200 protein-coding genes, 2 tRNA genes and 2 riboswitches (2 of these 204 only partly in view) are annotated in these 230,686 nt (G+C 35.6%); of the genes, 106 read left to right on the top strand and 96 right to left on the bottom strand.

Annotated elements, in window-relative coordinates:
* Window positions 1–940, bottom strand: partial view of a mechanosensitive ion channel family protein gene (locus tag BM201_RS07740; protein WP_245758601.1) — the 5' portion only. The gene continues 782 nt to the left of window position 1, outside the view; only the first 940 of its 1,722 coding nucleotides appear in the window; it begins with the start codon at window positions 938–940; the stop codon falls past the left edge of the window.
* A 217-nt stretch (window positions 941–1,157) separates the two neighbouring features.
* Here BM201_RS07740 and BM201_RS07735 point away from each other — a divergent pair, with 217 nt between their 5' ends.
* Window positions 1,158–2,066, top strand: a complete 909-nt coding sequence (locus tag BM201_RS07735) for an SMP-30/gluconolactonase/LRE family protein (RefSeq protein ID WP_092541295.1) — start codon at window positions 1,158–1,160, stop codon at window positions 2,064–2,066.
* A gap of 56 nt (window positions 2,067–2,122) precedes the next feature.
* Here BM201_RS07735 and BM201_RS07730 read toward each other — a convergent pair whose 3' ends face one another.
* The 6 genes from BM201_RS07730 to BM201_RS07705 form a co-directional block, all read right to left on the bottom strand.
* Complete coding sequence (locus BM201_RS07730; protein ID WP_092541293.1) at window positions 2,123–3,928, bottom strand: acyl-CoA dehydrogenase family protein; 1,806 nt, start codon at window positions 3,926–3,928, stop codon at window positions 2,123–2,125.
* Window positions 3,929–3,983: 55 nt separating this feature from the next.
* Window positions 3,984–4,334 (bottom strand): four helix bundle protein, encoded by a 351-nt coding sequence (locus tag BM201_RS07725; protein ID WP_092541291.1) that lies wholly within the window; start codon window positions 4,332–4,334, stop codon window positions 3,984–3,986.
* Between the two features lie 45 nt (window positions 4,335–4,379).
* On the bottom strand, window positions 4,380–5,570 hold the full coding sequence (locus BM201_RS07720; RefSeq protein ID WP_092541289.1) for an acetyl-CoA C-acyltransferase: 1,191 nt from the start codon (window positions 5,568–5,570) through the stop codon (window positions 4,380–4,382).
* Window positions 5,571–5,641: 71 nt separating this feature from the next.
* Window positions 5,642–8,050 (bottom strand): 3-hydroxyacyl-CoA dehydrogenase/enoyl-CoA hydratase family protein, encoded by a 2,409-nt coding sequence (locus BM201_RS07715; RefSeq protein ID WP_092541287.1) that lies wholly within the window; start codon window positions 8,048–8,050, stop codon window positions 5,642–5,644.
* A gap of 54 nt (window positions 8,051–8,104) precedes the next feature.
* Window positions 8,105–8,563, bottom strand: coding sequence for a MarR family winged helix-turn-helix transcriptional regulator (locus BM201_RS07710; protein WP_092541285.1), 459 nt, complete (start codon window positions 8,561–8,563; stop codon window positions 8,105–8,107).
* A 221-nt stretch (window positions 8,564–8,784) separates the two neighbouring features.
* On the bottom strand, window positions 8,785–10,566 hold the full coding sequence (locus BM201_RS07705; RefSeq protein WP_092541283.1) for an AMP-dependent synthetase/ligase: 1,782 nt from the start codon (window positions 10,564–10,566) through the stop codon (window positions 8,785–8,787).
* A 238-nt stretch (window positions 10,567–10,804) separates the two neighbouring features.
* Here BM201_RS07705 and BM201_RS07700 point away from each other — a divergent pair, with 238 nt between their 5' ends.
* Window positions 10,805–11,407, top strand: a complete 603-nt coding sequence (locus BM201_RS07700; RefSeq protein ID WP_092541281.1) for a DUF4136 domain-containing protein — start codon at window positions 10,805–10,807, stop codon at window positions 11,405–11,407.
* Window positions 11,408–11,741: 334 nt separating this feature from the next.
* Entirely contained in the window at window positions 11,742–12,194 is a 453-nt protein-coding gene (locus tag BM201_RS07695) for a hypothetical protein (protein WP_092541279.1), read from the top strand.
* A 56-nt stretch (window positions 12,195–12,250) separates the two neighbouring features.
* On the opposite strand, the gene purL is transcribed toward BM201_RS07695, so the two are convergent.
* Together purL and BM201_RS07685 are read right to left on the bottom strand one after the other, a co-directional pair.
* Window positions 12,251–15,916 carry a phosphoribosylformylglycinamidine synthase gene (gene purL / locus BM201_RS07690; protein WP_092541249.1) on the bottom strand — a complete coding sequence of 1,222 codons (3,666 nt, stop codon included), beginning with the start codon at window positions 15,914–15,916 and terminating at the stop codon, window positions 12,251–12,253.
* Between the two features lie 113 nt (window positions 15,917–16,029).
* Window positions 16,030–17,244, bottom strand: coding sequence for an RsmB/NOP family class I SAM-dependent RNA methyltransferase (locus tag BM201_RS07685; protein ID WP_092541247.1), 1,215 nt, complete (start codon window positions 17,242–17,244; stop codon window positions 16,030–16,032).
* A gap of 83 nt (window positions 17,245–17,327) precedes the next feature.
* Between BM201_RS07685 and BM201_RS07680 the strand changes: the two genes are divergently transcribed.
* Entirely contained in the window at window positions 17,328–18,401 is a 1,074-nt protein-coding gene (locus tag BM201_RS07680) for a WD40/YVTN/BNR-like repeat-containing protein (RefSeq protein WP_092541245.1), read from the top strand.
* A 167-nt stretch (window positions 18,402–18,568) separates the two neighbouring features.
* On the opposite strand, the gene BM201_RS07675 is transcribed toward BM201_RS07680, so the two are convergent.
* From BM201_RS07675 to BM201_RS07645, 7 genes are all read right to left on the bottom strand, one after another.
* A complete protein-coding gene (locus tag BM201_RS07675; RefSeq protein ID WP_092541243.1) occupies window positions 18,569–19,021 on the bottom strand; it encodes a hypothetical protein in 453 nt (150 codons plus the stop codon).
* 5 nt (window positions 19,022–19,026) lie between these two features.
* Window positions 19,027–19,569, bottom strand: a complete 543-nt coding sequence (locus tag BM201_RS07670) for a hypothetical protein (RefSeq protein ID WP_092541241.1) — start codon at window positions 19,567–19,569, stop codon at window positions 19,027–19,029.
* Between the two features lie 32 nt (window positions 19,570–19,601).
* Window positions 19,602–20,147 carry an RNA polymerase sigma factor gene (locus BM201_RS07665; RefSeq protein WP_092541239.1) on the bottom strand — a complete coding sequence of 182 codons (546 nt, stop codon included), beginning with the start codon at window positions 20,145–20,147 and terminating at the stop codon, window positions 19,602–19,604.
* Between the two features lie 308 nt (window positions 20,148–20,455).
* Window positions 20,456–22,285: an ABC transporter ATP-binding protein gene (locus tag BM201_RS07660; protein ID WP_092541237.1), complete on the bottom strand. Its 1,830-nt coding sequence runs from the start codon at window positions 22,283–22,285 to the stop codon at window positions 20,456–20,458.
* A gap of 15 nt (window positions 22,286–22,300) precedes the next feature.
* Window positions 22,301–24,031: a phospho-sugar mutase gene (locus BM201_RS07655; RefSeq protein WP_092541235.1), complete on the bottom strand. Its 1,731-nt coding sequence runs from the start codon at window positions 24,029–24,031 to the stop codon at window positions 22,301–22,303.
* A gap of 68 nt (window positions 24,032–24,099) precedes the next feature.
* Window positions 24,100–25,059 carry a glycosyltransferase family 2 protein gene (locus BM201_RS07650; RefSeq protein ID WP_092541233.1) on the bottom strand — a complete coding sequence of 320 codons (960 nt, stop codon included), beginning with the start codon at window positions 25,057–25,059 and terminating at the stop codon, window positions 24,100–24,102.
* A 13-nt stretch (window positions 25,060–25,072) separates the two neighbouring features.
* A complete protein-coding gene (locus tag BM201_RS07645) occupies window positions 25,073–25,612 on the bottom strand; it encodes a DUF4199 domain-containing protein (RefSeq protein WP_092541231.1) in 540 nt (179 codons plus the stop codon).
* A gap of 148 nt (window positions 25,613–25,760) precedes the next feature.
* Here BM201_RS07645 and BM201_RS07640 point away from each other — a divergent pair, with 148 nt between their 5' ends.
* Together BM201_RS07640 and BM201_RS07635 are read left to right on the top strand one after the other, a co-directional pair.
* Window positions 25,761–26,018 carry a type B 50S ribosomal protein L31 gene (locus BM201_RS07640; RefSeq protein WP_092541229.1) on the top strand — a complete coding sequence of 86 codons (258 nt, stop codon included), beginning with the start codon at window positions 25,761–25,763 and terminating at the stop codon, window positions 26,016–26,018.
* Window positions 26,019–26,203: 185 nt separating this feature from the next.
* Window positions 26,204–27,376 carry a GlmU family protein gene (locus tag BM201_RS07635; protein WP_092541227.1) on the top strand — a complete coding sequence of 391 codons (1,173 nt, stop codon included), beginning with the start codon at window positions 26,204–26,206 and terminating at the stop codon, window positions 27,374–27,376.
* A 662-nt stretch (window positions 27,377–28,038) separates the two neighbouring features.
* Here BM201_RS07635 and BM201_RS07630 read toward each other — a convergent pair.
* Both BM201_RS07630 and BM201_RS07625 read right to left on the bottom strand, forming a co-directional pair.
* Entirely contained in the window at window positions 28,039–28,422 is a 384-nt protein-coding gene (locus BM201_RS07630; RefSeq protein WP_092541225.1) for a DUF3037 domain-containing protein, read from the bottom strand.
* A complete protein-coding gene (locus BM201_RS07625; protein WP_092541223.1) occupies window positions 28,400–29,197 on the bottom strand; it encodes a HipA family kinase in 798 nt (265 codons plus the stop codon). The genes BM201_RS07630 and BM201_RS07625 overlap by 23 nt, the downstream gene beginning before the upstream one ends.
* 317 nt (window positions 29,198–29,514) lie before the next feature.
* On the opposite strand from BM201_RS07625, the gene mtaB reads away from it, so the two are divergent.
* Entirely contained in the window at window positions 29,515–30,846 is a 1,332-nt protein-coding gene (gene mtaB / locus BM201_RS07620) for a tRNA (N(6)-L-threonylcarbamoyladenosine(37)-C(2))-methylthiotransferase MtaB (protein WP_092541221.1), read from the top strand.
* On the opposite strand, the gene BM201_RS07615 is transcribed toward mtaB, so the two are convergent.
* Both BM201_RS07615 and BM201_RS07610 read right to left on the bottom strand, forming a co-directional pair.
* Complete coding sequence (locus BM201_RS07615; protein WP_092541219.1) at window positions 30,843–31,148, bottom strand: N-acetyltransferase; 306 nt, start codon at window positions 31,146–31,148, stop codon at window positions 30,843–30,845. The two genes, mtaB and BM201_RS07615, sit on opposite strands and share 4 nt — an antisense overlap.
* A gap of 64 nt (window positions 31,149–31,212) precedes the next feature.
* Window positions 31,213–31,929 (bottom strand): pirin family protein, encoded by a 717-nt coding sequence (locus BM201_RS07610; RefSeq protein WP_092541217.1) that lies wholly within the window; start codon window positions 31,927–31,929, stop codon window positions 31,213–31,215.
* Between the two features lie 206 nt (window positions 31,930–32,135).
* On the opposite strand from BM201_RS07610, the gene BM201_RS07605 reads away from it, so the two are divergent.
* Both BM201_RS07605 and BM201_RS07600 read left to right on the top strand, forming a co-directional pair.
* Window positions 32,136–32,849: an alpha/beta fold hydrolase gene (locus BM201_RS07605; protein ID WP_245758600.1), complete on the top strand. Its 714-nt coding sequence runs from the start codon at window positions 32,136–32,138 to the stop codon at window positions 32,847–32,849.
* A 1-nt stretch (window position 32,850) separates the two neighbouring features.
* Window positions 32,851–33,816: a lytic transglycosylase domain-containing protein gene (locus tag BM201_RS07600; RefSeq protein ID WP_092541215.1), complete on the top strand. Its 966-nt coding sequence runs from the start codon at window positions 32,851–32,853 to the stop codon at window positions 33,814–33,816.
* 37 nt (window positions 33,817–33,853) lie between these two features.
* Here BM201_RS07600 and BM201_RS07595 read toward each other — a convergent pair whose 3' ends face one another.
* The gene (locus tag BM201_RS07595) at window positions 33,854–34,603 is read right to left on the bottom strand and encodes a TlpA family protein disulfide reductase (RefSeq protein WP_092541213.1); all 750 of its coding nucleotides are present in this window, start codon (window positions 34,601–34,603) and stop codon (window positions 33,854–33,856) included.
* Between the two features lie 218 nt (window positions 34,604–34,821).
* Entirely contained in the window at window positions 34,822–35,337 is a 516-nt protein-coding gene (locus BM201_RS07590) for a hypothetical protein (RefSeq protein WP_092541211.1), read from the bottom strand.
* Window positions 35,338–35,489: 152 nt separating this feature from the next.
* Between BM201_RS07590 and rpmH the strand changes: the two genes are divergently transcribed.
* The 3 genes from rpmH (at window position 35,490) to BM201_RS07575 (ending at window position 39,192) form a co-directional block, all read left to right on the top strand.
* A complete protein-coding gene (gene rpmH, locus BM201_RS07585; RefSeq protein ID WP_013071475.1) occupies window positions 35,490–35,648 on the top strand; it encodes a 50S ribosomal protein L34 in 159 nt (52 codons plus the stop codon).
* A 103-nt stretch (window positions 35,649–35,751) separates the two neighbouring features.
* Window positions 35,752–38,604, top strand: coding sequence for a carbamoyl-phosphate synthase large subunit (gene carB / locus BM201_RS07580; protein ID WP_092541209.1), 2,853 nt, complete (start codon window positions 35,752–35,754; stop codon window positions 38,602–38,604).
* Between the two features lie 183 nt (window positions 38,605–38,787).
* Complete coding sequence (locus BM201_RS07575) at window positions 38,788–39,192, top strand: DUF423 domain-containing protein (RefSeq protein WP_092541207.1); 405 nt, start codon at window positions 38,788–38,790, stop codon at window positions 39,190–39,192.
* A 10-nt stretch (window positions 39,193–39,202) separates the two neighbouring features.
* Here BM201_RS07575 and BM201_RS07570 read toward each other — a convergent pair whose 3' ends face one another.
* The 9 genes from BM201_RS07570 to BM201_RS07530 form a co-directional block, all read right to left on the bottom strand.
* A complete protein-coding gene (locus BM201_RS07570; RefSeq protein WP_092541205.1) occupies window positions 39,203–39,661 on the bottom strand; it encodes a hypothetical protein in 459 nt (152 codons plus the stop codon).
* Window positions 39,662–39,770: 109 nt separating this feature from the next.
* A complete protein-coding gene (locus tag BM201_RS07565) occupies window positions 39,771–40,733 on the bottom strand; it encodes a bile acid:sodium symporter family protein (RefSeq protein WP_092541203.1) in 963 nt (320 codons plus the stop codon).
* Between the two features lie 2 nt (window positions 40,734–40,735).
* Window positions 40,736–41,287, bottom strand: coding sequence for an acyl-CoA thioesterase (locus tag BM201_RS07560; protein ID WP_092541201.1), 552 nt, complete (start codon window positions 41,285–41,287; stop codon window positions 40,736–40,738).
* Window positions 41,284–41,652, bottom strand: a complete 369-nt coding sequence (locus tag BM201_RS07555; protein ID WP_092541199.1) for a 6-phosphogluconate dehydrogenase — start codon at window positions 41,650–41,652, stop codon at window positions 41,284–41,286. The genes BM201_RS07560 and BM201_RS07555 overlap by 4 nt, the downstream gene beginning before the upstream one ends.
* Before the next feature lies 1 nt (window position 41,653).
* Window positions 41,654–42,793: a serine hydrolase domain-containing protein gene (locus BM201_RS07550; RefSeq protein ID WP_092541197.1), complete on the bottom strand. Its 1,140-nt coding sequence runs from the start codon at window positions 42,791–42,793 to the stop codon at window positions 41,654–41,656.
* Window positions 42,790–44,190: a DNA recombination protein RmuC gene (gene rmuC, locus BM201_RS07545; RefSeq protein WP_092541195.1), complete on the bottom strand. Its 1,401-nt coding sequence runs from the start codon at window positions 44,188–44,190 to the stop codon at window positions 42,790–42,792. The genes BM201_RS07550 and rmuC overlap by 4 nt, the downstream gene beginning before the upstream one ends.
* A gap of 190 nt (window positions 44,191–44,380) precedes the next feature.
* Window positions 44,381–45,181: an ABC transporter ATP-binding protein gene (locus BM201_RS07540; RefSeq protein WP_092541193.1), complete on the bottom strand. Its 801-nt coding sequence runs from the start codon at window positions 45,179–45,181 to the stop codon at window positions 44,381–44,383.
* Window positions 45,182–46,213 carry an iron ABC transporter permease gene (locus BM201_RS07535; RefSeq protein WP_092541191.1) on the bottom strand — a complete coding sequence of 344 codons (1,032 nt, stop codon included), beginning with the start codon at window positions 46,211–46,213 and terminating at the stop codon, window positions 45,182–45,184. It lies immediately after the preceding gene.
* Window positions 46,213–47,352, bottom strand: coding sequence for an ABC transporter substrate-binding protein (locus BM201_RS07530; RefSeq protein ID WP_092541189.1), 1,140 nt, complete (start codon window positions 47,350–47,352; stop codon window positions 46,213–46,215). The genes BM201_RS07535 and BM201_RS07530 overlap by 1 nt, the downstream gene beginning before the upstream one ends.
* 69 nt (window positions 47,353–47,421) lie before the next feature.
* Window positions 47,422–47,652, top strand: a riboswitch (cobalamin riboswitch).
* A 31-nt stretch (window positions 47,653–47,683) separates the two neighbouring features.
* Between BM201_RS07530 and BM201_RS07525 the strand changes: the two genes are divergently transcribed.
* Window positions 47,684–49,519 (top strand): TonB-dependent receptor plug domain-containing protein, encoded by a 1,836-nt coding sequence (locus BM201_RS07525; RefSeq protein ID WP_092541187.1) that lies wholly within the window; start codon window positions 47,684–47,686, stop codon window positions 49,517–49,519.
* Between the two features lie 10 nt (window positions 49,520–49,529).
* Window positions 49,530–50,609, top strand: coding sequence for a YncE family protein (locus tag BM201_RS07520; protein WP_092541185.1), 1,080 nt, complete (start codon window positions 49,530–49,532; stop codon window positions 50,607–50,609).
* A 267-nt stretch (window positions 50,610–50,876) separates the two neighbouring features.
* Here the strand turns inward: BM201_RS07520 and BM201_RS07515 are convergent, their stop codons facing one another.
* Window positions 50,877–52,334, bottom strand: coding sequence for a S41 family peptidase (locus BM201_RS07515; RefSeq protein WP_175487001.1), 1,458 nt, complete (start codon window positions 52,332–52,334; stop codon window positions 50,877–50,879).
* Between the two features lie 141 nt (window positions 52,335–52,475).
* Here BM201_RS07515 and BM201_RS07510 point away from each other — a divergent pair, with 141 nt between their 5' ends.
* The 4 genes from BM201_RS07510 to BM201_RS07495 are packed head-to-tail and all read left to right on the top strand — an operon-like array spanning window position 52,476 to window position 54,604.
* Window positions 52,476–52,985: an RNA polymerase sigma factor gene (locus BM201_RS07510; RefSeq protein ID WP_092541181.1), complete on the top strand. Its 510-nt coding sequence runs from the start codon at window positions 52,476–52,478 to the stop codon at window positions 52,983–52,985.
* Entirely contained in the window at window positions 52,972–53,433 is a 462-nt protein-coding gene (locus tag BM201_RS07505) for a hypothetical protein (RefSeq protein ID WP_092541179.1), read from the top strand. Before BM201_RS07510 ends, BM201_RS07505 begins: the two co-directional genes overlap by 14 nt.
* An 8-nt stretch (window positions 53,434–53,441) precedes the next feature.
* Complete coding sequence (locus BM201_RS07500) at window positions 53,442–53,975, top strand: DUF4252 domain-containing protein (RefSeq protein WP_084841647.1); 534 nt, start codon at window positions 53,442–53,444, stop codon at window positions 53,973–53,975.
* Window positions 53,976–53,977: 2 nt separating this feature from the next.
* Complete coding sequence (locus BM201_RS07495; protein ID WP_084841648.1) at window positions 53,978–54,604, top strand: DUF4252 domain-containing protein; 627 nt, start codon at window positions 53,978–53,980, stop codon at window positions 54,602–54,604.
* A 101-nt stretch (window positions 54,605–54,705) separates the two neighbouring features.
* On the opposite strand, the gene BM201_RS07490 is transcribed toward BM201_RS07495, so the two are convergent.
* The 7 genes from BM201_RS07490 to BM201_RS07460 form a co-directional block, all read right to left on the bottom strand.
* Complete coding sequence (locus BM201_RS07490; protein ID WP_092541177.1) at window positions 54,706–56,115, bottom strand: amidohydrolase family protein; 1,410 nt, start codon at window positions 56,113–56,115, stop codon at window positions 54,706–54,708.
* A 90-nt stretch (window positions 56,116–56,205) separates the two neighbouring features.
* Window positions 56,206–56,790, bottom strand: coding sequence for a GrpB family protein (locus BM201_RS07485; RefSeq protein ID WP_092541175.1), 585 nt, complete (start codon window positions 56,788–56,790; stop codon window positions 56,206–56,208).
* A gap of 3 nt (window positions 56,791–56,793) precedes the next feature.
* Window positions 56,794–57,564, bottom strand: a complete 771-nt coding sequence (locus BM201_RS07480) for an RDD family protein (RefSeq protein ID WP_092541173.1) — start codon at window positions 57,562–57,564, stop codon at window positions 56,794–56,796.
* Window positions 57,565–57,596: 32 nt separating this feature from the next.
* The gene (locus BM201_RS07475; protein ID WP_139219161.1) at window positions 57,597–58,571 is read right to left on the bottom strand and encodes a hypothetical protein; all 975 of its coding nucleotides are present in this window, start codon (window positions 58,569–58,571) and stop codon (window positions 57,597–57,599) included.
* Window positions 58,572–58,604: 33 nt separating this feature from the next.
* Complete coding sequence (locus tag BM201_RS07470) at window positions 58,605–60,473, bottom strand: DUF4139 domain-containing protein (protein WP_092541544.1); 1,869 nt, start codon at window positions 60,471–60,473, stop codon at window positions 58,605–58,607.
* Window positions 60,474–60,605: 132 nt separating this feature from the next.
* Complete coding sequence (locus BM201_RS07465; protein ID WP_092541169.1) at window positions 60,606–62,432, bottom strand: Xaa-Pro dipeptidyl-peptidase; 1,827 nt, start codon at window positions 62,430–62,432, stop codon at window positions 60,606–60,608.
* A gap of 221 nt (window positions 62,433–62,653) precedes the next feature.
* A complete protein-coding gene (locus tag BM201_RS07460; RefSeq protein WP_175487000.1) occupies window positions 62,654–63,853 on the bottom strand; it encodes an MFS transporter in 1,200 nt (399 codons plus the stop codon).
* A 185-nt stretch (window positions 63,854–64,038) separates the two neighbouring features.
* Here BM201_RS07460 and epsC point away from each other — a divergent pair, with 185 nt between their 5' ends.
* The 3 genes from epsC to BM201_RS07445 all read left to right on the top strand — a co-directional run bounded on the left by epsC (window position 64,039) and on the right by BM201_RS07445 (window position 67,323).
* Window positions 64,039–64,833, top strand: a complete 795-nt coding sequence (gene epsC / locus BM201_RS07455; protein WP_092541165.1) for a serine O-acetyltransferase EpsC — start codon at window positions 64,039–64,041, stop codon at window positions 64,831–64,833.
* Window positions 64,826–65,713 carry a cysteine synthase CysM gene (cysM, locus tag BM201_RS07450; RefSeq protein WP_092541163.1) on the top strand — a complete coding sequence of 296 codons (888 nt, stop codon included), beginning with the start codon at window positions 64,826–64,828 and terminating at the stop codon, window positions 65,711–65,713. The genes epsC and cysM overlap by 8 nt, the downstream gene beginning before the upstream one ends.
* A 95-nt stretch (window positions 65,714–65,808) precedes the next feature.
* Window positions 65,809–67,323 (top strand): DEAD/DEAH box helicase, encoded by a 1,515-nt coding sequence (locus BM201_RS07445; protein ID WP_092541161.1) that lies wholly within the window; start codon window positions 65,809–65,811, stop codon window positions 67,321–67,323.
* A gap of 84 nt (window positions 67,324–67,407) precedes the next feature.
* Here the strand turns inward: BM201_RS07445 and BM201_RS07440 are convergent, their stop codons facing one another.
* On the bottom strand, window positions 67,408–68,142 hold the full coding sequence (locus BM201_RS07440; RefSeq protein WP_139219159.1) for a hypothetical protein: 735 nt from the start codon (window positions 68,140–68,142) through the stop codon (window positions 67,408–67,410).
* A 276-nt stretch (window positions 68,143–68,418) separates the two neighbouring features.
* Between BM201_RS07440 and BM201_RS07435 the strand changes: the two genes are divergently transcribed.
* Both BM201_RS07435 and BM201_RS07430 read left to right on the top strand, forming a co-directional pair.
* Window positions 68,419–68,796 (top strand): BlaI/MecI/CopY family transcriptional regulator, encoded by a 378-nt coding sequence (locus BM201_RS07435; RefSeq protein WP_092541157.1) that lies wholly within the window; start codon window positions 68,419–68,421, stop codon window positions 68,794–68,796.
* Window positions 68,797–70,227, top strand: a complete 1,431-nt coding sequence (locus tag BM201_RS07430; protein ID WP_092541155.1) for an N-acetylmuramoyl-L-alanine amidase — start codon at window positions 68,797–68,799, stop codon at window positions 70,225–70,227.
* A gap of 125 nt (window positions 70,228–70,352) precedes the next feature.
* Here the strand turns inward: BM201_RS07430 and BM201_RS07425 are convergent, their stop codons facing one another.
* Window positions 70,353–70,661, bottom strand: a complete 309-nt coding sequence (locus BM201_RS07425; RefSeq protein ID WP_092541153.1) for a hypothetical protein — start codon at window positions 70,659–70,661, stop codon at window positions 70,353–70,355.
* 178 nt (window positions 70,662–70,839) lie between these two features.
* Entirely contained in the window at window positions 70,840–71,676 is an 837-nt protein-coding gene (locus BM201_RS07420; protein WP_175486999.1) for an OmpA/MotB family protein, read from the bottom strand.
* 433 nt (window positions 71,677–72,109) lie between these two features.
* Here BM201_RS07420 and BM201_RS07410 point away from each other — a divergent pair, with 433 nt between their 5' ends.
* Window positions 72,110–77,122, top strand: coding sequence for a translocation/assembly module TamB domain-containing protein (locus tag BM201_RS07410; protein ID WP_092541147.1), 5,013 nt, complete (start codon window positions 72,110–72,112; stop codon window positions 77,120–77,122).
* A complete protein-coding gene (gene tamL / locus BM201_RS07405; RefSeq protein ID WP_092541145.1) occupies window positions 77,119–79,422 on the top strand; it encodes a translocation and assembly module lipoprotein TamL in 2,304 nt (767 codons plus the stop codon). Before BM201_RS07410 ends, tamL begins: the two co-directional genes overlap by 4 nt.
* 26 nt (window positions 79,423–79,448) lie before the next feature.
* On the opposite strand, the gene upp is transcribed toward tamL, so the two are convergent.
* Window positions 79,449–80,108 (bottom strand): uracil phosphoribosyltransferase, encoded by a 660-nt coding sequence (gene upp / locus BM201_RS07400; RefSeq protein ID WP_092541143.1) that lies wholly within the window; start codon window positions 80,106–80,108, stop codon window positions 79,449–79,451.
* Between the two features lie 203 nt (window positions 80,109–80,311).
* On the opposite strand from upp, the gene BM201_RS07395 reads away from it, so the two are divergent.
* Window positions 80,312–80,929 (top strand): hypothetical protein, encoded by a 618-nt coding sequence (locus tag BM201_RS07395; RefSeq protein WP_092541141.1) that lies wholly within the window; start codon window positions 80,312–80,314, stop codon window positions 80,927–80,929.
* Window positions 80,930–81,061: 132 nt separating this feature from the next.
* Here the strand turns inward: BM201_RS07395 and nhaA are convergent, their stop codons facing one another.
* Window positions 81,062–82,378, bottom strand: a complete 1,317-nt coding sequence (gene nhaA, locus BM201_RS07390) for a Na+/H+ antiporter NhaA (protein ID WP_092541139.1) — start codon at window positions 82,376–82,378, stop codon at window positions 81,062–81,064.
* Window positions 82,379–82,627: 249 nt separating this feature from the next.
* On the opposite strand from nhaA, the gene BM201_RS07385 reads away from it, so the two are divergent.
* The gene (locus tag BM201_RS07385) at window positions 82,628–84,157 is read left to right on the top strand and encodes an FMN-binding glutamate synthase family protein (RefSeq protein WP_092541137.1); all 1,530 of its coding nucleotides are present in this window, start codon (window positions 82,628–82,630) and stop codon (window positions 84,155–84,157) included.
* A gap of 20 nt (window positions 84,158–84,177) precedes the next feature.
* Complete coding sequence (locus BM201_RS07380; RefSeq protein WP_092541135.1) at window positions 84,178–84,636, top strand: universal stress protein; 459 nt, start codon at window positions 84,178–84,180, stop codon at window positions 84,634–84,636.
* Between the two features lie 106 nt (window positions 84,637–84,742).
* Here BM201_RS07380 and BM201_RS07375 read toward each other — a convergent pair whose 3' ends face one another.
* Complete coding sequence (locus tag BM201_RS07375; protein WP_092541133.1) at window positions 84,743–85,204, bottom strand: ferritin-like domain-containing protein; 462 nt, start codon at window positions 85,202–85,204, stop codon at window positions 84,743–84,745.
* A gap of 111 nt (window positions 85,205–85,315) precedes the next feature.
* On the opposite strand from BM201_RS07375, the gene BM201_RS07370 reads away from it, so the two are divergent.
* Complete coding sequence (locus BM201_RS07370; RefSeq protein WP_092541131.1) at window positions 85,316–85,858, top strand: DUF1697 domain-containing protein; 543 nt, start codon at window positions 85,316–85,318, stop codon at window positions 85,856–85,858.
* On the opposite strand, the gene BM201_RS07365 is transcribed toward BM201_RS07370, so the two are convergent.
* Both BM201_RS07365 and BM201_RS07360 read right to left on the bottom strand, forming a co-directional pair.
* Complete coding sequence (locus tag BM201_RS07365) at window positions 85,853–86,446, bottom strand: DUF6134 family protein (protein ID WP_084840574.1); 594 nt, start codon at window positions 86,444–86,446, stop codon at window positions 85,853–85,855. The two genes, BM201_RS07370 and BM201_RS07365, sit on opposite strands and share 6 nt — an antisense overlap.
* Window positions 86,447–86,592: 146 nt before the next feature.
* On the bottom strand, window positions 86,593–87,351 hold the full coding sequence (locus BM201_RS07360) for a helix-turn-helix domain-containing protein (RefSeq protein ID WP_092541129.1): 759 nt from the start codon (window positions 87,349–87,351) through the stop codon (window positions 86,593–86,595).
* Window positions 87,352–87,642: 291 nt separating this feature from the next.
* Here BM201_RS07360 and BM201_RS07355 point away from each other — a divergent pair, with 291 nt between their 5' ends.
* The 11 genes from BM201_RS07355 to rfbD all read left to right on the top strand — a co-directional run bounded on the left by BM201_RS07355 (window position 87,643) and on the right by rfbD (window position 103,232).
* Entirely contained in the window at window positions 87,643–88,038 is a 396-nt protein-coding gene (locus BM201_RS07355; protein ID WP_092541127.1) for a CesT family type III secretion system chaperone, read from the top strand.
* 11 nt (window positions 88,039–88,049) lie between these two features.
* Window positions 88,050–88,763, top strand: coding sequence for a PspA/IM30 family protein (locus BM201_RS07350; RefSeq protein ID WP_092541125.1), 714 nt, complete (start codon window positions 88,050–88,052; stop codon window positions 88,761–88,763).
* A 5-nt stretch (window positions 88,764–88,768) separates the two neighbouring features.
* A complete protein-coding gene (locus BM201_RS07345; RefSeq protein WP_092541123.1) occupies window positions 88,769–89,479 on the top strand; it encodes a hypothetical protein in 711 nt (236 codons plus the stop codon).
* 16 nt (window positions 89,480–89,495) lie between these two features.
* A complete protein-coding gene (locus BM201_RS07340) occupies window positions 89,496–91,574 on the top strand; it encodes a flotillin family protein (protein WP_092541121.1) in 2,079 nt (692 codons plus the stop codon).
* Window positions 91,575–91,706: 132 nt separating this feature from the next.
* Complete coding sequence (locus tag BM201_RS07335; RefSeq protein ID WP_092541119.1) at window positions 91,707–96,575, top strand: DNA repair ATPase; 4,869 nt, start codon at window positions 91,707–91,709, stop codon at window positions 96,573–96,575.
* Window positions 96,576–96,779: 204 nt separating this feature from the next.
* Window positions 96,780–97,565 carry a hypothetical protein gene (locus BM201_RS07330; protein WP_092541117.1) on the top strand — a complete coding sequence of 262 codons (786 nt, stop codon included), beginning with the start codon at window positions 96,780–96,782 and terminating at the stop codon, window positions 97,563–97,565.
* A 252-nt stretch (window positions 97,566–97,817) separates the two neighbouring features.
* Window positions 97,818–99,680: a hypothetical protein gene (locus tag BM201_RS07325; RefSeq protein ID WP_092541115.1), complete on the top strand. Its 1,863-nt coding sequence runs from the start codon at window positions 97,818–97,820 to the stop codon at window positions 99,678–99,680.
* Window positions 99,681–99,896: 216 nt separating this feature from the next.
* Window positions 99,897–100,928: a dTDP-glucose 4,6-dehydratase gene (rfbB, locus tag BM201_RS07320; RefSeq protein ID WP_092541113.1), complete on the top strand. Its 1,032-nt coding sequence runs from the start codon at window positions 99,897–99,899 to the stop codon at window positions 100,926–100,928.
* Window positions 100,929–100,958: 30 nt separating this feature from the next.
* Window positions 100,959–101,816, top strand: coding sequence for a glucose-1-phosphate thymidylyltransferase RfbA (rfbA, locus tag BM201_RS07315; protein WP_092541111.1), 858 nt, complete (start codon window positions 100,959–100,961; stop codon window positions 101,814–101,816).
* On the top strand, window positions 101,816–102,379 hold the full coding sequence (rfbC, locus tag BM201_RS07310) for a dTDP-4-dehydrorhamnose 3,5-epimerase (protein WP_092541109.1): 564 nt from the start codon (window positions 101,816–101,818) through the stop codon (window positions 102,377–102,379). Before rfbA ends, rfbC begins: the two co-directional genes overlap by 1 nt.
* 1 nt (window position 102,380) lies before the next feature.
* On the top strand, window positions 102,381–103,232 hold the full coding sequence (rfbD, locus tag BM201_RS07305) for a dTDP-4-dehydrorhamnose reductase (protein ID WP_092541107.1): 852 nt from the start codon (window positions 102,381–102,383) through the stop codon (window positions 103,230–103,232).
* A 160-nt stretch (window positions 103,233–103,392) separates the two neighbouring features.
* On the opposite strand, the gene BM201_RS07300 is transcribed toward rfbD, so the two are convergent.
* The 4 genes from BM201_RS07300 to BM201_RS07285 form a co-directional block, all read right to left on the bottom strand.
* Window positions 103,393–104,127: a Bax inhibitor-1/YccA family protein gene (locus tag BM201_RS07300; RefSeq protein ID WP_092541105.1), complete on the bottom strand. Its 735-nt coding sequence runs from the start codon at window positions 104,125–104,127 to the stop codon at window positions 103,393–103,395.
* Between the two features lie 134 nt (window positions 104,128–104,261).
* Window positions 104,262–105,599: an adenylosuccinate lyase gene (gene purB, locus BM201_RS07295; protein ID WP_092541103.1), complete on the bottom strand. Its 1,338-nt coding sequence runs from the start codon at window positions 105,597–105,599 to the stop codon at window positions 104,262–104,264.
* A 58-nt stretch (window positions 105,600–105,657) separates the two neighbouring features.
* Complete coding sequence (locus BM201_RS07290; RefSeq protein WP_139219157.1) at window positions 105,658–106,191, bottom strand: hypothetical protein; 534 nt, start codon at window positions 106,189–106,191, stop codon at window positions 105,658–105,660.
* Entirely contained in the window at window positions 106,188–106,877 is a 690-nt protein-coding gene (locus tag BM201_RS07285) for an SIR2 family NAD-dependent protein deacylase (RefSeq protein WP_092541099.1), read from the bottom strand. Before BM201_RS07285 ends, BM201_RS07290 begins: the two co-directional genes overlap by 4 nt.
* 220 nt (window positions 106,878–107,097) lie before the next feature.
* On the opposite strand from BM201_RS07285, the gene BM201_RS07280 reads away from it, so the two are divergent.
* A complete protein-coding gene (locus BM201_RS07280; protein ID WP_092541097.1) occupies window positions 107,098–107,751 on the top strand; it encodes a TrmH family RNA methyltransferase in 654 nt (217 codons plus the stop codon).
* 32 nt (window positions 107,752–107,783) lie between these two features.
* Window positions 107,784–108,320 carry an SRPBCC family protein gene (locus tag BM201_RS07275; protein WP_092541095.1) on the top strand — a complete coding sequence of 179 codons (537 nt, stop codon included), beginning with the start codon at window positions 107,784–107,786 and terminating at the stop codon, window positions 108,318–108,320.
* On the opposite strand, the gene BM201_RS07270 is transcribed toward BM201_RS07275, so the two are convergent.
* From BM201_RS07270 to rlmH, 4 genes are all read right to left on the bottom strand, one after another.
* Window positions 108,317–109,081, bottom strand: coding sequence for a carboxypeptidase-like regulatory domain-containing protein (locus BM201_RS07270; RefSeq protein ID WP_175486998.1), 765 nt, complete (start codon window positions 109,079–109,081; stop codon window positions 108,317–108,319). The two genes, BM201_RS07275 and BM201_RS07270, sit on opposite strands and share 4 nt — an antisense overlap.
* A gap of 66 nt (window positions 109,082–109,147) precedes the next feature.
* Window positions 109,148–110,950: a DEAD/DEAH box helicase gene (locus BM201_RS07265; RefSeq protein WP_092541093.1), complete on the bottom strand. Its 1,803-nt coding sequence runs from the start codon at window positions 110,948–110,950 to the stop codon at window positions 109,148–109,150.
* A 71-nt stretch (window positions 110,951–111,021) separates the two neighbouring features.
* Window positions 111,022–111,594 carry a non-canonical purine NTP diphosphatase gene (locus BM201_RS07260; protein WP_092541091.1) on the bottom strand — a complete coding sequence of 191 codons (573 nt, stop codon included), beginning with the start codon at window positions 111,592–111,594 and terminating at the stop codon, window positions 111,022–111,024.
* A 5-nt stretch (window positions 111,595–111,599) separates the two neighbouring features.
* Window positions 111,600–112,073, bottom strand: coding sequence for a 23S rRNA (pseudouridine(1915)-N(3))-methyltransferase RlmH (gene rlmH / locus BM201_RS07255; RefSeq protein WP_084840594.1), 474 nt, complete (start codon window positions 112,071–112,073; stop codon window positions 111,600–111,602).
* Between the two features lie 51 nt (window positions 112,074–112,124).
* On the opposite strand from rlmH, the gene nadC reads away from it, so the two are divergent.
* The 5 genes from nadC (at window position 112,125) to priA (ending at window position 117,557) form a co-directional block, all read left to right on the top strand.
* Entirely contained in the window at window positions 112,125–112,982 is an 858-nt protein-coding gene (gene nadC, locus BM201_RS07250; protein ID WP_092541089.1) for a carboxylating nicotinate-nucleotide diphosphorylase, read from the top strand.
* 3 nt (window positions 112,983–112,985) lie between these two features.
* Window positions 112,986–113,918, top strand: a complete 933-nt coding sequence (locus tag BM201_RS07245; protein ID WP_092541087.1) for a YihY/virulence factor BrkB family protein — start codon at window positions 112,986–112,988, stop codon at window positions 113,916–113,918.
* A gap of 28 nt (window positions 113,919–113,946) precedes the next feature.
* Window positions 113,947–114,507, top strand: coding sequence for a chalcone isomerase family protein (locus BM201_RS07240; protein ID WP_092541085.1), 561 nt, complete (start codon window positions 113,947–113,949; stop codon window positions 114,505–114,507).
* 1 nt (window position 114,508) lies between these two features.
* The gene (locus tag BM201_RS07235; RefSeq protein WP_092541083.1) at window positions 114,509–114,946 is read left to right on the top strand and encodes a DUF2147 domain-containing protein; all 438 of its coding nucleotides are present in this window, start codon (window positions 114,509–114,511) and stop codon (window positions 114,944–114,946) included.
* 157 nt (window positions 114,947–115,103) lie between these two features.
* The gene (gene priA / locus BM201_RS07230) at window positions 115,104–117,557 is read left to right on the top strand and encodes a replication restart helicase PriA (protein ID WP_092541081.1); all 2,454 of its coding nucleotides are present in this window, start codon (window positions 115,104–115,106) and stop codon (window positions 117,555–117,557) included.
* 87 nt (window positions 117,558–117,644) lie between these two features.
* On the opposite strand, the gene BM201_RS07225 is transcribed toward priA, so the two are convergent.
* A complete protein-coding gene (locus BM201_RS07225; protein WP_092541079.1) occupies window positions 117,645–118,394 on the bottom strand; it encodes a LytR/AlgR family response regulator transcription factor in 750 nt (249 codons plus the stop codon).
* Between the two features lie 130 nt (window positions 118,395–118,524).
* Between BM201_RS07225 and rpsF the strand changes: the two genes are divergently transcribed.
* From rpsF to BM201_RS07205, 4 genes are all read left to right on the top strand, one after another.
* Window positions 118,525–118,863 carry a 30S ribosomal protein S6 gene (rpsF, locus tag BM201_RS07220; RefSeq protein ID WP_092541077.1) on the top strand — a complete coding sequence of 113 codons (339 nt, stop codon included), beginning with the start codon at window positions 118,525–118,527 and terminating at the stop codon, window positions 118,861–118,863.
* Window positions 118,864–118,865: 2 nt separating this feature from the next.
* A complete protein-coding gene (rpsR, locus tag BM201_RS07215) occupies window positions 118,866–119,165 on the top strand; it encodes a 30S ribosomal protein S18 (RefSeq protein ID WP_013071549.1) in 300 nt (99 codons plus the stop codon).
* A gap of 12 nt (window positions 119,166–119,177) precedes the next feature.
* Window positions 119,178–119,627 carry a 50S ribosomal protein L9 gene (rplI, locus tag BM201_RS07210; RefSeq protein WP_092541075.1) on the top strand — a complete coding sequence of 150 codons (450 nt, stop codon included), beginning with the start codon at window positions 119,178–119,180 and terminating at the stop codon, window positions 119,625–119,627.
* 66 nt (window positions 119,628–119,693) lie between these two features.
* A complete protein-coding gene (locus BM201_RS07205) occupies window positions 119,694–120,167 on the top strand; it encodes a DUF6495 family protein (RefSeq protein WP_092541073.1) in 474 nt (157 codons plus the stop codon).
* Window positions 120,168–120,229: 62 nt separating this feature from the next.
* Here the strand turns inward: BM201_RS07205 and BM201_RS07200 are convergent, their stop codons facing one another.
* Together BM201_RS07200 and BM201_RS07195 are read right to left on the bottom strand one after the other, a co-directional pair.
* Window positions 120,230–121,726 carry an ArnT family glycosyltransferase gene (locus BM201_RS07200; RefSeq protein ID WP_245758599.1) on the bottom strand — a complete coding sequence of 499 codons (1,497 nt, stop codon included), beginning with the start codon at window positions 121,724–121,726 and terminating at the stop codon, window positions 120,230–120,232.
* A 24-nt stretch (window positions 121,727–121,750) separates the two neighbouring features.
* Window positions 121,751–122,992 carry an ABC transporter permease gene (locus BM201_RS07195; protein WP_092541070.1) on the bottom strand — a complete coding sequence of 414 codons (1,242 nt, stop codon included), beginning with the start codon at window positions 122,990–122,992 and terminating at the stop codon, window positions 121,751–121,753.
* Between the two features lie 213 nt (window positions 122,993–123,205).
* Between BM201_RS07195 and hisS the strand changes: the two genes are divergently transcribed.
* On the top strand, window positions 123,206–124,576 hold the full coding sequence (gene hisS, locus BM201_RS07190) for a histidine--tRNA ligase (RefSeq protein ID WP_092541068.1): 1,371 nt from the start codon (window positions 123,206–123,208) through the stop codon (window positions 124,574–124,576).
* A gap of 49 nt (window positions 124,577–124,625) precedes the next feature.
* On the opposite strand, the gene BM201_RS07185 is transcribed toward hisS, so the two are convergent.
* Complete coding sequence (locus BM201_RS07185; RefSeq protein ID WP_092541066.1) at window positions 124,626–125,594, bottom strand: aldo/keto reductase; 969 nt, start codon at window positions 125,592–125,594, stop codon at window positions 124,626–124,628.
* 241 nt (window positions 125,595–125,835) lie between these two features.
* On the opposite strand from BM201_RS07185, the gene BM201_RS07180 reads away from it, so the two are divergent.
* Window positions 125,836–126,282, top strand: coding sequence for a BRCT domain-containing protein (locus BM201_RS07180; protein WP_092541064.1), 447 nt, complete (start codon window positions 125,836–125,838; stop codon window positions 126,280–126,282).
* A gap of 29 nt (window positions 126,283–126,311) precedes the next feature.
* On the top strand, window positions 126,312–126,881 hold the full coding sequence (locus tag BM201_RS07175) for a hypothetical protein (RefSeq protein ID WP_092541062.1): 570 nt from the start codon (window positions 126,312–126,314) through the stop codon (window positions 126,879–126,881).
* On the opposite strand, the gene BM201_RS07170 is transcribed toward BM201_RS07175, so the two are convergent.
* From BM201_RS07170 to BM201_RS07160, 3 genes are read right to left on the bottom strand one after another with little or no spacing between them, the layout of a single operon-like run.
* Complete coding sequence (locus BM201_RS07170) at window positions 126,878–128,425, bottom strand: PepSY-associated TM helix domain-containing protein (protein WP_092541060.1); 1,548 nt, start codon at window positions 128,423–128,425, stop codon at window positions 126,878–126,880. The two genes, BM201_RS07175 and BM201_RS07170, sit on opposite strands and share 4 nt — an antisense overlap.
* Before the next feature lies 1 nt (window position 128,426).
* Complete coding sequence (locus BM201_RS07165; protein ID WP_092541058.1) at window positions 128,427–128,729, bottom strand: hypothetical protein; 303 nt, start codon at window positions 128,727–128,729, stop codon at window positions 128,427–128,429.
* A gap of 2 nt (window positions 128,730–128,731) precedes the next feature.
* On the bottom strand, window positions 128,732–128,977 hold the full coding sequence (locus BM201_RS07160; RefSeq protein WP_139219155.1) for a hypothetical protein: 246 nt from the start codon (window positions 128,975–128,977) through the stop codon (window positions 128,732–128,734).
* A 217-nt stretch (window positions 128,978–129,194) separates the two neighbouring features.
* Between BM201_RS07160 and BM201_RS07155 the strand changes: the two genes are divergently transcribed.
* The 3 genes from BM201_RS07155 (at window position 129,195) to BM201_RS07145 (ending at window position 134,910) form a co-directional block, all read left to right on the top strand.
* Entirely contained in the window at window positions 129,195–129,674 is a 480-nt protein-coding gene (locus tag BM201_RS07155; RefSeq protein ID WP_092541054.1) for an RNA polymerase sigma factor, read from the top strand.
* Window positions 129,664–130,257, top strand: coding sequence for a hypothetical protein (locus BM201_RS07150; RefSeq protein WP_092541052.1), 594 nt, complete (start codon window positions 129,664–129,666; stop codon window positions 130,255–130,257). Before BM201_RS07155 ends, BM201_RS07150 begins: the two co-directional genes overlap by 11 nt.
* Before the next feature lie 162 nt (window positions 130,258–130,419).
* The gene (locus BM201_RS07145; protein ID WP_092541050.1) at window positions 130,420–134,910 is read left to right on the top strand and encodes an ATP-binding cassette domain-containing protein; all 4,491 of its coding nucleotides are present in this window, start codon (window positions 130,420–130,422) and stop codon (window positions 134,908–134,910) included.
* Window positions 134,911–134,998: 88 nt separating this feature from the next.
* Here BM201_RS07145 and BM201_RS07140 read toward each other — a convergent pair whose 3' ends face one another.
* Window positions 134,999–137,035, bottom strand: coding sequence for a sensor histidine kinase (locus tag BM201_RS07140; protein WP_092541048.1), 2,037 nt, complete (start codon window positions 137,033–137,035; stop codon window positions 134,999–135,001).
* A gap of 234 nt (window positions 137,036–137,269) precedes the next feature.
* Window positions 137,270–138,442 (bottom strand): metallophosphoesterase, encoded by a 1,173-nt coding sequence (locus tag BM201_RS07135; RefSeq protein ID WP_092541046.1) that lies wholly within the window; start codon window positions 138,440–138,442, stop codon window positions 137,270–137,272.
* Between the two features lie 215 nt (window positions 138,443–138,657).
* Here BM201_RS07135 and BM201_RS07130 point away from each other — a divergent pair, with 215 nt between their 5' ends.
* Together BM201_RS07130 and BM201_RS07125 are read left to right on the top strand one after the other, a co-directional pair.
* The gene (locus tag BM201_RS07130) at window positions 138,658–139,476 is read left to right on the top strand and encodes a sensor histidine kinase (RefSeq protein WP_092541044.1); all 819 of its coding nucleotides are present in this window, start codon (window positions 138,658–138,660) and stop codon (window positions 139,474–139,476) included.
* A complete protein-coding gene (locus BM201_RS07125; protein ID WP_092541042.1) occupies window positions 139,473–140,174 on the top strand; it encodes a LytR/AlgR family response regulator transcription factor in 702 nt (233 codons plus the stop codon). The genes BM201_RS07130 and BM201_RS07125 overlap by 4 nt, the downstream gene beginning before the upstream one ends.
* Before the next feature lie 143 nt (window positions 140,175–140,317).
* Here BM201_RS07125 and BM201_RS07120 read toward each other — a convergent pair.
* The 3 genes from BM201_RS07120 to BM201_RS07110 all read right to left on the bottom strand — a co-directional run bounded on the left by BM201_RS07120 (window position 140,318) and on the right by BM201_RS07110 (window position 141,907).
* Window positions 140,318–140,392, bottom strand: a tRNA-Pro gene (locus BM201_RS07120).
* A 34-nt stretch (window positions 140,393–140,426) separates the two neighbouring features.
* Window positions 140,427–140,508: transfer RNA gene (locus BM201_RS07115), tRNA-Ser, on the bottom strand.
* Between the two features lie 175 nt (window positions 140,509–140,683).
* The gene (locus BM201_RS07110; RefSeq protein WP_092541040.1) at window positions 140,684–141,907 is read right to left on the bottom strand and encodes an NAD(P)/FAD-dependent oxidoreductase; all 1,224 of its coding nucleotides are present in this window, start codon (window positions 141,905–141,907) and stop codon (window positions 140,684–140,686) included.
* Window positions 141,908–142,083: 176 nt separating this feature from the next.
* Here BM201_RS07110 and BM201_RS07105 point away from each other — a divergent pair, with 176 nt between their 5' ends.
* From BM201_RS07105 to BM201_RS07050, 12 genes are all read left to right on the top strand, one after another.
* A complete protein-coding gene (locus tag BM201_RS07105) occupies window positions 142,084–143,622 on the top strand; it encodes a flexirubin biosynthesis tyrosine ammonia-lyase FlxA (RefSeq protein ID WP_092541038.1) in 1,539 nt (512 codons plus the stop codon).
* Window positions 143,619–144,350: a flexirubin biosynthesis SDR family reductase FlxB gene (fabG, locus tag BM201_RS07100; protein ID WP_092541036.1), complete on the top strand. Its 732-nt coding sequence runs from the start codon at window positions 143,619–143,621 to the stop codon at window positions 144,348–144,350. The genes BM201_RS07105 and fabG overlap by 4 nt, the downstream gene beginning before the upstream one ends.
* 3 nt (window positions 144,351–144,353) lie before the next feature.
* Window positions 144,354–145,232 (top strand): LpxL/LpxP family acyltransferase, encoded by an 879-nt coding sequence (locus tag BM201_RS07095; RefSeq protein WP_092541034.1) that lies wholly within the window; start codon window positions 144,354–144,356, stop codon window positions 145,230–145,232.
* A gap of 9 nt (window positions 145,233–145,241) precedes the next feature.
* A complete protein-coding gene (locus BM201_RS07090) occupies window positions 145,242–145,691 on the top strand; it encodes a hotdog family protein (RefSeq protein WP_092541032.1) in 450 nt (149 codons plus the stop codon).
* A gap of 81 nt (window positions 145,692–145,772) precedes the next feature.
* Window positions 145,773–146,189 carry an acyl-CoA thioesterase gene (locus BM201_RS07085; RefSeq protein WP_092541030.1) on the top strand — a complete coding sequence of 139 codons (417 nt, stop codon included), beginning with the start codon at window positions 145,773–145,775 and terminating at the stop codon, window positions 146,187–146,189.
* On the top strand, window positions 146,189–147,343 hold the full coding sequence (locus BM201_RS07080) for a beta-ketoacyl-[acyl-carrier-protein] synthase family protein (RefSeq protein ID WP_092541540.1): 1,155 nt from the start codon (window positions 146,189–146,191) through the stop codon (window positions 147,341–147,343). Before BM201_RS07085 ends, BM201_RS07080 begins: the two co-directional genes overlap by 1 nt.
* On the top strand, window positions 147,336–147,932 hold the full coding sequence (locus BM201_RS07075) for a 3-oxoacyl-ACP synthase (RefSeq protein WP_092541028.1): 597 nt from the start codon (window positions 147,336–147,338) through the stop codon (window positions 147,930–147,932). The genes BM201_RS07080 and BM201_RS07075 overlap by 8 nt, the downstream gene beginning before the upstream one ends.
* Window positions 147,925–148,182: a phosphopantetheine-binding protein gene (locus BM201_RS07070; RefSeq protein ID WP_013072188.1), complete on the top strand. Its 258-nt coding sequence runs from the start codon at window positions 147,925–147,927 to the stop codon at window positions 148,180–148,182. Before BM201_RS07075 ends, BM201_RS07070 begins: the two co-directional genes overlap by 8 nt.
* A 14-nt stretch (window positions 148,183–148,196) precedes the next feature.
* A complete protein-coding gene (locus BM201_RS07065) occupies window positions 148,197–149,378 on the top strand; it encodes a beta-ketoacyl-[acyl-carrier-protein] synthase family protein (RefSeq protein WP_092541026.1) in 1,182 nt (393 codons plus the stop codon).
* A complete protein-coding gene (locus BM201_RS07060; protein WP_245758598.1) occupies window positions 149,371–150,435 on the top strand; it encodes a beta-ketoacyl synthase chain length factor in 1,065 nt (354 codons plus the stop codon). The genes BM201_RS07065 and BM201_RS07060 overlap by 8 nt, the downstream gene beginning before the upstream one ends.
* Entirely contained in the window at window positions 150,432–151,202 is a 771-nt protein-coding gene (locus tag BM201_RS07055) for a polysaccharide deacetylase family protein (protein WP_245758597.1), read from the top strand. The genes BM201_RS07060 and BM201_RS07055 overlap by 4 nt, the downstream gene beginning before the upstream one ends.
* Window positions 151,189–151,812, top strand: coding sequence for a flexirubin biosynthesis/transport protein LolA2 (locus BM201_RS07050; protein ID WP_175486997.1), 624 nt, complete (start codon window positions 151,189–151,191; stop codon window positions 151,810–151,812). The genes BM201_RS07055 and BM201_RS07050 overlap by 14 nt, the downstream gene beginning before the upstream one ends.
* 15 nt (window positions 151,813–151,827) lie before the next feature.
* Here the strand turns inward: BM201_RS07050 and BM201_RS07045 are convergent, their stop codons facing one another.
* On the bottom strand, window positions 151,828–153,147 hold the full coding sequence (locus tag BM201_RS07045) for a voltage-gated chloride channel family protein (protein WP_092541020.1): 1,320 nt from the start codon (window positions 153,145–153,147) through the stop codon (window positions 151,828–151,830).
* Window positions 153,148–153,184: 37 nt separating this feature from the next.
* Window positions 153,185–153,249: riboswitch (Fluoride riboswitch) on the bottom strand.
* Between the two features lie 233 nt (window positions 153,250–153,482).
* On the opposite strand from BM201_RS07045, the gene BM201_RS07040 reads away from it, so the two are divergent.
* The 5 genes from BM201_RS07040 to BM201_RS07020 all read left to right on the top strand — a co-directional run bounded on the left by BM201_RS07040 (window position 153,483) and on the right by BM201_RS07020 (window position 161,042).
* Window positions 153,483–153,848 carry an ApeI family dehydratase gene (locus BM201_RS07040; protein WP_092541018.1) on the top strand — a complete coding sequence of 122 codons (366 nt, stop codon included), beginning with the start codon at window positions 153,483–153,485 and terminating at the stop codon, window positions 153,846–153,848.
* Window positions 153,849–153,925: 77 nt separating this feature from the next.
* On the top strand, window positions 153,926–155,131 hold the full coding sequence (locus BM201_RS07035; RefSeq protein ID WP_092541016.1) for a DUF2062 domain-containing protein: 1,206 nt from the start codon (window positions 153,926–153,928) through the stop codon (window positions 155,129–155,131).
* A complete protein-coding gene (locus tag BM201_RS07030) occupies window positions 155,132–158,110 on the top strand; it encodes an MMPL family transporter (protein WP_092541014.1) in 2,979 nt (992 codons plus the stop codon). It abuts the gene before it with no gap.
* Between the two features lies 1 nt (window position 158,111).
* Window positions 158,112–159,767: a C45 family autoproteolytic acyltransferase/hydrolase gene (locus BM201_RS07025; protein WP_092541012.1), complete on the top strand. Its 1,656-nt coding sequence runs from the start codon at window positions 158,112–158,114 to the stop codon at window positions 159,765–159,767.
* Complete coding sequence (locus BM201_RS07020) at window positions 159,768–161,042, top strand: flexirubin biosynthesis putative acyl-CoA ligase FlxY (protein WP_092541010.1); 1,275 nt, start codon at window positions 159,768–159,770, stop codon at window positions 161,040–161,042.
* Here the strand turns inward: BM201_RS07020 and BM201_RS07015 are convergent.
* The 7 genes from BM201_RS07015 to tsaD all read right to left on the bottom strand — a co-directional run bounded on the left by BM201_RS07015 (window position 161,039) and on the right by tsaD (window position 166,895).
* On the bottom strand, window positions 161,039–161,635 hold the full coding sequence (locus tag BM201_RS07015) for a hypothetical protein (RefSeq protein ID WP_092541008.1): 597 nt from the start codon (window positions 161,633–161,635) through the stop codon (window positions 161,039–161,041). The two genes, BM201_RS07020 and BM201_RS07015, sit on opposite strands and share 4 nt — an antisense overlap.
* A 64-nt stretch (window positions 161,636–161,699) precedes the next feature.
* A complete protein-coding gene (locus BM201_RS07010) occupies window positions 161,700–162,875 on the bottom strand; it encodes a THUMP-like domain-containing protein (RefSeq protein ID WP_092541006.1) in 1,176 nt (391 codons plus the stop codon).
* Between the two features lie 10 nt (window positions 162,876–162,885).
* A complete protein-coding gene (locus BM201_RS07005; RefSeq protein ID WP_092541004.1) occupies window positions 162,886–163,974 on the bottom strand; it encodes an AI-2E family transporter in 1,089 nt (362 codons plus the stop codon).
* A 24-nt stretch (window positions 163,975–163,998) separates the two neighbouring features.
* A complete protein-coding gene (locus BM201_RS07000; protein ID WP_245758596.1) occupies window positions 163,999–164,523 on the bottom strand; it encodes a TrmH family RNA methyltransferase in 525 nt (174 codons plus the stop codon).
* Window positions 164,507–165,154, bottom strand: coding sequence for a DUF4159 domain-containing protein (locus BM201_RS06995; RefSeq protein WP_092541000.1), 648 nt, complete (start codon window positions 165,152–165,154; stop codon window positions 164,507–164,509). The genes BM201_RS07000 and BM201_RS06995 overlap by 17 nt, the downstream gene beginning before the upstream one ends.
* A 5-nt stretch (window positions 165,155–165,159) precedes the next feature.
* Complete coding sequence (locus tag BM201_RS06990) at window positions 165,160–165,873, bottom strand: 16S rRNA (uracil(1498)-N(3))-methyltransferase (RefSeq protein ID WP_092540998.1); 714 nt, start codon at window positions 165,871–165,873, stop codon at window positions 165,160–165,162.
* 2 nt (window positions 165,874–165,875) lie between these two features.
* The gene (tsaD, locus tag BM201_RS06985) at window positions 165,876–166,895 is read right to left on the bottom strand and encodes a tRNA (adenosine(37)-N6)-threonylcarbamoyltransferase complex transferase subunit TsaD (protein ID WP_245758595.1); all 1,020 of its coding nucleotides are present in this window, start codon (window positions 166,893–166,895) and stop codon (window positions 165,876–165,878) included.
* A gap of 91 nt (window positions 166,896–166,986) precedes the next feature.
* Between tsaD and BM201_RS06980 the strand changes: the two genes are divergently transcribed.
* From BM201_RS06980 to BM201_RS06965, 4 genes are all read left to right on the top strand, one after another.
* Window positions 166,987–171,408 carry a translocation/assembly module TamB domain-containing protein gene (locus tag BM201_RS06980; RefSeq protein ID WP_092540994.1) on the top strand — a complete coding sequence of 1,474 codons (4,422 nt, stop codon included), beginning with the start codon at window positions 166,987–166,989 and terminating at the stop codon, window positions 171,406–171,408.
* A 97-nt stretch (window positions 171,409–171,505) separates the two neighbouring features.
* Window positions 171,506–172,492, top strand: a complete 987-nt coding sequence (gene pfkA / locus BM201_RS06975; protein WP_092540992.1) for a 6-phosphofructokinase — start codon at window positions 171,506–171,508, stop codon at window positions 172,490–172,492.
* A gap of 10 nt (window positions 172,493–172,502) precedes the next feature.
* Window positions 172,503–172,868, top strand: a complete 366-nt coding sequence (locus BM201_RS06970; RefSeq protein ID WP_092540990.1) for a methylglyoxal synthase — start codon at window positions 172,503–172,505, stop codon at window positions 172,866–172,868.
* Between the two features lie 18 nt (window positions 172,869–172,886).
* Complete coding sequence (locus tag BM201_RS06965) at window positions 172,887–173,531, top strand: acyloxyacyl hydrolase (protein ID WP_092540988.1); 645 nt, start codon at window positions 172,887–172,889, stop codon at window positions 173,529–173,531.
* Between the two features lie 41 nt (window positions 173,532–173,572).
* Here the strand turns inward: BM201_RS06965 and BM201_RS06960 are convergent, their stop codons facing one another.
* Both BM201_RS06960 and BM201_RS06955 read right to left on the bottom strand, forming a co-directional pair.
* Window positions 173,573–174,103, bottom strand: coding sequence for a 5' nucleotidase, NT5C type (locus tag BM201_RS06960; protein ID WP_092540987.1), 531 nt, complete (start codon window positions 174,101–174,103; stop codon window positions 173,573–173,575).
* A 27-nt stretch (window positions 174,104–174,130) separates the two neighbouring features.
* Window positions 174,131–175,018, bottom strand: coding sequence for a phosphatase PAP2 family protein (locus BM201_RS06955; RefSeq protein WP_092540985.1), 888 nt, complete (start codon window positions 175,016–175,018; stop codon window positions 174,131–174,133).
* 277 nt (window positions 175,019–175,295) lie between these two features.
* Here BM201_RS06955 and mgrA point away from each other — a divergent pair, with 277 nt between their 5' ends.
* Window positions 175,296–176,291, top strand: coding sequence for an L-glyceraldehyde 3-phosphate reductase (mgrA, locus tag BM201_RS06950; RefSeq protein WP_092540983.1), 996 nt, complete (start codon window positions 175,296–175,298; stop codon window positions 176,289–176,291).
* Window positions 176,292–176,947: 656 nt separating this feature from the next.
* Here mgrA and BM201_RS06945 read toward each other — a convergent pair.
* The gene (locus tag BM201_RS06945) at window positions 176,948–177,334 is read right to left on the bottom strand and encodes a RidA family protein (RefSeq protein WP_092540981.1); all 387 of its coding nucleotides are present in this window, start codon (window positions 177,332–177,334) and stop codon (window positions 176,948–176,950) included.
* Between the two features lie 17 nt (window positions 177,335–177,351).
* Window positions 177,352–180,075 carry a putative LPS assembly protein LptD gene (locus BM201_RS06940; RefSeq protein WP_092540979.1) on the bottom strand — a complete coding sequence of 908 codons (2,724 nt, stop codon included), beginning with the start codon at window positions 180,073–180,075 and terminating at the stop codon, window positions 177,352–177,354.
* Between the two features lie 136 nt (window positions 180,076–180,211).
* Here BM201_RS06940 and BM201_RS06935 point away from each other — a divergent pair, with 136 nt between their 5' ends.
* From BM201_RS06935 to bshA, 7 genes are all read left to right on the top strand, one after another.
* A complete protein-coding gene (locus tag BM201_RS06935; protein ID WP_092540977.1) occupies window positions 180,212–181,342 on the top strand; it encodes an N-acetylmuramoyl-L-alanine amidase family protein in 1,131 nt (376 codons plus the stop codon).
* Window positions 181,343–181,397: 55 nt separating this feature from the next.
* Window positions 181,398–182,348: an MlaD family protein gene (locus BM201_RS06930; RefSeq protein ID WP_092540975.1), complete on the top strand. Its 951-nt coding sequence runs from the start codon at window positions 181,398–181,400 to the stop codon at window positions 182,346–182,348.
* Window positions 182,349–182,355: 7 nt separating this feature from the next.
* Window positions 182,356–183,696: a 4Fe-4S dicluster domain-containing protein gene (locus BM201_RS06925; RefSeq protein WP_092540973.1), complete on the top strand. Its 1,341-nt coding sequence runs from the start codon at window positions 182,356–182,358 to the stop codon at window positions 183,694–183,696.
* A 23-nt stretch (window positions 183,697–183,719) separates the two neighbouring features.
* On the top strand, window positions 183,720–184,511 hold the full coding sequence (locus BM201_RS06920) for a (Fe-S)-binding protein (RefSeq protein ID WP_092540971.1): 792 nt from the start codon (window positions 183,720–183,722) through the stop codon (window positions 184,509–184,511).
* Between the two features lie 114 nt (window positions 184,512–184,625).
* Entirely contained in the window at window positions 184,626–185,111 is a 486-nt protein-coding gene (locus BM201_RS06915) for an ABC transporter ATPase (protein ID WP_092540969.1), read from the top strand.
* Window positions 185,112–185,113: 2 nt separating this feature from the next.
* Window positions 185,114–188,050 carry a serine hydrolase domain-containing protein gene (locus BM201_RS06910; RefSeq protein ID WP_092540967.1) on the top strand — a complete coding sequence of 979 codons (2,937 nt, stop codon included), beginning with the start codon at window positions 185,114–185,116 and terminating at the stop codon, window positions 188,048–188,050.
* Window positions 188,051–188,110: 60 nt separating this feature from the next.
* The gene (gene bshA, locus BM201_RS06905; RefSeq protein WP_092540965.1) at window positions 188,111–189,259 is read left to right on the top strand and encodes an N-acetyl-alpha-D-glucosaminyl L-malate synthase BshA; all 1,149 of its coding nucleotides are present in this window, start codon (window positions 188,111–188,113) and stop codon (window positions 189,257–189,259) included.
* Window positions 189,260–189,294: 35 nt separating this feature from the next.
* Here the strand turns inward: bshA and BM201_RS06900 are convergent, their stop codons facing one another.
* Window positions 189,295–189,795 carry a hypothetical protein gene (locus tag BM201_RS06900; protein WP_092540963.1) on the bottom strand — a complete coding sequence of 167 codons (501 nt, stop codon included), beginning with the start codon at window positions 189,793–189,795 and terminating at the stop codon, window positions 189,295–189,297.
* A gap of 137 nt (window positions 189,796–189,932) precedes the next feature.
* On the opposite strand from BM201_RS06900, the gene BM201_RS06895 reads away from it, so the two are divergent.
* Entirely contained in the window at window positions 189,933–192,854 is a 2,922-nt protein-coding gene (locus BM201_RS06895; RefSeq protein ID WP_092540961.1) for an FAD-binding and (Fe-S)-binding domain-containing protein, read from the top strand.
* A 482-nt stretch (window positions 192,855–193,336) separates the two neighbouring features.
* Here BM201_RS06895 and BM201_RS06890 read toward each other — a convergent pair whose 3' ends face one another.
* From BM201_RS06890 to BM201_RS06880, 3 genes are read right to left on the bottom strand one after another with little or no spacing between them, the layout of a single operon-like run.
* The gene (locus BM201_RS06890; protein WP_092540959.1) at window positions 193,337–195,733 is read right to left on the bottom strand and encodes a GH92 family glycosyl hydrolase; all 2,397 of its coding nucleotides are present in this window, start codon (window positions 195,731–195,733) and stop codon (window positions 193,337–193,339) included.
* A 9-nt stretch (window positions 195,734–195,742) separates the two neighbouring features.
* A complete protein-coding gene (locus tag BM201_RS06885; RefSeq protein WP_092540957.1) occupies window positions 195,743–198,037 on the bottom strand; it encodes a GH92 family glycosyl hydrolase in 2,295 nt (764 codons plus the stop codon).
* Window positions 198,038–198,069: 32 nt separating this feature from the next.
* Window positions 198,070–199,029 (bottom strand): glycoside hydrolase family 43 protein, encoded by a 960-nt coding sequence (locus tag BM201_RS06880; protein ID WP_092541536.1) that lies wholly within the window; start codon window positions 199,027–199,029, stop codon window positions 198,070–198,072.
* Between the two features lie 329 nt (window positions 199,030–199,358).
* On the opposite strand from BM201_RS06880, the gene BM201_RS06875 reads away from it, so the two are divergent.
* From BM201_RS06875 to mscL, 7 genes are all read left to right on the top strand, one after another.
* Window positions 199,359–200,090 (top strand): class I SAM-dependent methyltransferase, encoded by a 732-nt coding sequence (locus tag BM201_RS06875; RefSeq protein ID WP_092540955.1) that lies wholly within the window; start codon window positions 199,359–199,361, stop codon window positions 200,088–200,090.
* 119 nt (window positions 200,091–200,209) lie between these two features.
* Entirely contained in the window at window positions 200,210–201,409 is a 1,200-nt protein-coding gene (locus tag BM201_RS06870) for a hypothetical protein (RefSeq protein ID WP_092540953.1), read from the top strand.
* Between the two features lie 178 nt (window positions 201,410–201,587).
* Window positions 201,588–202,682, top strand: coding sequence for a redox-regulated ATPase YchF (gene ychF / locus BM201_RS06865; protein ID WP_092540951.1), 1,095 nt, complete (start codon window positions 201,588–201,590; stop codon window positions 202,680–202,682).
* A gap of 271 nt (window positions 202,683–202,953) precedes the next feature.
* Window positions 202,954–204,810 carry a DNA topoisomerase IV subunit B gene (locus tag BM201_RS06860; protein ID WP_092540949.1) on the top strand — a complete coding sequence of 619 codons (1,857 nt, stop codon included), beginning with the start codon at window positions 202,954–202,956 and terminating at the stop codon, window positions 204,808–204,810.
* Between the two features lie 2 nt (window positions 204,811–204,812).
* A complete protein-coding gene (locus BM201_RS06855; protein ID WP_092540947.1) occupies window positions 204,813–205,295 on the top strand; it encodes a hypothetical protein in 483 nt (160 codons plus the stop codon).
* 9 nt (window positions 205,296–205,304) lie between these two features.
* Window positions 205,305–207,935, top strand: coding sequence for a DNA gyrase/topoisomerase IV subunit A (locus BM201_RS06850; RefSeq protein ID WP_092541534.1), 2,631 nt, complete (start codon window positions 205,305–205,307; stop codon window positions 207,933–207,935).
* Entirely contained in the window at window positions 207,935–208,387 is a 453-nt protein-coding gene (mscL, locus tag BM201_RS06845; protein ID WP_092540945.1) for a large conductance mechanosensitive channel protein MscL, read from the top strand. Before BM201_RS06850 ends, mscL begins: the two co-directional genes overlap by 1 nt.
* A 22-nt stretch (window positions 208,388–208,409) precedes the next feature.
* Here mscL and BM201_RS06840 read toward each other — a convergent pair whose 3' ends face one another.
* On the bottom strand, window positions 208,410–208,784 hold the full coding sequence (locus BM201_RS06840; RefSeq protein ID WP_092540943.1) for a DNA topoisomerase IV: 375 nt from the start codon (window positions 208,782–208,784) through the stop codon (window positions 208,410–208,412).
* Window positions 208,785–208,815: 31 nt separating this feature from the next.
* A complete protein-coding gene (locus BM201_RS06835) occupies window positions 208,816–209,259 on the bottom strand; it encodes a helix-turn-helix transcriptional regulator (protein WP_092540941.1) in 444 nt (147 codons plus the stop codon).
* Window positions 209,260–209,537: 278 nt separating this feature from the next.
* On the opposite strand from BM201_RS06835, the gene BM201_RS06830 reads away from it, so the two are divergent.
* The 6 genes from BM201_RS06830 (at window position 209,538) to BM201_RS06805 (ending at window position 216,265) form a co-directional block, all read left to right on the top strand.
* Window positions 209,538–210,701 carry a M14 family zinc carboxypeptidase gene (locus BM201_RS06830; RefSeq protein ID WP_092540939.1) on the top strand — a complete coding sequence of 388 codons (1,164 nt, stop codon included), beginning with the start codon at window positions 209,538–209,540 and terminating at the stop codon, window positions 210,699–210,701.
* A 76-nt stretch (window positions 210,702–210,777) separates the two neighbouring features.
* A complete protein-coding gene (locus BM201_RS06825) occupies window positions 210,778–211,257 on the top strand; it encodes an Lrp/AsnC family transcriptional regulator (RefSeq protein ID WP_013072138.1) in 480 nt (159 codons plus the stop codon).
* A 92-nt stretch (window positions 211,258–211,349) separates the two neighbouring features.
* The gene (locus tag BM201_RS06820) at window positions 211,350–213,932 is read left to right on the top strand and encodes a phosphoenolpyruvate carboxylase (RefSeq protein ID WP_092540937.1); all 2,583 of its coding nucleotides are present in this window, start codon (window positions 211,350–211,352) and stop codon (window positions 213,930–213,932) included.
* Window positions 213,933–213,935: 3 nt separating this feature from the next.
* A complete protein-coding gene (locus BM201_RS06815; RefSeq protein WP_092540935.1) occupies window positions 213,936–214,457 on the top strand; it encodes a DinB family protein in 522 nt (173 codons plus the stop codon).
* Window positions 214,454–215,473, top strand: a complete 1,020-nt coding sequence (locus BM201_RS06810) for a YihY/virulence factor BrkB family protein (protein ID WP_092540933.1) — start codon at window positions 214,454–214,456, stop codon at window positions 215,471–215,473. The genes BM201_RS06815 and BM201_RS06810 overlap by 4 nt, the downstream gene beginning before the upstream one ends.
* 243 nt (window positions 215,474–215,716) lie before the next feature.
* Complete coding sequence (locus BM201_RS06805) at window positions 215,717–216,265, top strand: type 1 glutamine amidotransferase domain-containing protein (RefSeq protein WP_092540931.1); 549 nt, start codon at window positions 215,717–215,719, stop codon at window positions 216,263–216,265.
* Between the two features lie 58 nt (window positions 216,266–216,323).
* Here the strand turns inward: BM201_RS06805 and BM201_RS06800 are convergent, their stop codons facing one another.
* Complete coding sequence (locus tag BM201_RS06800) at window positions 216,324–216,620, bottom strand: hypothetical protein (RefSeq protein ID WP_092540929.1); 297 nt, start codon at window positions 216,618–216,620, stop codon at window positions 216,324–216,326.
* Between the two features lie 94 nt (window positions 216,621–216,714).
* Window positions 216,715–217,779: a 3-dehydroquinate synthase gene (gene aroB, locus BM201_RS06795; protein ID WP_092540927.1), complete on the bottom strand. Its 1,065-nt coding sequence runs from the start codon at window positions 217,777–217,779 to the stop codon at window positions 216,715–216,717.
* Between the two features lie 96 nt (window positions 217,780–217,875).
* On the opposite strand from aroB, the gene BM201_RS06790 reads away from it, so the two are divergent.
* Complete coding sequence (locus BM201_RS06790; protein ID WP_092540925.1) at window positions 217,876–219,087, top strand: proline dehydrogenase family protein; 1,212 nt, start codon at window positions 217,876–217,878, stop codon at window positions 219,085–219,087.
* 8 nt (window positions 219,088–219,095) lie between these two features.
* Here the strand turns inward: BM201_RS06790 and BM201_RS06785 are convergent, their stop codons facing one another.
* From BM201_RS06785 to BM201_RS06760, 6 genes are all read right to left on the bottom strand, one after another.
* Complete coding sequence (locus BM201_RS06785) at window positions 219,096–219,911, bottom strand: UDP-2,3-diacylglucosamine diphosphatase (RefSeq protein ID WP_092540923.1); 816 nt, start codon at window positions 219,909–219,911, stop codon at window positions 219,096–219,098.
* Window positions 219,912–220,079: 168 nt separating this feature from the next.
* Entirely contained in the window at window positions 220,080–220,730 is a 651-nt protein-coding gene (locus BM201_RS06780) for a nitroreductase family protein (protein WP_217643049.1), read from the bottom strand.
* 2 nt (window positions 220,731–220,732) lie between these two features.
* Entirely contained in the window at window positions 220,733–221,824 is a 1,092-nt protein-coding gene (locus BM201_RS06775; protein ID WP_092540919.1) for an RnfABCDGE type electron transport complex subunit D, read from the bottom strand.
* Window positions 221,814–223,067, bottom strand: coding sequence for an electron transport complex subunit RsxC (gene rsxC / locus BM201_RS06770; protein WP_092540917.1), 1,254 nt, complete (start codon window positions 223,065–223,067; stop codon window positions 221,814–221,816). The genes BM201_RS06775 and rsxC overlap by 11 nt, the downstream gene beginning before the upstream one ends.
* Window positions 223,064–224,014 (bottom strand): FAD:protein FMN transferase, encoded by a 951-nt coding sequence (locus BM201_RS06765; RefSeq protein ID WP_092540915.1) that lies wholly within the window; start codon window positions 224,012–224,014, stop codon window positions 223,064–223,066. The genes rsxC and BM201_RS06765 overlap by 4 nt, the downstream gene beginning before the upstream one ends.
* Window positions 223,980–224,279: a hypothetical protein gene (locus BM201_RS06760; RefSeq protein ID WP_092540913.1), complete on the bottom strand. Its 300-nt coding sequence runs from the start codon at window positions 224,277–224,279 to the stop codon at window positions 223,980–223,982. The genes BM201_RS06765 and BM201_RS06760 overlap by 35 nt, the downstream gene beginning before the upstream one ends.
* A 278-nt stretch (window positions 224,280–224,557) precedes the next feature.
* Here BM201_RS06760 and aroC point away from each other — a divergent pair, with 278 nt between their 5' ends.
* Entirely contained in the window at window positions 224,558–225,622 is a 1,065-nt protein-coding gene (aroC, locus tag BM201_RS06755; RefSeq protein ID WP_092540911.1) for a chorismate synthase, read from the top strand.
* A 24-nt stretch (window positions 225,623–225,646) separates the two neighbouring features.
* Window positions 225,647–226,960, top strand: coding sequence for a dicarboxylate/amino acid:cation symporter (locus BM201_RS06750; protein WP_092540909.1), 1,314 nt, complete (start codon window positions 225,647–225,649; stop codon window positions 226,958–226,960).
* Window positions 226,961–227,023: 63 nt separating this feature from the next.
* Here the strand turns inward: BM201_RS06750 and BM201_RS06745 are convergent, their stop codons facing one another.
* From BM201_RS06745 to BM201_RS06735, 3 genes are read right to left on the bottom strand one after another with little or no spacing between them, the layout of a single operon-like run.
* Window positions 227,024–227,548: a hypothetical protein gene (locus BM201_RS06745; protein ID WP_092540907.1), complete on the bottom strand. Its 525-nt coding sequence runs from the start codon at window positions 227,546–227,548 to the stop codon at window positions 227,024–227,026.
* A gap of 54 nt (window positions 227,549–227,602) precedes the next feature.
* Entirely contained in the window at window positions 227,603–228,016 is a 414-nt protein-coding gene (locus BM201_RS06740; protein ID WP_092540905.1) for a thiol-disulfide oxidoreductase DCC family protein, read from the bottom strand.
* 11 nt (window positions 228,017–228,027) lie between these two features.
* Window positions 228,028–230,214, bottom strand: coding sequence for an endonuclease MutS2 (locus BM201_RS06735; RefSeq protein WP_092540903.1), 2,187 nt, complete (start codon window positions 230,212–230,214; stop codon window positions 228,028–228,030).
* Between the two features lie 169 nt (window positions 230,215–230,383).
* Between BM201_RS06735 and BM201_RS06730 the strand changes: the two genes are divergently transcribed.
* Window positions 230,384–230,686, top strand: the beginning of a protein-coding gene (locus tag BM201_RS06730) for a uracil-DNA glycosylase (protein WP_092540901.1). 363 nt of this gene lie beyond the right edge of the window; the window shows 303 of its 666 coding nt (coding positions 1–303); it begins with the start codon at window positions 230,384–230,386; the stop codon falls past the right edge of the window.

The following is a 230,686-nucleotide window of genomic DNA, read 5'->3' as shown; positions in this document are numbered from 1 at the left end:
TTCTCATAAAAAACCAGGTAATCGAACCAATCACAACTATTAATAGAATAGCATATAAAGTTGTAGCGAAAGATCCGGCAAATGATATCAGATTATTCAGTAAAAGATAAAATGATAGAACACCAATAGCTACACCAGCCGGAGTTGTTAGTTTTCCGGCGATATTTTGCATCCATTGTTTATTCGATTTCATAAGGAATTTTCGTAGGTAAAAAGAAAATAATTTCCCTATATAATAGCAGAGTAGTATAAGAAGTAAGGCTCCTGCAAATTTCCATACCGGCATAGACCATAATTTTATCCTTGCCCAATCTGGCATCATTCGATCTAATTTTCTGGGGCCATAAAACTTATAGAGCTCATCAATATTTTCTACAGTGTTGGGTGAGATTAGCCAAAATGCACCGTAATCTTTGTATTTAACTCTTTGCAGTCTAAAAACATAATCTCTACCATCAAGGTCAACTTCACCAAAAACGATGCTTCTTCGTGGATTTCCGGCTACAGCTTTGTTGGTACTGGTTTGTATATCGATCTGCCCATCAGGCCTATCAGGTAGATCATCCCAGTTTAGTTTCACACGTTGGTTAATTACAAAATATAGTTTTTCGGCCAGTAAAGCAGCATCTTTATGAGAGAGGTCAGATGGTAAAAGATTCAAATTTAGGGCATAAGCGGCATTCATGTAATCGTTTTCTCGAGCGCTTAATACAAAATGTTCTAATGTTGCCTGTGGAGTCTGAAAATTGACATTATTCGGCGGTAAACCTATACTTTCATTCAGCCTGTTTATGATATAATAAGCTTCGTTATATTCATCTATAGCGTTAGGCCTGAATTTACCTTTATTTTTTGTTATAGGTTCTTTTGAAGGAAGTTGAGTGTTTTGACTACTATCGGTGCTATCTGAGGGATCTTGAGCAACTGAAATATTACACAAAAATACAGAGAGAAGGAGGCTGAATAAGTATTTGTAAGGCATAATTCCAATGTACTCTGTTTTAGTAATATAAATTATTAGTAAAGCGTTAAGAACACTAAAAAAACTGTGAATTTTTGTCGATTTTAGTTAAATACAACCTAATTTTTATTTTTCTAAATCGAAACTAATTCAAAATTTAAATTCCAAAATACTTATCTTCATTTAAATTTTAAAAATGAAAAAGCTATCGATATTCCAATTTTCAATCTTTTTTCTGATTTTATCAGGTGTCTACGGTCAAAACCTATCCCCGATTGAAGATGGCGCCAAACCACAATTAATTTCAGATAAATTTGAGTTTACTGAAGGCCCCGCTTCAAATAAAATGGGAAACATTTACTTTACAGATCAGCCAAACAATCGAATCTTAAAATGGAATGCTGAAACAGACTCAATTTCTCTGTTTATGGAAGATGCAGGACGTTCTAATGGATTGTTTTTTGACGATAATGAGAATCTTTGGGCTTGTGCCGACGAAAATTTTGAGTTGTGGAAGATTAGTCCAAATAAAAAAGTGGAGGTGATTTTAGATAATTTCAGCAATAAAAATTTTAATGGCCCAAACGATCTTTGGATCGATGATAAAGGCGGAATCTATTTTACCGATCCTTATTATCAAAGGGATTATTGGCAGCGGACTTCAGCTGATATGAATGAAAGAAGAGTGTATTATCTCTCTCCAAATCATAAAATGGTAAAAATCGCTGCGGAAAACTTTGTACTTCCAAACGGAATTATAGGTTCAGCTAAGGACAAAATTCTTTATGTAGCCGATCGTTCTAAAAACAAGACGTTTAAGTTCAAAATTGAAGAAAATGGAGAATTAAGTGAGCGTGAACTTTTTGCTGAAATGGGTTCAGACGGAATGACTACAGATAATGAAGGAAATGTTTATATAACGGGAAACGGAGTAACGATTTTCGATAAAAATGGCAATAAGATCGATCATATTAAAATCGATAAAAAATGGACGGCAAATGTCACGTTTGGAGGGAAAGATCAGGATATTTTATTCATTACTGCTTCAGATGCAGTATACAAACTAAAAATGAAAACCCACGGAATGCGTTGGTTTAGAAAATAAAAAAGAGGCCACCTGCTTAAAAGTGGCCTCCAACTTAACATAAACCATTAAAATACTTAAAAACAATACTTATTTTCAGCGATTAATTTATCGGCAATTTGGGTTCTTAATTTTACAACATTCGGGAAGTTGTCGTATTTCGTAAAACGCTTTAATCCCATTAACATCATTCTTAATTCATCACCTTCAGCGAAAGAAATTATTCCTTCTTTAGCTTTAGCGTTAATTGTTTCAACGGCATTATAAAGGTAAAGTTGCGACATTGCGATCTGCTCTTTCTGTGAATCTTCGCCGAAACGTTTCGCATTCTTTTCAGTTCTTAAAATAGCCGATTCTGCCATATAAACTTCGATTAGAATATCTGAAGCAGCTAATAATAATTGCTGATGCTCTTCCAGTTGAGGTCCGAATTTCTGAACAGCGCTACCGGCAACCATCAAAAATACTTTTTTCAGCTTTTTAATCATTTCCTTTTCTTCAGCAAACAATTCAGAATAATCCGGCTTATCGAAAGATGGAATACTAGTTAACTCGTTGGCTACAGATTGTGCAGGTCCTAAAAGATCTACGTGACCTTTCATCGCTTTTTTCACCAACATCCCTACAGAGAGCATTCGGTTAATCTCGTTGGTTCCTTCGTAAATTCTGGAAATACGAGCGTCTCTCCACGCTGCTTCCATTGGCGTATCGGCAGAGAATCCCATTCCGCCAAAAACCTGAATTCCTTCATCAGAGCAATTTTGAATATCTTCTGAACAGGCAACTTTCAAAATAGAACATTCTATCGCATATTCTTCAACACCTTTTAATTCGGCTTCAGAATGTGAATTACCACTTTCTAAGCGAATATTAATTCTGTCTTCAATATTTTTAGCTGCACGGTATGAAGCAGACTCTCCAACATAAGCTGAAGTTGCCATTTCTGCTAATTTCTGTTTAATCGCACCAAATTGTGCAATTGGCGTTTTAAACTGAACTCTTTCATTAGCATACTGAACTGCATTAGCTGTTACACGACGTTGTGCATCTAAACAAGCAGCCGCTAACTTGATACGGCCGACGTTTAAGGCATTCATCGCGATTTTGAAACCTTCGCCACGACCAGCCAGCATATTTTCTACCGGAACTTTAGTTTCGCTAAAGAAAACCTGGCGAGTAGAAGAGGAGTGGATTCCTAATTTCTTTTCTTCTTCCCCGAACGAAATTCCGTTTTCTTTATCGTTTTCTACTATAAATCCGGTGATGTTCTTGTCATCTTCAATACGAGCAAAAACGATGAATACATTTGCAAAACCGGCGTTAGAGATCCACATTTTTTGTCCGCTAATGCTGTAATGTTTTCCATCTTCAGAAAGTATGGCTTTGGTTTTTCCTGAATTTGCGTCACTACCTGCGCCCGGTTCAGTCAAACAATACGCACCAAACCATTCGCCGGTGGCTAACTTAGGAACGTATTTTTTCTTTTGTTCTTCGGTTCCGTAAAGGGTAATTGGCATTGTACCAATCCCGGTATGCGCTCCAAAAGCGGTTGCGATCGATCCGGTAGCCCCAGAAATATAATCACAAACCAACATTGTGGAAACAAATCCCATTCCTAGTCCGTCATATTCCTCTGGAACAGCAACACCAAGAAAGCCAAGTTCTCCGGCTTTTTGCATAATTTCTTCGGTTAGCGCGTAGTCTTTTTTCTCGAATCTTTCTTTATGCGGAATGATCTCACGATCTACAAATTCCTGCACAGAATCACGCATCATCTTTTGCTCCTCGTTAAAATCTTCAGGAGTAAAAATGTCTTCGCAGTTGGTTTCTTTTACTAAGAATTGACCACCGCGTAATATTTCTTTATCTGTTTTAGCTTCCATCTTTTTTATTTAGAATTTTGAATTATAAATGTTGAATGCTTATAATTCAGTATTGTTAAACATTATTTTTTGCTGTAATTATGATTTTTGTAATGATATTGATGATATGGTTTACTTCCTTTATTTCATCTAAAACATCGAGAGTTGTGAGCTCAGAATCATTCAGTAATCGTAACCAATATTTAGTTTCTCTGGCTTCTTTTGAAGCAATAGACATCTTATTTATAAAATCTCTTTTCGATTGAGCTGCCGTGGCTTCTTCAACATTGGCACCAATACTTGTCGCTGATCTTAAGAGCTGTTTTGAAATAATGAACTCTTTATTTTCCTGTAATTTTTTGAATAGGGAAATAATACTCAGAGAGAAATTGAAAGTTTTATCGATAATTATATTTTCTGTTTTCAAAGTTCTCTCATTTCTAATTCAACATTCAGCATTCAAAATTCATAACTAAAATACTTCATAAACCCCCGCAGCACCTTGTCCGGTTCCTACGCACATTGTTACCATTGCGTATTTATTGTTTAGGTTGCGTTTGCGCATTTCATCAAAGATCTGAACCGATAGTTTTGCTCCTGTACAACCTAGTGGATGTCCCATTGAAATGGCGCCACCGTTTACATTTACCAGATCCTGATTTAATCCTAATTCGCGAATCACGGCCAACGATTGTGAAGCAAAAGCTTCGTTCAATTCGATCAATGAAATATCATCTTGTTTTAGTCCGGCTTGTTTTATTGCATTTGGAATGGCTTTTACAGGACCAATTCCCATAATTCTTGGTTCTACACCAACTGCAGTGTAACTTACCATTCTGGCAATGGGTTCAAGATTTAGTTCTTTTACCATCTCTTCACTCATTACCATTACAAAAGCAGCACCATCACTCATTTGTGAAGAGTTTCCGGCAGTTACGCTTCCGCCTTCAGCAAAAACAGGGCGCAGTTTATTAAGTACTGCTTCCGAAGTATCTTTACGCGGACCTTCATCTTTATTTACCGTATAGCTTTTGGTTTTCTTCTTTCCGTCGGCATCCACATAAGTTTGGTCAATTGTGATCGGAACGATTTGATCTTGAAAACGATCTTCCGCCTGTGCTTTTATCGCTTTTTGATGCGAATTGTAAGCGAATTCATCTTGATCTTCACGAGAGACTTTATACTGATTGGCAACCGCTTCCGCAGTTAACCCCATTCCCCAGTAATAATCTTCGTGACCTTCTTTCGCTAATTTATAGTCTGGCACCGGTTTATAACCACCCATCGGGATGTAGCTCATACTTTCGGCACCACCGGCGATAATACAATCGGCCATTCCACTTTGGATTTTTGCTGAAGCGATCGCAATCGTTTCCAAACCTGAAGCGCAATAGCGATTCACCGTCATTCCCGGTACGTCTTCGGTTTTTAATCCCATTAAAGAAATCAAACGCCCTACGTTTAATCCTTGTTCAGCTTCAGGCATCGCATTTCCAACGATTACATCGTCGATACGAGTTTTGTCGAATTCCGGAAGTTTATCCATCATATATTCGATGGTTTCCGCTGCCAGTTCATCTGGTCTTTTAAATCTGAACACACCTCGAGGCGCTTTCCCTACGGCGGTTCTATATGCTTTTACTATATATGCAGTCTTACTCATTTGTTTTGAATTTTAAATTTTGAATGTTGAATTTCAAATAATTTAAAATTTAACATTCATCATTCAACATTTTAATTCCTAAGCGGTTTCCCCTTCTGTAACATATGCTGAAGGCGTTCTAAGGTTTTTCGTTCTCCGCAAAGGCTTAAGAAAGCTTCGCGTTCCAGGTCTAATAAGTATTGCTCACTAACGTAAGACGCTTCAGAAAGATCTCCACCTGCCATTACGTAAGCCAGTTTATTAGCGATTTTCTTATCGTGATCGCTAATGTATTTTCCGGCGTTCATCTGGTCGGTTCCTACGTAAAAAGCACCTAAAGCCTGTTTTCCAAGAACTTTAATGTCTTTTCTCATAATAGGCTTTGTGTATCCATTATCTGCCATTAACATTGCATGTTTTTTGGCGATTGCTAATTGATTATCACGATTCACCACTACAATATCTTTTCCTTTTTGAAGAATATTGGTATCGTAAGCCTCGTAAGCAGAAGTAGAAACTTTTGCCATCCCTATCGTTAGGAAATTTTCACGTAAACGATTCAGTTCTACATCATCTTTTTGGTAAGTATCAGCTGCTCTTAAAGTTAGTTCTTTAGAACCACCGCCGCCGGGAATTACTCCAACGCCAAATTCAACTAAACCAATATAAGTTTCAGCGTGAGCCACCACCTTATCGGCGTGAAGTGAAAGTTCGCAACCACCACCAAGCGCCATATTATGCGGCGCAGCAACCGTTGGAATAGAGGAGTAGCGCATACGCATCATTGTATCCTGGAAATATTTGATCGCCATATTCAGCTCGTCGTATTCCTGCTCTACCGCCATCATAAAGATCATCCCGATATTGGCGCCTACAGAGAAGTTTTTTCCGTCGTTGGACACTACGAGTCCGCGGTATTCTTTTTCAGCAAGATCGATCGCTTTGTTGATTCCGTCGAGAACATCACCACCAATCGAATTCATCTTACTTCGGAATTCCAGATTCAATATACCATCGCCCAAATCTTCAACTACAACTCCGCTGTTTTGGAATACAGCCTTAGATTCGCGAATATTGTCTAAAATGATATAAGAATCCTGTCCTGGAACTTTTACGTGTTCTTTCTTCGGAATCTCATAATAATACGTATTTCCTTCTTTTACTGAATAAAATGAAGTGATAGCGGCATCTACCATTTCTGAAACCCAAGCTGCTGGCTCGTAACCTTCAGCTTTCATCATTTCGATTCCTTTTTCTACACCAATGGCATCCCAAACCTGAAAAGGTCCGTGTTCCCATCCAAAACCGGCTTGCATCGCATCGTCGATCTTGTAAAGTTCATCGGTGATTTCCGGAATTCTGTTTGACACATAAGCGAAAAGTGCTGAGAAGTTTTTGCGATAAAATTTACCGGCTTTACCTTCATCTTTAATAAGCACTTTATAACGATCGCTAAGTTTATCGATAGTTTTGGTTTGTTCTAAAACTCCGAATTTCGCGCTTTTACGATCACGGAATTCCATTTTATCAAGATCTAAAGATTTGATCTCGCTGGAACCATCGTCCTTTTTTACTTTTTTATAAAATCCGGTATTATTGGTTTTGCTTCCCAACCATTTATTATCCATCATTGTTTGGATAAAATCTGGAAGTTTAAAAAGCTCGTGAGCCTCATCATCGGGAACGTTTTCGTACAAACCGTTAGCAACGTGCACCAAGGTATCTAAACCAACCACATCTACGGTACGGAAAGTAGCCGATTTTTGACGACCAATTACCGGACCGGTAAGTTTATCGACTTCTTCAATTGTCATATCCATATCTTTCACCATATGGAACAAACTCATTATACTGAAGATCCCAACGCGGTTTCCGATAAAAGCCGGCGTATCTTTCGCGATAACCGATTTTTTACCCAGGAATTTTTTTCCGTAGTCATTCAGGAAATTCAACACTTCATCTGAAGTAGCTGGTCCCGGAATAATTTCGAATAAACGTAAATATCGTGGAGGATTGAAAAAGTGCGTTCCGCAGAAATGTTTCTGGAAATCATCACTTCTACCTTCGTTCATAAATTTAATGGGAATCCCGGAAGTATTCGAAGTAATTAATGTTTCCGGTTTTCTATGTTTTTCAAGTTTTTCGAAAACCTGTTTCTTAATATCAAGTCGTTCTACTACCACTTCAATGATCCAATCTGCTTCAGAAACTTTAGCGATATCATCTTCTAAATTTCCGGTGGTTATGCGCTTGGCAAAATTTTTATGGTAAATAGGAGAGGGCTTCGATTTTAAAGAATTTTGCAATGAATCGTTAACGATACGATTACGCACTTCTTTATCTTCTAAAGTAAGCCCCTTTTTTTGTTCTTTTTCATTGAGTTCTCGCGGAACGATATCGAGCAGTAATACCTCGACGCCAATATTGGCGAAGTGGCAGGCAATACCGCTACCCATAATCCCTGAACCTACAACAGCAACTTTATTGATTGTTCGCTTCATTATTTTAGGTCTGGTTTTAGAATTGCTACAATGCACTGTAGCATTGAAGCCTGATTATTCATTATTTAAATCTATTTCTTGTTTATATATTTTCTTATTCGCTATAAGTTCTGTAATGGTATTGGCAACCTCTATAAAAGTTTTTAGATCCTCTTCACTTACATTTTCTTTAACGGCATCATCAAACCTTAGAACAACACCTTTAGAGAAATTGCGCATTTCCAGTCCAAATTTTGTGAGGTAAATAAGCACACTGCGACCATCTTCAGGATTTCTTTTTCGAACAATAAGACCTTTATCTTCCATTGTCCTTAAAATTCTGCTCAAACTGGTTGCTTCCATACCCATTTTTGGGCCTAATGAAGTCGAAGGGGTTCCTTTTTCAGGATCTATACTTAAAAGAGCAAAACCTGTAGCCATTGTACTGCCAGCTTTACCAGCTTCTTCGTTGTACATTTTAGAAACAGCCATCCAGGTAGCTCTTAAAACATGATCTATTGTCTTTTCTTTCATATTTAACCCTTTTGGTAGGGAATTTCGATTAAGAAATCACTTTTCAAGCTTTTTTACATGAAAAGCAAGCCTTCCAAATGTAATAAAATTATACTATGCATGCATAATAAATAAACGTAAAATTTGTTAATTTTATATTATTAGCTGTATATTTTTTCGACAAAACGAAAAACTCCCCGGAAATGGGGAGTTTTGTGCAATAAAATGAATCTAGTTTCGAATTATTTTCGATCGTAGATCAAATTGTATAATTCTATGTATCGTTCTTTTACATTTCTTCTTTTTACTTTCATGGTAGGAGTTAAGTGGCCGTCTTCAACCGTCCAAGCTTCAGGTGTCAATCTAAATGTTTTAATCTGTTCCCAGTTACCAAATTTTTTATTATAAAAATCAATGTCTTGTTGAATTCGATCATGCACCAATTGATTATTCGCAATCTCTTTATCAGAATTATCACCAAGGTCGATATTCTTGCGTGATGCCCATTCTTTTACGAACTCAAAATTTGGTTGAATTAACGCAGCCGGCATTTTTTCTCCTTCACCAACAACCATGATTTGCTCTATAAATTGAGATTGCTTCATGGTATTTTCTAAAATCTGCGGGGCTACATATTTACCACCAGAAGTCTTAAACATTTCTTTTTTCCTATCGGTGATCTTCAAGAAACCATCTGCATCGATCTCACCAATATCTCCCGTATGAAAATAATGATCTTCTGTAATTGCTAATCTCGTCTTTTCCTCATCCTTATAGTAGCCCATCATAATATTAGGACCTTTGGCTAAGATCTCACCATCTTCTGCAATTTTAACTTCACAGTTTTTAATAGGTTTTCCTACCGTTCCTATTCTAAAATTATGATCACGTTCATCATTCACCGCGATCACCGGCGAAGTTTCTGTTAGTCCGTATCCTTCCATCACAGGGATTCCGGCTGCAGCAAAAACTCTGGCAAGTCGGGGTTGTAAAGCAGCGCTACCAGAAACAATTAATTCTATATTTCCACCTAATCCTTCTTTCCATTTAGAAAAAACGATCTTTCGGGCTAAACCTAGTTTAAATTCATACCATGAGCCATTAGCTCCGTATGGCTCATATTGATGTCCTAATCCTAAAGACCAATTAAATAATGCCGTTTTAACACCACCGGCAGAAGATCCTTTAGCTACGATCTTATCGTAAACCTTTTCAAGTAATCTTGGTACAGCTGTAATCACATTTGGTTTAACCTCTTTTAGGTTTTCACTTAGCATATCGATAGATTCAGCAAAATAGATCGATACCGCATAATATTGGTATAAATAGAGGATCATTCGTTCAAAAACATGGCAAATAGGTAAAAAGCTAAGAGCCGTATAGGTTCCAAAATCGAAAGGAACACGAGGAGCACTTCCCATAACATTACTCACAATATTTTCGTGAGAAAGCATAACGCCTTTAGGTTTACCGGTGGTGCCCGAAGTATAAATTAAAGTCGCCAGATCTTTAGAAGTCACGGCATCCATACGCTGCTGCACTTCGTCTTGATTGCTAAGATCTTCACCAAGCTCTAAAACTTCTTTCCAGTTCTTACAACCTTCAATATCATCAAAGCTATACACTTCTTTAAGCTGTGTATTTTCTTTAATCGCGTTTACTTTATCCAGTACCTCTTTGTCTGAAACAAAACAGTAGATCGATTCGCTATGATTTATAACGTATTCGTATTCTTGTTCAGAAATAGTTGGATATACAGGAACATTTTGAGCCCCAGTTTGTAAAACTCCAATATCGAGTATATTCCACTCGTTTCTATTGTTTGAAGAAATAACAGCGATCTTATCATTTGGCTGAATTCCTAATCTTAAAAGACCTCGACTAATTTTGTTGGCCTGATCTAAATATTCGTTTGTAGATAATTTTTCCCAATTGCCATTTTTCTTAGTAGCAAGGGAAGTTTGCAGCGGAAAGTTTTTCTGCTGATAATATGGAAAATCAAAAAGACGTTTTATCTCGTTCATCTATCTAAACATTAGCATACCTTGCAAAATAGCAAAATAGCGGAGTAATTCAAATGAAATTAATAAAAAAGAAACTAAAAATAAGGTTTAAATTATAGAATTTTTAATTTCAGTTAAATTTCTATAGTGTTAAACGACAATTTATATTAATAAATTATAAAATCAGTTAAATTCGATTTAAAAGACTGCTATTTTTTCTTTGCGATTGGTTAGTTGACTAGATTGCTTAAAAAAAACAATGAAAACCAACCAATTTTTAAGTTTAGTTATTTTTAGCCTTTTATTTATTTCCTGCGGAAGTCAGGTAAAAACAACCAATCCAAAGAATAAGAGCCTGGATAACTACCAAACCTATGCTTATTTACCAAATACGGGGTTTAACTCTGCTACGATGGAAAGCGATCAGGATATCAATCAAGTTGTTCTGGAAACCGTAAATATGAATTTGGAGAATGCAGGTTATACTTTAGACACAGAAAATCCAGATCTACTAGTACTAATTAATTCGACCACAAATATTGAAGAAAATCAAAAAACTGAAGCTGAATATGCTTCCTATCCCTACGATCCCGGTGTAACGGCCGTAAGTCCGCTTTACAGTAATTATTTTTATTCTGGTTTTGCCAATTTTGGACCAATAACCGGATATGATGTAAATACATATCAATATCAGGAAGGAGCTGTAGATATTAATCTAGTAGACAGTCAAACGAAAGAACTGGTGTGGAGTGGTCAAACTTCAGGAGCAATCGTGAACGCGGCTAATCTTGAAGCGCAGGAGGAATTGATAAATCAGATTTTTAGTGAGTTTCCAGCATTTCAGGATAATCCAAAAAAATAGTAATCAATATTCGATGAAATTAGGGCTGATTTTTTTCAGCCCTTTTTTTTGTAATCTCTAGAAAATCAGACTAAGAGCGACTGTTTATCCTGCTTTTAAATATTTAACTGTCTGAATTTCAATGTTTAAATGTTTGTTTTGGTAATAAGTATTAGACAAAATATAATTATATGGTCTTTTGTTTCAATTTAATCTTAGTTTTCAGTATTTCTGCCTCATAAATCATAAAAACAACTGTAAATCAGTTATTTATAAATAATTAATGGATTTTAAAATTAACTTTAGGGAGTCTTGTATTAACTTCTTTCTGTAACCAATTAAAATCCATATAGATATGAGAAATCTCAGCATTACTTTTGCCATTATTTTTAGTTTTTTATGTTTTTCGCTGCACGCCCAGGAAGAATCTGAGGAAATGAAACCTACGAAATTAGATAATCCCGAATGGTATTATGTTTCCAAAATCAAGTTTAAAAGCGGCCATTATAACCGGGCTAAAGAAATCTTGAATGATTTTTATTTTAAAGCGTCTAAAGCATATGGTGGACAATTGCCTAAAATGATCTTAAGATCATTTACTGGCTCTTACGATATGATGATCGTTTGGGAAATGAAAGAAGGATTAACCGAATTTGAATGGGAAACCAGTCCAGATGATATAGCGTTTTATACTGAACTCATTAAGCTTACCGGGAGCAAGGAAGAAGCAGATAAAATTATTAAAGAATTTCAGGAATTGATAGATACATCAGATGGGCAATTAGCGCTCAATTTCAAACTTGAATAATATGAACAAAAAAAGGAGCTGATTTTCAGCTCCTTTTTAATTCAAATAACCTAAGATTATTTATTTTCTAACCATTTTTTTGCGTTTTCGAAAGCGCTAAGCCATGGTGTTACTTTATCATCTTTGCGATCTTCTGGATAATACGCCCAGTTCCATGAGAACGTAGATCGTTCTAAATGCGGCATCATTACCAGGTGACGACCAGAATCGTCTGTTAAGATCGCCGTATTAAAGTCAGATCCATTTGGGTTCGCCGGATATCCTTCAAATCCATATTTTCCAACAATATTGTATTTTTCTTCAGCATAAGGGAAGCTAAATTTACCTTCACCATGCGCTGCCCAAATTCCTAATTTGCTACCCGCAAGATCGCCAAGCATAACTGAGTTATTCTCAGCAATTTCTACTGAAGTAAAATTACACTCAAATTTATGTGAATCGTTATGAAGCATTTTAGGTTTTTCTTCGTGAGTAGGATTTATTAAACCTAACTCAATAAATAATTGGCAACCATTACAAACACCAAGCGATAACGTATCTTCTCTTTTGAAGAAATTATCTAAGGCAGTTTTCGCTTTTTCGTTGTAAAGGAAAGCACCAGCCCAACCTTTTGCACTTCCTAAAACATCTGAATTAGAGAAACCACCAACAGCTGCGATAAACTGAATATCTTCTAAAGTTTCGCGACCGCTTATCAAATCGGTCATGTGTACATCTTTTACATCAAAACCGGCAAGGTGCATTGCACGGGCCATTTCACGTTCAGAATTCGATCCTTTTTCACGAATAATCGCGGCCTTAATTTTAGGCTTATTTTGATCGATTTCAGGAAGTTTTCCTGTGAAATTCGCTGGGAATTTATAAGAAAGAGGCTGATTTTTATAGTTTTCGTAACGCTCTGCTGCTTTTTCTTTTCCGCTTTGTTTCTGGTCCAATAAAAAAGACGATTTGTACCAAATATCACGTAATTCAGCGATATCAAGATTCAGCGTTTCTGCATTATTATTTATGGTCAAAGTCGCTGTTTCAGAAACTTCACCAATTTTGAAAAATTCAATTCCGTTATCAGCTAAAACTTTTTCCGCAGTATCATCAGTCGCCTGGAAAACAACCGAACTATTTTCGTTGAATAATAATTTTACAAGATCGCTTTCTCCTAATGCTGAAAGATCGATGTTCGCACCAAGATTTTGATCTGCAAAACACATTTCTAAAAGCGTAGTGATCAATCCACCTGAAGCCACATCGTGACCTGCAGCGATCATATCCTTTTTTATTAATCCCTGAAGATTATAAAAAGCATCTGCGAATTTTTTATCATCTTTTATCGTTGGAACTTCATCACCAATCTTGTTAAGAATCTGGGCGAAAGAAGAACCACCTAATTTTAACGAATCTTGAGATAAGTTAATATAATAAATAGCACCAGCATTTTTCTGTAAAACCGGTTCTACGATCTTAGAAACATCGTCGCAGTGTCCGGCAGCCGAGATGATCACAGTTCCCGGAGAAAGGACGTCGCCATCTTTATATTTCTGTTTCATCGAAAGCGAATCTTTACCGGTAGGAACGTTAATTCCAAGGCTAATCGCAAAATCTGAAACTCCCTGTACCGCCTCGTAAAGTCTGGCGTCTTCACCTTCGTTATTACAAGGCCACATCCAGTTTGCAGATAATGAAACCGATTTTAGACCTTTTTCTAGCGGAGCCCAAACGATATTGGTAAGCGCTTCAGCGATCGAGTTTTTAGAACCAGCAACAGGATCTACTAACGCCGAGATAGGAGAGTGGCCAATAGAAGTGGCAACACCACTTTTTCCCTTGTAATCCAGCGCCATTACCCCAACATTGTTTAATGGTAATTGCAATGGTCCTGCTGTTTGTTGTTTTGCAACACGTCCAGAAACACAGCGGTCAACCTTATTAGTTAACCAGTCTTTACAGGCAACAGCTTCTAATTGCAAAACCTGTTTTAAGTATTCCTGAATATTATTAGACGAGTATACCAGTTTATCGTAATCTCTGGCAACTGTTCTATCGTTCATTATGGTTTTTGGAGAGCTTCCAAACATATCTGAAAGATCCAGATCCATTGGTTTTTTACCACCCTTAGAACCTTCAAAAGTAAAACGATTAGAATCGGTTACGTCTCCAACATCATACATTGGTGAACGTTCTCTATCGGCAACACGTCTAAGTGTTTCAATGTCTTTCTCACCAATTACCAATCCCATACGTTCCTGGGATTCGTTACCAATAATTTCTTTTGAAGAAAGTGTTGGATCTCCTACCGGGAGTTTATCCAGGTCGATTTTTCCACCGGTTTCCTCCACTAATTCACTTAAACAGTTTAAGTGTCCACCAGCACCATGATCGTGGATAGAAACGATAGGATTTTCTTCCGCTTCAACCATTCCTCGCACCGCATTGGCAGCACGTTTTTGCATTTCTGGGTTAGAACGTTGTATCGCGTTTAATTCGATACCACTGCTAAATTCTCCAGTATCTGCTGAAGAAACGGCAGCTCCTCCCATCCCAATTCTATAATTTTCACCGCCAAGAATAACGATTTTGTCACCTTTATGCGGAATATCTTTTTTCGCCTGGCCGGCTTTCCCGTAACCAACACCACCGGCCTGCATAATTACTTTATCGTAACCTAATCTTCTACCATGCTCCTCATGCTCAAAAGTAAGTACAGAACCTGCAATTAGTGGTTGCCCAAATTTATTTCCAAAATCAGAGGCTCCGTTAGATGCTTTTATCAAAATATCCATTGGAGTTTGGTATAACCATTCACGCTCGTTCATGGCTTTCTCCCAAGGACGATCTTCAGCTAAACGACTATAAGAAGTCATATAAACCGCAGTTCCTGCTAAAGGAAGTGAACCTTTACCACCAGCAAGACGGTCTCTAATCTCACCACCACTACCAGTTGCAGCACCGTTAAAAGGCTCTACAGTAGTTGGGAAATTGTGTGTTTCTGCTTTTAAAGAGATAACAGAATCATATTCTGTATTTTGGTAATAGTCTGGCTTGTCGGCAGATTTTGGTGCGAATTGTTCTAATTTTGGTCCTTTTACAAAGGCCACATTATCTTTATAAGCCGATACAATATCGTTTGGATTTTCTTCGGAAGTTTTTCTAATCATTTTGAAGAGAGAAGAAGGTTTTTCTTCACCGTCGATTACGAATGTTCCGTTGAAAATCTTATGTCTACAATGCTCAGAATTTACCTGAGAGAATCCAAAAACTTCAGAATCGGTTAATTTTCGACCTATTTTTTCAGCTAATCCCTGTAAATAAGCAACTTCTTCAGTATTTAAAGCTAAACCTTCTTTTTGGTTGTAAGCTTCAATATCCTCGATTTCCTTAATGGCTTCCGGCTCAATGTCAATTTTGAAAATATCTTGATTTAATTCAGAATATTTCTGCGAAAGCATAGGATCAAAATCCTTAAAATTCTCATCGATTTTATAGAATTCCTCGATTCTAATAATTCCTTCGATACCCATATTCTGGGTGATCTCTACTGCGTTTGTACTCCACGGAGTAATCATTGCAGCACGTGGACCAACAAAAAAATCTGCCAAAGCAGATTCTTTATATTTTTGCGCGCCCCCAAAGAGCCAGTTTAATTTAGAAATATCTTCAGCCAAAAGCTGTGTGTGCGTTTGCACGGCATAAACCTTATTGGTTTGAGTTCCGAAGAATAGGATCATCCTAAAGAAGTTTTGTGTTGTTGTTGAAAGCGCAAATTTACTTTTTTAAACTGAATATTGAAATTAAACAAGCGCGACTAAACATATATTTTTTAATAGGTTATTAACCAAAATCAATTGGCTTTATCTAAAAGCGCCATATAAAATCCGTCGTAACCAGTTTCTGAAGAAAGAATTTTTTGATCTTCAACTAATTTGAAGTCTTTACCTTCTTCTGAAGCTAAAAAGTCTTTTACCTGTAATTGATTTTCTGAAGGTAAAATAGAGCAGGTAGCGTAAACCATTTTACCACCTTTTTTAACGATTTTGGAGTACTGGCGAATAATTTCCTGCTGTGTTTTTCTAATTCGGTCTAAAAATTCAGGTTCTAATTTCCATTTTGCATCTGGATTTCGGCTTAAAACTCCGAGTCCGCTACAAGGCGCATCGATCAAGACTTTATCAGCTTTACCGTAAAGCTTTTTGATCACCTTATTATTTTCGATCGCACGAGTTTCGATGTTATGAGCACCGGCACGTTTAGCGCGACGTTTTAGTTCCTTTAGTTTATTTCCGTAGATATCTAAAGCGATTACCTGTCCTTTATTTTCCATTAAAGCGGCAAGGTGTAATGACTTTCCACCGGCACCAGCACAAGTATCTACCACGCGATCGCCAGGTTGCACGCCAAGAAAATCGGCTACAAGTTGCGAAGAAGCATCCTGGACTTCAAATAATCCATTTTGGAAACTTTCGGTCTTAAAAATATTCGCACGCTCTACCAGTTGTAATGCATCTGGATAATCTTTAAGATTGATAGTTTCAAAACCTTCGTCTGCCAGTTTCTGTTTTAGCGTTAAGACATCGGTTTTTAATCTATTTGCACGAATAATAACAGGGGCTTGTTTGTTAAGTGCTCCAATTTCTTTTTCCCAGGTTTCTTCACCAAGTTCAGCAACGCCAAGTTCGTCTAACCAATCTGGAACAGATTCTCTAAACTTTCTAATTTTACTTAGTGCATCAAAACGTCCTTTGATTCGGCGAGTAGGAGTATCTTCAATTTGTTTCCAATCTGGTAATTCGATACCGCGCAAAGTTGCCCAAACGGCAAATAACCTAAACGCATTTTCTCTGGAAAAAGGCTCTTTAACTTCAGCAATTTCAGCATAAAGACGTTTCCATCTTACAATATCATAGGTGGTTTCAGCAATAAAACTACGATCGCGAGCTCCCCAACGCTTATCACGTTTTAAGGTTTTTTCGATCACTTTATCGGCATACTGCCCTTCATTAAAAATTTCTAAAAGGGCATCGACTGTTGCAAAAACTAAATTTCTATGTAAACGCATTGCTAAAATTTAAGGGCACAAAGGTAATCTTTTTTATTGCTGAAACATTTATATTTGAAGGAAATCCATCAAAAACCAATTAAATGAAAAAAGTCTGGATCATGGCCTTACTGGCTTTTGCGGCCTGTAAAAATGATACAAAATCTACTGAAGAATCTACCAAAGAAGACCAAGTTAGTACACATCGTATTTTTGAAAAAGTTGAAATCGAGCCTATTTTAGAAAGCGACTCTTTAAGTATTCGTGCAATTGAAGTGATTGGTAGTAATCTGGCCTTTGCCGCTAATCACGGTACGTATGGGTTATACAATTCGGCTGCAGGAACCTGGAAGTTATCTCAGCAAAAGTATGATAGTTTAACGCCGGAATTTAGAGCGGTAGGCAGTACGGCAAGCGATTTTTTTATGCTAAGCGTTGCCAATCCCGCTTTGTTGTATAAAACCGGAGATGATGGTAAAATGAAGCTGGTTTATAAAGAAGAAAATGAAAAAGTTTTTTATGACGCCATAGCTTTTTGGAACGATAAAGAAGGAATCGCTATGGGAGATCCTACAGATGATTGTTTGTCTGTAATTGTTACCAGAGATGGCGGAAACAGCTGGGAAAAAATTGATTGCTCAAAATTACCAAAAGCGGCTGAAGGTGAAGCAGCATTTGCAGCGAGTAACTCTAATATCGCTATTGAAGGAGATCATGTTTGGATCTTAAGTGGTGGTATGAAATCCAGAGTTTTCCACTCAGCTGATAAAGGGGAGAATTGGGAAGTTGCAGAGACACCTTTATTACAGGGAAAGCCAACTTTAGGCGGTTACAGTATGGATTTTTATGATGCTGAAAACGGAATTATCATAGGAGGAAATTATGAAGATCCTGAAGGGAATACGGGTAATAAAGCGATCACAAAAGATGGCGGTAAAACATGGAATCTAATTGCGGACGGGCAGGAGCCAAATTATAAAAGTAGTGTACGTTATGTGCCTAGCGGAAATGGAAAAGAAATTGTAGCGGCAGGATTTACCGGAATTTCTTATACAAAAGATGCTGGTAAAACCTGGGAGAAATTAAGTGATGAAGGTTTTTTTACACTTCGCTTCTTAAATGATTCTACCGCTTATGCTGCAGGTTCTAAACGTATTGCAAAACTTCATTTTAAATAGAATTTAGTTTCAGAACATCGAATCTTAGCTTTTAGGCTTGAAAGGTTTTTTCAGAAATAAAAAAAGATTTAAATCTGTTGTAAAAAAGAATTCCGGAGGACAACCTAATGCCAACCGGAATTCTTACTACTAACTAACCAAAAAACTAAAAGTTCTATACTTTTAAATTATTCTTCTTCATTATTTTTTTGACGCTCTTTTTGCTGGCGAGCGCGATATTCTCTAATCAATTTCCTGTGGAAATCTTCTTCTAATTGATGTAATTTGATGATTTCCTGAGCAGAAAGAATCGATTTTAGATCTGCAAAATATTTACGTTTAAGCTCGTAATCTTCTTTTTCGATCTCTATAAATTCCTTTAAAAGGTCGTTTGCCTTATCTTCAGATATACATTCAACATCATTTATATCCCTATGCTCCCTATGATAAAGTTCACGACGTTGTTCTTCGTATCTATCATAAATGGGCCAAAATTTTTGAGCTACTTTATTACTTAGGTTAAGTTCCTGAGTAATAAATGCTGTTTTTAGAGATTTTATTCTTTCTCGTTCTTTATCATCCTGCGCCTGCGCTGTCGAAAAACCTAAAATCAATAAGAGTACTAATACAATCTTTTTCATAGCAATTATTCTAAAATATACGAAGGATTTTCAACATTCTCATCTATATATTCAAATACAGCCTCATTACTCATTGTAGTAAAATCTGATTCTTCTACAATGTAACCATCTTCGATGATCATACTAGAAAATTCTGTATCAGACAGGTCGATATAACCCTGATCGATGTAAGATTCGATCGCAGAAAGTTCTACATCATCCCAACTTGCAGTTTGTTTATTACCCAGCGTAAAAATTGTGGTATATAAACCAATAAAAATAGCGGCTACCGCAGCGGCATAGAATAAAGTTTTCTTGAAATCGCCCTTAATCACTTTTGGCTGATGTTCTGTTTTTTTGGTTTCTACTTTTTTAACCAGAACATCATCAAGACCGTCAAAGTAATTATTAGGAACTTTAAAACCAGCTTTAGCAGGTAATGCTGTCTCCTCTAACTGCTTTTCTTCATTAAAAACCTTATCAAATAAGTTATCCTCCAGATTATCGAAATATCCGGAAGGCACTTTAAAGCCAGAGGCGCCATGATATGGTATTTTCTCTTCCTTCATTTGAATATTTGACTTGTATAAATTAAAAAGGTTTAATTTGTTTTTAAAAATTCTTCAATTTTTTTTACGGCAATGTGATAAGATGCCTTTAAAGCACCTTCACTTGTCTCTAAAATATCAGCAATTTCCCGATATTTTAATTCTTCGAAATACTTCATGTTAAAAACCTGCTGTTGCTTTTGTGGTAAACTGGCAATAGCTTTTTGAAGTTTTAGCTGAATTTCGGATCCTTCAAAATAAACATCACTTTCAAGATTATTGATTATAGAATCCTGAAGTTCTTCTGATGAAATTTGTAAACGCTTTGATTTTTTATTTAGAAATGTGATCGATTCGTTGGTCGCAATTCTATACATCCAGGAAAATAGTTTACTATCTCCTTTAAATTGATCGATATTTCTAAAAACTTTGATAAAGGTGTTTTGTAAAACATCGTGAGCATCGTCGTGATCTTTCACAATGTTTCTAATTTGCCAATACAAACGCTCCTTGTATTGCGATACAAGTTCCCTGAAGGCTTCCTGTGAAGTTTTTTTATCCTTTAGTTGTTGTACAAGTAAATTTTCGGTTTTTTCCAAGGGAAAAAAATTTAATTAACTATCCCTTTAAGATGGTTCGGCTAAAATATATAAAACTTTAAAGCTGAGTAATTATTGTGTTATAAAATTACAGTGAGGAAAATCCTTACAGAGACTACATCATAAATAGGTAAAAAGCATAAATTGCTGTTAAACCAAATTTTAATCTTTGTTTGATTAGACTTATTGTCTAATTTTGAGGTAGTTAAATAGGAAATAAAAATCTTTTTTGCCCACAATCAAAGATTAAAAAATGAATGCTTAAACTGCATTCATTTTTTTATGATCAAATTTTTACTCTTTTTAGCCTAGGCGAAAGATTGCATTTCTACGAGCTTCTGGTAAGTTCCTTTTTTACCAAGTAATTCTTCGTGCCTCCCTTGTTCTACGATTTCACCTCGCTGCATTACGATAATATTATCGGCATTTTGGATAGTGCTCAGTCGGTGCGCAATAACGATCGAAGTTCGATTTCGCATCATATTTTCCAAGGCTTGCTGTACTAATTTTTCACTCTCTGTATCTAATGCTGAAGTGGCTTCATCTAAGATCATGATCGGTGGATTTTTTAGTACCGCTCTAGCAATAGAAAGTCGTTGTTTTTGTCCGCCACTTAGTTTATTTCCAGAATCACCAATATTAGTGTCTAAGCCAGCAGGCATTTGAGAGATGAACTCCCAGGCATTGGCAATTTTCAATGCTTCTACGATCTCTTCTTCTGTAGCATCGTCTTTTCCTAAGGCAACATTGTTTCGAATCGTATCATTAAATAATATAGAATCCTGGGTAACAAGCCCCATTAAGTTTCGTAAAGAATGCTTCGAAATTTCTCGAATATCGGTACCATCTATTTTGATAGTCCCACCGGTAACATCGTAAAAGCGGGTAATAAGATTGGCTATGGTTGATTTTCCACTACCAGATTGTCCAACAAGAGCTATTGTTTGCCCTTTTGGAACATTCATGCTGAAATTCTTTAATACCAGCTCTTTTTCATATTTAAAATCGATGTTTTCGACTTCAATTTTCGAATCGAAACTTTCTTTTTTAATAGCGTTAGGAGCATCTTTTAAAGTAGTTTCGGTTTCGATGATTTCTAAAATACGCTCGGCACTCGCATTTCCTTTTTGAACGCTATAAGTTGCTTTTGAAATTGCTTTCGCCGGAGTAAGAATGTTATAGGTTAAAACTAAAAAGCCTATAAAAGTAGCGGCATCCATAGTTTGATCGATCAAAACCATGTTTCCTCCAAACCAAAGCACAATAGTAATAACCAAAACTCCTAAAAACTCACTCATAGGAGAAGCCAGATTTTGGCGATGCAGTAAAGCATTTAAAATATTGTTTAATCGGCTCGTACTTTCTTTAAACTTGCTTTTGAATTTATCTTCAGCATTAAAACCTTTAACGATCTTAAGGCTAGAAAGTGTTTCTTCAACAATAGATAAAAAGTGGGCATTTTCCTGTTGAGCGCTAGTAGATTTTGCCTTTAATTTCTTACCTATTGAAGAAATTATCAATCCTGAAATCGGTAAAAATATAAGAACAAAAATTGTTAGTTTCCAGCTAAGGACGATCATAAAAATCAAGGTGAATAGTAATGTTAGTGGTTCTTTTACGAACATTTCTAACATACTTAAAAACGAAGATTGTATTTCCTGCACATCACTGGTAATTCTTGAAATGATATCACCCTTACGCTTTTCAGAAAAATAAGAGACAGGAAGCTCTGTAATTTTAGAATATATCTTATCGCGAATATCTTTAAGCATCCCATTTCTTAAAGTTGCGATAAAATACATCGCTAGATAATTAAACATGTTTTTGATAAAAAACAGGATAACTATCACAATACAGATAGTAATAAGGGCAGAGATCTGCCCATATTCTTCTATCCGTTGATTTAAAAAAAAGTTCGCATACTGTTCAGCAAAATCTTTGAAACTAAGCAAATCACCATCCCAAATGGGTTTTGTGGTAATTGGTTCGTTTACCTGAAATAGCACCTGCAGCATCGGAATAAATGCCAGAAAAGATAAGGTGCTAAAAAGGGCATAAAAAACATTGCTAATAATATTCAATATTGCGTAGCGTTTATAAGGCTTCGCAAACTGAAGAACTTTTTTTAAGTAACTCATATAAAATCTAAGGCCTTAGCCTAATTGCAATTCAGCTTTAATTCGGCTGATCTTTTCTTTTAATTCTTTATTCTTTTCTTCAAAATCACTTACACTTTCTAAAGAAGTATTTACACTGAAGTAGAATTTAATTTTCGGCTCGGTTCCACTTGGGCGAGCTGCGATCTTGGTTCCATCTTCCGTATAATAAATTAATACGTTAGATTTTGGTATTGTGATTTCGCTTTCGGTATGGTCGTTTTGGTTTGTAGCGATAGAAGATTGATAATCTTCAACTAAAACCACTTTTTCACCATCTATGGTTTCCCATGGTTTTTCTCTAAGGTCGATAAGCATTTGTTTGATCTCCTGCTCACCTTCGATTCCTTTTTTGACCAAAGAAATTAATTCTTCCTTATATAAACCGTAAGTGGTATAAAGTTCTAATAATTTTTCATAGAACGAGCTTCCCTGAGCTTTTAAGAATGCTGAAATTTCACAAGCTAATAGGGTAGAGGTTACAGCATCTTTATCGCGAACAAAGTCACCTACCATATAACCAAAACTTTCTTCACCACCACCAATAAAATCTAATTCTGGGTGATCTTTAATTAACTTGGCGATCCATTTAAATCCGGTTAACACCTCTTTGTATTCAACTCCGTATGCTTCAGAAAGGTTTTTAAGCATTGGTGTAGAAACAATGGTAGAAGCAATAAACTCGTTACCATCCATCTTATCAGCTTTTTTCCATTGCTCTAAAAGGAACCAGGTCATTACGATCATGGTTTGGTTACCATTTAAAAGCTCCAGCTTATTTTCGCTATTTCTAACTGCAATTCCTAAACGGTCACAATCTGGATCTGTACCAATTACGATATCAGCTCCTTTTTCTTCAGCAATATCCAAAGCCATTTTTAAAGCTTCTGGCTCTTCTGGGTTAGGAGATTTTACTGTAGGGAAATTACCGTCTGGTTCGCGTTGCTCTTCAACAATAGTTACATTGCTGAAACCTGCTTTTTCCAGCACCGGCGGAACCATAGTGATAGAAGTACCATGTAGCGAAGTGAAAACGATTCCAAGGTCTGATTTTGCTTCTGCTGAAGTATCAAAACTTCCGTTCGCTACAGAAGCATCTATAAACTTTTCATCAACTTCTTTATCGATCTTGTGAATAAGGTCGGCTTTAGCATCAAAGCTAATTGCTTCATATTCTAATCCATTAATTTCTTCAACTAAAGCTTTATCCTGTGGCGGCACTAACTGGCCACCATCCTGCCAGTACACTTTATATCCGTTATATTCTGGTGGATTATGACTCGCTGTTAAAACAATTCCGCAGTGACAATCAAGCTCCTTTACTGCAAAAGAAAGCTCTGGAGTAGGCCTTAGATCTGAAAATAAGAAAACCTCGATATCATTAGCAGAAAAAACATCTGCAACAACCTGAGCAAGCTCTTTACTATTATTTCTACAATCGTAAGCGATCGCAACTTTTAGCGCTTCACCAGAAAATTCCCTTTTAAGGAAATTAGAAAGTCCCTGCGTATTTTTCCCTAGCGTATATTTATTGATTCGGTTTGTACCAACACCCATCACTCCACGCATTCCACCTGTACCAAACGCCGCATTTTTATAGAAGCTATCCTCAAGTTCTGATGGATCGTTTTCTATAAGATTATTGATTTCCTGCTTTGTTTCTTCATCAAAAACATCGGTAAGCCAGGTTTGGGCTTTCGCTAAAATTTCTGGTTTAGGTTGTGACATAATTTTGGTTTTAGTTTTAGTAGTTTACACAAAATAGAGTTCAAAAATAATATATTCTATCCTGAAACTTAATAATTCTCTGTAGTTTTAGTAATAAGATAACGTTCTTTATCTCGCTTGCTCCTTAAGATAAGCTCACCAACAAATCCTGCAAGGAAAAGTTGAGAACCTATAATCATCACGGTTAGTGCAATATAGAACCAGGGATTTAATGCAACAAGGATATTAGGTTCGTGATTATACATTTTATATAATTTAGAAAATCCCACAAATCCAGCAGTAAAAAATCCTATGATAAACATCAAAACACCTAAAGATCCAAACAGATGCATAGGTCTGCGGCCAAATTTAGATAAAAACCAAATGGTTAATAGATCCAGAAAACCAAAGATAAAGCGTTCTGGGCCAAATTTAGTCTTACCGTATTTTCTAGCCTGATGCTTAACTTCTTTTTCTGTAATTCTATAAAAGCCTGCATTTTTGGCTAAAACCGGAATGTAGCGATGCATTTCGCCATAAACATCAATATTTTTTACTACCGCTTTGTTGTAGGCTTTTAATCCGCAGTTAAAATCGTGTAATTTTAATCCTGAAGTTTTTCTTGCCGCAGCATTAAATAATTTTGAAGGTAGATTTTTAGCTAAAACCGAGTCATATCTTTTCTTTTTCCAGCCAGAAACCAATTGATACTCCTCTTCAGTAACCATCATGTACAATTCTGGAATTTCTTCTGGATTGTCCTGTAGATCGGCATCCATGGTGATCACCACATCACCTTCAGCTTTTAAAAATCCGGCATGTAAAGCCTGAGATTTGCCATAATTACGATTAAATTTTATGCCTTTAACCGCTTTGTCTTTATCGGCAATTGCAGCGATAGTTTTCCAGGAATTATCTGTACTACCATCGTCTATAAAGATGATCTCATAAGAAAAGGAATTGGATCGCATTACTTTTGCGATCCAATTGTATAATTCTGCTAAAGATTGCTCTTCGTTAAGAAGAGGTATTACTACGGAAATCTGCATTAAATTTTATTTTCTAATAAGCCTGAGGATCTTTTTTTCTGAAAATCAATGCCAGAATAAGACCAATTACCGCCCAAAAAGCCAACTGATATATATATGATTTAAGCTGGTTTAATAATGAAAATTGATTATTGGACATTACTTCCTGAACCGCTTCGTTAATATCTGCTTCAGGAACACCAAATCCACTCATCATATTTCTAGTCATTTCAGCAGTATATTCCATAACTACTTGTGCTGCCTCAGGATCTACAAAATTAAAGATAATTATTGTTGTAATTGTACTAATAAGCATTCCAATTGCAATTGGAATAAAAGCAGCGATAAATGCATCTTTAAAAGAAAAAGCGGGATTGGCTATTACTTTTCTTGTTTTGATTTCGGCAGCAACTAAAAATGCAATTATAATGATGAAATTAAGAACACCTAGCCACCATTTTGTAAATAATTCTAAATTGAATGCATAAGCGAGTACAGTTACTAAACTTAGAAATATACCAATGTAAATTCCGAAAGGAGCGGCAACCGATTTAACTGAAGTAGAGTTTTCCATTTTTTTGATTAATTTTGTTGTTTATCGGTTAGTAAGCAAATATAGTAAAACGTTACATAGGGAATAAATAAAAAATATTTTTTAATTTCTATTGTATTAATAAAGAAAATGTTTAAATTTGCACCCTGAAAATTAAAAGATCAAAGCGATGAAGCAAGGAATCCATCCGGAAAATTATAGATTGGTAGCATTTAAAGATATGTCTAACGACGATGTATTCATTACAAAATCTACCGCGAAGACAAAAGAAACTATCGAAGTAGAAGGTAATGAGTATCCATTAATCAAATTGGAAATCTCTAGAACTTCTCATCCATACTATACCGGGCAAACTAAGCTTGTGGATAGTGCTGGTAGAATTGATAAATTCAAGAATAAATACGCGAAATTCAAAAAGAAAAAATAATTTTCTTAGGATTCAACGATATAGTAAGGCTGCAATTTGCAGCCTTTTTTTATTGCAAATAATTCATTTTGAAATTGTTATGTTTTATAATCTGATTTAAAAACAAGCAATTTTAGATTGAATTTAACGTCATTTTCTTTAAACTTCCCTAATTCGCTTTAACTTTATAAAAATTTTGTGCGGAAATGAATTATATACTTTTTGATGGTTCGGTAAGAAATCAATTGCTCCCATTTACTTTTACAAGACCGGTGGCAGATATTCGTTTTGGAATTCTTAGCATGAGAGAGCGCTGGGAACTTATATTGGGATCTACCACTTCAACGATCACAGAAGATTATCTAAGCGAAAAATGGCCTTTGGTAGAGTTCGAACAAAATGTTATGATCAATGCGGCTTATTTTCCTTCTTCAGCATTTATCAATCAGATCAAGAATCTACAAAAAAATGAAGCAATTTTTGATGGAGAAGAAATTGTCGCTTTTTACACCGAAGAAGATCAGGAAGTAGATTTTTCAGCATATAAACAATTGGAAATCGCTGGAGATGTACTAAAATTAGAGCATACCTGGGATATTTTTTCAAAGAATGATATTGCAATAAAATTCGATTTTCAATTAATTACTGAAGATCGCGAATCTCAGCCTATAGATCCTTCAAATTATGTAAAAAACGCTGAGAATATTTTTATCGAGGAAGGTGCTGTCGTAGAGAATTGTTCGTTAAACGCCAGTAATGGGCCCATTTATATTGGTAAAGATGCATTGGTAATGGAAGGTTGTTTTTTTAGAGGACCTATTGCGATTGGTGAAGAAGCTATTGTGAAAATGGGTGCCAAGATTTACGGAGCGACAACAATTGGCCCCGGAAGTAGAGCAGGAGGAGAGATCAACAATGCTGTGATGTTCCAAAACTCTAATAAAGGACACGAAGGTTATTTAGGAAATTCGGTGTTGGGTGAATGGTGTAACTTAGGTGCAGATACCAATAACTCGAATCTTAAAAATAATTATGCTGAAGTCCGTTTATGGGATTACGAGACTGAAGGTTTTGCTAAAACCGGACTCCAATTTTGTGGTTTAATGATGGGCGATCATAGTAAATGCGGAATCAATTCAATGTTTAACACCGGTACAGTTGTTGGCGTGAGTTGTAATATCTTCGGAACTGGATATCCACGAAATTTTATTCCGAGTTTTAGTTGGGGAGGAAGCGCCGGAATGACTACCTATCAAACCAAAAAAGTTTTTGAAGTTGCCAGACTTGTTTTAGAGCGTCGTAAAATGGAATTCAATGCGCAGGATGAAGCAATTTTAGAACATGTCTTCGAAGAAACCTCAAAGTACCGTAGGTATTAGTCGATAGTTTACGGTTTACAGTTTACAGTGAATTTAAGTCAAATGCTTATCATTTCTTTCTGTTGAATTAGAGTCTTTCAGCCTTCAGTTCTTAGCTTTATGAGAAATCGTTTTAAGACTAAGGATTCAGAATGACTAGGATTAATTGAATTTGTGTCATCTCGGACTTGATCCGGGATCTTATCTTATTAGATTTTAGATCGCTTCGCTTTAGATATTAGAAGTTTTTAATATCCAAAAAAGCATGGAGTCTAGAACATATAAAATATAAATGTTGAAATAGCAATAATCATAATTACAGCGGTAAAGGCGATAACTCTTTGCCGCTTTTTGTTATTTTCAACCCTAATTTTTTTGCCTAATTCGCTTAGTTCTTCTTCAGAAAGTTTATCGTAGTCGCTAAGTTTTCAATGTTTAGCCCCTGTTTTTTCGGCATAGCGCTCTAGTTGAGATGTTCTTTTTCTCCTGTTGTTCAGCTGACTTACAATTGCTGCTATGGCACTACCAAAACTCATATTTTAATTTAGAAAAAAGAAAATATAGACAAGAGTATAGACTCGATGACGATTAATTTTAAAACAGAAAATATAAAGAAAATTCAATAAATTATTAAAAAAACATTTCGTCTGGTATTTATAATGTTCGATAATCCAGTTTTTATCTCACAAAACCAATTCTTCAATTAAACAATCTAAGGTTTTCTCGAGATCTTTACTAAAGCCCGGATGTGTTTTAGAGGTTTGAATTACTGAACTTCTTGTAGCGGTTAACCATCGAAACCTGGAAGCTGCATCCATTTGTCCAATTGGCCCTGCATTTTTTTCACCTTTACAAATTCGTTTAAAAGAATCTAAGTTCTTTTCGATTTCCTCTAGATCACAATCGGGGCAAATCGCTTTTAATTTTTCTTTATTAAGATGGTAGCGCATATTTATAAATCTGGTGCTTTTCGAATAAATTCCCACGCCCACATTTATAAATTCTTCACGTTCAACTTTAGGAACGATCCTAATTACGGCATACTCATATAAGTGATTCTCTTGCATCTTGCGCTTGTTTTGTGAAAATTTCAGAATGAGTTAAACGTATTTTTAAGAAGTTAAAGTAAACTTCTCTAATTTCTTCAGGAGATTCGTCGGCACCTTCCCAAAGTAACCAATCTTCAGGAATTAAATTCACGATATGTTGTAAAACTTCAGGAGTTAATTTCTTTTTAAACTCGTTATCGGCTTCCTTAAGTTTAGCGGCTTGTGGCAGTAAAACGTGATCTTTAATAAAAGCGAACGGTGTTTTTGCGGTTTTCTCCCAGTTGGTCCAAGAGTGATGAAAATACAAGGATGCACCATGATCGATAAGCCATAATTCTTTGTGCCAGCTTAGCATGTTGGTGTTTCGAAAAGTACGGTCGATATTGGTTAAATAAGCATCCAGCCAAACGATTTTCGAAGCGGTTTCAGGATCGATTTCAGTAACCACAGGATCATAATTTATCGCTCCAGATAAAAAATGAAGGCCTAAGTTTAAACCCTGACTCCCTTTTAGTAAATCCTGAATTTCTTCATCGCCCTCAGTTCTACCAAAAGCTTCGTCTAATTCAGCAAAAACAATTTCAGGAACATTAAAGCCTAAAAAACGTGCAATTTCCCCACCAATTAAGTCGGCAATTAAAGCTTTGCTACCATGCCCGGCGCCTCTAAATTTTATCACATATTTAAAACCATCGTCGGCATCGGCTAGTGCAGGTAAAGAACCGCCTTCTCGTAAAGGCGTGATGTATCGCATCACATTAACCCTTCGTAATTCCAAAGCTTTGCTGCTCATCCTTTATTATTTTCAGCAAATATAATTTTTTATAAATGCTCGTAAACCTAAGATTGTTGAAAAATGGCAGCAGTTTTGTAGTTGAGCTTTAGAAATATCTGCACTGAAATTGGTGGTTTTGAAGTTTTGTTTTTTCAGAAATTTTCAGAAATTGATCTTGCTGGAAAATCGATATTGGTTAAAAGAGGTGAATAATTTTTTAAGCGGTTGATTTTCAATAATTAAAACAATACCGTCAATTTTAGTAAACCAATTTTAGATAGTATATTTGCAGCCCAAATAAGGTAAAACGTGTTTTTGCTGAAAAGAGCAGGAAAATGATGGATAAAAAAGTTGCTTTTTATACGCTAGGATGTAAATTAAATTTCTCTGAAACTTCAACGATAGCTAGATCTTTCCAGGATGAAGGATTTCAGAAGGTAGAATTTAACGAGCATGCAGATATTTATGTGATCAACACATGTTCTGTTACAGAAAATGCAGATAAGCGCTTTAAAACCATTGTAAAACAGGCTCAGAAATCAAATGAAGATGCTTTTATTGTTGGTGTAGGTTGTTATGCGCAATTAAAACCAGAAGAACTGGCTGCGGTAGATGGAGTTGATCTTGTTTTGGGAGCTACAGAAAAATTCAAGATTACAGATTATCTTAATGATCTTTCTAAAAACGATTTTGGAGAAGTACACAGCTGCGAAATTCAGGAAGCCGATTTTTACGTAGGATCCTATTCTATTGGCGATCGTACCCGAGCTTTTCTCAAAGTTCAGGATGGTTGTGATTATAAATGTACGTATTGTACAATTCCTTTAGCACGTGGAATTTCAAGGAGTGACAAGCTGGAGAATGTTTTAAAAAATGCTGCTGAAATTTCTGAACAAGGGATTAAGGAAATTGTGCTTACCGGGGTGAATATTGGTGATTACGGGAAAGGTGAGTTCGGCAATAAAAAGCATGAGCATACTTTCCTGGATTTGGTAAAAGCTTTAGATGAAGTTGACGGTATCGAGAGACTAAGAATTTCTTCTATCGAACCGAATTTGCTTAAAAACGAGACCATCGATTTTGTGTCGCAAAGCAATACGTTTGTGCCGCATTTTCATATTCCGCTACAGAGTGGGAGTAATGATATTTTAAAATTGATGCGTCGTCGTTATTTGCGTGAATTATACGTAGATCGCGTTGCGCAGATCAAAGAGGTGATGCCAGATGCCTGTATTGGTGTAGATGTGATCGTTGGTTTTCCTGGTGAGACCGATGAACATTTTCTGGAAACTTATAAATTTTTGACTGAACTTGATATTTCCTATCTACACGTTTTCACCTATTCTGAACGAGATAATACTCCTGCCGCCGAGATGAGTGGAGTAGTCTCTAATAAGGTGCGTAAAAAGCGTAGTAAAATGTTGCGTGGTCTTTCTGCTAAAAAGCGTAGAGCATTTTACGAAAGTCAGTTAGGAACAACGCACACCGTTCTTTTTGAAGGTGAAAATAAAGAAGGTTACATTCACGGATTTACAGAGAATTACGTAAAAGTAAAAGCCCCGTGGAATCCGGAGCTTGTAAATACGCTTCATCAAATTCAGCTTACTGAAATCGACGAAGATGGTCTTGTAAGATTTGCATACGCTAAAGAAGCAATTAGTGCTTAAATATTTATTCCAACTGGTAAAAGATCTTTATATCTTCTGCGATTACGCCGCATAAATTTAGCAATATCTGGATGCGTTGGCATAACACGAGAATTGCTATTTTCTTTAATTTCGGCTAAAACGGCTTCAATAAATTTGTTGGTATTCTCTTCATCTTCAAAATCTTTAGGCATTCTAAGTTTCGTTAAAAAGATCTTTCGGTCCTGATCTGAATATTCGATAACCGCCAATTCTCCGTTTAGGGTCGTTTCGAATTGTCGTAAAAATTCATTTTTGGTAATTTTAAATTCCTCATCATTCATCTTATAAATATTTAATTCTGAATTCGGTAAATATGAACTTTACCGAATTCAGAAAGTGTTATTCTTACTTCATTGGTACTTCAATAAGCAGTATTTTACTGTCTTTGCTGAAGGAAACTTCAAAAAATGTAACTTCTGAAATTCCCATTGCATCTCTCTTATTCAGCTTTTCGCCGTCGATGCTGGCTTCGCCTTCAACTAAAAATACGTAAACACCGCTATTTTTTCCTTTTATAGTATAAGCAAAATTTGTGCCTTCTTCAAAATTACCAAGAGACAGATAAGCTTGCTGGTGGATCCAAAGGGCATTTTCAAAATCATTTCCTTTAGGTCCAACAACGGTTACGAGTTTATTGGGACTTAGTAATTCTGAAAAGTTTTTCTGATCATATCTTGGTTCTACATTTTCTTTTTCAGGAAAGATCCAGATCTGTAAAAGATTAAGCGTTTCAGAATGATTTGGGTTAAACTCGCTATGCTCTACACCAGTACCGGCACTCATCACTTGTACTTCACCCGCATTAATGGTTGAAGCATTTCCCATAGAATCTTTGTGAGCAATGGCACCTTGTAGCGGGATGCTTATAATTTCCATATTTTGGTGAGGATGCGTTCCAAAACCCATTCCGCCCTTAACAAGATCATCATTTAAAACTCTTAATAGTCCAAAATGAACATTATTAGGATTAAAGTAATTAGCAAAACTAAATGAGTAGCGGGCATTAAGCCATCCAAAATCTGCTTTTCCTCTTAATTCTGCTGGATAAATTGTCTTTTTCATTTTTCTTTTTCTTTTATGTAAGCCAATAATTAAATCTTATTTTTGAAAGTAAACTTCCTCTGAGTAATGAGGATAGAAGTTTACCCAAAATTTATATTTTTTACTGCTAGCCGATCTCGTTAATTTGCGGGACGCGACCAGAATGTTTAATCTCAATTATTGAGTAAAATTACAATTTTTAAGGCTGCATTTAGTCTTTTACTAACATGAGTGATAGTGATAACCAATTGATTCACGTATACTTTATGCCAGGAATGGCAGCCAATCCCTCGATCTTTGAGTTTATCGAGCTACCCGAAGATCAATTTAAAATTCATTGGTTAACATGGCTAATTCCGGTTAAAAATGAAAGTATCCAGGAATACTCTAAAAGAATTGTAGAAAATATCCAACATGAAAATATAGTTTTAATAGGCGTTTCTTTTGGCGGAGTTATTGTGCAGGAAATGGCTAAACATATTAAGGTAAGGCGTTTGATTATCATTTCTAGCATAAAATGCCGAGACGAATTACCTAAAAAAATGAAATTCGCCCACAAGACAGGGGTTCATAGATTGCTACCAATTGGATTACTGGATTATATCGATCACCTGGAAAAAGTGGCTGTAAATGATTATTTAAAAAAAAGAGCAAAATTATATCGACAATATTTGTCGGTTCGTGATAAATATTATCTTTCGTGGGCCATTCAGAATATGGTAGCATGGGATTGTAGTACGGTAAATCCTGAGATCATACATATTCATGGTGATAAGGATATCGTATTTCCTATTAAATATATTAACGATGCGATCGTTATAAAAGGAGGAACCCATGTGATGATCATTAATCGATTTCGATGGTTTAATAAATATCTGCCAGATTTAATTCTGAAAGGAAAAGAAGCAATAGAGAATAATCCGAAAATTATTAAAATATAACATGAAAATCTTAAAAACAGGACTAATTGTAGTAGGAGCCGCAACAGTCTTTTTCGCAATTACAGAGGCGGTACAGAGTCCGGATATACAGGAAGAGCATAAAGAAGTCTATCAGGAGACATTCGATAAAAATGTGGCTAAAGTTTATACAATTAAAGCTTTAAGTATTCCTGAAAATATTGATTTTGCAGGAGAATCTGTTCCGTTAACAGATCCTGATATCTATGAGCGTTTAGATAGAGAATTATTGGTAAATACGTATTGGCAATCTAATGCATTATTGTTGATGAAACGAGCCAATAAATATTTCCCTGTAATAGAACCAATTTTGAAGGAAGAAGGTGTGCCAGATGATTTTAAATATTTGGCTGTTATCGAAAGCGGATTGACACAGGCGGTAAGTCCTGCAAATGCTGTTGGATTTTGGCAATTATTAAAAGGAACTGGTCGTGAGCTTGGTCTTGAAATTAATAGCAACGTTGATGAGCGTTACCATATTGAAAAAGCTACAAGAGCTGCATGCCAGTATTTAAAAGAATCGAAGGAAGATTTTGGAAGTTGGACCTTGGCGGCAGCGGCTTACAATGCGGGTAGGGCAGGTGTAGCAAGACAGCAAGAACGACAAAAAGTAACCGATTATTATGATTTGTTGCTAGGAGAAGAAACTGGTCGTTACATGTTCAGGATTTTGGCGCTAAAAGAAATCATGTCGAACCCTTACGAATATGGTTTCAAATTTGAAGAATCAGATCTTTATAAACATATTCCGACGAAAAAAGTTAAAGTAGATACCGTTGTAAACGATTTCCCTGATTTTGCTTCAGAATTTGGTGTTACTTATAAGATCTTAAAAATACATAATCCATGGTTGCGGGAAGCACATTTAAATAATGCTTCCAGAAAAACCTATTATATCGATATTCCAGAGGAAGGTTACTATACTCAGGGATATTCAGAAGTTAAATAAGAAATTAGTATAAGATTGTAAATCGAAAACGGGCGTTTTAACGCTCGTTTTTATTTTTTTCTTTATTTGATGAAGCTAATCTTGATTTTGAAATAGTTTCGTCATCTTTAATTAAAAAAGAAGTGATTCCTTCATCGATTTGATTGAAGTTTTTCTTTAATGCATTTTCAATCGGAGTTCCATAAGCCACTGCAGTGTATCTAGTGATATCCATTATCTTCTTATCATTGTTGATAAGGAAGCAAGTGGGGAGACCTAAAGAATGCTTCAATTGTTTTACGACATAAGGTGACTTATTTTTAGTTTCGTCTACATAAACAATATCGACAGCGTTACTAAATTCTTTAGAAACTTTTTTCACTTTCTCGCGAGTATCCCAAAATAAAACAACAACCTGAACTTTATTTCGATATTTCGATGCAATATCGTTTATAGCGGGAATGGCGCCTTTACCGGGGATGCACCATGATGCATAGGTGATCAAATAAATTGATTTTTCGAAATCATAAAGATCTACTTCTTTTCCTTTTAAGTTATTAAACTTAAAATTGTCAATATAAGATCCTGCCAGGTGGTTTACCGTTAAAGAATCGAATAAACGCTGACCTTCTTTATAATTTCTCTGTCTAAAAGCAAAGTCTGCTTTCTCGTTATAATCGGCTAAATGTAGGGCTAAAGCTTCAGTGAAAAGCACTTTATCTTTATTGATCGTGTCGGTTTTTTGGGCAGAAACTGATGACGCGCTTAAAGACAGAAAAATCAATAATGCATATAAATATTGCTTCATTGAAGTTTAGACTGTAATTAATAGTATATCAAAGATAGACAATACTAAGGGTAAAAAGAAATAATTTCGACTAAGGACATAATTATTAGCCCATTAGTTAATTCGATAATAGAGATTAAAAGTCGAAAGGCTTGCCTCGATACAAAGACGATTTAAAAAAATGACTTACAGACTTGCCTCCAGGTAGTTTTGAGTTGAAGAGAATCAAGATTTACAGCTTAAATCTTTTTCATTTGCTGTTTCATCATTCTTATCTGGTCGGTAAGCATACCATGTTTATCAAGTTTTTTGGCTTCAGCAAGAAGATTGGTGGCTTCGCGTTTCCTTCTTTTCGTCATAGCGATTCCCGCAAGATTCAATTTCGCCATAGCAAGATCATGATCCATGGCTAGACCAAGTTTTATTGCTTTTTTAAAGTGTTTCTCAGCCTGAGTGATATTGGTTTGAGAAACCATTAAACCGTGTAGATACCAATAGTAACCTTGTTGTTTTTTAGTAAGTGCACCTTCTGGATCCTTTATTTTATCCAACCACTTTTTAGCACCTGGAAAATCCTGCTTTCTTAAACGTAAAAAAGCTAGAAGAATAATCTCGTTCTTAAAATATAAAAATACAAAGATCCCTGCTAAAAGTATAAGCATTATACCATTGCCAATGTATCCTTCGATAAATTGCCAAACGGCTGCCGCTAAAACTAATCCCGCTAAAACTAACTTTATATTTTTATTGAACATAGTCTATTGATTTTTGAGCCGCCAAAGGTAATAAAAAGATTTAAAAATATTTTAATTTTCTGTTTGGAAGAGTTAAAAAGCTTTGTATATTTGCACGCAGTTTTAAAAAGAGCAATTAAAAAGATTTCACAGAAGTTTAAAGATACAGTAAAATGAAAAGAACGTTTCAACCATCTAAGAGAAAAAGAAAAAACAAGCACGGATTTAGAGAGCGTATGGCTAGTGTGAACGGTAGAAAGGTGCTTGCTAGAAGAAGAGCAAAAGGAAGAAAGAAATTATCTGTATCTTCTGAAAACAGACATAAACACTAATGATAGTTAGTGATTTTAAATATTAAAGGTGTTACTTTTTAGGTAACGCCTTTTTTTATATCTAATAGCTTCTTACATTTATACCACCACAACACAATTTAAAATGCCCAAAAACAACAATCTTAAAAGTATTTTGATTATTGGTTCTGGACCGATTGTGATCGGACAGGCCTGTGAATTCGATTATTCAGGAACGCAATCACTTAGATCTTTACGTGAAGACGGTATAGAGACGATCCTTATCAACTCTAACCCGGCTACGATCATGACAGATCCTTCTATGGCAGATCATGTTTATCTTAAGCCGCTTACTACGAAGTCGATCATCGAGATTCTAGAGGCGCATCCAAACATTGATGCTGTATTACCTACAATGGGAGGTCAAACTGCCTTAAATCTTTGTATCGAAGCTGATGATAAAGGAATCTGGGAAGATTATAATGTGAAGCTTATTGGTGTAGATATCGATGCCATCAATATCACAGAGGATAGAGAGCAGTTTAAGCAATTAATGGGACGTATTGGTATACCCGTTGCTCCTGCAAAAACTGTAACTTCTTACCTGCAAGGTAAAGAAGTAGCGCAGGAATTTGGTTTTCCTCTAGTTATTAGAGCTTCTTTTACTTTAGGAGGAAGTGGAGCTGGTTTTGTTCATAAAGCAGAGGATTTCGACGAGATGCTTACTCGCGGTTTGGAAGCTTCTCCTATTCATGAGGTTCTTATTGATAAGGCACTTCTTGGTTGGAAAGAATACGAGTTAGAGCTACTTCGTGATAAGAATGATAATGTTGTGATTATCTGTACGATCGAAAATATGGATCCTATGGGAATCCATACTGGAGATTCGATCACTGTTGCTCCGGCGATGACGCTCAGTGATAGCGCTTTCCAAAGAATGCGTGACCTAGCGATTAAAATGATGCGTAGTATTGGGGATTTTGCAGGTGGATGTAACGTACAGTTTGCCGTAAGTCCAGATGAAAAAGAAGAAATCTATGCGATCGAGATCAACCCTCGTGTATCAAGATCTTCTGCATTAGCTTCTAAAGCAACTGGTTATCCAATTGCGAAAGTTGCAACAAAACTGGCACTAGGATATACTTTAGATGAATTAGATAATCAAATTACGCAATCTACTTCAGCTTTATTCGAGCCATCTTTAGACTATGTGATCGTAAAAATTCCTCGTTGGAACTTCGATAAGTTCGAAGGTTCAGATAGAACTTTAGGACTTCAGATGAAAGCGGTTGGTGAAGTAATGGGTATTGGCCGTTCATTTCAGGAGGCTTTGCATAAAGCAACTCAGTCTTTAGAGATCAAGAGAAATGGTCTTGGTGCAGATGGTAAAGGATATACCAAGTACGAAGAAATTATAGAAAAGCTTACGTATGCAAGCTGGGATCGTGTTTTTGTGATTTATGATGCTATTCAGGCAGGTATTCCGCTAAGCCGTATCCACGATATCACTAAGATCGATATGTGGTTCCTTAAGCAGTATGAGGAGCTTTACATGTTAGAGAAAGAAATTAGCAACTACGATATAAATTCACTTCCAAAAGATCTAATGCTAGAAGCAAAACAAAAAGGTTTTGCAGATAGACAGATCGCTTACATGGTAAAATGTTTGGAGAGCGAAGTTTATAACAAGCGCAGCGAACAAAATATTAATAGGGTTTACAAACTAGTAGACACCTGTGCAGCCGAGTTTAAGGCAGAAACGCCTTATTATTACTCAACTTTTGAAGCAGAGATAGAAACTGCCGACGGTAATAAATATACTTCTAACGAAAGTGTAGTTACAGATCGTAAAAAGATCGTTGTTCTTGGATCTGGACCAAACCGAATAGGCCAGGGAATCGAATTTGATTATAGCTGTGTACACGGAGTTCTAGCAGCTTCAGAATGCGGTTACGAAACTATTATGATCAACTGTAATCCAGAAACGGTTTCTACAGATTTTGATGTTGCCGATAAACTTTATTTTGAGCCAGTATTCTGGGAGCATATCTATGATATTATTCGTCATGAAAAGCCAGAAGGAGTAATTGTTCAGCTTGGTGGACAAACAGCTTTAAAACTTGCTGAAAAATTAGAGCGCTACGGAATCAAAATTATGGGAACTAGTTTTGAAGCACTAGATCTTGCTGAAGATCGTGGTAGTTTCTCTACACTTCTTCAAAACAACGATATTCCTTATCCAGAATTTGGTACTGCAGAAAATGCTGAAGAAGCACTTAAGTTAGCAGATCAATTAGATTTCCCAATCCTAGTACGTCCTTCTTACGTTCTTGGTGGGCAGGGAATGAAAATCGTGATCAATAAGCAGGAATTAGAAGAAACTGTTGTAGATCTTTTACGTAAGATTCCTAACAACAAATTATTACTAGACCACTATTTAGACGGTGCGATCGAAGCTGAAGCTGATGCGATCTGTGATGGTGAAGATGTGTACATCATCGGCATCATGGAACATATCGAGCCATGTGGTATCCACTCTGGTGATTCTAATGCATTACTCCCTCCTTTTACACTGGGAGATCTAGTACTGCAACAAATTAAAGACCATACCAGAAAAATTGCACTAGCATTAAATACTGTGGGATTAATTAATATTCAGTTTGCTATCAAAGATGACAAAGTTTATATCATCGAAGCAAACCCAAGAGCGTCCAGAACAGTTCCGTTTATCGCGAAAGCTTACAAAGAGCCTTACGTAAACTACGCGACCAAAGTGATGCTTGGCGATAAAAAGATCAAAGATTTTAACTTTAATCCGCAGTTAGATGGATATGCGATTAAGCAACCGGTATTCTCTTTTGAAAAGTTCCATAAAGTAAATAAACAATTGGGGCCAGAGATGAAGAGTACAGGAGAAAGTATCTTATTTATCAAAGATCTTAAAGACGATGATTTCTATAATCTTTATACACGTAGAAAAATGTACCTAAGCAAATAAGAACAGCTTAGATAATTATATAAGATCCTCTGTATTTTTAGGTTTTATTAAACTGAATTTTACAGAGGATTTTTTTATTGGCACCGCCAAAAGGTATAATGCCTTGAGGTAGTTTATTTTGAAAAATATTCAATGCTGAATTTATCCTGAAATTCGACAAAAACAGAATTAATTTTATAAAGAATGAAAGAGATTTTTTTAATTATAGGGGGTGTGTACGGAACTTTAGCCGTAATCTTTGGTGCCTTTGGAGCGCATGCGCTAAAAAAGAGATTGTCTGAAGATCAATTATCAAGTTTTGAAACCGGCGTACGCTACCAAATGTATCACGCTTTAATTCTTATCATTACGGCGATCGCTTTTCCGTTTCGGGAGGTTTCTCAGCAAGTTACAGGATGGTGCTTTGTAGTTGGTGTACTACTTTTTTCGTTCAGTATTTACGGATTAGTTTTAAGTGACGCTGCGGGTAAAAAAATGCGGTTTTTGGGACCTGTAACACCCTTAGGCGGACTTATACTTATTATTGGCTGGATCTTATTTACGATCAATATTGCTGAAATTGCTACTTATTTAAATCCTGCGCAATAAGATGAATTTTCTAATTCACACCACAATTGGTGCGAGTTAAGGCGAAATCTTCATTGAATTTATAAGAAGTACTATCTTCTGTAAGGTAACCTTCTATAAGTTGGTTGTCCTTTTGTAAAAACATAACTGGCCTAAACGAGTTTTCGCCCTCACTCATAAAGGAATATTCAGCAAAAAGAGTGTCGCCTTTCATCTTTCCAGAAATTTGCCCGCGATTAATATCTTTCTCCTTCAGCATATAAATAAGGCTTCCAGAAATAGTTTCATCTAATTTTTGAATATTAAGACTTATCGTATCGGTTGCTGAGGCGTATAAATAACACATTTTTACCGGGATCTTAGTTTCTTCTTCTTCATACTGCTGGGCTTCAACCAAAGTCTCAGTTTCTTTAGTTTCCTGATCTTTATCGTTTTTACAGGAGATTATTAAAATACTGCTTAAGCCAAGAGTAAGTAGTCGAAATTTCATGTCTTAATTTTTTATAAAGGTAAAGGGTCTTTCAATAAACGCCAATCGCTTAACAAAATTTTATTGGCACCGCCAAAGGGTATAATTCCCCGAGATAATTTATTCGGTATTAAGCTTCAGCAATTTCAGGATCTCTTTTTCTATATTTTTCAGCAAAATAGGCAATCAAAATTAGTTGTGAAGAGTGAAAAAGCATAATTGGAAGCAACAACAAACCGGTATTTGCAGAATTTCCAAAGATCACTTTTACCATAACAGAGCCGTGGACCAAAGATTTTTTGGTTCCGCAGAACTGGGCCGTAATTTTATCTTCAGTTGATAATTTTATAAGATTACTAACAAAAGCTGTAAGATAAAACACTACAAAAAATAGGACTAAAACGCCCAATATCAGTTTTATAAAACCGCCAAAATCTATTGTATTAAACAAATTAGAAGTAAAGGAATTACTAAAACTACTGTAAACAATGACAAGGATGATTCCTTTATCGAAAAGTCCAAGCTGTTTGCTGTGTTTTCTAGCCCAATCCCCAAGAAAACGCTGCAAAATAAGTCCGAGTACAAGCGGAGCTAAAATTTGCCATCCTAATTTTAAAAGAACATCTATAAACTGAAAATCGGCACTTTTACCTAAAATTATACTCAGCCAGATTGGCGTCGCAAAAATCCCGATCAATCCAGATAAACTTGCATTAAAGATCGCAGTAGGTAAATTTCCTTTTGCCAGGGCCACCATCACGATCGAAGAACTTACGGTAGATGGCAAAGTTGCTAAAAAGAAAATAGCCGTCCATAATTCAGAATCTTTGCCTTGCTCGAACAAAGGTAAATAGGTGAGTGCTAAGAGCGGAAAAACAACAAAGGTGGTTAGTTGTACGATAATATGCACTTTGTAGTTTAAAAGCCCTTGTTTTATTTCCTGCGGAGCAAGCTTTAATCCGTAGAAAAAGAAAATAAAGCTAATTCCTATATCACTTATGGTCTTTAATGGCAATACATCATTTCCCTGCGGAAGGAAGTATGCCAGTAAAATAATACCAAAAAGTGAAACGATAAATCCGTTAAACTTCAAAACTAGCGTTCTATTTTAACTTTATAATCTTCTAACATGTGTAGATAATTTTCTGAAACAAAATCGGTTTCATCAAATTCGTCAGATCTATGTTTTTTGTAGTTAATTCTTTTGATGCTTTTGGTGAACCTGCGAATGTCATGATCGTTATCTAAGATCAATCCGGGAACATTTACAGATTTTCCGCTATCGTCTTTAGCCACCATCGTGAAGTAAGATGAGTTACAATGCTTCTTTTCGCCGGTTTGTATATTTTCGGTTTCTACACGAATCCCAATAACCATAGAACTTCTACCAACATAGTTTACAGAGGCCTTCATGGTAAGTAATTCACCAATTTCTATCGGTGCTAAAAAATCTACCGTATCAACACTGGCCGTCACGCAATACGTACCCGAATGTTTTGAAGCGCAGGCAAAAGCGATTTGATCCAGAAGCGATAACACATAGCCTCCATGAATTTTTCCGTTAAAATTAGATCGATTAGGTAACATAAGTTCAGATATGGTTACCTGTGATTCTTCTACTCTTTTAAATTTTTTTTGATTGGTCATCTATCTCTAAAATGTGGGGATTGTGCTTCTTCAACTCTGGTGACAAAATATTTGGTGTCACCCCAAAAAACAAACGTAGCGTAGCGTTCTACATAATATAATTTTACGTAATTACCTTCGTTTTTTCGTAATGCCGTAACTACATCTTCATCTTCTTTTAATACTGAAAAACTAAAGATCTGCGCGCCGCTTATTCCCTGGCTAATTTCACCTTCCCAGGTTTTAAAAACAACACCTTTTTTACTGAATTTTATAAGTTCTCCGGTACGTGTACCTTCACTGTAGGTTGCAAAATAGGCAAAGGCGAAGTATACTAAAAACAATAGGAAAATACCACCAAGAATGTAGTAAAGGACTTTTTTCATTCTAAATATTCTTATACACAAGATTTAAGAAGTCTTCGATTTTCGAAGGTTCTAACCATCTGGTTACAATAACAAGATTTTCTTTTTGATCTACAACAATAAAATTACCACCAAATCCTGCAGCATAAAAAATATGAGTGCCAATTTTTTCCCATTTTTGTGATTTTTCAGGGTTTAACCACCACATAAAGCCATAATTTGGATTGGCTGTAGAAGGTTGCATGGCTTCTTTTATTACTTCAGCAGAAATTAGCTGTTTCCCATTCCAGTTTCCATTATTCATAAATAACAATCCAAATCTTGCCATGTCTTCAGTATTAATAAACATTCCGCCGCCAGAATGCCCACCACCGCTAACAGATTGCATTTTTAGTCCGTCGATGGTCACCCAGGAATTATCGTAACCATACCAGCGCCAGCTTGTAGAAGCACCAATAGGGTCCATTATTTTAGATTTCAGGATTTTTGGCAAAGGTTGTCTAAAAACATTCAGCAGCGAATAAGCCAAAACATTTACCCTAACATCGTTGTATTTAAAATAAGTTCCCGGTTCGTGTAATTCTCTAGCGCGCCAGCTATCAATATTACCATCTCTAGGCGGGCGATCTGCCCAATCGTAAGAACCCCACAATTCGCCAGACCAATCTGAATTTTGCTGAAGTAAATTTTTCCACGTGATTTTTGCATTGTGATCACCTTCAAAAGTATTATCCCAAACATAATCTTTAACCAGATCTTCAGGAGCAATTAAAGCGCTGTCAATAGCCAAAAGGGCAGTGGTCGATAAAAAACTTTTGGTAACGCTAAAGGTCATATCCACCCGTTTGGTATCTCCCCATTTTGAAACCAGGTAACCATCTTTTAAAATGATTCCTGCAGGGCCACCGCGTCGTTTTACAGGACCTAAAAGTTTATGATAGGGTTCGCTCATAAATCCTTTTAAAATTGCCTGGCGAAGATCTCGTGACTCAGAATATTCATTTTCTTCAGCAAATTTTATAGCCTCAGAAAAATCATAATCATAGTTTGAGACTTCTTTTTCCTGCCATTCTTCAAAAGCCGGAAAATAAACCTGCTGCGCTTGTAGCGAGCTTATAAAAATTAGAGACAGAATTATATAAAATCGAAATGCTTTTATCATGGATTAAGATTAGGAAGTTCGTTTGAGGATTTTTTTACAAGATTCGTATCGATCTGTTTGCTGGCTTTGGCGCCAAGATTTTTCAGTTTTTCTACTCTAGAGATCAAATTACCTTTTCCGGTGAGCTTTTTCATAGCGCCATCATAACTATTTTGTACCGTGCCCAATTGTTTGCCGACTTTTAAAAGTTCTTCAGTAAGATTAGTGAATTGATCGTATAATTTTCCTGCCTGGGTTGCAATTTCAATAGCGTTTTCTTTTTGCTTTTCGTTTTGCCACATACTATCGATGGTTCTTAAAACGGCCAAAAGCGTCGTTGGCGTCACCAAAATGATATTTTTATCGAAAGCTTCGCTGTACAAATTAGGATAATTATTCGAAGCTACCGCAAAAGCAGCTTCTATCGGGATAAAAAGCAATACAAAATCCGGACTTTCTACATCATATAACTGATGATAATTTTTATGGCTGAGTTCGTTAATCCGATTTCGAAGCGCGATAAGATGATTTTTAAGATGAAGTGGTTTTTCGCCTTCCTCGGTTTCGTTCACATAGCGCTCATATGCATTCAAAGAAACTTTAGAATCGATGATCATTTTTTTCTCGCCGGGAAGATTAATGATCACATCGGGTAAAACACGTTTTCCATCCTCGGTAGTAAAAGATTGTTGCACGCTATATTCACGATCTTTTTGCAGCCCACTTTTTTCCAAAACACGTTCCAAAACCATCTCGCCCCAATTGCCCTGCATTTTGGTATCGCCCTTTAAAGCTTTGGTAAGATTATTCGCTTCTTTACTCATTTGTAAATTGAGATCTTTTAAGCCAATAATTTGTTCCCGAAGCATCGCATGCCTATCAATACTTTCTTTATTTCCTTCCTCGATTTTCTTTTCGAAAAGTTGAATTTTTTCATGAAGAGGAGAAAGGATATTCTGAATATTTTCCTTGTTTAAATTGGTGAATTTTTCTGACTTATTTTCGAGGATTTTATTCGCCAGATTTTCAAACTGAATACTGAATTTTTCCTGAAGCTTTTCTAGGTCTTTTTTCTGCTCGGTTTGGCGTTCTAAAAGATGCTCGTAATCGGCATTTTTTCGGGTAAGTTCGTTCTTATAGAAATCTTTTTCCTTTCTGATGTCTTCACGCTCTGTTTTTACCTCTGCTAATTTTATTAGCAAGTCATTTTTAGTGTTTTCTAGGTTTGTTTTGTATTCGTTTAAATTTTTATTTTCCAGTTGTTTGAGTTTGTCTATTTCAAGTAAAAGTTGATTATTTTTTTCTTCTTGAATAGCTGATTTGTTTTTTGATTTTAATCCTGAAATTAGCTTCCCGAAAACGAATCCTAAGGCTAAAGCAACGATAAAAACTACTAAAAATGGCAAAATTTGATCCATGTAATAAGTGGGTTTGTTTCAAATATAATGATAAGTTTTTTAAGACCTAAAATCGATAAAAATTAAGCTAGATTTTAATTGAAATGATGCACTATTTTCGGGCTTTTTTTTATAAAAAAAAATAGTTCAAAATTCAATTTATTTAATGTCGATTTTTGATTAAAAAAAAAGACTGATTTTTCAGCGAATTTTAATCTTCATTTTTGATTCGAAAAGCTCCTGAAATTTCATCAAAATGAATCAGATCTTTTGGAAATAAATCCTGAAATGCTCCAGATGAAATTAGATTTTTAGGAGTGTCGATTTGTGTTTTTTCGGGATGCATTAAGATGATCTTATCACAAATTTGTATCGCTAAATTGATCTCGTGAGAAGCAAAAATGATTGTTTTATTGGTCTGTTTCGCGAGCTTTTTCAGCAGCTTTACCACGTAAGCTTTGTGGTACATATCAAGATGCGTAGTTGGCTCATCTAAGATGATGATTGGCGTGTCCTGAGCAATCGCCCTAGCAATTAAAACGCGTTGCAATTGGCCATCACTAAGCTCGTAACACTTTCGATCTTTTAAAGATTCAATAGAGGTTAGCTTAATGGCATTTTCGATCTTTTCGGTATCTATTTTTGATAGTTTTCCCAGCCAGTTGGTATAGGGTTGGCGTCCTAAAGCGATCAATTCAAAAACACTTAGATTCTTTGAAATAGGCTGATTGGTAAGTACCAAGCTAATTTGTGAAGCTCGTTGCAGATCGTTAAGTGCGTTCAGGGTTTTACCTTCAATTTCAACTGTTCCAGAAAGTGCTTGCTGGATTCCTGAAATTGTTCGTAATAGCGTAGATTTTCCGATTCCGTTTACGCCGATTACCGCGATTAATTCAGATTTGTGAACTTCAAGATCAATCTTTTCAGCAATCGATTTTATTCCGTTTTTATCCTGATAACCAATCTCCAGATTCGATGTTTTTAGGGTGATATTTTCAGCATTTGATTTCATCTAAAACAGGAATTTTTGTTTTCTAATGAGTAACCAAATCACCACAGGAGCACCGATAAGCGAAGTTATAGCATTGATTGGCAATGTAAATTCCATTCCTGGGAATTGCGCTACGATATCGCAAATAAGCATTAAAATGGCACCGCCTAAAATTACTGCCGGCAATAAAATAAGATGATTGTTTATGGGGAAGATTTGCCGAATTAAATGTGGGACTGCTAATCCTATAAAGGCAATCGGGCCACAAAACGCGGTAATGCTACCTGCCAGTAAACAGGTAGCGATAATAATTAGCATTCGATTTTGACTAATATTAACTCCCAGGCTGCGTGCATATTCTTCGCCAAGCAATAAGCTGTTTAGATTTTTGATGCAGAAAATTGCCAAACTAATTCCTAAAAACCAGAAAATAGCAAGGATACCAACTTCTGCCCACGAAAGATCGCCAAGACTCCCAAAAGACCAGAAAATATATTGTTGTAACTGCGCAGCCGGGCTAAAATAGCTGAGAATACTCACCACAGCACCGGTTAAACTGGCAAACATCAATCCCACAATCAAGATCGCCATCGTGTCCCTTAATCGTACCGATCCTAAAACAACCGCAAAAAGTACCATTAAACTTCCCAAACTTGATGCAATAACCAAAGTCCATTTAGAAAGCGCCAAAGCTACAAAGCTTCCGCCAATCAAGGTTGCGCCCATAATTACGATCGCAACGCCCAAACTAGCACCGCTGCTTAAGCCCAAAACATAAGGCCCGGCAAGCGGATTTCTAAACATGGTTTGCATCAATAATCCGCTAATTGCGAGTCCAGATCCGGCGATTATAGCAGTAAAAGCCTTTGGTAATCGATAATCTAAAACAATGTAGCGATAGGTTTCTTTGGAAACTTCAGTATTAAAAATTGAGGAAAAAATGTCTTTTACAGGAATATTTACCGATCCTAAACTGATATTCAGTAAAATTAGCGCAACTAAAAAGAGCCCTAAAATCAATAATATCGATACGTATTTCCCGGTATGTTGCATTAATCGTTAAGCGCTTTAAAAAATGTAGGTTCGTAATTTTCTAAAAGCTGCGGATGAAATATCGAAATTAGATCTTTTAGAATGAGATCTGGGCGATTGGGTCCAAGTTCGTAAAAGATCACACCGCCGGTCTCGCCTTTGCTCATACTTACCGAATATACTTTTTTATCCTGAACAGCTTTAAACTGCGAATAATGCTGCGATTGTTTCAACATCCCAGAATAGGATGTAAACTGCCCGGCACTAATCCAAAATTCAGCATTTTGAGCTTTATCTAAAACCGATTCGAAAGACAAAGAAAGACTTCCTGAACCTTTGGTGTCTGCCCAAAGGTAGTTTGCGTTCGCATCTTTGATCATTTGCGCCTGCCAGCTATTTCCATAAGGCACATACCACTGATCTTTAAACATAGATCCACTAAGAACGCTGGGCTTATTTTCGATAGTCTCAGCCAGTTTTTTAGCCGAATTATAATTGCTTTCAATAGTATCGAATATCGAATCTGCGGCTTCGGATTTGTCGTAAAGTGCGCCAAAGAACTTGATCCATTCGGCTTTTCCAAGTGCTGAAGATTCGGTCCATTCACCATTATAAATTACAGGAATTCCTGTTTTTTGAATCGTGCTAAAACTTTTATTATCAGCATTAATAGCAAAACCTATTACAACATCTGGTTGAAGGTCGATTAAGACTTCAGTATTTAAGCTTTCGTTCTTTCCAACCTCTTTTATCGCTCCGGAATTAATTAAACTTCTTGTCTCTTCGGAAGAAATATAATCCAGGCCGGGAAAACCTTTTAAAGATTTGGTTTCATTTAGCGCTTCTAAAGCTGGAATATGTGTTGTTGAAGTCACCACAATTTTTTGCACAGGAATCGTCACTATTTGATCAAATTCTAAGTTTGCAGGAATTTTGGCTTCTTTTTCTGCAAGTAAGTAGCGGAAGCTTTTTTCGGCTTCCGGCCAGGGAGAATTTACTTCGATAATGCTGTAATCATCAAATTCTGTGATCGAAAATCCGTTTGCGTAAGAGATCTCAATTTCCTGTCCATGCAGGTTTTTAGTAGATTTTTCAGACTTTTCTGAATCTTTACAGGAAAGGCTTAAGAGAAAAATAAAAAGGATTCCGATTTTTTTCACAAGAATGAATTTTGACTTCAAAAGTAATATTATTTAGAAATTTAGATGCTTTCGTTTGGGAAATGATTAAATTCGCATTGAAATTTTGGTTCGGCAATGCCGATTAAAAGGGAATCAGGAAATATTGAAAATTGCTGTTTTAAACGTCGATTTTTAGTTAAAACCTGAGCTGTTCCCGCAACTGTAAGCTTTGTTCCGTTTTAGGAATGCTTGTAAAAAACTTCAAACCACTGTCTTTTTAGATGGGAAGGTACATTACAGGACGCTAGCCAGGAGACCTGCCAGAGATTATTAAAAACGGATTGACTTTCGGGATAAAAGTCGCTGGCGCATGAAGAAACAACTACTTTTTATACTGGTAGCCTTTGGGCTTTTTTCGTCTAAAATCTATTCTCAATCACGGGAAATTACGGTTTTAGATACTGTGATGCTTAGTGATACGAAGCTACAGAAATTTTCTACAGGGCAGCATGTTGCCGTGCTTTCTGACTCCTTACTTACCCAAAATCAGCCCCTCTTAACCGAAGTTTTAAATTTTAACACACCAATATATTTTAGAGAAAATGGTCTCGGCATGGTTTCATCGCCATCGTTTAGAGGGACTTCAGCTTCGCAAACTGCGGTTATCTGGAACGGGATCAACATCAATTCCCAGTTTAACGGTCAGATCGATTTTAATACTGTAAATAGTGGTGCTTATAACCAGATTGCGGTTCGCGGTGGTGGTGGAAGCGTGGTTTACGGCACCGGAGCGATTGGTGGAAGCGTGCATTTAAATAATACTTTATCTTTCAAAAAACGGCAGGAACATCATCTTTTATTGCGCTACGGAAGTTTTAATACGCTTGATGCTCGCTACAATTTTAAAACCGCCCGAAAAAATTGGAGCTTAAATTTATCGATTTCCAGAAATAGCAGTGACAATGATTATGAGTATCCAGATGATCGTGGCGAGAACCTGAATGGCGATTTTTATAATAATTCAGCCAATGTTACGCTGGGATATCGATTTAATTCAAAAAATACACTAAAACTGATCAGCGAAATTTACGATGGAGAACGGCATTTTTCACTAATTCGCCCTTCCGAAAATCGAACCAAATATAATGATCGATCTTATCGAAACTTGCTGGAGTGGAATAGCGAATTTTCTAATTTCACTCAGGTGGCAAGATTGGCTTTTATTCGAGAGGAATATCAATATTTCGCGAATATCGAAAATGATAGTTTTAGCTTCGGAAATGCCCAAAGTTATATTGCAAAATACGATTTAGCCTATGAAGCTTCAGAAGATCTTTTAATGAATGCCGTAATTCAGAATACCTATACAGAAGGCGAGGGCAGTAGCATTGCTAAAAATGATCGTAATATATTTTCTGCAGCGATATTAGCTAAATACCATTTTTCAGAAAAATTTCAATCTGAAATAGGTTTGCGAAAGGAGGCGACAGACAATTATGATAGTCCGCTTCTATATTCTTTTGGTGCCAGTTATGAGTTTAGCGATTTTTACAGCTTAAAATTCAACGGCTCAAGAAATTTCAGGATACCAACATATAACGATCTTTATTGGGCATCTTCAGGGAATCCATATTTAAATCCGGAAACTTCAGATCAGGCAGAAATTGGTAATATTTTCAGGATTAAAAACATCGAATCTGGGCTTACATTTTTTTACAACCAGGTAGAAGATATGATTCGCTGGTTGCCGGGAGAAGGCGGAATTTGGCGTCCTGTTAATGAAGATAAAGTAGAGATCTTCGGAATTGAATCTTACCTAAACTGGCAGAAAAAGCTGGCGAAAGATCAAATCTTGAACGTTAATTTGAATTATGCGTATACGATTTCTGAAAATGCCGAAACTCATCGCCAGTTAATTTATACGCCTTTCCAAAAGATTAACGGAAATATCAATTACCAGATCTATCGATTTACGCCATCGCTTCAGTTTTTATATAACGGGAAGGTTTACACACGTACCGATCATAGTGATGAACTTTCGGGATATTTTTTAACCAATGTAGGACTTTCTTATGCCATCGATAAACGAAGAAACTGGCAGTTAGGCGCAAGAATAAATAACCTATTAAATAACGAATATCAGAATGTAGAAGACCGGTGGATGCCGGGAATCAATTATAATTTATACCTAAACATTAATTTTTAACTAGTTAACTATGAAGATTAGCAAATTATTTGCTCTTGGCCTTTTTGGCACTTTTTTACTGAATTCCTGTAGCAGTGACGACGATGGTTTCGTTGAAGTTCCAGAAGAAAATGAAGAACAAGCGTATGAGGAAGGCGTAATTATCTTAAATGAAGGATCACAAACTGAGGGAACTGTTTCATTTTTAGATTCAGAATTTACGAATGTAGAAAATAACATTTTTGAAACTGTAAATCCCGATATGGGACTTGGTGGTTATTTACAGTCTATCTTCTTTGATGAAGATCATGCTTATATTATTTCTAATGGCTCTAATTTAATTACCGTTGTAGATCGTGAAACTTTTGAATATGAAGGTGTTGTTGATAGTGGTCTCACTGTTCCAGTGTATGGTGTGGCCTACAATGGTAAAGCTTACGTATCCAATCGTAATTTGACTTGGGGAGATGGATATACTACAGATGATTTTTTAACTGTTATTGATTTGGAAACTCTGGAAGTAGAAAAAACTATTGAAGCTGGTAAAGTCCTAGGACAAGTATTTGAAAAAGATGGTTTAATTTACGTTGAAAATGCGTCGTTTGGATTAGGAAACAGTATTCTAGTATTTAATCCTGAAACAAATGCATTTGAAGATACTTATGAGCTTTTTGTTAATAATGAAAATGAAACTGAAGGTTTAACTTCTATAGAAATCATTGATAACGTAATCTATGCCTTGTCGAATCAGAATCTTTATACTTTAAATTTGAGTACTGGGGAAGAATTAACTAAAACAGATCTAAGTAATATTGGATCCACTAATAATCTTGATATTGAAGATGGAATAATTTATTTTACTTCTGGAACTTCTGTTTATGCTATTACTGAAGGTGATCTAGAATCGCCAGAATCGCCATTATTCTCATATGAAAGCACTTCAGCTTACGGAGTAATGTATGGTTTTGCAGTAGAAGATGATTATATCTATACTTCAGATGGAGGTGATTTTGCATCTGCAGGGACTATAGAAATTTATACAACAGCTGGAGATTTCGTAGCTGAATTTAGCGTAGGTATTGGTCCTAACAGCTTTTATTTTAATGATTAATTCTTTGTGGCTAGCTTCTGTAAGTTTATGTTATTGATGTGCAGTAGTTTCAAAAGATATACTTAACTGGAAGCTTGCCCTTAGTATGTAAAGATTCTTTTTTTGTACCCAATCTTTAGAAAACTTTAATATTCTAAAGGAAATTAGAGTAAAATGTTTTCGTTTTAAAATAGAATCGAAATTAGCGAAAGCTAAAATAAGATTCTATCACCTATGAAAAAGCCCCGGGAAACCGGGGCTTTTGTTTTTTATATCAAGTTTAAAATTTTATTGGTCTAATCTTAAACTCGGTAATTCATCGATATACATTCTTTTATAATTAGGCTGTAAAGAAGCACGCTCTTTAAATTCCTGATAATTAAATTCTCTTTGGCGAGTCATAGCCTGGGCTTCTGAAGTATTGCCTGTAATAGCATTAATAGCAGCAGCAAGCATAGGTTCAGATGGATCACCTAAAACACCTAAATCGGATAGAGATTCATAACTTTCAACGTCTGGATCGATTCCATCGTAAGGCACTACGATATCATTTGCATTTACAGATTCATAAACCAATGGTTGTATTGCGTAGGTGTGATCTGGATTTGCATTTGTTGGACCAAAATTTGGACTGTCGTAAAGTGTTACAGAAGCCTGCGATTTACCAGTAGTAGTATGTCCAATTAAATACACATCGATATATGGTTTTAATCCATTGATCACTAGCTCACTTGCTGAGGCAGTACTAGAAGTACCAATAACGTAAAGATCTGTAAGGTTTAACTGATTTAATGCTATTTCTCCCGGAAGATCATCTGTAAAGTAATTGAATAAACGATCTGGATCTGTAGCTAAAAAGTAGTTTTGATAATCTTCATTCCACTGTTGCTTTGCAAAGATCTCCCCAGTATAAGAACCAGTGATCATACTTGCTAAAGCCGTTGCAGAACTTACACGACCACCACCATTATATCTTAAATCTAGTACAAGGTGGTCGATATTTTCTGAAGCAAAATAGGCAAAAGCATCATTTAATTGCTGGTCGAAATCGGCCACAAAGCTATTATACATCAAGTATCCGATCTTTAATCCATCAGTTTCGATAACATTCTGAATAAGGACAGGATTTTCGGTCACTTCGCTAGTTGCTATGGTAACCTCTTCACCGGTATTTGATACCGCATTATCATTTATTTCAGCTAATGTAAAAGTTACTGATGGGCTGGATAATAATGATCTATAATTATTTCTATTTAAGGTTTCTCCATTAATTTCAGTAAAGAGGTCACCTCTTTTTATCGCAGTTCCTTCGGCATTACTACCAGGAACAATATACCTTACAACTCCAAAAATATCATCAGAATTAGAAAAAAGATACAATCTATAATCTACACCAGTAGTTTCTGAGATTCCGCTAAAACTATTTTCTAATTCGATATAATCATCTGTAATATAGCTAAAGCGATCCTGTGGAGCTACAAGTCCTTCATCGAATAAATCTTCAGGGGTATCCCAACTTACCAGGAAATCGTAATAATCATCTTCAGAATCAAAATAATCATCTGCTAATTCTGGAATATCTGGTTTGTATAAATAGATCTCGTCCATCCCACGATAAATGAAGTCTTCAATCTCGACATTTTCTCGCTCTACAAGTACATCATCATCAATCACATCATCCATATCTTCAGAACAGGACGTCATTAAACTACCAGCAAATATTGCGACTAGTAGAAATCTTCTCATTTTCATGCGTTTCATTTAAAGTTATTATTAAAAAAAGCTAAAATAGCGACAAAACAAATAATTTGAAAAAGTTTTGTAACAAAATAAATTGTCGTCCGTCGTAATTATGAAAGGGTAGTAAAAACCAACCATCAATCAAAAATGAAAGAACAAACATTCTTAAATATTATCAACCCTTTTAAGGATAAGATTTATCGTTTGGCTCTAAGATTGCTTACATCTAAAGAAGCAGCACAGGATGCAACCCAGGATGTGATTATTAAACTTTGGAACCAACAAGATAAAATCAATGATTATGCCAACGTAGAAGCGTTTGCAATGACGGTTACCAAGAATTATTGTTATGATCAACTAAAGCTTAAGCAAAACAATAATCTTCGGATTGTACATACTAATTATGATAACAACGAAATCTCTGGACAACGACAACTTGAACTGAAAGATGAAATGCAGTGGATAAACGAAATTTTAAAAACACTACCCGAGCAGCAGCAGGCCATATTTCAGCTAAGAGATGTAGAGCACTATGAGTTCGAGGAGATTTGTAAGATCATGAAAATGAAAAATACAGCGGTGAGAGTAGCGCTCTCCCGTGCAAGAAAAAAAATAAAAGAAAGTCTTATTAAACAACACAGCTATGGAATTGGATAGAATAGACATACTTTTAAAAAAGTATGATGCTGCGGAAACTAGTCTTGCTGAAGAGCAGGAGCTACAGGAGTATTTTGATAGCGGGCAGGTTGCACAGCGACATAAAGCTTATCAGCTAATGTTTAGTTTTTCAGCTTTTAGTAGAAAGGAAACCACAGATGTTACCCCACAATTGAAGCCGGAAAAGCGCAAAAGCAGGCTAAAGCCGCAATCCTGGATGTATGCCGCAGCAATGATCGCTTTAATCTTTAGTATTTTCTTCTTTAAAAATCAGGATAGCACTTTAAATTCAGAAAATTTAGGGCAGTTAACCGAAGAAGAAATGGCGTATCAGCAAACAAAGCAAACTCTTCAGATGATTTCAAAATTAATGAACGAAGGTAAAGAAGATTTAAAGTACTTAAAAGAATTTAGTAACCCCACAGAAAAAATAATCAACAACAAATAACGAACAGTATGAAACGAATAGTAGTAATTGTAGCCCTTTTTATGGCTCCGTTTTTGGCACAATCACAGGATTTTGCCAAGTATGAAAACATGAAAGATGTCGATGCGATGGTAATGACCAGCAAGATGTTTAAAATGTTATCTAAAGTAGATCTTAGCGAAGGAGATCCTGAAGCTAAAAAATACATGGAAATGATCGAGAATCTTAGTGAGATAAGATTGTATAAAACAAATTCTTCTTCTATAAGAGGGCAGATGTCTAAAGATTTTGAGGCTTATTTAAATAAAGGCTCTTTAGACGAATTAATGCGAATTAAAGATTCTGGAAAAAACATCAAATTTTACTCAAAATCAGATGGTAAAAACGATGACATCGTAAAAGAGCTTTTAATGTTTATGGACGGTGATGAAGGAGGCGAGCCAATCTCTGTAATCTTAAGAATTACCGGGCAGATCGATCTTACACAGTTATCCAAGTTAACTTCAGATCTTAATGTGCCGGGAGCAGATCAATTAAAAAACGCAAAAACTAAAAACCAATAAACATGAAAATCATCAAAACCATCAGTTTTATAGCCATAAGTCTATTAATGTTAGCGTGTAATAACGAGAAAACATTACAGAAGTATTATGTAGAGAACCAGGAAGACAGTAAGTTTATTTCTTTAGATATTCCTACCAGCCTTTTTGCAAAGGCCGATAATTTAGACGAGGATCAGCGTGCAACCTTGGAAAGCGTTCGTAAGATTAATGTACTTGCCTATCCTTTAAATGAAGAAAACGAAACTTTTGATGCTGAAAAAGCCGAATTGGAAGAGATTTTTAGTAATGAAAAGTATCAATTACTAATGAAGTACGGAAGCAACGAAAGAAAAGGAGCGCTTTACTTTACCGGAGAAGAAGATGCGATAGACGAGATCGTAGCTTTTGGATACGATAATGAACGCGGAATGGGAGTTGCAAGGATCTTAGGAAAGGATATGAATCCACAAAAGATCATGGAGCTTGTGAAATCTCTAGATGCCGATGATATTAATGTTGAAGGTTTAAAAGGTTTCGCTGATATGATGGGAGGAGACTCTAAAAACATTAAGGTAACAACAGATTCTACAAAAGTAAAATCTGGTATCTCTGTAGATGTCGAAGTAGATACCGTATCGACAGCAAATTAATTTGTCGTCAATTTAATTTAGTTGAAGTAAAAAGGGAATGCCATGGCATTCCCTTTTTTGTTTTCTCTATAGTTAAGATTATAAATTTTTTGAATCAATTTTTATGGTGCTGTTTTTAAGCCCTCTAAATCTTGCTGCTGAAATACCTTTCCGTTTTTAATAACTGAGCTAATATTCTGCGTTTCTTCGATATTTTTTAAAGGATTGGCATTTAAAATTACCAGATCTGCTTTGTAATTTGCCTTAATAGCGCCAGTGTTTTCTTTCTTTAGAAATTTTGCACCATTTATTGCTGAAGTCTGTAAAGCCTGCAGGGGGCTAAGACCTGCGTCAACCAATGCTTGTAATTCCTGGTGTAACGAAATCCCCGGATAAATATAAGAATTGAAAGCTCCACAATCTGATCCTGCTAAAAGCGAAACTTCATTTTCCTGAAGCTTTTTAGCTAAACTCACAAAAGCTGAATCTAATTGTTTTCTAGTCTTAACAAATTCCTCGCTCGCATTGAGTGCACTTCTAATTCGGCCTTCATAAGTTTTTATGATTCCGCTACCCATATAATCCAAATATTCGTCATTCTCATGGGGTTCTTCATCAAGATAGCTAAGCGTATGATTAATATGCAGGGTGGGGATTGCGTAAACTTCACGAGATTTTAAAGTAGTAAATGTTTTTTCAGCAGTTTCTTCAGCATAGGTTTTCATTACTCGGTCTAAAGATTCCCAAAAACTGGTTTTCCCATCAATCACATCCTGGGTAATACTTTCTTCTTCCGCAGAGCAGGCTTTTAAAATATAATAAAGATGCTCGATACCATCCATTCCTGCTGCGGTTGTTTCGTCTAAAGTCACGCTAAAAGGCATGTGGCCGCTACTTATTATTCCGCGTGCTTCAGTATCTCCGATCGTTTTTAAGTATAATTCGCCGGTAAATTTACTATCGTATAATTTTACAAAATCGGTTTTCAGTTTTTGCAAAGAATCCAGGGCAGGAGCAATATCATCTTCAGAAGCAATTTTTAAAGAACCTTCCCAGCGTGCATTTTCTCCGTCCAATTTTGGTCCAGAAGTATAAATTGTAGGTCCGGCAAGTTGATTATTAGCAATATTTTGCTGCCATTCTAAAATAGAACTGGTCATATCGCCACCACATTCTCTAACCGTGGTTACCCCGTTGGCTAAAAATAGACCAAGGAAATTTTTATTTGCTGAAATTAGCGAATCACCGCCTCTAAAATGAACATGATTATCCCAAAATCCGGGTAATAGAAATTTATCTTTTCCGTCGATAACTTTTTTTGCTGAGGTATTTTCTTCGGAATCTTTTATTGCTGAAATAAGATCGTCTTTTATAAAAACGGTCTTATTTTGTAGAATTTCGCCTTTCTCCAGATCGATAATTTGAATGTTTGTTATGGCAAGATCGAAATCTAAATTCTCGGCAGTTTTTTCTTCAGAATTTTTGCAGCTTAAAATGGCCAATATTGGCAATAATAGGAAGAGTTTTTTCAAGCGAATAAATTAATGTTACACAATAGATTTTGGATGAAAGTTTTGAAATGCCTTCGCCTTCTAAAGTAACAAAAATCAAATTAACCTGAATTAACTGGTTTTAGACGCTTTCCAAAGTTTAATGATCTCTTTGGTAAATTCGGTTTTACCTAAAACATAAGCGCCACGATCGTTTTTGAATTTATTGGCAAGTGCGATCTTTAAATTTTCATAAGCTCTGGCTTTTTCTGGATTAGCGATTAAATAATCTCTAAACCCCAATTGCTTGCACATAATATTGGACGATGGACACATATGTATATGAAAAATCTGCTCCTTTTTTCCGTCTACACGATAGCCTTTGCCAAAAGAACTGTAAGCTTCAATATCTTCGCGGGCGGGAACTTCAAAATGAAAATAGCCTAAATTTTCAAAAGCTTTTATCAGTTCCTTATCAAATAAATAGGCTTCAGGAATAATGATAAAAATATCGATATAAGGCTTGGATTTTATCCCGGGAATAGACGAACTGCCAAAATGTTCTATTTTTTCAAAATACTTTGAGTCGATATTCGATAAAATTAGCTCCTTTTCTTTTTCGAAAATAGTTTTCCATTCTGGATTATGATCTTCCAGATGAATAGGGTACAGCGTATTCCAATCTTCTCGTGTAAATTCGTAAATAGAATTTTTCATAACTTAATTTTCAGGATGATATTCAATATTAACAACTTTCCAGTTTTCTTCAGCCGATTTTGTAAGATTTACACGAACCTTTACATCTTTAAGCTTTCCTTTTACGCTAATTTTTAAGTCGGCTTCGCCTTCGCCATTTCTGGTAGAAATACTTCCGCTGGGAAAAATTCCATATTCTACAATTCCGCCGGTTTCTTCAATAATAGCCTTATTTTGTTCAATTTCAGCAATAGAAATTTTATAAGAATCAGAGTTTTTTAAAGCTCCTGCGATAAAGAAAATAATAAATGTAAAGAATGAAATAAAAGTAACGACGATAATCGATATTATTGGCAGCAATTTTGGCTTTTTATTTTGCTGAACTACAATGGCGTTTGTCGCTTTGTCGCCAAGTCGTTTTTTCTCGTTACTGCTTGCAAGGATGATCGCTTCTAACGGCCAGATTAATAGAAAAACATTCCTTAAGAATAATTTATAATATGCTGGGATGTGATGTGGATCGTGCTCATCTCTAACCGCAATACCCAACAACCATTTGCCCGGGCTGTTTCCTTTTATACAATCTTTAAAGAGATAAATTAATATTCCTACAGAAGCACTTGCAAGTATTGAAATTGCTGATTTTGCGGTGTCTTCTTTGTTAGTAAAGTCTGTACCAATCACCAAAAAAATAAAGGAAACCAAAATAACTGTAAATAGAAAATGATCGATTACAAATGCTGCGAATCGACGTTTTCTACTCGCTAATCTTAAGTTTGATGAAGAGGGAAACATGTGGCTGATTTTGCCACGAAAATAGCCCGTTTTTATTCAATATTGATATTAATTTTCACTATTGCTTTAGAATTAAGATCTGAATTTTCCATGCTTAGCATACTATATCTAACGATATGTTTTGGCCAATTATCGCTTTTTGATCTTGCGATTTCTATTTTATCTGAAGCGTCCAGATCGTAAACCATTGCTAAGTTAGTAAAATAAGCGTCTGCAAGATTAGTTGTTTGCGCTACTTGTTTTTCAGTAGAATCCTTAGCTACCTCAGTAAGCATCTTATTTTTTAAATTTTCAATTTGCTTTTTATAAGCTCCAAAATCATATTTAGTTTCAGAAACGACCGTAAAAGTTTCATTTTTGCCATTTTGAACATAAGTTTTTCTGGTAGCCTGTTTAAATTGTTCTAGATCGAATGGATTTGCAGTGGTATCGATGGTTGTTATTGTGTCTTGAACAGAATAATTAATTGTATAAGATTTAAGCAGTAGATCTGGAATCTGTAAGATCATTTTCGTTTTGATCAATTCTTCTTCAGTGCTGCTTATTGCTTTTTCGGCTTCAGCCAATTTTTCAGGAGTATTGATATTTAGCATCTCTATAATAACCTTTTTGCTGGCTACTATACTTGATGTATATTGCACTTCAGAAACTAAACAAGATTCCAGGGACTGTTTACCAAGCTTAAGTTTTGCTTTGATCGTTTTAAAATCTTTAAGTTTACTTTCAATCTTTTTATCATAGTTTTTTGCAAGCAGAACCAAAGGATTTTTAAGTTCAAAATCAACAAAATAAGAATCGTTTTTAACTTCGTTTACTACTATGCTTGCATGTAATGTAAACGTACTATCTTTCAATATTTTACTATTATGTATTTCCTTGGCGTAAACACTTATCGTTAGATTTTTAGTTTCTCCAACTTTCCAATTTATTTTTGGGCTAAAATCTGTAGACGATCTTCCGCAGGATAGGAGTGATCCCAGGATGAAAACCAAGAGTAATTTGCGCATTTGTAGGGATTTAAGTTTGATAATAATACGAAATTATTCCAAAATTAGATTTCTACTTTTAGCATATTTAGCAGAATATTTTAGATTGAATTTTATTTCCTGAGTCGGTTCTAGGCTAAAATCCCATGCTACTTCACCATTTTCTTCATTCAATTTTCCGTTCGATATATTTTCAATATCTATTGAAATATCTTCTGAAGTAGCCACAGGAACCTGATCTAGTACGATCATTTTTATGGCTTCGTTTTTATTGTTTTTTATAGAAATTTCCCATTCTCGAATTTCTTCTTTTTTATTACCAATAAATTGTTTTTCGGTAAAATCTTTAATCTTTTGGCGATTTACAGAAACCTTTTTATCGATACCTAAAGAAACCTCTAGCGTATCTGTAATATATCGTACATCCATCAAAGATTTTCCAATATAAGTGCCTTCAAAGAAAATATTGGCTTCGCCTTCCAGCAGATTATATTGTTCCCAATTGTTAATATTAGCAATTAAAAACGCATCTTTTTGAATTTTAGGAACGGCGTAATACTGGTATTGCGCGGGTAGCTCGTAATTGGTCATTTCAACCACATAACTTTTATTGTCTGAATTTATAGTATACGGCATTTCAATTTCGAAATCTACGGTAGTTTGATTTTCTTTTTGAACACTGGGAACCGGGATGCTTTCATTTTTCTTTTTAGAGTTTACGGAAACACCAGCAACTTTTCCTGCGAGAGCTCTACTAACACTTCGATTACTTCTTCCATATCCTACAACAACGACCTCATCTAATGCTGCAGAATCTTCTTTTAAAACGATATCGATTTGGCTTCTATTCGCAGGTACTTTTTGGGATTCAAAACCAACATAGCTAATACTTAATCTACTTTCCTCGTTAGGAATGGTAATCGAATAATAGCCGTCAAAATCTGTTACGGTGCCAATGGTAGAGCCTTCGATCATCACATTTGCTCCCGGTAATGGATCGCCATTTTCGTCTACAACTTTTCCAGTAACCGAATTATTGGTAAGATTATAAGAAGGCGGCAGCGTATTATATCCTAAATAATAGGTTCTTAATTTTGGTGCCAATCCAGAAGTATTTGGATTCGCTGAAGAAAATTTGAGCTTTACATTTTTCCAATCTACCTTGGTATCTTGCTTTACATTGGCTTTGTAAACCAGGTTAATAGGTTCTTTAATATTTTTTGCTCTAATATCGTAAGAAGGAAACCAGCCGGCATTTCCCACTAAATATGTGATTTCTATAGGAAAAGTGGTGCTTTGTTTTGCTTCAATTTTAACTAGTATTTCTCCATTCGGAAAATCTTTTTTACTGCTAATGCTATTAATCTGATTTTCGATTTTGGTCTTTTCTGCAACTAATTTTTCAACATTTCTAACCCGTTCTACTTCGCTTAACTTAAGCTCGGTTAATTTTTTTCCGTAGAAATTAGACGCCTGTTCTAAATTTGAAATATCAACCTGCTCGTTTTTCCCGCCAATATCTCTGTTTTCCTGAAGAAATATAATTTGCTCGCGAATAATTGATAAATAGGTGTTTTCTATTTCTAATTTCTGATTGATTTCAGTGATGTTGTTTTCAAGATTTTCTAATTCTGAAGACTTTTTTAATTCGTTTAAAAAGTTTTGCTGATGATTTACTGAAAGTACCGTGATATTTCCTTCAGCTTTAACCTGAACGCTTTTTGCATCGATAAAAGGGGATAAGTTGGTAAATTTTAAAATCGATATTCCACTATTTACAGGAATATTCTTTTGGCGGGAAACCTGGGCTCCTTCCAGAAATACGGTAACACCGCTGACTTCAGTTTTGATTTCTTTTTCGGTTGTTTGCACCGTAATTGGCAGCGCTAAAAAGGCGATAACTAAAAGATTGATGATTTTCATGCTATAATTTTGTAGACCTTTTAAAGATAACAAAATAAGCATATGTTAACTGTTATGGCTAAAAGAAATCTCTAGTTTTAAATAAAAAAGCCGGAAAAAATTCCGGCTGATTTTATACAATTTCGATAAAGATTATTCTAAAGCAGTTTTTAAAGCTGCTTCGCCACCAACCACAGGAATCGTGATCGATGTCGCATCAAGATCTATTGTTAGTTCTGTTCCCGGCTCGGGATGTAAAGTGAAATTCTTATCACTAGAAAAGATCATTAGTCCGATTTGCTGTCCTTTTTTAATGATTTGATCATCTGGAATTAGATCGAAACTCATTTCATAGAATTTGCCTGGTTTTAAAGGCTCACTTTCAGTAACTGATTTATAATTCTGAGGATCTGCCCAGCCTCTTGTAATAATATTATCTGTAATCTTCGAATTTCGACCTTCTGTCCAAGGTAAAGAAACCATCCAAACCGAAAGATTAGCAGCAGGTTTACTACTCGCCAATTTTAAGGTTATAGTTGAAATTCCCGAAAGATGAACATCTTCTTTTAGAGTTGGAGTCACAAAAAGCAAACGATGATCTGTATTCTCGGCCTGTGCCAGTGTTTCACCGCTAAAAGAATAATTATCTACTAAAGTTTCGTTGCCTTGATTATCTTGCTTTTCAAGTTGAAGCTTACCGGTTTTTGGTGCTCCTTTGCTTAAATGTAACTTAACATCTTTGGCTTCTGGATTTGGATAATTGGCATAAGGCGTTGGCTTTTGGCGATCGTCGTTTTCTCTTACGATCCATGCTTTTGGATCGTCTTCTACGCCATTATCGATTCCGAATAAAAAATGCGTAAACCAACGATTCATCATACTAAGTGGTGGAGGCCCGCCGTGACCGTTTTGGTGATAATAGATTTGAGTTGGTAATCCCATTTCTTCCGCTTTTTTATAAATACGGTAGCTATGCTCTGGCATCACGTTCCAGTCATTAAATCCGTGCGACATTAATAAAGCCGCTTTCATTGGCTTCATATCATTTAAATAATCGCGGCCGGCCCAAAAATCGTTATAATCTCCTGTAACTCTATCCAGGTTATTTCTCATTTCGGTATCACGCACGGTTCTGTTGCTGTAAGTTCTTTTAGATTCGTCTCCACTATGAATAAAGTCGTAAAGCACATCAATATCTTCGCCAAGGTAGCCACCAGGAGATTTTACCAATCCGTTAGAGCGATAATAGTGATAATAAGAAGTATTTGGGGCAACCGGGATAATTGCCTCTAAACCATCAACTCCGGTTGTTGCCGCTGCAAGGGGAATGGTTCCGTTATAAGAAGTGCCCGTCATTCCAACTTTACCAGTAGACCAGTACGCTTTTACTTCTTCGTTTCCGGTACGCTCGGTATATCCTTTTGCACGACCGTTTAGCCAATCGATCACTGCTTTTGGAGCCAAAGACTCGTTATCACCACCAACGGTAGGAGAACCATCAGACAAACCTGTTCCCGGCGAAGAGGAGTGTATAACGATATAACCACGTGGCACCCAGGTTTCGATCTGGGAATTCGATATTATTGGACGCTCGCCACGTCTTACAACTTCTGGATGTACTCTTTCTTTTGGAGACTCACCAAGTTCATGATTTACATCCCAAAAAATACCTTCAGCAAAACCTGCTGTCCCGGCATAGTAAGGACTTGATTCGTAAATAACCGGAAGTTTTAATCCCTGAGTTTCGGTAGCTTCAGGTCTGGTCACATCTACATGCATGCGGTCTAATTTTCCATCGCCATCTGTATCAAATTCGGTTTCAACCCAAAGATCATGTCGAATCCATTTTGAAGAATCTTCAAATTCTGGTACTATTTGCGCTTCGCCATTTTCAAAAATTGGCTGTACTTTTTCCTGAGCAAAGCTTACAACCACGATAGAACAGGCGATCCAGAAAAAAGCGATTTGTTTTTTAATCATTTTAGTGAGGTAATTAAGTGAGGTTAATAATGAATAAAATTTGATTGGTACCGCCAAAGGGTATAATACCCAGAGTCTTGCCTCGAAATTAAAAATTTGTTTCCAACGAATGCCTCGAGGGTTTGCCCTGAGGTAGTTTACTTGGCTAAATATAAACATTTCGGATTTAATGCTTCTCTAGATGTCTTCAGAAAAGATAAAACGCTGTAATTATTAGGACTTTATTTCTCTATTTTACCAATGCGTTGTGAATTAAAAACGACCAGAATTAGTAAAATGCTTAAACATAAAAGTATTGTCGAAACACTAAAATTATTATCGATAAGTAATCCTACCAATAAAGGTCCTAAAGCAGTACTTATAACCATAAACATGGTAAATATACTTCTAATTGCTCCCAGATTCTTTGTGCCATAGATTTCAGCAATGATAGCAGTTTTTACTGTTCCTGAAATTCCGGTGGTTATTCCGGCTAAAATTAGAAAAGCCAAGGCACCTAAGATACTATCCATAAACGCAAAAGGTAAAAGACCAATATTAAGCGGAATTAGATAAAATCTGAATAATTTTTTAGCGGTGTATTTGTCTACCCAAACGCCACCGAACAACGAAAATACAAGCCTGGTGATCGCATAAGCGGTAAAAAATGAAGCATATAAGGTTACCGACCATTGTTTTTCTTCTACAAAAATATACTGATAGAAAAATACAGCCGTATTTATGAAACTTACTGCGAAAACAGCGGGCATTATGATTCCGAATTTTCGATTAAAAATAATCTCTTTATAATTGCGAACCATCTTCTTTGTAGAATTTCCTTTGATAGAGATTAATTGTTCATCAAAATGATCAAGATTAGTGAACTTTAACTTGATTAGATAAAAAAGCAGTAAGACTCCGCTACAAATTGCAGCGATTCGCCAATTATAAAAACTAATGATCGTGGTGATCAAAATCGGTAAAATCGCTTCGCCGATAGAAAAACCTAAAGAAGAAAAACTCAGTGCTTTTCCGCGATTTTTGTCAAAGATCTTAGAAATTAGAGTCATACTAATATGCGTAAGTAAGCCCTGCCCAAATAGCCGCAACATAATGATGGCCAATATTAAAACAGCAAAATGATAACTGAATCCCAATAAAATACTTGCAATGGCAAGACCGGTAATACTAAAAGCAGTAACGGTTTTTGCGGGTTTATGATCTACGTTATGTCCAAGACTAAGCATGATGACAGAAGCCGTAACTGTGCAGCCGGCATAGATAGCACCAAAAGTTCCTTCAGAAATTGAAAAAGATTTTATGATTTCTGGGACGTAGAGAGAGATTAGAAAGGTTTGCCCAAAGCTGGAGAGAAATGTTAAAACCCATCCAAAACTTAGCTTTTTGAAATTAGCAATGATAAAGCGGTAAAAATCCTTCAAATTACAAGTTTTTACAAATATAGAATTTAGAAATTCGAGGCTAAAATAGACTTGTATTTCTTTCAGCATTAATTAATTTGGGTCGTAAACCAACAATTCCGATAGGTTATACTGAAAGCTTTACAGTATTCAGTCGACTATTGAAATCTTAATCCTTATTTTTGGAATAAAATTGTGAGAAGCAAATGAATTTGGACGCAGTAATCAAAGAAATAAAAAGCCATAAAAAATTACCGAATCTTAAGTTTGAAATTAAAGAAAGAACAGAAGCTTTTACCAAACATTTGTTCTATACTTTGTTTGATGAAGATACTGAAGTTGAAGAAAACCTTAAGAAATTAGGGAAGGAATTTGAAACACTGGCCGATCTTGTTTGCTGGAAACCTAATACACCATGTAGAAATATTTGGGAAGAGTATCTTGAAAAACTACCAGAGATTCTTCAAAAATTGAATTCAGATGCACTAGCGATAGCGACTAATGATCCCGCGGCAAATTCGGTTGAAGAAGTTTGTCTTTCTTATCCTGGTTTTTTTGCCATCGCAATTTATAGATTAAGTCATGAATTTTACCAGTTTGGTTTACCATTAGTGCCAAGGTTAATGACTGAGTGTGCTCACAATCTTACCGGAACAGATATAAATCCTGGTGCTAAGATTGGAGTTCCGTTTTTTATAGATCATGCTACCGGTGTGGTTATAGGAGAAACGGCGGTGATAAAGGATAATGTAAAAGTGTATCAGGGAGTCACATTAGGCGCCTTGTATGTAGATCGCAATTTGCGTAAAGTAAAACGCCATCCAACAATCGAAGAAAATGTAACCATTTATGCCAATGCAACGATCCTTGGTGGCGAAACGGTAATTGGTGCCAATAGCGTGATAGGAGGGAATGTTTGGTTAACCAAATCTGTACCTGCAAATTCTATGGTTTCCCACACTCCACAAATTAATATTAAAAATACAGCTCAAAATGAGTAAATCGATATTCAGATTAATAGGAAACACACCTTTAGTCGAAGCCAGAACATTAGTCAGCAATCCAAAGGTTAAGCTTTATTTTAAGCTTGAAGGGCAAAATCCCGGTGGTAGTGTAAAAGATCGCGCTGCTTATAATATGATTAAAAGTGCTTTGGATCGAGGAGAAATTAATGAAGAAACCAAACTAATCGAAGCCACCAGCGGAAATACGGGCATTGCGTTAGCGATGATCGCCTCTATGTTTAAGTTGGACATAGAATTGGTAATGCCTGAAAATGCTACCAAAGAACGTGTACAAACCATGCGTGCTTATGGAGCCAAAGTGACCTTAACTAGTGCTGAAGAAGGTATAGAAGGAAGTAGGGATTATGCTGAAGCTAAAGTTGAAAACGAGGGCTATTTTATGTTCAACCAGTTTAGCAATGAAGATAACTGGAAAGCGCATTACAAAACTACAGGTCCAGAGATTTGGAAAGATACCGATCATAAAGTGACACATTTTGTTTCGAGCATGGGAACCACCGGGACCATTATGGGAACTTCAACCTATTTGAAGGAACAAAATAAAAATATTCAGATCGTTGGGGTACAGCCTACAGATGATTCTAGTATTCCCGGGATTAGAAAATGGCCCAAGGCTTATCTTCCGAAGATATTTGATGAAAGGAAAGTAGACCAGGTGATCGAAGTAAGCGAAGATGAAGCCAGAGAAATGACCAAGCGACTCGCAAAAGAAGAAGGAATTTTTGCGGGGATGAGTAGTGGAGGAGCTACCGCTGCGGCTTTAAAACTTTGTGATTCTTTAGAAGAAGGTGTGGTGGTAAGCATTGTTTGCGACCGTGGCGACCGTTATTTGTCTTCAGATTTGTTTGAGGATTAACAAATTATGGCGTAAATCTCGATTTCTACGCAGATAATTTCTATAAACCTGAAAAATGCGCTATTTTTGCAAAATTGCAGATTAAAACAGGGTATATGGAAGTTTCAGATTTAGGAATTAGCGAGAAGAAGGTAGATAAGCAACTTTATGGATATCAGCAGAATGATATTGATAAGATTTTTAGTGTTATAGATGAACATCCAGAACATTATAATCTCTTATATCAATTACCTACTGGTGGAGGAAAAACGGTAATTTTTTCTGAAATTGTTAGAGAGTATATTCAGCGTACAGAAAAGAAAGTACTTATTCTAACGCACCGTATCGAACTTTGTAAGCAAACCAACAAAATGCTTACCGATTTTGGTGTTAAGAATAAGATCATAAATAGTAAAGTGAAAGAATTACCAGATCAACATGACTATATGTGTTTTGTTGCCATGGTAGAGACTTTAAATAACCGTCTTCACGATGATAAATTAGATCTTGAGGATATCGGGATGGTGATTATCGATGAGGCGCATTACAATAGTTTTAGAAAGCTATTCAAGTTTTTTGAAAAATGCTTTATCCTTGGAGTAACTGCAACTCCGCTTAGTTCTAACATTAAATTACCAATGAAGGATAATTACCGCGAATTGATCGTGGGTGATTCTATTTCTTCATTAATAGAAAAAGGCTTTTTAGCACGAGCAAATATTTATAGCTATAACGTAGGTCTATCAGCATTAAAAGTAGGAATGAACGGTGATTACACCGTAAAATCTTCCGAAGAACTGTATACGAATATGTCGATGCAGGAAAAGCTATTAAACGCTTATTTAGAACGCTCTAAAGGGAAAAAGACCTTAATATTTAATAATGGTATTAATACTTCGATCGAAGTTTACTACACTTTTAAACAGGCCGGTTATAACATTCGTCACCTGGATAATACGACGAGCAAACAGGATCGTAAGGAAATTTTAAAATGGTTTAAACATACGCCAGATGCTATTGTGACATCGGTAAGTATTCTAACTACAGGTTTCGATGAGCCAACGGTAGATACCATTATTCTTAATCGTGCGACAAAATCACTGACTTTATATTTCCAGATGATTGGTCGTGGTTCTCGTGTGTTACCGGGTAAAAAGGAGTTTAATGTAATCGATCTTGGTAATAATATGGCTCGATTTGGGCATTGGAGCGCTCCTGTAGATTGGAAACAAATTTTCCGTTCGCCAGATTTCTATTTTGAAAATCTATTAAGCGATGAGGAAATTGAGCGTGAGTTTAAATATGAAATGCCTCCAGAATTACGTGAGCAATTCTCCAATTCAGATAATGTAGACTTCGATGTTGAGGCGGCTTATGACGATGTGATTAAACGCGGACTTAAATCGAAAGCAGTGCTGGAATGGTCGATGGAGCAGCACGTAAAAATGTGTGTAGAAAATAGCGAAGATGTATTTGATGCACGTATTTTGGCGAAAGAGTTGAAAGACGATATTTCTTCTAGAATTAAACAATACTCTTATTGTATTTCTAAAAGTACCAAGAACTATCGCGATTGGTTAGAAGAAGATTATTCCAGAAAATTAAGAATGGCTATAAATAAAGAATTTTAGTCAGCTTTACATAAAAATCAATAAAAACCCCTCGATTTTTGAGGGGTTTTTGGTTTTTGATATTCGAGTTTTTTAGGCGTTATTTTATTGCTTAGAAAGAACTTCTTGCCGATATTCTTTTGCTGATTCTTGCAACCTGCTAATCATTTCTAATTTCAGATCTTTTCCGAGAAGTGCTGAGGTATAATTTTCCGTTTCTAAAAAATTGAAGAATAAGACGTGATATTTCTTCGGAATTAAAAGTTCGTTCATCAAGAATTCTTCATTTATAAGGTCATCCTCTTTAAAAAAGGCTTTAAAATGTTCAAATCTTAAATTATATTCAACTTTATGAGCTATTTCGGTCTTTTTTTTCTTCGGAAAAATAAGTTTAGCAAGATATAAAGGAGCTTCCAGTAAATTTCCGTAACCAGGTCTGTAAGCCAGTGGGTTTTTAGCAATATCACTTCTGATGCCTTTAAGCAATTGATCATCTAATTGCTCTACCGGAACTTTAAAACTTTTACCGCCAGATAGCTTTACTTCTTCCAGACTATTTGTTGTTAATTCGACCACTATTTCTTCTTCAAAATGAGAATTTTTGACCATAAATTTATAGGAATTGTAAGCAATCGATCTAAAACTGATGGTATCGCCTAAATTAGCAGAGATCAAAAATTTACCCTCAGCATTGGTTTCTACATAAAATCCTTTAGAAATATTTTCAACTTTAAAGTTGGGAATTATTCCTTCGGTATTGTAAACATAGCCGGTTATTTTCTGTGCATTTACCGTAGCGCTGCAAATGATGAATATCAATAACCAAAAAAGATCTTTCATTTTAAGCTTTTTAAAGTTTTTTCTGGGAATTTCTACATCTGGATTTGATACATTCAAAATCTTTGTAGCGATCAATCTTAAGAAGCTTTATATACTTTGGTTTATTAATCATAGAAAGGATGATGGATAAATTTCTATAACGTTCCGGTTTGTAAAATATTGGTCTAAACCTACAATTTGAGTGGGAAAGTCAATTGAACCACGAAAATTTTTAAAAACTAACCTAATATAGAAACTTATTACTACATTTGTAGTATGTAAACTACTAATGTAGCAATGAAACAATTCTCTAAATCTGAATTACAGATCATGAAATACCTTTGGGCTATAGAAAAGGGGTTTCTTAAAGATATTGTAGATCAATTTCCAGATCCGGCACCAGCTTACACTACGATTTCAACATTGATCTCTAGGATGGTGAAGAAAGGATACATAGGTTTTGAAAAATATGGGCGTGATAAAGAATATTATCCCAAAATCACCAAAACCGAATATTTTAAAAATCATTTTAAAGAGATCGTTTCTGGATTTTTCGATAATTCGAGTTCTCAATTCGCTTCGTTTTTTACAAAAAATTCAGATTTAAGTTTAGAAGAACTCAAAGAGTTAGAAAGTATTCTTCAGGAAAAAATAAAAGATAAAAAGCAGCAGTAAATGATCGCATATTCAATAATAAGTATTCTTAGTTTAAGCTTGTGTTACTTCATTTATCTAGCTTTTGTTAAAGCTAAAAATCATCAATTTAGCAGGTTTTTTTTATTACTTATTCTAGTTGGTGGCTTAAGTGCTCCTTTGTTGCCGATCTCAAACTTATTTGAAAGTAATCTACCAACTGTAAATTTAGATTTTAATGCTGAAGACATCTTCGCAGGACATCCAAGAGAATTGACAATTGAAGCTTCAAATGATTTAAGTAGCGAACAAACTTTAATTCCTTTCGAAGAAAAGAAACCGAATCCATTAAACATCTTATCGATTATTTTCGGGCTAATTACTAGCATTTTCATTTTACGCTTTACCAGGAATTTATTGCTTATCTATAAAAAATTAAAGATTTCAAATTTCGGAAAACAAGGGAAATACCGCGTTTTTATGTCCAAGGCTAATGAGGAATCTTTTAGTTTTTTCAATTACATTTTTATTGAAGATGAAAGAAATAAGACAACTCTGGAATATATTCTAGCCCACGAAAAAGCCCATGCAGATCAGCTTCATTCCGTAGATCTTATAATTGTTGAAGTCTTGCTATGTTTCTTCTGGTTTAATCCTGCATTGTGGCTTTTAAAGAAAGAAATTATTCAGAATCATGAGTTTTTAGCAGATGAAGCAGTTTTGAAAAAGGGTTTTGGAAAAAACGATTACGCATCAACAATATTTAATTTTTGCCGGGCAAAACAAACCAGCCTGGCGAGTTCATTTAGTTTTATCAATACCAAAAAACGAATTACCATGATTTACAAACATCATCCATCAAAACTGAAATTATTTTTAAATCTATTTTCAGCATTAAGCTTATTTGCTTCAGTATTGGTTTTTAGCTCTTTCGCCGCAGAAAGGAGTGATCCTAAATTTGTGGTGCTTCTAGACGCCGGGCATGGCGGAATAGACCCAGGAAATCTTCAGCACGGAATTCAAGAAAAAGATATCAATTTAAAAATAGCTTCAACTTTACAAAAACTAAGTGATCGTGACGTAGAAATTCGATTACTTAGGGATGAAGATGAATTTATAGATTTGAAACACCGCTTGGAAATCGCAAAAACTAGCAGTGCAGACCTTTTGCTAAGTTTACACTTGGGGGGCGGAAATAAAAACGGAGTTCAGGGATTTTATAATCCAGAGAGCAGCAGTGCTGCTGCATCTAAAGAAATTGCTGAAGATTTGGTTTCAGTTTTTAAGGATAAGGCTTCAAAAATTAATGAAGGAAAGTTTATAATCTTACAAAGTAAAAAACCTTCGGTATTGTTAGAAGTGGGAGATTTTGCGAGTAACGAAAATTCAAATTACTTCAATAGTGAAGTAGGGCAGCAGAAAATCGCAGAGAAAATTTTTAAAAGCTTAAAAACAATTGCCGAAAATCGATAAAATTAGCTTCGGTTTTAAACTGAAACAAAAAAGGTGGGACAAAAATGTCCCGCCTTTTTTATTGGCACCGCCAATGGGTATAATACTACGAGGCTCTCCTCGAGGTAGTTTACTAAAAAGTGATTTTAAATTTTTTCATCGCTTTTAGGATGCTCACTTTCTTTTTGATGTTCAGGTTTAGTGCCACGCTCATTAAACTGATAGTTTTCTTCATCTGGAATATCAGCTCCATCTGTAGAAACATCGGCTTCATTTCTTCCTGGAATATCTAAATTTTCAGCAGTAAAATCGGTTGGAGTTTCTTTATTATCCAGTTCGGCATCCTGTCCTTTGTTCATGCTTTTGCCTTTATCATTCAAAGCCTGTTCATCTTCTTTCGTGATTTCTGGATTGTAAGGTAGATCCTGATTTTTGTTTCTTTCAGTTGTGCTCATAATTTTTATTTTCAATTTAAAAAATATAGGTCAGAATCTTCTAAAATCAGACTTAAGCTTGTTTTAAAATGCTCTTAAATTAAGCACAAAAAAGGCGAAACCATAAGGTTCCGCCTTTTTTACACAATTTGAACTTTTATTTATAGACTTCGATTAAAGCCTTTTGCAATCTGTAAGATTATATTTCTCCTTCAGAATCTAACATTGCAAAGAATTTATCAAGATTTGGAATTACCACAATTCTAGTTCTTCTATTCTTTGCCATATTTTCTTTAGATGTATTTTCTACTAGTGGAGCATAACTACTTCTACCTGCAGCGATAAGTTTTTTGCCATCTACATCGTATTTATCCTGTAATTGTCTTACAACTGCTGTGGCTCTACGTACACTTAGATCCCAGTTATCTTCTAACCAAGAATCTTCTACCATGGTACGATCGTCTGTATGACCTTCTACCATTACTTCCATCGCTGGCTCGCTGTTAATTACTTCAGCAAGTTTTTTAAGTAATGGTTGCGCCTCGTTAGACAATCTATAGCTACCGCTTCTAAATAATAATTTATCTGAAACGTTGATCATCACGACTGTTTTATCTACAGTAATATCTACATCGTCACCATCTTTACCTTCTGTAATCTCATTTTTAAGATTATATGAGATAGCAGCGTTAATAGAATCTTCTAAAGTTTCTACACCTTCAAGCTTAGAGGCATCCATTTTAGCAATGGTTTTTCTCATGCGCTCTTTAGTCTTGTTAGACATCGCTGTTACATCGTTCATTTCTAACTTTTCGTCATTAGAAGAGCGTAGCGAATTTATCTTTGCATTATAGTCTGCTACTCGCTCTTCTATCGCAGCGTATTTTTCTTCAATTTCTTCTTTTTCTACTCTTGTTTGTTGTAGGGTACTTTTAGTATCGTCAAGCTCACCCTCTAAGGCTACATATTTCTTTTTAGAAACACATGAGGCCAACAGGGCCGTTGAAAAAACTGTTACAGCTAAACTTCTTTTCATTTTTCTCATTATTTAAGTAGTTAATAGTTTAATATTGAATTCAACTTTTTTGCTGAATGATGGCTTAAAACAACATAGAATTTTAATAGATAGTTTGTTTTTAAGCTTATTTAACTTGCTATTAAACTTTTTTCACATTTGGAATTTTAGTGCTTCAAAAACGTACCCAAAAATTTTGGGGAAGTTTTATTTTACTTTTATAACTGTTGAAAAACAGTTGTTTATGGTCGATATAAAGATTTTTTCTATTTTTTCTGAAAAAATATTTAGGAAATTAAAGTGTTGAAATTTTCTAAACTTCTGTAGAATTTGTTCCACAGATGTGGTAATTTCAATTTTAACAGAAGATTATAAGAATATCGCGTAAAATATGCCTTCTTAGTAGTTAATTGCAGCTGCATTTTTTCCGCAATCAATTAAGATATACCATAATTTGAGTAAGAAACATCCAAAACTGAGAAAAGCATTAAGGATTACCCTAAAGATCTTAGCTGGTATACTTATTTTCTTATTATTGCTTATCCTTTTTATTAGAAGTCCGTGGGGGCAAAATATTATTGTAAATAAGGTAGTCTCTTCGATCGAAAAGAAAACGAAAACCGAAGTTGAAATCGATCGTTTATTTATCACATTTGGTGGAGCTGTTAGTTTGGAAGGGCTTTATCTTGAAGATAAAAAAGGAGATACATTGGTTTATGCTCACAATCTGGAAGCAAATATTCCTATTTGGCCCATTATAAAAGGAAGCGGATTTGGGATTAATGATCTTGATCTAAAAGGCTTAAAAGCAAATGTATATCGAAAAGACTCGATTTCTGGCTATAATTTTCAGTTTTTAATGGATGCTTTTGCGGCTTCAGACTCTACGAGCACGCAGCAAACGCAAGCTCAGGATACCACTTCATCTTCCATGAATATTAATATCGGAGACGTTAATCTTCAAAATATTATTCTGAATTATAATGACGAGGTCACCGGGATGGAAGCCGAAATTAAATTGGGAGAGCTAGATGTCGCCATGCGAAAAACAGATCTTCAAAATATGCAATTTGAGGTTGCAGACGCTTCGCTTAATAATACGATGGTGGTATATCGGCAAAATAAAGCTTTACCACCAAGTGAAGATTCTGAAGCGCCAATGCCTTTGGTTGTAGTAGATCGTTTAAGGTTGAATAATGTAAATGCTAAATACCAGTCTGAACCTGATGGAATGCTTGCCGACGTTCATATTCCAGAATTTCTTGCTGAAATGCCCAAAATGGATCTTGGGAATTATGAAATTGAGTTGAATACCGTATCGCTAAAAAGATCGAATATTTTGCTAAGAATGCAGACTAAAACTGCACAATCTCAGCCTAAGGATTCGACTGAGAATGATACCGCAGGTTTTGTTTGGCCGGCCTGGAAAATTAATGTTCAAAATATCGATTTAGAGCAAAATAATATCGCGTATATCGTAGATAGCGCTAAGATCGAGCAACAAAAATTTAATCCTAATGCCTTAAAGTTTAGAGATCTTAGTCTAAAAACCGGAAATATAATATTGGCAGATCGGCAGGTTAATGCAGATATTAATCAGGTGAGTTTTAGAGAAGCTTCGGGATTAGATCTTAGAGAATTTTCTACGGAAGTCACTTTGGATAATTCAGCATTAAATGTGAAGAATCTTATTCTGACTTTAAATAATAATCAGCTTCAGGGAACACTTAAATTGAAATATGATGCTGTAGAAAGCTTGATCGAAAAACCTGAAAATGCGAGTTTAGATGCTAGTCTTTCTGAAATTCAGCTGGATGTAAATGAAGTATTTAGATTTCAGCCTGCACTTCAGCAAAATCAATATTTAAAAGCACTAAGCCGTAAATTACTTACCGGAAGTTTAAGTGCTAACGGCCAATTGTCGAATATCAGGATTCCTTCAGCAAATATCTCCTGGGGAAGTCAAACAAATCTGATACTAAATGGGCAAATTCGAAATGCTACAGATCCCGAAAATATTTATTTTAATATTCCACGTTTTAGAGCACGTTCAACCAAAAGCGATCTAAACTATTTTGTAGACGAAAAGCAGTTAGGTATTAATTTACCAAAGAGCATTGCACTTTCTGGAAACCTTGCTGGTACGCCAAGTGATATTGAAGCAGATGCCGTTTTAGAATCCAGCCTTGGGAATATTATCGCGAAAGGAAACTTCCAGAATACAGAAGAGATTGCATTTCAGGCAGATGTAAAAGTAGACAGTTTAGGACTAGGAGAATTGTTACAAAATGCTGCTTTAGGAAAATTAAATCTTAAGCTTAAAGCGAAGGGTAGCGGTAATACAGTAAATACGCTAAATGCGCAGTTAGAAACCAATATTAGCCATTTTACTTATAACAATTATCCTATCAAAGATCTTAAGATCACGGGAGATATTGAAAATGGTCGTGGCGATATAGAAAGTAGCTACGAGGACGATAATTTGAATGCCGACTTGCTTGCGAATGTGATCCTAGATTCTGTTGCTCCTGAAGTTAGTCTGAATCTAGATCTTGCTGGAGCAGATCTTGCTGAACTTGGTATTGTTAATCGAAATATTCGTACCGGTTTTAAACTGCAGGGTAATTTTAAAGGAAATGCGAAAAAATACGAAGCTTCGGCAGAAATAAAAGAAGGTGTCGCCGTTTACGATAATCATACTTATTTGTTAGGAGATTTAGACCTATCGGCTTTTGTAACTCCAGATACCACCTCAGTAAAGGTAAATAACAAAATGTTGGATCTTAACCTGCAATCTAATGCGAGTCCGTTAGAATTTAGTCAGGCCCTAAAGCGACATTATCAAAGTTACCTAACCGAAGACGATCCTACCGATACGGTAGAAAATCCGGTAAATCTTTATGTAAAAGGAACGATTAGCCAGGCACCAATTTTAAACGAAGTCTTGCTGGTTAATTTAGAAGAATTAGATACCGTAAAAATTGATGTCGATTTTAGCGAAAAGAAACATAAACTAAACGCAGACGTTAAGATACCTTTCGCTCATTATTATGGTGCTGCGATTGATAGTTTAGGGATTTCGGTACGATCAGACCGTAAGGATCTCGATTTTAGTTTTGGTTTTAACTCGATTAGTGCCGGCCCACTGGCGCTAAAGAAAACCGAATTAAAAGCAAATTTGGCAAATCGCGTTTTGGGATTAAACTTTAATTCGGTTTACGATGAAGATACGCTAGTCAATGTTTCTTCAAAATTATCGAAAAACGAAGATGTTTTTAGATACGAAGTGAGTGATAAGAAATTAATTCTGAATAAAAACCTGTGGCATATTCAGCAAAATAATGCGCTATTATACGATGGTGAAAAAATAATATTCGAGAACTTTAGGATCACAAGGGAAAGTCAGTCTCTAGAACTCGTGAACCAAGAAAACGAACGAAATTTAGATAATATCACCTTACTGTTCGATAATTTTAAACTTGCTGCTTTTCTGAACTTCTTAAATCCTGAGGTTAAATTAGCGAAAGGAAATATGAATGGACGTTTTGCTTTGGTGGAGCCTTTTGGTAAGACCGGGATCCTGGCAGATCTTAATATCGAGCAATTGGAATCTATGGATGTAGATCTTGGGAAGTTATCTTTACGTGGAATCGCCATGGGCGCCGAAAAGTATCGCTTCGAGATGGGAATGAAAGAAGGCGCCGTAGATATGGATCTTACAGGAAATTACGTTGCGGCAGATTCTACCGCCAATCTGGATATGAATTTAGATCTTAACAAAGTTGAAATGGCTGCGGTAACAGGATTTTCATTTGGTGCTTTAGAAGATGGTAAAGGTTCATTTAAAGGAAATATAAAATTAAACGGAACAACAGTAAATCCAGAGTATTCTGGTAAGATTGATTTTAATGATGCGCAGTTTAGGGTTTCTATGTTAAACGCTCCTTTTATTTTTAAAAATGAAACGCTCGATTTAGATAATGATGGGGTTTATTTTAATAATTTCAAGATTGGCGATACTAAGGGTAATTCTTTTGTAGTCGATGGAGAATTGGGGACTGAAAGTTTTATAAATCCTACCTTCGATCTTAGTTTTGAAGCTAATGACTTCAATGTTTTAAATTCTACGGAAGAGGATAATGATCTTTTCTACGGAACAGCCAGCTTTGATGCTCAGGCCACGCTAAAAGGAGATCTAAATTTGCCAAAATTGAGACTTAATCTTGAAGTTGGTGAAAATACAAATGTTACCTACGTAGTGCCTGAAACCGAATTGCAAATGCAGGAACGTGAAGGCATCGTCACTTTTGTAAATAAAGAAGATCCTGATAATATTCTAACTCAAAGCGAGGAAGAATCTTATGTTTTTAGCGGTTATGATATAGGTGCTCAATTAAAAATTCGAGATGAAGCGATTATCAATGTCATACTAAATGAACAAACAAATGATAACCTTCAAATCCAGGGAAATGGCGACCTGCGTTTTAATATTTCTCCAAACGGAAGAACTTCTTTAAGCGGAAAATACACAATATCAGACGGTCATTATGAAATGAGTCTCTACAACCTGGTAAATCGTAGATTCGAAATTGCAGATGGTAGTTCGGTGAGTTGGAGTGGCGATCCTTTTGATGCCAACTTAGATGTAAGAGCTATTTACAATGTAGAAACCTCAGCCTATGCACTAATGGCTACAAGTCTATCGGGTAGTAGCGGTCGCGAACAGAACAGATATCGCCAGGAACTACCATTTATGGTTTATTTAAATGTTGATGGTGAATTAATGCAACCTGAACTAAGTTTTGGTTTAGATATGCCAAGAGACTCGCAGGGAGCCATTGGTGGACAGGTGTATGGTAGAGTGCAGCAATTAAATAGCCAGGAAAATCAATTAAATAAGCAGGTATTCAGTTTGCTGGTTTTAAACAGGTTTTATCCAGATGCTGGAACAGATGGTAGTAATGGAGGAACAATGGCCATTGCAAGAGAAAATATTAGCCAGGCACTATCAGATCAATTAAATATGTTTTCTGAAAAGCTACTGGGAGACACCGGTGTTTCGCTTAATTTTGGTGTAGATAGTTATACCGATTATCAGGGTGATAGTGGGCCGCAGCAGCGCACAGATCTTAATGTAAGTGCACAAAAGAAATTATTGGACGATCGTTTGATTGTAAGTGTAGGAAGCCAGGTAAATATAGAAGGAAGTAATAGCGGAAGACAGGAGACCAATCCACTTATTGGGAATGTTAGTTTAGAATACCTGCTTACCGAAGAAGGACGTTTTAGAATACGAGGTTTCAGAAGAAATCAATTTGAAAACGTGATCGATGGCCAATTGATCGTTAGTGGAATTGCATTAATATTTACTCAGGAATTTAACGAATATCGTGAGTTATGGAATACCTTGCTTAAATCTGAAGAGCAAGAAGACCAACCCGCCAAAAAAGAAGACGAAGAAGAATGAAAATAAGGAAATATAGCATCATTTTTTTAATGGCTCTGGGCTTTCTTAATGCCTGTAGCGTAGATAAATATATTCCTGAAGACGAATATCTATACCGGGGTGCAGATATCTCTTTGATTCCAGATACCACATCGATAAAAGATCTTGGGAAAGTTAAAACAGAGCTTCAAAATGTTTTAGTGCCTAAGCCAAATTCTAAATTTTTGGGTGGTTATCCTGGTCTTTATTTTCACTATAAAGCACAACGGGAAAAACCGGGAATCATCAATAAATTTCTGGATAAAAAAATTGGCGAAGAACCTGTTTATTTAAGCGATGTAGAAATTGGTAATACCCAGGATCTAATTCTTAATCGATTAGAAAATCGCGGTTTCTTTTACAGTAGGGTAAGCGCAAATGTAAATACCAACGATAAAAAAAAGATTGCAACAGCAGCTTACGATGTGGGCGTTACTACTCCATACAGGATGGAAAGCTATCAACTGGTAGAGGATAGTTTGCTCATTTACCAGGATATGAAACCGATAGTTAACGAGAGTAAATTCTTTGAAGAGATGCGTTTCGATCTAGCGAATATGAAAAATGAACGTCAAAGGATCGATGTAGCGCTTAAAGAAAAAGGTTACTACAATTTTAACTCGGGATTTTTATTGTTTCAAGCAGATACCAATCAATACGATAATAAGCGTTTTGATCTTTTCTTAAAGGTGAAAAAGGATGTGCCTGAGAAAGCACTTATTCCGTATAAAATTTCTAAAGTAAACATTTACCCAAATAGTTCTATACAGCGTGATTCTTTACAGAAAGATAGTGTACGATTTAATAATAAAACTTTTGTTCAGGATCATGATAGTATCTTTTTCCTGCCAAAACGATTAGATCCATTTGTTTTGATAGAAGAAGGAGATTATTATAGTCCCGATATCTCTAAGGCAACCAGTAGAAGATTGGGCTCGATAGGCGCTTATAAGTTTATAAATATCGATTACGAGGAAGTAGATACGCTTGCCACAGATAGTTTAGGTGTTTTGGAAGCTAATATTTATTTGTCGCCCTTAAATAAACGTGCGATTAGAGCCGAATTACAAGCGGTTACTAAATCTAATAATTTTGCCGGCCCTAGCCTTGCACTTTCTTTAACCAATAGAAACTTATTTAAAGGAGGTGAAATTATAAATATTCAGGGGCGTTTTGGTTACGAAGTTCAGGTAGCGAGTGGGAATAACACAGGTTTAAATAGTATTCAGTTAGGTATAGGTAGTGATCTTATCTTTCCTAGATTATTATTTCCATGGCATTTTAACGAGGATTTTTTTAAATATGATATTCCAAAAACAAAGATTAGCCTTAATGTAGATTATCTAAGACGTAGTCAGCTTTTTGCATTAGGATCGGCTTCTTCGACATTTGGTTATATATGGAATGCGAACAGATATGTAACGCATAGTTTCGACCCTGTATCAGTTACTTATGTAGATCTTATTAATACCACACCAGAATTTGAAGAAATTTTGGATGAAAATCCATACCTGAGAAGTAGCTTTGAGCAACAATTTATCGCGGGATCTATGTATAGTTTTACGTATAACGGAATGGTAGATCAAAATAAAACGCATCAGTTTTTTGTAAATTCAACGCTAGATATCGCAGGAAACTTCTTAGATCTTGTAAGCGGAAATGCAGAAGAAGATCCGCAAACCGTTTTCAATTTAGAATACGCACAATACGCTAAAGCCGATGTTGATTTTCGTTATCATTTAAATTTGGGTAGCGGCACTAAAATTGCTACTCGCTTGTTCGCTGGTTACGGAATGCCCTACGGTAATTCTGAAATTATGCCTTTTACAAAGCAATATTTTTCTGGAGGACCGTATAGTGTAAGAGCTTTTAGGATCAGGCAACTTGGCCCCGGAGTTTATAATCCTGATGAAAACAGGGATGAAAATGGTGTAATAAATACCGATTATTTTGATCGTGCCGGGAATATTCGATTAGAAGCAAATATCGAATATCGTTTCCCACTTTTTCCTCCTTACGTAAACGGAGCTGTCTTTGCAGATGCCGGTAACGTATGGACGTCTACAGAAGAAACGAGTTTACCGGGTGGTAAGTTTAGCTCGAACTTTATGAACGAACTAGGAATTGGTACCGGGGTAGGTGTACGAGTAGACATACAGGGATTTGTAATTCGCTTTGATCTTGCAGCACCAATGCACGATCCTTCGTTACCAGAAGGAGATCGATGGACCTACGATTTTGGAAGTCCTATTTTCAATTTTGCGATAGGATATCCATTCTAGTTGAAATTAGCGAATTTCAGAGATAATTAATGTTGTTTTTTGCTTCCGAAGCAAAGATCACCAGCATCTCCAAGACCGGGAACAATATAACCTCTGTGATCTAATTTTTGGTCTATGGCAGCGATCCATAAATGTGTATGCTGCGGAAATTCTTCATCAAGTAATTTTAAACCTTCTTCAGCACCAATTACAGCGACTAAATGAATCTCTTTTGGCGTTCCCATTTGTTTTAAGGCCTGCATTACATTTACAAAAGAACGGCCGGTAGCAAGCATAGGATCGGCCAAGATCAAGGTTTTATCATTTAGCGAAGGCGAAGCTAGATATTCTACTTTAATTTCAAACTCTTCATCTTCATTTGGATGGTGTCTATAGGCCGAAATAAATGAATTTTCAGCATCATCAAAATAATTTAAAATCCCATTGTGTAAAGGAAGACCTGCACGTAGAATCGAACAGATCACAATGTCATTAGCAGGAAGTTCTACTTTAGAATTTCCTAAAGGCGTCGTAATCTCTTTGGTGGTATATTGAAGTTTACTACTAAGTTCGTAACTTAATATCTCTCCTAAGCGCTCTATATTTCTTCGGAAGCGCATACGATCCTCTTGAACTGTCACATCACGAAGTTGGGCAATAAATTTATTGGCAATAGAGTTATTATTTAATAAATGATGAACATGCATCGATTTGTAGTTTTGGCGTTAGATGCTTTAAATATACAAACTATAACAAAGGATTCCATGAAGTTTTAATTCTGAAGTGTTTCAGAATGTTTCAGAATTTTACAGAAATGGCATTGATAATCGAAAAAGCTGTATTTCAGTTCAAAATTGGTTATTTTTGGCTATATTTTTGATATTAATCCTGAAGATAATTCCGCATAAAAATGAAAAAGATAGTTTTTAGTTTCATAATAGCGATTTTTGCCTGCAATTTTATTCAGGCTCAGGAAATCCCAAGTACGACCAACACAGGAGGTTCAGTGAAGCCAGTTACGACCGGAAACAACAGTGTTTTTCTTCCTCGAGTGAATAACGAGGTCGAAGACATCTTTATGAAGAAAGAAGAGCGCAAAATTAATATGCGCCAGGATAAAAACGGACTTCTAACTGAAGGTGATCGTGTTGCAGCCGAGTGGAAAGAAGATAAAAAAGCAAAAGAAGAATACGCAAAAGATCAATACCTGGGAGATGTAAAAACTACCGGTAAATTTGTAGAATTATACTGTAGAGATCATGAGTTTGTTGATGGAGACCGAGTGAAAATTACGGTAAATGGCGAAGTGATCTTTAAAAACTTAGCTTTAACCGGTTCTTATAAACCAATATTGGTCACTTTGCAGAGTGGTTTTAATACGATCGAATTTGAAGCTTTAAATCAAGGCTTATCTGGACCAAATACGGCGATGTTAAAGGTTTTTGGAGAAGACGGTAAGCAACTTGTTTCCAAAGAATGGAATTTACTTACCGGTGCCAGAGCAAGTTTAATGGTAGTAAAGCAATAGCGCTAAGATTCGATAATTTACGAGCAAATTTTATAGTATTTCAAATTAATTATAAAAAAGCTGTCTGGTGTGATCAGGCAGCTTTTTTTATACTTAAAAAAATATTTATTACCGATACCGATCTGAGGCAGTTTACTTCCTTTTGCTTACCCAATTTAGGTAGTTATATCCAATAATTCCCGCTAAGATCGAGGCCGTTAAGATTCCAATTTTTGCCTGTGTGAGCATTTCTGGTTTATCAAAGGCAAGTTCAGTAATAAAAAGAGACATAGTAAAACCAATTCCGCCTAAGCAACCAACGCCATAAATATGCTTCCAGTTTACTCCTTTTGGTAATTTACATATTTTTATAGCGCAAAGTAATCGGGTAAAGAAAACAATGCCACAAAACTTCCCGATGATCAATCCAAGAATAATCCCAATGGTGATGGGACTTAGAAAAAAACCAAAAGAATCCGCATTAATAGTAACGCCTGCATTTGCAAAGGCAAAAAGAGGTAAGACTACAAAATTCACAAAGTTTGTTAAGCCATTTTCTAAACGCTGTAGTGGTGGCGTAGCTTCTTTAGTAAGTAGCGCAAACTTTTCAATGATCATCCCGGTATCTTCGTTGCTACTGGTTAATTCAGGATCTTCATTTTTATTGATCTTGAATGCCCATAGTTTTACTTTCCGTAGAAATAAAGGAGGATCGACAGTTCTAGAGTTTGGTATAGCCAATGCAGCAAGAACTGCTGCGATGGTAGCGTGAACGCCAGAAAGTAGAATGGCAAGCCAAAGGCCACCAATACCTACGATCATATAAAAAATGGTATTTCTAACGCCTATATAGTTAGCAACAACTAAAATAGAAAGGAATACTGCTGCTATTCCCAGGTTTAAAAGTGAAATATCTGAAGTATAAAATAAAGCAATGATCAAAACAGCACCAAGATCATCGATTACCGCGATGGCAGTTAGAAAGATCTTTAGAGACAAAGGAACTTTATCGCCAAGTAAATAAAGTAATCCTAGGGCAAATGCGATATCTGTTGCCATAGGAATTCCCCAACCTTCGATAGCTGGAGTTCCTGAATTAAACAGACTAAAAATTATTGCAGGCATCATCATTCCGCCAATTCCCGCAGTAAGCGGTAAAAGTGCACCTCTAAAAGTAGAGAGCTCACCATGCAATATTTCTTTTTTGATTTCGAGACCAATCAGGAAAAAGAACATGGACATTAAACCATCGTTTATCCAATGTAATATGCTCTTATTAATTACAAAATCATTAATTCCTATATGAATGTGCTGTTCCCAAAGTTGGTGATATGCTTCGGCTAAGGGTGAATTAGCAACAAGCATGGCCAGTAAGGCAGCGAAAATTAATAGGATACCTACAGAAGTTTGTTTTTCGATAAATTTTTTGATGGGTAAGATCAAATATTGATCTAGGGGAGACTTCCTCATAATAGTTGTAATTAAGGATGAACAAATACTATAGAGTGGCTTATCAAACTTAGAGAAATATTGGTTTTATAATTATGACATTTATCAGGAATACTGTGAATTATAAGGGTTTATTTTAAGAGGCGATAAAAACGGCGTTTTAGGAAGATGCTGTTACTTTTAAATTATAACATGATTTTAGCATAGAAAATGTTAAATGCTAATTAGCTTTATAAAGTAACTGAGTATTAAGTTTTAATATCACGAAGAATGAGAGAAGCCATACGCTTTACTCTAATTATAGCCTTAATCGTTGGATTGATCATTTGCACTATTTTATGGCCTGTTTGGGGATTTTCGATATTTGGAATCTTACTTTTTGCAATTGGCCTGTATGATATTTTTCAGAAAGAACATACGATCTTAAGAAATTTCCCTTTGCTGGGGCATATGCGTTATATGCTGGAGCTAATAAGTCCAGAAATTCATCAATATTTTATCGAAAATGATACCGATGGAAAACCTATAGATCGTAATCACAGAAGTTACATCTACCAACGAGCAAAACTTCAGAAAGAAACACATCCATTTGGAACGCAATTAAATGTAGAAGCAGAGAATTTTAAATGGATGCAACACAGTATCTATCCTACAAAAGTAAAAACCGAATATCCAAGAGTAATAGTTGGCGGTCCAGATTGCAGGCAGCTGTATTCGGCTTCCTTATTCAATATTTCAGCAATGAGCTATGGCGCACTCAGCAAAAATGCGATAGAAGCTTTAAATAAAGGTGCTAAAGCGGGAAACTTTTTTCACGATACAGGAGAGGGCGCGATTTCAGATTATCACCGATTTGGTGGCGATCTGGTTTGGGAAATAGGTACAGGATATTTTGGCTGCAGAACTAAAGATGGAGATTTTGATCCCCATCAATTTGAAGAAAAAGCGAATTGGGCTGAGGTTAAAATGATCGAAATAAAAATATCACAAGGCGCTAAACCTGGTCATGGCGGAGTTTTACCGGCTTCAAAAAATAATAAGGAAATTGCTGAAATTAGAGGTGTAGAACCACACACCGATGTATTATCTCCGCCCGGTCATACTGCTTTTACAGATGCTGAAGGTTTATTAAAATTTGTACAGCAGCTAAGGGACTTATCAAACGCTAAGCCTGTTGGATTTAAATTGAGCATAGGTTCAAAAGACGAGTTTATTGAAATTTGTGAGAAAATGATCGAAACTGGGATCAAACCAGATTTTATCACAGTAGACGGAGCAGAAGGCGGTACTGGTGCCGCACCTATAGATTTTTCCAATTACGTAGGGATGCCGTGGGAAAATGCATTGATCTTTGTGGTAGATATTCTAAATGGTTTTGATCTTAAAAAGGACATCAAAGTACTTACCGCAACAAAGATCTTTACCGCCTTCGATATTTTTAAAGCTTTATGTATTGGTGCCGATATTTGTAATTCAGCTCGCGGAATGATGCTGGCTTTAGGCTGTATCCAGGCAATGCGCTGCGATACTAATAAATGTCCTACAGGTGTAGCTACAAATAACAATAGGTTAATGAATGGTTTGGTAGTAGAAGATAAATGGAAGCGTGTTAAGAACTACCAGCAACAAACTTTGGACGATTTCTTAGAGCTTTTTGCAGCTGCCGGCTGTAATGACCTTTTAGAGCTTAATCGCAAAATGATCAATAAAAAAATAAATGACGAGATAAAGTCGTATTCTGTTTTTTATCCTAATGTAGCGACCGGAGCTTATCTAAAAGAAGAATATGTCGCTCCTTAACTAACTAAATAATCAAGATTATGGAAAAAGTATTAATTGCTATCGATTATCATCCAAACTCAGAAGTAGTGGCAACTGCTGGCTACGATCTTGCCAAAAGGATGAGTGCTGAAGTTTGCTTGCTACATGTACTAGCCGATGTTTCTCATTACGGCGTAAATTATTCTGAGTTCTTAGGCTATCCAGGTTATCAAAATATGGGTTTCGATCTGGGTGTTAGTGCACAATTGCAGGAAATGGCTCAGGATTATCTAAAAACGGCTAAAAAGCAGTTTAATGACGATAAAGTTTCTGTAGCCTTAGAGATTGGCGATAGCCATCGAGGAATCTTAAAATATGCGAAAGAATGGGGAGCAGATCTAATTGTTATGGGTACACATAGCCATTCTACTTTAGAGAAAGTACTGGTGGGAACTGTAGCGTCTAAAGTTTTAGAGAAAACTGATGTGCCGGTGTATATGGTTCCAATTAAAAAGTAAACTACCTCGGGGTTAGCCCACGAGGCATTCACTAGAAACAATTTTTTAATTTCGAGGCAAGCCGCGGAGTATTATACCCGTTGGCGGTGCCAAGAAAATCTGGATCTTAATAATGCTCCAGATCCTTTATGGAAGATATTTTTGTTAGTGTATAGTTTATTTCGTCTAACTGGCCGTTTAAAACCCTTAAAACGTCTTCACTGAAATTGTACTGTGCAATAGCTCTTTCGTATTCTTCGGCGCTTTCTTTTTCACCTTTTAGGCATTCTTCAAGGATAATTTCATCTTTATTTTTGCTGAAGATTGTTTTTAAATCCATCCAGGTACGCTGCAAGGTTCCTTGTAAAGTTCCACTGGCTGCGGGCAAATGATCAATTTGGTAAAGCTCTCTTTCTAATTCCTTAGCAAATCTTGCACGCTGTTTCGCCTGCGTTAAAATAAAGTCTTTTAAAAGATTGTCTTCCGTATCATTTAATCCATCCTTGTAAACCTGTTCTGCATCGCAATTTTTTTCTAAAAGCTCCTGCAATGCATTCGCAATCTTTTTACTATCATTTATCTTTTCCATAGGCGATTTTATATATTCCTATCAAAATTAAGGTAAGACTAACGATAATAGTCTTAATTATTTTTAAATTCACCTCGATTTAGCTTTTAATGTTAATTACTCCAAATTTTAATGAAGAAATACATTGCAATCTTAAAAGGAATCAACGTTGGTGGACACAAAAAGATTCTAATGGCAGAGCTCAGGGATTTGCTAACGAAAATAGAAGAAATAGATAAAGTTAAAACCTATATTCAAAGCGGTAATATAATCTTTAGCGCTTCAGGAGATAGTGAAGCAAAGCTGGCGCAATTAATTCAGAAAAAGATCTTAGAACATTATGGATTTGAGGTGAGCACATTGGTTCTTTCCGAAGAAAATTTTGCTGCGATCATTAAAAATAATCCTTATGCTGAGGTTGATATTAAGCGTTTACACTGTACTTTTTTTAAGACTGAACCCATCTTAGAAAACCGCCAAAAGCTTGAAACTTTCGATGCCTCTCCAGATGTCTTTACGACTGCTGAAGATTGTGTTTACATTTGCTGTGAAACAGAGCGTTACAGTAAATCGAATATCAATAATAGTGTCGCTGAAAAGCTGTTGAAAATAAATTGTACTACCCGAAACTGGAAAACCTGTATTAAGCTCTTAGAGATGACTAAAAGCTTATGATTGCTGTAAGCGCAGCTCAAATTCGATAATTCCGGCATCAATTTTTGCAGAATGTAAAATTCCGTTTTTATAAAGATAAGTGCTTTCCCGGCCTTTTTCGTTTTCTTTTGCGTAGATATGGTTTCCAATCTTTCTTAACGCATGAAATCCACCTGTTTCTTCGCTGTAAACGCGATCTATTCCTGTAGGTTCTTCAAAAATTAATTGCACGCCACAATAGGAGACAGAATGTTTGATGTTTTTCTCTAATTCGCCCGAATCGTAAAACTTGTAACCGCTGGTAGATTTTAAAGTTTTGGTATTTGTACGTTCTTTACCGTTAAAATAAATTTGAACATCAGATTGTTCTAAATGTTGGCCATCAAATTTTACATCAAAGGCGTAACTGACTTCAATTTTGGTTAAAATTCGGGTTTCTATATTTGTTTTGGTAAGATATTGTACACTTTGGCCCTGTGTTTCTTTAACCGCTTTTAATTGCCCAATCGTATCGTCCTTGTGGATTATCGTATAGGTATAATTCTCTTTTTGTGCATACAGCGCAAAATCAAGAAATAAAATAATAATTATTGAAAAGGCCGATTTCATGATGGGGATTTTAATGGCTTAATTTAAGTAAAATTCTGCAATATTATATTAGACAGCTAATTTTTGAATTATAGGCTTTTTCCGCTCTAAAATAGGCTTAGAAACTATAAATAAATCTAGAAAGAATGTATTCTTCGGAATACAACTTACTTAAAATTCTGCCTTAATTTCATAAATTCCTGCTCTAGGAAATTAAGCTTTTGTTCGATTTCAACATTATTATTTTCAGGAAGACGCTTAAAGAAGGTGTAGCAAACACTCCACATTTCTTTAATTTCTGTAGGAGAAACTTCAAGATCGTCGATATTGGTATTAGTTGCTCTTAAGGTTACAGTTGTTGAAGAGTGATAAAACTTTCTAAAGAATATTTTTCCGTGAACTAAAACAATAACCAGGCTGCCATTTTCGATTTTGGTAAAATCTTCCGCTAAAATATGTTCTCCTATAACAACATCCTTAGGGCAAAATGCTTTATCGTTATCAGTCATTTCTAAATTAGAAATTAAGTAACCTCTATATTTTTTATCAGGATTTATTGGTAAATGAAGTTTGGGAAGATCTTCTATAAAGTGTGGCTTATCGTAATATTGTATATAATCTGCTTCGGTTTTTGGAGTGATACAGGGAATTTTGGTAAACTCTTCTTTACTAAAACTACCTTGTAGCGCAAGGTCGTCTTTAAATTTTAAAAGTTTATTCACGGTAAGTTCTTTGGTAAGTAGATCATCTATAGTAATGCTAAAATGATTAGCTATTTTAATAATGGTTTCGATTCTAGGTTCACTTCGTTCTTCTTCGTAAGCACCCAAAGTACCGCGTTTTAGCTCGAATAATTCAGCAAAAGCCTGCTGACTTAGTTTCTTTACATTTCTTATCTTCCTAATATTTTTACCGAAATACGACATATTTTGCTAAAATTATTTGCAATATTGAAATTTAGTTGTATCTTTATCTAACAATATTAGCTAATAGATTTGATAATTACTAATTTATTTGGTTATTTCTCTATATGAATTTAAAAAGAAAGAGATTGCTAAATGAATTAGCTTGAAATGGAAAATTTGAACTTTAAACCTAAACAACCAATGATTACAGCAATAATTACAGCAGTGATTGTGTTAATAATACCTTAATACAAAATAGATTTTGTATTATTATACTCTAGTTTTTAACACCAATCAAAAAACACTGTCTAGATGAAAAACCACTTTCAGATAACCAAAAATTTTCTGCTAGAGCTTAATTTCAATATCGATTTCGAAAATGAAGCCGAAGGAATTTTAATGATTCGAAAAGAGAATTTTGGAATTAAAAACCTTATCCTGGGTGTAGCACCGCCTATTTTAATAATGGAGCAGTTCTTATTCAAGATTAATAACCAGTCTGAAAAGATCTATCGCAGCCTGTTGCAAAAAAACCGTGACATTATCCATGGCGCCTTTGTAGTAGACGATTCTGGAGAAAAAGTGATCTTTAGAGATACGCTTCAGATAGAAAACTTAGATCTAAACGAACTGGAAGGATCATTAAATTCACTTAGTTTATTAATGAGTGAATATTCAGACAAAATCATAGAATTTTCAAAATATTAAACCTTAGCGTTATGAACATTTTTAAACGATTATTTAAAATAGGAGAAGCTGAAGCAAATTCAGCAATAGATAAAATGGAAGATCCCATTAAATTAACCGAGCAGGGAATCAGGGACCTTAAACAGGATTTGGAGAAAAATCTGGAAGCTTTGGCGCAGGTAAAAGCCCTGGCAATTAGAGCAAAGAACGACCAGGAAGAATATCTGGACAAAAAAGAAGACTACCATAATAAAGCGATTTTGATCCTGAAGAAAGGACAAAGTGGTGATATGGATAAAACCGAATCAGATCGCCTTGCTCGTGAGGCTTTAGTAAAAAAGGAAGAAGCGCAAAAACACGTAGAACGATCTGAAGAAGAAGCCAAAAAGTTTAATGAAAACGTAGCCCAATTAGAGCGAAATATTCAAACCATCAAATCGAATATTAGCAATTGGGAAAACGAACTTAGAACGCTTAAAGCTCGTGTAAAAGTGAGTAACGCCACAAAGAGCCTTAACAAGCAAATGGCCGAGATTGATAGTAGTAGCACAGTTTCTATGCTAGAGCGCATGAAAGAAAAAGTAGCGCAGGAAGAAGCTTTGGCTGAAGCCTATGGCGATATTGCAGGCGCCTCTAAATCTATTGACGAAGAGCTTGAAAAAGCAGCAAGCACTACAGAAGCAAAAGCCGAAGATGATCTTAGCAAACTTAAAGATCAATTAGGTTTAAATGATGATAAAAAATAACGAAATTGACCAGTTTAACAGACATATTATTCTCTGAGGTAAACATTACCTTAAGCATCCTCTGTATGCTATTGATCGTTTATTGGTTGCTAACCATGATAAGCGGTATCGACTTTGATTACGACATGGATATTGATATCGATGCCGATGTAGATGTCGATGCCGATTTGGCAACCGATGGCGCAAATATGGAATTTCAGGATGTTTCGAATGCCGAGCTGAATAAAGAGGATGTGGTAGGTAGAAGAATTCAACCTTTAAAATGGTGGCAAATTATGTTGATCTATTTCAACTTTGTTGGGCTGCCATTTATGTTCACCTTTACCTGTTTCGTATTTATCTGGTGGTTTACCACGGCAATTACAACAGCGCTAACCTACACGTATGATAACTTTTTGGGTTTCGCCATCATGATCGCCGGTTTTTTTACCTCTTTATTTGTAAACAAGATCTTTACTACACCATTTAAAGGTTTCTTTAAAAACCTGAATAAAGACGGTGATAAAGCTATCGATTATATTGGCAGGCAAGGTATTTTGTTATCCACCATTTCTGGTGATAAAATGGGAAATGCTGAAATCTATGCTAATGGAGATTCGCATTCCATCTACGTAAAATCGTTAGATGGACATCAATTAAATTACCACGACAAAATCTTAATTATCAAGCAATCTGCAGATAAAAATTACTTCTTAGTACAATCTTATAACGACTAAACCTAACTTAAAAAAAATGGATCAAATTTTACCACTTATCGGATTTGGATTAGGGGGATTTATCTTCCTAGTCGTAGTTTACTTCGCAATAATTGCGATGTTTTACAAGAAAGTTCCACAAGGCCGTGCCATTGTTCGTACCGGTTTTGGGGGAACCAAAGTAGCCACAGATAAAGGACTTTATGTGGTGCCTGTTTTCCACAAAGTGGAAGTTATGGATATTTCTGTAAAGAAAATCCAGATCGAAAGAATGGAGCACGAGGGCCTTATTTGTAAAGACAATATGCGGGCAGATATTAAAGTTGCCTTCTTCGTTAGGGTGAACAACGATATTTCTTTTATTAAAAGAGTAGCACAAACCATTGGTGTAGATCGTGCATCAAGAATCGAAACTTTAGAGGATCTTTTTGAAGCTAAATTTTCTGAAGCCTTAAAAACCGTAGGAAAGAAGTTTGATTTTATCGAACTATACGAAGCACGTCGCGAATTTAGAGACGAGATCGTAAATATTATTGGTACAGATCTTAACGGCTATACTTTAGAGGATTGCGCGATCGACTTTTTAGAGCAAACACCAATTTCGCATTTAAAACCAGATAATATTCTGGATTCTGAAGGGATCAAAAAGATTACCGAGCTTACTGCGGTTCAGAATATGAAAGCGAACCTTATTAAGCGTGACGAAGAAAAAACCATCAGAAAACAAGACGTTGAAGCTCGCGAAGCTATCCTTGAATTAGATAAACAATTAGCTGAAAAAGAAGAAGCTCAAAAACGTGAGATCGCAAACATTAAGGCACGAGAAAATGCTGAAGTAAGCAAAGTTGCTGAAGAAGAGCGCCTAAAATCTGAAACAGCAAGAATTGCTACGGAAGAAAAAGTAAAAGTTGCCGAAGAAAATATGAACCGTCAAATCATCGTGGCGGCGAAAAACAAAGAACGAACAGAAGCTGTAGAAAGCGAACGTGTTGAAAAAGACCGTATGTTAGAGGCTACTGAAAGAGAACGTATCGTAACGCTGGCGCAGATCGAGAAAGAGAAAGTTCTAGAAGTAGAGAAGAAAAACATTCAGGATGTTATTCGTGATCGTGTGATGTTAGAAAAAGGTGTGGTAGAAGAGCAGGAGAATATGAAAGATATCCAGGCCTTTAAAACTGCAGATCGTGAGAAGCAAGTGAAAGTTACTATTGCTGAAGCGAACGCTCAGGAACAATTGATCAAAACCATTAAAGCTGCAGAAGCACAAAAAGAAGCTGCCAAGCAAAAAGCTGAAGAAATTAATATTGAAGCGCAGGCGCATAAAGAAGCCAGTGAAAAAGAAGCAGAAGCAAGAAAAACCATTGCTGAAGCAAAAGCGAAAGAAGAAGCAACCATTGGATTATCTGAAGCTGAAGTAATGCACGCGAAAGCAGATGCCAGCGAGAGACAAGGACTTATGGAAGCGCTTATTATCGAGAAAAAAGCCAAAGCTGAAGCTGCCGGAATGGAAGCTAAAGCTGAAGCGAGTAGAAAAGAAGGTAAAGCCGCTGCAGATGTGATTAGAGATAAAGCACTTGCCGATGCTGCCGGTATAGAAGAAAAGGCTGCCGCAATGAAGAAACTTGATGGTGTAGGTAAAGAACACGAAGAATTCAAGTTGAAACTGGATAAAGAATTACAGGTAGATCTTGCGCATATCAACATCCAAAAAGATATTGCAGATGCTCAGGCGCATGTAATTAGTGATGCACTTAAAGCCGCTAAGATCGATATTGTTGGTGGTGAAACCATGTTCTTCGACCAGATCATTGGTCAGATTACCAGAGGTAAAGGATTCGATAGATTGGTACAGAACAGTTCTAACATTCAGGATCTAAAGGATTCGATCTTAGGCAGTGATGATATTCAGGGGAATTTGCTAACCAAAGTTCGTGAATTTTCAGAGAAGTACGGAATCTCTTCCGAAGATATCAAAAACCTAACAATCGCTAATTTGATCATGGAATTAAAAGGGCGCTCAAACGATCAAAATGAGCAAACCATGTTAGGCAATTTATTCAACCTGGCTAAAGGTTTAGGATTGTCTGATAAGCGAGTTTCAACCTTAAAGGTTTGATCTAATATTTGAAGAAAATCAATTAAAATTTAGAGCCTTGTCATCCCGGGCGTGACCCGGGATTTCATCCTCTCTAATTCTTTCTGCTTCAATAATTAGAGCAATCAAACCCTAACCTTACCACAAAACCAAATGAATACTAACGAAGAAAAGTCTGTACAAAAAGATGCTTTGGATGGTGGAACCTACGAGATTATCCGTAAACGTCTCAACACTCATAAATCTGATCTACAGGAACGTCTTAATACCTTAAATGACGCCCGGAAAACGGTTTTTGGTTCGCTTGAAACGCAATTAATTGCCAATAACCGAATTAGTACCGAAAATAATTGTGTGGCCAGGGATATCATTTCGCTGGGAAATACCTGCATTTTTGGCTATAATGTTCATTTTGGATTACGTACAGAAATTACTCTTTCTGATGTTTTTAGCGTTTACGAGTTTAAAGACCATCATTTTGAAGCAGTTTCTTTAGCGCTTTTTGAAGATGATACTTTTAAAACCGATTTTTCAAATCTTTACAAATATTATCGAAATACGATCTTTAGTAAGTTTGCAAGAATAGGGAACTATCTGCATATGGTTTTTCAGCTGAGTGAAAGTGTGACCGATATTAAGACCTTTAAATGGCTTATAAAGGATAATTCGCTTACCTATATCGATAATCGTAGCGAACACGAATTTAAGTATCCTAAGCAGCACCAATTTAACTGGCAGGAAGCTACGCGAGATATGCAACGCTATGGTGAACATCCGCATGTTGCAATTTTAGATAAAGTTTTTGTTGAAACTATTGGCGGCGATCTTACGATTAAAATTGAAGATAATACAGAAGACGGAATGGGAATTTATTCTGAACCTGTAGATTATAAAGATCAAACGCTGGATGATGGCCAGATTCGCTTTGCCGATCTAGGAAATTTAATCATTCTTGAAATAAAACCTTTTCAGGAAGAAGCACGCTATTTTGTATACAATCACAAAATGCAGGAAGTTCAGAAAATCGATTCGATCAAAGAAACGGCAGTTTTATTACCAGACGATCAGGGAATTATTTTCCCAAATGGTTACTATTTACAAACCGGGGAATTTCATCTATTCTCTAACGAAGTTCAGTCTTTAAAATATCAGGGAATAATGAATTCTCCAAATGGGGAGGATTTTCTGTATATTTTCTATTCGCCTTCAAAAGGCACTTATCTGCTAATGGATTATAATATGATCGAGCAGGAAATCAAAACACCTATTGTTTGTGGTGGCTTCACCATTTTACCCAATGGAGAGCTTTGCTATTTTAAGGCTGATGACGAGCAGACCAAACATCACATGATCCAGATTTGGCAAACGCCGTATTTGGAAGGCGATATTATGCCTTCTGAACATCAGGATTCGATGTTATATAAAATTGGGAATAAAGATATCGTGAAAGCAATGGCAGAGGCTAATGAGCTGATCACATTGCTGAGTAAGGAGGATAATTATGACGGATTGTATGTCGATATTGCGAAATCTTCAAAGAATATTTTAGATGCTTATTATTGGCTGAATGAAAAGGAAACAGCGGTTTTAAGTGAGCCGTTAAAAGAGATCAATATTGCCGCAAATGCAGCGATAGATGAATTTCAGAAAGTGATTCAGCTTAAGAAAAATGCTGAAAAACAAACCAAAGAAATTCAGCAGAAAGCACAAGAGCTTTTCAGTAAAATTAAAAGTACTTCTTTTAAAAACATTAACGAATTTGTCGAATTACTCTCGCAGCTACGAGCTTTACGTGGTGAGGTGATTGGTCTATATGAAATTCGATATGTAAACGAAGAATTTATTAAATCGCTGGAAGCTGAAATTGCAGAGCAAACCACTAAAATTTCGAGACGCTGCGTAGAATTTTTGCTGAATGATAAAGCCTTGCAGCCATATCACGATAAAGTTGAAGAAAAGCAGCAACAATTAGAAAAGATCAGCAAAGTTGTCGAAGCCAAAAAGCTGGAAGAGGATGTAAATCAGATCGCTTTAGATCTGGAAATGCTTATCGATATTGTTTCGAATCTGGATATCGAAGATACGTCACATTCAACCAAAATCATTGATAATATTAGCTTGATTTTTGCAACGATCAATCAGTTAAAAGCAGCGATTAAGAATAAGAGAAAATCACTGGGAAGTAAAGAAGCCCAAGCCGATTTTGCTGCGCAATTAAAACTGATCGATCAGAGTATAATCAATTATCTGGATATCGCTTCAACGCCTGAAAAATGTGATGAATTTCAAACGAAAGTCAGTATTCAGCTGGAAGAATTAGAAGGGAAATTTGCCGATTTTGAGGAATTTATTACTGAGATTATCGAAAAACGGGAAGAAGTTTATAACGCCTTTGAAAGTAAGAAAAGTGCGATCAATGAAAAGCGAAATAAAAAGGCGATTGCCTTGCAAACCGCTTCAGATCGTATTTTAAAAAGTATTGGCAAGAAAGCTGAAAGTTTAAAATCGGTTTCAGAAATTAACGGGTATTTCGCTTCAGATCTTATGGTAAATAAGCTTCGCGATATTGTGGAGCAGTTACGAGAACTGGATGATAGCGGTAATGCCGAAGAAATTGAAACTTCGCTAAAAACGAGTAGGGAAGATGCGCTGCGAAAGCTAAAAGACAAGCAGGATCTTTACGAAGATGGCGAAAATATTATCAAACTCGGGAATCATAAATTCGGAGTTAACCGTCAGGAACTGGATCTAAGCATTGTTTTTAAAGACGATAAGTTATTTTACCATTTAAGCGGAACCGATTTTTACCAGGAACTGGAAAATGAAATTTTAAATAATAGTCGAGAATATTGGAATCAGGAATTTATTTCTGAAAATGACTCGGTTTATCGCTCTTCATTTTTAGCCTTTAAAATCTATAAAAACCAGTCTCCTGAAAATCTATTCGAATTAAACGAAGATGAATTGCTGAAGCTGATTCAGGAGGAAAGCAGCAGTAATTATTCTGAGGGTTATATAAAAGGAGTTCATGATCTTGATGCCTCTAAGATGCTGCAAATTTTGGTGCAAAAACATAAAGATTTAGGTATTTTAAGGTGGCGATCTGAAATTCGAGCTTTTGCAAGATATTTTTGGAACCAGTTAGAAAGCGATGCTAAAAAAGGATATAATAATTCGATAAAAGCTTCGGGGCAGGTTTTAAAATATTTCCCCAATACTCGCGAATATGACTTTTTAATTCAGGAATTAGAGCAGGTAATTAGCGATTTTGGACAAAAATCGGGCTTATTTTCTGCGGAAGTCAGTTTAGAAACCGCACAATATCTTTTTGAAGAACTGCAAAGTGACGATCAATTTGTGGTAAGCGGATTGGCAAAAAAATTAGCAGATGATTTTCAGCAAATGCTGAAGAAAGAGAAAGCCGAATCTCAGTTTAGAAATAGTGTTGAAAGTTTACAATTTTATTCAGTAAAGATCAGGTTGGTAAAACAATGGCTTCAGGCGTTCGCCAAAGCGAAATTGTTAGAAAATCAAGCAAATTATATCGACGAAGCTGCGTGTTGTATTTTATTTCCGCAGCAAAGTCCGGAGGTCAACCATATCGATCCTTCCGCAGTAATTTCAGAACTAAAAGGAGACCATAAAAACATCGAAAATGGACAATTTCAGTTCAATTTTCATGATTTTACACAAAAACTTCAGTTATATTTTAATTATAGCGTTCCGGCATTTCAGGCCTTTAGAAAAGCACGACATCAGGTCACCGAAGATTTAAAAGAACAGCTGAAATTAGACGAATTTAAGCCAAGAGTGCTGACTTCTTTTGTTCGGAATAAATTGATCGATCAGGTTTATTTTCCATTATTCGGCGAAAACCTGGCGAAACAATTGGGAAGTGTAGGGGAGAACCGACGTACAGACAGAATGGGGATGTTGCTGTTAATTTCGCCGCCGGGTTACGGGAAAACAACGCTGATGGAATATATCGCCAACAGGTTGGGATTGGTTTTTATGAAAATCAATGGGCCGGCGATTGGTCACGATATTACCTCTGTAGATCCTGAGGCCGCGACAAATTCGGCTTCCAGAGAAGAGCTTAAAAAACTGAATCTGGCTTTTGAGATGGGAAATAATGTGATGTTGTATTTAGACGATATTCAGCATTGTAATCCGGAATTTTTACAAAAGTTTATTTCACTAGCCGATGGAACTCGAAAAATTGAAGGAATTTATAACGGAAAACCAAAAACATATGATCTACGCGGAAAGAAATTTTGTGTGATCATGGCCGGCAACCCTTATACCGAAAGCGGTGAGAAATTTAGAATCCCGGATATGCTTTCTAACCGTGCCGATATTTATAATTTGGGAGATATTATTGGCGATACCGAAAGTTTGTTTAAATTAAGCTTATTAGAGAATTCGCTAACATCGAATTCTGTATTGCATCAATTAAGTTCTCGAAATTTTGACGATGTGTATACGTTGATCGATCGTGTAGAAAATAATTCTGATGCCGGGGAATTAAAGGGGAATCATACTCAACAGGAAATTCAGGATTATAAATCGGTTTTAGAGAAAGTGTTAAGCATTCGTAATACCGTTTTAAAAGTAAATGCAACTTATATAAAATCGGCCGGGATGGAAGACGAATATCGAACAGAACCGGCTTTTAAGTTGCAGGGATCGTATCGAGATATGAATAAACTGGTCTCGAAAGTGGTACCGATTATGAATGAAAAAGAACTAAATAGTTTGTTATTATCGCATTACGAGAACGAATCTCAAACACTAACAGCTGCTGCGGAAGCGAATTTATTAAAGTTTAAAGAATTGCGCGGAAGTATTTCTGAAGATGAAGAGGCTCGTTGGAATGCGATTAAAGAGACCTTTTTAAAGAACAATAAGCTGAAGGGATTTGGCGACAAGAATGAGATGGCACAGGTATTATCCCAAATGATGGCTTTTAGTGAAAATTTAGAGGGTATTAGAGAGGTTTTAAAACGTGGTTTAGAAAAATAAAACTCATTTTACGCTGCCCGAACACCATGAACGTCTACGAATTTTTGTTTGGGCAGTTATTTTTAATTTCACATTACATATCTATTTTTAAACGTTTAATAAATAATAAAGTTTAATTTTTGTTAAATTTTTAATGTATTGCAAATTAAAGTATTATGTTTGTTTCATTACGAAGCAATATTAACCCTACTTTAAATATTTGCTATGACACATAATTACTTTTCTTGGTGTAGTTATACCTTGATTTTACTTGTTTTCACCTGCTATTTTGAAACAAGCCATGCACAAGTTGGTATAGGTACATCAGAGCCAGATCCTTCTTCAATTTTACACATTTCCAGCACAGATAAAGGCGTATTATTACCTAGGGTAGATCTAAAAAACCTTTGGGATAAGAATACGGTAGATAATCCTGCGGAGGGCCTTTTAGTCTATAACACTAATAACGATAGGGCTCAAAATCTTGAAAGAGGATTGTATTGTTGGGATAGCAACCAATGGGATAAAATTACTAATGAGTCAGACTTGTCCAGTGAGGAATCAACACCCAAAGCCTATGGGAATTTTTACGCTAGAAGTAAACAAAGCCTTAGCGATAGGTACATTAGAATAATTAGATTTGATAGAGCTTATACCTCCAACAATATTCGATGGAATAACTCTAAAAATGCATTGGATGTAGAGAGCGACGGAATATTTAAAGTTAATGCTATCATTTCTTTGAATATAGACGACGATGATGCCGAAGATGCTGTGGTAGAATTCTATTTCACTAAATCTGGAGAAAAAGTAAACGGTTCTTCAGTTTATTTAACTATTGATAGTTCAGTTGATGACGATGAAAAATACACAGTTGCATTACAAGGTATAATTGAATTTTCAGATACAGATGATCTTAGTGTCTATGCCAGGAAAGCAAATTCGAGAGGAGAGATCACCGAGTTATCTACCATACCGGAGGCTTGTTCAATTTCACTTTTTAAGTTGTAATTCAATTAAAAATCAATTTGTTAATATCTAGAGTATTATGAATATTTGAACGAAAACAGTGACTATTACAAGGATTTTGTAAAAATAATACTGATAAAATGCCAGTTAAATAACCGTTTAAACGTTTTTAAACGATTATTTGCGCGCTTCATCGTAAAGTTTTATTTAAGTAAAAGCTAAGGTTTAATTTTGACTATCTATAAGTCAGTAACTTAACCTTTTCTTGACTATTTTATTTAAATAAGATTTAAAATGAAGAAAAATTACCCCTCAAAAAATAACTTCGTTTCTGCAGTTATTTTTTTAGTTTTTACTACCCTGTTTTTCTCAAATTCATTAGTGGCACAAGTTGGTATAGGTACATCAGATCCAGATCCTTCAGCAGTTTTACATATTCAAAGTACAGATAAAGGAGTTTTATTACCTAAAGTAGATTTAGAGAATCTTACAGATAAAAATACAGTTCATAATCCAACAGAAGGTTTATTAGTATATAATAAGCGTGATGATAATTCTCGTGACCTAAGAAAGGGATTTTATATCTGGGATGATGAAAAGTGGGATAAAGTAGAAAATCAATCCGATATCGACGATATCATGGAAGAAATAGATGAACGTTTTAATGAGTTAGAAGATGGTTCTGGATGGGCTTTAACAGGAAATAATTTTGATAATGTTTCTAATGCTGAGAGTAAATTTTTGGGTACGACTACATGGCATTCTTTGTTTTTAAGATCAAATGATAAGCAAATTGCGGAATTTGATCCTCATGGAGGTATCGCATTAGGATTTGATACAAAAGCAGATTGGGCCGGAGTAGCTATAGGAAATGCAGCAAGTATCACTGCAGATGAGGCTGTTGCTATTGGAAAAAATTCAAAATCTGGTAGTAAGTCAATTTCTTTAGGACATGGAGCATTAGCAACAAGTAATGAAGCTATAGGTTTAGGTTTTAATGCCAATAGTTCAGGAAGTAAAGCAACAGCTATTGGTAATTCATCTGTTGCATCTGCCAATAACGCTGTAGCGATAGGACAATCAGCATCGGCAAGTGGTAATAGTTCATTTGCAATTGGTTCAAATTCAAGGGCTACACAAAATATTGCTTTTGCAATTGGTGATGGGGCTAAAGCAACTTCTAGCGAATCTTTTGCAATAGGTCAAAATGCTAGTTCCGCTAGTGACCATGGGATGGCTATAGGAGTTGGTGCTAAAACTTCAAGTCAGCAGAATGCTCTTGCTTTAGGTGTAAATGCTCAGGCATCTGGAAATAATAGCATGGCTATTGGACATTCTTCTAACGTTTCTGGGCAATATGCTGCAGCAATTGGATACAATAGTAAAGCTTCGCAACAAAACACTACAGCTTTAGGGTCAAATTCAAATGCTGTAGGGCAAAACTCTACCGCAATTGGTTACCAGGCAACCTCGAATACAGCATATTCAATTGTTTTAGGTAATAATACTAGTGCATCTAACTGGGCAGGATCTAAGGTTGGTATTGGAACAAGCGATCCTACAGCAAAGCTTCACGTGAATGGAACCTTTAGATACGTAGATGGTAATCAAGGAGAGGATAAAGTATTGACTTCAGATGCCAATGGAAATGCCTCATGGAAAGATGCTGCTACACAAGAATGGGTGCAGGATTATATAGATGGTTATTTTGTTTATGCTGAAGTTTACAAGTCTGGGAATGCTACAAAACTATTAAACGCTGGTAATGGAAATAATGCCACAGCGGTATGGAAAGATGTAGATTTTGGGACAGAGGTTGTTTTAAGTACAAATGTGGCAACTTCTTCTACTTCCATTACTGTTCCTGTAAAAGGTATATATCGAATTAGTTATAGTGTAATGATGGATAATACTAGTGGAGGAGGTGGTAAAGATATTTATTTGAAATTACAGAATAACGGTAACGACGTTCCCGGTAGTTTGTCTATAGCAAACGTTAAAAATGGAGATATTAAAACTGTTTCTAAAACAAAATTATTATCTCTTAATGCTAATAATAAATTATCTATAATCGCTGGAGGTCCTGAATCTGATGATAGTATAATTATCATGCCAGACGGTACCAATTTTAATATAGAATTAGTAAGACGACTATAATTTTATAGTGAATATAACTAAAAACCCTAAAAGCTCATATCTTTATTGATTTGAGCTTTTTTTATATCTTTTATTTAATCGTAATTTCGATTATTATTCCACCCCTTCATCCTTTTTTTTTATCTAATTATCTAATAATTAGATTATTTTGATCGGAAATAAAAAAAAAGTATTTAATTCATTTCGATTTACTTAATTTTAAAAACAAAAGAAAAGATGAGCAATATACTAGTTACTGGGGGCTGTGGCTTTATAGGATCAAATTTTATAATCCATTTTCTAAATAATAATCCTAATAAATCAATCATTAACGTTGACGCGTTGACCTATGCAGGAGATCTTCTTAATTTAATCGAGATATCCGATAATCCTAGATACATTTTTGAAAAAGGAGATATTTGTAATAGAGATTTTATAGAGCATTTATTTTCTAAATATGATATTCAGGATGTCATCCATTTAGCAGCAGAGTCTCATGTAGATAATAGTATAGCTAATCCTGATGCATTTATGCAGACAAATATTATTGGGACTTTCAATCTACTTAATGTTGCCAAGGAATATTGGATGAATTCCCCCGGAGATTATAAAGATAAATTTAAAAACTCGAGGTTTCATCACGTTTCTACAGACGAAGTTTATGGCACTTTAGGCGAAGAAGGATTATTTCATGAGACTACTCCTTATGCTCCAAATAGTCCTTATAGTGCATCAAAAGCTTCTTCTGATTTTATTGTTCGCAGTTATCATCATACTTATGGGATGAATGTAGTAACAACTAATTGCTCAAATAATTATGGGCCCAAACAGCATGATGAAAAATTAATTCCTGTTATTATTAGAAAGGCATTATCTGGTGAAAAAATTCCTATCTATGGGAACGGTAAAAATATAAGAGACTGGCTTTACGTTTTAGATCACTGTAAAGGAATCGAGTTAGCTTTTAAGAAAGGAATTTCTGGAGAAACCTATAATGTAGGTGGCAGAAATGAGCGAACCAATATCTATATTGCTGAAAAGATTTGCGAAATACTTGATCAAAAAGTTCCATTAAATTCTGGCAAAAGTTATGCAGAACAAATATCGTATGTTACCGATAGAGCAGGACATGACTTTAGGTATGCTATTGATGCCACAAAAATTGAGAATGATTTAGGGTGGAAGGCAGATGAAAACTTTGAAACCGGAATTGAATTAACAGTTGACTGGTATTTAAATAAATATAAAAGTATTCTTGAGACAGTTTAATTAACCAAAAAACTAACACAACCAGATTATATGAAAGGAATAATTTTAGCAGGAGGATCTGGTACAAGACTCCATCCTTGTACAATAGCAGTAAGTAAGCAATTAATGCCTATCTACGATAAACCAATGATCTACTATCCGCTTTCAACTTTAATGGAAGCAGGAATAAGGGAAATTTTAATTATAAGTACCCCTCATGATATGCCTTTATTTAAAAAATTATTGGGGGATGGAACTAAATATGGCTGTGTTTTTGAATATGCGGTCCAACCTAAGCCAGAGGGCTTGGCTCAAGCTTTTTTAATTGGCGAAGATTTTATAGGCAAAGATAAAGTTGCATTGGTATTAGGTGATAATATTTTTTACGGTTCAGGATTATCTAATTTATTACAGACAAACAATGAACCAGATGGAGGAATTATATATGCATATCACGTGACAGATCCCGAAAGATATGGTGTCGTAGAGTTTGATGATAATCAAAAAGCAATTTCTATTGAAGAAAAACCATCAATACCAAAATCAAACTATGCAGTGCCTGGAATCTACTTTTACGACAATAATGTTATAGATATAGCCAAGAATATAAAGCCAAGTAAGAGAGGAGAATTAGAAATAACTGATATAAATAAGGAATATCTTAATCAAGGAAAACTTAATGTTAGTATATTAGACCGCGGAACGGCCTGGCTCGATACAGGAACATTTAATTCTTTAATGCAGGCGTCCCAATTTGTTCAAGTAATTGAAGAAAGACAAGGGCTAAAAGTTGGTGCTATCGAGGCTTCAGCTTTAAAAATGGGATATATCACAAAAGAGCAATTTGTGAATTTAACTGAGCCCTTTCTAAAAAGTGGATACAGTAAAAATTTATTAGCAACAATTTAATGAAAGTAAAAAGAACTAGCATAGAAGGCTGTTTTGAAATTGAACCAAAAATAATTAATGATAAAAGAGGATATTTCTATGAAAGTTTTAATAAAAAAGTTTTTCAGCAGGAAACAGGTATAAATACAGAATTTGTTCAGGATAATCAGTCATTTTCACAGAGAGGCGTTTTAAGAGGTCTTCATCTGCAGGAAGGTGATTTCTCTCAGGCAAAATTAGTTTCTGCTTTGCAAGGAAAGGTTTTAGATGTGGTGGTAGATCTAAGAAAAGAAAGTGAAACCTTTGGCGAAGTTTATAGTACATTGCTTTCCGAAGAAAATAAAAAGCAATTATTTGTTCCCAGAGGTTGCGCTCATGGATTTGTTGTTTTAAGTGAAACAGCGCTTTTTTACTATAAATGCGATAATTTTTATAATAAAGAAGCTGAAGCAGGAATTATTTATAACGATAAAGATCTTTGCATAGATTGGCAGTTATCTGAAGAAGAATTGATCATATCAGATAAGGATTTAGTTTTACCTGGTTTCAAACAGTATATTTCTCAATATTCTGAAGTACAATAATATGCTTAAAATTCTTGTTACTGGTGGTAAAGGACAACTTGCACAATGTATTAAAAAGTTAAGCAGTTCTTATCAATTTGAATTCATTTTCAAAAGCTCTTCAGAATTAGATATTACTAATGCAAAAAATATAGAGCAAGAATTATCTAATTATAGTTACGATTATTGCATTAATTGCGCTGCTTATACTCAGGTTGATAAAGCAGAATCTGATGTAACAAAAGCTGATCTCATAAACCATATCGCTGTTGAAAAACTGGCTAAGGCTTGCTCGAAAAATCAGGTGAAATTAATTCATATTTCTACAGATTTTGTTTTTTCGGGAGATAATTCTCTACCTTATTTAGAAGACGATAAAACCAATCCTTTAGGAATTTATGGTAAAACTAAACTTGACGGAGAATCTAAGATTCTACAAAATTTAGATCAATTTTTTATCATCAGAACTTCCTGGTTATATTCTGAATTCGGAAACAATTTTTTAAAGTCGATGCTAAAGTATGGTAAGGAACGAGAAGAACTATCTGTAGTTTTTGATCAGGTAGGTACGCCTACTTACGCTATGGATTTAGCTGAAATGATTCTTAAGATCATCCAATCTCAATCAAAAAAATATGGGATTTACCATTATAGTAATGAAGGAGTCGCTAGTTGGTATGATTTTGCTTTTAACATTTTTAAATTGGCAGAGATCAATTGTAATTTAAAACCTATACGATCCCAAGACTACCCAACACCTGCAAAAAGACCTGCGTTTAGTGTTCTTGATAAATCTAAGATTAAAAAAACTTTTCAGGTTGAAATTCCACATTGGCAGAAATCGCTTTCAAAAGCTATTCAGAATATAAACTAAAACAAAAAAGCTTCAATTTTAATTGAAGCTTTTTTATAGTTTCTAATATTTAACTCGATAATTGAGTTTAAATCCTCTAGTTCACGATTTTTATAGTGATGTCTAAATAAAGACTATTTTCAAACAAATACCTCAAAGGATAGACCTGAAGCAATTTTTTCTATTTCCTATTTCCAAAGATTCTAAGTAGGAAAAGGAACATATTTATAAAGTCTAAGTAAAGTGTAATAGCTCCCATTAATGCTAAATTATGGCCGATATCTGAATCTTCCATTCCTGCTCTATACATTCTTTTGATCTTTTGAGTGTCGTAAGCAGTTAGGCCAACAAAAATCAAAACACCGGCATAAGTAATTACCCAATATAAAATTTCACTAAAAAAGAAAATATTTACGATCGAGGCGATTATAATCCCGATTAATGCCATAAAGCAAAGATTACCAATACTGGTAAGATCTCTTTTAGTAAAATATCCGTAAGCACTCATAGCACCAAACGTACCGGCAGTTACAAAAAAGGTTGTGGCTATAGAAGCTGAAGTAAATACAAGTAAAATAAATGATAAAGTAATCCCATTTAACACGGAATACAGGATAAATAAAGCTGTAGCGGTAGTAGTCGACAACTTTTGAATATTAGCGCCAATATATCCAACTAATAAAACTTCCCCAATTATAAGTCCGTAAAAAACAAGCTTATTAGAGAAAATTAAATTCATAAATTCATAACTACCAGCAGCAAAAAATGCAGTTACACCGGTAATTAGAAGTGCTAGTGACATCCAGTTAAAAACCTTATTTATATAAGCTGTTTGTCCTTGTTTAAGTTGCGCATCAGAGTAAATTACCTGCTCTTCAGGATTTATATTTTCTGATATTTGAGAGTCTGAATTCATAATTTCAATTTACGGTTTAGTGTAAAAATATAGATTTATTTATTACAAAAATAGTCGAATTTCTATTAGTTGTGATACAAAAAAGGATTGCCACTGGCAATCCTTTGATATTCAATAAGAATAAAAAATGTAAATTAGATTCCGGTGTAGTTTTGTGGAGTAATTTTCTTTAATTCTTCTTTTATATGATCTTCAACTTCTAAAGTTTCAATAAAGTTCGCGATACTTGTTTTATTGATTTTTTCGTTAGTACGAGTAAGTCCTTTTAGAGTTTCATAAGGATTTTTAAAACCTTCACGTCTTAATATCGTCTGGATTGCTTCAGCAACAACCGCCCAGTTAGCTTCAAGATCTGCATTAAGCTTTTCTTCATTCAGCAATAATTTATTTAAGCCTTTTAAAGTAGACTGAAAACCAATTAGCGTATGACCAACAGGAACGCCTATATTTCTTAAAACAGTACTATCCGTTAAATCTCGCTGTAATCTACTCACTGGTAATTTAGCGGCTAAATGCTCAAAAATAGCATTGGCGATACCCAAGTTCCCTTCACTGTTTTCAAAATCGATAGGATTTACCTTATGTGGCATGGCAGAGCTTCCTATTTCTCCAGCTTTGATCTTTTGCTTAAAATAATCCATAGAAACATACGTCCAGATATCTTTATCTAAATCCAGGATTATGGTGTTTATTCTTTTTAACGCATCAAAAAGTGCAGCCATGTGATCGTAGTGCTCGATTTGAGTTGTTGGGAAAGAATGTTTCAAACCAAGAGTGTTTTCTACAAATCCGCTTCCAAATTTCTTCCAGTCGGTTTCTGGATAAGCTACGAAATGCGCATTGTAATTTCCGGTAGCACCACCAAATTTAGCTGCGTGACTGCAAGCATCTAAAAGCTCTTTTTGTTCTTTTAAGCGAGTAGTAAAAACCTCTATTTCTTTTCCAAGTCGAGTAGGAGAGGCAGGCTGGCCGTGAGTACGGGCAAGCATTGGTACATCTTTCCAATCTTTAGCAAGTGATTTTAATTTGCTTATAATTTCGTCTAATTGCGGAACATAAACTTCTTCTATCGCATCTTTTAACGAAAGCGGAACCGCAGTATTATTAATATCTTGGGAAGTAAGCCCAAAATGTATAAATTCTTTCGAGGTTTCTAAGCCTAATTTTTCAAACTCTTCTTTTAAGAAATATTCTACCGCTTTTACATCGTGATTGGTTGTTTTTTCAATCTCTTTGATCGCTTGTGCATCCTGAGTTGTAAAGTTTTCGTACAATCCACGAAGTTGTGGAAAAACAGCCTCTTCCACATCTTTTAGCTGTGGTAAAGGTAGTTTACATAAGGCGATAAAGTATTCAACTTCTACTTTTACACGATATTTTATAAGCGCATTTTCACTAAAATAAGCCGATAAAGCCTTTGTTTTAGAATGATATCTTCCGTCTATCGGAGAAATTGCATTTAGCGGTGTCATTTTCTTATTTTAAAAGTTAAAGCGTAAAGATAGTGCTTCAAAACCATCTGCGAAACCACTATCTTAATTTCTTTAATATTTTTGTGCCGCGGGATTTAAAACCGGCAGACTGATATGCCAAATTTCGTTCCAAATAAGCTTTTAATTCGGTATGGATCCAGTCTATTTTATAACCCAGATAAAAAAGACTTTGCATAGAAAAAGCTTTAGTCGCTATTTTACTGTCTGTTAGTAACCAATCGAAACAAACACTTGCCATTTGTTCCAAGGATTGCTGCGGAAGTTTAAAATCTGGATCTTTATATTGAAATTCGCTAATTTTCTCCATTAATTTTGAAATACAGCGTTTCTCGGTTTCTGAAGTGATTTTGGTTGATATTTCAATGATTTCTTCGGAATAATTTTTCACTTCTTCCCAGTGATCTCTGGCATAAAACTCTAGAGCTACAATTGCTTTTAAGCGATATGCTGAAGATTGCTGAATAACCTGAATTAAATCCGGTAGAAACTGGTTTTCGCTAATTATCCTGCTGAAATTCGCCCTACTTTCAGCATGCATAGTCATTGTATCGAGCTCATATTCGATATTCAAGAGATAAATCTTTTACGAAGTTCTTCGGCCATTTTTGGGACGCCACTTACTGCTTTTTCAGCATAAATATTTAGATATTCATTCTCCCGAATATTAGGATTTGGATCTATAAAGTAAACCGGAGTTTTCACTGGAGCGAAATCGATAAGGCCCGCTGCTGGATACACCTGCATAGAGGTTCCAATAATTGCAATAATATCGGCATTTGATACTTTTTGAATCGCTTTTTCCATCATTGGGACTGCTTCGCCAAACCAAACCACATGCGGACGTAATTGAAAATTATGTTCGCAAAAATCACCAATTTTAATATCCTGCTTCCAGTCGATTACCAAGTTCTCATCAAAAGTGCTGCGAGCTTTTAAAAGTTCGCCATGTAAATGCAACACATTAGAACTGCCGGCACGTTCGTGAAGATCGTCGATGTTTTGGGTAATGATTTCAACATTAAAATCCTGCTCTAATTCGGCCAAAACCGTATGTGCTTTATTAGGATCAACGCTTAGCAGCTGTTTTCTACGCTGATTGTAAAAATCGAGTACCAATTCCTGATCTTTTTCCCAGCCTAACGGAGAGGCAACCTGCATTACATCATGTCCTTCCCATAAACCATCGGCATCTCTAAAGGTTTTAATTCCGCTTTCTGCACTTATTCCTGCTCCTGTAAGAACTACAAGATTTTTCATGATCTCAAATTTTTAAAAAAGATAATGATTTTATAGAAAATCAAAAGTTTCGATATTCGATAAAATTGATTCTAATTTTATCGAATATCGAATTTAGAGCAATGCTCACCATTTATACTGAATCAAATAAAGCTTTGTATTTAATAATTTCAGTCAGAATGGGCTTTTATACGAGGTTTTTGGCCTTTTAATAATTTCATTTTTATATTTTTGAAGTTATATGAATGACCCTGCTCTAATTTCTTATTTAGAAGATTTTCTTACCGATCGTAGAAGATCACTTATGAATAAAGTGATCGATCAACGAACTAATCATATAACTGTGGCTACACAAGATGTATATCAATTACATAATACCAGTGCAGTTATACGAAGTTGTGATGTTTTTGGAATCCAAAATGTACATGTAATTGAAGAAAAATTTCCTAAAAGGATAGATCGTGAGATAGCTATGGGCGCTCAAAAATGGGTTACTGTAAATCGTCATGCTTCAGCTAAAGAATGTATTTCGCATTTAAGGGAAAGTGGCTATCAAATTGTAGCGACAAGCCCCCATAATGATTCTTTACACTTGGGAGATTTTGATGTCAATAAGAAGTCGGCTTTATTCTTCGGGACAGAGCGTCATGGACTATCAGACGAAATCATGAAAGAAGCAGATTGTACATTAAAAATACCAATGTATGGTTTTACGGAGAGTCTAAATATCTCTGTTTCTGCCGCGATCATATTACAAAGTCTGGCTGAGAGGATTAGGAAAGAAGATGTGAGTTGGCAACTAAATGAACAGGAAAAAGAGGACTTAAAGTTTAAATGGCTTAAAAATAACCTGAAGAATAGTAATGAGCTTATTTCTCATTTTTATTCGAAATAATTGCTAATTTTAACAAAAAGTAAATTTTACAGATGACGCTTTTCTTCTACGTGATTATTGCGATAATTACGTTTGTTGCTTTTTTACATGCCTGGTCTAAAAAGGATTATGATGTTAGTCGAACTATTGTAATTAATAGATCGAAGGCAGATATTTATGGTTTTGTACGCCAACTTAAGAATCAAAAGAAATGGATTTCCCAGTTGCAAGGCGCTAAAACCGCAAAATTAAGGTTTAGTGGTGTAGATGGTAAAGAAGATGCTATCGTATATTGGAAAGGCGATAAGACTATTGGTGAAGGTACACAAAAGATCATAAAAGTAAAGCCAGGACATGTTTTTGAAACCAAATTATTACTGGTTAAACCTGTAGAAGCAGTTGCAATGGTTTATTTTGCTTCTAAAGAAATTCAGCCAGAAAGAACAAAGATCGTATTTGGTGTTCGTGGTTATTTGCCGTTTCCTTATTCTGTGATCTCTATTTTTTATAGTATGGAAAATAGATTGGGAGAAGATTTTGAGAAGAGCCTTCAAAACCTAAAAACTTATCTTGAAAATGATAATATTTAATTCTTGTTTCGCTGAAGTAATTTATATTCTTCCCAGCATCCGCTAATGGCATCAAGAATTTGAAGATCTGTAGCAGTATTTACAAAATCTTCAGAATAATTACACCTACTTAAAACTTCTTCAATTTCAGCTTTACTTAGTTGTAACATGGCGCTTAGGGTTTCTCTATTGTATTTAGAACCTAAAAGGTCACGAATACTTTCGTCTTCCTTCATTTGTCTAAGCTTGCGTAATTGTCGCTCTCTTCGGCTAAAGAGATTATTAAGCGCATCTGCAGGATTAAATATAGAACCAACAACTTTATTAAATGCACTTGGAGAAGAACCTCCGGCCTCATATCCTATATTAAGGCCGGAAATACTATATCTCTTATTTTCGTAAATCGGAATATTCTTAGCATCAATTTCAAGATATCCGGTAAGTTTTACGTCGCTAACGGTAACTTCTTCTAAAGCGATACCAACCTCGGTCATTTTCACTTTTACATTACCATATTTTAACCAGTCGTTAGTTACTCTTACTTTAATAGATTTGAATCCTAAATAAGTAAAATATAAAGTATCGTTTGCTGTAGCATGGATCTCAAAAGAACCATCTTCTTCAGAAGTACTTCCTTTTACCTGGTTCAAATTTACAATATGAACATTTTCTAAAGGTACATCGTTAGCCGCGTTCATCACGGTTCCCGAAATAATATCCTGAGCGCTTGCCAGTTGACAAACAAAAAATACTGAAAATATAAAAGTAACTAACTGCTTCATAAATCTTGGGGCCTAAAATATAAAAATCATTCTAAAAAATGATGCCAAAATAGGCTTAAACCTAGCTTATTTTTTAGATTTTCTCCTTTTTATCGAATTTTCTATATTCTTACCACGACTCCCAGAGCCTTTGGATTTCTTGCCTTTAAATCCAGAATCTCTTCCGTCTTTTGAGCGTGATCTCCCCTTACCGCCAGATTTAAAATCGCTTTTTCCAAAGCCGCCACCGCCGCCTTTACGACCTTTACGTCTGCGACCGCCATTACCACCGCTACTATTTGAGTTTTTGGTGATTTCTACGTTAATTCTTCTTCCCTGATATTCAAAATCATTAAATGCGGTAAGAACTTTATCGGTTTCAGAATTTTCAGTATTAAAGAATGAAAAGCTGTCTTTTACATCTACCTTAAATACTCCATCTTTACCCAATTGTAAAGCGTCTTTAAGGAAATCTTTTAAGCTCATCCAATCAAATCCATCTTTCTTACCAACGTTCATAAAGTAACGGGTAGAGTTTGGATCTAGATCTACATTAGCTCCACCACTAACTGGAGCAAGATCATTCGCTTTTTTATAATAATTAGAGAACCTAGTAAATTCAACAGAAAAGAACTTTTTAATTAGTTCTTCTTTACTGAAGTCTTCCAATACTTTATTGATATTAGGAAGATATTCATCGATATCGTGATTGATCTCTGTATTCTTAATATCATTAGCTAAATGCAATAGCTGCACTTTGCAAATATCTTTACCGTCTGGTAACTGCTTCTCATCAAAAGATTGTTTGATGATACGCTCGATACTTTTAATTTTTCGAAGTTCACTTTTAGAAACGATTACCATCGAAGTACCAGTTTTACCGGCACGACCAGTACGACCACTACGGTGTGTATAGGTCTCTACTTCGTCTGGTAATTGATAGTTTATTACGTGAGTAATATCGTCTACATCAATACCTCTGGCAGCAACATCTGTAGCCACCAACATTTGGATTTGGCGAGTTCTAAAAGACTTCATCACCAAATCACGTTGATTCTGACTTAAATCTCCGTGTAATGCAGCAGCAGAATAACCATCTTCGATTAAACGCTCTGCAACTTTTTGCGTATCTCTTTTAGTTCGGCAAAAGATAACCGAGAAAATATCTGGATTAGTATCAGCTAAACGTTTTAAAGCTGCATATCGATCACGTGCATTTACCAGGTAAAATTCGTGCGATACGTTAGTAGATCCCATGTTTTTGCTACCAACGGTAACCTCGATAGGACTACGCATAAACTTCTTAGCGATCGTTGCCACTTCTTTAGGCATTGTTGCAGAGAATAACCAGGTGTTCTTCTCTTTAGGAGTATGAGATAGGATAGAAGTGATATCTTCATAAAATCCCATATTCAACATTTCATCTGCTTCATCTAAAACGCAATACTCGATTCTTGAGATATCGGTAAGTTTACGTCTTATCATATCCTGCATTCTCCCAGGAGTTGCAACAATGATCTGGGCACCGCGCTCTATTTGCTTTGCCTGTTCTGTAATACTTGCTCCACCATAAACCGCTACCGGATGTAATGAAGGCTCGTATTTAGAGTAATTCTTTAGTTCGTTTGTAATTTGGAGGCATAATTCTCTGGTAGGAGATAAAATTAATGCCTGTGTGTGCTTTGATTTCGGGTCTATTTTCTGAATCAAAGGGAAACCAAAAGCTGCCGTCTTTCCTGTCCCGGTCTGGGCTAAGGCAACCATATCGGTCTCTTCGTCTAATAAAATGGGGATGGTTTTTTCCTGTACTTCACTAGGACTTTCAAAGCCCATGTCTTCAATAGCTTTTAAAATAGAGGAATTTAAACCTAATTCTTGAAATTTATTCATTATAAAATTTAATAAGCTGCAAATGTACGTATTAGTTTACAGCTTATCACATTATATTTTTAATTCCTCTTTTATTTGGAAAGATACTCCATTAAAGCCTTGAAAGCCTTGCCACGATGGCTAATTTCAGCTTTTTCTTTCATTTCCATTTCAGCAAAAGTACGATCGTAGCCTTCAGGAATAAAAACAGGATCGTATCCAAAGCCCTTTTCGCCGCGACGTTCCTCGATAATTTCACCTTTGCAAATACCTGTAAACAGGTTTTCGTTGTCTTTTAAATTTAGGGCGATCACAGTTTTAAAATGTGCTTTCCTGCTTTCTTTATCTTTAAGTTGATCTAGAAGTTTAGCAACATTCGCTTTATCATCTTTTTGTTCCCCGGCATAACGAGCAGAATATACTCCGGGAGCTCCTGCCAGTGCATCCACTTCAAGACCTGTATCATCTGCAAAACAATTGTAGCCATAACGATGGCGAACATATTCTGCTTTTAAAATAGCGTTACCATCAATGGTATCGGCGGTTTCAGCAATATCCTCAGTACAGCCAATATCATCTAAGGATAATAAGGTGATGTGATCTGGAAGCATCGCTTCGATTTCTTTAAATTTATTTTGATTGTGAGTTGCAAATACTAATTCCATGTATATTATCTGTGGTGATAGGGTTCGTTTTTTAAGATGGTAAAGCCGCGGTAAATTTGTTCGGTTACAAAAAGTCGTACCATCTGGTGAGAGAACGTCATTTTGGATAGAGATATTTTACCATTGGCGCGTTGATACACCGCTTCAGAAAATCCGTAAGGGCCGCCAATAACAAAAATGAGTTGTTTTAAGCCGCTATTCATTCTTTTCTGAAGGTATTCTGAAAAAGCTTCCGAAGAAAATTGTTTTCCGTTTTCATCCAAAAGCACTAAATAATCTGAAGTTTGTACTTTATTAAGAATCAATTCGCCTTCTTTCGATTTTTGCTGATTTTCGTCTAAATTTTTAGCCTTTTTTAGATCTGGAATCACATCGATTTCAAATTTTGTATAAAACTGAAGCCGTTTTAGATAGACCTCGATTAGCTTTTGTAATTCCTTGCTATCGGTTTTTCCTATGCAGAGTAATTTTATCGTCATTCGGTATATTTAGCGCAGACTTTCCTACATTTACAAAAATAAGTATTGCAAATGATCTCAGCAGCACAATTTGAAAAAGAAATTGAATTAATCATAACCAACGCAATAAGAGAAGATATTGGTGATGGCGATCACAGTTCACTGGCTTGTATTCCTGCCGATGCTAAGGGAAAAGCGCAACTTTTAGTTAAAGACAATGGTATTTTAGCCGGCGTAGATTTCGCTAAAAAAGTTTTTGAATTTGTAGATCCTGAAGTTAAGCTGGATATCAAAATAAATGATGGCCAAAAAGTGAAGAAAGGTGATGTTGCTTTTTATGTTGAAGCTGCTTCGCAATCTATTTTAAAGGCAGAACGATTAGTACTTAATGCTATGCAACGTATGAGTGCTATCGCTACCAAAACCAAAGAATTTGTAGATAAGTTGGAAGGAACCGGCACCAAAATTCTTGATACCAGAAAAACTACACCGGGAATTCGTGCTTTAGAAAAATGGGCCGTAAAAATTGGTGGTGGAGAAAATCATCGATTTGCACTTTATGATATGATCATGTTAAAGGATAATCATATCGATTTTGCAGGTGGTGTTGCACAAGCTATTCAGAAAACAAAAAAGTATCTGGAAACTAACAATCTTGATCTTAAGATCATTGTAGAAGCCCGGGATATGAAAGAAATCGAAGAAATTTTAGCTGAAGGTGGCGTATACCGAATCCTAATCGATAATTTTGATTATGCTGAAACAAAAAAAGCGGTCAAACTTATCGGAGACCAGTGTTTAACCGAATCTAGTGGCGGGATTACTTTAGAAACCGCCAAGAAATATGCCGAATGTGGTGTGGATTATATTTCGAGCGGCGCTTTAACTCATTCGGTTTATAATATGGATCTTAGCTTAAAAGCTATGTAAAATATGTCGATACTCGAGGCGATAACAACTAAACTGGATAATGTCTCAGATTGGTGGAAAAGAACATCGAGCAAGGTAACTATACCGGGAACAGATGGGCTTTCGCTCTATCATTTATGGGATATTTATAGTGGCGGGATTATACATGGTACTTTTTCTACAAGGGCCAGTGCCATCGCTTTTAGTTTTTTTATGGCTTTGTTTCCTTATTTGTTATTTATCTTCAATTTGATTCCTTATGTGGAAGATCTGAATGTCATCGACGATTTCAGGATAAAATTTTTACTTTTTATAGACACGCTTTTACCGCCGGAAACGCAGGAATATTTAGGAGATATTTTTGCAGATATTGCTAATAATCCTCGTGCCGGCTTGCTGTCTTTTTCTTTTATACTTTCTATTTTTTTAATGACCAATGGGGTAAACGCTATTTTTACTGGTTTCGAGTTTTCTTACCATACTAATATTAAAAGATCTTTAGTTAGGCAATATATCGTTGCAATTGGTGTTTCGCTCGTTTTGGCATTCCTTTTGCTTCTTACCGTAATATTGGTAGTCTATTTAACCTATGCCGTAGAAGATCTAAGTGAATATGGATTAATTTCGAATGATGGTACAGGAACCGGAGTAGTGAAATATATTGCGTTAGTGGTACTTATTTATATCGCCGTTGCAACGCTTTATTACTTCGGAACAAAAGAAGCACGACAGGCTAGATTTTTCTCTGTAGGTGCATTTTTCACCACAATTTTGACTTTAATCACCTCATTTTTATTTGGATTATATATTGAAAATTTTTCAAATTATAACGAATTGTACGGTTCTATTGGAGCATTGTTAATTTTAATGGTGTATATTTGGTTAAATGCTAATATTCTTCTGTTGGGGTTTGAACTTAATGCCTCGCTGATAAAACTGAAGAAAAATTTTAAATAAATTTATTTTAACTTAAACTACACAAAAAATGAAAAAGTATATGTTACTTTTCGTTGCATTATGCTCGGTAACGATGTTGAGTGCACAAACCGAAGTTGGTGGAGTTTCTTTACCAAATTCAGTAGAATTTAAAGGAGAATCATTAAAATTGAATGGAGCAGGAGTTCGTGAAAAATTTTGGATCGATCTTTACGCAGGGGGATTATACCTTCAGGAAAAAAGTAGTGATGAGAAGCAAATAATGAGTGCAGATAAGCCAATGGCTATTAAACTTCATATTGTTTCAAAATTAATAACAAGTAATAAAATGGTCGATGCCGTGAACGAAGGTTTCGAAAATTCGACCAATGGAAATACCGCTCCTTTAGCTTCAGAAATTAAAAAATTTAAAGGTTTTTTTAGTGACGAGATCAAAAAAGACGATGTTTTCGATTTAGTTTATATTCCCGGTACCGGAGTGATCTCTTATAAAAACGGAGAAGAAAAAGGTACTATTAAAGGAATGGCATTTAAAAAAGCATTATTTGGTATTTGGCTTTCTAAAAAACCTGCCGAAGACGATTTAAAAGAAGCAATGTTAAATTTATAAGATGAAAAAGTATATTTTATTTTCCGTATTCTTTATTGCCTTTGCAGCGCTTAATAGTGTTTATGCGCAAGACGACGTTTTCGGGAAATGGAAATGTACTAACGACGAAGGAAAAGTAAATTCGATCGTAAAGATCTTTAAAAAAGAAGATGGCGAAGTTTGCGGTAAAGTGCTTAGAATAACCAAAGAAGAAGATCGCGATAAACTTTGTACAGAATGTAAAGGAGCGCTAAAAGACAAACCAATAGAAGGTTTGCAATTAATGCACGGCTTAAAAAAAGAAGGCGATCATTACGCTGGTGGGGAAATCATTAATCCTAAATCTGGTAAAGTTTACAAAGTAAAAATTTGGGTAGACGAAGATAATCCAGATATGTTAAATGTAAGAGGTTATGTTGCTTTTTTCTATAAAACGATGACCTGGGAACGCGCCGAATGATCTAAAAAGCATATCAAAAAATGGCTAATTTTGGCCAATTATTAAAATATTTTAAAAACCATTCTTTAATCGAGAATGGTTTTTATTTTTACTCAAAGATCAAGAATAGTATGTTTGCTGTTCTTAACTTAAATTCAATTTTAGAATAGCTAAGCTTATGTCCCATTTTGTAGATGTTATTTTACCGCTACCTTTAGATAATAGATTTACTTACAGTATTTCTAAAGATGAGGCTAATTTTCTACAAGCAGGTATACGTGTTGCTGTTCCCTTCGGAAAATCAAAAGTTTACACAGGGATAATTGCTGAAGTGCACGATCGAGCACCAGAAGTTTACGAAGCCAAACCTATTAGTCAGATTTTAGATGAAGCTCCTTTGGTGACTAGTCAACAACTGAAGTTTTGGAGTTGGATCGCTTCTTATTATATGTGTACTGAAGGTGAAGTGATGCGAGCGGCTTTACCCGGAGCATTTATTCTAGAAAGTGAAAGTATAGTTCAGCTACAAAAAGAGTCGGAAATTATCGAATCTGAGCTTAAGGACGATGAGTTTTTGGTGGTTGAAGCTTTGCAAAACCAATCCTCTTTAAAAATTAAAGAAGTCGAAGCACTATTAGATCGAAAATCGGTTTTACCGGTTTTAAACCGATTAATGGCGAAAGATATTGTGGTACTAAGTCAGGAGATTTACGAGCAATACAAACCAAAACGCGTTCGATATATAAAACTTCACGAAAATCACGAATCTGAGGATGCAATGCATCAGCTTTTAGACAATCTTTCCAGGGCGCATAAACAGCGAGAAGTCGTCCTTAATTATTTCAGCATAAAAGCCAGAAGTACCAAGCCAATTAGTGCAAAAGAGCTTCAAAAATCTTCAGAAGTAACTGCATCCACTTTAAAAAGTCTGGTTAAAAAGAATATTTTTCAGGAATATTATATCAATGAAGATCGTGTTGGTTTTGATGGTGAAATTACCAGAAAACATATAGAATTTAACGAATATCAGCTTAAAGCTTTTGGGCAAATTAAAGCTTCTTTTGAAGAAAAAACCGTTTGTTTATTACACGGCGTAACTTCCAGTGGTAAAACTGAAATTTACCTAAAACTTATCGAAGAGGTTTTAAACGAAGGGAAACAAGCACTTTATTTATTACCAGAAATTGCGCTTACCACGCAGTTAATAAACCGACTTCAGGCTTATTTTGGAGATAAAGTTTTAGTTTTTCACAGTAAATATTCCATGAACGAGAGGGTAGAGGTCTACCAAAATGTGCTTAATGCCGGTGATGATCCTAAAGTAGTTATTGGCGCCAGATCGGCAATATTTTTACCGTTCCAACAATTAGGATTGATCATTGTCGATGAAGAACACGAAGCTACGTTTAAGCAATATGATCCTGCTCCAAGATACCATGCAAGAGATGCCGCCGTAGTTTTAGCTAATTTTTTTAAAGCTAAAACCTTAATGGGTTCTGCAACTCCTTCGCTAGAATCTTATTTTAATGCTGAACATAATAAATATGGTTTTACTGAATTATCCAGGCGTTTTGGTGATGTCTTAATGCCAGAAATTGAAATTGTCGATATTAAGGAGAAACATCGCAAAAAAAGAATGACGGGGCATTTTTCAGATCGGTTGCTGAAAGAGATCGAGGAATCTTTAGCTGAAGGTGAGCAGGTGATATTATTTCAGAATAGGCGAGGATTTTCACCAATATTAGAATGTAATACCTGCGGGCATTCTCCACAATGTCCTAATTGTGATGTAAGTTTAACTTATCACAGCCATAGCAATCAATTACGTTGCCATTATTGTGGTTATCATATCGCGATGCAGCAACGTTGTATGGCCTGTCACAGCGATGATGTTTCTACAAAAGGTTTTGGAACCGAGCAAATTGAAACCGAATTAAAAGCGCTGTTTCCCGATCATAAAATTGGCAGAATGGATCAGGATACCACTAGGGGAAAACATGGATACGAGAAAATCATCACTGCTTTTGAAGATCTAGAGATCGATATTTTGGTAGGAACACAAATGCTAACCAAGGGATTAGATTTTAGAAATGTAAACCTGGTAGGCGTTATGAATGCCGATAATCTATTGAACTTTCCAGATTTTAGAGCGCACGAACGAAGTTTTCAATTAATGCTTCAGGTTGCAGGAAGAGCCGGTAGAACGAAGAAGCGTGGTAAGGTTTTAATTCAAAGTTATAATCCGCATCACCAGATCATTCAGCAAGTTTCTACTAATGATTATGCGGGGATGTATAAAGAGCAACTTCAGGAAAGATACAATTATAAGTATCCGCCTTATTTTAGATTAGTTCGATTGAGTTTAAAATCGCGTGATTTCAGTAAAACAAATGAAGCAGCAGATTGGATAGCGAAAGCGATGCAAAATGTATTTAACCAGCATGTGTTAGGACCAGAATTTCCTCCAGTGGCTAGAATTAGAAATGAATATTATAAGAATATCATGCTTAAAATTCCGCAGAGTCAATCTTTAGGGAAGACAAAATCTGTACTTCAAAAGATTCTTATTAGTTTTAATGCAATTTCAGCTTATAGAAGCGTAAGAGTTATCGTAAATGTAGATCCCGTGTAGGATTTTCAGAATTAATATAAAATATAAAAGCCGAATATCTAATCGTCGATATTCGGCTTTGTATCTGAAAATTAAAATGTTTTATAATTAAGCTTTACTGCTAAGTGCTTCGATAAGATTATTTTTCTTATGCCTGCTTAACGGAAGTTTTTCTCCTGCGATCTCTACAGTTTTGCTGTTGTATCTTTCAACTTTATCTAAATTTACGATGTAGGATTTATGCGTCCTCATAAATTTTTCTGAAGGTAATTCTTTCTCAAAAGACTTCATGGTAGCCAGTACTACAAAATTATCTTCTTCAGTAACGAATTTCACGTAATCCCCAAGTGCCTGAATATATTTTAAGCGATTTAAAAATACCTTACGGTTTTTAAGATTACTTTTTACGAAAATAAAATCTTCGTCTTCAGGAAGTACAGCCTGCGTTTTAAGCTTATACATATTCAAAGCTTTGATCACAGCACTATTAAAACGTTCCTTACTAACGGGCTTCTGTAAATAATCTGTTGCGCTATAATCAAATGCCTTATAAGCATATTTTGTTTTTCCAGTAACAAATACTATTTGCGGCTGATTAGGAAGATCGTCCAAAAGTTCGAACCCAGAAAGAATAGGCATTTCGATATCCAGGAAGATCAAATCGATCTCGGTATCTAAAAGACCGTTCTTAGTTTCGATAGCATTGTTGTATTCTGCTACCAAAGTAAGATTAGAATGATCTTTTATCATCTTAACGATTGATAATCGTTGTAGACTAGAGTCATCTACAACTGCACATTTTAGCAAAATATCTTCCACAGGTCTTTTTGTAGTTTTACAATTAACAATATTAGACATTATATTTGATAAAAGCAAGATTGGGTATAATTTCATCGATTAAATAGGGATTTTAACCGTAATAAAATTAGCTTGTGAAATATAAAAAATAGTTCTATTTTTGCAGCCAATTTTAATAAAATATAATTTTATGAATCATTATGAAACTGTTTTCATCTTGAATCCCGTTTTATCTGATGAGCAGATAAAGGAAACAGTTAAGAAATACGAAGAATTTCTTATTTCTAAAGGAGCTGAGATGGTATCAAAGGAGAATTGGGGGCTTAAAAAATTAGCTTACGCAATTCAGCACAAAAAAAGTGGTTTTTATCACTTATTTGAATTTAAAGCACCAGGAGAGGCTATCGAGCCTTTAGAACTTGCTTTTAGAAGAGATGAGCGTATGATGCGTTATTTAACTGTGAAGTTAGATAAGCACGCTGCAGCCTGGGCTGAGAAAAGAAGAAAAAGAATCCAAGAAAAAGCGTAAGTATGGCTACATCTATTGAACAACAAGCAAAAGGTAAAAAAGACGGAGAGATTAGATATCTTACTCCACTTAATATAGAAACTTCTAAAACTAAAAAGTACTGTAGATTTAAAAGATCTGGTATTAAATATATCGATTATAAAGATCCAGACTTTTTAATGAGTTTTGTAAACGAGCAAGGGAAATTACTTCCTCGTCGTTTAACTGGGACTTCTTTAAAATACCAAAGAAAAGTGGCTGTTGCTGTTAAACGCGCACGTCATTTAGCATTAATGCCATACGTTGGTGATTTATTAAAATAAAAAGAAGCAATTATGGAATTGATACTTAAAAAAGACGTAGATAATTTAGGGTTTAAAGACGATGTGGTATCTGTAAAGAACGGTTATGGTCGTAACTTTTTAATCCCACAAGGCTTCGCAGAATTAGCAACTCCATCAGCTAAGAAAGTTCTTGCTGAAACTCTTAAACAAAGAGCTTATAAAGAGCAAAAGCATATCGACGAAGCTAAAAAACAAGCTGAAAAGCTTAACGGTTTAGATATTAAACTTACTGCTAAATCTGGTGCCGGAGACAAATTATTTGGATCTATCACTAATGCAGATCTAGCTGATGCTTTAGCTAAAGAAGGTGTAGAAATCGACAAGAAATTTATCAATATTGCCGGTGGAAACATTAAAAGATTAGGACAATACGAAGCTACTTTACGTTTTCACCGTGAGGTAATTTCTACTTTATCATTCGATGTTGTAGGAGAAGCTTAATAAACCTATATAATTTTTAAAAAGCCTGCTCTATGAGTGGGCTTTTTTTATAACTATTTAATTGTTATGAAATACGCAAGACTTACACGTGAGCAGCTTGAAGAAATGCATCAGGAATTTATCAATTTTCTAGCTACCCAATCTATTACTGCTGAAGAGTGGAAAGATATAAAAACCAATAAGCCTGATGTTGCAGAAAAGGAGATCGATGTTTTTAGTGATCTAATTTGGGAAGGCGTTTTAAATAAAGTGGAGTATCTGGAACATTTCTCTAAACAACAAATATTTTTATTTCAAATCACAGCTGCTACGATTAATCTTATCGCTGTTAAAGTTGAGAATGAAGCTATCGATATCACCACGCACGAAGGCTATAATTGGTTACGATCTAATTTAATGAATGATGCAGTGAATATTTATACATCGACTAAAGCGATAAGTGAAGATCGAAACAAAGATATTTTTGCGTTAATCAAACAAGGATCTAATATTACCAAGGGAGATTTATATAATTATTTTGCTGAAATTGTAAAGTCTTAAGATTATATATTTTTAATAGCAATTTCAGAGTAAGACTTCTGTAGCGGGAAATTTTAAAATATCTAATCATAGATATGATCTTTATACTGTTGCCACCAATCTTCAATATCGACTTTAGGTGTACGGCAAATATATAGCGGAATATTGTTTTCTTCGTCAACTGCGTATTTGTGCGTGATCGTTTTTATAAGTTTTATGTCCTCGAAAACACTGTTTAAAACTTCCTTTTCGTTTCCTAAACTTATCCATATTTCGGCATTTTTATTGCCATAACCCCAGGTCCAAAAACTACCATGCCGACTAATAGGATTAGGCAGGTCGTATTTTTTTCCTAAGATTTTAATAGCACCCGCTTCTCCATAATTTTCAGCCCAGATCACTGTTTTTTGCTGTTCTGCAGTACTCAGACTTTGGTAAACGCTATCTACCAATTTTACCTGTTCTTCCCAGCCAAACATATCAGCATAATCACTGGTAAGTTCAACTCGGCCGTTATTTCCTTTTAAATCGGCATATTCTATATAATTTTCTACGGAAAGAATTGGTGTAGCTTCAGGAATAAAATAAACTGAAGTCATCAAAACTATTATTGAAATTGCATAAATCCAGACTGGTTTTTTATTGAAAATAAATGAAACTTTAGCCGAACCTGCCGCGAATAAAATAGGGTAAATTCCAAAAACATAATAAGCTTTTGATTTTAAGATCCACATTAGTCCGAAGATAACCAGACAAGCAATGGCGACCGACTTATATTTCTTCAGTTTTTCATCTATAAACAGTCCAATAATTCCCAGAATGCTAACTAATAACGTGAAGGGATAGTCCAACTGCGCCAAGCCAAACCTCCATGGATTTATTTCCTCTAGTTGATGTTCTTTTAGAGCCTGTAAATGTTTCAGGATTGGAAAATCATGATCGATTTGCCAGATAATATTCGGCAAAAAAATGAGTAGAGCTAATATTGCAGAAAAATACATCCATTTATTTCTGAATAAATTCCCTTTTCTATAAAACAGTATACTTATTAAGATCCCGAATGTCCAGATAACTATGGTGTACTTATTCAGTAATCCAAATCCTAGAGTGATTCCAAGATAAACGAGATACTTTTTGTTTTCAGAATTAATAAATCTGATGTAAAAGTAAAAGCCAAGTGTCCAAAATAACTGGTTAAATGCTACCGGCTGAAATAATGTATGATTTCGATAAAATGGCAAAAAAGCTAAAATGCAAATGCCGGAAAGTAAAATCGCTTGTTTTTTACCACCTAGCTCGATACAAATTAAGCAGCAAAGTATAAGAATCGCAACACCTGAAAATGTTGGAAATAAACGAACGCCCATTAAAGAATAATCGAAAAACCAATATGAGAATTTACCAAGGAAAGCTATAAATGGCGGGAATTCCATAAATCCCCAATCTAAATGTTCGCTTACAGAAAGATGTAAAAGCTCGTCCCTGTGAAATCCATAATTTCTATTGCCTAGTAACTGAATACATAATTTTACAAGTGATAAGACAAAAATTACTGGAAAGAACTTTTTTAGAGCAATCAATATTGTTGGTTTTCGTGATGTTCCTTATTCGTATCGTAGTGATTCGATTGGATCTTGTTTTGAGGCTTTAATTGCAGGATATAATCCTGAAAATAGCGCGGTAAGCAAGGTTACAACCACGGCCCAGAACATCGCTAACCACGGAGTTGTAAAATCGAAACCAACTCCGGCTGAAACTGCCATACCAATTAAGATTCCCAAAATAATCCCTAAAACTCCACCAAACTGACCAATAATTAGAGTTTCCATAAAAAACTGCGCAGCAATCGTGTTTTTCTTTGCTCCAAGTGCTTTACGCACACCAATTTCGCGAGTTCTTTCAGTAACACTCACCAACATGATATTCATTAAAGCGATAGAAGAACCAAAAATTGTTACCAGGCTAATGATCCAGGCAGCGAGGTTTAAAACTGAAGACATTTCAGCAATCTCATTTAATAAACTGTCACTTCTTTCGATCCCAAAATTATCTTTTTCAACAGGACTTAGTTTTCTTATGTTCCTAAAAGTAAGGATGGCTTCGTCTTGAGCAGCATCTAAAGCTTCTTTGTTTTCAACCTTAATACTAAGATTATAATTTATACCGGGGCTGCTAAATATTGATCTGGCATGTTGCAGCGGAATCAAAACACGTAGATCTTCATTGTTTCCAAAGGTAGAACCTTTAGATTCTAGAACACCAATCACTTTAAATTTTGCACCACGAACACTAATCGTTTTATCAATTGGGCTCGCTCCTTTAAATAGTCCGTTATTTTTAGCAAAATCGGCTCCAATAATGGCTACATTGTTATTATTCTGAATATCAAAATAGTTGAAATTTCTACCTGTTTCAATCTCTAAACCAGAGTTAGTAAGGTAATTTTCGTTGATTCCGAGTACATTTATTTCAGGATCGGTTTTTTCGTTTTCCCATTTAATTTCCGCAGAAGACGTTCCCGTAAAACTAATCGCCGTTGTGGTTAAAGGATATTGATATTTATCTTGAAAGGTTTTCACTTCACGATACGTGATCACAGGGTTTACTTTATTGATCTCGTTTCCCCTTTGTGATGTGTAATTATAACGCTGAATATTGAATGTATTGGCGCCCATAGAAGCAAAATTCCCGCTAATCGTGTTTTCTAAAGCACCAACGGCACTTAGAATCCCTACCAATGCGGTAATCCCAATAGCAATAATAAGAACAGTTAGAATAGTTCTTAAAAGCTGGCCTTTAATCGAATCGAAAGCGATACTAATGTTCTCGCGTAAGAGTGCAAACATATTTTGAAATTTCAGTCACTGTAAGTTAGACTCAATTTTGAGAAGAATGTTACTTAAAATTTGAAAATTGTTTAGGTTCAGGCAAAATTTAAGATATTTGCAGCCGATAAAATGGTCTGCAATCCAAATATAGTAGGCGATTTTCGTTAATTTTGAACAACGAATTTTAAAACTGAAAGAATTCAGGTTATTTACCTGAATATAGATCGATTTATGGCACAAAAACCATCAATACCAAAAGGAACCAGAGATTTTACTCCGCAGGAAGTTGCAAAACGTAATTTTATATTCGACAAGATTAAAACTGAATTTAAAAAGTTTGGTTTTCAGGCGATCGAAACACCAAGTTTCGAAAATTCTGATACCCTAATGGGAAAATATGGTGAAGAAGGAGACCGCCTTATTTTTAAGATTCTTAATTCTGGAGACTTTTTAAAGAAAGCTGATGAAACTGCTTATGCCGATAAAGATAGCTTAAAACTTACGCCTTCGATTTCAGAAAAAGCGCTTCGCTACGATCTTACCGTGCCCTTTGCTCGTTACGTGGTACAACATCAAAATGAAATCGATTTTCCGTTTAAACGCTATCAAATTCAGCCGGTTTGGCGTGCAGATCGTCCTCAAAAAGGGAGATTTAGAGAGTTTTTTCAGTGCGATGCCGATGTTGTTGGGAGTGATAGTTTATGGCAGGAAGTGGAGTTTGTACAATTGTATGATTCGGTTTTTTCAGCATTAAAACTAGACGGAGTTACAATTAAGATCAATAATCGTAAAATTTTATCTGGTTTTGCTGAAGTTATTGGCGAGCAGGATAAATTAATCGATTTTACCGTTGCGCTGGATAAACTGGATAAGATTGGTGAAGATGGTGTGGTAAAAGAAATGCTTGCTAAAGGAATTGCTGACGACGCTATAGAAAAAATCAAACCAATTTTTGGATTGGAAGGTAATTTTGCTGAAAAAATTGAGGCTTTAAAATCGATATTATCAACTTCTGAAGCTGGTTTAAAAGGAATTGAAGAGTTAGAGTTTATTCAGAATGCCATTGCAGAAATGCCTTTAAAAACAGCGAAACTCGATTTAGATGTGACGCTGGCACGAGGATTAAATTATTATACAGGAGCGATTTTTGAAGTTGCAGCGCCAAAAGGAGTGAAGATGGGATCGATTGGCGGCGGTGGTCGTTATGATGATCTAACGGGAATATTCGGACTTAAAAATATGAGTGGTGTTGGGATTTCATTTGGCTTAGACCGTATTTACCTTGTGCTGGAAGAATTGAATTTATTCCCCGAAGCGGTTGCAGATGATGTAAAAGTCTTATTTGTGAACTTTGGTGAAAAAGAAGCCCTATATGCGTTTAAAGGTATAAATGCTTTACGTGCTGAAGGTGTAAATGCTGAAGTTTTCCCAGATTCAGCCAAAATGAAAAAGCAAATGAACTACGCTAATAAACGTAATATTCCATTTGTGATCCTTGCGGGTGACGAAGAGATGGCAGCAGGAGAGTATACTTTGAAAAATATGAAAACAGGTGAGCAGGATCGATTAAACTTGAAAGATCTTGTAGCTAAGATTGCATAAAAAAAGCCCCAATTTTGGGGCTTTTTTATTTATTTTCTACATCTTGATTCTATTTATCCTGTAGCGCTTTTTTACTACTTGCTTCATTCAATTTTTCCATATTTTCACTAGATAGTTTTACTGAAGTTGCTTCCTCGAAAGCTTTTAAATGCGAGGATTTTGTAGCACTGGCGATTGCGGCAGTGATTCCTGGTCTGTTAATAATCCAGGCTAAAGCCACACCAGCATTAGAGATTCCGTGCTCTTCAGAAACTTCGTCTAAAGTTTTAAGAATATTTTTACCGCGATCATCCAGATAATCTTTTACAAAATCCTTTCGGTTTTGTCCCTCAAGATCGTCTTTGCTGCGATATTTACCGGTTAAAAATCCGCTAGCCAAAGAAAAATAGGTTGTAATACTCACATTATTTTCCTGGCATAATTTTAAAATATCACCTTCAACTTTATCACGATTCATTAAGCTATATTCCTGCTGAAAAACCTGATATTTTGGTAAAGCTTTTGCTTTAGAAGCGTTTAAAGAATCTCTTAATCTCGCCGGACTCAAATTTGAGGCACCAATATATTTAACGAATCCGTTTTTGATCAGTTTTTGGTAAGCGCCTAAAGTTTCTTCAACAGGAGTGCGATCATCGTCCCAGTGCGTGTAATACAAATCGATATAACCTGTTTCTAATCTTTTCAGTGATTCCTGTGCGGCTTTTAAAATGTAATTTTCAGAAATATCTTTTTTGCCTTGCCCCATATCTGAACCTACTTTAGTGGCAAGCGTAATTTTATCTCTTACGCCACGATCTTTCATCCATTTACCAATAATTTTTTCAGATTCGCCTCCTTCGTTATCATCTGCCCACCTGGAATAAACATCTGCTGTGTCGATGCAGGTATAGCCTTTTTCAAGCAGCTCATCTAGCATTTTAAATGATTCTTTCTCATCAAGTGTCCATCCAAATACATTACCGCCAAAAATAATAGGTGGTGTTTTAAGATCGGTATTTCCTAAATTCTTTAATTCCATAATTTTTTCTTTGAAAATAGTAAGATTATATGAATGGATAAAAGTTTAGAGGCGTTTTAAACAATGATTAACGCTTTGAAACTGCTGGCGAATGCAGCTGTATATAAGAAGCGTAAGAATGTATTAAAATCGTTAAAAACTAAAAATCATGAAGAATAGTGAATAAAAATAATGTAAGTTTGTCATAAATTCAGTTGAATAATAGATTTATTATTTGATTGTTACTAACCACACACTAACTATGACTTTGCAGATAATTATAACCGCCTATATCCTGCTTCTTCTTGGGATTATTTATCTTACTTGGAATTATTACTTTGTTTCATCAAAAGAAGAGGAAATCAAACAAAACATAGAGGTTGAAGAAAAATCTACAGATAGCTTTGAGGGAAAAAAGGTAGTTTTCGATGGTAAATTAGATGAATTAAGAGAAGAATCCATCAAATGCGATCTTCTAAGTAAAAATGCGATAGTTGAAGAAAAAATGGCAATGGATACTAATTTTCTTATTACAGGAAAAAACCCTGATTGGCTCGTCGTAGAAGAAGCTAAGGAACATGGTATTACTATTGTCGATGAAATGGATTGGCAAAAAGCAATAAAACTTAATAAAAGCAAATTCCCTAGTAAAAATAACCTTCGAGATAATACTGGTGCAAGAAAAGTTAACTCCGCTGAAATTATCTAATTTTAGTTTTAAATTTAAATATCCCAATTTTGAAAATTAAGTTTTTACTTGTAGCTCTCTTTATTAGTTTCCAAAGTTTTTCTCAATGTTATGATCTGGGGCCAAAAAGAAAAAATAAAAATGATTCTTATTTTTTTGTTTCTGCAGGGGCAGATCCTGTTCCTACCGAAAAATGGATTAATGTTGCAGATCCCAACTTTACTGCTGAAAGTTTAGATTTACTTTTTAAAGCTGGTTACGGTACTAATAAGTTTTTTATACCAATAGAGTTGTATGCTTACTATGAGAATTTTAATGATGTAGGTTACCAACAATTTGGAATAGGAGGAAAGATATACACTGTTTTTTTAAATGATAAGATACAGGCTCTTGCTGGTGGTGATATAGGTATGGTAAGTCGAGATTATTTAAATACTAATACAGAATCAGATCAATTTATTAATCTCGCAATGAATCTGGAATTGCGATATCTTTTTTTAAGGAACTTTAGAGCTGGATTACAGTTTAATTTAGAAAAGAGAGATGATATCGCTCCAAATTTAGAAAACAGGAACTATTATGTAGCTAGTTCTTATGTCTCTCTATATTATACATTTTAAACCGGCTTCTTCATTCTTAGTAAAATTCCGAAGCTTATAAGCGATATACAGATCCAGAAAATATCTACAAACAAAATAGCTGTTTGATCTTGTTGATACATCTTCCAAATCCAGTTTCCGGAAACCAGTCCGTTGATTATCGGAACTAAAATCCCGAAGAAACTTCCTAGTATTAATGAATATTTTGTGGTGATATAATTGTTTTTTCTAAATGTGAAAAATAGTGTAAATATTAACCAGCCTATAAAGAAAACCGCATAAAGTATAGATTGTCTATCGGTATCCATGGTTCTGGGAATATATTTAGCTACCAGCATGCTAATTGCAGTTATAGGATAAAGTGACATGCATATTGCTACATAAAAGTAACCAAGGGCTCTATTAAACTTACGTTTCTTTTCTGGGATATGTTTTTTATCTCTGGCTTCTAACCAAATCAAAACACCACTAAGAATAACAAAACAGGTAATAATCGCTAAAGCAAAATAAATGACTTTTAAAGATAAGCCGCCAAAATCTCCAAAATGAAGTCTTCTTATGGCTAATTCTACAGTTTCAGCATAGCCTGAATCTTCAGGATTTTTTTCTTCAGTAATCGTATTCGACATGACATCATATACGATTCTACCGTGACCTAGAAATGCCTCATCTGGTTTTAGTAATCCATCAATCTGAAATTTCATGTTGGTTCCACCATAATTTTTTACATAAACCTGAGCTGCTTCAAATTCTGGCCATTTTTCCTGAGTTTTTTCATATAAAGCATTTAAACTCGGAATTTCACCTGTTGCCTGTTCTTCCCACTCATAGGTTTTTTGCATTGGCCTAAGATCTTCCAACGCTTGTTGCTGATTTCCATCGTAAGCAAAATTTATAGGAAGTAAAATAAGACTTGAAAGGCATAAAAAGCTACTGGTAAGCGCAAACATAAATTGAAATGGTAATCCAATAACTCCTAAAGCTGTATGTGCGTCTGTCCAAATAGTTTTAAGTTTTGTTTTTGGTCTGAAAATGTAAAAATTTGAAACAATTTTTTTCCAATGAACTATTAGTCCGCTTACAATTGCCAGTAAAAAGAAAAAAGCAACGAACCCCGCTGTTAAGATTCCGTAGGTTGGAATTTGATGAAAGAAATGAAGTCTATAGATCAACTCACCAATACTGTAAAAAGCATAGTAAGTAGATAATTCATACGTTCGAGTGTGAAGGTTATAATAAGTGCTTAATTTATCTTCTTCACTAGCATTTTCTGACTTTGAAGCTGAAACGCCGACGAACATTTTCTGTTTAACATCTGGCGGAATCATCCTAATGTCTCTTCCTGTTAAATTTAAGCCCTCATCCTTCAGGCTTTGCATAGCGCGATCGTAATCTACGTCTGATGCTATTTCCATGTTAACATTTTCGCCTTTTTCCCAGGCGGTAATTTCATCCTTTATCAAGGCAAAAGCTCCGCAGAAAAAAATAATAAATAATGCAGCACTAATTATGATACCACTTATGGTATGAACGTGAAAAAATACGTTGTAATTTCTTTTGCTCATATTAGACGATTGGATGATATAATTTTCCAAAATAAACAGCGCCATAAAGCAAAGCGATTATGGCCAGGTAAATACCCCAGACTTTCCAGGCATTTTTGTATAAATACGGAATGATGATTAATAGCATCCACACCAGAAAAAGACTAAATACAGAAGTGATAAAAATGATCTTATGATTTGGCAGCCAAAACGCCAACGCCATATGCAGTAATGCTGAAATTATATAGCCACCCAGAATTCCTGCACTTAGTTTCGCAAATTTTTGATGAAACGAGTTTGTTAGATATTTCTTATTAGCTGGCATGATTAAATAAAAATTTCAGAAAATAAACTGACTAAAAAAATAAATACTAAAACACTGAGTTTAGGAGTTTTTAGAGGTCGTCCCAAAATCAATAAACTTAGCATTACACTTAGAACTGTAATAAGAATGATTAAACCGCTAACCAGCCCGTATTCTGCATAAAAAAGTGAATAAGAAAGCGTAAAAAAAACGAATGTCGCTACTTTTGCAGCTAATTCATGCTCTCCAATCCAGTTCTCTATAAACATCTTATCTATTTTTATTTTTTTTGATCTGGCATAACGACACCAACATCCTAAAAGGCAAAAAACGAAACCAAAGCTTATCATCTTTATTTAGATTAAATCTATCTAGGCAAATATATAATGCTGAAATTAGGTATCAAAAATTATTTAGATTTAATTTAAATAGAGTTTGCTCGTAATAAAATTCGTTTTACGATTACCTATTCAATAAACAACAATTTTGAGTGAAGATTTTTACATAAAGTATATCGTTCCACATAAAGGGATTATAATAAAACTCTGCAGAGCATATACCGATACCGAATTCGATTTTGAAGATTACTTTCAGGAAGTCTGTCTTCAAATCTGGAAGAGTAGGCATAATTTCAAAGAACAATCTAAATGGTCTACCTGGGTGTACAGAATAACGCTTAACGTTTGTATGACCATGCTGAAAAAACAAAAAAAACATACGGGAGCTAGCGAGATTGTTCAAAACGATCTAAGTATAGAAAGTGAGGCTTTTAATAATGAAGAATTACAACTGCTGTATAACGCGATTCGACAATTGCCTGAAGTAGATAAAGCCATTATCGTTCTTTATCTGGAAGACAATTCGTATAGAGAAATAGCCGATGTAAGCGGAATGAAAACCAGTGCCGTTGGCGCAAGAATCAATAGAATAAAAACAAAACTAAAAACGATTATTTATGGAAAATAGTATCGAAAACGTCTGGAAAAACGGAAATCACGGAAATGTTAAAAATATTGAATTTTATAATAGAGAATCTAAACTTTGGTTTCAGCAAATACTCAAGTATTTAAAGAAGGATAATATGAGTCTAATTCCCGTAGGCTTATTAATCCTAGGAATGTTGCTTCTTTATCAAGAATTTTTGGCAGCTGGTTTAGCTTTTGGCTTTCTATTATTTCTTTTTTTGCTGAATAAAAATACTATTACGAAATTAAAGAATATTAAGCCTTCAGACGATGTTCAGCATTACATGAAAACGAACCAGGTTTTCATCAAAAATCAGAAAAGAAATTACGTTGTTTTTACAGGACTAATAATCCCTCTGTTTATGCTTGTTGAATTATGGCTTGTTTTTAACGATTCTGAAGTTTATTTGAATACGATTGCCAGTATTTCTTTCATTAAAAAGATAATTTTTGCCGTATTTATATATTTGGTGATTGGCGGAATAAGTTTATTCTCATATTTAATCTCTACGGAAGCCATTTATGGTAAACTTTTGAAGAAATTGGATGAAATTGTAAGCGATTTTGAAACCGGAAATAAATAGAAGTACCAAAATCGAAATTGGATAAAAATAAGGCCTATTTTATCCAATTTCGATTTTTTAATTTTGCTCAAATTTTAATGTTCAAAGGCTATCTTCTTATAACATTGTGTGCCCGTTCATATTCTCCTACCTTTGCTTTTCAAACGCAAAAGCCAGTTCTACATGCGCATTCAAAATGCTTACCAAAACAACCTTAAAAATGTATCCTTAAACTTACCTAAAAACCAATTAATTGTGGTAACAGGACTCTCGGGTTCCGGGAAATCGTCCTTGGCTATGGGAGTTATTGGTAACGAAGGCTATCGGTATTTTTTAGAAAGTTTACCGGCTTACAATCAGCAAAATGCCGCAGCAATTCCAACGGCTTTGGTTGATGATATTACCGAATTACCTCCGGTCATCAAAGTAGAACAATCCAAACGCTTTCAGTCCATAAACGCTACGTTTGGTACCTTATCGGAGTTGACGCCTATTTTTCGAATTCTGTTTGCGCGTTATGCTGCGGAAGAAAGCATGAGCAAATCGCTTTTTTCGTTCAATCATCCAAAAGGAGCTTGCGAAACCTGTCGTGGAATTGGTGAAGCTGAGTATATCGATATTGAAAAATTGGTAGGTGATGAAAATAAGACCTTGCGCGAAGGAGCCATTGTTACTACTTTGCCTAACGGTTATATCGTGTATTCCCAGGTAACGGTAGAGGAGTTGAACAAGGTTTGTGAGGCGCACGGATTCAATGTAGATATTCCGTGGAAAGATTTATCTGAAGAACAGCAAAATGTAATTTGGAACGGGAGCGATCGCATACAAGTATACTACGGAAAACATAGTTTGGAATCGCGTTTACGTTGGGAAGGTTTCAAAGCAAAACCTCGTGAAATAGGCTATTACAAAGGAATTTTGCCTATCATGAGCGATATTCTTCGCTTAGATAGAAATCCGAGTATTCTTCGTTTTGCCAGTGCCAAGACTTGTCCTAGTTGTCATGGTGCACGAATCAAGGCAGATCATTTGAAGTATCGTTGGAAAGGACTGAATTTTCAAGAATGGATGGAATTGCCTTTGAATGAATTGTATGAAAAATTACAATCGGAAACCTATGAAGCAGGCGAACAGGTGTTGGTAAACAAGCTTTGTACGCAATTGCAAGATTTGATTCGCTTGGGCATGGATCATTACCGATTGAGTACGCCGAGTATGGAAATTTCAAGCGGTGACGGCCAGCGAATCAAACTCATCAAACAGGTAAACAGTAGTTTGCAAGGCATTTTATACGTTTTTGACGAACCTTCTATTGGTTTGTCGCCCGCCTATCAACAGCATTTGTATAACATTCTAAGACGATTGATCAGTCGTGGAAATACCGTTTTAGTGGTGGAACATGATCTGAATTTAATCAAAAAAGCAGATTGGATTGTTGAATTAGGACCCAAAGCAGGTGTTGAAGGTGGAGAGATCATTTTCAACGGAAATCGAACAGATTTTCTCAAGGCAAAAGATATTGAAAGTCCAACTTTAGAGGCTTTAAATACTCCCGAAACTAAAATCAATTCTGAAAGAAAAGAAGTTTCAGAAACTGGATTTCAACCACTTGAAAAACAGTTAGCGGTGGTGAGTAGAAAAACTGCCACCGTCTTAACTTCAATTGAAAATTATAGTGAAGCAAAAGGATTGCAATTGCTTACAGTGACCGATCAACCCATTGGAAAAACACCCCGAAGTAATCCTGCGACCTATACCGGAATTGCCGATAAGATCAGGGATTTATTGGCCAAAACTGATGAGGCCAAAGCATCAGAATTGAAGAAAAGCGCATTTTCATTTAACAACAAAGCAGGACGTTGCCCTCGTTGCGAAGGTGCGGGTGTCATTACATTATCCATGAGCGTGATGGGCACCATTAATCAAACCTGTCCCGAATGTAATGGCAAGCGTTTTAAGCCGGAAGTTTTGCAGGTTCATTGGAATAACAAGAACATTTCAGACATCTATAATCTGAGTATTGATGAAGCTTCTGAGTTCTTTCAAAACGAAAAGAAATTAGCAGAAGTTTTAGCTTTGTTGCAGCGTTTAGGCGTTGGTTATTTAAAGTTGGGACAACCTTCGAATACGTTAAGTGGAGGCGAAGCACAACGAATTAAACTGACCAAGCATTTCGCAAAACCAACGAAGCAAACCATTCTTTTGTTAGAGGAACCAAGCATTGGATTGCATCAACAAAATGTGACGCAACTGGTAAACGCTTTGCAGCAATTAAAAACAGCCACATCTGGAATTGTATGTTTTGAAAATCATGCCTTGTTTCAAGCAAATTGTGATGTATTTGTAGATAATTCTGAAGTAATTAATACTGAAAACGAATCGATCCCTGAGTCGGTTTTTACAGATGAGATTCAAATTAAAGGCGCACGAACACATGCGTTGAAAGATTTGAATATCAGCTTTCCGAAGCAACAATTATCGGTGGTGACGGGAATTTCAGGATCGGGGAAATCTTCTTTGGTTATCGATACGCTTCATGGGTATGGTTTGCAGGAAATGAGCAAACAATTTTCCAGCTATCAGCAAAATAGAGTAGGTGTTGATTATCAGTTTGAAGTTGATCATATTTCAGGATTAACGCCTAGTATTTGCATCACGCGGAAAGATCATAAATTTTCGCAGCGTTCTGATGTAGCCAAACAAACCGATATTGATAAAAGTTTGCGTTTTGCCTTTTCACGAAAAGCGCAGTTCGAAGGCAAAGAATGGTCGGCTAGTCATTTTTCGAACGTACATGAATTAGGGAAATGTGGCGTTTGTGATGGGATTGGAGAAGCATTGCTTCCGGATGTTTCTAAAATCATTTTAGATCCTAATCTGAGCATTTCAAACGGACTTTTAGAACATAACAAAGCTTTGTATTATTACGGTCAGGCTGGCGGACAATACATGGCAATCTTAAGCGAAATTGGTAAGGAATACGGATTTACGTTGCAGACGCCTTTTAAAGAGTTTACGCAGCAGCAAAAAGATATTTTATTTCACGGAATACCAGAAAAAAGCTGGGAAGCAACTTGGACATTTAAAACTAAATCAAGAGAAGGAACGCAGCAGGTTAATATGGTTTGGAAAGGTTTGTTTACGTATTTAATGGATGAATATTTCATGATTCGAAAAAACAAACACAAAGATCATATGCTTGCTTTGTTGAGTCCGGAAACCTGTAGTCATTGCCAGGGAAGTGGTTTACAACCCGAACGACTAAGCGTCACTTTAGACGGCTTGTCGATGCATAATGTAAAAGCAAAAAGTTTAGGAGCTTTTGAAGATTGGTTGCTCAATTCAGAACCGAAAGAAACTATAGACGCGGAATTGATTTCAAAACTGAATGAACATTTACAAGCGACTTTGCAACGCTCCAAACAATTGCATATTGACCATTTGCATTTGAATCGAAAATCGAAAACCTTGAGCGGAGGCGAGCAGCAACGGGTGTCGCTCATCAAACAATTAAACAGTCCGTTGCAAGGCGTTACCTATTTGTTAGATGAACCATCGGCGGGATTGTCGCAAAACAACATTGCCGATGTGATTGCCTTACTAAAAGCCTTGGTTACCAAAGGAAATACGGTGATTGTGATAGAGCATCATAAAGATATTATGTTGGCAGCAGATCATTTGGTGCAAATTGGGCCGAAAGCAGGAAGTTTAGGTGGCGAAGTTATGTTTGAAGGAAAACCAGAAACCTATTTGAATTCAGTAGTATGTCATCCGTTTGTAAAAACAGCATCTAAAAACATCGAATTTCAGCAAGGAAAGAAAGCAATTCATATTGAAGGAATTTCGAAACATAGTTTACAAAAAGAACAAATTGAAATTCCGGTAGGCGGAATTACCGCAATCACCGGTAAATCGGGAATAGGAAAAACTACGTTGGTGAAAAAGGTGCTGATGCCGAGTTTAGAACAGCAACAACCAATAAATTGTGAAAGTATTGATTTTCCGAAGCAATATGAAGGCGTGCATTATTTTGAACCAAAACAATTAAGAGCCTACAACAGTACTTTGCTGGTCGATTACTTAAATGTTTTGAATGTGATTACCAAAGTGTTTGCCAAGGAAACTGGTGGTAAAGCCAAAGACTTCTCCTATAAAACCAAAGCGAGTCAGTGTCCAAACTGTCAGGGAACAGGTACTGTTTCTACAAGTTTAGATATAGCTGTAAAACATATAGAAACTTGTGATGTTTGTAATGGAAAGCGTTACCGAGATGAAATTTTGGCACAAACTATAAATGATAAAAATATTGCTGATATTTTAGCGATGAATATTTCAGAATTGCAGGAATGGTTAAGTAATTTTTCAGGAACAACAAAAGCCGTTCTGCAATTAGAAGACCTTGTGGAGATTGGTTTATCGCATTTGCGAATAGATCAATATGTAAAATCGCTTTCTTCGGGAGAAAAACAACGATTATTACTAAACAATTGGTTGCAGGCAAAAACTAAAAACCAACTGTTGATCCTAGACGAACCTAGTATCGGTTTGCATTATGCCGATATTGATTTATTGTTAGAAGTCTTGCAGCAGTTAAGCGAAAATAATGATCTTTTAGTGATCGATCACAATCCTTATCTGTTGGCTAAAATAGGAGTAGGGATAGAGCTGAAATAATTCAAGGAAATTTTATCCAATTTGGACAATCTGAAGGTTCAATTCATATAGAATAAACCTTCAGATTGTTGATTTTCAGCTGTTTTTTTTATGAAACCAAAGCAGGTGCCTTTAGTTCTTTATTAGGGATTTTAATTTTAAAAGTAGTTCCTTTGTTAACTTCACTAGTAACCTCGATCGTCCCATTCATGGTTTCGATCTGATTTTTGGTGATAAAAAGACCAATTCCGCGTGCATCTTTATGTTTATGAAAGGTTTTATACATTTTAAATAACTTATCACCGTAAGTCTGCATATCGATTCCTAACCCATTATCTTCAAAAATAACACAGGTGTAATTTTCTTCAATTTCAGCAGTAATTTTAATAAAGCTTTCTCTGTCTGGGGAACTGTATTTTATTCCGTTAGTGATAAAATTAAGGAAAATACTCTCCAGATAAGAACGTACACCTAACATGTAGGTTTCTGGTGCAACGTCTATTAATATTTCAACTTTATTCTCTTTCGCTAAAGGGAAAACACTTTCTACGTTTTTTTTGATCAAAGGAAAAATATCAATTCTTTGAAAATCTTTAGCATCAGATAAATTCACTTCAACGATCTCATTTAGATCCTGAATAGTGGTCTCGAGATTGGATGAAGATTGAATTAAATGTTTAAAAGCCTCTTGTTCATTTAAAACGCTATTTTCCTGCTGAATTAATTGAATTAGCATACCAATAGCTCCAGAATGCGATCTTAGATTATGAGAAACGATATGAGCAAAATTCTTTAATCGCTCATTTTGGTCGTTTTTAATGCGCAATAAACTTTGAATTCTTTCAAGGCGTTCAGCTTTTACAGCTTCATCTTTTTTACGTTCAGAAATATCTTCTATAAAACTCCAGATTTTCTTATTGCCATCGGTGTCTTCAACCAAGATACCTCGTAATAAAACTGGATATCTTTCGCCGTTCTTTTTAATGTACTCTTTTTCGTAAGGACCATATGCACCAGTAGAATTCATCGATTCTATTTGTTGCGCTTCCTGAGGTTCATATTCTTTTGGCGTAACGTCCCAGTAATTCAGTTTTAAAAATTCTTCTCTGGTATAGCCGGTAGGTTCTATTAGTTTCTCATTAACCTCTAAAAATCCACCTGTTGCGAAATCATTTAAGGAAATTCCAATAGGAGAAAGCTCATACAATAATTGCAAAAGCTTTTGACGATAAAGAATCTCAGATTCTTTGTTCTTCTGCTCTGTAATATCTAAGAATATTCCGTAGATATGAGTTGGATCATCACTTTCACTATTAAAATTAAATTGCGCTTTTAAGTTTAACCAGATGTATTTTCCGTTTTTATGCTGAATTCTGTATTGATGACTAAACTGATCTTTAGCATTATAATTTTTGCTGAATTTCTCCTTAAGGTCTAAAGCATCTTGTGGATGAATAAGTTTTTGCCAATCTTCTAGTCTTATACCTGCCTCATGGGAATATCCGGTGATTTTCCACCAAGCATCATTAAAAACGATAGAACGATCGTTAATATCAAATTCAAAAGTACCAATGTTGGTACTATTTGTAATGTACTGAAATCTTTTGTTTAATATTGAAAGCTCTTTATTTGTTTTGGTAAGAATTTCAGACTGTCTTTTTAACTCCAGTAGATTCATTATCTGCTTTGCCAATAAAGCCAATTTCTTCTCCTGTTCCTCACTTAATTCTTTCGGTTCACCATCTATTGCGCAAATGGTGCCCAGTGCTAGTCCTTCTTTATTTATTAATGGATATCCTGAATAAAAAATCACAGGATTTTCACCAGTTACGAATGGATTATCATGAAAACGCTCATCTTTTCTGGCATCGGGAACAACGGTAGCTTTTTTCGTATTATTGATCGTATGAGAGCAAAATGCAAATTCTCTGGGGAATTCTCTTACCTCTAGTTCGATCCCAAATGATGATTGTATATATTGCTTTTCTCGACCAATAAGTGTTATTAACGCACTATCGGTATTACAAATTTCTGCAGCCATTGAACTTAAGAAGTTTAGATCTTCGTTTTCGATAGAATAGCTACTGTACTTTATTGCCTCTTCAGATCGCTCTGAATCGTTGTAGGGAATAGGCGGATTTACCATGATAAACTTTCTTGTAATCTTACTTAGAACGGTAAAGATAAAACTTTAATCGATGATTTTACGGAAAAACCAAGGATATTGCTTTAAAATCGTGCAATCATTCATAGTAGACTTACTTAATTAAATATTTGATATGCTTACAGTTCGTAATCTAATTTTTACTAGTTATGAAAATAGATAATTTGATCTTGAATTTTAAATCTCGTATTATTTTTTACTCTGAACTGGAAATAACTATAATTTCTCAAGCGTTCCATCAGCCATAGCTCTGTAATAGTTCCCGTTTGTGATGAGCAAACCTTCAGAATCAAAATCTGGCCAGTTTTTGTGATAATCGCTGCTATGTTTTACATCGATCCCGTACACCTTGCCGTCAAAAAACTTTTTAACCCTTAAATGTAATGTGTGTCCCACAACTATAGCATTTGCCTTGAATTTCTTCAAAGGTTTTTCAACTTCTTCCTGACTTAGATCTTCTTTAAAATAACCACGATACCAGCAAATACCGGTTTTGGACGAAATTAAAAGCTCTTTTTTATCCTCATCAACTTTTGGGTAAGGCGCTTCATAATAGGTTTTCCGCATAAAATCATTGATCTGCGGAATGCTCATATTCAAATCGGTGATTTCAGGATGTAGACCACCGTGCACGAAAAGCGTTCCATTGATAGATTCAATTATATTTTTACTAGACAACCATCTGCCTAAGACTGCATCCTTACTATAAAGCTCAGACTGTGTTTTACCAAGCATTGAGGCAACAAACGTATATTTTAAAGAAGCCGTCTGATGGTCGCCGTACATATTCTTCAATTCGTGGTTGCCCAATATAAAGTGTACGATTCCGCCTTGCTTTTTGGCTTCTTGTTCTAATTTGAAAATCAACCAGAGCACTTGCGTTGTTGAAAATCCACGATCTACAAAATCTCCCAAGAGGACAAGATGATTTTCACCGAAAGTCCAATTCAGGTTTTTATCGATCACTTTATTCTTGATGAGAAAATCTTGGAAGGTTTTAAATCCGCTTTCAATATCAGAAATCGCTAAGATCTTCTTGTCATCCTTATAAACACTTCGTGGAGTCTCAAATCTTGTTGGTATCGTAAAATTGAATTTCGTCTGATCTAAAGGAAAATAAACTTCCGCAGGAATAGGTTGGTTTACAGAAAAGTCCTTTTCATCTATCGCAAAACCATCGTCCTTGTTTCCTCTAATGTACTTTACTGTAACCAAACTATCATTCTTATAAAATGCATACGGACCTTCACCATCAAAATTGAGACTTGTGGAATCGTGACCGTAACTTACCTGAGCGCCTTCAGAAATCCCGACAGGTATTAAAATTAAGAGTAGCACCAAAATGGTAAGACCCAAATGCTTCAAGTAGCGTAAAATTTTTGTTTTCATTGTGTTTTTAATTCGTTGAACAAAAGCTTACCGCAAATGTGTTCTTCCGATTCTTTTTGCTGAAAAATTTGTGTTCAGAATGCTCATTTTCAGTCTGAATAATGGATTGCGTTATCCAAATTGAGTTTGTCACGTTTAAAAGCAATCTTATAATCCCTTGAAGCCTATTCATCACAAGTTTGCCCAGGCTTTACAAAATCTGAGTATTTTGCGGTATGATTTCTACGTTTTCATACAATCGATGGGGGATTCTTAAATTCCTGATTGGGTTATCGATCCTGATACCCCTGAGTATCGTCACTTACCAAATTCTATTTCTCGGGAAAAACTCGGTAGTTTTTCTTGAAGGCTATCCTACAGCATTCAGTATTGGTGTTTTGTGCTATTATGGCCTTATCCTTTTGTGGGCTGTAATTTGGCTTGTTATTCAGTTGAAAGAACTCATAATTCTTAAAAATGAAAAGAAAGTCAACGAGCTTTTGCATTTACAAAATCAGGTGAATCCGCACTTCTTTTTCAATATGCTGAATAACCTCTACGGAATGGTTGGTAAGGATACAGACAAGGTAAAAGGACTTATTCTGAAATTATCAGAATTGATGCGCTATAGCATTTATGAAGGTGAAAAGCATCGGGTAAAATTGACTGAAGAACTAACCTACTTAGAAAATTTTATAGCACTCAATCAAATGCGGTATCATAAAAAAGTAGATATCCAATTTGATGTTGAGGTTAAGAATGAAAACCTGAAAGTAATACCGTTGCTGTTTATCATTCTTGTTGAAAATGCGTTTAAACACGGCGTGGAAAAATTGCGAGAAGATGCTTTTGTGCATATTAATCTGAAAGCTTCAGACAATATCATCGATTTTGAAATTAGCAACAATTTTGACGCAACTGAGCTTGAAGAAAACCACGGAATTGGACTTCAGAATTTAAAACGTAGATTAGAATTAGCCTATCCGCAAAGACATAAATTCAGTAGCTCTAAAGAAGACGCTATTTTTAAAGCCAAACTTCAATTAAAGCAATGACCAACTATTTAATCATTGACGATGAGCAAATGGCTCACGAAATCATAAAAGAGTATTGCGATCTCATTCCAGATTTAAAGCTTGCAAAACATTGCTATGACGCGCTGGAAGCTTTGGAATATCTGAGAAGTAATCAGGTTGATCTTATATTCTTAGATCTAAATATGCCGAAACTTAAAGGCTTTGATTTCTTGAGAAGTTTATCTAAAAAACCTAAGATCATTGTGACTACGGCTTACAAAGAATATGCTTTAGAAGGATACGAACTGGAGATTTCAGACTATCTTTTAAAACCCTTCAGTTTTGAGCGATTTCTGAAGGCGGTCAATAAAGCATTGGAAATAGACGCAAAGCATTCATCAAGGAGTTCTACTCAAAATAAACCGCAAAAAGAAACCATTTTTGTGTATGCTGATAAGAAGCATATTCAAATAACACTCGATGAAATTGTTTACATCGAAGCCGCCGGAAATTACGCTAAAATCATCTTTGAAAATGATCAACTATTGGTTAGATCCAAATTTTCCTACTTAATGGAAAAATTACCTCAAACTGATTTTATACGCATTCATAAATCCTTTATCGTCTCCAAAAAGCACATCAAGATCATTGAAGGAAACAGGATCAAAGTACTTGAAAACTATCTCCCAATTGGTAATTATTATAAAGCTCAGGTTAATAAACTTTTGAAAGAATAATTTAACTCAAAACTCGTTTTAATTCAAAAATTAATTGGAGTGGTAGGAGATTTTTTTGAATATTATGGTACTGTGTTCCATACATAGGCCTCATTTTGTTTAAAAAATAAAAGCCTTATAATTGGATAATTATAAGGCTTATGTCGGGGTGGCAGGATTCGAACCTGCGACCTCCTGCTCCCAAAGCAGGCGCGATGACCGGGCTACGCTACACCCCGAGTTATTTATTGATCGCGACTTGGACGCGATTTGCGGAGAGACCGGGATTCGAACCCGGGCATCCCGAAGGATGACAGCTTAGCAGGCTGCTGCATTACCACTCTGCCACCTCTCCTAGTAATTTTAAAAAGAACGTCGCAATCATTTTTGCGGTTGCAAACTTACTTTAAACTTACGAAGCCTGCAAACCTTTTTTAGCTTTTTTCCTCAATAATTTCGAGGCTTGAATGCATTTCCAGTTTAATCTGTTTCTAGTCAACTATTTAAAATAAATAAAAAATTTAATAATTTTATAGATTTATAAATTTAGCGACAGATCCAACAATACGTTTGTGTTTTTTTACGAATGGATTCTCCTTATTCCATACATAGCCCGCTAAAACCGCACAAATTTGTTTCTTAAATTCTGGGTTTGGTGATCTATGAAAGAAAATATCCTGCAAATCACCATTATACCAATCTTTTACGTAACTCGAAAACACGGCAATACCTTCATTCATATAATCCTCATATTCTGCTTGCCAATCTACATTTGCGCCATTTAATTCTTTTAAGGCTAATTTCGCTGCTTTTAAACCCGACTCTGTTGCAAAACTAACACCAGATGAAAACACGGGATCTAAAAACTCGGCGCTATTTCCTGTTAAAGCAAAATTCTTTCCGTAGAGAGATTTTACGCTTTTCGCGATATGTTTTATTTTCTTCGGAATAAATTCTGGCTCATAATCATCAAATCTGCCATTATAATAATTCAGTTTCGAGATCATTTGATTAAAAGCAACCTTAGGATCCTCATCAAATTGATCAAACCATGCTGTTGGCGCCACAAAACCTAAACTTGTTTTTCCGTTAGAAAAAGGAATATACCAAAACCAAACTTCGGTTTCTAAAACCTCAAAAGTGATCAATTCACCTTCTTTGCCATCCGGTCGATTTGTTTCTTTGATATGAGTAAAAATAGATGAATGCGACTCTAGTTTAGATGGTTTCTCTAAATCTAATAATCTAGGTAAAAGACGGCCAAAACCACTGCTGTCGATCACAAATTTGGCTTCAATTTCAGTTTGTTCTCCGTTTTTATGCTGAATAGTAATAACAGGATTTTCTTTAGTGAAATCTGCCGCGATCACTTCGGTTTCAAAAGCAATATCTACACCACGTGAAGCTATTTCTTCAGCTAAAATATTGTCAAAATCAGCTCTGGGAACCTGCCAGGTCCAATCCCAACCTTCACCGAATTTCTGACTAAAATCGAATTCTCCTACCAGCTCATTTTTGATAAAACGAGCACCAAATTTTCGCTGAAATCCATGCTTATCTATAGTTTCCAATAAACCGGCTTCCGCAAAATTATCCATGCAACGCGGAATCAAACTTTCACCAATACTAAAACGTGGAAATCGCTGTTTTTCGACCACTTTTAGTTGCACATTATGTTGCTGAAGATAACCAGCAGAAACCATTCCCGATGGCCCGGCGCCAATAATTAAAATATCGGTAAATTCTCTTTTCATGCGTTCAATGAAATTTTCGAATTTCTAAAAATCGTTCTCAATAATCTGATTTTGAGTTTAAAACTGTAAATCACTATTTGTGAACATTCGTCTAAGCGCTCATTAAATCTCGATTATCGAGTAAATATACTACATTTGCGGCTGAACCGATTGCGGTTTCGCCTAACCAAATCATTATGCTTAGCATCAAAGCTCCATTAAAAATAAGTGATTTCAAAGAGGTTTTATTTGAAAACCAAAATCTTGAAATTTCCGATGAAATTCTTCAAAAAGCAGATAGATCATTTCAATTTCTACAGGAATTTGTGAAAGATAAGGTGATTTATGGTGTAAATACGGGTTTTGGGCCTATGGCACAATACCGAATTAAAGACGAAGATCGTTTGCAACTGCAATATAATCTTATTCGCAGTCATGCTTCTGGAACTGGGAAACCTATCGATCTTTTATACGTAAAAGCTTCAATGTTAGCACGTTTAAATACGCTTTCTTTGGGATATTCCGGAGTAAATATTTCGGTTTTAGAAACGATGCAGCAATTGATCAATCATGATATTACACCACTTATTTTTGAACACGGTGGAGTAGGAGCTTCTGGCGATTTGGTGCAGCTAGCGCATTTAGCCCTAGTCTTGATTGGTGAAGGAGAGGTTTTTTATAAAGGCGAGCGAAAATCTACAAAATCGGTTTTAAAGGAATTGAATATCAAACCTATCGAAATTAAATTGCGAGAAGGTTTGGCGTTGATCAACGGAACTTCAGTAATGACGGGGATTGGGATCGTAAATTTGATTCATGCTCGGCGATTATTGGAATGGTCGGTTTGTTGTTCTTCAATGTTGAACGAACTGGTTTCAGCTTATTCCGATCATTTTTCTTCGGAATTGAATGCATCGAAATTGCATGAAAGTCAGCATAGCATCGCTAAAATGATGCGAGATCATTTGAAGGATAGCCAACGTATTAAAAACAGGCAGGATCATTTATATCGAGATTCGTCAAATTCTGAATCAATTTTTTCAGAGAAAGTTCAGGAATATTATAGTTTGCGCTGCATTCCGCAGATTTTAGGTCCGGTGTTGGATACGATAAATTCCGCAGAAAAGATTTTGATGGACGAAGTAAATTCGGCTAACGACAATCCAATTGTTTCCGTAGAAAAGCAAATGGTTTATCACGGCGGAAATTTTCACGGCGATTTTATTTCGCTTGAAATGGATAAATTAAAACTCGTGATCACGCGATTATCGATGTTGGCCGAGCGGCAATTAAATTATATTCTGAATAGCAAACTGAACGAAATTTTCCCGCCTTTTGTGAATTTAGGTAAATTGGGGCTCAATTTTGGATTGCAGGGCGCGCAGTTTACGGCGGTTTCAACCACTGCTGAAAATCAAACGCTGTCAAATAGCATGTATGTGCATAGCATCCCGAATAATAATGATAATCAGGATATTGTGAGTATGGGAACCAATTCAGCAAACATTACTAAAACGGTGATCGATAATGCGTACCAGGTGCTTGCGGTAGAAATGATGGCGATTATCCAGGGAATAAAATATATTGACGATCTGGATAGTTTTAGCGAAAAAACGAAGGCTGTTTTTAAACAATTTCAGCATAAAATTGAATTGGAAGATCAGCACGATTTTCCATTATATGCAACAATAGAAGATTTTACAAAGTCTTTAAAAGAAAACGAAATCTATAAATGAAATACGCTTTAGTAACAGGAGGTTCACGCGGAATAGGAAAAGCCATCGCTATAAAATTAGCGGCAGATTTGGGTTATCATATTTTATTGAATTATCATTCTAATACTGAAGCTGCGGAAGCAACTGCTAAAATTATTAAAGAAAGCGATGTTACCTGCGATTTGTTGAAATTTGATATTGCTGATGCTGAAGCAACCAAAAATTCCCTCGAAAACTGGCAAAAATCGAATCCTGAAGCTGTTGTTGAAGTGATCGTGAATAATGCAGGAATCACTAAAGACGGTTTATTTATGTGGATGGGAGAAGAGGATTGGCATTCGGTGATCAATACATCTTTAAACGGATTTTATAATGTGACGCAGCAATTTGTAAAAAGTATGTTGCAAAAAAGATATGGCAGAATCATTAATATAGTCTCTTTATCTGGTGTAAAAGGAAATCCCGGACAGGTAAATTATTCGGCGGCTAAAGGAGCGGTAATTTCAGCAACAAAAGCTTTAGCGCAGGAAATCGGGAAACGAAAAGTTACCGTAAATGCTGTGGCTCCCGGATTTATAACTTCAGATATGACGGCCGATTTTGATGAAAAAGAGCTAAAAAAAATGATTCCGTTACAGCGATTTGGAGATGCTGAAGAAGTTGCCGATCTGGTTAGTTTCCTGGCCTCAAAAAAAGCGTCCTACATCACGGGAGAGGTGATTAATATCAACGGCGGTTTATATTCTTAAAGCATGGCAGGCTGGAGTGGAAAATCACGCGGAACGCTGTTAACGATTCGGATATACGTATTTATTATTCGAAGCTTCGGTTTATATCCGGCTTATTTTCTACTGATCTTTATTGCGCTGTATTTCTTCATTTTTGCGCCAACTTCTTCGCGAAGTATGTACTATTATTTCCGCAGAAGATTAAACTATTCTGGTTTTAGTGCTTTTATAAATGTCTACAAAACTTACTTTAAATACGGCAAAGTTCAGTTAGATCGCGTAGTGATCACAGCCGGAATGAAAGATCGATATACTTTTGAATTTGATGGTATAAAACATATCGAAAATCTTCGAAAATTAAATAAAGGCGGAATTCTACTTACCGCGCATATTGGTAACTTTAATCTCGCAAAACATTTTTTTGACGAAAAGCATACCAGCGCTGTAATTAATTTGGTGATTAGTGATTTTGAACACGAGAACATCAAAAATTACATGGAATCGGTTACGGGCCAATCGGCTGTTAAAATAATAGTGCTACAAAAAGACCTTTCTCATATTTTTAAAATGAATCAGGCACTAAAGAATAATGAATTACTGGTTTTTGCGGCAGATCGTTATTTAGAAGAAGCTAAAACTTGGAATGCTGATTTTCTGGGCGCTAAGGCAAAATTTCCGCAAGGGCCGTTTAAACTGGCGATAAGAAATGATATTCCTGTCTTGTTTGTTCATATAATGCGAGAGAAAAATTTCCATTATCATTTCTATGCAAGGCCTTATATTCCTGAAAAAAATACTCCCAAAGAAGTTTTAAAAGCGTATCTTGAAAATCTTGAAAAGATGGTCAAAAAATATCCGCATCAGTGGTATAATTTTTACGACTATTGGAACGATTTCAGCTAAACAATTTTTATGGCAGAAAAATTACTTGAAGCTCCAATTTTAGATCCACAGGAGATCATAAAACTAATTCCGCAGAAACCGCCATTTGTAATGGTCGATAAACTGCACGATTACACTAAACTTACCGGAATTACAGGATTTTTGGTGCCGGCCGATAATATTTTGGTAGAAAACGGTATCTTTTCTGAACCTGGTCTTATTGAACACATGGCGCAAAGTATGTCGCTTCATCGTGGTTATCAGGGTTATATTGGCGGATTAGACAAACCGAAAACAGGCTTTATTGGCGCTATTAAATCGGTTGAAATTTTTAGGTTACCAAAGGTAGGTGAGCAGCTTACCACGCATGTTGAAATCTTACATGAAGTAATGAAAGTGACTTTGGTTACGGCAAGAACTTTAGATGAAAACGAGCAGGTGATAGCAACTTCAGAAATGAAAACCGTAACAGTAGATTAAGCCATAATTTAGCTTTAATTGAATCTTTTGAAGCAAAATTCTTTTCAGCATCGTCTTTTCTGATGCGATTATTTTTCAAAAATGAATAATAAGTTAAGCATACATACCAAACTGAAAGTGCGTTTTAGCGAGTGTGATTCCTTGCAAATTGTATGGCATGGTAATTATCTGCAGTATTTTGAGGAAGGTCGTGAAGATTTTGGTATGCAAAACGCTATTTCTTATTTAGATGCCAAATCAAACGGTTTTGCTACGCCTATTGTAAAATCTTCTTGCGAGCATAAACTGCCTTTAAAATATGGTGACGAATTTACGGTCGAAACGAAATTTGTTCCAACAGACGCGGCAAAGATCATTTATAATTATAGAATTTTTAAAGACAATAAATTGATCTGTACCGGTGAAACGGTGCAGGTTTTTACAGATAAAAATGGAGAATTAGTGCTTAATAATCCTTCATTTTTTCTAGATTGGAAAAAGAAAATAGGGCTTATTTAATGAAGAAGCTTTACTTACATGACGATTGCATAATTTCTCCGCTTGGATTTACTACTTCAAAAAATCTTGAAAATCTACGAAGCGGAACTACCGGTTTACAGAAACTTAATAAAAATGATTTTTTAGATACTCCAATTTGTGCGGGAATAGTTAATTCAGAAATACTGACTGAAACTTTTGCTGAAATCGGGAATCCGCAAGATTTTACAAAGCTCGAGCAAATGATGTTGCTGGCGGTTCAGGGAGTTTTAGATAAAAATCCGGAGTTAGATTTAGATAAAACCGGACTCATAATTTCAACAACTAAAGGCAATGTTCATCTTTTAGATGATTTGGCCGACTTTAAAAAAGAGCGCCTATTTTTATCGAATTTGGGCAATATCGTTAAAGATTTTTTTGGCTTTAAACTGAAGCCAATTGTAGTTTCTAACGCTTGTATTTCGGGTGGATTGGCATTGGCCGTTGCTAAGAAAATGATCAATGCCGGGAAATTTTCAGAAGCCATCGTAGTTGGTGGCGATATGTTATCGAAATTCGTTGTTTCCGGCTTTAATTCTTTTCAGGCACTTAGTGAAAATGATTGCAAGCCTTTTTCAAAAGATCGAACCGGGATTAATCTTGGCGAAGCTGCAGCAGCAATCCTGGTGAGCGATCTTCCGAAGAAAAATTCGGTTAACATAAGCTTGGTAGGCGATGCTTCAGCAAACGACGCAAATCATATTTCGGGACCATCACGAACGGGTGAAGGTTTGTATAAAAGCATTCAGAATTCGCTAAAAGAAGCTCAGATTTCTTCCGAAGCAATTAAAGCAATTTCCACGCACGGCACAGCTACACTTTACAATGATGAGATGGAAGCGATTGCAATTTCCAGAAGTGAATTGGGTGAAATTCCGCTTCATAGCGTAAAAGGATATTACGGTCATACATTGGGTGCTTCGGCATTGATCGAAGCAATTTTATGCAAACACATGATGCTGAACCGTGAAATATATCCGAGCCTAAATTTCACTGAAAATGGAGTTTCCGCGAAAATAAATGTGGTTACAGCATATCAAAAATCGATAAATCTGGACTATGTTTTAAAAACAGCTTCGGGTTTTGGTGGCTGTAATTTGGCGATGATTTTTAAAAAGGAAGGAGAAAATGGCTAATCTTGGTGTAGAGCATTGGGTGCGTATCAAAAATGAAAGAATCATTTTAGATGGCGAAGTGATATTTTCTTCGGAAGTTGATATTGCTCGATTTCTAAAGGCTTCTTTTAAGTTCTTGAATATTAAATATCCCAAATTCCATAAAATGGACAGGCTTTCTAAATTGGGATTCATCGCTTCAGAAATTGTGCTGAAAAACAACAATATCGATGAGGAAACGGCTTTGGTTTTCAGTAATAATAGTTCAAGTTTAGATAGCGATCAAAATTATCAGGAATCGGTTAAGGATTTTCCTTCGCCGTCGCTTTTTGTTTACACCTTACCAAATATTGTTTTGGGTGAGATTAGCATTCGGCATCAATTAAAAAGTGAAAATGTCTTTTTTATTGAAGATGAGTTTAATGCAAATTTATTGATCGATTATTCTAAGCAGTTAATCGAATCTAAAAAAGCAAATAAAGTGCTTTGTGCCTGGTTAAACTTGCACAATGATGAATATGATGTATTTTTGTGGCTAAGTTCAGAATCTCATAAAAAAGAAGCTTCTGAAGAACAAATACGCAAAATATACGATGCCGATTATGACTGATTTGCATACCGAGTTAAAAGCCAGTATTATAGAGCAGCTAAACCTTGAGGATATGGAGGTGAGCGATATTGAAAATGATGAACCGCTTTTTGGAGACGGTCTTGGTCTTGACTCAATCGATGCCTTAGAGCTTATCGTTTTACTGGAGAAAGATTACGGTATCAAACTTACCGATCCTAAAAAAGGCCGTGAGATTTTTGAAAGTATCAATAAAATGGCAGATTTTATTGAAGCGAACCGTACTAAGTAATCTAAAACTTATTTATGAGTAGGAGCGTAGCTGTAACCGGAATGGGTATTTTTTCTGCCATAGGAAAAGATCTTGAAGAAAATCACAGCTCGCTTATTCATGGAAAACACGGACTTTCGACTCCTGAAATTTTAGAAACGACTCATCAAAAATTACCTATTGGCGAGATAAAAGCTACAAATATAGATCTTGCTAAAAACTTGAATTTAGATGAAAGTCACGCATTCACGCGTGCGGCGCTATTGGGAACTATAGCTTTAAAAGAAGCTGTTAAAAACGCTAAAATCAAGGATTTTACGAATATTGGCTTTGTGAATGGGACTAGTGTTGGCGGGATGGATATGACCGAACGTTTTTATCGTGAATACGAAAACGATGCAACCAATCGAAGATTTATTCAGGCGCAGCACCCGGGTTTTACGACCGAGCAAATTGCAAGTTATTTTGGGATCAATAATTATGTAACGACGATTAGCACGGCATGTTCGTCTGCTGCCAACGCAATTATGATGGGCGCCAGGTTAATCAAATCTGGTCGATTGGATCGCGTGATCGTTGGCGGTACAGATTGTCTTTCTCGTTTTACGCTGAATGGTTTTAATTCTTTAATGATCTATTCTGAAGATTTTCCGAAACCTTTTGATGCTGAAAGAAAAGGATTAAATCTTGGCGAAGCTGCGGCATATTTAGTTTTAGAATCGGCTGAATTAGCTGAAAATAAAGAGGTTTTAGGTTATGTTTCGGGTTACGGAAATGCGAACGATGCATTCCATCAAACCGCTTCTTCAGAAAATGGCGAAGGTGCTTATCTGGCGATGCAAAAAGCTTTAAAAACTGCAAGATTCAATCCGCATCAAATCGATTATATCAACGCACACGGCACGGCAACACAGAATAACGACCTTTCTGAAAGTAGAGCTTTAATTCGCACTTTTAAAGAAATGCCGGCCTTGAGCAGTACAAAATCTTTTACCGGGCATACGCTTGCAGCGGCTGGTGGTATCGAAGCGGTGTTTAGTTTACTGGCGATAAAACATCAGCAAATTTATCCCAATCTTAATTTTAATTCGGTAATAAACGAGACAAAATTAGAACCTGTAACCGAGTTGAAATCGGCTAAAATCGATCATGTGTTATCAAATTCTTTTGGTTTCGGCGGAAATTGTACCTCTTTAATATTCAGCAAAAATGGATAGAAAAATGTACATCAATGGGATGGCTAGCATAGCTGCACAAACTGAGGAAGATCTGTTTGCGGGAAATTTGAAGTCTTTTCAGCAAAATATATTTCCGGCAACTATTGTAAATTATAAAGAGTATATCAAACCCATGATGCTTCGCCGAATGTCGAAGGCTATAAAAATGGGATTGGTGGCAGCCAAGCAAGCTTTAAATGAGGCTGGGGTAGAAGTGCCCGATAGTATTATCGTGGGAACTGGTGAAGGTTGTAAGCAGGATACCGAGAAGTTTCTGGAGAATATTCTCGATGAAAATGAAAGCTTTTTAACGCCAACGGCTTTTATCCAGAGTACCCATAATACGGTGGGAGGGCAAATTGCACTCGATCTAAAATGCACCGGTTATAATATGACGTATACGCAAAATAGCGTTTCGTTCGAGTCGGCTTTGATCGATGCTAAGCTTCAATTTGCTGAAGATCCAGATACGCGATGTGTTTTGGTTGGTGGTGTAGATGAACTGGCGAAAACAAGTACGCCTTTTTACAATCTGGACGGGCAATTGAAAGCCGGAGAAATAAATACTGCTGAAATTCTACAATCTGAGTCTGGCGGAACGATAACTTCAGAAGGTGCTGCATTCTTTTTACTTTCAGAAATTAGAACTCAGGATTCATTTGCTGAAATTTCAGATTGTATGATTTACCGGGAAATTTCAGAAGAAAAACTTGAGGAAGAAATCAGCTGGTTTTTAAAGAAAAACGATCTAAAACCTGAAGATCTGGATGCCGTGATTTTAGGAAATAATGGTGATAAAAGATTTGATCATTATTATCATCAACTTCAGGATACGATATTTAAAAATACACTTCAGTTAGGCTATAAGAACTGGGTTGGCGATTATAATACGGTAACGGCTTATTCTTGTTGGCTTGGGGCTGAAATCTTGAAAAGGAATGAAATTCCGCAGCAATTAAAATTAAATAATTTGGAGGTAAAACAACCAAAATCTATTTTAATTTATAATCAGTATCTTGGGAAAAATCACAGTTTAACCTTGCTTCGAAGTCTTTGAAATTCCGCATTCTAATTTTCTTTATCTGGATCTTTTTAATCGCTTTTGCGATGTATTGCGGCATAAACGGCTTAGCACTTTGGCCTGTGGCGATATTAGCGATCTTGTATCCTATTTTTTTGATAACAATTTCAACTAATATAAGGTGGAATGTGTTTGTAAAAGGATTTCATCATCAAAAGGATCATCCCAAAAAGGAAGTCTGCTTAACTTTTGATGATGGCCCAACAGAGATTACTCCAAAGATCTTGAATCTATTAGATAAATATGATGCAAAAGCCTGCTTTTTCTGTATTGGAACTCAAATGGAAAAGCATCCAGAAGTTGTTAGGCAAATTATCGAAAATGGGCATATTATTGGGAATCATACCTATTCTCATACTCGTAAAATGGGCTTTCTTTCTTCAAAAAGTCTTGCGAGAGAAATTGATGCCTGTGATATTATAGCGAACGATATTAGTGGTTTAAAACTGTATTTCTTTAGGCCTCCGTTCGGGATTATTAATCCAAAAACAAAACGTGCTTTACAAAATACTGGACATCACGTGATTGGTTGGAATCTGAGAACTTACGACGCGATTTTAAATGATGAAACTAAGATTCTTAACCGGGTAAAACGAAAATTGAAGCCGGGAGATGTAATTTTACTTCATGATAACAAAGAGCAAACCGCTCGTATATTGGAACAATTATTGATGCATCTACAAGCGAATGAATATCAGGCAATACGGCCAGACCAATTATTTAGAATCCATGCGTATATTTAGTTTTATCCTGTTTTTCTGGAGCTTAGGAATGTTTGCTCAGCAGAATAATTTTACCAGTGTAAGTTTAAAATCTTCAGCATCACAACTTACAGAGAAGATGGAATCGGCCAAAAGTCTGTATGGTGAGTTCGAGCAAACCAAAGTCATTAAAATGTTGGATGTCGAGACAACTTCTAATGGTAGGATTTATTATCAATCTCCAGATGTTATTAAATGGGAATATACTATGCCATATCCATATTCTTTACTTTTCAAAAACAATTTTATTTATATCGATGACGACGGCCAAAAAAGCAAACAGGATATGACTTCTAATAAACTTTTTGCGAAACTTGGTGATCTAATTACCGGCAGTCTTAATGGAAAAATTCTAAAAGATGATGCGAATTTTGATGTAGAGTATCTAAAGAAAAATGATCATATAGAAGCTGTAATTACCCCAAAAGATAAGAGCATGGCCGATATGTTTGAAAAAGTGATCATGCGTTTTTCTGAAGACAAAATGCTACAATCTGTAAAGCTTCAGGAATCTGGAGAGGATTATACGCTTATTAGTTTTAAGAACTGGAAAATGAATACACCTATTAAAGCTTCTGTTTTTCAACCTTAATTTTTATACTGAAACTTACTTAGCTTCACTTTCTTTCTTTGCGCGATTAGCTTCGATTTCAGATAGACTTAATCCCTTTTCTTTAGAAAATAAATCTGTTTTGGGACTTCCAATAATCTGTGAAGAATACACACCAGAATGTCCAGAAAATAAGTATGCCGTAGAACAGGCAATTGCAATAAAAACACCAGATTCTATCCCAAAAAGTTCGATTCCCATAATGGTACAGGCAATTGGTGTATTGGTCGCACCGGCAAATACCGCTACAAATCCCATCCCGGCCAAAAGGTCCATTGGCAACGGAATAAACCAAATTAACGCATTGCCTAAAGTTGCTCCTATATAAAATAGTGGCGTTACTTCACCACCTTTAAATCCGGCTCCTAGTGTAAATGAAGTAAATAAGATCTTTACCAGGAAATCATAAGAATTTAGATCGATATTAAATGCGTCAACAATGGTAGGAACTCCCAGTCCTATATATTTTGTGGTGCCAATGCAATATACCGCAATGGCGATCACCACTCCGCCAATAACTGGTCGAAACGGAGGATAGTTAATTTTATTTTTAAAAAGGCTACTCCAAAAATGAGTCGATTTAGAAAACAACATCGCTGCAAGACCAAAAAGAATTCCGGCTAAAAGAGACCAAAGTAGATTAATCGGAGTCATTTCGACGATAGATTCGATATGATAATGCGTATGCGCGATTCCCCAGATCTCACAGAAGTAATTAGCAAAAACAGCTGCCATAAAACTTGGGATAATGGCATCTAAGCGAATACGGCCTAAAACCAGTACCTCTAAGGCAAAAATACCACCGGCTAAAGGAGTTCCAAAAACTGAAGCAAATCCTGCACTTATACCAGCAATTAATACAATTTTTCGATCTCTATTCGATAATTTAAGAATACCCGTAAAACGATCTGCGACTGCACCACCAATTTGTACAGCAGTACCTTCACGACCAGCAGATCCACCAAAAAAATGTGTTACAACGGTACCAAAAAGTACTAAAGGTGCCATTCTAAAAGGAATGATCTTTTTGGGAGAATGAAATTCCTCTAATAAAAGATTATTTCCTTTAACGACACTATTACCATATAAATGATAAGAAAGACCAACTATAAAACCTCCAACCGGAAGCAAAGCAATGATCCAAAGATGAGATTCTCGCCAATCTGTAGCCCAATTTAAACTCCACAGAAAAAATGCAGAAATACTACCTGCTACGGCACCTAACACCAAGCAGATCAATATCCATTTCCCTAAATAAATTACAGAGGGTAAGAATTGAAATGAGAAAAGAAAGTTTTTGATTTTTGTTTTATCCATTTGCCTTAAATTAATGATACTACACTGGCATAAGCCATTAAAGGTAGATGTCATTAGCTCCAGGTGGAACGGTTTAAGGCAGACCTCATTGCCGTATTTCTTCAACAAAGATAGCTAAAATGGAAAAAGTGGCAATTTTTTCATCATTTATATAAAGTCTTATAGTAAAATACCTTTAGGCAAGCCCATAAGGTATTTGTTGATATTAAATATTTAATTTCGAGGCAAACCTATAGATATCATAGCTTTTGGCGGTGCCAATGAAACATTGAATATTAGATAAAAAACTATGATATTCATCTTATTTATGTATTTTGCCTTTTCAAATCCCCTTTATGCTGCTTAAAGATTTTTATACGGTCTTAGAATCTTCAGAACAGGAAGATACGTTTACCACCAAAATTTCTATAGAGAAAACACATCCTTTATATGAAGGACATTTTCCTGACAGACCGGTAACTCCGGGAGTTATTTTAATGCAATTATTTAAGGAAGAGGCAGAGCGTAGAACAGGTAAAAGCTTGGCGCTGAAAAATGCCAGTAATGTAAAATTTATGGCCGTTGTAGATCCTAATACTTGTGATCATCTGGTTTTAGAGTCTAAAATTAGCGTGGAAGATGATTTAATAAAAGTACGTGGTGTGGCAAGACAAAATGAAGCTTTAGCTTTAAAATTCAGCGCTTTATATAAAGTTGTTTAAAATTCGATTTTCTTATTTACACATTCTTATGCGAAGGTGCTAATATTTGATATTTTTGCAGCACAAAAAATTGAGACTTGGAAACTTCCGGTATCTATCAAAACCGATTTAAAGCTTTAAATTGCTGTGTTTTAGTTCCTACTTATAATAATGAAGGCACTTTAGCTTCAGTATTAGAAGATCTTTTAGTGTACACAGATCAGATCCTTGTTTTAAACGACGGAAGTACCGATAGTACCAAACAAATTCTTCAGAACTTCAAGCAAATTGAAGTCCGTAATTTCAGTAAAAATAAAGGCAAGGGTCAGGCGCTTAAAAAAGGTTTTAAGATCGCTGAAGAACTGGGTTACGATTATGTGATTACCATAGATTCAGATGGGCAGCATTATCCAGACGATCTTGACGTTTTCTTATCTGAATTAGAAAAGCGAAAGCCTAAAGATAAGGAAGTCTTACTTATTGGAGATCGAAATATGGGAAGCGATGGTGTTCCTGATGTTAGCGCTACCGGAAATGATTTTTCGAGCTATTGGTATCTCGTGGTTACAGGATTTCAGCTTCACGATACCCAAAGTGGATATCGATTATATCCATTAAAAGTGATGAACTCCATTACTTTTTATACCTGGAAGTTCGAGTTTGAAATTGAAACCATAGTTAAAGCCACTTGGCGTAAGATCGATGTGAAAAATGTACCGATAAAAGTACTTTATGACGAAAAGAATCGTGTAAGTCATTTCCGCCCGTTTTGGGATATTGTAAGGATCGTTTTGTTGTACATGTGGTTTGTGCTGGTAAGTTTTTTGTGGATTCATCCTCGCAATAAATATCGCGATTTTAAACAAAAGGGCTTTAAGAAATTCTGGAAAGAAGATATTTTAAAGAGTAGTGAAAGTCCGGTGAAAAAAGCCTCAGCTATTGCTATTGGTATTTTTGTGGGCTTATCGCCATTTTGGGGAATACATACTTTTCTGGTTTTCGTTTTAGCTGCACTTTTAAAAGTAAATAAGGTTACAGCCTTTTTATTTTCCAATATAAGTATACCGCCTTTTATTCCGGCAATCGTTTATGTAAGTTTCCAGATAGGTTCACTGGCTATGGGCGAAGGCTGGGATTGGACATTAAAATTACAAAGTATTGGCTCTACCACAGATGTTTTTCTTGGATTAGGACAATACATTTTAGGGAGTTTGATTCTGGCAATTAGTGCGTCGATACTGGTTTGGATTGTGTTTTATTTGTTATTTTCGGTTTTGAATAAAAAGCAGATCATCAAATCCTAAATGCATCATTTCTTTTTAAAATCCTATCGTTTTTTTCAGCAGAATAAATTGCCGGGCATATTGCTATTATTAGCATTTGTTGCGGGAGTTGGATTTTTAGCTTCAAAGGTTGAATTAGAAGAAGATGTAACCGGATTAATCCCTTCTCGGAAAAATCAGGATGTTTTAAAACGGATTTTAAAGGAAACCGAATTTTCAGATAAAATTGTCGTTACGATTTCTTCGGAAGAAAAGCAGCCGCAGGAACTAATTTCTTATGCTGAACGTTTTATAGATTCTGTAAATACCAACTTACCTGATTTTGTTGAAAACATTCAAGGTGAAATTGCAGATGAAGGGGTGCGTGAAATTTACAATTTCGTTTATCAGAATTTACCTTTATTTCTGAATGAAGCCGATTATGCTGAAATTGAAAAAAAGCTTTCAGATTCTGCAATTTCAAAGCAAATAAAAGAAGATTACCGAAGCATAATTTCTCCAACCGGGATCGTTACCAAAAATTTTATTTTCCAGGATCCGCTTAGTTTAGGACCAATAGGGCTCGAAAAATTGCGAGAACTTCAGATTGGCGATAATTATTTGCTGTATAATAATTATTTGCTCACTAAAGATAAAAAGCACCTGCTACTTTTTATCACGCCAACTTTACCGGCTTCAGAAACCAATAAAAACAACCAGTTTATAGCCGATCTTAGAGAAATTCAGCAGCAATTAAATACTGAATTCAATACGGTTGAAGGTGACTTTTTTGGCGGAGTCTTATATTCACTGGCCAATGCCAATCAGATTAAAAAAGATGTACAAATCACAATTAGTATTGCAATCTCGATATTGTTGATTTTACTAATCTTTTTTTACCGAAAGGTCTATGTTCCGCTAATACTTTTTATCCCCGGAATCATTGCAGCGGTTACCGCAATAGCGATATTGTATATTTTTAAAGGAAGTATTTCTGCGATATCAATTGGGATTGGTTCGATTTTACTGGGAATCACACTCGATTATGGATTGCATATTCTAACGCATTATCGTAATAATCACGATGTTTCTCAGCTTTATAAAGAAGTTACAAGACCGATCTTAATGAGCAGTTTCACTACGGCAATTGCTTTTTTATGCCTGTTATTTGTAAATAGTGAAGCGCTAAACGATTTAGGGATGTTTGCCGCAATTAGTGTAATTATTGCTGCTTTTCTGGCATTATTACTTATTCCTATTCTCTACGGAAGACGAATTGGAGAAGCACCCAAAAACACCTTTCTTGACAAGTTAGCGGGTGTTCAGTTCTTTAAAATTAAACCGCTGTTTTTTAGTGTGGTGATATTGTTTGTTTTCGGACTGTTTTTTTTCACGAAAGTGAACTTCAATAATGATCTGAGTGAGATCAATTTTCAGCCTGATTCCATTAAAAAAGCCGAACAAAAAATACAGAATATCGCCAATAGTAGCGGTAAAACTTTGTATTTGGTTAGCTACGGAAACTCTATCGACCAGGCGCTTCTGGAAAATTCTAAAGTTTACCAGAATTTAAAATCTGTTAACGAAAAAGCAGAGTTAAACTCTTACAGTAGCATTGGTGGTGTGGTGTTATCGACACAAACACAAAACCAGAAGATTCAGCAATGGAAAGATTTCTGGAATTCTAAAGATACTTCAGCAATTAAAAATAAAATCCTGTCAGAATCTGCACAATATGGCTTTAAGCCAGAGAGTTTTCAGGATTTTTATGATTTACTGGATAAAGACTTCGAAAACCTACAATTAGATGATTACCAAAACACCACAAACCTTTATTTAAACGACTTTATTTCGATAAGTGAAGATTTTGCAACGGTGACAACAACGGTAAATTTGGGAGAATTGCCATCGCAAGAATTTACAGCAGCATTCGATAATCTCGACAATACTTTGATTATCGATCGCGAGCGAATTAACGAAGGATTTTTAGGCAATTTAAAAAACGATTTTAATCAGCTTATTGGTTTATCGATTTTAGCCGTTTTTGTTATTCTTTTAATTTCCTATCAAAATTTAGAAATTAGTCTATTAACGCTATTGCCAATCGGGATTACCTGGATAATTGCGCTGGGAATTATGGGCGCTTTGGCGATCGAATTCAATATTCTGAATATTATTATTTCGACCTTTGTTTTTGGTTTAGGCTTAGATTATAGCATTTTTATTACCAACGCCTGCCTTAAAGAATATCAAACCGGGAAAAGCGAACTTAAAACTTACCAAACATCGATCTTGATTTCTGTGATCACAACCTTATTGGGAATTGGCGCTTTGATCTTTGCAAAACACCCGGCATTGCGATCGGTTTCCAGTGTTTCGATAATTGGTGTGTTTTCTGCGGTTTTAGTGGCATTTGTGCTTCAGGTTTGGTTGTTTAATATATTGTTTATTAATCGGCGTAAAAAGGGCTTACCGCCTTTTAGATTTAGCCGAATTAGAAGTTTTATTCGGAATAAAATTTATTACAAACAGGATCTTTATTATCAGGATGCGGTGTTGGATAATTATCGATATAAGCCGGTTTACAGTGAAGCGAAAGCTGAGTTTACTGAAAAAAAAGAACCCTATTTGCGTGTTTCTAATTTTATTGAAAAAGGGGAATGTGTATTCTTTTTTTATTCAGGAATTGGGGTGTTTCCGATTTATCTGAGTTATATCAATCCGAATTCAAATATTACGGGTTACGAAACTTCAGAATCTATTGAAATCGCCAGAAATTGTTTCCGTAGTAAACATGAAAATTTACATTTTTCTACTGAAATTGATGCGGCTAAGACCTGTTCTACTTTTATCATTCCAGATCACGAAATAAATGATCTGAACGAAATTAAGCAGGTGATCAATAGATTTGGAAAAAAGGTAATTGTACTTCACAAAACCCTAAATACGCAATGGCTGCTGGACGCGAATTTTGAAATTACCTATCGCCAAAGCGGAATTTTAGTGTTTGAAAAAGAATAGCATGAAGAAGTTTTTCATACTTTTTATTTTAGTTTTTCTTTCTTCCTGCGGAATTAAAAAATCTTATCAGGATTTGCCCAATGTTGCCGGAATTTCTGAAGTTGATACCGTTCGTACAAAAATTAGCGATACTCATTATTCTTTAGGAAAAAACAATCTATTTCAGAATAAATACGGTGTTTGGGAACTTTATATTGAAGGAGATGCATTGGAACTCGGCTTAGCTAATGGAGCTTTAACTCAGGATCTAATTCATCATCAGGAAAATGCTTTTATGGGAAAGATCAACGAAATGGTTCCTTCTGAAGGCTATAGAAACTTCTTAAAAAAACTCGTTTCCTGGTTTAATCGTAAAATGTATTTGTATGTTCCTGAAGAGTATAAACAGGAAATTTACGGAGTTTCGAGATTCGGACTCACAAAATACGATGAATTTGCGCCGGCTTATTTGCGTATGTTGTATTTCCATGGGGCGCACGATATCGGTCACGCCTTGCAGGATTTGATGCTCGTAGGTTGTACAAGTTTTGCTGCCTGGGATGATAAAACAGCAGATGGAGAGTTGCTTTTAGGTCGAAATTTCGATTTTTATGCAGGAGACGAATTTTCCAACCAAAAAATGGTGGCTTTTGTAAATCCGGACAACGGACATAAATTCATGATGTACACCTGGGGCGGGATGATTGGCGCGGTTAGCGGAATGAACGAAGAAGGAATTACTGTAACTATTAACGCCGGAAAATCTAAGATCCCGATGTTGGCTAAAGATCCAATTACGTTGGTTTCAAGAGAGATTCTTCAGCATGCTTCTAATTTAGAAGAGGCGATCGATATTGCGAAAAAGAGAGAGGTTTTTGTTTCAGAATCGATTATGGTGGGAAGTGCCAAAGATCATAAAGCGATTCTAATTGAAGTCAGCCCAAAAAATTTCGGAGTTTACGAAGTAGAGAATTCAGATCAGTTAATTTGTAGCAATCACTTTCAGAGTTCTGAATATCAGCATGATAAAAGAAATCAAAAAACCATTAAAGAAAGTCATTCGCAATATCGTTATGAGCGCATGACAGAGCTTGTTTCTGAAGCCGATAAATTGAATCCGCAAAAAGCTGTTGAAATTCTACGAAATAGAAGAGGATTAGATGGAGAAAACATTGGCTACGGAAATGAAAAAGCAATTAATCAATTATTAGCGCATCACGGTATCGTTTTTAAACCTGAAGAAAAGAAAGTGTGGTTATCTGCAAATCCGTATCAAATGGGAGCTTTTATTTCCTATGATTTGGATAATGTTTTTGCTGAATTTGAAAAAGGAAGTGTTAGCGGAAGTGTGATGAATGCTGAAGAGATAATTCCTGAATCCGATTTTTTACAAACAAAAAACTATAAAAATTACGAAGAATATCGAAAAATAAGGGAAAGCTTTGTTCAGGATTTAGAACATGAAAATCCAATTAATCCCGATGATGCCGAAGCTTTAAAGCAGTTAAATCCTTATTTTTGGCAGGCTTATTATTTAAGTGGGCAATATTACTATCGCGAGGGCAATTATAAAAAAGCCATTATCGATTTTAAGCAGGCCTTGCGCCGTGAAATATCAACTTTGCCAGAAAAAGAGCATCTTAAGAAATTACTGAAAAAATCGTATAGAAAACTTTAAATGAAAGACTTTCTTTCTCCAGAAATATCGCAACAAGAACAGTGGCAATTGGTAAAACAGCATTTGGATTACGCTTCCCAAAATTCGCCATTTTACAAGCAGATTTTTATTGAGAATGCGATCGATATTTCAGCAATAAAAAATGAAACCGATTTTCGTCGAATTCCGATTACGACTAAGGAAGATCTTCAACTTCATAATTTAGATTTTTTAGCGGTAGATTATACGGAGGTTATCGATCATGTAACTACGTCTGGAACTTTAGGGAATCCGATAAATTTTATGCTTAATGAGGCCGATTTACAGCGTTTAACCTATAACGAATACGAATCTTTTAAGATTGCCGGAGTAACCAAAAATGATGTGGTGCAAATCACAACTACGCTAGATCGCCGATTTATGGCCGGGATGGCCTATTATTTAGGTTTACGAAAACTTGGCGCCGGGGTAATAAGGACTGGCAGCGGATTGCCCGGTTTGCAATGGGACAGTATTCATCGTTTTAAACCTAAATTTTTAGTCGCCGTACCTTCGTTTTTGCTGAAACTAATCGATTATGCCCGGCAACATAATATCGATTATAAGAACTCTTCTGTAAAAGGTGTGATTTGTATTGGTGAATCATTGCTGAATGAAAATTTGGAAGATTCGGCTTTACGAAAAAGAATCCGGGAATTATGGGAGATAGAGCTGTTTTCAACTTATGCTTCTACGGAAATGGCTACAGCCTTTACAGAATGTGATTTGCATAAAGGCAATCATATTTTACCGAATCTTATCTATACTGAAATCCTTGACGAATCCGGAAAGCCCGTTGAAAATGGTGAAGTAGGAGAGTTGGTGGTTACTCCGTTACAGGTAGAAAGTATGCCTTTAATTCGGTATGCCACAGGAGATATGCTCATGAAAATTGAAGGAAATTGCATTTGCGGTAGAAGTTCCGCCAGGATTGGTGCTATAATTGGCCGTAAAAAGCAGATGCTGAAAATAAAAGGTACTTCGCTTTATCCACAACATATTCAGGAAGCGATGAATGCGTTAGAAATTTCAGATTATATTATTGAAGCCAAAAATGATGAATTTGGCAATGATCTAGTGATCTTGAAAATTTCAGAGGAAGTTAAATTAAGTCCTTTGGAAATTCAATTAAAATTACGAGACCAATTACAAATTAAGCTTGAAATTCAGCAAATATCGGCTTCAGCTTTATTTCAGAAAAAATTTCCGAAAGAAAGCAGAAAGCCAATTATTTTCCATGATCTGCGATCGATCTAAAATTGATAACCAATCCCTATATGCGCTCCAAACTGACTTAAATTGTAATCTAACATTTCATCTTTAAAGTCTATAGTGGCAAATTGTTTAAAATACGGATTGGCAAAAATAAAGAAGTCTCCAACATTATATTGACCGCCAAAACCTAAATGATAGCCAATTCCGTTTTGAGAGTATTCAATATCTGGATCGTTTAGTTCAAAACTTAAAACTGGGCCTGCATTTAGGAAGAAATAGTTCCAAAAGTTAAATTCCAGAAGAATAGGAATGGATAAAATTTCTAAATCATTATACCTAAAATGGGGCATAGATGATTTATTGTTGATTTCGTTGTAATAAAATACATTCTGTATTTTTATAGTAGTTTTAGAATACGTAAGTCCGGCGATCAAACTAATTTTTTTGCTCAGCGGAATAGAGAGTTCAGCACCAAATTCATAATGGTTTTCTATATCGTTGGCTGGGGAACCATCTAATTCTTCATTCTCTAAAAGTTCAGCATCAGAAAATCCATAGAATATACGTGCTGCAGGTTTTTGCGCATAAGTAGAAACTGTTAGGGCTAAAAACAGAAAGAGTAATTTTATCTTCATCTAATTGGTTTTATGTTAGATGAAAAAGAAAGAAAAAGGTTGCGTGAATTTTTGCATTTTCTTCTTATACTTTCTCACAAACCAATACGATCTTTTCTTCTTTAAGATTTGTAGTGAAAAATAAATAATTCTTACCACCGTCTTTGATCTTTAGTTTTTTCCGAATATTTTCTACATCAATGGGGAAATTTCGCGTGCTGATATTAGCTTTTTTCGACTTAAATTTTTTCTTTAATTCTTTAGATCCAAAATTCAGTATACCAGTTATTTTAAATTTTCTTCCCGGGAAGTTTATATTCTCTTCTGAAGTAAATAGATGAGAGTTTTGATGAAGTTTATTTACCTCAAAATCTTTTGTCAGTTGCCCAAAAAGCTGAGTTTTCATGATTGCAGAATTAGGCTCATAAAGATAATTTTGCGGTAAGCTAAAATCTATATTTTGATTCTCATCTAAAAATGTCTCGAAGCTTTGATTCCCTTTTTTGCTGAAGTTTTTTGAAATAATATTTACTGCTGAAGTACTATCTTTCTTTAAAATCCACAGCAATTCTTTCACCTCATTCTCTACAGCGACAACATGAATTTCAGTTACAAAATCAAGTTCTGAAATGCCTAATTTCAAATCGAGTAGAGGAGAAGTTTTTATTAAAATATTATCTGATTTTTCGAATAATAATGGCAAAATTTCAACAACATCTGGTGTGCAATCCGCTAGCCGAAAAACTTTACCACCATGATCGTCCCGTCTTGCGGGATCTAAATAGATCCAATCGAATTTTACTGCTGTAGCTTCTAAAAATGCGAGACCATCTCCAGAATTCACTTCAATATTATCGATTTTTAGTGCTTTAAAATTGTGCTGAACGATTTCAGCTAAATCAGTATTTAATTCGTTGTAGACGACGTTTTTAGTATTTTTAGAAAAGAAATAGCTATCGATACCAAAACCACCAGTAAGATCTACCAGGTTTTCTCCTGAAACTAAAGAGGCTTTATATTCCGCAGTAATTTGAGAAGAAGTCTGCTCTAAATTTAATTTTGGAGGATAAATAATATGCTGATTTTCGAACCATACGGGCAGTTTTCTCTCAGCTGTTTTTCTACCGGCGATTTGAGTGGCAAGTTCAGCAGCAGTGATTTTAGGAAAAGGACTGCCTTTTAAAACCAAAGCAGAAACATCTGCCTTTAAGTTCTTCGCTACAAATTCCTGAACTTCGGGCTGTAAAAGTTCGGTGTTCATAAAGCTGAAATTAGAGATCTCTCGTCAGTCTTTTTACGATCTTGTAATCGCTTAAAGATTCTTTGGCAATAACTTTTATCGCAGTATAAACCGGAACCGCTATAACCATCCCCACAACTCCAAACACTAATCCGGCAATAAGAATGATCAGGAAGATTTCTAAAGGATGAGATTTCACACTTGCACCAAAGATCATAGGCTGTGAAATAAGGTTATCGATCACCTGGCAAATCGCATATCCCAGCATTACATAGATCAATTTTGGTAAAATGATCGCCTGAAAATCGGCTCCCAAATTGCTGGATATTACAAATAATGCCATTAAAATTCCTGCGAAAACGGGTCCTAAATAAGGAACAAGATTCAAAAAAGCACAAATAAATGCGATCGCCACAGGATTGTTTATTTCAAAAAGGGTAAGCAAGATCATGTATAAAATAAATAATACAGTGATTTGCATAGTTAACCCCACAAAATATCTGGAAAGCAGAATCTTAATTTTGTTGAAAACACGAACAAATTTTTGCTCTTTTCCGCGGTTGGCGAATACTAAAATACTGTTCAGCATTAATTTGCTGTCTTTCAGAAGAAAAAATGAAATAAAAATTACTGAAAATAATGCAACGATCGTCGCACCTAGAATTCCGAAGACATTATTTAAAAACTTAGGAATAAGGCTAACATCGAGACTGCGAACAAACTGACTTTGCTTTAGACTTTCTATAATATTAATCTCCTCGACACCCAAATATGCATTGATTTGAGCGTTAAGATCGTTAAGATCACTTTTAAATGCTTCGATATCGATTCGACCTAAATACTGACTTTGCTCTATAACAATTGGGACAAAAACGAAAATTATGCCCACAAAAATTGCCAAAACCAATAGCAAAACGATCACAACAGCTATTTGATTGGGGATTTTTAAACGTTGGCGAAGAAAGATCACCACCGGTCTCCCGATTAGCGAGATAATGGCCGCAACAGCGATGTATACAATAACCGACTGGATTTCGTAAAGGAAAAATAGCAAAAGTATGATTCCCAGTGCGATACCCGCAGCCCTTAAAATTCCGTAAGAAAGTTCTTTAGCATTCACAGGCTAAATATAGGATTTTCTAAATTAAGGAATCAAGCTTTTTGTGATTTCGTAAAGAGAAATTCCTATCGATTGCGCCACATTCATGCTGCTGTTATTTCCAAACATAGGAATGTGCACGGTTTGGTCGCATAGATCTAAGATTTCTTCTGAAATGCCAAAATTTTCGTGTCCGGCAATTAGCACTATTTTTTCTGAAGTTTGTAATTGTAATTTCTGAAGCGGAATGCTATTTTGTGTAATTTCGAGGGCAATTATTTTATAGCCTTCAGCCTTTTTTTGACGAACAATTGCTGCTGAATCTTCCAAATACCGAAAATCGACATAATCGTGCGTGCTTCTTGAAGTTTTCTTTAATCGGTTGCTGTTTAAATTTGGTTCAATTCCGCAGAAAATGATCTCTTCAACATGAAAAGCATCGCTTAATCTGAAGATACTTCCAATATTTGCTTCTCCAGAGATATGATCCAGGATAAGCGTTACCGGAAATTTTTTATTACTGAATTTATTTTGAGAATGATCAAGTTGCATATCAGTTTTCAAAGGCATATTTGATAATATTAGCACCCATTTTTAAGGCTTTTAATCGTACTTCTTCAGGATCGTGATGAACTTCTTCATTCTCCCAACCGTCTCCCAAATCACTTTCAAAAGTAAAGAGCAAAACTAATCTACCTTCAGCAAAAATCCCAAAAGCCTGTGGCCGTTTTGCATCGTGTTCGTGGATTTTAGGCAATCCCTGGCTAAACTCAAATTGAGAATGAAAAATTGGGTGAGAAGTAGGTAGTTCTTGTAATTCTTTTTCTGGAAAAACATTGTTCAATGCTGAAATTAAATATTCTCGCATCCCATAATTATCATCGATATGTAAAAAACCGCCGCCTAAAAGATAGTTTCTTAGATTTTCAGCTTCACTTTCAGAAAAGATCACATTTCCGTGCCCCGTCATGTGAACAAAAGGATACATAAAAATTTCAGGACCTCCAGGGTTTACAGTAACCGGTTTTTGATCTAAACGGGTGTCAATATTTTTATTACAAAAATCGATAAGATTAGGTAATGCAGTAGGATTAGCATACCAATCGCCACCACCTTTATACTTTAAAAGTGCGATCTTTTGTGCAGCAACTTGCTGAATCCCAAAACTAAAAATAAAGATAAAAATGCACTTTTTTAGCATATAGTTTATTCGGTTTCGTTGATTAGGTTTATGGTATGGCAGGCTACAATGGCAGCAGTTTCGGTACGTAAACGGCTTGTGCCTAAACTTACCGGAGAAAAATCATTTTCTAAAGCCAATTTTATTTCTTCAGGAGAAAAATCACCTTCAGGACCAATTAAAATTAAGGTGTCGGTTAGTGCTGCTGCAGCATTTTGAAGCAAGATCCTTGGCTGGTCTTCTTCGCAATGTGCAATAAATTTTTCAGCATTAATATCTTTATTTATAAAATCTGAAAAGCTTACCGGTTCATTCAATTTAGGCATTCTAAAATGCAAAGATTGTTTCATGGCGCTTTGTAGCACTCGTTCATAGCGATCGAGTTTTACCACTTTACGTTCAGAATGATCACAGATCACTGGTGTGATTTCGTCGATACCAATTTCTGTAGCTTTTTCTAAAAACCATTCGTAACGGTTGTTCATTTTGGTAGGTGCTACTGCCAAATGCAACCAGTAATTAGGTCGAGCTTCTTTTTCAGTATCAATAATTTTAGCGACACATTGTTTTATATCTGCAGTGATAATTTGTGCAGTAAACAACAAGCCTTTACCATTGGTGACCTTTAGTAAAGCACCTTCAGTACGGCGTAAAACTTTTACGATATGCTTACTTTCTTCTCTACTGAAAATAATTTGCTGAGTAGATTCGTCGATATCTGTCTGAAAAAATAGCTGCATGCTTAAATTTTATATCGTGCCTGTGCGGTTGTAGAAAAATCTGAAAATTCCTGTTTTAGATATTTATAATGCCCTGCAATCGCAATCATGGCTGCGTTATCTGTAGTATATTCAAATTTCGGGATAAAACACTGCCATTTGTATCTTCTTTCAGCATCGTAAAGCGCATTTCTAATTCCGCTATTGGCTGAAACTCCGCCGCCAATTGCCACTTGTTTGATACCGGTTTCCTTTACCGCTTTTTTAAGTTTATCCATTAATATTTCTACGATGGTATATTGGATAGATGCGCAGATGTCTTTAAGGTTCTTTTCGATAAAATCTGGATCTTCTTTGGTTTGTTTTTCAACAAAATAAAGCACCGCCGTTTTAAATCCACTGAAACTAAAATCTAATCCGCCAACCTTTGGTTTTGGAAATTTAAAAGCTTTTGGGTCACCTTCCCTAGCATATTTATCGATTAACGGTCCGCCGGGATAAGGTAAACCAAGAATTTTAGCGCTCTTATCAAAAGCTTCTCCAACGGCATCGTCCATGGTTTCGCCGATAACTTCCATTGTAAAATAATCATTCACTTTTACAATTTGAGTATGGCCACCACTAATGGTCATCGCCAGGAGAGGAAATTCTGGTTTTTTAAAACCATCTTCTTCAATAAAATGCGCTAGAATATGCGCCTGCATGTGGTTTACTTCGATAAGAGGAATGCCCAGGCCCATTGATAAACTTTTAGCAAAAGAAGTTCCAACAAGTAAAGATCCCATAAGTCCCGGACCTCTTGTAAAAGCGATTGCAGATATATCTTTTTTACCGATATTTGCGTTCGCAATGGCCTGGTGAATCACAGGAACAATATTTTGTTGATGCGCTCTGGAAGCAAGTTCTGGAACAACACCACCATATTGTTGGTGTACTTTTTGGGTGGCTACAATATTAGATCGTATTTTGCCGTTGCAAAGTACAGCAGCAGCAGTGTCGTCACAAGAGGATTCTATTCCTAGAATATAGATATCTTCAGCCATTTGCGGTTTATTGGGCATATTTTAATTAATAGGATACAAAGTTAAAACATAAAAGCATATCAAAAAATTCTGGAAAATATTAACTAGAACATTGGTAGGATTGCTTTTATTGTTTATCCTGCTGCTCATTGTTTTTTCTATCCCAGCGGTACAGACTTCTTTAGCTGAAAAGCTTACAAAAACAATACGAGAAAAGAACGACGTAAATATCGAAATTGGGCGTGTATCCTTAAGTTATTTTGGTGGCGTTCAGGTTAATGAAATTTTCATCGAAGATCACCATCAGGATACTTTAATTTATACTAAAGAGCTAAGAACTTCGCTTTTAAGCCTAGGTAAATTAATTAATAATTCCCCAAACCTGGGTAAAACTACTTTGCAGCAATTTAAAATGAGAATGCGCCGCTACGAAGGGGAAGATTTGGATAATATGGGTGTTTTTATTAGCAAACTGAGTTCAGATTCTACGTCTAGCAGCAAGCCATTTACTTTAAGTGTTTCAAATCTACAGGTATTGGATGGCAAGTATAGCTTTATTGATGAAAATAATAAATACCCTGAAATCATCAAATTTGACAAATTAGGCATTAATGCAGATGATTTTACGGTAGAAGGTTCAGAAATTAAAGCAGATATTCAATTAATTAGAGCGCACGATCGCCGCGGAATGCAAATTAACCGTCTCAGTACGAACTTTTTGTATAATCCAACCAATATGCGGCTTGATGATCTGGAAATTATTACGGAAAATTCTGAAATTTATGCGAATATAGATTTTGATTACGATGAAGGTGATTTTGGCGATTTTTTCAATAAAGTAAAAATTAATGCCGATTTCACCGAATCTCAGGTTTCTTCTACAGATCTTCAGGTTTTTTATGATGCTTTTGGTGAAGATGAAATGCTGAATCTTACCACAAACCTAAACGGAACTTTAAATGATCTTCAACTAAACGATCTTCAGCTTTTTGGATTAGATAGAAGTGCGGTTTATGGTGATCTTAATTTAAAAGGAGCTTTTACCGGTGAGGCTGAAGATTTTCAGCTTAGCGGAACATTAAGAAACTTTTCGTCAAACTATTACGATCTGGTTAATTTCCTACCAGGGATTTTACGTGGTAAACTTCCGCAGGAACTAAGCTCTTTTGGGAGCGTGAGAATTATAGGAAACACCACGATTACCAGTTCTTCTGTAGCTATGGATATCGATCTTAGCTCGCAATTGGGTAGTGCCACAGCAGATCTTGACTTTAATAATTTGAATGATGCAGATAATGCCGGGTATTCTGGAAACTTGAAGGTAAAAGATTTTAATATTGGTCGGTTAATAGAAAATAAGCAGGTAGGGAAAACTTCATTCAATTTAGATATAAAAGGAACCGGTTTTACGGCAGATAATCTAAATACGCAGTTGCGAGGGCAAATTTCAAAATTAGGCTTTAAAGGTTATAATTACAGCAACATTCGGGTAATAGGAAATATGCGAGCGCCGGTTTTCAACGGTAACCTGGCGATTAATGATCCTAGCTTAAGAATGGAATTTAATGGTCTTGCCGATCTATCTTCAGAAATTAATAATTACGATTTTGAAGCTTCTGTTGCCTATGCAGATCTCTATAAAATGAACATCATAGATCGTGATACCATTTCTATTTTTAAAGGAGATGTGATTATGAATATGGAAGGAACAAGTATTGATGATGCGGTTGGCGAAATTTTATTACTGAATACTTCGTACGAGAATCCTATGGATCTTTATCGTTTTGATGATTTTAGTATCAAATCGAGTTTTGCTGGTAATGTTCGTACCATAGAAGTAAATAGCCCAGATGTGATAAGCGGGCAAATGAAAGGCCGATTTAATCTTTCTGAATTACAGGCTTTATTCCAAAATTCCATTGGTTCGATTTATACGAATTACGAACCTAATGTGATCACGAATAATCAATACATGGAGTTCGATTTTGATATTTATAACAAGATCGTTGAAGTTTTTTATCCAGATCTAACCTTATCGCCAAATACATTTTTAAGAGGCCGAGTTGAATCTGATGAATCTGAATTTAAACTGAATTTTAGATCGCCAAAGATCGATCTTTTTAATAATATGTTTCAGGAAGTAAATCTTCAGGTAGATAACACCAACCCGATTTACAATACTTATTTTGAAGCCGATAGTGTTACGACAGGAACTTATAATTTTTCAGAATTCAGTTTTATCAACGTAACGCAAAGAGACACTTTATTTATTAGATCTGAATTCAAAGGAGGAAAATACGATCGTGATGTTTTTAACCTGAATTTATTCCACACGATCAATAAAGAAAATCAGTCGGTTGTTGGGATTCAGCGAAGTGATTTTACTTTTAAGGATAATACGTGGTATATCAACCAAAATCGAAATAAGAATAACAAATTCGTTTTCGAGAACAGTTTTAGAGATATTACGATAGATTCGCTAGTGATGAATCACGGTAATGAAGAAATTCGCTTAAGCGGAGTTGTAAGGGATTCTACATACAAAGATTTGAATATGGAATTTAGCAATGTAGATCTCTATAAAATTACTCCAGAAATTGATAGTCTTGATATTGGCGGAAGATTGAACGGTGAGTTAGACGTACTACAGGAAAAAGGAGCTTATTATCCTAATACTTCAATGCTTATCGATTCATTGAAGATCAATAAAATTCTCTTAGGAAACATGAAATTAGATGTTTCAGGGAACGAAAATTTAACCAATTACACCGTAAATGCCAGTCTTCAAAAAGAAGAGATCGAATCACTGTCGGCTGTAGGTGATATCAATGTAGAAGGAAGTCAACCCACAATAGATCTGGATATCGATCTTCAAAAACTAAATATGGCAGCATTTAGTCCGTTAGGAGGTGAAGTGCTGAGTAATATTCGGGGATTTGCATCAGGATCTGCAACGGTAAGCGGCGATTATAAAAATCCAGATTTTGGTGGTAGTATAAGGCTTAATAATGCAGGACTAACGATTCCGTACCTAAATGTAGATATCGATTTATTAAATCAGGCTCAGGTTAATTTAACGCAGCAACAATTTGTATTTGATAATGTAGATATTCAGGATACAAAATATAAGACACGAGGTGTTTTAGACGGAAGTATTTCTCACGAAAACTTTACTAAATGGTTCTTGAATCTTGGAATAAATACCGATCGTTTACTGGTTTTAGACACTGAAGCAGAAGAAGACGCACTTTACTACGGGACCGCTTTTATTAGTGGTGATGCAACAATCGCAGGTCCTACAGATCAATTGGTGATCGAGGTGAATGCTACTACCGAAGAAGGTACGATTTTTAAAATTCCGCTTAGTGATGAAGAGTCGGTTGGAGATAATTCTTATATCCACTTTTTAACTCCGGAAGAAAAAGCCGCTCGCGCTGCCGGTGAAGAAATTGAAATCCCTGAAGTTAAAGGTATAGAACTCGTTTTTGACCTGGATGTAACCAGGGATGCTGAAGTAGAAGTAGTGATCGATCAAACCAGCGGAAGTACCTTAAGAGGTCGAGGCGCCGGAAACTTACTTCTGGAGATCAATACCAATGGCAAGTTTAATATGTGGGGTGATTTTATTGTTTACGAAGGTGTTTACAATTTTAAATATGCCGGGTTGGTACAAAAAGTCTTTAATGTAAGATCTGGCGGAAGTATTAATTGGGATGGGAATCCATTAAGGGCAGAATTAGATGTTAGTGCAATATATTCTTTAGATGCTAACCCAGCGGTATTACTAGAAAATCCATCGATCAACCGTAAAATTCCGGTAGATGTAGTCATCAATTTACAGGGACAGGTAATTCAACCAGAGATCAATTTTGATATTCAGTTTCCAACAGCAAGTTCTGTAGTACGATCTGAATTAGAATACCGAATGGATGATAGGGCAAGCCGAGAACTTCAGGCCTTATTTTTAGTAACTCAAAATGCTTTTTATAGCGAATTTGGATTGCGTCAAACCGCAATAACCGGAACACTGGCAGAAAGAGCTTCAAGTATTGTAAATGATATTTTTGCAGATGAAGATGGAAAATTCCAGGTAGGCGTAAATTATGTTCAGGGAGATCGAACGCCAGACCAGCAAACGGTAGATCGTTTTGGATTAACACTAAGTACACAAATTAGTGAGCGTGTTTTAATAAATGGGCAGGTTGGTGTGCCAATTGGCGGAACAACCGAATCTGTAATTGTAGGAGACCTGGAGATCGATTTCCTATTAAATGAAGATGGATCTTTACGGGCTACTGTATTTAACCGTGAAAATAACATTCAGTTTATAGGTGAAGAGATAGGTTTCACTCAGGGTGTTGGGCTTTCTTACTCTGTCGATTTTGATACGTTTAAAGAATTGATACGTAAAATAACGAATAAGGAATTAGAGGTTCAAAATACTCAACAGCCTAAGCAAGAAAAGATGGAGGTGAAAAACTCGCTTGCTCCAGATTATATAAACTTTCCAGAAGACGATAATGAGCTGGAATGATGTTAAAAAAATCAGCAATTTCAGATAATTTAATCCTCGTTTAGCTTACTATTTTCAGCTATACTTCGTAATTTTACAATTCAAATATTGTACACTTATGAGTAAAAAAATTAAACGAATTGGGGTGATAACTTCGGGAGGAGATGCTCCAGGGATGAATGCTGCTATTCGAGCTGTAGTAAGAGCATGTTCTTATTATCACATCAGCTGTTATGGCTTTTACAATGGTTATAATGGCTTGATAAATGGAAATTTTGAAGAGCTTGATGCTCGTAGTGTACGAAATATTATAAATAGAGGAGGCACATTTTTAAAAAGTGCTCGTTCTAAAGAATTCAGGACAAAAGAAGGTAGAGCAAAAGCCTACGATACGCTTAAGGAATTAGAAGTAGATGCTTTAGTACTTATCGGTGGAGACGGAACATTTACAGGAGGGCAAATCTTCAGCCACGAATTTGATATTCCTGTGATTGGTGTCCCAGGAACTATCGATAATGATATTTACGGAACGTCACACACAATAGGTTACGATACTGCTTTAAATACCGTTGTAGAAGCAATAGATAAAATACGAGACACAGCAAGTTCTCACGATCGATTATTTTTTATTGAAGTAATGGGACGTGACGCTGGTTTTATAGCTCTTAATACCGGAATTGGAGCAGGAGCTGAAGAAATTTTAGTTCCTGAAGAGGACCTGGGATTAGATCGATTATTAGATTCTTTAGAAAAGAGTAGAAGATCAGGGAAAAGTTCCAGTATCGTAATTGTTTCTGAAGGAGATAAAATTGGGAAGAATGTTTTTCAGTTAGCAGATTATGTAAAGGAAAATTTACCATTTTACGACGCTAAAGTAACCGTTTTGGGTCACATTCAACGTGGTGGAATTCCTTCATGTTTTGATCGTGTTCTGGCAAGTAGAATGTCGGTTAAAGCCGTAGAATTATTACTGGATGGTCAAAAGAATGTGATGGTAGGTCTTAAGGACGACGATATTATCACTTGTCCTTTAGATGATGTAATTCATGAAAAACCTAATATCAATAAAGATCTTTTAAGAATTTCTGAAATTCTATCTACTTAATTTTTGCTGAATGAAAACAATAGCGATCATTGCCCATAATGGGAAGAAAGCTGAAATGGTACAGTTCTTAAATGAATATCGTAGCGTTTTAGAATCTAAGGATATTAGGCTTATCTCTACAGGTACCACTGGTAGTAAAGCCGAAACTGCCGGTTTTGATGTCGAAAAATTATTATCTGGACCACTGGGAGGTGATGCTCAAATAGCAAGCCGATTAGTAGAAGGAAAAGTAAACATGGTGGTCTTCTTTAGAGATCCGATGGATAAACATCCCCATGAGCCAGATATCTTTATGTTGATGCGACTATGCGATGTTCATAATGTACCGCTCGCCACAAATCCGGCAACAGCAAAACTTTTGATAGAAGCATTATAAATAAATTCCTTTAAATTTTTGAGAGCTCTAAAGATTATTTTCACATTTTCAACTATTCTATTTTATTTTTATTCTTACAGCCAAAATAGTACAAAAACGTACGAAGGAAAGTTTTATAAACTTGGATTCAATTATGGTTTTGGAAGTGTAGACAATCTTTTTTTTACTGATGATGATTATTTTTACGAGTTTCAATTAAGAAAATTTCAAATTTATTATAAGATTAAACAAGGGCAATTGTTCGATTATGAATTTATTTTCCAGCCAGAAATAAACACCACAAAGCATCAACTTACTAGTGATCGGTATGTTGTGGGAAGAATGCATCCTTTGATTGAAAGAGTAGAAGAAATGCAATCTTTCAAGACATTTAACGAATATGTTATGAATTTTGGAATGATTGTTAGGAAGAATATTGGAGTGAAATCTAGCCTTTACTTTTTAGCGAGTATTGGCCCTGGCTACTTCGAACGTACAACGGAAAGAATGGAAAAAGGAATAGGTTTTTCTGATAATTTAGCTTTGGGTTTTAGCTATCAAATAAATAAACTTTTCATCGATTCTCGTTTGGGTTATAGGCATGTCTCCAACGCTGATATAAACGAAGTAAATGATGGTTATGACGCAATAGTTGTGGATTTAGGGATAGGCTTTTTTCTTTAAAAAAGATTATCGGATATTATTTTATATTTGGTTTCTTAAACCTAATCAATTTCAAAGAAATGTAACACATCATCCCAATTTTTTGCTCTCGAATGATTTTTTACCTTCAGGTTATGAAAAGCTTCATATAAAAGAGTTTCTCCTTTAAACGGATCTAAGTTTTTGGGATGATCATCGATCATATAATGCGTTTTGATGATGTGTTTATTTCCGCATAAAACAATATTACGCCAGTCTATAAATGGAAAATGATTTTGAAGCCAGTTTCGTTTTTCGATCAAACTTTTGGGAAATTCCATTGCAGCTGAAACTACATAAACGTCGTATTTTTCTTGTAACTTTTTAACTGCTTCAACAGCGCCATCCATCACGGGAACAGTTCCAAAAAAACCGGGAGTATTTGCATATTTTCTAATAATTCCTTTTACAGGAAAAGCTTTAGCTTCAGTCTTTCCCTTTAGATCTTCGTGCGTTAACTTATCCTGATATTCTTTGTTATACCAGTTTAGAAAATGTGTTTCTACATCTGCCATAACGCCATCCATATCGATGGCAATGGATTCTTTTTTCATTCAAGAGTTTTTGGCAATGTACGAAAGCTAAAACCTTCCCACAACACCTATTGTGCCGGCTCCCATTTGTAAGCGCCAGCTAATTTTTGTTTCTTTTCTAAGTTCTGGATTGTTTCGCATAAGAGTTTGCTGATCCAAATATTTATCAACAGAATCTACCACAGCAATCGTTAATGCCATACTTAAAGCCACATCGGTTAACCAATGTGCACCACGCCATAATCTGGATACAGGAGATACCAGTCCGCCAAGATAAAGACCAGCTTTTACCCACGGACTTTCAAATTGCTTACTTAAAGCGTAGAAAGTGGTAAAAGATAAAATTGTGTGTCCTGAAGGAAAAGAGTGATACGTTCCTTCTTTAGAAAATGGTTTGAATGACAATCTTCCACGACCATCACCAGGTCTTGCTCTTCCGGCGACGTTCTTAGAAATTGTTTGAATTAAGCCTGCAGCACTAGCAGCAGAAATCATAAGAATTCCTGTTCTTCTAATCTTTGGGTTTTTGGTTAGTAATCCCGTTAAATAAATCGCTCCGGTAACTCCGTAGTTGTTTTGTGGACTTCCAAAATACCAGCCAAATTCCTGTATAACTCCAGGAACCTGTTCTTCTTGTCTTATGAAGAAACGATAAGCTTCCTGGTCTAATAGATTTAATCCAGCGGTACCAATTGCCGTACCTAGAAATAATCCTATATCATCATCCTCCCAATGAAATGGTCTTGTGTAAGTATATTTTAATCCGCCGAACATTAGTTCAGCGTCACCTTTTAGAGTTTCCCAGGTCGTAGCATCGGGATTATTGAATTCAGCATTAAAAACAGGACTTCCTTCCTGAGCGTTTCCAATAGTTATCGTTAAAATAAATATCAAGCTGTGAAAGAGGAGCTTTTGGGTAAAGCTTTTCAATTTCATTTGTTTAAATTTTTCTTGCAAAGAAATAGATTTCACTCAACATATACTTAGGATTAACTAAATATTTACATTGAAGAGAGATTTAGTAAACCATCTAAAGGCAAGGCATGAGGTGTTTTTTTTAATTTTATTTGTATCGAGGCAAGCCTCCGAGCATTTATCTCGATTACCGAGTAAAACCTCATTTAAAATATCAAATTTTAAATTGATTTATAAGCTCGCATATTCCTGCTAAATTCATAAAAATTACTAGATTGCTTATCAAATTGAGAATTTAATGGGAAATTATAAGGCAAAAGAAAATCGATATGATATAATGAAATATCGCCGCTGTGGTAAAAGCGGAATAAATCTACCAATGATCTCACTAGGGCTGTGGCATAACTTTGGCGATGTAGATGATTTTGAAAACTCCAGAGCAATTCTAAGAACAGCTTTTGATAATGGTATCACACATTTTGATCTTGCAAATAATTACGGTCCGCCATACGGAACAGCGGAAAAGAACTTCGGGAAAATTTTTGCTGAAGATTTTAAGCAATATCGAGATGAATTGATCATTTCTTCTAAAGCAGGATATGATATGTGGCCTGGACCTTATGGTAATTTTGGTTCAAGAAAATATTTAATAGCCAGTTTAGATCAGTCTTTACAAAGGATGGGTTTAGATTATGTAGATGTATTTTATCACCATCGTCCAGATCCAGACACGCCTTTAGAGGAAACAATGGGTGCTTTAGATCAAATTGTAAGAAGTGGAAAAGCATTGTATGTTGGGGTATCTAATTATCCTGCGGAAAGAACTGCAAAAGCAGCAGCTATTTTGAAGGAAATGGGAACTCCGTTTTTAATTCATCAGCCAAGGTATAATATGATGGATCGTTGGGTTGAAGAAGACGGACTATTAGATACGCTAGAAAAAGTGGGAGTAGGAAGTATCGTATTTTCACCTTTACAGCAAGGAATCTTGACTGATAAGTATCTTGACGGAATTCCTGAAAATTCTCGTGCAGCCTTAGCGAGCGGACACCTTCAGAAGAATCAAATCACACCTGAAGTTGTAGAGCAAGTTCAGCAGCTAAATGAAATTGCTGTCAACAGAAATCAAACTTTAGCGCAAATGGCCGTTGCATGGTTGTTAAAAGATCAAAGAGTAACATCAGTTTTGGTTGGAGTTAGTAAAGTAAAGCAGCTGGAAGATAATATAGCAGCTCTAGACAATCTTGAATTTTCCTCAGCAGAATTAGAGAAGATCGAAAGCATACTTCAATAAAAATTATTCTTAAAAACCTCGAAAAGCTATTCGAGGTTTTTTATTTGGTTTTGAAGATTATTACATGGGTGAAATTAGATAAAAATTGAGTGAAATTTCAACCAAATTAATCATTATGAAATAGCAAAATATCAAAAACTGATTAACGCATCGGAAGAAAAAGTCTATAAAAACGATTAAAATTCAGCAAAAATGGACTGCCGAATTAAGAGTACTTCTATTTATAAAAGGAAGTTGGGAAAAAGGATCTAAAATGCATTTTCTTGGGATAGATAAAGACGGAAAACACGTTGAAATAAGTTCTAAAATTGCTGGAAATAGACCCTTGAGCTTCGTTTCTATTCGGTAATATGGAATTTTTGACGGAGATAAGGAAATAACAGAGGGCGAAGAGGTTAAAAAATAGGCAGACGGACTAGAAAGTTATTTTTTTGCTGAAAAAGATGATAAAATTATCGTAATTGTAGATACAGATGCTGCAGAAGGATATCCTGATTTTTTCAATAACACCTAGGATTAAGTCCTAAATAAGCTTAAAGAGATTTCAGAAAAACAGGTTTGAAAATAACAAATATCGGCTATAAATGATCACAAAAAATAGAGATCGCTTATAGCCGATATTGTATAATTTAAGAGTAATTTTATTCCTTTTAAATTTAGTCGATCACCGCAATCGCGCTAATTTCTACATTTACAAATTTAGGAAGATTGGCAACTTCAACGGTTTCTCTTGCTGGTGCTGTTGCTGCTTCAAAGTAAGTTCCGTAGATTTCATTGATCTTTCCAAAGTTATTCATGTCACTAATGAAAATCGATGTTTTAATTACATTTTCAAAAGTACAATTAGCTTCAGCAAGAATAGCTTTTAGATTTTCCATAACGAGTTTGGTTTCGGTTTCCAAATCTCCGGTTTCTAATTCCCCTGTTGCAGGATTAATAGCAATCTGCCCAGATATAAAAACCATATTTCCGGTTTTTACGGCTTGATTATAAGGCCCGATAGGAGCAGGAGCTTTATCTGTTTTAATGATCTCTTTATTCATATTTAGGTTTATTTGGTTTAATTTCTTCCAATGGCTCTAGTTGGTTGTCTACGCTTATCATATTTTATGTCGCTAAGCATAGAAGCTTTTATACCGATAAAGAAATTCCAGGATCTACGTGCACTAAAAGGAACCCAGCTAAAACTCATACGCCAACTATCTAGATCTCTCTGAAATCGAAGTTGCGTGTAAGTAAATCCGCGTTCTCTAAGATCAAAACCAGAGGAAGCACCAATATTCCATTTTGGTGATAATTCTACATCACCAGAAAACATAATAGAATGTGATGTTATTTCACTTTGTCGTTGCTGGTTACTATAGGTCATGGTATATGATAAACGTATATCCCAAGGAATTTTATAATTGTACCATTCTTTATTCTTTTTATCCTCTTTACCTTCAAAGGGATCTTCATCTTCATAAAGATTTCCATCCAGATCGGTGTTTTTTCCGAAGAGATCATCGGGGCGACCACCATTCCGTTTAGATTCATTATCCATCTCATCCTCATTTTCATCGTCTTTATCAGCAAAATCCTTACTCGAGAACGAATAGCCAAAACTTACGTTGGCATTGGTTAGCCTAAATAAACTTCCACCATTAGCAATATTAAGTTTGTCGATACGCTGGTTACTATTATTTAGCGCATAAGGATCCAGGTTACCGGTAAAGTTAATGTCCAGCTTGTTTTGTACGATTGGAATACCACCACGAACAGAAATCGGAGCAAGATTTAACGAATCTGCTGCCAGGTTATAGGAAGTGCTTAAATTGAAATTGTTTAACAATTTTATCTTTTTGGGCTCTGTAGCCGTACTGTCTTTATCCCTGACTTTCGCTTCAAGTACGTTACTAATACTGAAACCTATGGAGCTTGAATAATTCTGACTAGGAGCACCGTAGAGCGTTCCCGTAAAACGAGAATACTCAACTAATTCTGTGAGTCCGTCTGTTAAAGATCTACGCTCATAAGTATCGTAATATTGGTCGAAAGCGGGATTAATTCCGTAGCTAATAGAAGGTCGCATTACGTGGCGAATGGCCTGTATCTTGCTGTCTTTACCAAAATCCTTACGACCATATAAAGTTGTACCAATACTTGAGTTGAAGTTATAAGTACGATAAGAATCAAAACCGCTAATGGTATCGATAACTTCCCTATTGGTTGCCGGATCGTACGATCTTTCAAAAGTTTTAAAAACCCAGTTCTCTTCAAAATTCGTACTGGCACTTACACTAAAATATTGAAATATTTTGAAGTTCGTTGAAAGCGGAATGCTGTGTTGCGCTCCCATTACGGCATCATTAAACATTTCGGGCTGAAAGAAAAGAGAATCTGTGGTGTTGAATCTATTTTCAGCCCTTAAATTATATTGAAGGTTAATATTCTGAATGATCCCTTTCTTTGAACCTCCTTTAGGCGCAAAGGGGTAGATCCTGTCTATACTGGCCTGCAAAGTCGGAAGCGTCATGTTAATTTCACCGGTATTTGTATTCTGACTATGCGTAGCGGTAAGGCTAAAGTTTACACCGGGAGTACTTTCAAATGTTTTATTATAAGAAACTGAAGAACTTAGTGTGTTATTTAAAAAGTTTGCGGTGTTACTCTGGTTTACAGATTGTTGATAATAGTTACTACTCCCCAGGTTTACTGAAGCCGAGAATCGTGAAGATGGGCTCGCTTTTGCATCCTGGCTGTGAGACCATCTAATATTGTAAACAGAACTCTCTGAGAAGTCTGGGAAACCCCTTTCGCTGTTATATTGTCTTTCGTATCTAAAACTAAAATTACCTCTAAATTTATACCTTTTTGTATAACTGGATTCCAAACGCATGGCATAACTACCATTAGTGTAATAATCTCCAACCGCTAAAAGATCGGCATAATCACTTAAAGCAAAATAATAACCACCATTTTGTAAAAAATAACCTTGCTGGCTATCTCCAAAAGACGGAATAATAAAACCTGAAGTACGCTCTTCTGTAAGCGGGAAATATCCAAAAGGCAAACCTAATGGTGTTGGAATATCGGCGATATACATATTCACAAGCCCCGAGACGATCTTCTTGTCTGGAACAAATTTTATTTTTCGGGCATAGAAATAATATTCGGGATCATCGACATTTTCAGAAGTGGTAAAACGTACATTCTTCATGAAGTAAACCGAATCATTTTCTCTCTTTGTCACCTGTCCCTTAACATTAAATGAAGCTTCCTGGGTTCTGGAATTATAGACCAAAGCCCTTTCAGTATCGAAATTAAACCGAATAGAATCTGGTTCTACGGTTCTGTTTGCCTGGGTAAAAACAGGCGTTTGCACGTATGCGCCTGTAGAATCTTCTATTCCGTAGGCATAAACTTCATTTTTTTCGTTATCGATAATTATATAACCCGCATCGATGGTCATATCCTGGTAAATAACCTGCGCCTCGTTATAGAGGTACATTTTCTTTTCGCTATTGCTAAGCCGCATGTAATCTGTAGCTTTATACTTTACCACATCTGTGATCATGCGGTTTTGTTGCGGCTGCTTTAAAGAATCTCTCTCAAAAAGACCAAGAATACTATCCTGGGTTCTTACCATCTCGGCAAATGGTAAAGTACTCACCATTACCAGTGAATCTTTTTTAGCTTCTATCCTAATACTTTGATTTTGTTCTATTTCCTGAGCCTGCAAAAAGGCGCTGGAGAACAATAGAAAAATACAGCAAAAAAGTATATTGGGTATATTTGTTTGCAATGCTTTAAAGACTATTTTTGTAAAGAATGGCTTACTTTTTGAGTTTCCAAAATTACATATATTTTTTTAGCTAACTTTTGTGATTGCGCGAAAATAGTAATTAAAATATTCACCCAAGAATTAGCGTTACTTATTTATGAGAACGAACGTACTTCAACTTTTAGTATTATCTTTTTTTTTAGTTTGTAATCAGCAATTTTTTGCTGCTGAAAAACCTATACCTACAGATCCTTTTGTGGTGGTTTTAGATGCCGGCCATGGTGGTAAAGATCCCGGTAATATGGGGAATGGATACAAGGAAAAGGACATAGCATTAAGCATTGTGCTTAAAGTTGGTAAAGAACTAGAGCGTAGAGGAATTAAAGTAGTTTACACTCGCAGTACAGATGTATTTATTCCTTTGATGGAACGTGGACAGATCGCTAACGATGCAGAAGCCGACCTTTTTGTGTCAGTACATTGTAATTCCCATAGTTCACAAGCTTCTGGAACTGAAACCTTCGTTCTGGGGTTAAATAGAAACGAAACAAATTTTGAAGTCGCCAAGCGTGAAAACTCGGTGATTTATATGGAGGAAGATTATAAGGTGACTTATAATGGTTTCGACCCTAATTCGCCCGAATCTTTTATTGGAATGACATTGATGCAGGAAGAATATTTGAACCAGAGTATTCTTTTAGCAGATCTTATTCAGAAGAAATTTACAAATGATCTTAGACGTAAAAACAGGGGAGTTAAGGAAGGAGCTTTGATCGTTTTGCATCAAACCTATATGCCAAGTGTTTTGGTTGAAGTTGGTTTCTTAACCAATAATAGTGAAGGAGCATTTTTAAATAGTGGCTCTGGACAAAATAAAATGGCTAGTGCTATTGTAGACGGAATTTTAGGTTATGGTGAGCAAATAAATCTATCAGCCTTAGAAAGTGTCGCCCAGTCTAAACCCGAAGTTCCCACTTCAGCTTCTGGCGTAAGTATCGATGGTAAGCCGGCAGATTATTACGAAGGTGTGATTTTTAGTGTACAGCTTGCAGCAGGATCTAAAAAATTGGAGACAAAATCTTACAATTTTAAAGGTTTGCAGGATGTCTTCAGAAAAAAAGAAGGAAAACTATACAAATATTACCTTGGAGAAACTTCTAGTTACCTTGATATCCAGAAGGTTCACCAAAAAGCAATTAGTAAAGGTTATCCAAATAGTTACATCGTAGCCTTTAAAAATGGGGAAAAGATTACAGTTAATGAGGCGTTAAAAACTAATCTCAATTAGGATACTTTTCTATATTTATCCCTAAATTTGTTTGCATAAATAAAATTACTAGCTTTTGAAAATTTCTAATGAGGTTAAAACCGCTATACTTGCCATTATAGCTATCGTACTATTAATTTTTGGCTATAGCTTTCTAAAAGGTAAGAATTTACTGGACTCCAGTCGTACCTTTTACGCGGTATACGACGAGGTTGAAGGATTATCTCCATCTTCTGCGGTTACTATAAATGGTCTTAAAGTAGGTCAGGTTACAGATATAAACTTTTTAAATCAGCAGGGACAGTTGTTGGTTACCTTTACTGTAGAGAAAGATTTTGAATTCTCAAAGAACAGTACCGCCCAGGTATATGGTGGAGGAATTATTGGAGGGAAATCTTTAGCCATCGTGCCAGAATATGAAGCCGGCGAAATGGCTAAAACTGGAGATACGTTGCAAAGTAATGTAGAAGAAGGGATCATGGAGCTGGTGAATGAAAGACTTACCCCGCTTCAGCAAAAATTAGAGCGTACAGTGGTTAGTGCAGATTCTTTGCTTACATCTATAAACAATGTATTAAACGATAGTACCACAGATAATATTAATAATACATTTAAGAATCTTAACGCTACTATGCGTTCCTTAAAGAATACGAGTAGTTCTTTAGAAGGTATTGTTCAAGGGAATGCTGAAAATTTAAATCAGACTTTCGACAATCTAAATACCATGTCTGGAAACTTTAAAACGGTTTCAGATTCTTTAAAAGCGATTAATCTTGGGCAGATCACAGATGATCTTGAGACTGTTGTAGCCGACTTTAGAGGAATTGCAGATAATTTAAATAATGGAGAGGGAACAGCAGGGAAACTGCTTAATGACGATAAAGTTTACAATAATTTAGATCGTGCTACCAAACAACTGGAAGAATTACTTCAGGATATAAAACTAAATCCGAAACGTTATGTTCATTTCTCTGTTTTCGGTAAAAATCCTGGGTCTTACGAAGAGCCCAAGGATTCCTTAAAATAGTAGCGGTATGCAAATCGTAGCACAAATTGTATTTTTAATAGCATTGGTTGTTGGTGTTTCTTTTTTTGTAAGAAATATCAAACGGATGCTTAGAAATATAAAACTAGGTAAAAACATAGATCGATCAGATAATCCATCAGAGCGCTGGTCTAAAACCTTAAGAATTGCTTTTGGGCAAAGCAAAATGGTTAGAAAACCGGTATCTGGATTTCTTCACGTGATTGTTTATTTGGGCTTTATCATCATCAATATCGAAGTGCTAGAGATTATCATAGATGGTCTTTTTGGCACGCATCGCGTACTATCTTTTATGGGCGGATTTTACAATGCGCTTATTGGAATCTTTGAAGTTTTAGCTTTATTGGTATTTATTGGTGTAATTATTTTCTGGATAAGAAGAAATGTGCTTAATATTTATCGATTTTTAAGTAGAGAATTGAAGGGCTGGCCTAAAAATGACGCCAATTACATTCTTTATTTTGAAATGGTTTTAATGACGCTTTTCCTGGTAATGAATGCAGCAGATTATCAGCTTCAGCTAAACGGCGCGCCACATTATGCACATGAAGGCGGAATTATTGGCGGTTTTCCTATTAGTCAGTTTATTGCTCCACTATTTGAAGGTGTTTCCAATAGCACTTTGATCATTATTGAAAGAGCAGCCTGGTGGTTGCATATTCTCGGAATCCTATTTTTCCTGAATTACTTATATTATTCAAAACATTTACATATTCTCTTAGCGTTTCCTAACGTGTATTTTTCTAAGTTGAAGCCAAAAGGAGAGATGGATAACCTTGAAGCTGTTAAAAATGAAGTAGCACTAATGATGGATCCAGATGCCGATCCTTTTGCTGCACCAGCTGAAGGCGAAGAAGAAGGAGAACCAGAAAAATTTGGAGCTTCAGATGTGATGGACCTCAATCAGGTTCAGTTATTGAATTCTTACACCTGTACCGAATGTGGACGTTGTACGGCCGAGTGTCCTGCTAATCAAACCGGTAAGAAATTATCTCCACGTAAGATCATGATGGATACCAGGGATCGTCTTGAAGAGGTAGGAGAAAATATCAATAAAAGCGGCAAATTTGAAGATGATGGCAAGCAATTGCTAGATGACTATATATTAAGGGAAGAGCTTTGGGCATGTACAACTTGTAATGCCTGTGTAGAAGCCTGCCCGGTAGGTATCGATCCGCTTTCTATTATTTTAGATATGCGTAGATACCTGGTTATGGAGCAAAGTGCCGCTCCTAATGAGTTAGCAGTTTCGTTAACTAATATTGAAAATAATGGTGCTCCATGGCCTTATAATCAAATGGATCGATTAAACTGGGCCGAAGAAAATTAATTGAAATTATAGAATTTTAGACTATGGCAGAAGCGATTAAAGTACCAACCATGGCAGAATATATGGCTGAAGGCAAAAAACCTGAAGTGCTATTTTGGGTTGGCTGTGCAGGAAGTTTTGACGATCGTGCCAAAAAAATAACAAAGGCTTTTGTAAAGCTTTTAAATGAAGCAGGAGTAGATTTTGCAGTTTTGGGTACAGAGGAAAGCTGTACAGGAGATCCTGCAAAAAGAGCAGGAAACGAGTTTACATTCCAGATGCAGGCTGCGATGAATATTGAAGTTTTAAATGGTTACGAGATCGAAAAAGTAGTTACTGCATGTCCTCACTGTTTTAATACTATCAAAAACGAATATCCTTCCTTAGGCGGGAATTATCAGGTAATGCACCACACTCAATTTTTAAAATCTTTGCTGAATGAAGGCAGATTAAAAGTTGAAGGAGGTAAATTTAAAGGTAAGCGTATCACTTTTCATGATCCCTGTTACTTAGGAAGAGCGAATGGTGAATATGAAGCGCCTCGTGATCTTCTAAAAAAATTGGAGGTCGAGCTTATCGAAATGCGCAAATGTAAAAGCAATGGTTTATGTTGCGGTGCAGGTGGCGCACAAATGTTTAAAGAGCCAGAGCCAGGAAATAAAGATGTAAACATCGCCAGAACCGAGCAGGCTATGGAAACAAAGCCAGAAGTTATTGCTGCGGGTTGTCCTTTTTGTAACACTATGATGACAGACGGTGTTAAAAGCAAAGAAAAAGAAGATAGCGTCGCTGTAATGGATGTTGCAGAAATGATCGCTAACGCCAACGATCTTTAATTCAGATACTTAAAAATAAAATCCGATAAAGCTAATTTTGTATGAAATTTGGCAGTTTTTTTGCGACTATGTTTTATATAAATACGCTTTAAATAATAAAATTATCACCACGATATGTTAGTACCTTTCGAATCCTTACCAGATAGTTCACGTGTTTGGATCTATCAATCTAATCGATCTTTTACAGAGGAAGAATTAGTTGAGATCAAACAGAAATTAGACGAGTTTTTAACCCAATGGACGGTACATGGTGCCAATCTTCAGGCGGGTTACGAGATAAAATATAAAAGGTTCATCACTATAGGCCTTAATCAGGAAGTTAATGCAGCTTCCGGATGTTCAATTGATGCTTCAGTTCATTTTATTCAAACGCTTGAAAAAGAGTATAATGTTGATCTTTTAGATAAGATGAACGTCTCTTTTAAACAAGGTGAATTTGTGGCTTATAAACCTTTAACAGATTTTAGAAAATTAGCCAAAAATAAGTCGGTTTCTCCCAAAACCATTGTTTTCAATAATCTTGTGAATAATAAAGCCGAGTATCTTTCAGACTGGGAAGTTCCTGCAGCAGAAAGCTGGCACAAGAGATTTATGAGCTAATGATGTGTAGCGCCAGTTTTAGGTTATTTTCACTAGCATTTTTACTATTATTCATTTCTAATTTATCTGCACAGCAAGCGATCACACCAGATCCTTTGCTTGCCAGTGATAGCATTGCTCAAAAGAAATGGGTCGATAGTTTATATTCTAATTTTACTTTAGAAGAAAAATTAGGCCAGCTCTTTATGGTCGATGTTTTCTCTAATGGGAGCGAAGCTGGAATTCAAAAAGTAAGAGACTTAATTTCAGAAAATCATATTGGTGGTGTGATTTTTTCGAAAGGTGGGCCAGAGAGAGAAGCCAGAATCACTAACGAATTTCAGGAACTAAGCAATACACCGCTTTTAGTAGGAATGGATGCTGAATGGGGTTTGGCAATGCGGCTTGATTCTACTTTTGCGCTTCCGTGGAATATGACATTGGGTGCTATTCAGGATAATAAATTAATTGAAGAAGCCGGTGCTGCGATTTCCAGGCATACAAAGCGACTGGGAATTCATATTAATTTTGCTCCGGTAGTAGATATAAATACCAATCCGCTTAACCCAATAATCGGGAATCGTTCGTTTGGCGAAAATAAAATAAATGTAACCGAAAAAGCACTTGCTTTTATGCATGGGATGCATCGCGAGGGAATTCTTTCCAGCGCGAAACATTTCCCGGGACATGGCGATACAGATCAGGATTCACATAAAACTTTACCATCAGTAAATTTTCCAAAAGAACGAATAGAAGGAGTAGAATTATATCCTTACCGAGAGCTGATTAAAGATAGTCTTAGCAGTGTGATGGTTGCCCATTTAAATGTTCCTGCATTAGGAACTCAGGAAGGCAGGCCAACATCACTTTCTAAAAAAGTGGTAACAGAAATGTTACGCGAAAATCTACAATTTAAAGGATTAATTTTTACCGATGCTTTAAATATGCGTGGAGCATCCAATTACGATGAACCCGGCGAAATCGATTTGGCAGCTTTTAGAGCAGGAAATGATATCCTATTAATTTCTGAAGATGTTCCAAAATCGATAGATAAACTGAAGTCGGCTTATCTTTCAGGTGAAATTACAGAAGATCGTTTGGCTCATTCAGTAAAAAAGATCTTGAAAGCAAAGTATAAAGCAGGTTTACATCATTACAAACCGGTAGAAGAACAATTTCTATTTGAAGAATTAAATAGTGTTCGTGACGATGCTTTACACGAGCAATTGATGGAGCATGCTATGACCTTAATTAGAAATAATAAAGGAATGGTGCCCATCAAAAATCTCGAAAAGCAACAGATCGCTTATGTTGAGTTGGGCGATGATGATGGCACGGCTTTTCTTCAGCAATTAAAGAAATATGCGCAAGTAGATCATATTTCCGCAGAAAAATTACCCGATCTTTTATATAAACTAAAGGAATATAATTATGTGATTGTTGGTTTTCATAAAAGTAACGACAACCCATGGAAATCATATCGATTTAGTCGTAAAGACCTATTATGGTTGCATGAGATTTCCAGAGAAAATAACACCCTTTTATCGGTCTTTACAAGTCCGTACTCACTTTTAGATATTCGTAGTACAACGAATATCCAAAGTATTTTAATGGCTTACCAAAATAGTGAAGTAGCGCAGCAAAAAGCCGCTCAGGTGATCTTTGGTGCTATAGAAGCAAAGGGGAAATTACCAGTAAGTACGGGAATAGAATTTCCTGAGGGTACAGGTTATGAAACCAAAGCTATAGATCGTTTAAGTTATGGTGCACCAGAAACGGTAGGGATGAATTCTTTTAAATTGAAGAAAATAGATTCTATCGTTAACTATTCTATAGCCAAAAAAATGACTCCCGGAGCGCAGGTTTTAGTGGCGAGAAAAGGTAAAGTGATTTATAGTAAGAATTTTGGATTTCATACTTACCAGCATTTAAAGCCGGTGAGTGATACTTCGGTTTACGATTTGGCTTCTTTAACCAAAATACTAGCGACGCTCCCGTTGGTTATGCAGCAGGTAGAAGACGGGATCATAGATTTTGATACGAAATTGGGCGAAATGATGCCTGTTTTTAAAGGAACTAACAAAGAGAATATCAGGCTTCAGGATATGCTTATGCATTATGCACGTTTAAAAGCCTGGATTCCGTTTTACGTACCAACGATAGACGCCGTTACCAAAAGACCTTCAACTTTATATTATCACGAATCTGCAGATGAACGTTTTAATACTCAGGTAGCTGAGAAAATGTTTATTAGGAAAGATATGCAGGATACCATCGTAGATATTATTGCTAAAAGTGATCTTAATCGCAGAAAGGAATATAAATACAGTGACCTGCCTTTTTATATTCTGAAATATTATTTAGAGGGGTACTATAAAACTAATTTGAATAGTCTTACCCAGGATCGATTTTATAGATCTTTAGGCGCAAATTTTACCGGCTATTTGCCACTCACCAGGTTTCCTGCAGATGAAATAATCCCTACAGAAAATGATAAATTATGGCGAGGACAATTAGTGCATGGTTATGTTCACGACCAGGGAGCAGCCATGCAGGGTGGTATTGGTGGTCATGCAGGATTGTTTAGTAACGCCAACGATGTGGCCAAAATTATGCAGGCCTATTTACAGGGCGGTAGCTATGGAAACGAAAAATTCTTAAAACCTGCTACGATAGATAAGTTTAATACCTGCTATTATTGTGAAGAAAATGTAAGGCGTGGAGTAGGTTTCGACAAACCTCAGATAAGAGGCAGCGGCCCGGCATGTTCATGTGCTTCTAAAAGCAGTTTTGGACATAGTGGTTTTACCGGAACCTTTGCCTGGGCAGATCCTGAAGAAGAATTGGTTTATATATTTTTATCGAATAGAGTGTATCCAGATTCTACAAATAGAAAGCTAATACACGAAGATATTCGAACTAAAATTCAGCAGGTAATTTACGATGCTATCGATTATTAAGGAAAACTGCTTAAAAATGATTAAATTGAATCGGTTATCGCCGGTTTTAAAAACGCATTAATGAGAATAGCAATTGTTTGTTATCCCACCTTTGGTGGAAGTGGAGTAGTAGCTACAGAACTTGGGTTGGCACTTTCCAGAAGAGGTCACGAAATTCACTTTATAACATATAAGCAACCGGTACGACTTGATCAACTTTCTAGTAATGTGAAATTTCACGAAGTTCACGTACCAGATTATCCACTATTTCATTATCAGCCATACGAACTTGCTTTAAGTAGCAAATTAGTGAACATGGTAAAATTACATGATATAGAAGTGCTTCATGTACATTATGCTATACCACACGCGTATGCCGGTTATATGGCTAAAAAGATGTTAGAAGAGCAGGGTATTAATATCCCAATGGTTACTACTTTGCATGGAACAGACATCACTTTGGTAGGAAACCATCCTTTTTATAAACCTGCGGTTACTTTTAGTATCAATGCCAGTGATATGGTAACTTCTGTTTCTGAAAGTTTAAAGCAGGACACCTTAGATCTATTTGAGATTAAAAAAGATATTAAGGTGATTCCAAATTTTATAGATGTTTCCAAATATCAGCAAAAAGGCTTTAAAGATTGCCAAAGAGAAATGATGGCAGAAGGTGACGAGAAGATCATCACGCACATTAGTAACTTCAGAAAAGTAAAGAGAATTCAGGATACGGTGAAAGTCTTCTATGAAATTCAGAAGAAAATAAAATGCCGTCTAATGATGGTAGGGGAAGGACCTGAAAAAGAAAGAGCTGAAGATCTTGTCGATGAGTTAGGTATTCAGGATAAAGTGATGTTCTTAGGGCAAAGCCATGAGATCGATAAGATTCTATGTTTTTCAGACCTATTTTTGTTAACCTCTAAACGTGAGAGTTTTGGTCTAGCAGCTCTGGAAGCCATGATAAACGGAGTGCCGGTGATCTCTACAAACACAGGCGGACTTCCAGAAGTTAACGAACAAGGTGTTTCTGGATATTTATGCGATGTAGGTGATGTAAAAGGCATGGCAAAACGAGCAATTTCGATCTTAAATGACAATCACACGATGCAAACTTTTAAACAAAATGCGCGTAAAGTGGCAGAACAATTCGACATTAACCAGATCGTCCCCATGTACGAAGATCTGTATACCGAACTTTTAGAAAAAAGCATAAAAAAAGTGGAAAATTAATTTCCACTTTTTTTATATCTTTTTTTTCAAATCGATTAGAATTGATATCTCAATCCAATTGCGAAATCTGGCGAAAAGTCATCGATCGCACCATAATCATCATGGAAGCCAAGCTCTGGTCTTAGATCCAATGATAAAACTAATGGAATATCAAAATTGTACTCAACCCCAATATCACCAGCTAAAAGAATATAAGCACCATCATTATAGTATGGCTCAAAACGGTCGTCGTCCAGATTAGCAATACCAGCACCAGCACCTACAAACCAGTTAAATCCGCCTTCGATATTCCAAACCCATTGGTATAAACCTACAAGTTTTACAACATCATAGTGTTTGTGGTTTCTCCATCCAAGATCAAATTCTAATCTGTTGTTGTTACTTCCAACGGCTCTTTGATATGAAATTTCTGGTCCAAATCCATCATTTCCACCAATTCTAAGTCCTAAAGCGTTATCAGCGATTTCCTGTGCATTTACATTCGAAAAAAAGGTAGAACCTAGCGCTACCATTGCAATTACTAAAAACTTTTTCATGTTTCGATTTTATTGATTTAACGGCAAATTTAGTTTTTGAGGTGATTTTAAAACGCTTCCACTAGCCAATCTATTGTTAATTATCTTTAAAAATCTGTTAAGCTGTTTAAGCTATTTTGCTTACTTTTAAAGGCTGTATGGAAAAGAATCTTCAGCAATTAGCAGCGCGACTAGACGGCCAGTTTTATGATGATAAATTATGGCGTTCGATCTATGCGACAGACGCATCGGTTTATAGAGAATTACCTTTAGCGGTTTGTTATCCTAAGAATGCCCAAGACATTAAAGAACTTATTCTTTTTGCGAAAGAGAATAATACTTCGTTAATACCAAGAACAGCCGGAACTTCTTTGGCTGGGCAATGTGTTGGTACCGGTATTGTTGTAGATGTGTCTAAACATTTCACAAAGATATTAAGTGTAGATACTCAAAATAAAACGGTTACCTTGCAACCCGGTGTGATTCGTGACGATCTAAACCGAATGCTGAAGGAATACGGACTTTTCTTTGGGCCTAATACCTCGACCTCCAATCGTTGTATGGTTGGCGGAATGGTAGGAAATAACAGTAGCGGAACAACTTCTATAAAATATGGGACAACGCGAGAAAAAACAGTTTCCTTAAAGACGATTCTTAGCGACGGAAGTGAAGCCGAATTTAAAGCGATCACTAAAAAAGAATTTCAGGAGAAGCTGAAATTAGAGAATTTAGAAGGAGATATTTACAGAAACATTTTTGAGATCCTTTCTTCTGAAGAAAATAAAATGGAGATCATCAAAGAATTTCCTCCACGAGAGTTGCATCGCCGTAATACAGGTTATGCGATAGATGAATTAATTTATTCTGATGTTTTTTCTGAAGATTCAGAAGAGTTGATCAATATTTGTCATCTTTTGGCCGGAAGTGAAGGAACTTTAGCTTTTACAACAGAGCTTACTTTACAATTAGATGATCTTCAACCACCTGAAGCAGCCATGATCGCTTCACACTATCGCAGTATCGAAGATTGTTTACAGGATGTCGCTTCTACTATGGAGCATTCATTATTTACATGCGAGATGATGGATAAAACCATTTTGGATTGTACCAAGCAAAACATAAAATATCGCGAAAACAGATTCTTTATTGAAGAGGATCCTGAAGCTATTTTGATGTTAGAAGTAAGAGCAAATACGGCAGACGAACTTCAGGAGAAAACTCAGGCATTACTGCAAACGCTTGAAGATAATGGCATAAGTTACGCTAACCCTATTCTGCATGGCGAGCAGATAAATATGGCTTCAGAATTGAGAAAAGCGGGATTAGGTTTATTAGCGAATATCGTTGGTGATAAAAAAGCGGTGGCCTGTATAGAAGATACGGCAGTGGCTTTACCTGTGCTGGCAGATTATATTAATGAGTTTAGCCAGATCATGAAATCGTACGAGCAAAATGCGGTGTACTATGCACACGCTGGTGCTGGTGAACTTCATTTACGACCAATTTTAGATCTTAAGAAAAGCGAAGATGTTGTGCTTTTTAGAAAGATCACTACAGATGTGGCGAAATTGGTAAAAAAATACAATGGTTCTATGAGTGGAGAACATGGCGACGGCCGTGTTAGAGCTGAATTTGTAGAAATGATGGTAGGATCTAAAAACTATGCGCTTTTAAAACAGGTTAAAGCAGCATTTGATCCTAATAATATCTTTAATCCGGGGAAAATTATTGATGCTCCGGCAATGGATACCTCATTGCGGTATCAACCAGACCGAGTTGAGCCTGAAATAAAAACTCTGATGAATTTTGACGAAAATCAGGGAATATTACGTTTAGCCGAGCAGTGCAATGGTAGTGGAGATTGTAGAAAATCTCCTGAAAGTGGTGGTACCATGTGCCCCAGTTATCGCGCTACGAAAAACGAAAAAGACACCACAAGAGCAAGAGCGAATACTTTACGGGAGTTTTTAACCAATTCAGACAAACAAAATAAGTTTAGCCATAAAGAAATTAAGGAAGCTTACGATCTTTGTTTAAGCTGCAAAGGCTGTAAAAGTGAATGCCCAAGTAGTGTAGATGTTGCTGCTTTAAAAGCAGAGTTCCAATATCAATATCAAAAAGAACATGGTTTTTCGAATAGAAGTAAAGCTTTTGCGAATAACGGTAAAATGAATAAAATGGCTTCTAAGATTCCTGGTTTAGCCAATTTTATGTTTACCAATAGTTTTACCTCTGGGATGGCAAAAAAGGTGATGGGTGTTGCCCCACAAAGAAGTCTGCCAAAATTATCCAAAACCACTTTAAAGGCTTATTACGAAAAAAATAAAACGAGACTAGAACCTCAAGATTCGATAAAATCCATTTACTTTTTTAATGATGAATTTACCAATTATCTAGATGCTGAAATTGGTATCGATGCTTTGGAGTTATTAAGTAAGCTTAATTATAAAGTGATCTTTGTAGATCATGAAGAAAGCGGTAGAGCGCATATTTCTAAAGGATTTTTAGAGGAAGCTAAAGAAATGGCCAATAAAAATGTGGCAATATTTAGTGAATTGGTTTCTGAAGATGCTCCGCTAATTGGTTTAGAACCTTCGGCAGTGCTTACATTTAGAGATGAATATTTACGCTTAGCTGATGATAGAAAAAAGGCTTTAGATTTATCCAAAAACAGCTTTATTATTGAAGAATTTCTGAAAAAAGAAATCGCTCTTGGCAATATCAAGAAAGAGCAGTTTACTTCTGAAGAAAAAAATATAAAGATCCACGGGCATTGCCATCAAAAGGCATTATCGAATAGCGCGGTGACTTTTGATATTTTAAATCTACCCGAAAATTATAAAGTAACGATCATTCCATCAGGTTGCTGCGGAATGGCAGGTAGTTTTGGTTACGAAAAAGAGCATTATGAAGTAAGTATGGCGGTAGGGGAGCAGACTTTGTTTCCAGCAGTTAGAAAAGCTCCTGAAGAAACCATAATTTCAGCGAACGGAACCAGTTGCAGGCACCAGATCTATGATGGTACAAAACGCCAGGCACAACATCCTGTTAGTATTTTACTAAATGCGCTAAAGACTTGAAATAATCTATAATTTGAATATAAAAACCCTGGTAAATTTATTTACCAGGGTTTTTATGTCAAGATTTTTTCGAATACAGGTACAAAATTCAGATTTTGAGTATTGTATAACATCCATAAACCTTACATTTTATAGTTATGATATTGAATGATGTATAATCTTTTCTGAAAACCGAAAAAAAGTATCGCTATTTTATCGAATATCAACCACCTGCACGTCTTTCGATATCTGAATTTCCAGATTGTTGAGACCTTACTTTTAAATTGTCATTTCCAAATTTGTAACTAACACTTAGCCAGAATTGGCGGGTGTCGTAAAAGTTTCTAATTTCCTGCGTCACTCCGTTAATAACAGCACTTCTTCGGTCTATCGCATTTCTAAAAAGGTCTTCTCCTCGCAGACTAATATTTATTTAATATAGAAAAAGAAAAGCGGGCAAATTGCCCGCTTTTCAACACTCAAAACAATATAAACTATACAAACTAATTAATAAACAAATCTGTATTTGGTTTGCTGGTCATGTAGAATTTAAGTTCACCACCATTCATTACATTGTCATGGGAGATAAAAGGTTTGGTTAATTCCTCGCCATTCAATTCTACTTTTTCAACATACACATTTTCTTTACTTTGGTTTTCAGCAATTACTCTAAAAGTATTACCGTTATCAAGATTTATACTAGCGTCCTTAACTGCAGGGCTTCCTAGAGCATAATCTACAGATCCTGGAGCAACAGGGTAGAAGCCTAGGCTACTAAAAATATACCATGCACTCATTTGGCCAAAATCGTCGTTACCGCTAAGTCCATCAGATCCTGTTTGATATTTCATATCCAGGATCATTCTAATTTTATCCTGAGATTTCCAAGGGGTATTGGTCCAGTTATAAAGATAAGCCACGTGGTGCGAAGGCTCGTTACCGTGTACATAGTTACCAATAATCCCTTCACGAGAAATATCTTCAGTATTTTCGAAATATTTATCAGGAAGTTCCATCGTGAAAAGTGAATCCAAATGTTGCGAAAATTGATCTTTTCCGCCCATCATTTCTATCATTTCAGCAGGAGCGTGAGGAACGTATAAGCTGTAGTTCCAGCTATTTCCTTCAATAAATCCTTGTCCGTGCGTATTTAATTCATCAAAATCCTTTTTAAAAGTGCCATCACTTAATTTAGGACGCATAAAACCAGTTTTAGCATCGTAAACATTTTTGTAGTTTTCGGCTCTTTTAATAAACTCTTCGTAGATCTCGGTTTTACCAAGCTTTTTAGCAGCCTGAGCGATTGCCCAGTCATCATAAGCATATTCTAAGGTTTTAGATACTGAAGATCCATTTTTATCTTCTGGAACGTAACCCATATCCATATAATAACCTAGACCATCATAATATCTGGTTCTTGCCGTATTTACCATGGCTTTTAATGCATGTTCCTGATCGAAATCTGCATTTCCTTTTACAATAGCATCAGCTAAAACCGAAGCACTATGATACCCAATCATACACCAGTTTTCGTTGGCATAGTGCGACCAAACAGGTAACATTGTATGTACACTTTGGTCGTAATGCGCCATCATAGATTCGGCCATATCTGCATTTCGTTCTGGTTGTAAAACGTTGAACAAAGGATGTAGCGCTCTATAGGTATCCCAAAGTGAGAAACTGGTATAATTTGTAAATCCATCAGCTTCATGCACATTCATATCTAAGCCCATATATTTACCATCGGTATCCATATATTCTGTAGGACCTAAAAATGCATGATACATAGCGGTGTAGAAGTTAGTTAACTCATCTTCGTCCTCAGAAGATAACTGAACTTTATTCAATTCTCTATTCCAGTTTGCTTTGGCATCTGCTTTAACCTGTTCGAAATCCCAATGCGGAGTTTCTTCCTTCATGTTTGTTAGAGCGCCTTTCGAACTTACCGGAGAAATGGCCATTTTTACCTTTAATTTTTCCTGAGGTTCTAAATCGAAATTGAAATACATTCTAATTTTCTCTCCTGCGATTTCAGGGAAGTTTTTAGACTGATCGAATTTTCCCCAGAAACCACCATAAGGCTGACGATCGTATCTTGCTCTTCCGTAGTCTTTAATAGGTTTACTAAAAGACATTGCAAAATATACACGGCGCGTTCTTGCCCAACCATTGGTTTGGCGATATCCTGTTACTAAAGTATCATTTTCTACACGTACAAATGTCCATACGTTTTTATCATCGTAGTTATAAATACCATGCATTAAATCGAAAACAATATGCGCATCTTCCGCTTCAGGAAAAGAATATTGATGCATCCCGACTCTTGAAGTAGCGGTCATTTCAGCTTTGATATTATAATCATCTAACATCACGCTATAATAACCGGCTTCAGCATTTTCTTTATCGTGAGAGAATCTGGAACGATAACCACTTTCTGGATTCGTAGCTGTACCAGGATTTAATTTAAGATCTCCTATGGTAGGCATAATTAAAAAGTCACCAAGATCTGAATGTCCTGTACCACTAAAATGAGTATGGCTAAAACCAACGATGGTTTTATCTTCATATTGATAACCTGCACAATATTTATATACATCTGGATTGTAATGACCATCTACGGCATAAGGAATCGTATCTGTATCTGGGCTTAATTGTACACTTCCAAAAGGAACTGTTGCACCAGGATAGGTGTGTCCCATTTTAGCTGTACCAATCATAGGATCTACATATTGCGCAAAATCCTTGGCATCTTTTATTTTAGATACTGAAACCGAGTTTTCTTCGGCTTCAGCGTCTTTACAGGAAGTATATAAACTTAAAGAGCTTAGTAAAATACCAGCGCCTAAAAGTCGGACTCCCTTTTTTAACTGAGTTTTATTCTTAAATGAACTTATAGTCATAAATAAAATCTATTCGTTAGAAAATGAATAAGGGAAAGCGTCTTTTTTGGTCCCGCGATCCTTATTTGGGGAATCGCTCATTTCGATATTTATCGTAGCTCCATCAACTAGATCTGAATGTTTCAAATAGTTTTTGTTATACGACTTACCATCCACTTTCATGCTGTCGATATACTTATTGTCATCACTGTTTTTAGGCGCATTGATCTCGATCTTATTTCCATTTTCTAGATTTACGGTTACCTTTTTAAATAAAGGAGCTCCCATAACATATTGATCTACAGCCGGGGTAACTGGGTAAAATCCTAGCGCAGAAAATACATACCAAGCCGAAGTTTGCCCGTTGTCCTCATCGCCACAATATCCATCTGGAGTTGCTTTATACATTCTATCCATAGTTTCTCTTGCCCATTTCTGAGTTTTCCAAGGTTCACCTGCATAGTTATATAAATAGATCATATGCTGAATTGGCTGGTTACCGTGTGCATATTGTCCCATATCTGCAATTTGCATTTCACGAATTTCGTGAATTACGCCACCGTAGACACTTTCGTCGAAAATTGGAGGCATAGAGAAAACAGAATCAAGTTTCTTAACAAAATCTTCTTTACCACCCATAAGACCAATTAAGCCTTCAACATCATGAAAAACAGACCAGCTGTAGTGCCAGCTATTTCCTTCAGTAAAAGGATTACCCCACTTAAATGGATTAAAATCTTCCTGCCAGCTACCATCTTCGTTTTTTCCTCTCATTAATCCATAACTTGGATCAAAAAGATTTTTATAATTCATACTTCTTTCAGCATAAATCTTAATCTCTTTTTTAGGTTTCCCTATAGCTTTACCAAATTGATAAATGGCAAAATCATCATAAGCATATTCTAAAGTTCTTGCAGCACTTTCGTTAACTCCAACATCGTAAGGAACGTATCCTAATTTATTGTAATAAGGAGCTCCTGCACGACCAACGGCAGACATAGGCCCTTCGTTATTAGCACCGTTTACCAATGCATCCCATAAAGTTTCTGTATCGTAACCTCTTAAACCTTTAATGTAAGCATCTGCAACTACTGAAGCTGAGTTGTTACCAACCATAATATTAGCATAACCTGGGCTAGACCACTCAGGTAACCATCCACCTTCTTTATAATCGTTCGCAAGACCGGCCTGCATTTCTTTATTGATAGAAGGATAAGCTAAATTTAAGAAAGGGTAAAGAGCTCTAAACGTATCCCAAAAGCCAGTACCAGCAAACATATAGCCTGGCAGAATCTCTCCATTATAAGGACTCCAGTGGACGATTTCCTCATTTTTGTTGATCTCGTATAGTTTATTTGGAAAAAATAAAGTTCTGTAAAGACAAGAATAGAAAGTTCTAACCTGATCTATAGTTCCGCCAGAAACTTCTAGTCTTCCCAGTTTTTCATTCCAGTTATCACGTGCATTTTGCTTTGTAGTTTCAAAATCGTCTTTTGCAATTTCACGGTCTAAGTTTAACTGCGCCTGCTCGAAACTAATAAAAGAAGAAGCCACTTTTGCATTTACAACAGCTCCATCTTTAGTATCAAAACCAACGATAGCACCAGCATGATCTGCTTCCATTTCAGCCTGCCCTTTAGCTAATTTATCACCTTCCCAGGTGTTTACATCACTAAACGGTTTATCAAACTCAATAACAAAATAATTCTTGAAATTAGTTAGTTTTCCGCGAGCATATTTTGTCGTGTAACCAATGATCTTATTTTCTTCAGGAATAACTTTTACATAAGAACCTTTATCGAAAGGATCGATAACTACGTAAGAGCTATCAGATTTAGGAAAAGTCATTTTAAATTGAGCAGCACGCTCTGTTGGCGTAAGTTCAACCGTTACATCGTGATCTGCTAAATATACCTTATAATAATAAGGAGTAGAAACTTCAGCTTTATGAGAGAACCAGCTTGCACGATCATCCTGGTTAAATTTCATTCCGCCGGTAACAGGCATTAAAGAAAACTGCCCATAATCGTTCATCCAGGGTGATGGTTGGTGCGTTTGTTTAAATCCGCGTATTTTATCGGCATTGTAAGTATACGCCCAACCATGTCCCATAGGTCCTGTTTGTGGCGTCCATAAATTCATTCCCCAAGGCACAGCAACGGCAGGGTAGGTGTTTCCGTTAGATAATCCCGGGCTAGAATCTGTTCCCATTAAAGGGTTTACAAAATCTACAGGATTCTTAACAGATTCTATAAGATGGTTTTGGGCTCCCGCATAATTAAATACGGCAAGGAAAGCCAGTACCGTTAAGAACTTTTTTTTCATAGTGTATGTTGAATAATTTAGATTGTACGTATTTATTTTAAAGGATGTGCAGCAACACCTTCCTTGGTAATTTTTACTGGTTTTATATGTCCGTTGCTATCAAATTCCATCACATCGATACAGGTTTCTCTGGAATTCCCATCGGTTTCTGTAAGCGGTCTACGATGATAAACAATATAATAATCGTCGTCTTTAGGATGTTTTATTACTGAATGGTGACCGGCACCAGTAGCGATATCTTTATCCTGCTGCAGTATTTTATCTATTCTTTTAAATGGTCCCATTGGAGAATCTGCAATAGCGTAAGCCACAGAATAATCTGGACCTGTCCAGCCACCTTCAGACCACATAAAATAATACTTTCCATCTTTAATAAACATAAATGGGCCTTCTACATAACCTTCAGGAGTTACTTCTTTAAAAATAGTGCCATCTTCAAAAGGAACAAAACCAGTAAAATCATCGTTTAGTTTTGCTACATTACAATGTCCCCAACCGCCGTAGTAAAGGTAATATTGGCCATCTTTATCTCTAAAGCAAAATTGATCTATTGGCTGTGCACCATTATGAAATTTGCCAATAAGCGGTTTCCCTAATTGATCTTTATAAGGGCCTTCAGGAGAATCTGCTACGGCAACTCCAATTCCGCCTAATTCGTCATCACTCTGTATATCGTTTGCCCCAAAAAACAAATAATATTTATCCTCTTTTTTTATAATAGAAGGTGCCCAAACTGCGCGCTTTGCCCACTTAATAGAAGCAGTATCTAATACTTTTTCGTGTTTAGTCCAGTTTACAAGATCTGGTGATGAAAAGGCATCGAAAAACACCTGCTTCCCGTAAGGAGCAGAATAAGTAGGGTAGATCCAGTATTCATTTTCGAAAACTATGCCTTCAGGATCTGCATACCAACCTGAAAAAACAGGGTTGTTATTCTGTGCAAAAATTCCTGAAAAGCAAAGTATTGTTAGGATTATACTAAATTTTTTCATGATAGTAGAATTCTGATTTGTTTTCAGATTGCTATTATACAAAAATAAAGCTTAATAAGTAAATCGTTTTAGCTAAAATTTTAACGAATTTTTAATTTTTTACTATTTACGAAAAATAATTTGTACTCGTAAAAATTATAATTGCCTGTAATGTTTCCAAGGACTGATATTAGCCAAATTTGTAGACTTTTTTTATTTTTCGTTAAGTTATACTTAGTGTTATAAAAATCTTATTCTTCAGAAATTTCAAATATAAATACTATAGGCATTTCATTTTTTTACGAGTATTTATTTAGCCTTTTAATATCTTTCAGTTGAAATTCGATATTATGAAGGATAATTTTTCTCATCAGTCGGCCAACTATGCTAATTATAGACCACAATATCCAAAAGCGATATTCGACGAAATAAAGAAACATTTAAACGGCACTGAAAATGCCTGGGATTGTGCGACGGGGAATGGGCAAGTAGCCAAAGAACTTTCTAAGTTTTTTGATGATATAAAAGCTACAGATATTAGCGAAAATCAGCTAAAACAAGCACCAAAATTATCGAATATTAGCTATAGCATTCAGCCTGCTGAAAATGTTGATTTTCCAGATCAATTTTTCGATTTAATTAGCGTTGCGCAAGCTATTCACTGGTTTGATTTTGATCGATTTTATACTGAAGTGAAGCGGACGTTAAAACCAGATGGAATTTTAGCGATTTTGGGTTATAGTTTATTCCGAAGTAATCCTGAAACCAATAAAATAATCGATCATTTTTATTACGATGTTATTGGACCTTACTGGGACGAGGAGCGAAAATATCTTGACGATGCTTATACGAGCATTGCTTTTCCGTTTAAAGAAATTGAAACTCCAAAGATAAATTTTAAAGAAGAGTGGGAGTTCGCACGGCTAATTGGATATCTAAAAACATGGTCTGCCGTTAAGCATTTTTCAGACAAAAACGGCTTTAACCCTGTAGATGATATTTATGATGATCTAAAAGATAGTTTTGGAGATCAAAATTTTATAGAATTCCCAATAATCTTTAGAATTGGTAAACTTTTTTAAAAAATGATAAGATTAAGCCTTGTACTAAAACCTGTGATTCAGAGATCGGTGAAAATTTAATATTTTAGCCTTGGCACAAAAAATGCTGAAAATCTAAATACCAATTAAGTTAACCACTAATGAAAAAATTAACCCTATCCTTAAGCCTTTTCCTGGCGATAAGTGCTAACGCAGTGTCGCAAAGTCTTTCTGAAACTACTTCGAACGAAAGGGTAACCGATCAGGTTTTAAAGGAATTGAATCGAGAACGAACACTTTTGAGTCAGAATCTTGACTTTAGAATTAAAGAAATTGATTCAAAAATCAACAGTCTTGATGAGAGTATTAAAAATTCCAGAACTGCTTCAGATAAAGTTGAAAAACTTTTAGAACGCGTAAAATACTTGGAAGAGCGCCAATCTGAAATCGATAAAAACACGGTTAGCGTTTACAAATATAACTACAGTTCGGCCGTGCTTAATCTTGCCAGTATGGAGCGCGAAATAAAGCCACTTAATCTTTTTAATAGCTCGAGAGAATTTTATTCGACTTTAGATGAAGTAAGCAATCCTATGCATTACGAAGGTTACCAGGAATGGTTTGGTAAATTTCAGAATTATATAAAAGAGGAAGAAGAAGATAATGCGCGCCTGGCCGCTTTAAATCATATTATTGAAGTTACCGGAGACCTAAGTCAGGGTACTCCTTTTGTTGGAATGTTTGCCGGAAGTCTTTTCGACGGAATAGGAACATTTATTAATTCTTTAAACCGAAGAGATAAAGAATTACGTGAACAAAGTATAAAAATGTTGAAGTTAACAACATCTGTATCACAATTTACTCATGATAAAGATCTTATTGAAACGGAGTGGGAAGCGATCAATAAAAGTTTAGATGAACTCAGGAACATTCAGGATAAAGCCATGAAAGAGAATTTTGAGCAAATGTTAGGGATCGATCTTAAAGCATTTGAACGTAAATTCACTAATGAGACCGATGCTAAGAAGAGAACGCAGTATATCCTGGATATTTCAAAAATTGCTGAAAACAAAATTGTCGAGGAACGCGAAAAAAATCCGGAGAACTGGAAACAGAGTTATCACGACCAGATGTTAGCCGTGCAGAATTTAAAAATAAGATTTGGAGATATAACTTTTAGAATTCTTGAGAATCTTAATAAATACGAAAATTTGATCGATAAATATAAAAAAGATCCATACCTAAAAGATAGAATGGGCGATCTAGAGCTGAAATTAGATATTGTAAAAAATAGTTTCGAAAGCACCTTTAATCCACAGGAATATATTAAAGCCTCTAACGAAATGTATATTGTTGAATAACAATTGGTTTTGTATGTTTACAAGAATAGAAGGAGAGCAATGGCTCTCCTTTTTATTTAAAATCGTTTAATTTTGAATCTGATTTTTTAAAAATATTATATAGAATTTGTGGTGTGCTAAATTCGTATCTAATTCCTATCTTTGCAGCCGCAAAATCAATAGCATCAAAATTTAATTTATGAAAGCCGGAATTGTTGGATTACCAAATGTAGGAAAATCAACTTTGTTTAATTGCCTTTCTAACGCAAAAGCACAAAGTGCGAATTTTCCTTTTTGTACAATCGAGCCTAATGTAGGAGTGGTAAACGTTCCAGACCCTCGAATTAAAAGATTAGAGGAATTGGTGAATCCAGAGAAAGTACAGCCGGCAACCGTAGAGATCGTGGATATTGCAGGATTGGTAAAAGGAGCCAGTAAAGGTGAAGGCCTTGGAAACCAGTTTTTAGCTAATATTCGTGAGACAGATGCTATTCTTCATGTTTTAAGATGTTTTGATAACGATAATATCGTCCACGTAGATGGTTCTATAGATCCAATTCGTGATAAAGAAACTATCGATATGGAACTTCAGCTAAAAGATCTGGAAACCGTAGAGAAAAAACTTGATAAAGTTAAGCGTGCGGCAAAAACCGGTAACAAAGAAGCGCAGAAAGAAGAAGCTGCTCTATTAAAAGCTAAAGCTGGTCTAGAAGAAGGAAAATCGATAAGAGCTGTAGATTTTACAGAAGATGAGCATAAAGAGTTTATAAAACCATTACAGTTTATTACCGATAAGCCAGTGATGTATGTTTGCAACGTAAACGAAGAGGCGGCAGTTAGCGGTAACGAACATGTAGATCGTGTACGTGAAGCAGTGAAAGAAGAAAATGCTGAAGTTTTAGTACTTGCGGTAGGAACAGAAGCTGATATTACTGAACTTGATGATTACGAGGAGCGCGAAATGTTTCTTCAGGATATAGGTTTAGAAGAGCCAGGATCTGCGAAATTGATTCGTGGTGCTTATAGCCTTCTTAATCTTCAAACTTATTTTACTGCGGGAGTTAAGGAAGTTAGAGCATGGACTATCCCTGTTGGTGCTACTGCGCCACAAGCAGCGGGTGTGATCCATACCGATTTTGAAAAAGGTTTTATTCGTGCTGAAGTTATTTCTTATAGTGATTTCAATGAATTAGGATCTGAAGCAAAAGTGAAAGAAGCCGGTAAAATGCGAGTAGAAGGGAAGGAATATGTGGTTCAGGATGGTGATGTGATGCATTTTAGATTTAATGTGTAAAAATTAGAAAGCAATTTCAGCTGAAGAGAAATGCTTATAATTTTGCTTCTGCAAAAAATAAGCTTTGATTTATAGAATTTGAGAAAAACGTATTATTTAGATAGTACGTTTTTCTTTTTTCTAGAAGTTATATTTCGAATTTGATAAGTTTTTAAGAAAAATAAGCAATTAACAATTTTTCTAAAGTCTTTGTTAATTACTTTGTCGCAACAGGGTTTTAACTTTTGCCGGTATATGTTATATTAGCCGGGAAACTCCACTATTTACACACATGAGTCAGGAAACAAAGTATACCGAAGATAATATTCGGTCGCTGGATTGGAAAGAACATATCCGAATGCGTCCCGGGATGTACATCGGGAAACTGGGAGATGGTTCTAGTGCAGACGACGGGATTTATATTTTATTAAAAGAGGTTTTAGATAACTGTATCGATGAATTTGTAATGGGAGCCGGTAAAACGATCGAGGTTTCTGTACAAAATCAACGAGTTATAGTGCGCGATTATGGTCGTGGTATACCGCTTGGTAAGGTTGTAGACGTTGTTTCTAAAATGAATACCGGTGGTAAATATGATTCCAGAGCATTTAAAAAATCGGTAGGTCTTAATGGAGTTGGTACAAAAGCAGTAAACGCTTTATCCTCTTATTTTAGGGTAGAATCTAATAGAGATGGTAAATCCCATGCAGCCGAGTTTGAACAAGGGAATCTAAAAGATGAAGAATCTTTAGATGAAACTTCACGTAGGCGAGGAACCAAGGTAACCTTTGTGCCCGATGAGCTAATTTTTAAAAATTTTAAATTTAGAAATGAGTACATCGAAAAAATGATTAAAAATTATGTTTACCTAAATCCTGGGTTAAGCATTATTTTTAATGGAGAAAAGTTCTATTCAGAAAACGGATTAAAAGATCTTTTAAACGATACCTTAAAACAAGAAGATCGTTTATATCCAATTATTCATCTTCGTGGTGATGATATTGAAATTGCGATTACGCATAGTAAAGCGCAGTACAGCGAAGAATATCATTCTTTTGTAAATGGCCAGAATACTTCACAGGGAGGTACACACTTAGCAGCTTTTAGAGAAGCACTTGTAAAAACTGTTAGAGAATTCTACGGAAAAAATTATGATGCTTCAGATATTCGAAAATCGATCGTTGGAGCGATTTCTATCAAAGTTATGGAGCCTGTTTTTGAAAGTCAGACCAAAACAAAATTAGGTTCGACTGATATGGGAGGAGATTTTCCAACGGTTCGAACGTATATTAATGACTTTGTAAAGCGCAATTTTGATAATTACCTTCATAAAAATCAGGAAACAGCTGAAAAACTTCAGCGAAAAATACTTCAGGCAGAGCGTGAAAGAAAAGATCTTTCAGGGATTAGAAAATTAGCAAAAGAAAGAGCTAAAAAAGCGAGTCTGCATAATAAAAAACTTAGAGATTGTAGAATTCATCTTGGTGATAGCAAAAAGGAACGCTATTTAGAGACGACTTTATTTATTACTGAGGGAGATTCGGCGAGTGGATCTATTACAAAATCGAGAGATGTAAACACGCAGGCGGTATTCAGTTTGAAAGGAAAACCGTTAAACAGCTACGGTCTAAGCAAAAAAATTGTTTACGAAAACGAAGAATTTAATCTTTTACAGGCAGCTTTAAATATTGAAGAATCCTTAGAAGATCTGCGTTACAACAACATCGTGATCGCTACCGATGCCGATGTAGATGGAATGCATATTCGATTGTTATTAATCACTTTTTTTCTTCAGTTTTTTCCAGAATTGATCAAAGAAAATCATTTATATATTCTGCAAACGCCTTTGTTTAGGGTGAGAAATAAGAAAGAAACGATTTATTGTTATTCAGAATATGAACGAAGACAGGCGATAGAAAAACTTAAAGGAAAGGTTGAGATAACACGATTTAAAGGTCTTGGAGAGATATCTCCAGACGAATTTAAATATTTTATTGGTGAAGATATAAGGCTGGATCCTGTGATGTTAGATAAAGATAAATCTATTGAAGAGATGCTGAGTTTCTACATGGGTAAAAACACGCCAGATCGCCAGGAATTTATTATTGATAATCTAAAAGTAGAGTTAGATCTTATCGAAGAACTATAAATATGAGGTTTAATAACAAGAATGAAATAAAAATAATTCCGCCAATTTATATAGTTTTAGTCGCGGTTTTTTTAACCAACATTTTTGTAAATGTCGAATTGATAGGTCAAGATGAACCTATTAAATTCAGTCATATTGTACCTAATATTGTTACCTTTTTGATATTCCTGTTTGTACATAAAATAGGAGTGAGCTTTGATTTTGATAGTGACGGTGAAACGCTCATTTTTAAGAATAATGGAGTTTTCTTTTCAAAATTTATGGAATATCGTGTTCGTAAAGCCGAATTTCCAAAGCGCAAACTTGCTAACTTTAAATTTACAAACTACGGTGTATATTCTAGTATCACCATATATATCAAATCAAGAAGACGAAGAGGTTTTAAAAAATATACATTTAACACCACATTTCTAAATAGAAAAAAGAAACGCGGCCTGGTCGCTTCTCTACAAAGTATTTTGGACAAACCTAAAGCTGTTGCTTAGCATATGGATATGGAAGAGAATCCCGAAGAATCTAAAGACGAACAATTAAATACACCTAAAGAAGAGTTGATGCGAGTAACCGGTATGTATAAAGACTGGTTTCTTGATTATGCTTCTTACGTTATTTTAGAACGTGCTGTACCGGCCATGGAAGATGGTTTTAAACCTGTACAACGTCGTATTATGCATTCCATGAAAGATCTGGACGATGGTCGTTACAATAAAGTAGCGAATATTGTTGGACATACCATGCAATATCATCCACACGGTGACGCTAGTATTGGTGACGCCATGGTACAAATGGGGCAAAAAGATATTTTAATTGATACCCAGGGAAACTGGGGGAATATTCTAACCGGGGACAGAGCAGCAGCACCAAGATACATTGAGGCCAGATTGTCTAAATTCGCTTTAGAAGTCTTGTACAATCCTAAGCTTACAGAATGGCAATTATCTTACGACGGTCGTAAAAAAGAACCGGTAAATCTTCCAGTGAAATTCCCTATGCTTTTAGCTCAGGGAGCCGAAGGTATTGCTGTTGGATTAAGTACGCGTTTGTTACCGCATAATTTTAATGAACTTATTGATGCGTCGATAAAGCACTTACAAGGGAAGCGATTTAAATTATTTCCAGATTTTCCAACGGGAGGGATTGCAGATATTTCTAATTATAATGATGGTAGACGTGGCGGTCGCGTAAGAGTTCGTGCAAAAATTAGTCAGCTTGATAAAAATACGCTGGTAATTACCGAAATTCCATTTGGAACAACGACATCAAGTTTAATTGATTCGGTTTTAAAAGCAAATGATAAAGGGAAGATAAAGATTAAAAAGATCGAGGATAATACTGCTGCTGAAGTTGAAATTCAAATTCATCTTCCAAATAATATTTCTCCAGATAGAACGATCGACGCACTTTATGCATTTACACAATGCGAGAATTCGTTATCTCCATTAGGATGTGTAATTGTAGATAATAAGCCAGAATTTTTAGGCGTATCTGATATTTTGAGATCTTCTACAGATCATACACTTCATCTATTAAAGCGTGAGTTAGAGATCACACTCGAGGAGTTAGAAGAACAATGGCATTTCGCCTCTTTAGAAAGAATCTTTATAGAAAAGAGGATCTATCGCGAAATTGAAGAAGAAGAAACCTGGGAAGGTGTCATTAAAGCCATAGATGAAGGTTTAAAACCACATATAAAGCATTTAAAGCGTGCGGTTACCGAAGATGATATTGTAAGGCTTACTGAAATTCGAATTAAAAGAATTTCAAAATTTGATATTGATAAGGCACAACAAAAGATCGATGCGCTTGAAGATGATATTGCAAGAGTGAAGCATCATTTAGACAATCTTGTTGATTATGCGGTAGATTATTTTACAAAGCTAAAAGAAAAATACGGCGAAGGTAAAGAACGAAAAACTGAACTTCGTTTATTTGAAGATATCGAAGCCTCTAAAGTAGTGATTAGAAATACAAAACTTTACGTAAACCGAAAAGAAGGTTTTGTAGGTACGGCTTTAAAGCGCGACGAATATGTGACCGATTGTTCTGATATCGATGATATTATTTGTTTTACTGCTGAAGGTAAAATGATGGTTACTAAAGTTGATACTAAAACTTTTATCGGTAAGGATATTATTCATGTTGCTGTCTTTAAGAAAAAAGATAAGCGAACAATTTACAATATGATCTATCGCGATGGTAAAGGTGGCGCTTCTTACGTAAAACGTTTTGCAGTAACATCGGTAACCAGAGATAGAGAATACGATTTAACTCAAGGCAAAAAAGACTCTAAAGTAATTTATTTTTCGGCAAATCCAAATGGTGAAGCTGAAGTGATAACGGTTTTTCTTAGACAGGTTGGTAGTATTAAGAAACTAAAATTCGAATTAGACTTTGCTGATATCCTGATTAAAGGAAGAAATGTAAAAGGGAATATTGTTACAAAATATTCAGTTAAGCGAATAGAATTAAAAGAAGAAGGAGTCTCTACCCTGAAACCAAGAAAGATCTGGTTCGATGACGTTGTGAAACGTCTAAATGTAGATGAACGCGGAGAGCTTTTAGGGGAATTTAAGGGTGAAGACCGATTGTTGATTATCACTCAGGATGGAATTGTAAAAACTATCAAACCAGAACTTACCAAGCGTTTTGACGAAGAGATGGTCGTACTTGAAAAATGGAACCCAAAAAAGCCAATTTCAGCTATTTATTGGGAACCAGAAAAAGAGCGTTTTTACGTTAAGCGATTTTTAATTGATAATCCAGATAAGGAAGAACGATTTATAAGCGATCACGAAAATGCTTATTTAGAGGTTGTGTCTACCGATTATTTTCCAATGGTCGAAATAGAATTTACGAAATTAAAAGGAAAAGATAGGCGTCCAAACGAAGAGGTAAATGTTGAAGAGTTTATTTCAGTAAAAGGGATTAAGGCTCTTGGAAATCAACTAACTACAGATAAGGTAAAATCCATTAATTTGCTTGATCCTTTACCTGATGAACCAGATCCAGAAGAGACAGAAAAGGAAGATGAAAAAGCAGTAGATTTTAATCAGTCGGGTACTAGTTTTAAAGAAGATAAGGACTCTTCAGAAGAAAATCAGACCAAATTATTTGATGAAGATTAATGGGTATACTTAAGGAATTTAAAGAGTTTGCCATAAAAGGAAATATGGTCGACATTGCGGTTGGGGTAATTGTAGGGGCCGCATTTAATAGAGTGATAGATGTACTGGTAAAACAAGTAATCACGCCTCCTTTAAGTCTAATGACCGATGGGATTCAGTTTTCAGACCGTAAAATAGTTTTAAGAGAAGCAGTAGAAGCTGATGCCTCATCTACAGGGAAAATTGTTGAAGAAGTTGCCATTGCTTATGGAGCTTTAATCGAAGCCTTGATCGATTTTTTTATCATCGGTTTTACCATTTTTATTGTCGTAAAGCTTATGAATCGATTTAGAGCTAAAGCCCAGGACCCAAAGAATAAGAAAGTAAGCACTCCAAAAGATATAGAATTACTCTCCAATATGAACGATCTTATTAAGGAGCAAAATGAATTGCTGCGTAATAACGTAAAATAAATGATTACATTAATTGTGACTATTAATCAGTAACTCTATAAACAGATCCTCGTTCTTTACGGGGATCGCCCACTTTCCCGTATTCGAAAGTATATCCGTCTTTTTCTGTTTTAATGATACGCATATGAATCGCCTGGCGTTCCTGCATATTCTTAGGATGGAGGTTTTTTAGTACAAATTCGCAATCATTGATCCATCGAACTGAGGAAGTATCTGTTTTTCCCTGAAATGTATCTATTTCTAAACTATCGGTACGTACAAAACGCGAAGTAACCATTTCGCCATTTAAATAAGTTTGAAATTCGAATGTTCCTGTACGGAAATCCTGGCAATTCTTTTCGGGCTCAAAGCAGCTTATAAATAATAAAGAAAGGGCTAGAAAGATTAATTTTTTCATACCACAAAACTAATCTAAAAGCCTTGAATATTCAATTTTCAAAGGCGTCAAAAGTACCGTCCTCATAGAAAATAATGACTTTAGCAATCTTTTTATCTTTTCTGTTTGGAAGATTTACAAGGCTTTTATCTTCAGTCTTTGATTCGCTTGATGAGGAGAAAAGATCATCTTCCGAATTTTTGGATGCGGACTCTAATTTTGATCCAGATACTTTAGGGTTAGCATTTTTTCCAACGGTATATTCTTCAGTCTTAGGGAATGTTCCTTTTCCATTTAATAGCCAATAAAGTTCAACCTCGGGAAAGGTTTTTACAATCTTCATTACAAATTCTAAGCTGGGCTTATTTCTTCCGGACAGTAGGTGACTAATCGAAGAACGACCAACCTCAATTTTATCTGCAAAAGAAGAGGCACTGAGATCGTAATATTCGATGATTTCCCTTAATCTATTTGTAAACTCTTTCGTGTTTACCATTGTAAAATTTCATTATAAAAAACTTATTTACAAATGTAAACAATTCAAATCAAAGTAACAAATCACATATGTAAATCAAGAGTGTGTTTAAATCTTTTACTTTAAATAAATATATTTAAAAGTCTAAAAATATAATATTTAAAATCGCTAAAACTAGTTATAGGATTTAATCCAAGTGAAAGTCGTGCCGTATATGACTGTTGAGTTACAATTGTAAACAAAATGATATATTCGTATTGTTTACAATTGTAAAATATAGGTTTTTTACTTTTGTCAACATGAAAAACTATTCAGCTTCAATTAAAGGAATAATGGATCGGTATCCAGAATTCAAACTCGATCAAATTAAAGATCGATATATAAATCAGTCTCATATTCAACCAATATTGAATGAATTCGAAAAAGATGTTGAATTATCTAAAATTGGTTATTCAGTTAATAAGGAGCCTATACATCTTTTAAAGATTGGTAGTGGCAAGATTAAAGTATTAGCATGGTCGCAAATGCATGGTAACGAGTCTACCACTACTAGAGCCACATTAGACGTGATAAATGCGTTAATTAACTTTAAAACTGTAGAAACAAGTGATATATTAAAGAATATTAGCTTGTATTGCATCCCAATGCTTAATCCAGATGGATCTAGAAAATATACTCGCTTAAATTATAACAATGTAGACCTTAATAGAGATGCACAAAATCTAACCCAGCCAGAAAGTCGGATTTTAAGGAAAATATTCGATGATATTAAGCCAGATTTTTGTTTGAACTTACACGGGCAACGTACTATTTTTAGCGCTGGAGCTACAGATAAGTCGGCTGTTATGTCTTTTTTAACTCCAGCTGAAGATAAAGATCGGGAAGTAACTGTAAAGCGAAGTGAAAGTATGAAGGTGATCGCTAAAATAGCTGCAGATCTTAAAGATGTGTTACCAGGCCAGATTGGACGTTATGACGACGGATTTAATTTAAATTGTACGGGTGATACATTTCAGAGTGAAGGTGTGCCTACGATTTTATTTGAAGAAGGGCATTTTCCTAACGATTATACTCGTGAAACGACACGTGAATTTGCAGCGGCAAGTATTATTTCTTCATTAAGAAGCATTGCTACAGGAACTTACCTGGATTTTAGTACTAAAAATTACTTTGATATTCCAGAAAACGATAAGAAATTCAATGATATTTTAATCAAAAACGTTCGAATTAAAGACGGAATTAAAGATGTATCTATTCAATTTTCAGAAAAATTAATTGGTAATACAGTAGAATTTATACCAAAAATTGAAAATATTGAGGATAAAATTGATAAATATGGTCATAGAGAGATCGATGGAAACGGTAAAATCTTAGAGTTGGCGGGGCATAAAACACCAGTCGCAAACGTTGTAGTTGATAAAATATTCTTAAATAAAGAGATTTTAATGGTTAAATGTGATTAATTCTTCAAAAAATTATAAATACTTCAAAGTTTTTGTATTATTTTTGAACTTCATATAATAAAAAGAAGTTAAGAAAATGGCCAAATTTAAATTAGACGAAACAGATCACCAGATTCTCGACATGCTTATCGAGAATACTAGAACTCCGTTTACAGATATCGCTAAGAAGCTTTTGATCTCTGCCGGTACAGTTCACGTTCGTGTAAAGAAAATGGAAGAAGCGGGAATCATAATAGGTTCTTCTTTAACGCTAGATTATCAAAAACTTGGGTATGCGTTTATCGCTTACGTAGGTGTTTTCCTTAAAAACACTTCACAAACCAAATTTGTTTTAGAAAGAATTAATGAAATCCCTTTTGTTACTGTTGCTCACGTAACCACCGGAAAATTTAATGTTTTCTGTAAAGTGAGAGCTCGTAATACACAGCATGCTAAAGAAATTATCTTCCAATTGGATGATATTGAAGGAGTTTACCGTACAGAAACTATGATCTCTTTAGAAGAAAGCATTAACGATAAGAAACGTTTAATGCATTCTATTTTTAAAGAGCTGTAAGGATAGAATATTAAACTTTTATTAAAAACCCTTTAGGCTCTTTTGTTTGAAGGGTTTTTTTATAATTTTAAAACAACTAAACACCAAAAATTATGCACAGAGAACCTAAGTTAGAGCGTTTTAATGAGAATGTTCTTTCTAAGTATCAAATTTATAACAGTCTTTTTCTAACCCTACCTTTTAATGACATCCGGAAAACTGGTTCTTTATTGCCATTGTTTCAGGAAGTTTGCGAGGAAGGATTTAAACAAAAGAAAAATCCCTCTGAAATTGTAGAGGCTTTTTTCAAAAAATATCTGGACGATCCTTCAGAAAAAGAAATGAATGATCTTTTGTTTAGGTTCATACAATATATAGAAAGACAGGTAGTATTATTTGATGCTATTGAGGATGCGGCTTTTCCAATCGTAAATAATATGGATGGGATTGGGACGCTAAGAAATATGAAAGAGGAGTCTGAGTCTCAAAATCAGACCGAAAGAATTAAAGAATATTTAAGTAGATTTAAAGTACGACCTACTTTAACTGCGCATCCAACACAATTTTATCCAGGCGCTGTACTGGGAATCATCACAGATCTGGATAAAGCTATCCAAAATGATGATCTGGTTAAAATCAAACAGCTTTTATCCCAATTAGGTAAAACACCTTTTTTTAAAAAAGAGAAACCAACCCCTTTTGATGAAGCGGTAAGTCTTATTTGGTATTTCGAAAATGTATTTTACCAAAGTGTTAGTAAGATATATAGCTATATCCAACAAAACATGTTTGATGGAGAGAGCGTTGGTAACGAGATCATAGAATTAGGCTTTTGGCCAGGAGGAGATAGAGACGGAAATCCTTTTGTAACAACAAATATTACTTTACAGGTTGCTAAGAGACTTAAGAGCACCATTTTATTTTGCTATTATCGTGATGCTCGTAAACTAAAAAGAAGATTAACTTTTGAAGGCGTTAATGAAACGATCGAGGAGATCGAAAGAGCACTTTACGAAGGTGCAGTATCTGAAGGTGGAAGCGTTAAACTATCACTTGAAGAACTAAAAGGTAAGCTACACTCCATCAGAGAAGTATTAATTGATGAGCATCAGTCTCTATTCCTTGATGAAGTAGATGATCTATTGAATAAGGTAAACCTATTTGGTTATCATTTAGCAACCTTAGATATTCGTCAGGATAGCGGTGTTCATGAAGAAGTACTTTCAGAAATCATTGAAGTTTGTGAGAAAAGAGGTGATAATTTAATTCCTAAAAATTATCCTGAACTTTCAGATGAGGAGCAAATAGAAATCCTTACCAAAGTTAAAGGAAACCTTTCTGCAGATGAATTTGATAGTGAAGATGGGATGGGGAAAGCAACCATTTCTTCAATTCACGCCATGCAGGAAATTCAGAAGAGTAATGGTGAAAAAGGTGCTAATCGATATATAATTAGTCACAGTGAAGTTCCGCAAAGTATCTTAGAACCTTTTGCATTCTTAAGATTATGCGGTTGGGACGAGCCTACTGTAGACATCATTCCTTTATTTGAAACAGTACCAGATTTAAAAGCTTCGCCGAATGTGATGAAGATCTTATACAGTAACCCTGTATATCGTGAGCATTTAGAGAGAAGAGGAAATAAGCAAACCATAATGCTTGGTTTTAGTGATGGTACTAAAGATGGTGGTTATTTAATGGCCAACTGGAGTATTTATAAAGCTAAGCAGGAATTAACAGAGATATCTAGAGAATACGATATTAAAGTAACATTCTTTGATGGACGTGGAGGACCACCAGCTCGTGGAGGTGGTAAAACTCACCAGTTCTATGCTTCTTTAGGTTCAGCTATCGAAAACGAAGAAATACAATTAACCGTACAGGGACAAACGATTAGTAGTAATTTCGGAACTCAAGATAGTTGCCAGTATAACCTGGAGCAGTTAATTAGTGCCGGTGTTTCTAACGAGATCTTTAACGAGGGTAAAAATAACTTATCTGAAGAAGATCGCGCTACGATGGTAGATCTTGCCGAGTCTAGTTATAATACTTATATGGATTTTAAAGCGCATCCAAGATTTATTCCGTATTTGGAAAAAATGAGTACGCTAAAGTATTATGCTAAGACCAATATTGGTAGCCGTCCTTCAAAAAGAAATAACAAGGCTTTAAATTTAGATAATTTACGAGCTATTCCTTTCGTAGGAAGTTGGAGCCAGTTAAAACAAAACGTTCCTGGATTTTTTGGAGTAGGAACTGCGTTGAAAAAGTATGAGGATAACGGTGAGTTTGATAAAGTAAAACAACTTTATAATAATTCGATATTCTTTAAAACACTGTTGGAAAATAGTATGATGAGTTTAACCAAATCGTTCTTCGAACTAACTTCTTACATGAAAGATGATGAAGAGTTTGGTGAATTTTGGGAACTTATTCATGCCGAGTACATCCGTTCTAAAGAAATGTTGCTTAAAGTAACAGGTTATAAAGAACTTATGGAAAATGAACCAGCGATGAGAGCTTCTATTCAGGCCAGAGAGCGAATTGTATTGCCTTTACTTACTATTCAGCAACACGCGTTAAGAATGGTACAGCAGTTACAAGACGGTAATGATACAGATCGTTTAGATGAATACGAAAAAATGGTGACTAGATCTTTATATGGTAATATTAATGCAAGTAGAAATTCAGCATAGATTATGACGGTAGAGCAGTTGAATGCTTCAGAATATAATCCGTTCTATGAAAATTATATTAAGAGTGTCCCCAAAGAGAGTTCTTTGGGGACATTATTTTTAGAGAACCTGAAAGAAGTTTCAGAAATCTTAGAGCGATTAGAAGAAGCCAAGTTAGGCTATAAATATGCCGAAGATAAGTGGACGATAGCTGAAGTTTTTCAGCATTTGATCGACGTGGAAAGAATTTTTCAGTTTAGAGCCTTAAGCCTGGCAAGAAGAGAATCACAAGCTTTACAGGGATTTGATCATGATGCTTACGTAACTTTTAGCAGAGCTGAAAATCGAAGCTTAAAAAGCTTAAAAAATGAATTCGAAATTGTAAGAAAATCGACTTTATTTTTATTTGATTCCTTTACAGAAGATATGTTGAAGCAGGTTGGACAAATGAACGGATCTTCAGCAACACCTAGAGCAATTGGCTTTATAATTATTGGGCATACCAAACATCATTTAAAAATTTTACAAGAGCGATATAGCATTTGAGCGATACCCCAAAATATATTAGATCTACAAAAGCTTTTTTCAAACTTCTGGTTAAAGCTTTTAATAGTTGGAATAAAAATGAACCTTATTCCCGTAGTGCTACTATTGCTTATTATACGCTATTTTCTTTACCATCATTATTGATCATCGTAGTAAGTATTGCAGGTTATTTCTTCGGAAGAGATGCTGTACAAGGTAGAATTACTAAAGAAATCACCAGATTTATTGGTAGCGGTACAGCAGATGCGATAGAAAAAATGATCTCTAACGCCTGGCTTTCTCAGGATTCAACATTTGCGATCATTTTTGGTGTTGGAATGTTATTATTTGGTGCAACCGGAGTGTTTGTTCAGCTGAAGCTTGCGATGAACAATATTTGGAACGTAGCTGAAAAGCGTAATGATTTTTGGGGTGTTCTTTTGGACAGAGCAATTTCTTTTGGGATGATTCTCGTCGTTGGGCTTTTATTACTTGTTTCCTTAGTTATTTCGGCTTTGCTTAATGTGGTCAAAGAAAGAATTCATTTTATAGCGCCTAATGTTACCGGAGCGATGCTAGATATCGCCAATTTTGTAATCTCATTTCTAGTAATCACCAGTTTATTTATGTCGATCTTTAAAATTCTTCCAGATATAAAGATTAAATGGAAAACAACTTTTTGGGGAGCAAGTCTAACAACGCTTCTATTCTTAATTGGTGAATACCTAATAAGCTTTTATTTTGGTGCCAGTGAGCCAACTTCGGTCTATGGTGGTGCTTCAAGTGTGGTTTTAATTCTACTTTGGGTATATTACGCCTGCATGATATTATTTTACGGAGCCGAATTTACCGTACAGTACGCACTGGTTAAAAATGAAAAAATTCAGATGGGTAAAAACGGGGAGCCTGCTATTTACCAGGAAATGGAAAAGCTTGAAAAGAAAAAAGTTCAAATAAAAGAAGAGAAAAGAATTATTGATAAACTTAAAGAAAATCTTCGCTTTGCCAAGAAATCTAAAAAAGATTCAGAATCATAAATATTAACCAATTAGATTTTCCCAAATAATAAAAAAAGCTTTCTGAGGTTGTGGCAAAATAATTTAAACCACATTAACCATTTTTAAATAAATGTCAAAAGAAACCTGCTTTTCTTAATAAGCGTTAAGAATATTAAAGTTTAACGCTTATTAACTTGCAATCATCGCAATTTTAAAAGGTCTTTAATACAGTCTTCTATGCTTAGTTTTTAAATTTGAAATTGAACCAAAAAAAGAAAAATTATGGATAAGAGAGTAGCAATTTTAGCGACAGACGGATTTGAAGAGAGTGAGTTAACCTCTCCAAAAGAAGCGATAGAAAAAGCAGGTTTTACTGCAGATGTTGTAAGTATCAAGTCTGGAACTATAAAAAGCTGGGATGTAGATAACTGGGGAAAAGATATTAAAGTTGATAAACTTGTTAGCGAAGTTACTGCTAAAGATTACAATGCTTTGGTATTACCTGGTGGAGTTTTAAATCCAGATAACTTACGTACTAACGAAGATGCCTTGGTTTTTATAAGAGATTTCTTTAAACAGAGTAAGATCGTAGCAGCTATTTGTCATGGACCACAGTCTTTGATAAACGCAGAAGTTGTTGAAGGAAGAACGATGACATCCTACCCGGCAATTAAAAAAGACCTTGAAAATGCAGGTGCACTTTGGGTAGATAGAGAAGTAGTTGTAGACGAAGGATTTGTAACCAGTAGAACACCAGATGATCTACCAGCATTTAATGATAAATTAATCGAAGAAATTAAAGAAGGAAAGCACGATTATCAGCATGCATAATTCTTTAATGAAATTTGGAATATTGAAAAAGGGAGCTTAAGCTCCCTTTTTTTATGTTTTAATCCTCGTCCTCTTCTTCGTTATCTTTTTCAGGAATATCTACGATTGGCTCGTTAAAGTCGTCATCATCATAATCGTCTTCGTCAAAATTAGCCATTGTATTTTCTAAACGAGTACTAACTTTTACAAGATAAATAGCATCTTCAGTTTTTACTTCAACCGCATCAACCGTTTCTCCCTTCGCATTCTTAAAGGAGATGATGTGGTCGTCATCGTAGCCATCAGGGTATTTTTCAACCAGAAGGCTTAATATCTCCGGTGTTAATTTCTTAAAGTCAACAATTACTCTTTTCATTTTCTAAGGTTGATTTTTTTTGCAATTATAAATAAAAATATAAAATCTTAGAGGCCTGGGGTAAATTTTTAATGGAATAATAAATTTATAATAATCAGGCGTTTTTATAAAATTCAAAGGCATCAAATATTAGATCATTTGGAACCTGACAATCAATTTCTGTCTCACCAATATCTTTTAGAAGGACAAAATTGATCTTTCCGGCTTCATTTTTCTTATCATACTTCATTAGATCGATAATAGCATCGATATCTTCTCGAGTAAAATCTACTTTTCCATAAAGTTCGACAATTCGCTTCGTGATATCATCAAGTTTTTCTGTAGGGAAATCCTTTAGTTCCTTTGAAAGGTAAGTAGCCAAAATAATTCCCAAAGCGACGGCCTCACCGTGTAATAAGGTTTTCTTTTCGGTATGCGTTAGGCAATAAGATTCTACCGCGTGGCCTAATGTGTGGCCATAATTCAATGTTTTTCGTAATCCGTTTTCAAAAGGATCTTCAGCAACTACTTCAGCTTTAATTTCTACAGAAACACGTATAATATCATCAAGATCACTTAATGTAAGTTCACTTAGCTGTCCAACTTTGTGCCAGTATGCTTCATCTGCAATAAGACCATGTTTCAAAATTTCAGCTAAACCACTTCTCATTTCTTCGGAAGGAAGTGTCGCTAGATAATCTGAATCTACGATCACCATTTCAGCATTAGAAATTACACCTATCTGGTTTTTAAGATTCCCAAGATCTACACCGGTTTTTCCACCAACTGAAGCATCTACCATAGAAAGCAGAGTAGTGGGCACGTTTATATAATTGATTCCTCGTTTAAAAGTTGAAGCAACAAAACCACCAAGATCGGTCACTACACCGCCACCAAGATTAATCATAAGGCTTTTACGATCTCCTTCAAGATCAGACATTGCCTGCCAAACTCCCATACAGGTGTCCAGGTTCTTAAAAGGCTCGCCAGCTTCGATCTCTATGATTTCGATAGCCGTTTCGGTTTCTATTTTTGGTAAAAAAGCAGGCAGGCAAAGCTCGTGAGTATTGCTGTCTACTAAAATAAATACCTTAGAATGATTGTTTTCTCTTAGATATTCATTAATTTTTTGATATGCTTCTTCTTTGTAATAAACGGTTCCTTTTGCCGTATTTGCCATGATTTTGGATCTTTTAAACAGTGTCGAAAATAAGGAGAAATAATTAAATCGAAATCAATATTCAATAATTATATTTGCCTTAATTAACTATATCCCATGATTAGAAAAAAGATATTTAACAATACCAAAACGGCTTTTAGATTAAAATCAGATTCAGAACTAGATAGAGCAATTTTCTTGTTTAGTATGATGGGAAGGCCAACTTTAGTAAAATCTGGTATTGCACTTACCAAAATGTCTTTAAAATTAAATTTACCTGTAGAAGGCCTTATTAAAAAGACGATTTTTGAACAGTTTGCCGGTGGTGAAACAATGGAAGATTGTAAACCGACCATAAAAACCATGTTTGAGGCCAAATTACATAGTATTTTGGACTATTCTGTTGAAGGAAAAGAGACCGAAGAGCAGTTTGATGCCGCAGTAGAAAAAAAACTACAACTTATTAAGTTTGCCAGCGAAGAAAAAGAGCTTCCTTTTGCTGTTTTTAAGCCCACCGGAGTAGGGAGATTCGAGATTTGGGAGAAAATGACTGCTAAAGTTAGTTTAACCGACGATGAAAAAAAGGAGTGGGAAAACATCAAAAATCGAGTAGAGCGACTTTGTAAGAAAGCTTACGAGCTTAAGGTTAGATTGTATGCAGATGGAGAAGAAAGCTGGATGCAAACAGCAGCAGACGATTTAATGGAAGATATGATGCGACGTTACAATAAAGAAGAAGCGCTTATTTTTAATACTTTGCAGTGTTATCGTTGGGATCGTATTGAATACTTAAAAGATCTTCACGAAAAGGGTAAAGCTGAAGGTTTTAAAATAGGAGCGAAGATCGTTCGTGGTGCCTACATGGAAAAAGAAAACGAACGAGCTAAAAAACTGGGATATCCTTCGCCAATTTGCGAAAGCAAGGAAGCTACAGATGTGAATTTTAATAGTGTAATGTCTTATTGTTTGGGTAACTTGGAAGATATATCAGTTTATATTGGTACGCATAACGAGGTTAGTAATTATCTTGCTTTACAGATTATCGAGGATAAGGATTATCCAATTAATCATCCTCATATCTGGTTTAGTCAATTATTCGGGATGAGTGATCATCTTAGCTATAACCTGGCGAAAAAAGGTTATAATTCGGCTAAACTCGTACCGTTTGGACCTGTAAAAGATGTGGTTCCTTATTTAATGAGAAGGGCGCAGGAAAACTCTTCAGTAAAAGGACAAACAGGGCGTGAGCTTTCTTTATTGTTAGAAGAGCGTAAACGTAGAAAAGGTCATGAAACAAGACACGATCGCCAAGAGAAGGAAAGTTTTTAATTCAACTCTCACTTCGATTTACTGCGCTTTAAAACCGTGATTGCCGTAAGCAATTGTGGTTCGTTAATTTGCTTAATATCCAGTTCAGGAAAACGAATTAACTCCCAACGCTTGTCATTATATTCTAAGGCGGTTAGATTTTCGATCCAATCGCCAGAATTTAAATAAAGACAAGTTCCTTTTTTGTTGGTTTTTCTAACGATTCTTGGCTGATGAATATGCCCGCAAACCACATATTTATAGTCATTTTCTATGGCAAGATCTGTAGCGGTCTTTTCGAAATCGTCTATAAATTTCATGGCACTTTTTACTTTGCTTTTAATCTTTTTGGATAGTGAATATTTTTTTCGGCCAATTCTCACCAAACACCAGTTTAAAAATCGGTTAAGAAGAATTAAAAAATCATAACCCCAACCACCAAGTTTAGCGATCCACTTGGCATTTTGTATAGAAACATCAAATACATCACCGTGAAAAAACCAGGCTTTTTTTCCGTCGAGTTCTAAAACCAGCTTATCTACGATCGAAAACGAGCCCATAAAAGTCTCGCTAAACTTTCTAAGCATCTCGTCATGATTTCCGGTAATATAGATTACTTCAGTTCCGCTAGTGCTTAGATCGATAATTTTCTTGATGACTTCCAGATGAGATTTTGGGAAGTAACGTTTTCTAAACTGCCAGATGTCGATAAAATCTCCATTAAGGATTAACTTTTTTGGCGCTACGCTATCAAGATATAGCAACAATTCTTTCGCATGACATCCAAAAGTTCCTAAATGAACATCTGAAATCACCAACAAATCAATTTTTCGCTTTCTTCCCAATACAGTCTACTTTTTTGCAAAGGAAAGGTGATTTTCAAAAAATCATATTAAGTTGATTTTAAGCAATCTTCAATTTATTGTTATTCAGTTTCTAGATGTTAGAAAATAGATTTTAGATTCTTTAAACTGCAAACTGAATACTGAATACTGAGAACTGCTTACTGAATCCTACTCGATAATTTTCACCTTATCTGAATATCGAACCGGAGCTTCAGGATTTTCTGCTGGGTAACCTAAGGCAATATTGATCGCAACTTCGTAACCTTCAGGAATATTGATTAATTCTAGCAAATCTGAATTTTCTTCTAGATTTAATATGGGGACCAAAGTTCCTAGCGGACAAGTGCCCAATCCCATTGCTTTCGAGCTCAGTAAAATATTCTGAAGCGCAATTCCGCAGTCCATATAACTAATAGTACTGCTTTTGTCTCTGGCCATCACGATCGCGGTTGGCGCTCCGTGAAAAATACTAAAACCGGGTTCGCGGTAATGTGCCGCACTTCCTTTAAATTCTTTTCCTTCAGCATAATTTAGAAAACGCTGATTAATTTCATTTAAAATCTCTTGATTCTGAATCACACGAATCTCCCAGGGCTGTTTATTCAACGCACTTGGCGCATAAATCGCACATTTCATAATCGTGTCGAGCTGTTCTTTAGAAACCTGCTTATCGGTATATTTTCTAATACTTCTTCGCGAAAGCATATTGTCGATCACCGCCGTTTTTCCTTCTAAATTCAACACTTCGGGCGTTTCTGGCTTTTGCTCACAGGCAATTAAACTTAATGCACTAATCGCGATAAGAAAGATCTTCTTCATAATTATATGGGTTGATGCAGTTTTTTACTGAATGAAAAATTAAACTTGAAAATGATATAAATAATATAAACGTAAATGAGATACGGAATGTAACCGTAATAATGCAGGCTTAGCACCGCAAAAGTCACAGTCAATATTGAAAGTGTAAGTAAAAACACTTCTTCTGTTTTTTTAGGCCAGTCGATTTTTGTTCCCCAGGTTCTTGGCATAAACACCTGATTGATCTTTGTTGAAAATCCATTCAGAATTAAAATGGAATACGACATATATTCGAAACCGGCTCCAAACTGAATGCAAAGCCCGGCAACCAAACCAATCATTAATCCGTAATAAGATTTTCCGGTGGGAGAAGATGGGCTCGATGGCATATCGGTAGCCATAAAAATTGCGCCGAGTAAGATTCCGCCTAAACTGTAATTGAGGTTTTGATCTTCAAAGATCCATAGGAATGAAAGGAAGCTCACTAATAGAAATACCGGAATATGCCACGAAATTCTTCTTCTAAAGATCAAATAGATTCCACCTAATAATAAACATACTGCAGAATATTCGCCTAAAGCTCCGGTAGGAACAAAGAATAATTCATTTAAAAATTCCGCCCAATGTGCATTCGGAATAAAATTAAACCATTCAACTTCATAAACATACCGAATTCTTTTCGTCGACCAAATATCTCCTGAACTCATCACCAGCGGAAAGAATACCGTCATAAATTCGCGACCAACCAAAGCCGGATTAAATTTATTTTTACCAACGCCTCCCCAAAGAATTTTCCCAAATAAAACAGCGCAAGAACCACCAAAAGCGGCCACATACCAAGGCGTTAAAGGTGAAGTCGTAAATACGAGCAGCAACACTGTGATAATGGCTGAACCGTCTAAAATTCCTTTCCATTTTTTTAAAAAGATGCCGGAAAACAGAATTTCGGTTAAAATAGCGCCACCTAAAGCTGAACCTAAAACGATTAAAAACCAGATGCGATAAGTATAAAATGCAAACGCACAAAGCGATAACAATGCAATGATCACATCGAGCATCACTTTACTGATGCTGTTTTTAGAACTTACAAAAGGGGAGAAGCGACTATTTTGCATACCTCATTTTTTGAAGTTCCACTTTTCCTAAAACAATGCTTTGCATTAGCGGTAAATTACTAGGACAAATATATTCGCACGCGCCGCACTCGATACAATGATCTAAGTTGAATTGGCTCAACAAATTTTGATCTTCCTGATGACCTTTTACAAACTGCATTGGCATTAAGTGCTGCGGACAAACATCTACGCAATACCCGCATTCAATGCAATTTTCGATAGATTTTTGTTGCTTTTTGAATAGTAGAAGTCCGCCAGAACCTTTTTTAATCGGGCTATCCAGATCTGCAACTTCTTTTCCCATCATTGGTCCGCCCAAAACGATATCTACATCTTCAGCATCAATATTTAATTCTTCTAAAATATGCCGAATAGGAGTTCCAATTTTAACGCGGTAGTTTCCAATGCTGTTTACCGCATTTCCTGAAATTGTAATTACACGTTCAGTAGTTGGGATTCCATTAAAAAGAGCTTCGTAAATCGCTAAAATCGTCCCCACGTTGCTCACCAGATATCCAAAATTCGCCGGAATGCTTCCTTTTGGAATTTCTTTATGGGTAACACTTTTTATAAACTGAAGTTCGCCACCTTGCGGATATTCATTGGTTAATAAATGAATTCTAATGGCTAAATTTGGATAATTTTTGAAGCTTTTTTCGAAGTGTTTTTTGAGTTCTTTATGTTGTTTTTCAATCCCGATAACGATCTCTTCAGGTTGAAAAATTTGATTTAAAACCGCAATGGTTTTCAATAATTTTTCAGTTTCGTGACGCATCACAGCATAATCTGAAGTCAAATAAGGTTCGCATTCTATTCCATTGATTAAAAGTGATTTAATTTCACTTCCTTCAACCTTATATTTAATGTTGGTTGGGAATTCTGCACCTCCAATTCCTGCAATTCCGAAGTCTTTTAAAACCTGAACAAAGCGCTCTAAATCTAATTGCTGAAATTCGATAATTTCAGTAGTGATTTTTTGTTGCTGAAAATCATTTTCTAAACTGATATAATGTTCATCGATCGCAATAACTTTTCCTGAAACCGGCGAATGAATCTTAGCTGCGAATTGATGTTCTACATCTTCAGCCAAAACCTGATATTGTAAAATTTGATCGCCAATTTTTACAAGCGGCAGCAAAGTTGAGCGATAGGATTGCAGTGGAATTCGATAAACTGAAGCTTCCTTTAATTCAGCGATCGGTTGCTTTTTGGTTTTATATTTTAACGACGGAATATGCATCATCGGCGATCGATCTTTACCGGAAAGTTTTCCGAAGAAATAATTCCGCCCTGTTGGTTAATTAGAAAACCTTCCACTTTAAAATCCTGCTGAATTTTATGCAAAGTCACCAAAAAATGATTGGAAGGAATTGCGAAAAGTCCGGTAGCTAAAACATCACCTAAAAAACAAGAATCGGTAAGTAAACCAAGCTGATAATTACTGGAAGGATAACCGGTTACAGCATTGATAATATGCCCAAACTCTTTCCCTTCAATAATGTTGGAGTGCGTATTTCTCGCTGAAGTTGAAAAGCAATTATTCTTTAATTTTAGTTGAAACAAGTCGGTATTTTCAGCGATATCGGGAACATTTACTTTCCAATTAGGATGCTCATCATCATTTATTCCAACGATCGTACTTCCGCCGGCATTAATCATCGCATCGGTGATGCCATCGTTCTTGAGTTTTTCTAAAACCAGATCGATCGCGTAAGCTTTTAAAAAAGAACCGGTGTTAATTTCTTGTCCGCTTTCAATTTTAACCCGATTTCCTTCAATTTGAATGTTTTGATAATTTACTAATTGCTGAGTCGATTCAATTTCAGTTAAACTCGGGATTTTGTTTATTTCATTTTCGTGCAAACCCCAAAGTTTTAAAAGTGGCATCGACGTAATGTCGTAAGCACCTTGAAAATAGCTTGAAAGTTGTTTTACTTGTTGAAGTAATTCAATAGTAAACTCATCAGTTTCAGTAAAATGACCGGCGTTTTTATTGATTTTCGAGATATAGGAATCTTCTGAATATGAATTGTACCTTCGATCAATTCGCTCTAATTCAGCAAAAAGTTCATCAAAATAAAAGTCGTGGCAAACTACCGGAAGTTTAATTTTTATATGGCAATAAAACAGGAACCGGGTTTGCGCTTTGTATTGTTTACTGACTTGCGGAAGCGGTTTCTGCGTTATCACTTTCTATGCTTGTTTTAGGGGTTGGAGTGGCGTTAATATCTCTTTCGTCGATATGAATAGTTTGAAAATAAATATTTTCGTTCGCCAATTTGTTTTCTTTATTTCGGGTAATTTTTTGCGTTTCAAAAGTTTCATCAAACTTTTTATGATCCTTTTCTTCGGGTGGATCGAGTGAAACCAGAATCCCATCCAGGGTTTTCCGGTTTCCAAAAATTAAAAGTCCGGCGCCTAAAAGATATAAGCCTGCCTGTTTTATCAATTTCATTCAGCAATTTATTTGCTTCAAAAATAAGCAATAATAAAAGAGTGAAATATCGGTTTCTCTGGTTTAACGCTCTTTCAGTTCACTTTTTAGAAGTTCAAAATAGCAAAATGCGATTATTAGTGATTTGCTAAATATTTATGTTTAAAACTGAATATTTTTAATGCAGAATTAACCGCAAAAGCTGATGAAGTCTATTTTCTCGCATAAATGCAAATGTTTTACTAAAATGAATTTTTAAATTATAGGCTAAAAAATTACATTTGTTCAAAATCGTACTAATGGCAGGAAATTCCTTCGGAAAAATTTTTAAACTCACCACTTTTGGTGAATCACACGGGCCGGCAATTGGTGGAGTCATCGATGGATGCCCGGCAGGATTAGAATTAGACTTTGAAGCAATTCAGGAAGAATTAAACCGAAGAAAACCTGGCCAGTCTGCCATTGTAACGCAGCGTAAAGAACCAGATACGGTAGAATTCTACTCGGGTATTTTTGAAAGAAAGACCACTGGTACACCAATTGGTTTTGTAATTCATAACGCAAATCAAAAATCTAAAGATTATTCTCATATAAAAGATACGTATCGTCCAAGTCATGCCGATTATACGTATGACGAAAAGTATGGTGTAAGAGACTATCGTGGTGGTGGGCGTAGCTCTGCAAGAGAAACGGCAAGTAGAGTAGTGGCAGGCGCAATTGCGAAACAACTACTAAAAGATATTAAGATCACTGCTTATGTAGATTCTGTTGGCAAGATCTATTTGGATAAACCACATTATGAAGTCGATTTTTCTTTGATCGAAACAAATCCTGTACGATGCCCAGATAAAGCCAAAGCTGAAGAAATGGAAGCTTTTATCAAGCAAATAAGATCTGAAGGAGATACTGTTGGTGGAACCGTAAGATGTGTGATTAGCAACGTACCAAAAGGATTGGGAGAACCAGTTTTTGATAAATTACATGCCGAATTAGGTAAAGCCATGCTATCAATAAATGCCGTTAAAGGTTTTGAATACGGTAGCGGTTTTGAAGGAACCAAAATGAAAGGTAGCGAGCACAACGATCTTTTTAACGAAGATGGTTCTACAAAAACCAATTTGAGTGGCGGTATTCAGGGCGGAATTTCAAATGGTATGGATATTTACTTCAACGTTGCTTTTAAGCCTGTTGCGACAATAATGCAAAAACAAGTTACTATTAATAAAGATGGTGATATGGTAGAAATGCAGGGGAAAGGTCGCCACGATCCTTGTGTTGTTCCCAGAGCCGTTCCTATAGTTGAAGCTATGGCAGCACTTACGATTGCCGATTTTTCACTTCAGAATAAATCATCTAAACTTTAATAAAAAAATACAGAAAACCACACTATGAAGAAATTAGCACTGCATTGGCAGATTTTATTAGGAATGTTTGCCGGAGTTGTTTTTGCCCTTATCATGACCAATTTTAGCTGGGGAGCCGATTTTGTGAGTGACTGGATAAAACCTTTTGGAAACATTTTTATTAATTCGCTTAAGCTTATTGCAGTTCCGCTAATTTTAGCTTCGTTGATTAAAGGAATCTCTGATCTAAAAGATATTTCGAAATTATCTAAAATGGGATTCCGTACCATCGGGATCTATGTTACCACGACCATTATCGCGGTAACGATCGGGTTAATTATGGTTAACCTTATTAATCCCGGCGGAACTATTGGTGAAGATACCCGCCAGGAATTAATAACCAGTTACGAAGGTGATGCCGTTGGTGTACAGGCTAATGCTGCAAAACAGCGTGAAGCCGGACCTTTACAAGCTTTAGAAGATTTGGTGCCGAGTAATATTTTTGCAGCTGCCAGTGATAATGGGAATATGCTTCAGGTAATTTTCTTTGCTATTTTTTTCGGAATTGGTTTGATCTTAATTGATGAAAAGACGGCGAAACCTGTAAAAGATTTCTTTGATGGCTTTAACGAAGTAATACTGAAATTAATCGATTTAATCATGCTTTTTGCTCCATACGGAGTTTTTGCGCTACTTGCTGCATTGGTAGTTGAATCGCCAAGCACAGATCTTTTTGCTGCCTTAGCGATGTATGCACTAACTGTGTTAGTTGGTTTAGCCTTAATGATTGGTGTATATATTTTATTGGTTTGGATCTTTACTAAAAACAAACCTTCATTTTTTATCAATGGGATTGCTCCTGCACAGCTTTTAGCATTTTCAACAAGTTCTAGTGCGGCCACTTTACCCGTTACTATGGAGCGTGTAGAAGAGCACATGGGAGTTCATAAGGAAGTTACCAGTTTTGTATTACCAATCGGGGCGACTATCAACATGGATGGTACAAGTTTATACCAGGCAGTTGCTGCGGTATTTATCGCGCAGGCTTTTGGGATCGATCTTAGTATTGGTGCGCAATTAGGTATTATCGCTACAGCAACTTTAGCTTCTATTGGATCTGCAGCGGTACCGGGAGCAGGAATGGTGATGTTAGTTATAGTATTAGCACAAGCCGGTATTCCTGAAGCAGGTTTAGCTTTGATATTTGCAGTAGATAGACCACTGGATATGTGTAGAACAACGGTTAATGTTACTGGAGATGCAGCTGTATCTGTGATGGTTGCAAAATCTGTAGATATGATGGGCCCACCAAATGTAAAAGAGTGGGATGACGAATATGCTAAAACTCACAAGAAATAGTATTTGCGAATATCAGTTGATTTTGATTAAAAATTTATTTCGACTAGGAAGATCTCGAAATACTTATTCTTTATAATAAAACTGTAGATCACTTTTTACTTTTGGGTCACCATGAAAAGATTTGAGGAAATCTAACTTCAGCTTATAATCTATGTTGTAAGCTGAAAGTGCCAAATCAGCTTCGTTTTTATTGGCTTTAGCAATGCTTAGATTGTTTCTATAATTATTTAAAGCTCCCCAACCCATTCCTAATAATGTAATTGCTATTGCTGCAATGAAAATGGGAACAGCATAAGCCATTAGAAAAAAATGTTTTATGTAGTCCAGGAATAAATAATCTAAATAGAATAATGCAATAGCGAAAATATTAAATAGAACGAAATAGCTGTATACCCACCATTTATTTTTAAGTACTTTCTGAAATTTTGCGTTAGTATCTACAATTTTCTCCTTCCTTCTTTCTCCAAATTCTATTTTGTGACAAGTATTAGTAAAATTAGGCTTGTTTCCGGTTAAGCCACAAATATTACCTTCTTTTAAGCTTACATCCTGATGTTCGCAAAGTTCACAATGCCAGTGAGGCTCCATAGACTATTTTATTTTTAGAACGGTAAGATATAAAATCGTATAATTTTAGAAAATTTAATCCAAAAATTTAGCTTTAAGCTCTGGTGTTGGGATCATACAGCTCTCTTTTTTACCAAACCATTTATAGCGGTTGTTTGCAATGCCATTATAAACGGCATCTCGAAATCCTTTTGGAAGAATTTTGAAGATTTTTAGACCTTGATAAAAACCACTTAGATCCTTTGAAATTTCTAGGGCTGCATCAGATTTTTCATACCAGGCAATACCAGGTTCAATTAGAATGATCGAATCTAAATAATTAGGATCGATATTTCGCTCTTCAAGAAGTTGACGACCAAGATCACTTTGTAAAGATGCAAAGCGAAATTGGTCGTTTTTATCATGTTTTATAATGAATATTACGGCATCATTGCATAGATTGCAAACACCATCAAAAAGTATAATTTTCTTATTTTTAGGAATATTCATTAATATTTTTTCTAAGATTTTTTCATGGCTTGCACCAATTCTAATTTTTCTATATCCACCTGTGTGGTAAACATTCCATAATTAACCGTTGCTTTTCCTTTTTCGATCTTGTCTAAGGTTCCAACACTACGGCTATCTTCAAGCCGAACACGATCACCAAGTTTTACCTTAGCTTTTGGTTTGTTCGCTTCTTTTTTAGCCTGGATCTCTTCTTTCTTTTTCTCTTCCTTTTTCTTTTGTCGAATTACTTCAACTTTTTTTTCGGCTTCAGCTTTTATTTTTTGTTCGCGCGCTTTTTCTGCCTTTCGCTGTTTTGCGTTTTGCTTTTTTCGCTTCGAATTCTCTATTGCGACCATCTTCAAAAATTCACCAATAAGATCTTTTTTGTTGTTATTGGCAAAGAATTTTTCGCTGATATCATTAACTTTTTGTCCCAAGTAGATCATTCGCTGGTTGGTATCAAAAAGCTCCTGGTAATCTTCTAATTTCTGCTGAATACGCGCATTGGTTTCTTCCAGCTTATCCTTTTGTACTGCAGCCTTTTGCTCTTTTTGTTTTAAAGAATCGGTTGTTTTTTGAAGTTTACTGCGCTCTTGCTGAAGTTTGGCAATACTTCTGTCAAATCGAATTTTACCACGCTCAACTTTTTTCTTAGAACGATTGATTAAGCTATATGGAATTCCGTTTTTCTGGGCAACTTCAAAAGTAAATGAGCTTCCGGCTTCACCCACACGAAGCTTGAACATAGGTTCTAAACTTCTGGAATCAAAAAGCATATTTGCATTGCTTATATTGGGCAATTCGCTGGCTAATTTTTTCAGGTTAGCGTAGTGTGTGGTCAAGATTCCAAAGCTTTCTTTTTCGTAAAAAACTTCAAGAAAAGTTTCAGCCAAAGCACCACCAAGTTCAGGATCACTACCGGTACCAAATTCGTCAATTAAAAAGAGAGTTTTATCGTCACACTTCCGCAGAAAATAATTCATATTCTTTAAACGATATGAATAGGTACTTAAGTGATTTTCGATCGATTGATTATCACCAATATCGGTTAAAATCCTATTGAAGAACGAAACCCGGCTAAATTCGTGAACCGGAATTAAAATTCCACTTTGCAACATCAACTGTAATAAACCCACCGTTTTAAGCGTGATACTTTTACCACCTGCGTTGGGGCCAGAAATCACTACAATGCGATTATCTTTACTAAGATCTATATCCTGTGGATAGGTTTTATTTCCTTTTTTGTTATTGCTGATCAATAATAAAGGATGATAAGCTTCTTTTAGCTGAACTTCCTGATCTGCCGTGATCGTTGGTAATATTCCGTTGATCTTCTCCGCGTATTTTGCCTTTGCAGCAATAACATCGATCTTGGTAAGTAATTTTTGATATTGAATTAAAAGTTCTCTAAAAGGCCGAACAAATTCGGTTAGCTCTTTTAAAATTCGGTTTACTTCCTCTTTTTCTTCATACTGAAGATTATTAAGTTCTCGCGTATATTGAAAAGTTGATTCTGGCTGAATAAAAACAATACTACCCGTTTTGGAGCTTCCCATAATTCCGCCCTTTACCTTGCGGCGGTACATGGCTTTTACCGCTAATACTCGTACATTTTCTACAACACTTTCCCGAATTTCATCCAGATAACCGTAGGACGAATAGGTGCTTAAAGCACTGCTAAAACTTCCGTTAATTTGTCCTTTTACTGAATTGATCTTGCGGCGAAGACTTTGTAAAAGGGGAGAAGCATCATCTTTAATCTCACCAAAACGATCTACAATTTTATTGATCTGGTCGATAAGAACGGTGGTATATTCAACCTCAGAAACTGTTTGATGCAGATTTGGATAGATTTGCTGAAATTTATGAAAATAGCGAAGATGCGTATTTACCGTTTCAGAAAGTGTAGCGATTTTTCGAAAACCTGAAACCTCTAAAATAGTTTCTTCAATATTCAATAATTTGAGCTCATTATTTATTTGATCGAAACCATGATTTGGGATTGGCGTTTCCTGTAGTTTGGAACTTACATATTCGTTAGTTTGATGTAATCCAAAATAGGTTTTTTTATAGGTTTTAAATGGCTTAATTTCTAATGCTTTAGCTTTCCCTGGGTCTGTTACACATAATTCGCTTATCTGCTCTCTAACTACCGGAAATTCTAAATCTGCAAGGCTTTTTTCTGTAATCTTTATCATAAACAATCCCTCATAGAGGGTTTAATTTTCAACTTTGATCGATTGCTTTTTAAAACCGACTTATTGAAATTATAATTTGTGTTTTTTCTTTCTTATTGCTTTTGCTTTGTTCCAAAGCTTATTTAAATTTTCCTACTTTTGAAACACTGCAAATTTACTTAAAATTATAATGAACGTAAATATCGACGAAGGCTGGAAAACGCATTTAGATACCGAATTTGAGAAAGATTATTTTAAAAATCTCGTAGAATTTGTTAAAAATGAATATTCAAACTTTAATGTGTATCCAAAAGGCAAACATATCTTTGCAGCTTTTGATCATTCTAGCTTTGAAGATACCCGAGTGGTGATCTTAGGGCAGGATCCATACCATGGTCCGGGGCAGGCAAACGGACTATCATTTTCGGTAAACGACGGTATTCCCCATCCACCTTCTTTGATCAACATTTTTAAAGAAATACAAACCGATACC

Origin of the sequence: Zunongwangia mangrovi, assembly GCF_900112105.1 — a bacterium.
GTDB classification, from domain to species: Bacteria; Bacteroidota; Bacteroidia; order Flavobacteriales; family Flavobacteriaceae; genus Zunongwangia; species Zunongwangia mangrovi.
This window is presented reverse-complemented; position numbering and strand designations above follow the sequence as displayed.

Bases quoted from the DNA above. Each gene is read 5' to 3' on its own strand.
- BM201_RS07735 (WP_092541295.1), top strand. From the start codon at position 1,158: ATGAAAAAGCTATCGATATTCCAATTTTCAATCTTTTTTCTGATTTTA.
- BM201_RS07730 (WP_092541293.1), bottom strand. From the start codon at position 3,928: ATGGAAGCTAAAACAGATAAAGAAATATTACGCGGTGGTCAATTCTTA.
- BM201_RS07720 (WP_092541289.1), bottom strand. From the start codon at position 5,570: ATGAGTAAGACTGCATATATAGTAAAAGCATATAGAACCGCCGTAGGG.
- BM201_RS07715 (WP_092541287.1), bottom strand. From the start codon at position 8,050: ATGAAGCGAACAATCAATAAAGTTGCTGTTGTAGGTTCAGGGATTATG.
- BM201_RS07710 (WP_092541285.1), bottom strand. From the start codon at position 8,563: ATGAAAGAAAAGACAATAGATCATGTTTTAAGAGCTACCTGGATGGCT.
- BM201_RS07705 (WP_092541283.1), bottom strand. From the start codon at position 10,566: ATGAACGAGATAAAACGTCTTTTTGATTTTCCATATTATCAGCAGAAA.
- BM201_RS07700 (WP_092541281.1), top strand. From the start codon at position 10,805: ATGAAAACCAACCAATTTTTAAGTTTAGTTATTTTTAGCCTTTTATTT.
- BM201_RS07695 (WP_092541279.1), top strand. From the start codon at position 11,742: ATGAGAAATCTCAGCATTACTTTTGCCATTATTTTTAGTTTTTTATGT.
- purL (WP_092541249.1), bottom strand. From the start codon at position 15,916: ATGATCCTATTCTTCGGAACTCAAACCAATAAGGTTTATGCCGTGCAA.
- BM201_RS07685 (WP_092541247.1), bottom strand. From the start codon at position 17,244: ATGCGTTTACATAGAAATTTAGTTTTTGCAACAGTCGATGCCCTTTTA.
- BM201_RS07680 (WP_092541245.1), top strand. From the start codon at position 17,328: ATGAAAAAAGTCTGGATCATGGCCTTACTGGCTTTTGCGGCCTGTAAA.
- BM201_RS07675 (WP_092541243.1), bottom strand. From the start codon at position 19,021: ATGAAAAAGATTGTATTAGTACTCTTATTGATTTTAGGTTTTTCGACA.
- BM201_RS07670 (WP_092541241.1), bottom strand. From the start codon at position 19,569: ATGAAGGAAGAGAAAATACCATATCATGGCGCCTCTGGCTTTAAAGTG.
- BM201_RS07660 (WP_092541237.1), bottom strand. From the start codon at position 22,285: ATGAGTTACTTAAAAAAAGTTCTTCAGTTTGCGAAGCCTTATAAACGC.
- BM201_RS07655 (WP_092541235.1), bottom strand. From the start codon at position 24,031: ATGTCACAACCTAAACCAGAAATTTTAGCGAAAGCCCAAACCTGGCTT.
- BM201_RS07650 (WP_092541233.1), bottom strand. From the start codon at position 25,059: ATGCAGATTTCCGTAGTAATACCTCTTCTTAACGAAGAGCAATCTTTA.
- BM201_RS07645 (WP_092541231.1), bottom strand. From the start codon at position 25,612: ATGGAAAACTCTACTTCAGTTAAATCGGTTGCCGCTCCTTTCGGAATT.
- BM201_RS07640 (WP_092541229.1), top strand. From the start codon at position 25,761: ATGAAGCAAGGAATCCATCCGGAAAATTATAGATTGGTAGCATTTAAA.
- BM201_RS07635 (WP_092541227.1), top strand. From the start codon at position 26,204: ATGAATTATATACTTTTTGATGGTTCGGTAAGAAATCAATTGCTCCCA.
- BM201_RS07630 (WP_092541225.1), bottom strand. From the start codon at position 28,422: ATGCAAGAGAATCACTTATATGAGTATGCCGTAATTAGGATCGTTCCT.
- BM201_RS07625 (WP_092541223.1), bottom strand. From the start codon at position 29,197: ATGAGCAGCAAAGCTTTGGAATTACGAAGGGTTAATGTGATGCGATAC.
- mtaB (WP_092541221.1), top strand. From the start codon at position 29,515: ATGATGGATAAAAAAGTTGCTTTTTATACGCTAGGATGTAAATTAAAT.
- BM201_RS07615 (WP_092541219.1), bottom strand. From the start codon at position 31,148: ATGAATGATGAGGAATTTAAAATTACCAAAAATGAATTTTTACGACAA.
- BM201_RS07610 (WP_092541217.1), bottom strand. From the start codon at position 31,929: ATGAAAAAGACAATTTATCCAGCAGAATTAAGAGGAAAAGCAGATTTT.
- BM201_RS07605 (WP_245758600.1), top strand. From the start codon at position 32,136: ATGAGTGATAGTGATAACCAATTGATTCACGTATACTTTATGCCAGGA.
- BM201_RS07600 (WP_092541215.1), top strand. From the start codon at position 32,851: ATGAAAATCTTAAAAACAGGACTAATTGTAGTAGGAGCCGCAACAGTC.
- BM201_RS07595 (WP_092541213.1), bottom strand. From the start codon at position 34,603: ATGAAGCAATATTTATATGCATTATTGATTTTTCTGTCTTTAAGCGCG.
- BM201_RS07590 (WP_092541211.1), bottom strand. From the start codon at position 35,337: ATGTTCAATAAAAATATAAAGTTAGTTTTAGCGGGATTAGTTTTAGCG.
- rpmH (WP_013071475.1), top strand. From the start codon at position 35,490: ATGAAAAGAACGTTTCAACCATCTAAGAGAAAAAGAAAAAACAAGCAC.
- carB (WP_092541209.1), top strand. From the start codon at position 35,752: ATGCCCAAAAACAACAATCTTAAAAGTATTTTGATTATTGGTTCTGGA.
- BM201_RS07575 (WP_092541207.1), top strand. From the start codon at position 38,788: ATGAAAGAGATTTTTTTAATTATAGGGGGTGTGTACGGAACTTTAGCC.
- BM201_RS07570 (WP_092541205.1), bottom strand. From the start codon at position 39,661: ATGAAATTTCGACTACTTACTCTTGGCTTAAGCAGTATTTTAATAATC.
- BM201_RS07560 (WP_092541201.1), bottom strand. From the start codon at position 41,287: ATGACCAATCAAAAAAAATTTAAAAGAGTAGAAGAATCACAGGTAACC.
- BM201_RS07555 (WP_092541199.1), bottom strand. From the start codon at position 41,652: ATGAAAAAAGTCCTTTACTACATTCTTGGTGGTATTTTCCTATTGTTT.
- BM201_RS07550 (WP_092541197.1), bottom strand. From the start codon at position 42,793: ATGATAAAAGCATTTCGATTTTATATAATTCTGTCTCTAATTTTTATA.
- rmuC (WP_092541195.1), bottom strand. From the start codon at position 44,190: ATGGATCAAATTTTGCCATTTTTAGTAGTTTTTATCGTTGCTTTAGCC.
- BM201_RS07540 (WP_092541193.1), bottom strand. From the start codon at position 45,181: ATGAAATCAAATGCTGAAAATATCACCCTAAAAACATCGAATCTGGAG.
- BM201_RS07535 (WP_092541191.1), bottom strand. From the start codon at position 46,213: ATGCAACATACCGGGAAATACGTATCGATATTATTGATTTTAGGGCTC.
- BM201_RS07525 (WP_092541187.1), top strand. From the start codon at position 47,684: ATGAAGAAACAACTACTTTTTATACTGGTAGCCTTTGGGCTTTTTTCG.
- BM201_RS07520 (WP_092541185.1), top strand. From the start codon at position 49,530: ATGAAGATTAGCAAATTATTTGCTCTTGGCCTTTTTGGCACTTTTTTA.
- BM201_RS07515 (WP_175487001.1), bottom strand. From the start codon at position 52,334: ATGAGAAGATTTCTACTAGTCGCAATATTTGCTGGTAGTTTAATGACG.
- BM201_RS07510 (WP_092541181.1), top strand. From the start codon at position 52,476: ATGAAAGAACAAACATTCTTAAATATTATCAACCCTTTTAAGGATAAG.
- BM201_RS07505 (WP_092541179.1), top strand. From the start codon at position 52,972: ATGGAATTGGATAGAATAGACATACTTTTAAAAAAGTATGATGCTGCG.
- BM201_RS07500 (WP_084841647.1), top strand. From the start codon at position 53,442: ATGAAACGAATAGTAGTAATTGTAGCCCTTTTTATGGCTCCGTTTTTG.
- BM201_RS07495 (WP_084841648.1), top strand. From the start codon at position 53,978: ATGAAAATCATCAAAACCATCAGTTTTATAGCCATAAGTCTATTAATG.
- BM201_RS07485 (WP_092541175.1), bottom strand. From the start codon at position 56,790: ATGAAAAATTCTATTTACGAATTTACACGAGAAGATTGGAATACGCTG.
- BM201_RS07480 (WP_092541173.1), bottom strand. From the start codon at position 57,564: ATGTTTCCCTCTTCATCAAACTTAAGATTAGCGAGTAGAAAACGTCGA.
- BM201_RS07475 (WP_139219161.1), bottom strand. From the start codon at position 58,571: ATGCGCAAATTACTCTTGGTTTTCATCCTGGGATCACTCCTATCCTGC.
- BM201_RS07470 (WP_092541544.1), bottom strand. From the start codon at position 60,473: ATGAAAATCATCAATCTTTTAGTTATCGCCTTTTTAGCGCTGCCAATT.
- BM201_RS07465 (WP_092541169.1), bottom strand. From the start codon at position 62,432: ATGATTAAAAAACAAATCGCTTTTTTCTGGATCGCCTGTTCTATCGTG.
- epsC (WP_092541165.1), top strand. From the start codon at position 64,039: ATGAATTTGGACGCAGTAATCAAAGAAATAAAAAGCCATAAAAAATTA.
- cysM (WP_092541163.1), top strand. From the start codon at position 64,826: ATGAGTAAATCGATATTCAGATTAATAGGAAACACACCTTTAGTCGAA.
- BM201_RS07445 (WP_092541161.1), top strand. From the start codon at position 65,809: ATGGAAGTTTCAGATTTAGGAATTAGCGAGAAGAAGGTAGATAAGCAA.
- BM201_RS07440 (WP_139219159.1), bottom strand. From the start codon at position 68,142: ATGAAAGATCTTTTTTGGTTATTGATATTCATCATTTGCAGCGCTACG.
- BM201_RS07435 (WP_092541157.1), top strand. From the start codon at position 68,419: ATGAAACAATTCTCTAAATCTGAATTACAGATCATGAAATACCTTTGG.
- BM201_RS07430 (WP_092541155.1), top strand. From the start codon at position 68,797: ATGATCGCATATTCAATAATAAGTATTCTTAGTTTAAGCTTGTGTTAC.
- BM201_RS07425 (WP_092541153.1), bottom strand. From the start codon at position 70,661: ATGAGCACAACTGAAAGAAACAAAAATCAGGATCTACCTTACAATCCA.
- BM201_RS07420 (WP_175486999.1), bottom strand. From the start codon at position 71,676: ATGAAAAGAAGTTTAGCTGTAACAGTTTTTTCAACGGCCCTGTTGGCC.
- tamL (WP_092541145.1), top strand. From the start codon at position 77,119: ATGAAAATAAGGAAATATAGCATCATTTTTTTAATGGCTCTGGGCTTT.
- upp (WP_092541143.1), bottom strand. From the start codon at position 80,108: ATGCATGTTCATCATTTATTAAATAATAACTCTATTGCCAATAAATTT.
- BM201_RS07395 (WP_092541141.1), top strand. From the start codon at position 80,312: ATGAAAAAGATAGTTTTTAGTTTCATAATAGCGATTTTTGCCTGCAAT.
- nhaA (WP_092541139.1), bottom strand. From the start codon at position 82,378: ATGAGGAAGTCTCCCCTAGATCAATATTTGATCTTACCCATCAAAAAA.
- BM201_RS07385 (WP_092541137.1), top strand. From the start codon at position 82,628: ATGAGAGAAGCCATACGCTTTACTCTAATTATAGCCTTAATCGTTGGA.
- BM201_RS07380 (WP_092541135.1), top strand. From the start codon at position 84,178: ATGGAAAAAGTATTAATTGCTATCGATTATCATCCAAACTCAGAAGTA.
- BM201_RS07375 (WP_092541133.1), bottom strand. From the start codon at position 85,204: ATGGAAAAGATAAATGATAGTAAAAAGATTGCGAATGCATTGCAGGAG.
- BM201_RS07370 (WP_092541131.1), top strand. From the start codon at position 85,316: ATGAAGAAATACATTGCAATCTTAAAAGGAATCAACGTTGGTGGACAC.
- BM201_RS07365 (WP_084840574.1), bottom strand. From the start codon at position 86,446: ATGAAATCGGCCTTTTCAATAATTATTATTTTATTTCTTGATTTTGCG.
- BM201_RS07360 (WP_092541129.1), bottom strand. From the start codon at position 87,351: ATGTCGTATTTCGGTAAAAATATTAGGAAGATAAGAAATGTAAAGAAA.
- BM201_RS07355 (WP_092541127.1), top strand. From the start codon at position 87,643: ATGAAAAACCACTTTCAGATAACCAAAAATTTTCTGCTAGAGCTTAAT.
- BM201_RS07350 (WP_092541125.1), top strand. From the start codon at position 88,050: ATGAACATTTTTAAACGATTATTTAAAATAGGAGAAGCTGAAGCAAAT.
- BM201_RS07340 (WP_092541121.1), top strand. From the start codon at position 89,496: ATGGATCAAATTTTACCACTTATCGGATTTGGATTAGGGGGATTTATC.
- BM201_RS07335 (WP_092541119.1), top strand. From the start codon at position 91,707: ATGAATACTAACGAAGAAAAGTCTGTACAAAAAGATGCTTTGGATGGT.
- BM201_RS07330 (WP_092541117.1), top strand. From the start codon at position 96,780: ATGACACATAATTACTTTTCTTGGTGTAGTTATACCTTGATTTTACTT.
- BM201_RS07325 (WP_092541115.1), top strand. From the start codon at position 97,818: ATGAAGAAAAATTACCCCTCAAAAAATAACTTCGTTTCTGCAGTTATT.
- rfbB (WP_092541113.1), top strand. From the start codon at position 99,897: ATGAGCAATATACTAGTTACTGGGGGCTGTGGCTTTATAGGATCAAAT.
- rfbA (WP_092541111.1), top strand. From the start codon at position 100,959: ATGAAAGGAATAATTTTAGCAGGAGGATCTGGTACAAGACTCCATCCT.
- rfbC (WP_092541109.1), top strand. From the start codon at position 101,816: ATGAAAGTAAAAAGAACTAGCATAGAAGGCTGTTTTGAAATTGAACCA.
- rfbD (WP_092541107.1), top strand. From the start codon at position 102,381: ATGCTTAAAATTCTTGTTACTGGTGGTAAAGGACAACTTGCACAATGT.
- BM201_RS07300 (WP_092541105.1), bottom strand. From the start codon at position 104,127: ATGAATTCAGACTCTCAAATATCAGAAAATATAAATCCTGAAGAGCAG.
- purB (WP_092541103.1), bottom strand. From the start codon at position 105,599: ATGACACCGCTAAATGCAATTTCTCCGATAGACGGAAGATATCATTCT.
- BM201_RS07285 (WP_092541099.1), bottom strand. From the start codon at position 106,877: ATGAAAAATCTTGTAGTTCTTACAGGAGCAGGAATAAGTGCAGAAAGC.
- BM201_RS07280 (WP_092541097.1), top strand. From the start codon at position 107,098: ATGAATGACCCTGCTCTAATTTCTTATTTAGAAGATTTTCTTACCGAT.
- BM201_RS07275 (WP_092541095.1), top strand. From the start codon at position 107,784: ATGACGCTTTTCTTCTACGTGATTATTGCGATAATTACGTTTGTTGCT.
- BM201_RS07270 (WP_175486998.1), bottom strand. From the start codon at position 109,081: ATGAAGCAGTTAGTTACTTTTATATTTTCAGTATTTTTTGTTTGTCAA.
- BM201_RS07265 (WP_092541093.1), bottom strand. From the start codon at position 110,950: ATGAATAAATTTCAAGAATTAGGTTTAAATTCCTCTATTTTAAAAGCT.
- BM201_RS07260 (WP_092541091.1), bottom strand. From the start codon at position 111,594: ATGGAATTAGTATTTGCAACTCACAATCAAAATAAATTTAAAGAAATC.
- rlmH (WP_084840594.1), bottom strand. From the start codon at position 112,073: ATGACGATAAAATTACTCTGCATAGGAAAAACCGATAGCAAGGAATTA.
- nadC (WP_092541089.1), top strand. From the start codon at position 112,125: ATGATCTCAGCAGCACAATTTGAAAAAGAAATTGAATTAATCATAACC.
- BM201_RS07245 (WP_092541087.1), top strand. From the start codon at position 112,986: ATGTCGATACTCGAGGCGATAACAACTAAACTGGATAATGTCTCAGAT.
- BM201_RS07240 (WP_092541085.1), top strand. From the start codon at position 113,947: ATGAAAAAGTATATGTTACTTTTCGTTGCATTATGCTCGGTAACGATG.
- BM201_RS07235 (WP_092541083.1), top strand. From the start codon at position 114,509: ATGAAAAAGTATATTTTATTTTCCGTATTCTTTATTGCCTTTGCAGCG.
- priA (WP_092541081.1), top strand. From the start codon at position 115,104: ATGTCCCATTTTGTAGATGTTATTTTACCGCTACCTTTAGATAATAGA.
- BM201_RS07225 (WP_092541079.1), bottom strand. From the start codon at position 118,394: ATGTCTAATATTGTTAATTGTAAAACTACAAAAAGACCTGTGGAAGAT.
- rpsF (WP_092541077.1), top strand. From the start codon at position 118,525: ATGAATCATTATGAAACTGTTTTCATCTTGAATCCCGTTTTATCTGAT.
- rpsR (WP_013071549.1), top strand. From the start codon at position 118,866: ATGGCTACATCTATTGAACAACAAGCAAAAGGTAAAAAAGACGGAGAG.
- rplI (WP_092541075.1), top strand. From the start codon at position 119,178: ATGGAATTGATACTTAAAAAAGACGTAGATAATTTAGGGTTTAAAGAC.
- BM201_RS07205 (WP_092541073.1), top strand. From the start codon at position 119,694: ATGAAATACGCAAGACTTACACGTGAGCAGCTTGAAGAAATGCATCAG.
- BM201_RS07195 (WP_092541070.1), bottom strand. From the start codon at position 122,992: ATGTTTGCACTCTTACGCGAGAACATTAGTATCGCTTTCGATTCGATT.
- hisS (WP_092541068.1), top strand. From the start codon at position 123,206: ATGGCACAAAAACCATCAATACCAAAAGGAACCAGAGATTTTACTCCG.
- BM201_RS07185 (WP_092541066.1), bottom strand. From the start codon at position 125,594: ATGGAATTAAAGAATTTAGGAAATACCGATCTTAAAACACCACCTATT.
- BM201_RS07180 (WP_092541064.1), top strand. From the start codon at position 125,836: ATGACTTTGCAGATAATTATAACCGCCTATATCCTGCTTCTTCTTGGG.
- BM201_RS07170 (WP_092541060.1), bottom strand. From the start codon at position 128,425: ATGAGCAAAAGAAATTACAACGTATTTTTTCACGTTCATACCATAAGT.
- BM201_RS07165 (WP_092541058.1), bottom strand. From the start codon at position 128,729: ATGCCAGCTAATAAGAAATATCTAACAAACTCGTTTCATCAAAAATTT.
- BM201_RS07160 (WP_139219155.1), bottom strand. From the start codon at position 128,977: ATGTTTATAGAGAACTGGATTGGAGAGCATGAATTAGCTGCAAAAGTA.
- BM201_RS07150 (WP_092541052.1), top strand. From the start codon at position 129,664: ATGGAAAATAGTATCGAAAACGTCTGGAAAAACGGAAATCACGGAAAT.
- BM201_RS07145 (WP_092541050.1), top strand. From the start codon at position 130,420: ATGCGCATTCAAAATGCTTACCAAAACAACCTTAAAAATGTATCCTTA.
- BM201_RS07140 (WP_092541048.1), bottom strand. From the start codon at position 137,035: ATGGTAAATCCGCCTATTCCCTACAACGATTCAGAGCGATCTGAAGAG.
- BM201_RS07135 (WP_092541046.1), bottom strand. From the start codon at position 138,442: ATGAAAACAAAAATTTTACGCTACTTGAAGCATTTGGGTCTTACCATT.
- BM201_RS07130 (WP_092541044.1), top strand. From the start codon at position 138,658: ATGATTTCTACGTTTTCATACAATCGATGGGGGATTCTTAAATTCCTG.
- BM201_RS07125 (WP_092541042.1), top strand. From the start codon at position 139,473: ATGACCAACTATTTAATCATTGACGATGAGCAAATGGCTCACGAAATC.
- BM201_RS07110 (WP_092541040.1), bottom strand. From the start codon at position 141,907: ATGAAAAGAGAATTTACCGATATTTTAATTATTGGCGCCGGGCCATCG.
- BM201_RS07105 (WP_092541038.1), top strand. From the start codon at position 142,084: ATGCTTAGCATCAAAGCTCCATTAAAAATAAGTGATTTCAAAGAGGTT.
- fabG (WP_092541036.1), top strand. From the start codon at position 143,619: ATGAAATACGCTTTAGTAACAGGAGGTTCACGCGGAATAGGAAAAGCC.
- BM201_RS07095 (WP_092541034.1), top strand. From the start codon at position 144,354: ATGGCAGGCTGGAGTGGAAAATCACGCGGAACGCTGTTAACGATTCGG.
- BM201_RS07090 (WP_092541032.1), top strand. From the start codon at position 145,242: ATGGCAGAAAAATTACTTGAAGCTCCAATTTTAGATCCACAGGAGATC.
- BM201_RS07085 (WP_092541030.1), top strand. From the start codon at position 145,773: ATGAATAATAAGTTAAGCATACATACCAAACTGAAAGTGCGTTTTAGC.
- BM201_RS07080 (WP_092541540.1), top strand. From the start codon at position 146,189: ATGAAGAAGCTTTACTTACATGACGATTGCATAATTTCTCCGCTTGGA.
- BM201_RS07075 (WP_092541028.1), top strand. From the start codon at position 147,336: ATGGCTAATCTTGGTGTAGAGCATTGGGTGCGTATCAAAAATGAAAGA.
- BM201_RS07070 (WP_013072188.1), top strand. From the start codon at position 147,925: ATGACTGATTTGCATACCGAGTTAAAAGCCAGTATTATAGAGCAGCTA.
- BM201_RS07065 (WP_092541026.1), top strand. From the start codon at position 148,197: ATGAGTAGGAGCGTAGCTGTAACCGGAATGGGTATTTTTTCTGCCATA.
- BM201_RS07060 (WP_245758598.1), top strand. From the start codon at position 149,371: ATGGATAGAAAAATGTACATCAATGGGATGGCTAGCATAGCTGCACAA.
- BM201_RS07050 (WP_175486997.1), top strand. From the start codon at position 151,189: ATGCGTATATTTAGTTTTATCCTGTTTTTCTGGAGCTTAGGAATGTTT.
- BM201_RS07045 (WP_092541020.1), bottom strand. From the start codon at position 153,147: ATGGATAAAACAAAAATCAAAAACTTTCTTTTCTCATTTCAATTCTTA.
- BM201_RS07040 (WP_092541018.1), top strand. From the start codon at position 153,483: ATGCTGCTTAAAGATTTTTATACGGTCTTAGAATCTTCAGAACAGGAA.
- BM201_RS07030 (WP_092541014.1), top strand. From the start codon at position 155,132: ATGCATCATTTCTTTTTAAAATCCTATCGTTTTTTTCAGCAGAATAAA.
- BM201_RS07025 (WP_092541012.1), top strand. From the start codon at position 158,112: ATGAAGAAGTTTTTCATACTTTTTATTTTAGTTTTTCTTTCTTCCTGC.
- BM201_RS07020 (WP_092541010.1), top strand. From the start codon at position 159,768: ATGAAAGACTTTCTTTCTCCAGAAATATCGCAACAAGAACAGTGGCAA.
- BM201_RS07015 (WP_092541008.1), bottom strand. From the start codon at position 161,635: ATGAAGATAAAATTACTCTTTCTGTTTTTAGCCCTAACAGTTTCTACT.
- BM201_RS07010 (WP_092541006.1), bottom strand. From the start codon at position 162,875: ATGAACACCGAACTTTTACAGCCCGAAGTTCAGGAATTTGTAGCGAAG.
- BM201_RS07000 (WP_245758596.1), bottom strand. From the start codon at position 164,523: ATGCCTTTGAAAACTGATATGCAACTTGATCATTCTCAAAATAAATTC.
- BM201_RS06995 (WP_092541000.1), bottom strand. From the start codon at position 165,154: ATGCTAAAAAAGTGCATTTTTATCTTTATTTTTAGTTTTGGGATTCAG.
- BM201_RS06990 (WP_092540998.1), bottom strand. From the start codon at position 165,873: ATGCAGCTATTTTTTCAGACAGATATCGACGAATCTACTCAGCAAATT.
- tsaD (WP_245758595.1), bottom strand. From the start codon at position 166,895: ATGGCTGAAGATATCTATATTCTAGGAATAGAATCCTCTTGTGACGAC.
- pfkA (WP_092540992.1), top strand. From the start codon at position 171,506: ATGAGTAAAAAAATTAAACGAATTGGGGTGATAACTTCGGGAGGAGAT.
- BM201_RS06970 (WP_092540990.1), top strand. From the start codon at position 172,503: ATGAAAACAATAGCGATCATTGCCCATAATGGGAAGAAAGCTGAAATG.
- BM201_RS06960 (WP_092540987.1), bottom strand. From the start codon at position 174,103: ATGAAAAAAGAATCCATTGCCATCGATATGGATGGCGTTATGGCAGAT.
- BM201_RS06955 (WP_092540985.1), bottom strand. From the start codon at position 175,018: ATGAAATTGAAAAGCTTTACCCAAAAGCTCCTCTTTCACAGCTTGATA.
- mgrA (WP_092540983.1), top strand. From the start codon at position 175,296: ATGGGAAATTATAAGGCAAAAGAAAATCGATATGATATAATGAAATAT.
- BM201_RS06945 (WP_092540981.1), bottom strand. From the start codon at position 177,334: ATGAATAAAGAGATCATTAAAACAGATAAAGCTCCTGCTCCTATCGGG.
- BM201_RS06935 (WP_092540977.1), top strand. From the start codon at position 180,212: ATGAGAACGAACGTACTTCAACTTTTAGTATTATCTTTTTTTTTAGTT.
- BM201_RS06925 (WP_092540973.1), top strand. From the start codon at position 182,356: ATGCAAATCGTAGCACAAATTGTATTTTTAATAGCATTGGTTGTTGGT.
- BM201_RS06920 (WP_092540971.1), top strand. From the start codon at position 183,720: ATGGCAGAAGCGATTAAAGTACCAACCATGGCAGAATATATGGCTGAA.
- BM201_RS06915 (WP_092540969.1), top strand. From the start codon at position 184,626: ATGTTAGTACCTTTCGAATCCTTACCAGATAGTTCACGTGTTTGGATC.
- BM201_RS06910 (WP_092540967.1), top strand. From the start codon at position 185,114: ATGTGTAGCGCCAGTTTTAGGTTATTTTCACTAGCATTTTTACTATTA.
- bshA (WP_092540965.1), top strand. From the start codon at position 188,111: ATGAGAATAGCAATTGTTTGTTATCCCACCTTTGGTGGAAGTGGAGTA.
- BM201_RS06900 (WP_092540963.1), bottom strand. From the start codon at position 189,795: ATGAAAAAGTTTTTAGTAATTGCAATGGTAGCGCTAGGTTCTACCTTT.
- BM201_RS06895 (WP_092540961.1), top strand. From the start codon at position 189,933: ATGGAAAAGAATCTTCAGCAATTAGCAGCGCGACTAGACGGCCAGTTT.
- BM201_RS06890 (WP_092540959.1), bottom strand. From the start codon at position 195,733: ATGACTATAAGTTCATTTAAGAATAAAACTCAGTTAAAAAAGGGAGTC.
- BM201_RS06885 (WP_092540957.1), bottom strand. From the start codon at position 198,037: ATGAAAAAAAAGTTCTTAACGGTACTGGCTTTCCTTGCCGTATTTAAT.
- BM201_RS06880 (WP_092541536.1), bottom strand. From the start codon at position 199,029: ATGAAAAAATTTAGTATAATCCTAACAATACTTTGCTTTTCAGGAATT.
- BM201_RS06875 (WP_092540955.1), top strand. From the start codon at position 199,359: ATGAAGGATAATTTTTCTCATCAGTCGGCCAACTATGCTAATTATAGA.
- BM201_RS06870 (WP_092540953.1), top strand. From the start codon at position 200,210: ATGAAAAAATTAACCCTATCCTTAAGCCTTTTCCTGGCGATAAGTGCT.
- ychF (WP_092540951.1), top strand. From the start codon at position 201,588: ATGAAAGCCGGAATTGTTGGATTACCAAATGTAGGAAAATCAACTTTG.
- BM201_RS06860 (WP_092540949.1), top strand. From the start codon at position 202,954: ATGAGTCAGGAAACAAAGTATACCGAAGATAATATTCGGTCGCTGGAT.
- BM201_RS06855 (WP_092540947.1), top strand. From the start codon at position 204,813: ATGAGGTTTAATAACAAGAATGAAATAAAAATAATTCCGCCAATTTAT.
- BM201_RS06850 (WP_092541534.1), top strand. From the start codon at position 205,305: ATGGAAGAGAATCCCGAAGAATCTAAAGACGAACAATTAAATACACCT.
- mscL (WP_092540945.1), top strand. From the start codon at position 207,935: ATGGGTATACTTAAGGAATTTAAAGAGTTTGCCATAAAAGGAAATATG.
- BM201_RS06840 (WP_092540943.1), bottom strand. From the start codon at position 208,784: ATGAAAAAATTAATCTTTCTAGCCCTTTCTTTATTATTTATAAGCTGC.
- BM201_RS06835 (WP_092540941.1), bottom strand. From the start codon at position 209,259: ATGGTAAACACGAAAGAGTTTACAAATAGATTAAGGGAAATCATCGAA.
- BM201_RS06830 (WP_092540939.1), top strand. From the start codon at position 209,538: ATGAAAAACTATTCAGCTTCAATTAAAGGAATAATGGATCGGTATCCA.
- BM201_RS06825 (WP_013072138.1), top strand. From the start codon at position 210,778: ATGGCCAAATTTAAATTAGACGAAACAGATCACCAGATTCTCGACATG.
- BM201_RS06820 (WP_092540937.1), top strand. From the start codon at position 211,350: ATGCACAGAGAACCTAAGTTAGAGCGTTTTAATGAGAATGTTCTTTCT.
- BM201_RS06815 (WP_092540935.1), top strand. From the start codon at position 213,936: ATGACGGTAGAGCAGTTGAATGCTTCAGAATATAATCCGTTCTATGAA.
- BM201_RS06805 (WP_092540931.1), top strand. From the start codon at position 215,717: ATGGATAAGAGAGTAGCAATTTTAGCGACAGACGGATTTGAAGAGAGT.
- BM201_RS06800 (WP_092540929.1), bottom strand. From the start codon at position 216,620: ATGAAAAGAGTAATTGTTGACTTTAAGAAATTAACACCGGAGATATTA.
- aroB (WP_092540927.1), bottom strand. From the start codon at position 217,779: ATGGCAAATACGGCAAAAGGAACCGTTTATTACAAAGAAGAAGCATAT.
- BM201_RS06790 (WP_092540925.1), top strand. From the start codon at position 217,876: ATGATTAGAAAAAAGATATTTAACAATACCAAAACGGCTTTTAGATTA.
- BM201_RS06780 (WP_217643049.1), bottom strand. From the start codon at position 220,730: ATGAAGAAGATCTTTCTTATCGCGATTAGTGCATTAAGTTTAATTGCC.
- BM201_RS06775 (WP_092540919.1), bottom strand. From the start codon at position 221,824: ATGCAAAATAGTCGCTTCTCCCCTTTTGTAAGTTCTAAAAACAGCATC.
- rsxC (WP_092540917.1), bottom strand. From the start codon at position 223,067: ATGATGCATATTCCGTCGTTAAAATATAAAACCAAAAAGCAACCGATC.
- BM201_RS06760 (WP_092540913.1), bottom strand. From the start codon at position 224,279: ATGAAATTGATAAAACAGGCAGGCTTATATCTTTTAGGCGCCGGACTT.
- aroC (WP_092540911.1), top strand. From the start codon at position 224,558: ATGGCAGGAAATTCCTTCGGAAAAATTTTTAAACTCACCACTTTTGGT.
- BM201_RS06750 (WP_092540909.1), top strand. From the start codon at position 225,647: ATGAAGAAATTAGCACTGCATTGGCAGATTTTATTAGGAATGTTTGCC.
- BM201_RS06745 (WP_092540907.1), bottom strand. From the start codon at position 227,548: ATGGAGCCTCACTGGCATTGTGAACTTTGCGAACATCAGGATGTAAGC.
- BM201_RS06740 (WP_092540905.1), bottom strand. From the start codon at position 228,016: ATGAATATTCCTAAAAATAAGAAAATTATACTTTTTGATGGTGTTTGC.
- BM201_RS06735 (WP_092540903.1), bottom strand. From the start codon at position 230,214: ATGATAAAGATTACAGAAAAAAGCCTTGCAGATTTAGAATTTCCGGTA.